Annotated in this window: 191 protein-coding genes, 1 pseudogene and 1 riboswitch (1 of these 193 cut by a window edge); of the genes and pseudogenes, 50 read left to right on the forward strand and 142 right to left on the reverse strand. The window is 60.6% G+C overall.

Annotated features, from left to right (window positions below):
- The 12 genes from MKZ87_RS04540 to cobO form a co-directional block, all read right to left on the reverse strand.
- Positions 1–753: the 5' portion of an MFS transporter gene (locus MKZ87_RS04540; RefSeq protein WP_085703381.1), read on the reverse strand. The gene continues 456 nt to the left of window position 1, outside the view; only the first 753 of its 1,209 coding nucleotides appear in the window; it begins with the start codon at positions 751–753; its stop codon lies beyond the left edge, outside the window.
- 54 nt (positions 754–807) lie between these two features.
- Positions 808–1,212, reverse strand: a complete 405-nt coding sequence (locus MKZ87_RS04545) for a MarR family winged helix-turn-helix transcriptional regulator (protein WP_007950413.1) — start codon at positions 1,210–1,212, stop codon at positions 808–810.
- 43 nt (positions 1,213–1,255) lie between these two features.
- Positions 1,256–1,987 (reverse strand): adenosylcobinamide-GDP ribazoletransferase, encoded by a 732-nt coding sequence (locus MKZ87_RS04550; protein WP_266200347.1) that lies wholly within the window; start codon positions 1,985–1,987, stop codon positions 1,256–1,258.
- A 1-nt stretch (position 1,988) separates the two neighbouring features.
- Entirely contained in the window at positions 1,989–2,564 is a 576-nt protein-coding gene (gene cobC, locus MKZ87_RS04555) for an alpha-ribazole phosphatase family protein (protein WP_085703379.1), read from the reverse strand.
- Complete coding sequence (gene cobT, locus MKZ87_RS04560; protein ID WP_085703378.1) at positions 2,561–3,616, reverse strand: nicotinate-nucleotide--dimethylbenzimidazole phosphoribosyltransferase; 1,056 nt, start codon at positions 3,614–3,616, stop codon at positions 2,561–2,563. The genes cobC and cobT overlap by 4 nt, the downstream gene beginning before the upstream one ends.
- Positions 3,613–4,134, reverse strand: a complete 522-nt coding sequence (gene cobU, locus MKZ87_RS04565) for a bifunctional adenosylcobinamide kinase/adenosylcobinamide-phosphate guanylyltransferase (protein ID WP_085699320.1) — start codon at positions 4,132–4,134, stop codon at positions 3,613–3,615. Before cobU ends, cobT begins: the two co-directional genes overlap by 4 nt.
- Before the next feature lie 120 nt (positions 4,135–4,254).
- Positions 4,255–5,706, reverse strand: coding sequence for a cobyric acid synthase (locus MKZ87_RS04570; protein ID WP_085703377.1), 1,452 nt, complete (start codon positions 5,704–5,706; stop codon positions 4,255–4,257).
- The gene (cobD, locus tag MKZ87_RS04575; RefSeq protein WP_085699324.1) at positions 5,703–6,710 is read right to left on the reverse strand and encodes a threonine-phosphate decarboxylase CobD; all 1,008 of its coding nucleotides are present in this window, start codon (positions 6,708–6,710) and stop codon (positions 5,703–5,705) included. Before cobD ends, MKZ87_RS04570 begins: the two co-directional genes overlap by 4 nt.
- Positions 6,703–7,611, reverse strand: coding sequence for an adenosylcobinamide-phosphate synthase CbiB (gene cbiB / locus MKZ87_RS04580; RefSeq protein ID WP_085703376.1), 909 nt, complete (start codon positions 7,609–7,611; stop codon positions 6,703–6,705). Before cbiB ends, cobD begins: the two co-directional genes overlap by 8 nt.
- A complete protein-coding gene (gene bluB / locus MKZ87_RS04585) occupies positions 7,608–8,258 on the reverse strand; it encodes a 5,6-dimethylbenzimidazole synthase (protein ID WP_085699328.1) in 651 nt (216 codons plus the stop codon). The genes cbiB and bluB overlap by 4 nt, the downstream gene beginning before the upstream one ends.
- A complete protein-coding gene (locus tag MKZ87_RS04590) occupies positions 8,255–9,655 on the reverse strand; it encodes a cobyrinate a,c-diamide synthase (protein ID WP_085699330.1) in 1,401 nt (466 codons plus the stop codon). The genes bluB and MKZ87_RS04590 overlap by 4 nt, the downstream gene beginning before the upstream one ends.
- Complete coding sequence (gene cobO / locus MKZ87_RS04595; protein ID WP_085699332.1) at positions 9,652–10,263, reverse strand: cob(I)yrinic acid a,c-diamide adenosyltransferase; 612 nt, start codon at positions 10,261–10,263, stop codon at positions 9,652–9,654. Before cobO ends, MKZ87_RS04590 begins: the two co-directional genes overlap by 4 nt.
- Positions 10,264–10,343: 80 nt before the next feature.
- A riboswitch (cobalamin riboswitch) is annotated at positions 10,344–10,570 on the reverse strand.
- 166 nt (positions 10,571–10,736) lie between these two features.
- On the opposite strand from cobO, the gene MKZ87_RS04600 reads away from it, so the two are divergent.
- Positions 10,737–11,321, forward strand: a complete 585-nt coding sequence (locus tag MKZ87_RS04600; protein ID WP_085703375.1) for a hypothetical protein — start codon at positions 10,737–10,739, stop codon at positions 11,319–11,321.
- 65 nt (positions 11,322–11,386) lie between these two features.
- Entirely contained in the window at positions 11,387–12,700 is a 1,314-nt protein-coding gene (locus tag MKZ87_RS04605; protein ID WP_085699336.1) for a PQQ-dependent sugar dehydrogenase, read from the forward strand.
- 65 nt (positions 12,701–12,765) lie between these two features.
- On the opposite strand, the gene MKZ87_RS04610 is transcribed toward MKZ87_RS04605, so the two are convergent.
- The 5 genes from MKZ87_RS04610 to MKZ87_RS04630 all read right to left on the reverse strand — a co-directional run bounded on the left by MKZ87_RS04610 (position 12,766) and on the right by MKZ87_RS04630 (position 17,438).
- Positions 12,766–13,302, reverse strand: coding sequence for a C40 family peptidase (locus MKZ87_RS04610; RefSeq protein WP_011333136.1), 537 nt, complete (start codon positions 13,300–13,302; stop codon positions 12,766–12,768).
- Positions 13,303–13,521: 219 nt separating this feature from the next.
- Positions 13,522–14,142: a C40 family peptidase gene (locus MKZ87_RS04615; protein ID WP_007950397.1), complete on the reverse strand. Its 621-nt coding sequence runs from the start codon at positions 14,140–14,142 to the stop codon at positions 13,522–13,524.
- Between the two features lie 214 nt (positions 14,143–14,356).
- Positions 14,357–15,061 carry a DnaA regulatory inactivator Hda gene (hda, locus tag MKZ87_RS04620; RefSeq protein WP_007950396.1) on the reverse strand — a complete coding sequence of 235 codons (705 nt, stop codon included), beginning with the start codon at positions 15,059–15,061 and terminating at the stop codon, positions 14,357–14,359.
- Between the two features lie 210 nt (positions 15,062–15,271).
- Entirely contained in the window at positions 15,272–16,345 is a 1,074-nt protein-coding gene (locus MKZ87_RS04625) for an AI-2E family transporter (RefSeq protein WP_085699340.1), read from the reverse strand.
- A 34-nt stretch (positions 16,346–16,379) separates the two neighbouring features.
- On the reverse strand, positions 16,380–17,438 hold the full coding sequence (locus MKZ87_RS04630; RefSeq protein ID WP_085699342.1) for a DUF2066 domain-containing protein: 1,059 nt from the start codon (positions 17,436–17,438) through the stop codon (positions 16,380–16,382).
- A 374-nt stretch (positions 17,439–17,812) separates the two neighbouring features.
- On the opposite strand from MKZ87_RS04630, the gene purM reads away from it, so the two are divergent.
- The 3 genes from purM to MKZ87_RS04645 are packed head-to-tail and all read left to right on the forward strand — an operon-like array spanning position 17,813 to position 20,243.
- On the forward strand, positions 17,813–18,871 hold the full coding sequence (purM, locus tag MKZ87_RS04635; protein WP_085703374.1) for a phosphoribosylformylglycinamidine cyclo-ligase: 1,059 nt from the start codon (positions 17,813–17,815) through the stop codon (positions 18,869–18,871).
- The gene (gene purN / locus MKZ87_RS04640) at positions 18,871–19,521 is read left to right on the forward strand and encodes a phosphoribosylglycinamide formyltransferase (protein ID WP_085703373.1); all 651 of its coding nucleotides are present in this window, start codon (positions 18,871–18,873) and stop codon (positions 19,519–19,521) included. Before purM ends, purN begins: the two co-directional genes overlap by 1 nt.
- Before the next feature lie 8 nt (positions 19,522–19,529).
- Positions 19,530–20,243 carry a DUF3108 domain-containing protein gene (locus MKZ87_RS04645; RefSeq protein WP_085699349.1) on the forward strand — a complete coding sequence of 238 codons (714 nt, stop codon included), beginning with the start codon at positions 19,530–19,532 and terminating at the stop codon, positions 20,241–20,243.
- A gap of 61 nt (positions 20,244–20,304) precedes the next feature.
- Here MKZ87_RS04645 and MKZ87_RS04650 read toward each other — a convergent pair whose 3' ends face one another.
- Entirely contained in the window at positions 20,305–21,930 is a 1,626-nt protein-coding gene (locus tag MKZ87_RS04650; RefSeq protein WP_085699351.1) for a methyl-accepting chemotaxis protein, read from the reverse strand.
- A 130-nt stretch (positions 21,931–22,060) separates the two neighbouring features.
- On the reverse strand, positions 22,061–23,098 hold the full coding sequence (locus tag MKZ87_RS04655) for an amidohydrolase family protein (protein WP_371918975.1): 1,038 nt from the start codon (positions 23,096–23,098) through the stop codon (positions 22,061–22,063).
- A 148-nt stretch (positions 23,099–23,246) separates the two neighbouring features.
- Here MKZ87_RS04655 and MKZ87_RS04660 point away from each other — a divergent pair, with 148 nt between their 5' ends.
- Positions 23,247–23,663: an OsmC family protein gene (locus MKZ87_RS04660; protein WP_085703371.1), complete on the forward strand. Its 417-nt coding sequence runs from the start codon at positions 23,247–23,249 to the stop codon at positions 23,661–23,663.
- 60 nt (positions 23,664–23,723) lie between these two features.
- Positions 23,724–24,614 (forward strand): pirin family protein, encoded by an 891-nt coding sequence (locus tag MKZ87_RS04665; RefSeq protein WP_085703370.1) that lies wholly within the window; start codon positions 23,724–23,726, stop codon positions 24,612–24,614.
- Positions 24,615–24,656: 42 nt separating this feature from the next.
- Here the strand turns inward: MKZ87_RS04665 and MKZ87_RS04670 are convergent, their stop codons facing one another.
- The 4 genes from MKZ87_RS04670 to MKZ87_RS04685 form a co-directional block, all read right to left on the reverse strand.
- Complete coding sequence (locus tag MKZ87_RS04670; RefSeq protein ID WP_085703369.1) at positions 24,657–25,385, reverse strand: dienelactone hydrolase family protein; 729 nt, start codon at positions 25,383–25,385, stop codon at positions 24,657–24,659.
- Positions 25,386–25,453: 68 nt separating this feature from the next.
- Positions 25,454–27,358 (reverse strand): molecular chaperone HtpG, encoded by a 1,905-nt coding sequence (gene htpG, locus MKZ87_RS04675; protein ID WP_085703395.1) that lies wholly within the window; start codon positions 27,356–27,358, stop codon positions 25,454–25,456.
- Between the two features lie 81 nt (positions 27,359–27,439).
- Positions 27,440–27,892, reverse strand: a complete 453-nt coding sequence (locus tag MKZ87_RS04680) for a PaaI family thioesterase (protein ID WP_007959014.1) — start codon at positions 27,890–27,892, stop codon at positions 27,440–27,442.
- Positions 27,889–28,365 carry a PaaI family thioesterase gene (locus MKZ87_RS04685; protein ID WP_085703368.1) on the reverse strand — a complete coding sequence of 159 codons (477 nt, stop codon included), beginning with the start codon at positions 28,363–28,365 and terminating at the stop codon, positions 27,889–27,891. The genes MKZ87_RS04680 and MKZ87_RS04685 overlap by 4 nt, the downstream gene beginning before the upstream one ends.
- Before the next feature lie 158 nt (positions 28,366–28,523).
- Between MKZ87_RS04685 and MKZ87_RS04690 the strand changes: the two genes are divergently transcribed.
- Positions 28,524–28,760: a hypothetical protein gene (locus MKZ87_RS04690; protein WP_011333123.1), complete on the forward strand. Its 237-nt coding sequence runs from the start codon at positions 28,524–28,526 to the stop codon at positions 28,758–28,760.
- 77 nt (positions 28,761–28,837) lie between these two features.
- Here the strand turns inward: MKZ87_RS04690 and MKZ87_RS04695 are convergent, their stop codons facing one another.
- From MKZ87_RS04695 to sdhC, 12 genes are all read right to left on the reverse strand, one after another.
- The gene (locus MKZ87_RS04695) at positions 28,838–29,239 is read right to left on the reverse strand and encodes an MAPEG family protein (protein ID WP_085699366.1); all 402 of its coding nucleotides are present in this window, start codon (positions 29,237–29,239) and stop codon (positions 28,838–28,840) included.
- A complete protein-coding gene (locus MKZ87_RS04700) occupies positions 29,239–29,976 on the reverse strand; it encodes a DUF599 domain-containing protein (RefSeq protein WP_085699368.1) in 738 nt (245 codons plus the stop codon). Before MKZ87_RS04700 ends, MKZ87_RS04695 begins: the two co-directional genes overlap by 1 nt.
- A gap of 151 nt (positions 29,977–30,127) precedes the next feature.
- Positions 30,128–31,441 (reverse strand): branched-chain amino acid transport system II carrier protein, encoded by a 1,314-nt coding sequence (brnQ, locus tag MKZ87_RS04705; protein WP_227234881.1) that lies wholly within the window; start codon positions 31,439–31,441, stop codon positions 30,128–30,130.
- A gap of 329 nt (positions 31,442–31,770) precedes the next feature.
- On the reverse strand, positions 31,771–32,655 hold the full coding sequence (gene sucD, locus MKZ87_RS04710; RefSeq protein WP_011333119.1) for a succinate--CoA ligase subunit alpha: 885 nt from the start codon (positions 32,653–32,655) through the stop codon (positions 31,771–31,773).
- A complete protein-coding gene (sucC, locus tag MKZ87_RS04715) occupies positions 32,655–33,821 on the reverse strand; it encodes an ADP-forming succinate--CoA ligase subunit beta (protein ID WP_007959029.1) in 1,167 nt (388 codons plus the stop codon). Before sucC ends, sucD begins: the two co-directional genes overlap by 1 nt.
- A gap of 201 nt (positions 33,822–34,022) precedes the next feature.
- Positions 34,023–35,459 carry a dihydrolipoyl dehydrogenase gene (lpdA, locus tag MKZ87_RS04720; protein ID WP_085682946.1) on the reverse strand — a complete coding sequence of 479 codons (1,437 nt, stop codon included), beginning with the start codon at positions 35,457–35,459 and terminating at the stop codon, positions 34,023–34,025.
- Positions 35,460–35,556: 97 nt separating this feature from the next.
- Positions 35,557–36,783, reverse strand: coding sequence for a 2-oxoglutarate dehydrogenase complex dihydrolipoyllysine-residue succinyltransferase (gene odhB / locus MKZ87_RS04725; RefSeq protein ID WP_085699372.1), 1,227 nt, complete (start codon positions 36,781–36,783; stop codon positions 35,557–35,559).
- 42 nt (positions 36,784–36,825) lie between these two features.
- On the reverse strand, positions 36,826–39,657 hold the full coding sequence (locus MKZ87_RS04730) for a 2-oxoglutarate dehydrogenase E1 component (RefSeq protein WP_085699374.1): 2,832 nt from the start codon (positions 39,655–39,657) through the stop codon (positions 36,826–36,828).
- Positions 39,658–39,910: 253 nt separating this feature from the next.
- On the reverse strand, positions 39,911–40,615 hold the full coding sequence (locus tag MKZ87_RS04735; protein WP_065260469.1) for a succinate dehydrogenase iron-sulfur subunit: 705 nt from the start codon (positions 40,613–40,615) through the stop codon (positions 39,911–39,913).
- Between the two features lie 11 nt (positions 40,616–40,626).
- Positions 40,627–42,399 (reverse strand): succinate dehydrogenase flavoprotein subunit, encoded by a 1,773-nt coding sequence (gene sdhA / locus MKZ87_RS04740; protein ID WP_085682949.1) that lies wholly within the window; start codon positions 42,397–42,399, stop codon positions 40,627–40,629.
- Positions 42,400–42,402: 3 nt separating this feature from the next.
- Complete coding sequence (sdhD, locus tag MKZ87_RS04745) at positions 42,403–42,771, reverse strand: succinate dehydrogenase, hydrophobic membrane anchor protein (protein WP_007977503.1); 369 nt, start codon at positions 42,769–42,771, stop codon at positions 42,403–42,405.
- Complete coding sequence (gene sdhC / locus MKZ87_RS04750) at positions 42,765–43,139, reverse strand: succinate dehydrogenase, cytochrome b556 subunit (protein WP_011333113.1); 375 nt, start codon at positions 43,137–43,139, stop codon at positions 42,765–42,767. The genes sdhD and sdhC overlap by 7 nt, the downstream gene beginning before the upstream one ends.
- Positions 43,140–43,503: 364 nt before the next feature.
- Here sdhC and gltA point away from each other — a divergent pair, with 364 nt between their 5' ends.
- Positions 43,504–44,793, forward strand: a complete 1,290-nt coding sequence (gene gltA, locus MKZ87_RS04755) for a citrate synthase (protein ID WP_007959044.1) — start codon at positions 43,504–43,506, stop codon at positions 44,791–44,793.
- Between the two features lie 271 nt (positions 44,794–45,064).
- Here gltA and MKZ87_RS04760 read toward each other — a convergent pair whose 3' ends face one another.
- The 4 genes from MKZ87_RS04760 to MKZ87_RS04775 form a co-directional block, all read right to left on the reverse strand.
- A complete protein-coding gene (locus MKZ87_RS04760; RefSeq protein ID WP_085699376.1) occupies positions 45,065–46,723 on the reverse strand; it encodes a cation acetate symporter in 1,659 nt (552 codons plus the stop codon).
- Positions 46,720–47,031 (reverse strand): DUF485 domain-containing protein, encoded by a 312-nt coding sequence (locus tag MKZ87_RS04765; RefSeq protein WP_085682951.1) that lies wholly within the window; start codon positions 47,029–47,031, stop codon positions 46,720–46,722. The genes MKZ87_RS04760 and MKZ87_RS04765 overlap by 4 nt, the downstream gene beginning before the upstream one ends.
- Positions 47,032–47,261: 230 nt before the next feature.
- Positions 47,262–48,113: a glycine betaine ABC transporter substrate-binding protein gene (locus tag MKZ87_RS04770; protein WP_234204724.1), complete on the reverse strand. Its 852-nt coding sequence runs from the start codon at positions 48,111–48,113 to the stop codon at positions 47,262–47,264.
- A 97-nt stretch (positions 48,114–48,210) separates the two neighbouring features.
- Positions 48,211–48,444 (reverse strand): hypothetical protein, encoded by a 234-nt coding sequence (locus tag MKZ87_RS04775; RefSeq protein WP_085699591.1) that lies wholly within the window; start codon positions 48,442–48,444, stop codon positions 48,211–48,213.
- On the opposite strand from MKZ87_RS04775, the gene MKZ87_RS04780 reads away from it, so the two are divergent.
- On the forward strand, positions 48,401–49,996 hold the full coding sequence (locus MKZ87_RS04780) for a beta (1-6) glucans synthase (RefSeq protein WP_085703365.1): 1,596 nt from the start codon (positions 48,401–48,403) through the stop codon (positions 49,994–49,996). The two genes, MKZ87_RS04775 and MKZ87_RS04780, sit on opposite strands and share 44 nt — an antisense overlap.
- 100 nt (positions 49,997–50,096) lie before the next feature.
- Here MKZ87_RS04780 and MKZ87_RS04785 read toward each other — a convergent pair whose 3' ends face one another.
- Entirely contained in the window at positions 50,097–52,808 is a 2,712-nt protein-coding gene (locus MKZ87_RS04785; protein WP_266200348.1) for an RHS repeat-associated core domain-containing protein, read from the reverse strand.
- A gap of 101 nt (positions 52,809–52,909) precedes the next feature.
- Positions 52,910–53,278 carry a hypothetical protein gene (locus MKZ87_RS04790; protein WP_227234875.1) on the reverse strand — a complete coding sequence of 123 codons (369 nt, stop codon included), beginning with the start codon at positions 53,276–53,278 and terminating at the stop codon, positions 52,910–52,912.
- Between the two features lie 223 nt (positions 53,279–53,501).
- Between MKZ87_RS04790 and MKZ87_RS04795 the strand changes: the two genes are divergently transcribed.
- Positions 53,502–54,800, forward strand: a complete 1,299-nt coding sequence (locus tag MKZ87_RS04795) for a serine protein kinase PrkA (RefSeq protein WP_007959293.1) — start codon at positions 53,502–53,504, stop codon at positions 54,798–54,800.
- On the forward strand, positions 54,793–55,581 hold the full coding sequence (locus MKZ87_RS04800; protein WP_085699386.1) for a VacJ family lipoprotein: 789 nt from the start codon (positions 54,793–54,795) through the stop codon (positions 55,579–55,581). The genes MKZ87_RS04795 and MKZ87_RS04800 overlap by 8 nt, the downstream gene beginning before the upstream one ends.
- A gap of 65 nt (positions 55,582–55,646) precedes the next feature.
- Here the strand turns inward: MKZ87_RS04800 and MKZ87_RS04805 are convergent, their stop codons facing one another.
- Positions 55,647–56,561, reverse strand: coding sequence for a DUF808 domain-containing protein (locus MKZ87_RS04805; RefSeq protein ID WP_085699388.1), 915 nt, complete (start codon positions 56,559–56,561; stop codon positions 55,647–55,649).
- 134 nt (positions 56,562–56,695) lie between these two features.
- Here MKZ87_RS04805 and MKZ87_RS04810 point away from each other — a divergent pair, with 134 nt between their 5' ends.
- The gene (locus MKZ87_RS04810; RefSeq protein ID WP_085699390.1) at positions 56,696–57,301 is read left to right on the forward strand and encodes a TetR/AcrR family transcriptional regulator; all 606 of its coding nucleotides are present in this window, start codon (positions 56,696–56,698) and stop codon (positions 57,299–57,301) included.
- Between the two features lie 107 nt (positions 57,302–57,408).
- Here the strand turns inward: MKZ87_RS04810 and MKZ87_RS04815 are convergent, their stop codons facing one another.
- Both MKZ87_RS04815 and MKZ87_RS04820 read right to left on the reverse strand, forming a co-directional pair.
- Positions 57,409–57,873: an REP-associated tyrosine transposase gene (locus MKZ87_RS04815; protein WP_266200349.1), complete on the reverse strand. Its 465-nt coding sequence runs from the start codon at positions 57,871–57,873 to the stop codon at positions 57,409–57,411.
- A gap of 210 nt (positions 57,874–58,083) precedes the next feature.
- Positions 58,084–58,524 carry a GlcG/HbpS family heme-binding protein gene (locus tag MKZ87_RS04820; RefSeq protein ID WP_266200350.1) on the reverse strand — a complete coding sequence of 147 codons (441 nt, stop codon included), beginning with the start codon at positions 58,522–58,524 and terminating at the stop codon, positions 58,084–58,086.
- Positions 58,525–58,805: 281 nt separating this feature from the next.
- Here MKZ87_RS04820 and gcl point away from each other — a divergent pair, with 281 nt between their 5' ends.
- The 8 genes from gcl to MKZ87_RS04860 all read left to right on the forward strand — a co-directional run bounded on the left by gcl (position 58,806) and on the right by MKZ87_RS04860 (position 68,304).
- Positions 58,806–60,581 carry a glyoxylate carboligase gene (gene gcl / locus MKZ87_RS04825; RefSeq protein WP_266200351.1) on the forward strand — a complete coding sequence of 592 codons (1,776 nt, stop codon included), beginning with the start codon at positions 58,806–58,808 and terminating at the stop codon, positions 60,579–60,581.
- Between the two features lie 138 nt (positions 60,582–60,719).
- A complete protein-coding gene (gene hyi / locus MKZ87_RS04830) occupies positions 60,720–61,502 on the forward strand; it encodes a hydroxypyruvate isomerase (protein WP_266200352.1) in 783 nt (260 codons plus the stop codon).
- Positions 61,503–61,545: 43 nt separating this feature from the next.
- Positions 61,546–62,439, forward strand: coding sequence for a 2-hydroxy-3-oxopropionate reductase (locus MKZ87_RS04835; protein ID WP_234204718.1), 894 nt, complete (start codon positions 61,546–61,548; stop codon positions 62,437–62,439).
- Positions 62,440–62,600: 161 nt separating this feature from the next.
- The gene (locus tag MKZ87_RS04840) at positions 62,601–63,875 is read left to right on the forward strand and encodes a glycerate kinase type-2 family protein (RefSeq protein ID WP_085699400.1); all 1,275 of its coding nucleotides are present in this window, start codon (positions 62,601–62,603) and stop codon (positions 63,873–63,875) included.
- The gene (gene pyk / locus MKZ87_RS04845) at positions 63,872–65,287 is read left to right on the forward strand and encodes a pyruvate kinase (RefSeq protein ID WP_085703356.1); all 1,416 of its coding nucleotides are present in this window, start codon (positions 63,872–63,874) and stop codon (positions 65,285–65,287) included. Before MKZ87_RS04840 ends, pyk begins: the two co-directional genes overlap by 4 nt.
- Positions 65,288–65,438: 151 nt before the next feature.
- The gene (locus MKZ87_RS04850; RefSeq protein WP_266200353.1) at positions 65,439–66,353 is read left to right on the forward strand and encodes an urea transporter; all 915 of its coding nucleotides are present in this window, start codon (positions 65,439–65,441) and stop codon (positions 66,351–66,353) included.
- A 21-nt stretch (positions 66,354–66,374) separates the two neighbouring features.
- Entirely contained in the window at positions 66,375–67,199 is an 825-nt protein-coding gene (locus MKZ87_RS04855; RefSeq protein WP_064378643.1) for an ion transporter, read from the forward strand.
- A gap of 106 nt (positions 67,200–67,305) precedes the next feature.
- Positions 67,306–68,304: a sulfate ABC transporter substrate-binding protein gene (locus tag MKZ87_RS04860; protein WP_085699406.1), complete on the forward strand. Its 999-nt coding sequence runs from the start codon at positions 67,306–67,308 to the stop codon at positions 68,302–68,304.
- 55 nt (positions 68,305–68,359) lie between these two features.
- Here the strand turns inward: MKZ87_RS04860 and MKZ87_RS04865 are convergent, their stop codons facing one another.
- Entirely contained in the window at positions 68,360–68,980 is a 621-nt protein-coding gene (locus MKZ87_RS04865; RefSeq protein ID WP_085699408.1) for a DUF5666 domain-containing protein, read from the reverse strand.
- Positions 68,981–69,220: 240 nt separating this feature from the next.
- Here MKZ87_RS04865 and MKZ87_RS04870 point away from each other — a divergent pair, with 240 nt between their 5' ends.
- Complete coding sequence (locus tag MKZ87_RS04870) at positions 69,221–70,408, forward strand: MFS transporter (protein WP_085703353.1); 1,188 nt, start codon at positions 69,221–69,223, stop codon at positions 70,406–70,408.
- A gap of 46 nt (positions 70,409–70,454) precedes the next feature.
- Here MKZ87_RS04870 and MKZ87_RS04875 read toward each other — a convergent pair whose 3' ends face one another.
- The 13 genes and pseudogenes from MKZ87_RS04875 to ccmA form a co-directional block, all read right to left on the reverse strand.
- Positions 70,455–70,859, reverse strand: a complete 405-nt coding sequence (locus MKZ87_RS04875; protein WP_085703352.1) for a type II toxin-antitoxin system HicB family antitoxin — start codon at positions 70,857–70,859, stop codon at positions 70,455–70,457.
- 5 nt (positions 70,860–70,864) lie between these two features.
- A pseudogene (locus MKZ87_RS04880) lies at positions 70,865–71,070 on the reverse strand (type II toxin-antitoxin system HicA family toxin); the annotation flags it as partial.
- Positions 71,071–71,136: 66 nt separating this feature from the next.
- Complete coding sequence (locus MKZ87_RS04885; RefSeq protein ID WP_170929746.1) at positions 71,137–71,307, reverse strand: hypothetical protein; 171 nt, start codon at positions 71,305–71,307, stop codon at positions 71,137–71,139.
- Complete coding sequence (locus MKZ87_RS04890; RefSeq protein ID WP_085682968.1) at positions 71,307–71,714, reverse strand: hypothetical protein; 408 nt, start codon at positions 71,712–71,714, stop codon at positions 71,307–71,309. Before MKZ87_RS04890 ends, MKZ87_RS04885 begins: the two co-directional genes overlap by 1 nt.
- A gap of 25 nt (positions 71,715–71,739) precedes the next feature.
- Positions 71,740–72,942 carry a c-type cytochrome biogenesis protein CcmI gene (ccmI, locus tag MKZ87_RS04895; protein ID WP_085699414.1) on the reverse strand — a complete coding sequence of 401 codons (1,203 nt, stop codon included), beginning with the start codon at positions 72,940–72,942 and terminating at the stop codon, positions 71,740–71,742.
- Positions 72,939–73,409 (reverse strand): cytochrome c-type biogenesis protein, encoded by a 471-nt coding sequence (locus MKZ87_RS04900; RefSeq protein WP_011333089.1) that lies wholly within the window; start codon positions 73,407–73,409, stop codon positions 72,939–72,941. Before MKZ87_RS04900 ends, ccmI begins: the two co-directional genes overlap by 4 nt.
- Positions 73,406–73,942: a DsbE family thiol:disulfide interchange protein gene (locus tag MKZ87_RS04905; protein ID WP_011333088.1), complete on the reverse strand. Its 537-nt coding sequence runs from the start codon at positions 73,940–73,942 to the stop codon at positions 73,406–73,408. Before MKZ87_RS04905 ends, MKZ87_RS04900 begins: the two co-directional genes overlap by 4 nt.
- On the reverse strand, positions 73,939–75,927 hold the full coding sequence (locus tag MKZ87_RS04910; RefSeq protein WP_085699416.1) for a heme lyase CcmF/NrfE family subunit: 1,989 nt from the start codon (positions 75,925–75,927) through the stop codon (positions 73,939–73,941). The genes MKZ87_RS04905 and MKZ87_RS04910 overlap by 4 nt, the downstream gene beginning before the upstream one ends.
- A 3-nt stretch (positions 75,928–75,930) precedes the next feature.
- A complete protein-coding gene (ccmE, locus tag MKZ87_RS04915; protein ID WP_227234859.1) occupies positions 75,931–76,386 on the reverse strand; it encodes a cytochrome c maturation protein CcmE in 456 nt (151 codons plus the stop codon).
- The gene (gene ccmD, locus MKZ87_RS04920) at positions 76,383–76,559 is read right to left on the reverse strand and encodes a heme exporter protein CcmD (RefSeq protein WP_011333085.1); all 177 of its coding nucleotides are present in this window, start codon (positions 76,557–76,559) and stop codon (positions 76,383–76,385) included. Before ccmD ends, ccmE begins: the two co-directional genes overlap by 4 nt.
- Positions 76,556–77,311: a heme ABC transporter permease gene (locus MKZ87_RS04925; protein WP_085699421.1), complete on the reverse strand. Its 756-nt coding sequence runs from the start codon at positions 77,309–77,311 to the stop codon at positions 76,556–76,558. Before MKZ87_RS04925 ends, ccmD begins: the two co-directional genes overlap by 4 nt.
- A 78-nt stretch (positions 77,312–77,389) precedes the next feature.
- Entirely contained in the window at positions 77,390–78,058 is a 669-nt protein-coding gene (gene ccmB, locus MKZ87_RS04930; protein WP_007959235.1) for a heme exporter protein CcmB, read from the reverse strand.
- On the reverse strand, positions 78,055–78,690 hold the full coding sequence (ccmA, locus tag MKZ87_RS04935) for a cytochrome c biogenesis heme-transporting ATPase CcmA (RefSeq protein WP_007959232.1): 636 nt from the start codon (positions 78,688–78,690) through the stop codon (positions 78,055–78,057). Before ccmA ends, ccmB begins: the two co-directional genes overlap by 4 nt.
- A 197-nt stretch (positions 78,691–78,887) precedes the next feature.
- On the opposite strand from ccmA, the gene MKZ87_RS04940 reads away from it, so the two are divergent.
- Positions 78,888–80,462 (forward strand): flagellar hook-length control protein FliK, encoded by a 1,575-nt coding sequence (locus MKZ87_RS04940; protein WP_266200354.1) that lies wholly within the window; start codon positions 78,888–78,890, stop codon positions 80,460–80,462.
- Complete coding sequence (locus tag MKZ87_RS04945; protein ID WP_007959228.1) at positions 80,459–80,788, forward strand: EscU/YscU/HrcU family type III secretion system export apparatus switch protein; 330 nt, start codon at positions 80,459–80,461, stop codon at positions 80,786–80,788. Before MKZ87_RS04940 ends, MKZ87_RS04945 begins: the two co-directional genes overlap by 4 nt.
- 112 nt (positions 80,789–80,900) lie before the next feature.
- Here the strand turns inward: MKZ87_RS04945 and MKZ87_RS04950 are convergent, their stop codons facing one another.
- The 15 genes from MKZ87_RS04950 to MKZ87_RS05020 form a co-directional block, all read right to left on the reverse strand.
- Positions 80,901–81,293 (reverse strand): DUF2802 domain-containing protein, encoded by a 393-nt coding sequence (locus tag MKZ87_RS04950; protein ID WP_085699425.1) that lies wholly within the window; start codon positions 81,291–81,293, stop codon positions 80,901–80,903.
- Positions 81,294–81,779 carry a chemotaxis protein CheW gene (locus MKZ87_RS04955; protein ID WP_065260749.1) on the reverse strand — a complete coding sequence of 162 codons (486 nt, stop codon included), beginning with the start codon at positions 81,777–81,779 and terminating at the stop codon, positions 81,294–81,296.
- Between the two features lie 73 nt (positions 81,780–81,852).
- Positions 81,853–82,806 (reverse strand): CheW domain-containing protein, encoded by a 954-nt coding sequence (locus MKZ87_RS04960; RefSeq protein ID WP_227234850.1) that lies wholly within the window; start codon positions 82,804–82,806, stop codon positions 81,853–81,855.
- Positions 82,807–82,808: 2 nt separating this feature from the next.
- Positions 82,809–83,597: a ParA family protein gene (locus MKZ87_RS04965; protein ID WP_011333076.1), complete on the reverse strand. Its 789-nt coding sequence runs from the start codon at positions 83,595–83,597 to the stop codon at positions 82,809–82,811.
- A gap of 43 nt (positions 83,598–83,640) precedes the next feature.
- Positions 83,641–84,531 (reverse strand): flagellar motor protein MotD, encoded by an 891-nt coding sequence (motD, locus tag MKZ87_RS04970; protein WP_085699430.1) that lies wholly within the window; start codon positions 84,529–84,531, stop codon positions 83,641–83,643.
- A gap of 12 nt (positions 84,532–84,543) precedes the next feature.
- Positions 84,544–85,284, reverse strand: a complete 741-nt coding sequence (locus tag MKZ87_RS04975; protein ID WP_064384022.1) for a flagellar motor protein — start codon at positions 85,282–85,284, stop codon at positions 84,544–84,546.
- Positions 85,284–86,432 carry a protein-glutamate methylesterase/protein-glutamine glutaminase gene (locus MKZ87_RS04980; protein WP_266200355.1) on the reverse strand — a complete coding sequence of 383 codons (1,149 nt, stop codon included), beginning with the start codon at positions 86,430–86,432 and terminating at the stop codon, positions 85,284–85,286. The genes MKZ87_RS04975 and MKZ87_RS04980 overlap by 1 nt, the downstream gene beginning before the upstream one ends.
- Positions 86,433–86,481: 49 nt before the next feature.
- The gene (locus tag MKZ87_RS04985) at positions 86,482–88,761 is read right to left on the reverse strand and encodes a chemotaxis protein CheA (RefSeq protein WP_266200356.1); all 2,280 of its coding nucleotides are present in this window, start codon (positions 88,759–88,761) and stop codon (positions 86,482–86,484) included.
- Positions 88,762–88,800: 39 nt separating this feature from the next.
- On the reverse strand, positions 88,801–89,589 hold the full coding sequence (locus MKZ87_RS04990) for a protein phosphatase CheZ (RefSeq protein WP_007951961.1): 789 nt from the start codon (positions 89,587–89,589) through the stop codon (positions 88,801–88,803).
- Between the two features lie 18 nt (positions 89,590–89,607).
- Positions 89,608–89,979, reverse strand: a complete 372-nt coding sequence (locus MKZ87_RS04995) for a chemotaxis response regulator CheY (RefSeq protein ID WP_003183998.1) — start codon at positions 89,977–89,979, stop codon at positions 89,608–89,610.
- A 167-nt stretch (positions 89,980–90,146) separates the two neighbouring features.
- Positions 90,147–90,887: an RNA polymerase sigma factor FliA gene (gene fliA / locus MKZ87_RS05000; protein WP_085682981.1), complete on the reverse strand. Its 741-nt coding sequence runs from the start codon at positions 90,885–90,887 to the stop codon at positions 90,147–90,149.
- Complete coding sequence (gene fleN, locus MKZ87_RS05005) at positions 90,884–91,714, reverse strand: flagellar synthesis regulator FleN (protein ID WP_003222917.1); 831 nt, start codon at positions 91,712–91,714, stop codon at positions 90,884–90,886. The genes fliA and fleN overlap by 4 nt, the downstream gene beginning before the upstream one ends.
- A gap of 113 nt (positions 91,715–91,827) precedes the next feature.
- Positions 91,828–93,168, reverse strand: coding sequence for a flagellar biosynthesis protein FlhF (flhF, locus tag MKZ87_RS05010; RefSeq protein ID WP_234204713.1), 1,341 nt, complete (start codon positions 93,166–93,168; stop codon positions 91,828–91,830).
- Between the two features lie 11 nt (positions 93,169–93,179).
- A complete protein-coding gene (gene flhA / locus MKZ87_RS05015; RefSeq protein WP_085699437.1) occupies positions 93,180–95,309 on the reverse strand; it encodes a flagellar biosynthesis protein FlhA in 2,130 nt (709 codons plus the stop codon).
- Between the two features lie 197 nt (positions 95,310–95,506).
- Positions 95,507–96,238 carry a hypothetical protein gene (locus MKZ87_RS05020; protein WP_227234845.1) on the reverse strand — a complete coding sequence of 244 codons (732 nt, stop codon included), beginning with the start codon at positions 96,236–96,238 and terminating at the stop codon, positions 95,507–95,509.
- Between the two features lie 553 nt (positions 96,239–96,791).
- Between MKZ87_RS05020 and MKZ87_RS05025 the strand changes: the two genes are divergently transcribed.
- On the forward strand, positions 96,792–97,166 hold the full coding sequence (locus MKZ87_RS05025) for a DUF6124 family protein (RefSeq protein ID WP_266200357.1): 375 nt from the start codon (positions 96,792–96,794) through the stop codon (positions 97,164–97,166).
- A 362-nt stretch (positions 97,167–97,528) separates the two neighbouring features.
- Here the strand turns inward: MKZ87_RS05025 and MKZ87_RS05030 are convergent, their stop codons facing one another.
- A complete protein-coding gene (locus tag MKZ87_RS05030) occupies positions 97,529–97,888 on the reverse strand; it encodes a hypothetical protein (RefSeq protein ID WP_266200358.1) in 360 nt (119 codons plus the stop codon).
- Positions 97,889–98,426: 538 nt separating this feature from the next.
- Here MKZ87_RS05030 and MKZ87_RS05035 point away from each other — a divergent pair.
- Positions 98,427–98,801, forward strand: a complete 375-nt coding sequence (locus MKZ87_RS05035; protein WP_266200357.1) for a DUF6124 family protein — start codon at positions 98,427–98,429, stop codon at positions 98,799–98,801.
- A gap of 224 nt (positions 98,802–99,025) precedes the next feature.
- Here MKZ87_RS05035 and flhB read toward each other — a convergent pair whose 3' ends face one another.
- The 53 genes from flhB to MKZ87_RS05300 all read right to left on the reverse strand — a co-directional run bounded on the left by flhB (position 99,026) and on the right by MKZ87_RS05300 (position 157,170).
- The gene (flhB, locus tag MKZ87_RS05040) at positions 99,026–100,165 is read right to left on the reverse strand and encodes a flagellar biosynthesis protein FlhB (protein ID WP_085699441.1); all 1,140 of its coding nucleotides are present in this window, start codon (positions 100,163–100,165) and stop codon (positions 99,026–99,028) included.
- 3 nt (positions 100,166–100,168) lie between these two features.
- Positions 100,169–100,954, reverse strand: a complete 786-nt coding sequence (fliR, locus tag MKZ87_RS05045; RefSeq protein ID WP_085699443.1) for a flagellar biosynthetic protein FliR — start codon at positions 100,952–100,954, stop codon at positions 100,169–100,171.
- A 3-nt stretch (positions 100,955–100,957) separates the two neighbouring features.
- On the reverse strand, positions 100,958–101,227 hold the full coding sequence (gene fliQ, locus MKZ87_RS05050; protein WP_007951951.1) for a flagellar biosynthesis protein FliQ: 270 nt from the start codon (positions 101,225–101,227) through the stop codon (positions 100,958–100,960).
- On the reverse strand, positions 101,224–101,982 hold the full coding sequence (gene fliP / locus MKZ87_RS05055; RefSeq protein WP_265811940.1) for a flagellar type III secretion system pore protein FliP: 759 nt from the start codon (positions 101,980–101,982) through the stop codon (positions 101,224–101,226). The genes fliQ and fliP overlap by 4 nt, the downstream gene beginning before the upstream one ends.
- Positions 101,982–102,440: a flagellar biosynthetic protein FliO gene (gene fliO, locus MKZ87_RS05060; protein WP_266200359.1), complete on the reverse strand. Its 459-nt coding sequence runs from the start codon at positions 102,438–102,440 to the stop codon at positions 101,982–101,984. The genes fliP and fliO overlap by 1 nt, the downstream gene beginning before the upstream one ends.
- Positions 102,441–102,899 carry a flagellar motor switch protein FliN gene (gene fliN, locus MKZ87_RS05065; RefSeq protein WP_085699447.1) on the reverse strand — a complete coding sequence of 153 codons (459 nt, stop codon included), beginning with the start codon at positions 102,897–102,899 and terminating at the stop codon, positions 102,441–102,443.
- A 57-nt stretch (positions 102,900–102,956) separates the two neighbouring features.
- A complete protein-coding gene (gene fliM / locus MKZ87_RS05070; RefSeq protein ID WP_003222890.1) occupies positions 102,957–103,925 on the reverse strand; it encodes a flagellar motor switch protein FliM in 969 nt (322 codons plus the stop codon).
- Positions 103,926–103,934: 9 nt separating this feature from the next.
- The gene (gene fliL / locus MKZ87_RS05075; RefSeq protein ID WP_266200360.1) at positions 103,935–104,438 is read right to left on the reverse strand and encodes a flagellar basal body-associated protein FliL; all 504 of its coding nucleotides are present in this window, start codon (positions 104,436–104,438) and stop codon (positions 103,935–103,937) included.
- Between the two features lie 212 nt (positions 104,439–104,650).
- Entirely contained in the window at positions 104,651–106,012 is a 1,362-nt protein-coding gene (locus tag MKZ87_RS05080; RefSeq protein WP_266200361.1) for a flagellar hook-length control protein FliK, read from the reverse strand.
- Between the two features lie 105 nt (positions 106,013–106,117).
- A complete protein-coding gene (locus MKZ87_RS05085) occupies positions 106,118–106,465 on the reverse strand; it encodes an Hpt domain-containing protein (RefSeq protein ID WP_085699453.1) in 348 nt (115 codons plus the stop codon).
- 30 nt (positions 106,466–106,495) lie between these two features.
- A complete protein-coding gene (locus tag MKZ87_RS05090; RefSeq protein ID WP_085699455.1) occupies positions 106,496–108,199 on the reverse strand; it encodes an ATP-binding SpoIIE family protein phosphatase in 1,704 nt (567 codons plus the stop codon).
- A 5-nt stretch (positions 108,200–108,204) separates the two neighbouring features.
- Positions 108,205–108,504, reverse strand: a complete 300-nt coding sequence (locus tag MKZ87_RS05095) for an STAS domain-containing protein (RefSeq protein WP_011333053.1) — start codon at positions 108,502–108,504, stop codon at positions 108,205–108,207.
- Positions 108,505–108,605: 101 nt separating this feature from the next.
- Positions 108,606–109,055 (reverse strand): flagellar export protein FliJ, encoded by a 450-nt coding sequence (fliJ, locus tag MKZ87_RS05100; RefSeq protein ID WP_085699457.1) that lies wholly within the window; start codon positions 109,053–109,055, stop codon positions 108,606–108,608.
- 6 nt (positions 109,056–109,061) lie between these two features.
- Complete coding sequence (fliI, locus tag MKZ87_RS05105) at positions 109,062–110,420, reverse strand: flagellar protein export ATPase FliI (protein ID WP_085699459.1); 1,359 nt, start codon at positions 110,418–110,420, stop codon at positions 109,062–109,064.
- Positions 110,410–111,216, reverse strand: a complete 807-nt coding sequence (gene fliH / locus MKZ87_RS05110) for a flagellar assembly protein FliH (protein ID WP_266200362.1) — start codon at positions 111,214–111,216, stop codon at positions 110,410–110,412. The genes fliI and fliH overlap by 11 nt, the downstream gene beginning before the upstream one ends.
- Before the next feature lie 4 nt (positions 111,217–111,220).
- Positions 111,221–112,240: a flagellar motor switch protein FliG gene (fliG, locus tag MKZ87_RS05115; RefSeq protein WP_007958288.1), complete on the reverse strand. Its 1,020-nt coding sequence runs from the start codon at positions 112,238–112,240 to the stop codon at positions 111,221–111,223.
- Positions 112,233–114,020 carry a flagellar basal-body MS-ring/collar protein FliF gene (gene fliF, locus MKZ87_RS05120; RefSeq protein ID WP_085699463.1) on the reverse strand — a complete coding sequence of 596 codons (1,788 nt, stop codon included), beginning with the start codon at positions 114,018–114,020 and terminating at the stop codon, positions 112,233–112,235. The genes fliG and fliF overlap by 8 nt, the downstream gene beginning before the upstream one ends.
- Before the next feature lie 15 nt (positions 114,021–114,035).
- Positions 114,036–114,365 (reverse strand): flagellar hook-basal body complex protein FliE, encoded by a 330-nt coding sequence (gene fliE, locus MKZ87_RS05125; RefSeq protein ID WP_011333048.1) that lies wholly within the window; start codon positions 114,363–114,365, stop codon positions 114,036–114,038.
- 128 nt (positions 114,366–114,493) lie between these two features.
- Positions 114,494–115,894 carry a sigma-54-dependent transcriptional regulator gene (locus MKZ87_RS05130; protein ID WP_266200363.1) on the reverse strand — a complete coding sequence of 467 codons (1,401 nt, stop codon included), beginning with the start codon at positions 115,892–115,894 and terminating at the stop codon, positions 114,494–114,496.
- Positions 115,895–115,899: 5 nt separating this feature from the next.
- Complete coding sequence (locus MKZ87_RS05135) at positions 115,900–117,111, reverse strand: sensor histidine kinase (RefSeq protein WP_416383544.1); 1,212 nt, start codon at positions 117,109–117,111, stop codon at positions 115,900–115,902.
- 110 nt (positions 117,112–117,221) lie between these two features.
- Positions 117,222–118,697 carry a sigma-54 dependent transcriptional regulator gene (locus MKZ87_RS05140; RefSeq protein ID WP_003222863.1) on the reverse strand — a complete coding sequence of 492 codons (1,476 nt, stop codon included), beginning with the start codon at positions 118,695–118,697 and terminating at the stop codon, positions 117,222–117,224.
- 172 nt (positions 118,698–118,869) lie between these two features.
- Positions 118,870–119,166: a flagellar protein FliT gene (locus MKZ87_RS05145; RefSeq protein ID WP_085683003.1), complete on the reverse strand. Its 297-nt coding sequence runs from the start codon at positions 119,164–119,166 to the stop codon at positions 118,870–118,872.
- Positions 119,167–119,176: 10 nt separating this feature from the next.
- Entirely contained in the window at positions 119,177–119,575 is a 399-nt protein-coding gene (gene fliS / locus MKZ87_RS05150; protein WP_085699470.1) for a flagellar export chaperone FliS, read from the reverse strand.
- A 129-nt stretch (positions 119,576–119,704) separates the two neighbouring features.
- The gene (fliD, locus tag MKZ87_RS05155; protein ID WP_085699472.1) at positions 119,705–121,168 is read right to left on the reverse strand and encodes a flagellar filament capping protein FliD; all 1,464 of its coding nucleotides are present in this window, start codon (positions 121,166–121,168) and stop codon (positions 119,705–119,707) included.
- An 81-nt stretch (positions 121,169–121,249) separates the two neighbouring features.
- The gene (locus MKZ87_RS05160) at positions 121,250–121,606 is read right to left on the reverse strand and encodes a flagellar protein FlaG (RefSeq protein WP_085683005.1); all 357 of its coding nucleotides are present in this window, start codon (positions 121,604–121,606) and stop codon (positions 121,250–121,252) included.
- 71 nt (positions 121,607–121,677) lie between these two features.
- Positions 121,678–122,538: a flagellin domain-containing protein gene (locus tag MKZ87_RS05165; RefSeq protein ID WP_085699475.1), complete on the reverse strand. Its 861-nt coding sequence runs from the start codon at positions 122,536–122,538 to the stop codon at positions 121,678–121,680.
- Positions 122,539–122,781: 243 nt separating this feature from the next.
- Entirely contained in the window at positions 122,782–123,048 is a 267-nt protein-coding gene (locus tag MKZ87_RS05170; RefSeq protein ID WP_085699477.1) for a hypothetical protein, read from the reverse strand.
- Entirely contained in the window at positions 123,045–124,337 is a 1,293-nt protein-coding gene (locus tag MKZ87_RS05175) for a motility associated factor glycosyltransferase family protein (RefSeq protein WP_085699479.1), read from the reverse strand. The genes MKZ87_RS05170 and MKZ87_RS05175 overlap by 4 nt, the downstream gene beginning before the upstream one ends.
- Positions 124,338–124,423: 86 nt before the next feature.
- A complete protein-coding gene (locus MKZ87_RS05180; RefSeq protein ID WP_227234836.1) occupies positions 124,424–125,350 on the reverse strand; it encodes a ketoacyl-ACP synthase III in 927 nt (308 codons plus the stop codon).
- Between the two features lie 226 nt (positions 125,351–125,576).
- Entirely contained in the window at positions 125,577–126,629 is a 1,053-nt protein-coding gene (pseI, locus tag MKZ87_RS05185; protein ID WP_266200364.1) for a pseudaminic acid synthase, read from the reverse strand.
- Complete coding sequence (gene pseG, locus MKZ87_RS05190) at positions 126,626–128,128, reverse strand: UDP-2,4-diacetamido-2,4,6-trideoxy-beta-L-altropyranose hydrolase (protein WP_266200365.1); 1,503 nt, start codon at positions 128,126–128,128, stop codon at positions 126,626–126,628. The genes pseI and pseG overlap by 4 nt, the downstream gene beginning before the upstream one ends.
- The gene (pseF, locus tag MKZ87_RS05195) at positions 128,125–128,820 is read right to left on the reverse strand and encodes a pseudaminic acid cytidylyltransferase (protein ID WP_266200366.1); all 696 of its coding nucleotides are present in this window, start codon (positions 128,818–128,820) and stop codon (positions 128,125–128,127) included. Before pseF ends, pseG begins: the two co-directional genes overlap by 4 nt.
- Positions 128,817–129,437 carry a pseudaminic acid biosynthesis-associated methylase gene (locus tag MKZ87_RS05200; RefSeq protein ID WP_085699487.1) on the reverse strand — a complete coding sequence of 207 codons (621 nt, stop codon included), beginning with the start codon at positions 129,435–129,437 and terminating at the stop codon, positions 128,817–128,819. The genes pseF and MKZ87_RS05200 overlap by 4 nt, the downstream gene beginning before the upstream one ends.
- A 31-nt stretch (positions 129,438–129,468) precedes the next feature.
- Positions 129,469–130,626, reverse strand: coding sequence for a UDP-4-amino-4,6-dideoxy-N-acetyl-beta-L-altrosamine transaminase (gene pseC, locus MKZ87_RS05205; protein WP_266200367.1), 1,158 nt, complete (start codon positions 130,624–130,626; stop codon positions 129,469–129,471).
- A complete protein-coding gene (gene pseB, locus MKZ87_RS05210) occupies positions 130,623–131,624 on the reverse strand; it encodes a UDP-N-acetylglucosamine 4,6-dehydratase (inverting) (protein ID WP_266200368.1) in 1,002 nt (333 codons plus the stop codon). The genes pseC and pseB overlap by 4 nt, the downstream gene beginning before the upstream one ends.
- A 25-nt stretch (positions 131,625–131,649) precedes the next feature.
- The gene (locus tag MKZ87_RS05215; RefSeq protein ID WP_266200369.1) at positions 131,650–134,565 is read right to left on the reverse strand and encodes a glycosyltransferase family 2 protein; all 2,916 of its coding nucleotides are present in this window, start codon (positions 134,563–134,565) and stop codon (positions 131,650–131,652) included.
- Between the two features lie 55 nt (positions 134,566–134,620).
- On the reverse strand, positions 134,621–135,358 hold the full coding sequence (locus MKZ87_RS05220; RefSeq protein ID WP_007958324.1) for a cephalosporin hydroxylase family protein: 738 nt from the start codon (positions 135,356–135,358) through the stop codon (positions 134,621–134,623).
- Positions 135,359–135,375: 17 nt separating this feature from the next.
- The gene (locus tag MKZ87_RS05225; protein WP_085699495.1) at positions 135,376–136,449 is read right to left on the reverse strand and encodes a class I SAM-dependent methyltransferase; all 1,074 of its coding nucleotides are present in this window, start codon (positions 136,447–136,449) and stop codon (positions 135,376–135,378) included.
- A complete protein-coding gene (locus tag MKZ87_RS05230; protein ID WP_266200370.1) occupies positions 136,446–137,297 on the reverse strand; it encodes an NAD-dependent epimerase/dehydratase family protein in 852 nt (283 codons plus the stop codon). Before MKZ87_RS05230 ends, MKZ87_RS05225 begins: the two co-directional genes overlap by 4 nt.
- Positions 137,294–138,520, reverse strand: coding sequence for a methyltransferase domain-containing protein (locus tag MKZ87_RS05235; protein WP_266200371.1), 1,227 nt, complete (start codon positions 138,518–138,520; stop codon positions 137,294–137,296). Before MKZ87_RS05235 ends, MKZ87_RS05230 begins: the two co-directional genes overlap by 4 nt.
- Positions 138,517–139,077, reverse strand: a complete 561-nt coding sequence (rfbC, locus tag MKZ87_RS05240; protein WP_266200372.1) for a dTDP-4-dehydrorhamnose 3,5-epimerase — start codon at positions 139,075–139,077, stop codon at positions 138,517–138,519. The genes MKZ87_RS05235 and rfbC overlap by 4 nt, the downstream gene beginning before the upstream one ends.
- Positions 139,074–140,156 carry a CDP-glucose 4,6-dehydratase gene (rfbG, locus tag MKZ87_RS05245; RefSeq protein ID WP_085703333.1) on the reverse strand — a complete coding sequence of 361 codons (1,083 nt, stop codon included), beginning with the start codon at positions 140,154–140,156 and terminating at the stop codon, positions 139,074–139,076. The genes rfbC and rfbG overlap by 4 nt, the downstream gene beginning before the upstream one ends.
- Complete coding sequence (gene rfbF / locus MKZ87_RS05250) at positions 140,138–140,911, reverse strand: glucose-1-phosphate cytidylyltransferase (RefSeq protein WP_085699505.1); 774 nt, start codon at positions 140,909–140,911, stop codon at positions 140,138–140,140. Before rfbF ends, rfbG begins: the two co-directional genes overlap by 19 nt.
- Before the next feature lie 244 nt (positions 140,912–141,155).
- The gene (locus tag MKZ87_RS05255) at positions 141,156–142,967 is read right to left on the reverse strand and encodes a calcium-binding protein (protein WP_266200373.1); all 1,812 of its coding nucleotides are present in this window, start codon (positions 142,965–142,967) and stop codon (positions 141,156–141,158) included.
- 220 nt (positions 142,968–143,187) lie between these two features.
- Complete coding sequence (locus tag MKZ87_RS05260; protein ID WP_266200374.1) at positions 143,188–146,781, reverse strand: glycosyltransferase; 3,594 nt, start codon at positions 146,779–146,781, stop codon at positions 143,188–143,190.
- Positions 146,782–146,898: 117 nt separating this feature from the next.
- Positions 146,899–148,470 (reverse strand): flagellar hook-associated protein 3, encoded by a 1,572-nt coding sequence (locus MKZ87_RS05265; RefSeq protein ID WP_266200375.1) that lies wholly within the window; start codon positions 148,468–148,470, stop codon positions 146,899–146,901.
- A 13-nt stretch (positions 148,471–148,483) separates the two neighbouring features.
- Positions 148,484–150,529 (reverse strand): flagellar hook-associated protein FlgK, encoded by a 2,046-nt coding sequence (gene flgK / locus MKZ87_RS05270; RefSeq protein WP_085699512.1) that lies wholly within the window; start codon positions 150,527–150,529, stop codon positions 148,484–148,486.
- A 21-nt stretch (positions 150,530–150,550) separates the two neighbouring features.
- Positions 150,551–151,843: a flagellar assembly peptidoglycan hydrolase FlgJ gene (gene flgJ / locus MKZ87_RS05275; protein WP_266200376.1), complete on the reverse strand. Its 1,293-nt coding sequence runs from the start codon at positions 151,841–151,843 to the stop codon at positions 150,551–150,553.
- An 11-nt stretch (positions 151,844–151,854) separates the two neighbouring features.
- Positions 151,855–152,943: a flagellar basal body P-ring protein FlgI gene (locus tag MKZ87_RS05280; protein WP_011333019.1), complete on the reverse strand. Its 1,089-nt coding sequence runs from the start codon at positions 152,941–152,943 to the stop codon at positions 151,855–151,857.
- A 27-nt stretch (positions 152,944–152,970) separates the two neighbouring features.
- Complete coding sequence (gene flgH, locus MKZ87_RS05285; RefSeq protein ID WP_085699519.1) at positions 152,971–153,666, reverse strand: flagellar basal body L-ring protein FlgH; 696 nt, start codon at positions 153,664–153,666, stop codon at positions 152,971–152,973.
- A gap of 53 nt (positions 153,667–153,719) precedes the next feature.
- Entirely contained in the window at positions 153,720–154,505 is a 786-nt protein-coding gene (gene flgG, locus MKZ87_RS05290; RefSeq protein WP_007958342.1) for a flagellar basal-body rod protein FlgG, read from the reverse strand.
- 45 nt (positions 154,506–154,550) lie between these two features.
- Positions 154,551–155,291 (reverse strand): flagellar basal body rod protein FlgF, encoded by a 741-nt coding sequence (locus MKZ87_RS05295; RefSeq protein ID WP_007958343.1) that lies wholly within the window; start codon positions 155,289–155,291, stop codon positions 154,551–154,553.
- Between the two features lie 319 nt (positions 155,292–155,610).
- Positions 155,611–157,170, reverse strand: coding sequence for a sigma-54-dependent transcriptional regulator (locus tag MKZ87_RS05300; protein WP_085699521.1), 1,560 nt, complete (start codon positions 157,168–157,170; stop codon positions 155,611–155,613).
- Positions 157,171–157,495: 325 nt separating this feature from the next.
- Here MKZ87_RS05300 and phhA point away from each other — a divergent pair, with 325 nt between their 5' ends.
- From phhA to MKZ87_RS05330, 6 genes are all read left to right on the forward strand, one after another.
- Entirely contained in the window at positions 157,496–158,287 is a 792-nt protein-coding gene (gene phhA / locus MKZ87_RS05305) for a phenylalanine 4-monooxygenase (protein WP_039765515.1), read from the forward strand.
- Positions 158,288–158,397: 110 nt separating this feature from the next.
- Positions 158,398–158,754, forward strand: coding sequence for a 4a-hydroxytetrahydrobiopterin dehydratase (locus tag MKZ87_RS05310; protein ID WP_003222798.1), 357 nt, complete (start codon positions 158,398–158,400; stop codon positions 158,752–158,754).
- Complete coding sequence (locus MKZ87_RS05315) at positions 158,754–159,947, forward strand: amino acid aminotransferase (protein ID WP_234204695.1); 1,194 nt, start codon at positions 158,754–158,756, stop codon at positions 159,945–159,947. The genes MKZ87_RS05310 and MKZ87_RS05315 overlap by 1 nt, the downstream gene beginning before the upstream one ends.
- Positions 159,948–160,282: 335 nt before the next feature.
- Positions 160,283–160,414 carry a hypothetical protein gene (locus MKZ87_RS05320; RefSeq protein ID WP_256574703.1) on the forward strand — a complete coding sequence of 44 codons (132 nt, stop codon included), beginning with the start codon at positions 160,283–160,285 and terminating at the stop codon, positions 160,412–160,414.
- A 74-nt stretch (positions 160,415–160,488) separates the two neighbouring features.
- On the forward strand, positions 160,489–160,671 hold the full coding sequence (locus MKZ87_RS05325; RefSeq protein WP_085699525.1) for a hypothetical protein: 183 nt from the start codon (positions 160,489–160,491) through the stop codon (positions 160,669–160,671).
- A 95-nt stretch (positions 160,672–160,766) separates the two neighbouring features.
- Positions 160,767–161,954 carry an MFS transporter gene (locus tag MKZ87_RS05330; protein WP_176247745.1) on the forward strand — a complete coding sequence of 396 codons (1,188 nt, stop codon included), beginning with the start codon at positions 160,767–160,769 and terminating at the stop codon, positions 161,952–161,954.
- Here the strand turns inward: MKZ87_RS05330 and arfB are convergent.
- From arfB to MKZ87_RS05370, 8 genes are all read right to left on the reverse strand, one after another.
- The gene (gene arfB / locus MKZ87_RS05335) at positions 161,951–162,364 is read right to left on the reverse strand and encodes an alternative ribosome rescue aminoacyl-tRNA hydrolase ArfB (protein ID WP_266200377.1); all 414 of its coding nucleotides are present in this window, start codon (positions 162,362–162,364) and stop codon (positions 161,951–161,953) included. The two genes, MKZ87_RS05330 and arfB, sit on opposite strands and share 4 nt — an antisense overlap.
- A 90-nt stretch (positions 162,365–162,454) precedes the next feature.
- Positions 162,455–163,873 carry an amino acid permease gene (locus MKZ87_RS05340; protein WP_085699531.1) on the reverse strand — a complete coding sequence of 473 codons (1,419 nt, stop codon included), beginning with the start codon at positions 163,871–163,873 and terminating at the stop codon, positions 162,455–162,457.
- An 849-nt stretch (positions 163,874–164,722) separates the two neighbouring features.
- Complete coding sequence (gene rluB / locus MKZ87_RS05345; protein WP_085699533.1) at positions 164,723–165,940, reverse strand: 23S rRNA pseudouridine(2605) synthase RluB; 1,218 nt, start codon at positions 165,938–165,940, stop codon at positions 164,723–164,725.
- A gap of 156 nt (positions 165,941–166,096) precedes the next feature.
- Complete coding sequence (locus MKZ87_RS05350) at positions 166,097–166,288, reverse strand: DUF1289 domain-containing protein (protein ID WP_085699535.1); 192 nt, start codon at positions 166,286–166,288, stop codon at positions 166,097–166,099.
- Positions 166,289–166,290: 2 nt separating this feature from the next.
- A complete protein-coding gene (scpB, locus tag MKZ87_RS05355; RefSeq protein ID WP_266200378.1) occupies positions 166,291–167,334 on the reverse strand; it encodes an SMC-Scp complex subunit ScpB in 1,044 nt (347 codons plus the stop codon).
- Positions 167,335–167,345: 11 nt separating this feature from the next.
- Positions 167,346–168,044: a segregation and condensation protein A gene (locus MKZ87_RS05360; RefSeq protein WP_170929752.1), complete on the reverse strand. Its 699-nt coding sequence runs from the start codon at positions 168,042–168,044 to the stop codon at positions 167,346–167,348.
- A 120-nt stretch (positions 168,045–168,164) separates the two neighbouring features.
- Positions 168,165–168,794, reverse strand: coding sequence for an L-threonylcarbamoyladenylate synthase (locus MKZ87_RS05365; protein ID WP_139832613.1), 630 nt, complete (start codon positions 168,792–168,794; stop codon positions 168,165–168,167).
- 13 nt (positions 168,795–168,807) lie between these two features.
- Positions 168,808–169,671 carry a PHP domain-containing protein gene (locus tag MKZ87_RS05370; RefSeq protein WP_227234807.1) on the reverse strand — a complete coding sequence of 288 codons (864 nt, stop codon included), beginning with the start codon at positions 169,669–169,671 and terminating at the stop codon, positions 168,808–168,810.
- A gap of 87 nt (positions 169,672–169,758) precedes the next feature.
- Here MKZ87_RS05370 and MKZ87_RS05375 point away from each other — a divergent pair, with 87 nt between their 5' ends.
- The 6 genes from MKZ87_RS05375 (at position 169,759) to MKZ87_RS05400 (ending at position 173,967) form a co-directional block, all read left to right on the forward strand.
- The gene (locus tag MKZ87_RS05375; protein ID WP_085699543.1) at positions 169,759–170,355 is read left to right on the forward strand and encodes a septation protein A; all 597 of its coding nucleotides are present in this window, start codon (positions 169,759–169,761) and stop codon (positions 170,353–170,355) included.
- Position 170,356: 1 nt separating this feature from the next.
- A complete protein-coding gene (locus tag MKZ87_RS05380) occupies positions 170,357–170,656 on the forward strand; it encodes a YciI family protein (protein WP_085699545.1) in 300 nt (99 codons plus the stop codon).
- A gap of 120 nt (positions 170,657–170,776) precedes the next feature.
- Positions 170,777–171,187, forward strand: a complete 411-nt coding sequence (locus tag MKZ87_RS05385; RefSeq protein ID WP_227234805.1) for a translation initiation factor 2 — start codon at positions 170,777–170,779, stop codon at positions 171,185–171,187.
- Positions 171,188–171,194: 7 nt separating this feature from the next.
- Positions 171,195–171,872 carry a response regulator transcription factor gene (locus MKZ87_RS05390; protein ID WP_007958370.1) on the forward strand — a complete coding sequence of 226 codons (678 nt, stop codon included), beginning with the start codon at positions 171,195–171,197 and terminating at the stop codon, positions 171,870–171,872.
- Between the two features lie 136 nt (positions 171,873–172,008).
- On the forward strand, positions 172,009–172,458 hold the full coding sequence (locus tag MKZ87_RS05395; protein ID WP_085699549.1) for a Spy/CpxP family protein refolding chaperone: 450 nt from the start codon (positions 172,009–172,011) through the stop codon (positions 172,456–172,458).
- Between the two features lie 168 nt (positions 172,459–172,626).
- Entirely contained in the window at positions 172,627–173,967 is a 1,341-nt protein-coding gene (locus MKZ87_RS05400) for a sensor histidine kinase (protein WP_085699551.1), read from the forward strand.
- A 5-nt stretch (positions 173,968–173,972) separates the two neighbouring features.
- Here the strand turns inward: MKZ87_RS05400 and MKZ87_RS05405 are convergent, their stop codons facing one another.
- Entirely contained in the window at positions 173,973–174,539 is a 567-nt protein-coding gene (locus MKZ87_RS05405) for a nitroreductase family protein (protein ID WP_085699553.1), read from the reverse strand.
- A gap of 121 nt (positions 174,540–174,660) precedes the next feature.
- On the opposite strand from MKZ87_RS05405, the gene MKZ87_RS05410 reads away from it, so the two are divergent.
- Positions 174,661–176,115: a TrkH family potassium uptake protein gene (locus MKZ87_RS05410; protein ID WP_085699555.1), complete on the forward strand. Its 1,455-nt coding sequence runs from the start codon at positions 174,661–174,663 to the stop codon at positions 176,113–176,115.
- Here MKZ87_RS05410 and MKZ87_RS05415 read toward each other — a convergent pair.
- Entirely contained in the window at positions 176,072–177,133 is a 1,062-nt protein-coding gene (locus tag MKZ87_RS05415; protein WP_266200379.1) for an AraC family transcriptional regulator, read from the reverse strand. The two genes, MKZ87_RS05410 and MKZ87_RS05415, sit on opposite strands and share 44 nt — an antisense overlap.
- Before the next feature lie 167 nt (positions 177,134–177,300).
- Here MKZ87_RS05415 and MKZ87_RS05420 point away from each other — a divergent pair, with 167 nt between their 5' ends.
- Together MKZ87_RS05420 and MKZ87_RS05425 are read left to right on the forward strand one after the other, a co-directional pair.
- Complete coding sequence (locus MKZ87_RS05420) at positions 177,301–177,612, forward strand: DUF962 domain-containing protein (protein ID WP_266200380.1); 312 nt, start codon at positions 177,301–177,303, stop codon at positions 177,610–177,612.
- A 24-nt stretch (positions 177,613–177,636) separates the two neighbouring features.
- Entirely contained in the window at positions 177,637–178,227 is a 591-nt protein-coding gene (locus tag MKZ87_RS05425; RefSeq protein WP_085699561.1) for an HD domain-containing protein, read from the forward strand.
- Positions 178,228–178,344: 117 nt separating this feature from the next.
- Here MKZ87_RS05425 and MKZ87_RS05430 read toward each other — a convergent pair whose 3' ends face one another.
- Positions 178,345–179,160, reverse strand: a complete 816-nt coding sequence (locus tag MKZ87_RS05430; RefSeq protein WP_007958385.1) for a UDP-2,3-diacylglucosamine diphosphatase — start codon at positions 179,158–179,160, stop codon at positions 178,345–178,347.
- Between the two features lie 132 nt (positions 179,161–179,292).
- Here MKZ87_RS05430 and MKZ87_RS05435 point away from each other — a divergent pair, with 132 nt between their 5' ends.
- Both MKZ87_RS05435 and MKZ87_RS05440 read left to right on the forward strand, forming a co-directional pair.
- Positions 179,293–180,057 (forward strand): helix-turn-helix transcriptional regulator, encoded by a 765-nt coding sequence (locus tag MKZ87_RS05435; protein WP_085699563.1) that lies wholly within the window; start codon positions 179,293–179,295, stop codon positions 180,055–180,057.
- A gap of 71 nt (positions 180,058–180,128) precedes the next feature.
- The gene (locus MKZ87_RS05440; RefSeq protein WP_266200381.1) at positions 180,129–181,022 is read left to right on the forward strand and encodes a DMT family transporter; all 894 of its coding nucleotides are present in this window, start codon (positions 180,129–180,131) and stop codon (positions 181,020–181,022) included.
- Here the strand turns inward: MKZ87_RS05440 and MKZ87_RS05445 are convergent.
- Positions 181,016–181,303: a SelT/SelW/SelH family protein gene (locus MKZ87_RS05445; protein ID WP_085699568.1), complete on the reverse strand. Its 288-nt coding sequence runs from the start codon at positions 181,301–181,303 to the stop codon at positions 181,016–181,018. The genes MKZ87_RS05440 and MKZ87_RS05445 overlap by 7 nt on opposite strands.
- A 70-nt stretch (positions 181,304–181,373) precedes the next feature.
- Here MKZ87_RS05445 and MKZ87_RS05450 point away from each other — a divergent pair, with 70 nt between their 5' ends.
- Complete coding sequence (locus tag MKZ87_RS05450; protein ID WP_085703316.1) at positions 181,374–183,563, forward strand: patatin-like phospholipase family protein; 2,190 nt, start codon at positions 181,374–181,376, stop codon at positions 183,561–183,563.
- Positions 183,564–183,569: 6 nt separating this feature from the next.
- Here MKZ87_RS05450 and MKZ87_RS05455 read toward each other — a convergent pair whose 3' ends face one another.
- From MKZ87_RS05455 to recQ, 3 genes are all read right to left on the reverse strand, one after another.
- A complete protein-coding gene (locus MKZ87_RS05455; RefSeq protein WP_266200382.1) occupies positions 183,570–185,351 on the reverse strand; it encodes a FimV family protein in 1,782 nt (593 codons plus the stop codon).
- 127 nt (positions 185,352–185,478) lie between these two features.
- Positions 185,479–185,913 (reverse strand): MarR family transcriptional regulator, encoded by a 435-nt coding sequence (locus tag MKZ87_RS05460; RefSeq protein ID WP_085683049.1) that lies wholly within the window; start codon positions 185,911–185,913, stop codon positions 185,479–185,481.
- Positions 185,914–186,047: 134 nt separating this feature from the next.
- Positions 186,048–188,177 (reverse strand): DNA helicase RecQ, encoded by a 2,130-nt coding sequence (gene recQ, locus MKZ87_RS05465; RefSeq protein WP_085703315.1) that lies wholly within the window; start codon positions 188,175–188,177, stop codon positions 186,048–186,050.
- Between the two features lie 276 nt (positions 188,178–188,453).
- Here recQ and MKZ87_RS05470 point away from each other — a divergent pair, with 276 nt between their 5' ends.
- The 6 genes from MKZ87_RS05470 to MKZ87_RS05495 form a co-directional block, all read left to right on the forward strand.
- On the forward strand, positions 188,454–189,041 hold the full coding sequence (locus MKZ87_RS05470) for a YecA family protein (protein ID WP_007958400.1): 588 nt from the start codon (positions 188,454–188,456) through the stop codon (positions 189,039–189,041).
- A gap of 10 nt (positions 189,042–189,051) precedes the next feature.
- Positions 189,052–189,447 carry a YbaN family protein gene (locus tag MKZ87_RS05475; RefSeq protein WP_227234804.1) on the forward strand — a complete coding sequence of 132 codons (396 nt, stop codon included), beginning with the start codon at positions 189,052–189,054 and terminating at the stop codon, positions 189,445–189,447.
- A 118-nt stretch (positions 189,448–189,565) separates the two neighbouring features.
- Positions 189,566–193,579, forward strand: coding sequence for an RCC1 domain-containing protein (locus tag MKZ87_RS05480; RefSeq protein ID WP_266200383.1), 4,014 nt, complete (start codon positions 189,566–189,568; stop codon positions 193,577–193,579).
- A gap of 70 nt (positions 193,580–193,649) precedes the next feature.
- Positions 193,650–194,558, forward strand: a complete 909-nt coding sequence (locus MKZ87_RS05485) for a hypothetical protein (protein ID WP_085699581.1) — start codon at positions 193,650–193,652, stop codon at positions 194,556–194,558.
- Between the two features lie 31 nt (positions 194,559–194,589).
- Entirely contained in the window at positions 194,590–196,185 is a 1,596-nt protein-coding gene (locus MKZ87_RS05490) for a hypothetical protein (protein WP_266200384.1), read from the forward strand.
- Between the two features lie 124 nt (positions 196,186–196,309).
- The coding region (locus tag MKZ87_RS05495) for an Ig-like domain repeat protein (RefSeq protein ID WP_266200385.1) at positions 196,310–199,640 on the forward strand (3,331 nt) is incomplete at its 3' end.

Raw genomic sequence — 199,640 nt, forward strand, 5'->3', positions numbered from 1 at the left:
CACCGTGGTGCCGACACTTGCAGGCAGATGCTGATCGACCAGATACGCCGGCAGGTGGACGCCGATGAACACCACCTGAAACCCGCAGACGAAAAAGCCGAACGCCAGCAGCCAGAAACCGGAATGCGAGCAAGCCTCACGCAGGGCTTCGGACAGGGTTTGTTCATGGCCCAGCACCGGCAGCGGTTTGTCCTTGAGCATGCTCACCAGCGGCACGATCAGCGCCACCAGCAGGCCCAGCACCAGCAATGCCGCCGACCAGCCGAGCCAGCCGATCAGCCCGAGGGTGCCGGGCAGCATGGCGAACTGGCCGAAAGAACCGGCAGCACTGGCGATGCCCATGCCCATGCTGCGTTTTTCCGGCGGCACAGCACGGCCGACCACGCCGAGGATCACCGAGAACGAGGTGCCGGAGAGCCCGATGCCGATCAGCAGACCGGCACTCAGAGACAGGCCCAGCGCGGTTTCCGACAGGCCCATGAACACCAGGCCCAAGGCGTACAGCACACCACCGATCAATACCACTTTTGCCGCGCCGAAGCGGTCGGCCAGTGCGCCGGTAAACGGCTGCGCCAGACCCCAGATCAGGTTCTGCAAGGCGATGGCGAACGCGAACACTTCACGGCCCCAGCCGAACTGCGCGCTCATCGGCGACAGAAACAGCCCGAAACCGTGCCGCACGCCCAATGACAACGCCAGAATCATCGCACTCCCCAGCAACACCCAACCGCACGTACGCCACATCGAACTCATTGTTATTCTCCAGTCGCGGGTATATACCCGCTTAGATTCGGAAAAAACCGGCCCTCAGGCCAGTTCATCCAACAGCCGCAGCAAGGTTTCACGCTTCTCGGCACCCAGTCGGTCGATCAACCGCTGCTGCGCCGCTTCCCAGGCCGGCAAAGCCGCTGCCAGTCGTTGCGCACCGGTTTCGGTGAGCCGGACGATGCGGTTGCGCATGTCTTCGCCCTCGGCCAGCGCCACCAGCCCTTCGCCTTCCAGCACCCGCAGATTGCGCCCGAGGGTGCTGCGATCCAGCCCCATCGCTTCGGCCAGTTCGGAAATACTCGGTTGATCCAGGCGCTGCAGATTGCACAGCAAAGAATACTGGGCAACGTTGATCCCGAAGCCGTCGAGAGCGCCGTCGTAATGCCTGCTGACGCCACGGGCGGCGCGTCGCAGGTTGGTGCACAAACACTGAGAAGGAAGCATGATGCGTGTATATACCCGCAAGTCTGTTAAATCAAGTTACAGATCAAAACAAAGCCAGCCCGACCAGCACCGACATCTCCAATAATTCCAGCAACGCACCCGCCGTATCGCCCGTGGTTCCGCCCAGTCGCCGCACCATCAGATGCCTTAGCCAGATGAACACGACGACCGCCAGCAACAACGCCACGACCGCGTTAAGCCCGGCGATCACCACACATGCCGCTGCACTCAGCGCCAGCACCTGCCAACCCGTCTTGCGCGGCAGATGATCGGCCAGCGCCTGCCCCAATCCACCGGCCCGCACATAGGCAGTGGTGAGGAACAGCCCGAGCAGCACCGCACGCCCGATCAGCGGGACGAAGATCAACGTCATACCCTGCTTCTGCTCGATCAAGGCCAGCAACGCGGCGAACTTGAGCAGCAACACCAGCACCAGCGTCACTACGGCGATCGGCCCGCTGCGCGGATCCTTCATGATCGTCAGCGTGCGCTCGCGATCACCGAAACCACCGAGCCACGCATCGGCGCTGTCCGCCAGGCCATCAAGGTGCAACGCGCCGCTGAGCAGCACCCACACCGTCAGCAACAGCGCCGCGTGCAGCAGCAACGGCGCGCCCGCCAGCGCAAGGTTGAGCGCCCAGAGAATCACACCGAACAACAACCCCACCAGCGGATAAAACAGTAGCGAGCGGCCGAGCTGTTCAGGGGTCGGCATGCCCGGCAGACGAATCGGCAGGCTGCTGAGAAATTGCAGGGCGATCCACAGAGGCAGCATGTCAGCACACCTCCTTGAGCGAACCATCAGCCGAGACGATCAGCGAAAACAGTGCGCCATGAGCGACTTCGACATTGAGCAGTTGTTCACGGGGCAAACCACGGGCCCGCGCCAGCAGCAGACGGATGACGCCGCCATGACTGACCAGCAACACCCGCTCGCCGGCGTGTGCCGCGTGCAGTCGCATCACCGCCGCCAGCACCCGCGCAGAGAAATCGCTGACCGGCTCACCCTGCGGCGGGGTAAACCCGTAGGGATCCGCCCAGAACAGACCCAGCGCCTCGGCATCGGTTTCCATCAACGCCGCCGCACTCTGCCCTTCCCAGGCACCGAAATGCAGCTCCTGCAGATTTTTGTCCAGAGATACCGGCAGATCCCGCTGCGCGCTCAATTCCTCAGCGAATCGCGCGCAACGCTGCAACGGCGAGCTGACCAGCCGATCCCACGGCCCTTTTCCGATCACCGCTTCGCGCATTTGCGCCCAGCCTTTTTCGGTCAGCGCATCGTCAAGACTGCCGCGCAGGCCGCCGCCGAGCTCGGTTTCACCGTGGCGCAGGAGGTCCAGACGCAAAGTCATGCCGGGCGATCCGCCACCGCCGCTTCGGCGAAGGTCGCCATCTGGCCGTGCAGGTCGCAGGCCAGGCGCAACAACGGCACCGCCAGCGCCGCACCACTGCCCTCCCCCAGACGCAGAGCCAGTTCGAGCAGCGGTTCAGCGCCAAGGGTTTCCAGCACATGGCGATGGCCCGGCTCCGCACCACGATGACCGAACAGCAACCATTCACGGCAGGCCGGATTCAGGCGTACCGCCACCAACGCGGCGACCGTGCAGATGAAACCGTCCACCAGCACCGCCACACCTTCCTGAGCACACGCCAGATACGCGCCAACCAACGCTGCAATCTCGAAGCCGCCGAGATTGAACAGGGTCTGCAACGCATCACCGCGCCGTGCCGCATGCAGCGCCAGCGCCCGCTCGATCACCTGCGCCTTATGGCTGACGCCTTCGGCATTCAGCCCGGTGCCGGGGCCGGTCAGGTGCGCCACCGGGCAATCCAGCAAAGCACAAGCCAGCGCACTGGCGGCGGTAGTGTTGCCAATGCCCATTTCACCGCCGATGAACAATTGCGCGCCCGCCGCCTTCGCGCGCAGCACGCTGTCGCGGCCGCCCTGCAAGGCGAGTTCGCCCTGGGCCCGAGTCATCGCTGCGCCCTTGGCGAAATTCGCCGTGCCCGGACCGATGTTCAGGTGACGCACACCTGGCAGGTTCAACGACGGGGTCACGGTGCCCAGATCCACCACTTCCAGCTGCGCGCCGAGTTGCCGCGCCAGCACGCTGATCGCCGCGCCGCCGCTGACGAAGTTCAGCAGCATCTGCCCGGTGACTTCCTGCGGAAACGCAGAAACGCCTTCGGCGACAACGCCGTGGTCGCCGGCAAAAATCGTGATCCAGACCTGATCGAGGTTCGGCTTGATCCGGCCCTGCAATCCGGCCAGTTGCACCGCCACCGATTCGAGCTGCCCGAGGGAACCGGCGGGTTTGGTCAATTGCTGCTGACGCGCCGCCGCGCTTTCAACGGCTTGCACATCCACCGGTTTGCACGGATTCAGCCACCAGGCTTGGGTCATAACGCAGGTCCTTTCAAAGTCAGGGGCAGGCCGGCGACCGTCAGGACGACTCGCTGACAACGCTCGGCCAGAGCTTGATGCAGCCAACCGGCTTCATCGACGTAGCGGCGAGTCAATTCGCCCAGCGGCACGACACCCATTCCGGTCTCGTTGCTGACAAAAATGATTTCACCCGGCAGCGACGCCAGGCATTCAAGCAGCGCTTCGCGTTCGGCGGCGAGGCGTTCGACGTCTTCGAGCATCAGCAGATTGGTCAGCCACAGGGTCAGGCAATCCACCAGCAGGCAACGGTCGGGGCTGGCGGTTTCGCGCAGCACCCGAGCCAGCTCCAGCGGTTCTTCGATCAACGCCCACTCGGCTGGACGCCGCGCGCGATGATGGGCGACGCGTTCATTCATCTCGCCATCCAGCGGCTGGCTGGTGGCGATGTAAGTGACGGCCAGCGCGCTCTCAGTGGCGAGTTTTTCGGCCAGGCGACTTTTGCCGGAGCGGGCGCCGCCGAGGATCAGTTGGAGCATGGATAAATCCTATAAATATCAGTGCTACAGCTACCGTCTTCGCGAGCAAGCTCGCTCCCACAATGGAACGCATTTCAATGTGGGAGCGAGCTCGCTCGCGAAGGGGCCGGCATGGGCAAATCACATTCCACAGAGTTGACGCAACAAATCAGTGTCCAGATGTTTTTCCACCAGATCCGCCAGCCGCTCGATATCGCGTTCGCGCAGGCCGTGATAATCCACCTCCTGCACATCGTTCAGTCCGGCCCAGCGCAACAGGGCCGCACTGGCCGCCGGCGATTCGAACAGGCCGTGCAGGTAAGTGCCGAAAATCTGCCCGTCGAGACTTTGCGCGCCGTCGCAGCGACCGTCGTCCAGACGCACAGACGCATTTTCCAGCGCCGCTCCCGTCGTCACGCCCGCATGAATTTCATAGCCACTGACCTCGGCATCTTCCAGCGCCAGACGCCCGCGCACATTGCGCAACTGTTTTTCGGCTTCGAGCTGCGTTTCAAACGCCAGCAACCCCAGACCGGCGCTGGAACCCGGCGCGCCTTCCAGGCCCAACGGATCGTGCACCTGCTCGCCGAGCATTTGCAGACCGCCGCAAATCCCCAGCAACTTGCCGCCATAGCGCAGATGCCGGCTGATGGCGGTCTCCCAGCCATTGGCGCGCAGATAGGCCAAATCGCTGCGTACGCTTTTCGAGCCCGGCAGAATGATCAGGTCGGCCGGCGGAATCGCCTGCCCCGGGCCGATGAATTGCAGATCCACCTGAGGATGCAGACGCAGCGGATCGAAATCGGTGTGGTTGCTGATGCGCGGCAGCACCGGCACCACCACTTTCAGGACTTGCTCGACCTTGTCAGTCTGACGCTGATCAATGCCGTCCTCGGCCTCCAGATGCAGATCCATCACATACGGCAGTACGCCCACCACCGGTTTTCCGGTGCGCTGCTCCAGCCAGTCGAGGCCCGGTTGCAGCAAGGCGATGTCGCCGCGAAAACGGTTGATGATGAAGCCCTTGACTCGCGCCTGCTCGCTCGGCGACAGCAGTTCCAGCGTGCCCACCAGATGGGCAAACACGCCGCCACGATTAATGTCGGCGATCAACAGCACCGGGCAGTCCACCGCTTCGGCGAAGCCCATGTTGGCGATGTCGCCGGCGCGCAGATTGATCTCTGCCGGCGAGCCTGCGCCTTCGACCATCACCAGCGGATACGCGGTGCTCAAGCGCTCATGGGAAGCGAGCACGGCCTGCATGGCGATGGCTTTGTAGTCGTGATAGGCGACGGCGTTCATGCTGGTGACCGCACGGCCGTGGATGATGACCTGGGCACCAGTGTCGCTGTTGGGCTTGAGCAGCACCGGGTTCATGTCGGTGTGCGGTTCGAGAAACGCCGCCTGGGCCTGCACCGCTTGCGCGCGGCCGATCTCGCCGCCGTCGGCAGTCACCGCGCTGTTGAGCGCCATGTTCTGCGGTTTGAACGGCACCACGGCAACGCCCTGACGGGTCGCCCAGCGGCACAGTGCCGTCACCAGCGTGCTTTTGCCGGCATCGGAGGTGGTGCCCTGCACCATCAATGTGGTCATGCGGTTTTTTCCTTGGAACAATGCTTGGCGAATGCTTGCAGGGCTTGCTCAAGGCGCGCCTCGTCCGCGGCATCGGCGGGCAACCCGAATCGCAGGCTGCTGTTGTGCGCGAACAGGCGCAGAAGAATGCCGCGTCGAGCCATGAATTCATGCAGCGCGGCGGCCTGTTCGGTGATCAACCACTGAAACAGCGCGCAGCCGCCTTGCGGTTTGAAGCCATAACGTTCGAGCAGCGCAGCCAGCCGCTCGCTGGCCTCGTCGCTGCGAATCCGCTGACGCGTGTGGCCTTCGGTGTCGCGCAGACAGGCCTGCCCCAGCACACGAGTCGGCCCGCTGACTGCCCAGGGCCCGACCTGTTCGGCCAGCAACCGGAGCAACTTGCGCTCGGCCAGCACGAACCCCAGCCGCACACCGGCCAGACCAAAAAACTTGCCGAACGAGCGCAGCACGATCAACCCCACTTGATGCGCATGGGGGGCGAGACTCAGCTGCGGTGTGTTGTCCATGAACGCTTCGTCGACCACCAGCCAGCCACCGCGCTGGGCCAGCCGCGCATGCCAGTCGAGCAAACGCGCCGGGGTCAGATTCAGGCCTGTCGGATTGTTCGGATTGACGACTACCAGGACGTCGAGACTGTCGAGAAAGAAATCGACTTCCTGCTCCAGCACTTCACGCACGATGTAACCACTGCGCCGCCAGGCTTCGGCATGCTCGGCGTAACATGGCGACAGCACGCCGACCTTGCCGGCCCGGCGCAATCGCGGCAACAACTGAATGGCCATCTGTGAACCGGCCACCGGTAGCAAACTGTTGGCCCCATAGTAATCGCAGGCAGCCTGCTCCAGACCGTCATCGTTCTCCGGCAAACGTGCCCAGGCTCGCAGCGGAATCTCCGGGACCGGAAACGGCCACGGCGCCAGGCCTGTGGACAGGTCGAGCCAGTCTTCTTCCGCGATACCGTATTCGAGCGCCGCCCTGCGCAACCGGCCACCGTGCTCAAGCATAGAATTCAGCCCCCACGCAGAGAATCAGCAGCCATAACCATACCCCGCGCCGGACCAATTGCCAGCCGCGATCAATGGAATCGGCATCCGCCGGCGCGCCCTCGCCCAGTTGCGGACGCTCGTGCAGCTCGCCGTGGTAGATCGCCGGGCCACCCAGCTCGACGCCCAAGGCACCTGCGCCGGCAGCCATCACCGGGCCGGCGTTCGGGCTGTCCCATTTCGGCGCCTGAGTGCGCCAGCATTTCAACGCGAGTCGGGTATTGCCCAGCAGCGCGTAGGTCAACGCCACCAGCCGCGCAGGAATGTAGTTGAGGATGTCGTCGATTTTTGCCGCCGCCCAGCCGAATCGCTCGAAGCGCTCGTTGCGATAGCCCCACATCGCATCAAGCGTATTGCTCAGACGATAAAGCACCACGCCCGGCGCACCGGCCACGACAAACCAGAACAGCGCGGCGAACACCGCATCGCTACCATTTTCCAATACCGATTCGGTGGCGGCTCGGGCGACGGCGGTGCTGTCCAGCTCATCGGTCTGTCGACTGACCAGATAACCCACACGCTTGCGCGCCTCCTCCAGATCATCGCTGCGCAGGGCCTTGGCGACCGGCTCGACGTGCTCACCCAGGCTGCGCATGCCGAGGGCACAATACAGCGCAAGAATCTCGACGATCCAGCCCACATATGGCGCCCAGGACAACGCGGTGGCCAGCAGGGTCAGCGGCAACACCGCGATCACCCACGCGGTGACGCCATGGCTGCGCCAACCACGACCGGCGCTGTTGAAACGTTGCTCGATGCGCCCGGCGAAATTGCCGAACGCCACCAGCGGATGCCAGCGCTTCGGCTCACCCAGCAGCGCATCCAGCGCAACTGCGGCGACACTCAACAACGCCACACTCATTGACTCACTCCCCAGAAATTTTCATACAGCAACTCATTGAGCGGACGCTCCTGCGCCCAACCTTCGAGTACCAGCATCGGCGCCGGATAGAATTCCTTGACCGGCCCCAGGCAAAGCACCGCCAGCGGCTTGGCCCCGGCCGGCAGTTTCAGCAGATCGGCCAGTGCCTGCGGCTCGAACAGCGACACCCAGCCCATGCCCAGGCCTTCGGCACGTGCGGCCAGCCACAGGTTCTGGATCGCGCAGGACAGCGACGCCATGTCCATTTCCGGCAGCGTACGGCGGCCAAAAATGTGTCGTTCGCGATCGTCCATCAACGCAGCCACCAGCACTTCGGCGCAGTCGCTGATGCCTTCGACCTTGAGCTTCATGAACTCGTCGCTGCGCTCGCCGAGGGCTTCGGCGGTGCGCACGCGTTCTTCTTCAACAAGGTTCTGGATCTGGCCACGCAAGGCGCGGTCGCTGATGCGGATGAAGCGCCACGGCTGCATCAGGCCGACGCTCGGTGCCTGATGTGCCGCCTCAAGCAATCGGCGCAACAGTTCCGGCTCGACCGTGCCACCGCTGAAGTGGCGCATGTCGCGGCGTTCGGCGATGGCGCGGTAGACCGCTTGGCGCTCGGCGTCAGTGAAGGCGTTGTCGGTCATGGCCCCATCGCTGGCAAGCCAGCTCCCACAACGGATTGCGTTTCTTCAGACATCACACCGCCCACTGTGGGAGCTGGCTTGCCAGCGATGGGAGCCTTATGGTCCGGCGCAAATAATATTGCGATAGCTGCAGGATTGGACGGGAAATAGAAATGCACGTACGAGGCGGTCATCCGCCCTTGCCTGTACACCGCTTCGGCGCCGCGCCCGCCATTGGGGCTGTGGCCACGGGCGATTGGCGTCAGTTCGGTGGTGGTCAGGGAATGGTGATAGGTGTGGCCGCGCAACTGGCCTTCCGGCAAGTCGACTTCTTGCAGCGCCAGCGCGGCGAGGCGCTTTTGCATCACGGCGTCGCCACTCAACAGGCCGACCAGATCAGCGCGGGTGCCTTCGACATCAGTCAGCGAGTCGAGCAGGTACAGCATGCCGCCACATTCGGCGAGCAGCGGTTTGCCGGCCGCATGGTGCGCGCGGATCGCTTTGAGCATGTCGGCGTTCTGCGACAAGGCAACGTGGTGCAATTCCGGATAGCCGCCGGGCAGGTACAAGCTGTCGGCGTCGGGTAATTGCCTGTCGCGGATCGGCGAGAAGAAACTCAATTCGGCGCCCATCGCCCGAAGCAAGTCGAGACTGGCGCCGTAGGTAAAGGCGAAAGCTTCGTCGCGGGCGACAGCGATTCGCACGCCTTCGAGCAGCCTTTCAGTCTTGCCGATTTCAGGCGCGGCGAATTCCACGGCCGGTGGCAGCGCTACCTCGCAAGTGCCGGCCAGCGCTTCGGCGGCAGCGTCGAGGCGCACGTCCAGGTCATTGAGTTCGCTGGCCTGCACCAGACCGAGATGGCGGCTCGGCAGTTCGATCCCGGTTTCCCGGGACAACGCGCCGTACCAGCGCAGGCCTTCGGTGAGGCTGCCTTCGAGCAACTGCGCATGACGCACGGTGCCGACACGGTTGGCCAGCACGCCGGCGAACGGCAAGTCCGGCTGATAGCGCGCCAGCCCCAGGGCCAATGCGCCGAAGGTCTGGGCCATCGCGGTGCCGTCGATCACGCCGAGTACCGGCACGCCGAAATGCCGGGCCAGATCGGCGCTCGACGGCGTGCCGTCGAACAAGCCCATCACGCCCTCAATCAGAATCAGATCGGCTTCGGCGGCGGCTTCCCACAACAGGCGTCGACTTTCCTGCTCGCCGACCATCCACATGTCCAGTTGATAGACCGGCGCACCGCTGGCGCGCTCGAGGATCATCGGGTCGAGAAAGTCCGGGCCGCATTTGAACACGCGAACCTTGCGCCCCTGATTGCGATGCAAACGGGCCAGCGCGGCGGTGACGGTGGTCTTGCCCTGACCGGAAGCCGGCGCGGCGATCAGGACCGCCGGGCAGTGACGTGGTTGATTCAAAGTTCGACGCCTTTCTGCGCTTTGATGCCGGCCTGGAAGGCGTGCTTGATCATGCCCATTTCGGTGACAGTGTCGCCCATCTCGAGCATTTCCGGTTTGGCGGCGCGACCGGTGACGATCACATGCTGCATCGGCGGACGGGCCTGCAGATCGCTGAGCACCTGATCCAGATCGAGGTAACCGTGCTTGAGGGCGATGTTCAGTTCATCGAGCACCACCAGACCGATCGACGGATCACGCAGCAGCTCGCGGGAGACTGCCCAGGCCGCTTCGGCGGCGGCGATGTCACGCTGACGGTCCTGGGTTTCCCAGGTGAAGCCCTCGCCCATTACATGGAAGCGCACTTGCTCGGGGAAACGACGAAAGAAAAGCTCTTCGCCAGTACTGTTGCGGCCCTTGATGAACTGCACCACACCACACTGCATGCCGTGGCCCATGGCGCGGGCGAGCATGCCGAACGCCGAGCTGCTTTTGCCTTTGCCATTGCCGGTCAGCACCAGCACCAGGCCGCATTCGTCCGGCGAATTGGCGATGCGCTCGTCGATCACGGCTTTTTTGCGCTGCATGCGCGCCAGGTGGCGCTCGTCGCGTTCGGGGGAATCAGTCATGGGGGAGCTCTCCGTTGAGGCTGGATAACGGCGGGCAGGCACAAGAATAGACGGCAACAAGCCTGGCATCGCCCACCGTGATGCCGCTGGATGGATCAGGCCGGTCTCCGGGCTCATGAGCGGCTTGCGCCTGGCTGCGCGCCTTCCCGCTTTTACGCAGTGGCATCAGACGCAGCTTTTACTCATTTACCGTTGCGGGGGCAGCGCCGGGATCGTGAGGGTTCATCACTTGGAGACCCGCCTCACCGGCTTCCCTGTTTCACTCTGTCGACATGCGCCACAGAGCACCTGAAACAAGCCGCGAAGGTTAGAGGGTTGGGGGTGGAGCGTCAATTGAAGAGGGTCTCGTGCGGCGAATAACTGCCGCTGATCAATTAACTGACGCCAATCTTGTGCCACACTGTCAGCAGTGATATCAAAGAGCCATGCTTTTTGACTGCAGAGAGCACATCACAATAACAAGGGAGAGCACCATGCAAGGCATGATCATCAGCAATCCGCGGCTGGAATTCCTGCGCCCGGTGCTGGAACGCTGGTTTGACTGTATCGACCGCTACAACGCCGTGCGCGGCGACAATGACACTCCTTATTGGCACGACGAAAAAGCCAACCTCGGCCTGCTGTCCGCCGCTGCCTGGATGGCCGAATTGGTGACCTTGAGCGACACCGCCACCCGCAAACAAAACGAAGAAGGCGAGCGCAATGCCCGCGCCGACCTGTTCATTGCTGGCGCCGAAGATCGCGCCTTCATCCAGGCCACCCAACGCTGGCCGCGCGTCACCAACCTGAATCTGACGCAGGCTTTGGTGGATATCACCAGCGACGCCAGGTGCATCAGCTACGCCAGCGACCTGAAACTCGGCTGCCTGTTCGTCGCCCCGCAAAAAGCCCAGCACAGCGCCAGCCCGGAAGAGTTGCAGGACATGGTCGACGACCTGCAAAAGGAACACACCTGCGCCGTCGCCTGGTACTTTCCCTACGCCTACCGCAAATTGCGCAGCGAAGCCGGCAACTATCACCCCGGCATTGCCGTGCTTTTCAAGGAAGCCCGCGGCTAAGGGTTGAACCATCGGGCTTGTGCGCTTCTCTATGACTAAGAATGCATTCATAGGGAAGATCAGCAATGCGCAAGCCCCAGCTCGTTTTCGTCATCGTGCTCGCCGGAGGGCTCGCCGCCTGTGGTGAATCCTCCAGCCTGCAAGTCTCCGACGGCACTGGCCCGTCACCGAAACTGCCCGAACCGAACAAGACCCTGATTCCGACGGTGAACATCGCCCCGGCCATCGGCTGGCCGGCCGGCGCGAAACCGACGGCAGCGGCAGGTACTCAGGTGGCAGCCTTCGCCGAAAATCTCGATCATCCGCGTTGGCTGTATGTACTGCCCAATGGCGATGTGCTGGTGGCGGAAACCAACGCTCCGCCGAAACCGGACGACAGCAAGGGCATTCGCGGCTGGGTGATGAAAAAAGTCATGGGCCGCGCGGGTGCCGGCGTCCCCAGCCCGAACCGCATCACCCTGCTGCGCGATGCCGATCATGATGGCGTGGCCGAGACCCGCACGGTGTTCCTGCAGAACCTCAACTCGCCGTTCGGCATGACTCTGGTCGGCAACGATCTGTACGTGGCCGACACCGATCGCCTGTTGCGCTTCAACTACGAGCCCGGCGCGACCGAAATCAAGAGCCAGCCGATCAAGGTCGTGGACTTGCCGGGCGGCACACTCAACCACCACTGGACCAAGAACGTCATCGCCAGCAAGGATGGCAGCAAGCTGTACGTCACCGTCGGCTCGAACAGCAACGTCGGTGAAAACGGCCTCGATCAGGAAGAAGGTCGTGCGGCGATCTGGGAAGTGGACCGCGCCACTGGCAATCACCGGATCTTTGCCTCGGGCATCCGTAATCCCAACGGCCTGGCCTGGGAGCCACAAACCGGCGCGCTGTGGACAGCCGTCAACGAGCGCGACGAAATCGGCAGCGATCTGGTGCCGGACTACATCACTTCGGTCAAGGACGGTGGTTTCTATGGGTGGCCGTTCAGCTACTACGGCCAGCACATCGACGTGCGCGTGGAACCACAGCGGCCGGACATGGTGGCCAAGGCCATCGCCCCCGACTACGCCGTCGGCCCGCACACCGCGTCACTGGGCCTGACCTTCGCCGAAGGCAATCGCCTGCCGGCGCAGTTCAAGGAAGGCGCATTCATCGGCCAGCACGGCTCGTGGAACCGCAAACCGCACAGTGGCTACAAGGTGATCTTCGTACCGTTCGCCGCTGGCAAGCCGAGCGGCACGCCAGTGGATGTGCTGACCGGTTTCCTGGACAAGGACGAGAACGCTTTGGGTCGCCCGGTCGGCGTGGTGATCGACCAGCAAGGTGGATTGCTGGTCGCCGATGACGTGGGGAACAAGGTGTGGCGGGTGTCAGCGACCCGCTAACGTATTGCAGGCATTAAAAAACCCGTGGGAGTCGTTCGACTCCCACGGGTTTTTATGTATCTGGGCTACGGGTTATGTGCCAGGTGCTCCGGCTGCAGAACGCGCTTGGCGCTCAGATAGGCTTTCTGCCAATACGCTTTCGACAGGCTGTCCAGCTTCACCGTACCGCCGGTGGCCGGGGCATGCACGAAGCGCCCTTCCCCGACGTAGATCCCCGCATGACTGACCTGAGAGCCACCATTGGTGGCGAAGAAGATCAGGTCGCCGGTTTGCAGCCCTTCCTTGCCGACATTCGGCGCCTGCATGACGATCATCTCGCGGGTCGAACGCGGCAGGCTGATGCCGGCGGCATCACGGTAGACGAAACCGATCAGACCGCTGCAATCGAAGCCCGAATCCGGCGTGTTGCCACCCCAGCGATAAGGCGTGCCCACCAGCCCGAGCGCGCGAAACAGCACGTCTTCGGCAGCGGGCGAAAAGGCCTGGGAGGATCCGAACACGATCGGAGCGCGAACCACCGGTGCAGGCGGCGGAGTGCGGCTGGCGCAGGCGCTGAGCAGCGCAGCGAAGAACATCAAGGCAAAGCGGGCCGACATCGTCATATGCAGAACATCCTGATCTGGCTGAGGCTTTGACTGCCGATTCGACAGAAAACAAAACCGCCTGCGGTGGAACGCAGGCGGTTTGCCATCAATATAGATCAGGATTCTAGCGGCTACGCGGTAAACTTCAAGTAAGACTTTAACTTCACCTTGTAAAGTTTAGGTCTATTGCCTCTGAAAGGCCTTTTTGTCGCCACGAGCGTGGCGACAAATGCGTGGTTACTTGCGAGCGGTAACCACGGTTGGAGCGTTCGCCAAAGCGCGCTTGGCTTCGATGAAGGTCTTGCTCCAGTAGCTGTCGCCCAGGCTGTCGATGCGAACACCGCCGCTGCGACGAGAGCTGGAGTGGATGAACTGGTTGTCGCCCAGGTAGATCCCGGCGTGGCTTACACGACCGCGACGACCATTGGTGGCGAAGAACAGCAGGTCGCCCGGCTCGAGGTTGCTGCGCGAAACCAGTGGCGCATCAACGTTGATCATTTCGCGGGTGGAGCGCGGCAGGTTCATGCCGGCTTCTTCGCGGAACAGGTAGCCGATGAAACCGCTGCAATCAAAACCGGCTTCAGAGGTACCGCCGAAACGGTAACGGGTACCGATCAGGGACATGCCGCGTTCGAGGATGCTGTCGGCCAGAACCGGAAGCTGGTAAGGCTTCTTGCCGTTGAAGTCGGCGAGTTCTTTTTCGGTGTCCAGCTCTTCCTGGTAAATAACGGAAGACTGGGCGGTGGCGGAATTTTTAGCCTGTTGTTGCTGCTCTTGATTAACAGGTGAATGAGCAGCGCAACCGAACAACAGGGTGACGAGTGCGAGAGGCACGAGGGGTGCGAAGCGCTTTAGCATGGGCACGACCGTGGCTGATAGTTGTAAAGAAGCCGAGACTATGCCCGCTATCAGCCTCATTTGCAAATTCAATCGATCTTTTTGTGACTTCCCGGTTTCTCGTTAACATCTAAGCGCTTAAGCCTATTTGAATCGAGACGCAGCCTGCGCAACGCACTGGAAAGCGGGTTTTCTGGCGCCTGAAATATGCCGAAACCGGCTGAAAGCCCCGGTTTTACCAGCCCAGGGTTTCTTTCAGGAAGGGAATGGTCAGCTTGCGCTGAGCCTGCAAAGAGGCCTGATCGAGCTGTTCCAGCAGATCGAAAAGCGCGCTCATGCTGCGGGTACCGCGAGTCAGAATAAAATGCCCGACCTCGTCGGTCAGGTGCAGACCACGACGGGATGCGCGCAATTGCAGGGCACGCAATTTGTCTTCATCGGAGAGAGGACGCATCTGGAAAATCAGCGCCAGGGTCAGGCGCGATTTCAGGTCGGCAAGCTTGATCGGCAGTTCACGCGGCGAGGTCGAGGCGGCGATCAGCAAGCGGCGACCGCTGTCACGCAGACGGTTGAACAGATGAAACATCGCCTCTTCCCAGTCCGCCTTGCCGGCAATCACCTGCAAGTCGTCCAGGCAGACCAGTTCGTACTGTTCGAGGTTGTCGAGAATTTCGATGCCGCGATCCATCAACTCGGCCAGCGGCAGGTACACCGCCGGCTCGCCCATCTGTTCGAAGCGCAGGCACGCGGCCTGCAACAGATGCGTACGCCCCACCCCGTGCTTGCCCCACAGATAGATCAGGCTTTCGGTCCAGCCGGCGTCGGCTTCGCATAGACGCTCGACATAGCCGAGTGCAGCGGCATTGGCGCCTGGGTAGTAGTTGATGAAGGTGGCGTCGTCACGCAGACGCACACCTAGGGGCAGCTGAATCGGTTTCATGCTGACTGAACAGTTCCCAAGGAACCGTTAGTGGCCTCTGTGTAAAGTGAGCGAAGTTTATACCCGTGAAGCGGAGCGCACAATGCGACAGACCCCAAGCAAAATCAAAGGTTTGCGTTAACGTGCTGGTTTTATGACAGTTTCTTTGGCGCCATGGCCTGCATGAGACGGGCCAACCCGGTAATCCACCGGGCGGCCCGCACGTCACGATTACAACTCCGGCTCATCCGCCCCGCTATAGATGTCCGAATCCTTGTACAGATCGTGGACATGCCGCACCAGCACCATGATCACCGCCGCCACCGGCAATGCCAGCAGCACACCAGTGAAGCCGAACAGCTCGCCACCGGCCAGAATCGCAAAGATCACCGCAACCGGGTGCAGGCCGATCCGGTCCCCCACCAGCAAGGGCGTCAGCACCATGCCTTCCAGGGCCTGACCGACCATGAACACCGCCACGATGCCGATCATTGGATACAGATCGCCACCGAACTGGAACAACCCGGCAATCAACGCCGCACCGATACCGATCACGAACCCCATGTACGGCACAATCGCCGCCAGCCCCGCGATCAGACCGATCAACAGACCCAGCTCCAGCCCGACAATCATCAAGCCCGCCGCATAAATCACGCCCAGCGCCAGCATCACCAGCAACTGCCCGCGCACGAACGCGCCCAGCACTTCATGGCACTCACCCGCCAGCGCCACCACACGCTCTTCGCGATCACGGGGCAGCAGACCACGGATCTTGGCCATCATCACGTCCCAGTCACGCAGCAGGTAAAAGCTCACCACCGGGATCAGCACCAGATTTGCCAGCCAGCCGATCAGCGCCAGACTCGACGCCGTCGCCTGACTCAGCACCACACCGACGATGTCGGTGGTCTGACCCATGTGTTCGCTGATCGCGGCCTTGACCTTGTCGAACTTCCAGAAGCCGTCCGACAACCCCAGTTTCGATTGCGCCCATGGCACAGCAGTGTGCTGCAACCAGTCGAGCATTTGTGGCGCCAGTTCGTACAGCCGCAGCAATTGCCTGGCGAGCATCGGCACCAGCACCAGCAACAACGCGGTGACGATCAGGGTGAACAGGGCGAACACCGCAATCACACCCCAGGTTCGCGACAGCCCCAGACGCTCCAGACGATCAACGAGCGGATCGAACAGATAGGCAAGCAACAGCGCCACCAGGAACGGCGTGAGAATCGGATGCAGCAACCAGACAAACGCGCAAAGCAGGAGCACCCCACCGAGCCAGAACCAACGCCGCGTATCGGCCATGTAACACTCCATTGCTTATATATAAGAAAGAAACCTACCAGCGGAACCGCAACGACGGCGCCGCCGGTGTCGGCGTCGGCGCAACGACTGGCGGCGTCCCGGCGACCGCAGGTTGCGGCGCAGCCACCGGAGCGGGCGCCTCGGCCGGCAGTTCCTGCAACTTCGCCAGCGACAACTGCGCTCGCAACTGATCGGCGCTGCCATTGACCCGATACAGAATGCGATCGGCATCGACACTCTGCAGACGCACGCCAAACGGTTCGAGTAACCGCAGCAGCGCCGCGTAGTGCTCCAGATTCATGCCCTGCACTTCCAGGGTCTGCTGGCCGGACGCACCCGGCTTGGCTACAAAGCGTGGCGCCAAGCGTTCAGTCACCGCCAGCATCACTGCATCGGCCACGGCGGCCTGATCCGCGCCCTGCACATTGCCCGCCTCTTTTTTGTCGCCGAGCCACAACTGCCATTTGGCTTGCCATTGCCCGCCTTCTTCGCGGGCATGCACGGCGAGCAAAGCGTCTGCGTTGTAGCGTTCGGAAGCGTTGCGCAATGGCGCCGGGTCAGCCCCCTCAAGCGCGGGTGCCGTGGCAACCAATTGCTCGCTCAAGTCCGCCAGCGGCAGGCGCAACGGCAACCCACGGTGCTGAGCGGCGCGACGCAAAGGCGCGGCACTGGCCTGACCGTCGCCGACCAGGCTCGAGCCCTCGGTCGAATCATTCAGCCACCAGCTCAGGATCGAGGGCCGGTTGGCACCCCACAGCGCCAGTCCGGCACGGCGCAACGCCTGCTCGGTGGTTCCCGGATCGAAATCGACTTTCAGCACTTCCGGCGGCCCGGCATCGAAACCGAACTGGCTCATGATCTGCTGTGGATCCTTGCGAACCGGCGCCAGCCCCGGGTTCTGCGGGGCCTTCGGGTCGCCGGTCAGGCGCAGCACCAGCGTATCCAGCGCGGCCTGGGTGGCACGATCACGTTCCTCTGGCGACTGGCCAGTGACCGGTTCGCGCACCTGATAAAGACTTTTGAGATTTTCGGCCTGACTCGCCAGGCTGATCAGAGACAAGCCACCCACTAACAGCAATTTACAAAAACGCATGGAGAATTCCCGTCGACAAGAGCGGCTGGAACAGGCCGCGTGAACCGTTCTGCAAGCCTGTGACCACAGGCCGTCGCAAAACATTCACAAGCGGTCGGTAAGTTTTCGCACAGTCCTAACGATAGACGGTTCCTTATACAGGCACCCGTGATGTCACCCACAGTGTCAATTGCAAAATTTTTCCACCGATATGCCCCTGCCCGTCGGCGTGAGGATGGCCGCTGCCCCTCAAGCCTGATAAAATCGCGCGCCTTCGCAGACCGGCAACAGCCGGGCACCCCGAACTTCGCGTGAGGCAATCGCCCCTGTCGGATTCGGCGTTCCCGCTGAACTCGGTCGTTACCCCTGAATCCCCTCCCCTAAAGGCCTGGATCATGAGCAAGCAACCCTCCCTGAGCTACAAGGACGCCGGTGTAGACATCGACGCCGGTGAAGCATTGGTCGAACGCATCAAGAGCGTCGCCAAGCGCACTGCGCGCCCGGAAGTCATGGGCGGCCTGGGCGGTTTCGGCGCCCTCTGCGAGATCCCGGCCGGTTACAAACAACCGGTGCTGGTTTCCGGTACTGACGGCGTCGGCACCAAGCTGCGCCTGGCGCTGAACCTGAACAAGCACGACAGCATCGGCCAGGATCTGGTCGCCATGTGCGTCAACGATCTGGTGGTGTGCGGCGCCGAGCCGCTGTTCTTCCTCGACTACTACGCCACCGGCAAGCTGAACGTCGACGTGGCCGCCACCGTGGTTACCGGTATCGGTGCAGGCTGCGAACTGGCTGGCTGCTCGCTGGTTGGCGGCGAAACCGCTGAAATGCCTGGCATGTACGAAGGCGAAGACTACGATCTGGCCGGCTTCTGCGTCGGCGTCGTGGAAAAAGCCGAAATCATCGACGGCTCGAAAGTCGCCACCGGTGATGCCCTGATCGCCCTGCCATCGTCCGGCCCGCACTCCAACGGCTACTCGCTGATCCGCAAGATCATCGAAGTGTCCGGTGCCGACATCGAAAGCGTTCAGCTCGACGGCAAGCCGCTCACCGAACTGCTGATGGCCCCGACCCGCATCTACGTGAAGCCGCTGCTCAAGCTGATCAAGGAAACCGGCGCGGTCAAAGCCATGGCCCACATCACCGGTGGCGGTCTGCTCGACAACATCCCGCGCGTCCTGCCAAAAGGCGCTCAGGCCGTGGTTGACGTGGCCAGCTGGAACCGCCCGGCTGTCTTCGACTGGCTGCAAGAGAAAGGCAACGTCGACGAAACCGAAATGCACCGCGTGCTGAACTGCGGCGTGGGCATGGTGATCTGCGTGGCTCAAGAACACGTTGAAGTTGCCCTGAACACCCTGCGTGACGCCGGCGAGCAGCCTTGGGTCATCGGTCAGATCGCCGACGCTGCCGAAGGCGCGGCTCAGGTCGAACTGAAGAACCTCAAGGCTCACTGATGCCAAACACCTGTGATGTCGTGGTGCTGTTGTCCGGCACCGGCAGTAACTTGCAGGCCCTGATCGACAGCACGCGGACCGGCGACAGCCCGGTCCGCATCGCTGCGGTGATTTCCAACCGCGCCGACGCCTACGGCCTGCAACGCGCCAGTGACGCGGGTATCGCCACCCGCTCGCTGGATCACAAGGGATTCGAGGGCCGCGAGGCCTTCGATACCGCTCTGATCGAACTGATCGACGAATTCAACCCCAAACTCGTGGTACTGGCCGGCTTCATGCGCATTCTCAGCGCTGACTTCGTCCGTCACTACCAGGGTCGCCTGCTCAACATCCACCCGTCGCTGCTCCCCAAATACAAAGGGTTACACACGCATCAGCGCGCGCTGGAGGCCGGCGATGCCGAACACGGCTGCTCCGTGCACTTCGTCACCGAGGAACTCGATGGCGGACCACTGGTCGTACAGGCAGTAATACCGGTAGAGTTGCACGATTCGCCGCAAAGTCTGGCGCAACGGGTTCACATTCAGGAACACCTGATCTACCCGATGGCCGTACGCTGGTTCGCCGAAGGACGGCTGAGCCTCGGCGAGCAAGGTGCTTTACTGGATGGCCAGTTACTCGGGGCCAGCGGTCACTTGATTCGAAACTAGGAGATTTTATGCGTCGCGCCCTGCTCTTCGCTTGCGCTCTGCTCGCCCTGCCTTTCGCCCAGGCGGCAGACCTTCAACCGTTCTCCGCCAGCTACACCGCCGACTGGAAGCAACTGCCCATGAGCGGCACCGCTTCACGCAGCCTGACCAAGGAAGCCAACGGCGTCTGGAAGCTCAGCTTCAAGGCGTCGATGATGATTGCCAGCCTGTCCGAGGAAAGCACGCTGACCCTGGACAAGGACACTCTGCTGCCACAGTCCTACCACTTCGAACGCGGTGGCCTGGGCAAAGCGAAAAAAGCTGACCTGGACTTCGACTGGGCCAACAAGCTGGTGACCGGCACCGACCGCGGCGATGCGGTGAAAATCCCGCTCAACCGCGGCATGGTCGACAAATCCACCTATCAGCTGGCGCTGCAGCATGATGTGGCTGCCGGCAAGAAAAGCATGAGCTATCAGGTCGTCGATGATGGCGAAGTCGATACCTACGACTTCCGCGTGCTGGGCTCGGAAAAAGTCGAAACCAAGGCCGGCCAGATCGATGCGATCAAGGTCGAACGCGTCCGCGATCCGACACAAAGCAAGCGCATCACTGTCCTGTGGTTCGCCAAGGACTGGGATTACCTGCTGGTTCGCCTGCAACAGGTCGAAACCGACGGCAAGGAGTACAACATCATGCTCCTCGACGGCACGGTCAACGGCAAGACGGTCAAAGGCAGTTGATCCGACGCAACATCAAAAAGCCCCGCAAACGCGGGGCTTTTTTTCGCCTGTCGAACGGTGATCAGACCGAGAACCTGGCGACCATGCTGTTCAGGTCCACCGCCAGCCGCGACAGCTCCTGACTCGCGGCACTGGTCTGATTGGCCCCCGCAGACGTCTGCATCGCCAGATCACGAATATTCATCAGGTTGCGATCGACCTCCCGCGCCACGGCAGCCTGCTCCTCCGACGCACTGGCGATCACCAGATTGCGCTCGTTGATCAAGGTGAATGCCGAAGCGATTTCCTCCAGCGCCACGCCAGCAGCCTTTGCCAGCTCCAGGGTCGAGCGCGCCCGGACGTTGCTCTGCTGCATCGAGCTGACCGCCGAATCGGTGCCCTGCTGGATGCCGCCAATCATCTGCTCGATCTCCTGCGTCGATTGCTGAGTGCGATGGGCCAGCGCCCGCACTTCGTCCGCCACCACCGCAAAACCCCGTCCGGCATCCCCCGCCCGCGCGGCTTCGATTGCCGCGTTCAGGGCCAACAGATTGGTTTGCTCGGCAATCGAGCGGATCACATCCAGCACCTTGCTGATGCTGTAGACCTTCTGCGCCAGATCTTCCACCTGCGCGGCATTGGCAGTGACATCGTCCGCCAGCAGCTCGATGGACGACACTGTCTGCTGCACCTGCTCGCGGCCATGCTGGGCTATGCGATCAGACTCACGGGAAGCCTCTGAAGTGGCGACGGCATTGCTCGCCACCTCTTCCACGGCGGCGGTCATCTGATTGACTGCCGTGGCGGCTTGTTCAATTTCCAGACTCTGCTGGTGCAGTCCTCGCGTCGCGTCCTCGGTGACGCAACTCAACTCTTCCGAGGCCGAAGCCAGTTGACTGGAGGACTCCGAGATGCGGCGGATGGTGTCGCGCAGGTTGTGCTGCATGCTCTTGAGCGCGTGGAGCAGCCGCGCCGGTTCGTCCTTGCCGCAAATGCTGATATCGCCAGTCAGATCGCCACTGGCCACCACTTGCGCGACGTCGAGCGATTGCGACAGCGGCAGCACGATGCTGCGGGTCAGCAACAACGCCAGCGCGATGGTAATCAGCGCGGTGATGCCGATCATCACCCCAACCCACACCCGCGAGTTGGTGAACACCAGCCGTGCGGCCTCAGTGGCGAGATTGGCGTTGTGTTTATTCAGCTCCACCAGCTCCCGCAGGGTCACTGCAATATCATCCGCCAGCGGGCTCATCTGCCCGTTGAGAATGGCGGCCGCCTCCTCCACTCGTCCCTGAGCGGATAACGTCATCACCTGCGCCTGAAGCTCCAGGTATTTGTGTTCGGCGACCTTGAAGCGCTCGAACAGCTCGCGCTCTTTGGGCAGCACGATCAGGATGTCGTAACGCTGCTGGGCTTCGCTCAGCACACCGCGCAAATCGTTGAGCTTGGCCACATTCTGATCCAGCGCCTGCGGATCGCGATTGAGCAACAGGCGCATGGTCAGCGCGCGCAGGCGCAGCATGTCCTGGCTCATCTCGCCCACCGCCATCACGCTGGGCAACCAGTTATTGTCGACCTCGTCGGATTGCGCGCGCATGTTCGACATCTGCAGCAGGGCGAACGCGCCAAGGGCAAACACCATCAGCGCCAGCACCCCAAAACCCAGGCCGGCCCGGGGCGCAATATTGAGACTACGGATACTCATTGCTCTGGTTCCTTCCAAAAGCGCTGCATCAACCCTGCAGCTGGTTGCTCTAGAAGGTATCGGCCCTTTGAAAAAAAGCGTAAGACCAAAACGTGATATCAAATAGCCTTGATACTCCGAACCATCGGCATTAACGATTCAGCGCGGATTTGCCGGACTTGAGCGCTGTTCGCGGCAAGATCGCCAGGAAGTTGTCTCGCGCGACTTTTTTTGCCACCGCCTCCGGCAAGGCGTCGAGAAACGGCTTGAAGCCGTGGATTTCCTTGCCGAGTTTGTTGAATCGCCCGACCACGTCCGAACCGATCATGAAGCGATCCGGATAACGCTCCACCAGTTGCACCCATTCCGCTCGCGGCTGACCCTTTTCGTCCAGCAGATAAGGCGTCAGCAGGCTCCACGACAAATCGATGAACAGGTTCGGGTACGCCTCCAGCATTCGCGCAAGGGTCGGCAGCAAAAAATCCAGCTGCGTCTGATGACGATGGATTTCGGCACTGGTACCGGCATGCGCCCAGATGAACCGGGTGTGCGGATGATTGCGTAGCGGCTCTTCGATTTCCTTCAGGTACAGCGGATTTTTCTCACGCTTGGAGGTGATGTTGGAATGCAGCATCACCGGCAGATCGTTTTCGGCGGCCAGGTGATAGACGCGGGTCATGGCTTCGTTGTTGGCACGTGGCGTGTCGCCGGAGGTCAGCGCCGTAAGGTCGTCGTGACGGGTGAAGACTTCGCCGATGCCCTGCCACAAGCCGGGATACAGATCGAGCATGCGCTGGATGTGCGCGGCGGAGTTCTTGTCGTTGGGGTTGAAGCCTGAAAGAAACGGGTGAAAGTACTGGCGCTGCTCCGGCGTGAGCTTCTGCACGGCGTCGGCGACGATCACGTCAGTCGCGCTGTACCAATAGGCATCGGCGTCATCGCCTGCGTAATAACGCGGGCGTTTCGGCTCGTCTTCGTGCCATTTCTTCGCCACGGGAATGCCGGAAATCATCACGTGCTCGATGGAGTTTTCCTTCATGGCGGTCAGCAATTTCGGCATGCCGGCGGTTTCCTGGAAAAAATCCACGTAATGCAGGTGCGCATCACTGTAGGTGTAATCCCGGGCACTGGCGGCGCCGGTGAAAACTATCAGGCAGGCAAGGCTCAAACGAAACACGGACACAAGCATTCTCCGGCAGACAGGCATAGCCTAGACCCTTGTCGGGCGACGAGGGTTCACCCGGCAAGAAAGTGGAACGCGCCTGTGTGGGAATGCTCTATACCTGCAAAGGTCTTTTTTGATCGAATCCCTTTTTCCTACCGCATGCGAGGTTCACATGACCGTTACCGTCAATACCGTGTCCGCCGATGGTTTTCGCCACACCGTACAGATCGATGAGCATGAGCTGTTTGCCGATGTCCCGACGACCGCCGGCGGCGAAGGCTCGGCTCCGGAGCCGCACGATTACTTCGACGCCGCCCTCGGCGCCTGCAAGGCCCTGACCTTGAAGCTGTACGCGAAGAAAAAGGACATCCCGCTGACCGGCGTCGGCGTTGAGGTCAAACGCGACAACAGCCAGGAACAGAAAGGCAAATACGCCCTGCACGTAACCCTCACCCTGAAGGGCGTGCTCACCGATGCCCAGCGCGAAGAACTGCTGCGCGTGGCCGATCGCTGCCCGATCCACAAGCTGATGACCACCAGCGAAGTCACTATCGAGACTCACGCACCCGTCGGCTTCGACAGCCAGTAATCACCCGACGACACCGGCGGGTTATGCTCCACGCATCACCCGCTCAGCCTGGAATGGACCATGGACACCCAACCCCTGATCATCCGCCCGCGCGCCGAAGACGTCGAAGGCCAGCCGATTCTGCGCCCGCTGCCGTCAGCCAAATGCCGCAGCGTCGGGCCTTTCGTGTTTTTCGACCACATGCTCGAAACGGTTTATCCGGCGGGCAAAGGCATGAATATCCGACAGCACCCGCACATCGGTCTCTCGACCCTCACGTACCTGTTCGAAGGACAGATTCAGCACAAGGACAGCCTGGGTTCGGATCAGGTGGTCAGCGCCGGCGATGTCAGCTGGATGACGGCCGGCACGGCGATCGCTCACGTCGAGCGCACGCCCGAACCGCTATGGGATCAGAGCTTCAAGATGCACGGCCTGCAAATCTGGCTCGCCTCACCCAAAGATCACGAACAAGGCCCGGGACATTACAGCCATCACCCGGCCTCGACATTGCCGGTCAGCGATAACCTTGGCGTGCAGATCCGCATGATTGCCGGGTCAGGCTTTTGCCTGGAATCGCCGGTGCCGGTGCTTTCTCCTACGCTCTATGCCGAACTGAAGATGCAGACCGCAACCACGCTGCTGATTCCGACTGAGCATGAGGAACGGGCTTTGTATGTGTTGAGTGGTGATGTGCAGTTGAACGGCGAAGCGGTCGAACCCCACGCGCTTGTGGTATTGCCTACCGGGGAAGAAATGAGTCTGTTCGCCGAGAGCGACAGCCACGCGGTGCTGTTCGGCGGCGCACCACTGGATGGGCCACGGCGGATCAACTGGAACTTTGTTGCGAGCGATCCGGCGGCAATCGATGAGGCGCGGCGCAAGTGGGCGGCCGGTGACTGGCCGACAGTGCCGGGAGAAGTCGAGCGGATAGAGCTGCCGAAATCACGCAGCGAGCCGACACCGCTTTAAACCAGCACTCCCACGCCAGGCGTGGGAGTGTTTTCAACCGAATCAGCCTTTGAACACTTCATCCAGCAAGTCATGCATCGACTTGAACGCCCGCGCTGCGGTCTTCGCGTCGTACATCATCTTGCCCGGCACGTTGGCGTGCGGATCGGTGAACGAGTGCACCGCGCCGCCGTAGCTCAGCAGCTGCCAGTCGACACCGGCGGCGTTCATCTCGTCTTCGAATGCCGGCAACTGCTCTTTCGGCACCAGCGGGTCCGAAGCACCGTGCAGCACCAGCACCGAGCCCTTGATGTTCTTCGCGTCCGCAGGGTTCGGCGAATCCAGCGTGCCGTGGAACGACACCGCCGCTTTCACTGCCGCACCGGTGCGCGCCAGATCCAGCGCACAGCAGCCGCCGAAGCAGAAACCGAACACAGCCAGTTTCGAGGTATCAACCGCCGCCTCGCCCTGTTTCTGCAATTGTTCGAACGCGGCCTGCATACGCTTGCGCAACTGCGCACGGTCATTCTTCAGCGGCATCATTGCCGCACCGGCCTGATCGGCATTCTGCGGACGCACGGCCTGGCCGTAAACGTCAGCGATCAGTACCACATAACCCTTGGCCGCCACCGATTTGGCGATCTCTTCAGCGCCAGCGCTGACACCCATCCAGTTCGGCGCCATCAACAGGCCCGGGCGTGCGCCTGTGTGCTCGGCGTCGAACGCCAGACGACCTTCATATGGCTGGCCGTCAATCTGATAGACCACGGAACGTACAGTGACTTGGCTCATTTCTGACTCCAGAGTGGTTGAACACCAGAATGAAAAAACCCGCCGAAGCGGGTTTTTCTAAAGCTTGATCAAGCAGACAGTTCGACCAGCAGCTTGTTCAGGCGGCTCACGTAAGCGGCCGGGTCTTTCAAGCTGTCGCCAGCCGCCAGGGCGGCCTGGTCGAAGAGGATGTGCGACAAGTCGCTGAAGCGATCGTCGCTGGCCTCGTTGTCGAGCTTCTCGATCAGCGGGTGGCTCGGGTTGAATTCGAAGATCGGCTTCGAATCCGGCACCTTCTGCCCGCTGGCCTCGAGGATCTGACGCATTTGCAGACCCAGGTCCTGCTCACCGATGGCCAGAATGGCCGGCGAGTCGGTCAGGCGATGGGAAACCCGGACTTCGGCAACGGAGTCGCCCAGTGCGGTTTTCAGACGCTCGACCAGACCTTCTTTCGACTTGGCGACTTCTTCTGCGGCCTTCTTGTCCTCTTCCGAGTCCAGGTTGCCCAGGTCCAGGTCACCGCGCGCGACGTCGACAAAGTTCTTGCCGTCGAACTCGCTGAGGTAGCTCATCAGCCACTCGTCGATGCGGTCGGTCAACAGCAGCACTTCGATGCCTTTCTTGCGGAAGACTTCCAGGTGCGGGCTGTTCTTGACCTGCGCGTAGGTTTCGCCGGTGAGGTAGTAGATCTTGTCCTGACCTTCCTTGGCACGCGCCAGGTACTCGGCCAGACCGACGATCTGCTCGCCATCGGTGCCATTGGTCGATGCGAAACGCAGCAGACCGGCAATTTTTTCCTTGTTGGCGAAATCTTCTGCCGGGCCTTCTTTCATGACCTGACCGAAGTTTTTCCAGAAGCCCTTGTATTGCTCAGGCTCGTTCTTCGCCAGTTTTTCCAGCATGTCCAGCACGCGCTTGGTCAGCGCCGACTTCATCGAGTCGATGATCGGGTCTTTCTGCAGGATTTCCCGCGACACGTTCAGCGACAGGTCGTTAGAGTCGACCACACCCTTGATGAAGCGCAGGTACAGCGGCAGGAACGACTCGGCCTGATCCATCACGAACACGCGCTGTACGTACAGCTTCAGGCCTTTCGGCGCTTCACGCTGGTACAGATCGAACGGTGCGCGGGCCGGCACGTACAGCAGCGAGCTGTATTCGAGCTTGCCTTCGACCTTGTTGTGGCTCCACGACAGCGGATTTTCGAAGTCGTGGGCGATGTGTTTGTAGAACTCCTGGTATTCCTCATCCTTCACTTCAGTGCGAGGACGGGTCCACAGGGCGCTGGCGCGGTTGACGGTTTCCCATTCGGCTTCAGGCTTTTCTTCGCCTTCGGCAGCGGCCACTTCTTTCGGCAGCTCGATCGGCAGCGCGATGTGGTCGGAGTATTTCTTGATGATGTTGCGCAGACGCCAGCCATCGGCGAATTCGTCTTCACCTTTTTTCAGATGCAGGACGATGCGGGTGCCGCGTTCTGGCTTGTCGATGGTGGCGACTTCGAATTCGCCCTCACCTTTCGACGACCAGTGCACGCCTTCGCTGGCGGCGGTGCCGGCGCGACGGCTGTACACGTCAACTTTGTCAGCGACGATGAAGGCCGAGTAGAAGCCCACACCGAACTGACCGATCAGGTGCGAATCCTTCTTCTGATCGCCGGACAGGTTTTTCATGAAATCGGCGGTGCCGGATTTGGCGATGGTACCCAGGTGGGTGATCACATCGTCGCGGTTCATGCCGATGCCGTTGTCTTCGAGGGTGACGGTCTTGGCGTCCTTGTCGAAGCTCACACGGATTTTCAGTTCAGCGCCATCTTCGAGCAACTCTGGCTTGGCCAGGGCTTCGAAGCGCAATTTGTCGACGGCGTCAGAGGCGTTCGAGATCAATTCGCGAAGGAAGATTTCCTTGTTGGAATACAGCGAATGGATCATGAGGTGCAGCAGCTGCTTCACCTCGGTCTGGAAGCCCAGGGTTTCCTTTTGAGTTTCCACACTCATGGTCATCAAACTCCAATCAGATGGCATTGGCCGCGACCTTGCTGGTCGGCGGCGGGTTGATCTGTGAATTGGGGGCGTGCTTCAGGATTTCAAGGGCTCATCGATTTTGAAGTGCGCGCGGGCAGTGGCAATCGGTTCGCTTTCAGTGCTTTGCCAGGCCGTGACCGCGACGTTGGCCACCCGCCGGCCCTGACGGCAGACCTGACACCGGGCCCAGGTATCGCGAAACTGCCCGGCTCGCAGGTAATCAAGGGAGAAATCGATAATCTTCGGCACACCGGGCGCACCGGTGAAAATCAACAGATGCAGGGCCGCAGACAGCTCCATGAACCCGGCGATCACCCCGCCGTGAATCGCCGGCAATAAAGGGTTACCAATGTTGTCCTTGTTTGCCGGCAGCTTGAACAGCAAGTCGTCACCGACCCGCGAACACTCGACGCCGATGAGTCCGGCGTAGGGGATCAGTTTCAGCAGCGGCGCGTAGTCCCCCTTCTCGTGGGCCTCTTGCAGTTGCTGCTTGAAATCATCGCTCATGGGTTTTCTCCCTTGATCGCGCCACCAAAGCCTTTGGTGCCTTTAAGCCCCTTGCCCATGCGCATGAAGGTGCCGACAACGTGGGCAATCGGTTGCTCGGGATCGTCCTGATAAGCGAAGCCGCGGGCGAAGATCACATCGGTGGTGACTCGATAACATTGGGCGAAGCCATACACGTCTTTATTCGGCTCGGCGGCGTGCATGTAGTCGATGCGCAGATCGAGGGTCGGGCAGACTTCGAATTCCGGCAGGACGCACAGGGTCGACATGCCGCACGCCGTGTCCATCAGCGACGTGATCGCCCCGCCATGGACTACGCCGGTCAGCGGATTGCCGACGATTTGTGCACTGTACGGCAGCACCACCGTCAGGCCTTCGCGACTTGCGCTATGCACCTTCAATCCCAGCACCTGACAGTGGCGCAAGGCCGAGAGAAACCGTGTCGCACGCTCAAAAACGGGGCTTTCGGCCATTTGATAATTACTCTTGTTAATCACTGTTCGCCGTAGTGGAAAGAACAGCAAAAGTTCCATTGCAAAACAAACTTATATATCTGAAAGAAATGAGGAACTTAACCCAAGGGCCTGAGCTCTTAAGGCCAGTAGTTATTTTCCATAAGGAGAAACACCCCATGCGTAAGACTTTAGCTATTGCCTTGATGTTGACCGCTTCCCTCGGTCTCGCTGCCTGCGATAAAAAATCCGAGGACAAAGCTCAAGATGCCAACCAACATGCTGAACAAGCTCAGCAAAAAATGAACGAAGCTCAGGATAAAGTGAACGACGCGGCGAAAGAAAACGCCGAAGCCGCCAAAGATCAGGCCGAATCGAACGCTGCAGCGCAAGAAGAAGCTGCCAAGAAGCAATAAGCTGCTTCTCGATAGCAAAAAAGAAAACCCGTCAAGTGCGGGTTTTCTTTTGCCTGTGATTTTTTGCCAATGCCGTCTTAGAGCAAGACGGTTCTAAAAGTCGGACTAATCATCAGCAACAATGAACACACTAAGCCGACCAGCCAGACCAGACTGCGCAGCGTAGGAATATCCGCCAGGTAGAACCACAGATAGAGAATTCGCGAGATCACGAAGATGATCGCCAATGCATCGATCAGCCATCCCGCCGTCTGCGTGGTATGCGCCATCAGCACGCCAACGGCAAACAGGATGAACGCTTCGATGCTGTTCTGATGTGCCGCCAGCGCACGGGCCCCGTAACCGGTGAGTTGCGCCTGTTGCTGACGTGGCAGGTGGTTGTTGTAACCGCCCTGTTCTTTCATGGCCTTGCCGACCGGCATACGCGCCACGTAGATCAACAAAGCACTGATAAACACACACCAGAACGGAATACTCATCAAGCAGCCTCTTTGTTCGCTTCGGGCAATGGCGCCTCTGTAGGGGTATAGACCATTACATCGAGTACGTCGGAATGAAACTCGCGGCGATACAACACCAGCACCACGCCTGCACTCATCAACATGAACAGCCACGGGCTGACGAACCACGCCAGCATGCTCATTCCGAAGTAGTAGGAACGCAGACCAAAGTTGAACTGGTTGGCCGCCATCGAGATCACCCGCGCCGCCCGCGAGGCGAATGCCTTGCGCTCCTGCTCCGACACTTGCCGCTCACCGATCATCGGGGCCGAGCCGACCAGAATGGCGGCGAAGTTGTACTGACGCATGCACCAGCTGAAGGTGAAGAAGGCATAGACGAACACCAGCGCCAGGCACAGCAATTTGATCTCCGACATGCCCTGCGAGGCCTGTTGCACCATCGGAATATCCGCCAGCAGCGACACCGCGCGCTCGGAAGCGCCGAGCACGGTCAGAATGCCCGCCAGGATAATCAGCGTACTGGAGGCGAAGAACGAGGCGTTGCGTTCCAGGTTACCGATCACACTGGCGTCGGCGATACGGTTGTCACGCAGCAGCATGCGGCGCATCCAGTCTTCGCGGTACAGGTGCAGCACGCTGGCCAGGCACGCGGTATCACGACCTTTCCAGGTGGCATAACGGGTGTAGCCGGCCCAGCAGATGACAAACCAGAGCGCGGCCAGCAGGTGGATCAGGTTGGCTTGGATGAACGACATGCAATTCCCTGTGATGAAGATTTCGGCTCCCCTTCGACGTTAGTCGAGGGAAAAAGACACTGCCTGAAGCCCATAAAAAATGCCCCGTATCGATTGATACGGGGCATTTCTGTTTAATCGCTCGGCGACCGCTTGTGGCGGCCCGGCAATCTTAGGCGAGTGCTTCGGCGCGCTTGCCCAGCAGGCGGTCGCACACCACGGCAACCGCCAGGGTCATCACGCACGGCACCAGCCACGCCAGACCTTGCTCGCTCAGCGGCAGGTGGGCCAGTTGCGATGGCATCCAGTCCGCCAGACCGGCGCCTTTCAACGCATCGATGGTGCCGAACACGAACGACACCAGCATCACCGGGCCCATGATGCGGCTCTGCTCATGCCAGAACGCAGCGCAGAAACTCAGGGCCACCAGCACGATGCACGGCGGGTAGATCGCGGTCAGTACCGGGATCGAGAACGCGATCAGCTTGGTCAGACCCAGGTTGGACACCAGCAGCGAGAACGCCGCGAGGATGATTACCAGGGTCTTGTACGACAGCGGCAGTACGCGGCTGAAGTATTCGGCACAGGCGCAGGTCAGGCCAACCGCGGTCACCAGGCACGCCAGGGAAATCAGCACGGCAAGGAAGCCACTGCCCAGCGAACCGAAGGTGTGTTGCACATACGCATGCAGCACCGCGGCGCCGTTGGTCGCGCCCGCCGCCACTTCATGGCTGCCGGAACCAAGACGAAACAGGCTGACATACACCAGCGCCAGACCGACACCGGCAATCAGCCCGGCAATGATCGCGTAACGGGTGATCAGCGCCGGCGATTCGACGCCACGGGAGCGGATCGCGTTGACGATGACGATGCCGAACACCAGCGCGCCGAGGGTATCCATGGTCAGGTAACCATTGATGAACCCTTGGGAGAAAGGTGCCGCAACGTATTCCGGAGTCGCCACGCCGATGTCACCGGCAGGCAGTGCGAACGCAGCGATGCCGAGGACGGCCAGGGCGATGATCTTCAGCGGCGCGAGGAAGCGACCGACGGTATCCAGCAGACGTCCAGGGTAGAGCGAAATGAAGAACACCAGCAGGAAGTACACCGAACTGTAGAGGAACAGCGCCAGTGGGCTCTCTCCGGTCAGCGGCGCCAGGCCTACTTCAAAGGAAACGGTCGCGGTACGCGGGGTGGCGAACAACGGGCCGACCGCCAGATAGCAAGCGGCTGCCAGTACGCCGCCGGCGATCTTGCCGATCGGGCTGCTCAGAGCGTCCATTGCTCCACCGACCTTGGCCAGTGCGACCACGGTGACCACGGGCAAACCGACCGCCGTGATCAGGAAGCCCAGCGCCGCTATCCAGACGTTGGGCCCGGACTGCAAACCGACGATAGGCGGGAAAATGATGTTGCCGGCCCCGACGAACAGGGCGAATGTCATAAAGCCAAGTGCCAGGATGTCCTGACCTTTCAAAACTTTCATTAAGGAAATACCACACTACTGAATCGGAATTTAGAGGGGGATTTCCCTGTGGGGTTAGGGAAATGCTGTCAATCCGTATAAGACTGACCCGTTTAGCGCGTTGCATGCCTTGTGGGCGGCAGACGCAAAAATGGCTGCTAGCCTAACGAATTTGCCTGACAAACGCACTGTTAGAGGGCGAACTATCCGATACGCGACGTTTCCGTGTCGCGTTTTTGCATGTTATTGGGTGAGTGCTTATAAATTGCCATCGCCTACCCGAACGCCAGAAACGACAAAGGCCACCCGAGGGTGGCCTTTGTTGCTGGAGCAGAGGAGTCAGCCGAAGCTTACTTCTTCACTTCCCAGCCAGTCAGCTCGGCCAGGGCCTTGCCGATGTCTGCCAGCGAACGCACGGTTTTCACGCCAGCGTCTTGCAGAGCAGCGAATTTCTCGTCTGCAGTGCCTTTGCCGCCGGAGATGATTGCGCCAGCATGGCCCATGCGCTTGCCCGGAGGAGCAGTCACACCAGCGATGTAGGAAACAACCGGCTTGGTCACGTTGGCCTTGATGTAGGCAGCCGCTTCTTCTTCAGCCGAACCGCCGATCTCGCCGATCATTACGATCGCTTCGGTCTTCGGGTCTTCCTGGAACAGCTTCAGGATGTCGATGAAGTTCGAACCCGGAATCGGGTCACCACCGATGCCGACGCAAGTCGACTGACCGAAACCGGCGTCAGTAGTCTGCTTGACAGCTTCGTAGGTCAGGGTGCCGGAACGGGAAACGATACCGACCTTGCCTGGCAAGTGAATGTGACCTGGCATGATGCCGATCTTGCATTCGCCAGGAGTGATCACGCCTGGGCAGTTAGGGCCGATCAGGGTAACACCCAGCTCGTCGCACTTAACTTTGGCGTCCAGCATGTCCAGGGTAGGAATGCCTTCGGTGATGCAGACGATCAGCTTGATGCCGCCGAACGCCGCTTCCAGGATCGAGTCCTTGCAGAAAGGAGCCGGAACGTAGATCACGCTGGCGGTGGCGCCAGTGGCTTCTACAGCTTCTTTCACGGTGTTGAACACAGGCAGGTTCAGGTGAGTGGTGCCACCTTTGCCTGGCGTCACGCCGCCAACCATTTTAGTGCCGTAGGCAATGGCTTGTTCGGAGTGGAAAGTACCCTGCGCACCGGTGAAGCCCTGGCAGATTACTTTGGTGTCTTTATTGATCAGGACGCTCATTACTTGCCCTCCGCAGCTTTAACGACTTGTTGAGCAGCGTCGGTCAGGCTGGTAGCAGCGATGATGTTCAAACCGCTTTCTGCCAGTACTTTAGCGCCCAGTTCAGCGTTGTTGCCTTCAAGACGAACAACAACCGGGATTTTCACGCCGACTTCTTTCACTGCACCGATGATGCCTTCGGCAATCATGTCGCAACGAACGATGCCGCCGAAGATGTTAACCAGTACTGCAGCGACATTGCTGTCGGACAGAATGATTTTGAAAGCTTCGGTTACGCGTTCTTTGGTAGCACCACCACCTACGTCGAGGAAGTTGGCTGGCTTGCCGCCGTGCAGGTTGACGATGTCCATGGTACCCATGGCCAGGCCGGCACCGTTCACCATGCAGCCGATGTTGCCTTCCAGCGCTACATAGTTCAGTTCGAACTTGGCAGCGTGCGCTTCGCGCGGATCGTCCTGCGACGGATCGTGGAAAGTCTTCAGCTTAGGCTGACGGTACATTGCGTTGGCGTCGATGTTGATCTTGGCGTCCAGGCAGTGCAGATCGCCGTCAGCCTTGATCACCAGCGGGTTCACTTCCAGCAGAGCCAGGTCGTGATCCTTGAACAGCTTGGCCAGACCTACGAAGATCTTGGCGAACTGAGCAACCTGCTTGCCTTCCAGACCCAGCTGGAATGCCAGCTCGCGACCCTGGAATGGCTGAGCGCCAACCAGTGGATCGATAGTGGCTTTCAGAATTTTTTCTGGAGTGTCGTGAGCGATTTTCTCGATGTCCACGCCACCTTCGGTGGAAGCCATGAACACGATGCGACGGCTCGAACGGTCAACGACAGCGCCCAGGTACAGCTCTTTAGCGATATCAGTGCACGATTCAACCAGGATCTTGGTGACTGGCTGGCCGTTGGCGTCAGTCTGGTAAGTCACCAGACGCTTGCCCAGCCACTGCTGTGCGAAGGCTTTGGCGTCTTCTTTGCTGCGAACCAGCTTGACGCCGCCCGCTTTACCGCGACCACCGGCGTGAACCTGGGCTTTGACAACCCACTCGTTGCCGCCGATTTTGTCGCAAGCTTCTGCTGCTGCTTCCGGGGTGTCTACTGCGAAACCAGTGGAAACTGGCAGGCCGTATTCAGCGAACAGCTGCTTACCCTGATACTCGTGAAGATTCATGCTTTTTACCGTCTTCGTTAGGTACTGCGCATTCGGCGCTGCGCTCTTTATGAGTGCCGCGCCACCTGTGACTGCTGCTTGCGTAGCGTTTCCGGATACCCGGTGCAGCTACGCAAGGCTGCGTCCAGCGGACATTCCGCGGTGAGTCTTGCACGCAAGGCTCACGACGGGCCGTACCGCCGTGGTTTCTTATTGTGTGTCTTAACGCTTCTTGCGGTTGGCAATGTGGATGGCGCCGCCATTCACTGCCAAAGCTGCTTCGTGCAAGGCTTCAGACAGGGTCGGATGGGAGAAAACCATCATGCCCAGGTCTTCAGCGCTGGTGCCGAATTCCATACCGATCGCGCCCTGCTGAACCAGTTCTGCAGCGCTCGGGCCAATCACGTGCACGCCCAATACGCGGTCAGTCTTGGCATCGGCGATGACCTTGACGAAACCACCGGTATCGTTGGCGGCCATGGCACGGCCGGATGCTGCGAACGGGAAGGTGCCGACGTTAACTTCAACGCCTTCAGCTTTCAAGGCCTGCTCGGTTTTACCGACCCATGCGATTTCCGGGTGAGTATAAATAACCGAAGGGATCAGGTCATAGTTCATCTGGGCCTTGTGGCCCTTGATGCGCTCGACAACCATGATGCCCTCTTCCGAGGCCTTGTGCGCCAGCATCATGCCGCGAACCACGTCACCGATCGCGTAAACGCCCGGTACGGTGGTAGCGCAGTGATCGTCAACATGCACGAAACCGCGCTCGTCCAGGGTCACACCGCTGTCGGCAGCCAGCAGATCAGTGGTCACCGGACGACGACCGACGGCTACGATCAGCTTGTCGAAAGTGATGGTCTGTTCGCCGTTGGCATCGGTGTAGTTCACAACGACTTCGTCGCCGTTCACTTTGGAACCGGTCACGCGAGCGCCCAGCTTGATGTCCAGACCCTGTTTGGTCAGGGTTTTCAGCGCTTCCTTGGAAACAGCGGTGTCCGCTGCCATCAGGAAGGTGTCCAGCGCTTCCAGGACAGTCACTTCTGCACCCAGACGCGACCAGACCGAACCCAGTTCCAGACCGATCACGCCAGCGCCGATTACGCCCAGACGCTTCGGTACGGTTTGGAATTCCAGAGCGCCAGTCGAATCAACGATGACTTTCTGATCGACCGGAGCCGGTGGAATGTCGATCGGACGCGAACCTGGAGCCAGGATGACGTTTTCGGCTTCAATGACTTCAACCGAGCCGTCCGGCTTGGTGACTTCGACTTTCTTGCCAGCCAGCAGCTTGCCGTGGCCCTGGATCGAAGTAACGCCGTTGGCCTTGAACAGGGTGGCAACGCCGCCGGTCAGGTTCTTGACGATGCCGGCCTTGCGGCCAACCATCGCAGCGACGTCCATTTTGACTTCGCCGGTCGAGATACCGTGGACGTTGAAGCTTTCTTTCGCTTCCTTGTATTTCCAGGAGCTGTCCAGCAGCGCCTTGGAAGGAATGCAGCCTACGTTCAGGCAGGTGCCGCCCAGGGCTTGCTTGCCTTCAGCATCGGTGTACTTCTCGATGCAGGCAGTGCTCAGGCCGAGTTGCGCGGCCTTGATAGCTGCCACGTAGCCGCCAGGGCCAGCACCGATCACTACTACGTCAAATTTCTGCGACATTCAAAAAATCCTCTTTAGCGAAAAGCTTCAAGCCGCGCGCTGCAAGCCAGGCTGCGTTATCCCGCAGCTTGAAGCTTGCAGCGCGCGACTGCTTCTATCAGATATCCAGCAACAGACGAGCCGGATCTTCCAGCAGGTTCTTGATGGTCACCAGGAAGGTTACAGCTTCTTTGCCATCGATCAGACGGTGATCGTAGGACAGTGCCAGGTACATCATCGGACGGATCACGACCTGACCGTTGATGGCCATCGGACGCTGGATGATGTTGTGCATGCCCAGAATCGCTGCCTGCGGCGGGTTGACGATCGGGGTCGACATCATCGAACCGAAGGTACCACCGTTGGTGATGGTGAAAGTACCGCCGGTCATTTCGTCCATCGACAGTTTGCCGTCACGGGCTTTCTTGCCGAAAGTGGCGATGCCGCCTTCGATTTCAGCCAGGCTCATGTGTTCGGCGTTACGCAGAACCGGAACCACCAGGCCACGGTCGCTGGAAACAGCAACGCCGATGTCGGCATAACCGTGGTAAACGATGTCGTTGCCATCGATCGAGGCGTTGACCGCCGGGAAGCGCTTCAGCGCTTCGGTGGCAGCCTTCACGAAGAACGACATGAAGCCCAGGCGTACGCCGTTGTGGGACTTCTCGAACAGGTCCTTGTACTTCGAACGCAGGGCCATGACTTCGGTCATGTCGACTTCGTTGAAAGTGGTCAGCATCGCCATGTTCGATTGAGCTTCAACCAGACGCTTGGCAACGGTGGCACGCACGCGGGTCATCGGAACGCGCTTCTCGATGCGGTCGCCAGCGGCGAACACAGGAGCGGCGGCGGCCGGAGCAGCAGCCTTGGCAGGCGCGGCAGCCGGAGCGGCTTTCTTGGCAGCAACGGCTGCAACCACGTCTTCCTTGGTCACGCGACCGCCCTTGCCGGTGCCGGCAACGGAAGCGATGTTGATGCCGTTCTCTTCAGCCAGCTTGCGTGCGGCAGGAGCAGCGATCGGGTCGTCTTCGCCATCGGCGGCCGGAGCAGCGGTAGCGGCAGCAGCGGCCGGAGCAGCAGCGGCAGCCGGAGCGGCGGCAGCAGCGCCGCCTTCAACGATGGAGCCCAGGACTTCGTCGGACAGGACGGTTTCGCCCTCGCCCTTGACGATTGCGCCCAGCACGCCGTCGGCGGTAGCCAGCACTTCCAGTACGACTTTGTCGGTTTCGATGTCGACGATCAGTTCGTCACGCTTGACGGCGTCGCCCGGTTGTTTGTGCCAGGTGGCAACGGTGCCATCGGCAACCGATTCCGGGAAAGTGGGGGCTTTGATCTCGATAGCCATTATCTGTGGTTCCTTAAATTCGGTTTCAGGTGCGCGAAGGCGTTAAACGGTAAACGCGTCTTGCAGCAGTTGTTCCTGCTGCTCGGCGTGCATCGATGCGTAACCACATGCTGGTGCAGCAGAAGCCTCACGGCCCGCGTACTCGAGTACGAGAGATTTGTTGAGGTTGCTGATGCTGCGACGCAGGTGGTGCTGACTGCAGTACCAGGCGCCCTGGTTCATCGGCTCTTCCTGACACCACACGGCCGCTTTGGCATTGGTGTAAGGAGCCAGGACTTCTTTCAAGTCGTCCTCAGGGAACGGATACAGCTGCTCGATACGCACGATGGCGATATCTTCGCGGCCTTCGGCACGACGTTTTTCCAGCAGGTCGTAGTAGACCTTGCCGCTGCACAGAACAACGCGCTCGACCTTTTTCGGGTCCAGGGCATCGATTTCCGGGATAACGGTCTGGAACGAACCTTCGGCCAGATCTTCCAGGGTCGAGATGGCCAGTTTGTGGCGCAGCAGCGACTTTGGAGTCAGAACGACCAATGGCTTGCGCAGCGGGCGAATCACCTGACGACGCAGCAAGTGGTAGATCTGGGCCGGGGTGGTCGGCATGCACACCTGAATGTTGTGCTCGGCGCACAACTGCAGGTAACGCTCAAGACGCGCCGAGCTGTGCTCAGGGCCCTGACCTTCATAACCGTGTGGCAGCAACATGGTCAGACCGCAGAGACGGCCCCACTTGTGTTCACCGCTGGTGATGAACTGGTCGATCACGACCTGCGCACCGTTGGCGAAGTCGCCGAACTGGGCTTCCCAGATCACCAGCGCGTTCGGCGTGGTGGTCGAGTAACCGTATTCGAACGCCAGTACGGCTTCTTCCGACAGGAACGAGTCGTACAGTTCGAAACGCGGCTGACCTTCGAACAGATGCTTCAACGGCACGTAGGTACCGGCATCTTTCTGGTTGTGCAGCACAGCGTGACGGTGCGAGAACGTACCGCGGCCGATGTCCTGACCGGTCATGCGGATCGGGTGCCCTTCGAACGCCAGGGTCGCGTACGCCATGGTTTCGGCATAACCCCAGTTGATCGGCAGGCCGCCGGCTTGCATCTTCTGACGGTCTTCGTAGATCTTCGCGACCTGACGCTGAACCACGAAGCCTTCCGGAATTTCCAGCAGCTTGGCAGACAGTTCCTGCAGGGTCTTCAGATCGAAGCGTGTGTCGTGACGCGCAGTCCAGGTGTGGCCCAGATACGGACGCCAGTCCACGAACAGCTCTTTGTTCGGCTCCTTGACCAGCGACTTCACCACGTGCAGACCGTTGTCCAGCGCGTTGCGGTATTCGTCGACTTTCGCCTGAACACGCTCTGCATCCAATACACCGGCCTGGGTCAGACGATCAGCGTACAGCTCACGGGTGGTGCGCTGCTTGGTGATCTGCTGATACATCAGAGGCTGGGTGCCGCTTGGCTCGTCGGCCTCGTTGTGGCCGCGACGACGGTAGCAGACCAGGTCGATCACCACGTCACGCTTGAACTGCATGCGGTAGTCGATGGCCAGCTGGGTCACGAACAATACGGCTTCCGGATCATCACCATTCACATGGAGGATCGGCGCCTGGATCATTTTCGCAACGTCGGTCGCGTACTCGGTGGAGCGCGAGTCCAGCGGGTTGCTGATGGTGAAACCAACCTGGTTGTTGATCACGATGTGCACGGTACCGCCGGTCTTGAAACCGCGGGTCTGCGACATCTGGAAGGTTTCCATCACCACGCCCTGACCGGCGAATGCCGCGTCACCGTGGATGGAGATCGGCAGAACCTTCTCACCGGTAGGGTCGTTGCGACGATCCTGACGGGCGCGAACCGAACCCTCGACCACCGGGGAAACGATTTCCAGGTGGGACGGGTTGAACGCCATGGCCAGGTGAACTTCACCGCCGGTGGTCATTACGTTGGACGAGAAGCCCTGGTGGTATTTAACGTCACCGGAACCCAGCTCGACCTTCTTCTTGCCTTCGAACTCATCGAACAGCTCGCGCGGGTTCTTGCCGAAGGTGTTGACCAGTACGTTCAGACGGCCACGGTGGGCCATGCCGATGACGACTTCCTTGGTGCCGTAGGAACCGGAACGCTGGATCAGTTCGTCGAGCATCGGAATCAGGCTTTCGCCGCCTTCCAGACCGAAACGCTTGGTGCCCGGGTATTTGGTACCCAGGTATTTTTCCAGACCTTCACCGGCCGTCACACGCTCGAGCAGGTGGCTCTTGATGTCGGCGGAGTATTCCGGACGGCCGCGTACGCTTTCCAGACGCTGCTGGAACCACTGGCGCTGCTCGGAATCGGTGATGTGCGTAAATTCAGCGCCGATGGTGCGGCAATATGTCTGCTGCAACGCTTCGTGAATTTCGCGTAGGCTCGCTTCCTCTTTGCCGATGAACAGGTCGCCGGCACGGAAGGTCGTATCAAGATCGGCATTGGTCAAGCCGTAGTGATTGATCGACAGGTCTGCAGGTGCAGGACGCTGCCACAGTCCCAGCGGGTCAAGCTGGGCTGCCTGGTGGCCACGCATACGGTAGGCCTGGATCAATCGCAGCACTTCAACTTGCTTCTTCTCGTGCTCAGTGCTCACGCTACCGGCGGAAACCGGCTGGGCGCGGCGCTGGTTCTTTGCCAGCAGCACGAAATGATCGCGAATCGTGGAGTGCGAAACATCGGTGGAGGAGTTGCCGTCGGCAGGCAACTTCTGGAAGTAGTTGCGCCACTCTTCTGGCACAGCGTTAGGGTCGTGCAGGTAGAGCTCATAAAGCTCTTCCACATAGGCAGCGTTACCTCCGGAAAGGTAGGCGCTGTTCCACATGCGCTGCATCACGCTTTCTTGCATGCTTGGTCACCCTCGGTTAGGGGAACACCACCGGTGTCGACACCGAGCAAGCTTGCAGAAGTCCGAATGCAGCGACCAAAACAAGCCACTTAGGATCACACTGATAGTCCGGGTACCAGCCCGGATGCCCCTGCTTGTCTCATTTCTTCAAAATAAGAGCCGCAGCTTATGGCTGCTGCTCTGGTTATAGCCATGGCGCGGGTTGAAGCCCGCGCCTAAGCCTTCTTCGGGTACAGCGGTTACAGCAGCTGAATCACACGCCGCTCGAAAGCAACATGTTACGGATGTGACCGATGGCCTTAGTCGGGTTCAGGCCTTTCGGACATACGTTGACGCAGTTCATGATGCCCCGGCAGCGGAAGACGCTGAACGGGTCATCGAGGGACGCCAGACGCTCGGACGTCTTGGTGTCACGGCTGTCTGCCAGGAAGCGGTACGCTTGCAGCAGGGCAGCCGGACCCAGGAACTTGTCCGGGTTCCACCAGAAGGACGGGCAAGAGGTCGAGCAGCAAGCGCACAGGATGCACTCGTACAGACCGTCGAGCTTTTCACGCTCTTCAGGGGACTGCAGACGCTCGATGGCCGGAGCCGGCGTGTCGTTCTGCAGGAATGGCTTAACCTTCTCGTATTGCTTGTAGAAGATGCTCATATCGACAACCAGGTCACGGATAACCGGCAAACCTGGCAGCGGACGAATGACCAGCTTGTTACCTTTCACGACAGCGGACAGCGGCGTGATGCACGCCAGGCCGTTCTTGCCGTTGATGTTCATGCCGTCGGAGCCGCAGACGCCTTCACGGCAGGAGCGACGATAGGAGAAACCTTCGTCCTGTTCCTTGATGAGGGCCAGCACGTCCAGCACCATCAGGTCTTTACCACCGGTATCGACCTGGAATTCCTGCATGAACGGCGCAGCGTCCTGATCAGGGTTGTAACGATAAACACTGACTTTCAACATGGCGGTCACCCTTAATAAGTCCGGACTTTAGGTTCGAAAGTCGGAACAGTCTTCGGCGAGAAGTTCACGGCACGCTTGGCGACACGTTTCTCACCCGGGAAGTACAGGGTGTGGCACAGCCAGTTTTCGTCGTCACGGTCTTCGAAGTCTTCACGGGCGTGAGCACCACGGGACTCTTTACGTACTTCGGCAGCGATGGCGGTAGCTTCAGCCACTTCCAGCAGGTTTTGCAGTTCCAGCGCTTCGATACGTGCAGTGTTGAACGCCTGCGACTTATCGTTGATCTTCACGTTGGCAATGCGCTTGCGCAGATCTGCCAGCTGGGCAATACCCTTCTGCATGTATTCGCCGGTACGGAATACACCGAAGTAGTTCTGCATGCAGCTTTGCAGCTCGCGACGCAGGGTAGCGACGTCTTCGCCGTCGGTACGGTTGTTCAGGGCGTTCAGACGCGCCAGGGCAGCTTCGATGTCGGCTTCGGTAGCGTCGTCATATTCGATGCCGTCGGTCAGCGCCTTCTCCAGGTGCAGGCCGGCAGCGCGGCCGAATACCACCAGGTCGAGCAGCGAGTTGCCGCCCAGACGGTTGGCACCGTGAACCGATACGCAAGCCACTTCACCGACTGCGAACAGACCAGGAATGATCTGATCCACGCCTTCGGCGTCCTGAGTGATCGCCTGGCCGTGAATGTTGGTGGCAACGCCGCCCATCATGTAGTGGCAAGTCGGAACAACCGGAACCGGAGCAACCACCGGATCAACGTGTGCGAAAGTCTTCGACAGTTCGCAGATGCCTGGCAGACGGCTGTGCAGCACTTCCTCGCCCAGGTGGTCGAGTTTGAGCATTACGTGGTCGCCATTCGGACCGCAACCATTGCCGGCGATGATTTCTTTAACCATCGAACGCGCAACCACGTCACGACCGGCAAGGTCTTTGGCGTTCGGAGCATAACGCTCCATGAAACGCTCGCCGTGCTTGTTGATCAGGTAACCACCTTCACCACGGCAACCTTCGGTAACCAGTACACCGGCGCCGGCGATGCCGGTCGGGTGGAACTGCCACATTTCGATGTCTTGTACCGGCACGCCGGCACGCAGAGCCATGCCGACGCCGTCACCGGTGTTGATCAGGGCGTTGGTGGTGGAGGCATAGATACGACCTGCACCGCCGGTAGCCAGTACGGTGGCTTTGGCGCGGATGTAGGTGGTTTCGCCGGTTTCGATGCAGATTGCGATCACACCGACGAATTCGCCTTCCTGGTTTTTCACCAGGTCGACTGCGTAGTACTCGTTCAGGAACGTGGTACCGGCTTTCAGGTTGCCCTGATAAAGAGTGTGCAGCAGCGCGTGACCGGTACGGTCGGAAGCGGCGCAGGTACGGGCAGCCTGCCCGCCTTTGCCGTAATCCTTCGACTGACCGCCGAATGGACGCTGGTAGATACGGCCGGTTTCGGTACGCGAGAACGGCAGACCCATGTGGTCCAGCTCGAAAACGGCAGCCGGGCCTTCCTGACACATGTATTCGATAGCGTCCTGGTCACCGATGTAGTCGGAACCCTTGACGGTATCGTACATGTGCCAGCGCCAGTCATCGTTCGGGTCGGCCGATGCGATGGCGCAGGTGATGCCGCCCTGTGCGGACACAGTGTGCGAGCGGGTCGGGAAAACCTTGGTGATCACGGCAGTCTTGTGACCACCCTGTGCCAGTTGCAGCGCAGCGCGCATGCCGGCACCGCCGCCACCAATAATGATGGCGTCGAAAGAAATCGTTGGAATGTTAGCCATGAATCAGATACCCCAGAGAATCTGCACACCCCAGACGAAGTAAGCGAACATCGCGACGCCGCATACTGCCTGGAAAAGGAAACGTACTGCAGTCGCGGACTTGCCCAGCGCCATTGGCGTCAGGTAGTCGGTCGCGATGGTCCACATGCCGACCCAGGCGTGAGCGCCCAGGGCAACCAGTGCCAGCAGACTGAAGATACGCATTCCGTTGTGGGCGAACAGGCCGTGCCATTGGTCGTAGCCAATGCCCGGGTTCGCGGCGAGGTAGCCGATCAGGAAAATGAAATAAGCCGCGAGAACGACCGCAGACACACGTTGTGCCATCCAGTCATAGAGGCCCGAACGCGAAAGGTTTGTAACGCTGGTTACCATATCCAAACTCCTGCCAGAACGATCAGCACCACGGAAACGGCGATGATCAGTTTCGAGCCCAGGCGGCCGCCTTCCAGCGTCTCACCGATGCCCATGTCCATGATCAAGTGGCGCACACCGGCAACCAGGTGATACAGAAGAGCGGACAGGAGGCCCCATGCTACGAACTTGGCCAGCGGGCTGGTCAAGCATGCCTTCACCTCGACATAACCTTCCTCGGAACCCAGGGATTTGCCCAATGCATAAAGCATGATGCCGAGGCCCAGGAAGAGGATGATGCCGGAAACACGGTGAAGAAACGACGTAACGCCGGTGATGGGGAGTTTGATGGTCCTTAGGTCTAGGTTTACAGGTCGTTGGCTTTTCACGGCTTTTTTTTCACACTGAAGAGCCCCTAACAATCAGGGCAAAGTTGTTGGGGAGTGCACTGGTCAGGTAACCACCACCCAGGGATGCGACCCCCAATGAAAGCGAGCCCAAAAGCCCTTGGCGGTCGGTCGCCGAGTATAGACAGTTAGGCTACTAATGACAACGCAATCGCCTACCCCCAATAGCGGATTGCACAAGTCGTATAAAAGGCGTAAATGGCAGGCAATTTCGAGGAAAAAGTACGGTTAAAGCCTTCTGGAGCAAGACTTTAGGCAAATTGACATTCGAATTTATCTCACTATAGTGGTGCGGGCCCTGCGTGGGGGGTCTGTCTGATGATTTCAAGCATAAATAGGAGGCCACATGGCTGACAAAAAAGCGCAGTTGATCATCGAGGGCGCAGCCCCCGTCGAGCTGCCCATTTTAACCGGCACCGTTGGTCCCGATGTTATCGATGTTCGGGGCCTGACGGCCACGGGCCGCTTCACTTTCGACCCCGGTTTCATGTCGACCGCTTCCTGCGAATCGAAGATTACCTATATCGACGGCGACAACGGCATCCTGCTGCACCGCGGCTACCCGATCGAACAGCTGGCTGAAAAGTCGGACTACCTGGAAACCTGCTACCTGCTGCTGAACGGCGAACTGCCAACTGCAGAGCAAAAGGCCCAGTTCGTCGGCACCGTAAAGAACCACACCATGGTTCACGAGCAGCTGAAAACCTTCTTCAACGGCTTCCGCCGTGACGCCCACCCGATGGCCGTCATGTGTGGTGTAGTCGGCGCCCTCTCGGCCTTTTACCACGACTCCCTCGACATCAATAACCCGCAGCATCGCGAAATCTCCGCGATCCGCCTGGTTGCCAAGATGCCGACCCTGGCCGCGATGGTTTACAAGTACTCCATGGGTCAACCCATGATGTACCCGCGCAACGACCTGTCGTACGCGGAAAACTTCCTGCACATGATGTTCAACACCCCGTGCGAGATCAAACCGATCAGCCCGGTACTCGCCAAGGCCATGGACCGGATCTTCATCCTCCACGCCGACCACGAGCAGAACGCATCGACCTCCACCGTGCGTCTGGCGGGCTCCTCGGGTGCCAACCCGTTCGCCTGTATTGCCGCCGGTATCGCCGCACTGTGGGGCCCTGCCCACGGCGGTGCGAACGAAGCCGTGCTGACCATGCTCGATGAAATCGGCGATGTTTCGAACATCGACAAGTTCATCGCCAAGGCCAAGGACAAGAACGATCCGTTCAAGCTGATGGGCTTCGGTCACCGCGTCTACAAGAACCGCGACCCTCGCGCGACTGTAATGAAGCAGACCTGCGACGAAGTGCTGAAGGAACTGGGCATCCAGAACGATCCGCAACTCGAACTGGCCATGCGCCTGGAAGAGATCGCGCTGACCGACCCGTACTTCATCGAGCGCTCGCTGTATCCGAACGTCGACTTCTACTCGGGGATCATCCTCAAGGCGATCGGCATTCCGACCAGCATGTTCACCGTGATTTTCGCCCTGGCACGTACTGTCGGCTGGATCTCGCACTGGAAGGAAATGCTCTCCAGCCCGTACAAGATTGGCCGTCCGCGCCAGCTTTACACTGGCTACGAGTCGCGGGACATCACCAAGCTGGAAGACCGCAAATAAGAGCTGTCTAGCGATAGCGTCTTAGCGCTGTACCGGGAACGGCCTCCATCAGAATGGGGGCCGTTTTTTTGTTTGGGGCATTTCAGTGGCCTTTGGGCCGACTGGTTTATTGTTGATTGGGTACATAACCTTTTCTTCGGGTGCCACCGCTGGTGCCCATTACCGCAGCAACGGATATCCCACCCCAAAGAAAGTCCGATAACCGCCCACAAAAAAATGCCCCAATCTCTCGACCAGGGCATTTTCATTCAACTCAACCTACACAAGATCCTCAGTGCGATACCGCCCCACTCGCCCCCAACCCGGTCTGCGAACGCACAAACTGCGGGAAGAACAGCGCCCGCTCGTTCTCGGCCTCAGCCGACTTGTCGGTGATCGAGAAGAACCAGATCCCGATGAACGCAATGATCATCGAAAACAGCGCCGGATACTCGTAAGGGAAAATCGCCTTCTCGTGATGCAGGATCTGCACCCAGATGGTCGGGCCAAGAATCATCAGCCCCACCGCGCTCACCAGCCCCAGCCAGCCACCAATCATGGCGCCACGAGTGGTCAGCTTCTTCCAGTACATCGAAAGCAGCAGCACCGGGAAGTTGCAGCTTGCCGCGATGGAGAACGCCAGACCGACCATGAACGCGATGTTCTGGCTTTCGAACAGGATGCCCAGGCCGATGGCCAGAACGCCCAGCGCGATGGTGGTGATCTTCGAAACGCGAATCTCATCCTTCTCGTTGGCCTTGCCCTTCTTGATCACGCTGGCGTACAGGTCGTGAGACACCGCCGAAGCACCGGCCAAAGTCAGGCCGGCCACCACCGCCAGGATGGTCGCGAACGCCACCGCCGAGATGAAGCCGAGGAACACGCTGCCGCCCACGGCGTTCGCCAGGTGCACTGCCGCCATGTTGTTGCCGCCGAGCAGAGCGCCCGCCGCATCTTTAAAGGCCGGGTTGGTGCTGACCAGAAGGATCGCGCCGAAGCCAATGATGAAGGTCAGGATGTAGAAGTAGCCAATGAAACCGGTCGCGTACAGCACGCTTTTACGAGCTTCTTTCGCGTCGCTTACGGTGAAGAAGCGCATCAGGATGTGCGGCAGGCCGGCGGTACCGAACATCAGTGCCAGACCCAGGGAGAATGCCGAGATCGGGTCTTTTACCAGACCGCCCGGGCTCATGATCGCTTCGCCCTTGGCGTGAACCTTGATGGCTTCGGAGAACAGCGTGTTGAAATCGAAGTTGACATGCTTCATCACCATCAGCGCCATGAACGAGGCACCGGACAGCAACAGCACAGCCTTGATGATCTGCACCCAGGTGGTTGCCAGCATGCCGCCGAACAGCACGTACAGGCACATCAGGATACCGACCAGAATCACCGCAACGTGGTAGTCGAGACCGAACAGCAGCTGGATCAGCTTGCCGGCACCGACCATTTGCGCGATCAGGTAGAACGCCACCACCACCAGCGAACCGCAGGCAGACAGGGTGCGGATCTGGGTCTGCCCGAGGCGGTAGGACGCCACGTCGGCAAAGGTGTATTTACCCAGGTTGCGCAGACGCTCGGCGATCAGGAACAGAATGATCGGCCAGCCCACGAGGAAGCCGATCGAGTAGATCAGGCCGTCGTAGCCGGAGGTGAACACCAGCGCGGAAATACCCAGGAAGGACGCCGCCGACATGTAGTCACCGGCAATTGCCAGACCGTTCTGGAAACCGGTGATCTTGCCGCCCGCCGCATAGTAGTCGGCTGCCGAGTTGTTGCGTTTGGACGCCCAGTAAGTGATGCACAGGGTCGCACCAACGAACGCCACGAACATGACGATCGCGGAAACGTTGAGCGGTTGCTTGTGGACTTCGCCGGTCAGGGCGTCAGCGGCCCAGACGGCCGGAGCGAACGCTGCGATGCTCAAAAGAGCCAGTAGACGCCGGATCATTGCTGAGCCTCCTTGAGAATCGCGTTGTTCAGGTCGTCGAACTCGCCATTGGCGCGGCGCACGTAAATGCCGGTCAGGATGAAGGCCGAGACAATCAGTCCGACACCGATCGGGATGCCCCAGGTGATGGATGATTCGGCACTGATTTTCGTGCCGAGCACTTGCGGCCCGTACGCGATCAGAAGGATGAAGCCGGAGTAGAGCCCGAGCATGATCGCCGAGAGTATCCAGGCGAACCTTTCTCTTTTCTTGACCAGCTCCTTGAAGCGCGGGCTGTTCTGAATCGAGAGGTAAATGCTGTCGTTCATTGTTTTTATCCTCGCAGCACAGATTTTTATTTTTGGAACATATCCACTGTATGCGGCTGCGAGCCGGGTTCCAGACGACCTTAGTAGTAGAGCGCCATGACGTTTTTGCCAATTTCCAGACCAGCCGAAAACGGCCAACGCTGCCTATTAATAGAGGACCAACAAAAAAGGCCGCCCGACTGATATGTCGGACGGCCCTGGGAAGCGCAGATTAGACGCTTCGGCTTAAATCACTTGGTCCAGTCGGCAACACGCTCAGGGTGCTTGGCCACCCAGTCCTTGGCCGCTACGTCAGGTTTTGCACCGTCCTGAATCGCCAGCATGACTTCGCCGATTTCGTCTTTCGAAGCCCATTGGAAGTTTTTCAGGAACTTGGCCACTTCCGGCGCCTTGGTCGCCAGCTCCTTGCTGCCGATGCTGTTCACGGTTTCAGCCGCGCCATACACACCTTTCGGGTCGTCGAGGAAGCGCAGTTTCCACTTGGCGAACATCCAGTGCGGCACCCAGCCGGTGACGGCGATGGATTCGTTTTTCTTCTCGGCGCGGGTCAGCTCGGCAATCATGCCGGCGCCGGAACTGGCCTTGAGTTGATAGCCGGTCAGGTCGTAATCCTTGATCGCCTGATCAGTCTTGAGCATCACGCCTGAACCGGCGTCGATGCCGACGATGCGTTTCTTGAAGGAATCGTCGGTTTTCAGATCTTCGATGGTCTTGGCCTTGACGTACTCCGGCACGATCAGACCGATTTTCGCATCCTTGAAGTTCGGGCCGTAATCGACGACCTGATCCTTGTTCTTGGTCCAGTATTCGCCGTGGGTCACTGGCAGCCAGGCCGAGAGCATGGCGTCGAGTTTGCCGGTGGCGACACCCTGCCACATGATGCCGGTGGCGACGGCTTGCAGTTTCACGTCGTAGCCGAGCTTCTGCTTGATTACTTCGGCCGCCACGTGGGTGGTCGCGACGCTGTCGGACCAACCGTCAACGTAACCGATGTTCAGGGTCTGTTTTTCAGCGCTGGCGAAAGTGGAGCCCATCGCAAGCACCAGAGCGGCACCTGCGCCTAAAAGTCGTCGCATCTTCATCGTTACTTCCCCGAAATGCTGCGCCCGACGGATGCCGGGCATCGTCAACGTATTGTTATGGTGCACAGCGCCCCCATCACGCCCGACCGCAAACTCGTTAGAACATCAGCGGAGTACTGATGGCTCCGATCATCAACCCGACGCCCGATAAGACCTGCTCTGTCAGCGACCTCAAGGCAACGAGAAACGACATCAGAAAGCCATTAACTGCATTCGGATATTTGGCGCCAGACAATCCGCCCGAACTTTGCATGTCAAAATCGTGCGGGCCACCAACCTGCTCATAAATGCAGGTAACATGCGTCGCTTTGCAGCCACTCGGCCTGACCATGTCCGCGACCTCCCGCTTCCCCTTTCTTCCTTATCTGCTCGCCTGCCTGCTCGGGCTGTTTGCCCTGTGCGGCTTCTGGTACGGACTCGGCAAACCGGTGATCCTGCCGGACGTCACCACCCCGACCCACAAGCTGCAATGCGCCTCCTACACCCCGTTCGACAAGGACCAGTCGCCGTTCGACGTCCCGTTCAAACTGCGCCCGGAGCGCATGGACGCCGACCTCGCCCTGCTCGCCACCCGCTTCGAATGCATTCGCACCTACTCGATGACCGGCCTCGAAGCGCTGCCGGATCTGGCGCGCAAGCATGGCCTGAAGTTGATGATCGGCGCGTGGGTCAACAGCAACCCGGTGGACACCGAGAAGGAAGTCGACCTACTGATTGCCTCGGCCAATGCCAACCCGGACGTGGTCAGCGCCGTGATCGTCGGCAACGAAGCCCTGCTGCGCAAGGAAGTGACCGGCGCGCAACTGGCGAAGCTGATCAACAAGGTCAAGAGCCGCATCAAGCAACCAGTCACCTACGCGGATGTCTGGGAGTTCTGGCTCAAACACCCGGAAGTCGCGCCGGCGGTGGATTTTCTGACCATTCACTTGCTGCCGTACTGGGAAGACGATCCGTCGAACATTGACGTCGCGCTGCATCATGTAGCGCAAGTGCGTCAGGTATTCGGCAACAAGTTCGCACCCAAGGACGTGATGATCGGCGAAACCGGCTGGCCGAGTGAAGGCCGCCAGCGTGAGACCGCACTGCCGAGCCGGGTCAACGAAGCCAGGTTCATACGTGGTTTTGTCACCCTCGCCGAACAGGAAGGCTGGCGGTACAACCTGATAGAAGCGTTCGACCAGCCGTGGAAGCGCGGCAGCGAGGGTGCGGTCGGCGGTTATTGGGGACTGTTCGATGCTGATCGCCAGGACAAAGGCGTGCTGGCCGGGCCGGTGTCGAACGTGCCGTACTGGTCGCAGTGGCTGGCGGTCGGCGGGCTGATTTTCCTCGGAACATTGCTGCTGGGTGGCCGGGTTCGCACGACGCGCTCGGCGCTGATCCTGCCGTTGCTCGGCGCCCTCGCCGCCTGTTCGATTGGCGCCTGGGGTGATCTGGCGCGAGTGACCACGCGGTTTGCCAGCGAATGGCTGTGGGTCGGGTTACTGACGGCTCTGAATCTGTTGGTGCTGGCCCATGCCGCGCTGACCTTGAGCGCCCGCAGCGGCTGGCGTGAGCGGGCGTTCAACGCTTTTGAGCGACGGGCCGGCTGGCTGGTCGCAGCGGCCGGATTCGCCGCTGCGGTGATGATGCTGGAGCTGGTGTTCGATCCGCGCTACCGAAGCTTTCCGAGTGTGGCATTCATCCTGCCGACGCTGGTTTACCTGTGCCGCCCGGTAAATGTGGCCCGTCGGGAGATCGCCCTGCTGACCTTCATCATCGGCGCCGGCATTGCGCCGCAACTGTTCCGCGAAGGTTTGCAGAATCAGCAGGCGTGGGGCTGGGCGCTGGTCAGCGTGTTGATGGTGGCTGCGCTTTGGCGCTGCTTGCGGGTTCGCAAGAACTGATATTCAGGACTGCACGCAAATCCTGTCTCCAGCCTGGAGAACAGGATTTGCGCTCCCCCCCTCATGCACCAACTTATCCCGCTAACCTGAAAGCCCGCGACTAATGCATGTTTTGCGCTGCTCGACGCGGTACAGCAACGCTTTTGAACGTTTTCTTGGGTTGATAATTCTTCCAGGCCGGCAATGCAAAGAACTCTGCCTGCGGCACTTCTCTGTCAGCCACAAAAAATTTCACATTGTTTTTGACTTCAGGCGTGTCTTTTCGCCGATACACATATCTTATTTCAGAGGCCGTCACACTGGTTCCTGCTCCTGCCGTTTTTGCAACAATGTCATCCAGCGTCTCCATCAAGTTATCGATCGCAAAGAGGACTTTTTTATTTCGCCCGAAAATCTGGTACTCCAAACCTGCTTTACTTGAGCGACGCCACATCGGAACGTTTATTTCAAAGAAGTTGCCGGTGCCTTTTTCATCCTTTTGAAAATACCGATTGGTCATTGCAAACTCTTTGTAACCAATACCACGATCCACATCGACCAGCTCTGACTTGATCTGCTCGTTCGTTCTGTAAATACCCGCCGTAACCGTCGGGCCAAACGCAGCATCGGTCAGGTCATTCTGCTTCAGGACATTGCGTTTTTTCTCCCAAAGCACCCTCGTTAACCCGCCTCTCCACAAAGGCACTCTTGAAAATTCCTTGAACCCGACCTTTTCCAGGGCTTTCAGCGCAGCATCACGAGGTTCTCGCAGCCCGAACAGAATATCGCCCGCTGAAAAGCTGGCAACCAGACTCTCATAATTGCCCTGGCTACTTACATTGATATCAGTACCGGCAAACCCTGCGTCATCAAAAAAAGTAACCGGGTTATTACCAACCATACGGTACAAATTCAAACCATCCACCACACCGCCAGGATCCGGGCTGAGCCATTGGTGCCACCAAGGCACGTAATATCTCACTCCGTAGTAATACAGTCCTGTCAAGTCCCGTTCCTTGCCCGAAAAACGCCGGGTCTTGTCACTGGCTTTAATCTGGTCGCTGCCCGCCCACCAGACTGTGCGGCCAAAGGCAGAAAAAACTTCTTCACTGATAAGCGCGCCGGTCTCATCAAGTTCCAGGCAGCAAGAGCCAATCTGATCAGTCACTGCAAACCGGATAGTGACAGTGGCTTTACCTGACCGCGGATCTTTTCGGTTGAGCACACGGACATCGCACAGTTCTGCCTGCACGTTGATGACTTGCAGCAGGCTTGAACTGCTGGTTCGCACTTCCAGCGCTCCCAGATAACGAACCTCCTGGGGAATTGCCAAACGACCGCGCAGAGTCGTGCGAATTTTCCGCAGTCTCTGCCCGCCATGATCGTAAACGTATGCCTCATCATCGTTTGGCAAATCAGGGCGCACTACCGTCCCTACTCTGCACAATCGATTGCGCTCATCCCATTCCAGTTGCTGCCCCGGTAGCAGAATAAGCTTGTTGCCAGCCAAATCGTGCCCCTGTGCAATTTCAGCTTCCGTTGGTAAATCTCCATTTTCTTTTTGCACCAGTGCACGATTACTGTACTTCGAGACAACCATCTGCTGAGTGCGACTTCCAATCGCTGCGCTGATAACTTGCTTGATCAGATTTCCGCTGCAATCGTAATCAAACGACTCGGTGTAGTTTTCCAACTGCCCCGGATCCGCCGGGGACTGAAACGCAGGCAGGCTCGGGCCTGCACTCCCTCCAATCACCTGCCATCCAGTAGCACCGATGAGTTGGTAATTTGTGTCGTAACGGAACGTCCTGACAGGATCAATCTTCTGATTACCGAAGTAGCGAACGCGCAACGCGCGGTTTTCGATAGCGACCACGTTACCCACCGGGTCGTATCGGTAAACAAGGTGCTGCAGAGGCGAATGGCCCGGGATCCGTGATCTCAGCTCATACAGTCTTCCATCGACCGGAGAATAAGAGGCAGAACAGACCAGCCCATTGGCCAGAGTTTGCTGCTCGACTTTATTGAAAGCGTTGTACCGAATCTCGGTGACCACATCAGTTGACGTCCCGTCCTTTCCTACTTTCACTTTTATTCCGAGAGCCTGCCCATCCACTTGATAATTGAAGATGCGGGCATTGCTCTTGGCATCGATTTCGCTAAGCAGTTGAGACGTCGCGCTGTAACAAGAGCGGGTCGTTGCACCAGTGCCTGACTCATGGAGTAGATCGCGATCAATCTCTGAAGAAGGCCAATCCGGTGGTGCCACGATCTCTAGAAAGTGTTGAGTACTTTCGAGTAACTCGCCTTTGAGTGAATACGAGCGATGAAATTTTGTTCCGGCATTATCATCTTGCCGAATGAGTTGCCCGCATTGATTGCGCTCGGCAAACGACATTCCGCTGCCACCATACGAAAAATACGTACAGGTCCGTTCAGCCTGGCCGGGCACACGCACGGTTTCCTTTACAGGACGAATAAGCTCATCGTAAACCGTATGAAAATGCGTTGACCTGCTGTCCCAGCTATCGACGTTCTGGCCAGCAGGCCCTGACAATTGCACGCGACAGCCGATGTCGACGTTATCGGTCAGCAGTTCTTCCCCCGCGAGGTTGAATACCGTTCGCAGGCTTGCGGGGATATCGGGCTCCATATCGAGAAGCAGGAACAGACGAGGGTCATAGCGCTTGGTTGCACGCCTGGAAGCATCGTAGGCCTGATGGGTGACCCGTCGTTCAATGAGGTTCCCGACAGCAGCCCTGTAATAGGCGACATCACGCACCACCAAACCTCGTGGATCCGTCACGGTCATCACAGGCGTATGTGAATGCATCGCGGAATCTCCCGACAGGATCAACCCTCTACGACGGCTTGAATATGTTCGGTGCCGCAGACATCGTCAACTGTCAGAAATAACAGGTCATGCAAACCTGCTTAGCGCATCATCGACTTTCTTACCAACCGCAACCCGGCAATCACCACCGCAAACACCGCCAGCGTCGTGTTGTACAGCGCCAGCGCCGGCAACCCGAACATCAGCGCCAGCACCGCCAGCCACCGCCCTGCCCGTCCCGGCACGACAAAACCGATCACCGCGGCCGTGACCGCCGCCCAGCCCAGCATCTGGAAATGAATGATCAGGCCCAGGTTCGAGCGCACCGAGCATTCCCAACGGCTCGCCTCATCCACGCAGATGCCCACCCACTGCGCGTCCTCCATGAAGCCATAACGCGCGCCATAACTGGCGGCCAGCCACAACGGCAACAGAACGAGCAGCAGAATCACAGGCAAGCGGCGGGACATGGAACACTCCAATCGATGAAATCGGCGGCCAGCTTAATCCGCCGCCGCGCATACGCAAGGACTAACAACTCTTAACTGGTCATTCATTCCTTGCAAAGTGTATCGTCCGGCTACTATTACTCCGAATTCCGTCAGATAGATGCCGTGGCATGGCACTTTGGCGCAAACCCGGTGGTCATAGCCTGCGAACTTCATTCGGCACCTTCCTCTAAGGGATCCAGTCATGCTCCGTTCCTTGCGCTTCGCCGCCCTGTTTGGCGGCCTTATTCTGAGTGCGTCCGCGCTGGCGGTGGATATCGACGCCGCCAGCTATGGCTATCCCCTGACCAATCCGTTCGAGGCGACCATCGCCACCACGCCGCCGGACTTGCGCCCTGAACTGCCACTGGACGACGACATCGATCAGACCGATCGCAGCGTCACCCTGCGCCCCGAGCGCGAATTCATCCTGCCGGACAATTTCTGGCCGGTGAAAAAACTGACTTACCGCATCGCCACCCAGGACAAGGCCGCGCCGCTGATCTTTCTGATCGCCGGCACTGGCGCGCGCTACGACAGCACGCTCAACGAATACCTGAAGAAGCTTTATTACAAGGCCGGCTACCACGTCGTGCAGCTGTCGTCGCCGACCAGCTTCGACTTCATGAGCGCCGCCTCGCGTTTCGCCACCCCCGGCGTGACCAAGGAAGACGCCGAAGACATGTATCGGGTGATGCAGGCCGTGCGGGCGCAGAACCCGAAACTGCCGGTCACCGACTATTACCTCAGCGGCTACAGCCTCGGCGCACTGGACGCAGCGTTCGTTGCCCATCTGGATGAAACCCGTCGCAGCTTCAACTTCAAGAAAGTCCTGCTGCTCAATCCACCGGTCAACCTCTATACCTCGATCACCAACCTCGACAAGCTGGTGCAGACCGAGGTCAAGGGCATCAATAACAGCACCACCTTCTATGAACTGGTGCTGAGCAAACTGACCCGCTACTTCCAGCAAAAAGGCTACATCGACCTCAACGATGCGTTGCTCTACGACTTCCAGCAGTCCAAGCAGCATCTGAGCAACGAGCAGATGGCGATGCTGATCGGCACCTCGTTCCGCTTCTCGGCGGCGGACATCGCGTTCACTTCGGACCTGATCAACCGCCGTGGCCTGATCACCCCGCCGAAATTCCCGATCACCGAAGGCACCAGCCTCACGCCGTTCCTCAAGCGTGCGCTGCAATGTGACTTCGACTGCTACCTCACCGAACAGGTGATCCCGATGTGGCGCGCCCGCACCGACGGCGGCAGCCTGCTGCAACTGATCGATCAGGTGAGCCTGTACGCATTGAAGGATTACCTGCACGACAGCCCGAAAATCGCCGTCATGCACAACGCCGACGACGTGATCCTCGGCCCGGGCGATCTCGGTTTCCTGCGTCGGACCTTCGGTGATCGCCTGACCGTTTACCCACTGGGCGGCCATTGCGGCAACCTTAACTATCGCGTCAACAGCGACGCCATGCTGGAGTTCTTCCGTGGCTAAATATCTCCTGCTGATTGCAGCGCTCCTCAGTGCAGGTATGGCCCAGGCCGACAACAGCAAAGCCAATGCACCGGTGGTCATCGACAGCGACGGTTTCAAGGAGCCGCTGTCCAAACTCAAGTTCAACCCGGGGCTGGATCAGCGCGAGTTCGAGCGCTCGACACTCAGCGCGCTGAACGTCTACGACCCGCTGGAAGAGTGGAACCGGCGCGTCTACCACTTCAACTACCGCTTCGACCAATGGGTGTTCCTGCCGGTGGTCGATGGTTATCGCTACATCACCCCGAGCTTCGTGCGCACCGGCGTGAGCAACTTCTTCAACAACCTTGGCGACGTGCCGAATCTGGTCAACAGCCTGTTGCAGTTCAAGGGCAAACGCTCGATGGAAACCACCGCGCGCCTGCTGCTCAACACCACCATCGGCATCGCCGGGCTCTGGGACCCGGCCACCGCCATGGGCCTGCCGCGCCAGAACGAAGACTTCGGTCAGACCCTGGGCTTCTACGGCGTACCGGGCGGCGCCTATTTCGTGCTGCCGATTCTCGGCCCGTCGAACCTGCGCGATACCGCCGGCCTTGCGGTGGATTTCTCAGCCGAGTCCGCGATCAACTTTCTCAATGTTTCGGAAGTCAGCTCCAACCATCCGGAAGTCTGGGCATTGCGCGCGGTCGACAAGCGTTACCAGACCAGCTTCCGCTACGGTCAGCTGAACTCACCGTTCGAGTACGAGAAGGTGCGCTACGTCTATACCGAGTCGCGCAAGTTGCAGATCGCCGAGTAAAAACGCCAGCTACAAAAAAAGGCCATTCGATGCGAGTCGAATGGCCTTTTTGTTTGCCTCGGGATTCAACCCTTCAGGGCTTTCCAGACTTTGCCGATCACGGACACGCCCGCCAGCACCACCGCACCCGCGATGATCCCCGCCACGCCGTTCAACAGCATCGGCACCACAAACCCGGCGCCACCGGCCGCTGCGCCGACGCTTTCGATCCAGTGATGCACCACCGGTACGCCGTGGGTCAGGATGCCGCCACCGACCAGGAACATCGCTGCGGTGCCGATCACCGACAGGCCTTTCATCATGTAAGGCGCGGCACGCAGGATAGCGTTACCGATACGCTTCGCCGCAGCGCCGGGCTTCTGCGTCAGCCACAGGCCGAGGTCATCGAGCTTGACGATACCGGCCACCAGACCGTAAACACCCACGGTCATGACGATGGCGATGCCCGACATCACGATCACTTGCTGGGTCAGCGAAGCATCGGCCACGGTACCGAGGGTGATGGCGATGATTTCCGCCGAGAGGATGAAGTCGGTGCGGATCGCGCCCTTGATCTTGTCTTTCTCGTAGGCCACCAGATCGGTTGCCGGATCAGCCACGGCTTCAACCAACTGGGCGTGCTCGGCCTCGTCTTCAGCCTTGCTGTGCAGAAACGTGTGCGCGAGTTTTTCGAAACCTTCGAAACACAGGTAGGCGCCACCGACCATCAACAGCGGCGTCACCAGCCACGGCACGAACGCGCTGATCGCCAGCGCCGACGGCACCAGGATCAGCTTGTTGACGAATGAGCCCTTGGCCACCGCCCAGACCACCGGGATTTCCCGCTCCGCGCGTACGCCGGAGACCTGCTGGGCGTTGAGCGCCAAGTCGTCGCCGAGCACGCCGGCGGTTTTCTTGGCAGCCATTTTGGTCATCAACGCAACGTCGTCCAGAACGGTGGCGATGTCGTCGATCAGCACCAGCAAACTGCTTCCTGCCATGAATCTTGTTTCCTTATGTGAATAATGCCGCGCAGCATACCGCGACTGCAGGCCACACGGGGCATTGTTGAGCGCCGCGCGAGGCCGGTGCTACCATGCGCAACCGCCAGAACAGGCAAGGAACCACCGGGTTTATGAGCACAATCCGCGAGCGCAACAAAGAACTGATCCTGCGTGCAGCCAGTGAAGAGTTTGCCGACAAGGGCTTCGCTGCGACCAAAACCAGCGACATCGCCGCCAAGGCAGGACTGCCCAAGCCCAACGTCTATTACTACTTCAAGTCCAAGGAAAACCTCTACCGCGAGGTACTGGAAAGTATCATCGTGCCGATCCTGCAGGCCTCGACCCCGTTCAACCCGGACGGTGTACCGAGCGAAGTACTGAGCGGCTACATCCGCTCGAAGATCCGCATCTCCCGCGACCTGCCCTTCGCCTCCAAGGTGTTCGCCAGCGAAATCATGCACGGCGCCCCGCACCTGAGCGCCGACCTGGTCGAGCAGCTCAACGGCCAGGCCAAGCACAACATCGACTGCATCCAGACCTGGATCGAGCGCGGCCAGATCGCCCCGATCGACCCCAACCACCTGATGTTCAGCATCTGGGCCGCGACCCAGACCTACGCCGACTTCGACTGGCAGATCTCCGCCGTGACCGGCAAGGAAAAGCTGGATGAAGCGGACTATGAGGCCGCGGCGCAAACCATCATCCGGTTGGTGCTCAAAGGCTGCGAGCCGGACTGAAAGACTGCGGTGCCCCCTTCGCGAGCAAGCTCGCTCCCACACTGGATCTGTGGCGTTCACAAATCTTCTGTGGGAGCGAGCTTGCTCGCGAACGGGGCGACTCAGTCTTACCGACAGGCCCAGACCGCATCCCACAACGGGTACTGAGCCAGCTTTTTCACCAAACCGGCCCGCAATGGGTTGGCCACCACATACCGGGCCATTTTCACCAAGTCCTCGTCCCGACGCAGCGCATGATCATGAAACCCCGGCTGCCAAATACTTCCGCTTCTCCCGGCGCTTAGATTCACAGCCCGCGCACTCAAGGATTTGGTTTTCTGCATCAGCTCACGGAGCGATCCCTGCTTCAGATTGATCAACCAGTGCAAGTGATCAGGCATGTCCACCCAGGCCAATGAATCAACCAAGCCTTGCTCCTGAGCACTTTGAAACTGATCTGCGACCAATCTACCCAACATGTAGTCCCTGAAAAAAGGAGCACGTCTCAACGTATTGGCAGTCAGCAGATAAATGCGATTGGGTTCGTCATAACGCCCCAAGCGCAGTCGATGTGAGGCTGATGATTTCGGCATTCCGTTGCCCTTTCAATAGAAGATTTGAAAGGTTAGATCCGCGAACAGAATTAGACTGCGGATGACTTTGGCAGGATGTGTCTGTTGAATCGCCTTCGCGAGCAAGCTCGCTCCCACAGTGGGCTCGCAGTGTTAGACATTTTGTGTCCGACACTTCGAATCAATGGGGAGCGAGCCAGTCAGCGATGGCGTCAGTTCAAACGCCGCAAATCACGCAGCCACCCCCGCATCCGCCCGCAGCTCCAGGGCCTCTACGGCCTTGATCGCGACCTGCTCATCGATGTCCGACAGATCGCCGCTGATGCCGATCGCACCCAGCACGTTCCCCGCCTGATCCCGAATCAGCACACCGCCCGGTGCCGGCACGACACTGCCCTGCCCCATGCTGTTGAGCGCGGCGATGAACGCCGGGCGTTGTTGCGCGTCCAGCGCCAGCAGGCGTGAGCCCTTGCCCAGGGCGATGGCGCCCCAGGCTTTGCCGATGGCGATGTTCGGGCGCAGCAGGCTGGCGCCGTCTTCGCGTTGCAGGGTGACCAGATGGCCGCCGGTATCCAGTACCGCGATGGTCAGCGGTGCAGCGCAAATGGCCCGCCCTGCACTGATGGCTTCGTTGACCAGCTTGACTGCGACTTTCAAGGTTAAAGCGCTCATGGTGCCGTCCTCATTTTGTTATTGGGAAAGTCGTTGGGCTGCGTGTTTGTGCTGCGCGTTTGTGCCGCAGCCCGATGCAACAAATAGAACACAATGAATTATTTTTTTGTATACAATAATCGCCGAAAAGCGCCTCATGCGACGAAAAGCCACAGCAGAATCGGCTTCCGACGAATGAAACAGGTGCTTGAGAAAATGGATTGACCTGCGCCGTCCGCCGTGAATACACTCTGCGCAAAGCCACTTGTATACAATTACAAAACGTAAAGAGGCACAAAACCATGAGCAAAATGAGAGCAATCGAAGCCGCCGTTCTGGTGATGCGCCGTGAAGGGGTCGATACCGCTTTTGGCATTCCGGGTGCTGCGATCAACCCGCTGTATTCCGCCCTGAAGAAAGTCGGTGGCATCGATCACGTCCTCGCTCGCCACGTTGAAGGCGCCTCGCACATGGCCGAGGGCTACACCCGCACCAAGGCCGGCAACATCGGCGTGTGCATCGGCACTTCCGGCCCGGCCGGTACCGACATGGTCACCGGTCTGTACAGCGCCTCCGCAGACTCGATCCCGATCCTCTGCATTACCGGCCAGGCACCCCGCGCCCGTATGCACAAGGAAGACTTCCAGGCCGTCGACATCACCAGCATCGTCAAGCCGGTGACCAAGTGGGCGACCACTGTTCTGGAGCCGGGCCAAGTGCCTTACGCCTTCCAGAAAGCCTTCTATGAAATGCGTTCCGGCCGTCCGGGCCCGGTGCTGATTGACCTGCCGTTCGACGTGCAGATGGCTGAAATCGAATTCGACATCGACGCCTACCAGCCACTGCCGCTGGCCAAGCCGAGCGCGACCCGCGTGCAAGTCGAAAAAGCTCTGGCGATGCTGGATCAGGCCGAACGTCCGTTGCTGGTCGCCGGTGGCGGCATCATCAACGCTGACGCCAGTGAGCTGCTGGTCGAGTTCGCCGAGCTGACAGGTATTCCAGTCATCCCGACCCTGATGGGCTGGGGCACCATCCCGGACGATCACCCGCTGATGGTCGGCATGGTGGGTCTGCAGACTTCGCACCGCTACGGCAACGCCACCCTGCTCAAATCCGATTTGGTACTGGGCGTCGGCAACCGCTGGGCCAACCGTCACACCGGTTCGGTCGACGTTTACACCGAAGGCCGCAAGTTCATTCACGTCGACATCGAACCGACCCAGATCGGCCGCGTGTTCACCCCGGACCTGGGCATCGTGTCCGACGCCGCTGCCGCGCTGACCGTGTTCATCGAAGTCGCCCGTGAATGGCAAGCCGCCGGCAAGTTGAAAAACCGCAGCGCATGGCTGCAGGACTGCCAGCAGCGCAAGTCCAGCCTGCAACGCAAGACCCACTTCGACAACGTGCCGGTCAAACCGCAGCGCGTTTACGAAGAAATGAACCAGGTGTTCGGCAAAGACACCTGCTACGTCAGCACCATCGGTCTGTCGCAGATTGCCGGCGCGCAGTTCCTGCACGTCTACAAGCCGCGTCACTGGATCAACTGCGGCCAGGCCGGCCCGTTGGGCTGGACCATTCCGGCAGCGCTGGGTGTGGTGAAGGCCGATCCGAACCGGAAAGTCGTGGCCCTGTCGGGGGACTATGACTTCCAGTTCATGATCGAAGAACTGGCGGTCGGCGCTCAGTTCAATCTGCCGTACATCCACGTCGTGGTGAACAACTCGTACCTGGGGCTGATCCGTCAGGCCCAGCGCGGGTTCGAAATGGACTACTGCGTGCAGCTGTCCTTCGATAACCTGAACGCGCCGGAACTCAACGGTTACGGTGTCGACCACGTCGCAGTCGCCGAAGGTCTGGGCTGCAAGGCACTGCGTGTGTTCGAACCGGCTGACATCGCCCCTGCCCTGCGCAAGGCCGAAGAGCTGATCGAAGAGTTCAAGGTGCCGGTGATCGTCGAGATCATTCTGGAGCGTGTGACCAACATCTCCATGGGGACCGAGATCAACGCCGTCAACGAATTCGAAGACCTGGCGCTGGTCGGCAACGATGCGCCTACCGCGATTTCGCTGCTCGATTGATTGCTTTTGCTTGATCGTTCCCACGCTTTGCGTGGGAATGCAGCCAGGGACGCTCCGCGTCCCAAAGCGGACGCAGAGCGTCCATAGAGGCATTCCCACGCAGAGCGTGGGAACGAGAATCTAGAACGGGAGACCACCATGCCGCGTTTCGCAGCCAACCTGTCCATGCTGTTCACCGAACAGGATTTCCTTGCCCGTTTCGACGCCGCCGCCAAGGCTGGCTTCAGCGGTGTCGAGTACCTGTTCCCGTACGATTTCAGCTCTGCCGAAATCAAGGCCAAACTCGACGCCAACGGTCTGACCCAAGTGCTGTTCAACCTGCCGGCGGGTGACTGGGCCAAGGGCGAGCGCGGTATCGCGTGCCTGCCGGACCGGGTCGAAGAGTTCCGTGCCGGTGTCGATCTGGCCATCGCTTACGCACAGGTCCTGGGCAATACCCAGGTCAACTGCCTGGCAGGTATCCGTCCGCAGGGCGTGGACGATGCCACCGTTGAAAAGACCTTCGTCGCCAACCTCAAGTACGCCGCCGAAAAGCTGCAAGCCGTCGGCATCAAACTGGTGATGGAAGCGATCAACACCCGCGACATCCCGGGTTTCTACCTGAACAACACGGCGCAGGCCCTGTCGATTCGCGAGCAGGTCGGCAGCGCCGATCTGTTCCTGCAATACGACATCTATCACATGCAAATCATGGAAGGCGATCTGGCCCGCACCCTGCAATCGCACCTGGGCGAGATCAACCATGTGCAGTTGGCCGACAACCCGGGCCGCAACGAGCCGGGCACTGGCGAGATCAACTACCGCTTCCTGTTCGAACACCTCGATCGCATCGGTTATCAGGGCTGGGTCGGCTGCGAGTACAAACCGCTGACCACCACTGAAGCAGGCCTCGGCTGGCTGAAGACCCACAACGCGATCTGACCCCCTATTTGCTTGAGCAAGACAAAAACAAGAGGATTTTCTCATGGCTAAAATCGGATTCATCGGCACCGGCATCATGGGCCACCCAATGGCGGCGAACCTGCAGAAAGCCGGTCACAGCCTGTTCCTGTCGGCGCACCACGACGCGGCCCCTGACGACCTGGTCGCCGCTGGCGCGGTCGCTCTGGCCAACCCGAAAGAAGTGGCCCAGGAAGCCGAATTCATCATCGTCATGGTGCCGGATACCCCGCAGGTCGAAGACGTGCTGTTCCGCGCCGACGGCGTAGCGGCCGGCATCGGCAAAGGCAAGGTCGTGATCGACATGAGCTCGATCTCGCCGACCGCCACCAAGGCTTTCGCCGCGAAGATCAACGAGAAAGGCGCGCAATACCTCGACGCCCCGGTGTCCGGTGGTGAAGTCGGCGCCAAGGCTGCGACCCTGAGCATCATGGTCGGTGGCGACGCCGATGCCTTCGAACGCGCACTGCCGCTGTTCCAGGCCATGGGCAAGAACATCACCCTGGTCGGTGGCAATGGCGACGGTCAGACCGCGAAAGTGGCGAACCAGATCATCGTTGCGTTGAACATTCAGGCCGTCGCAGAAGCCCTGCTGTTCGCTTCGAAAAACGGTGCCGATCCGGCCAAGGTGCGTGAAGCGCTGATGGGCGGTTTCGCTTCTTCGAAGATCCTCGAAGTGCACGGCGAGCGCATGATCAAGGGCACCTTCGATCCGGGCTTCCGCATCAGCCTGCACCAGAAGGACCTGAACCTGGCCCTGCAAGGCGCCAAGGAGCTGAGCATCAATCTGCCAAACACCGCCAACGCCCAGCAAGTGTTCAGCACCTGCGCGGCCATCGGTGGCAGCAACTGGGACCACTCGGCGCTGATCAAGGGCCTGGAACACATGGCCAACTTCTCGATTCGCGACAAGAAGTAAGTCTCTGCTGCAACGTTTGAAACCTGTGGGAGCGAGCTTGCTCGCGAATAGGGTCTGTCAGTCGACATGGATATTGACTGATCCACCGCCTTCGCGAGCAAGCTCGCTCCCGCAGATCCTGTAGCGCTCTATCCCAATAACAAGAATTCCGGGAGCCCGCCATGTCGGTCGATCCGCAACACCTGCTGCGCGAGCTGTTTGCCACAGCCATCGACGCGGCCCATCCGAACCAGGTCCTCGAAGCTCATCTGCCGGCCGATCGCACAGGTCGCGTGATTGTCATCGGCGCCGGCAAGGCTGCCGCTGCCATGGCGCAAGTGGTCGAGCGCTGCTGGGAAGGTGAAGTCTCGGGCCTTGTGGTGACCCGTTATGGTCACGGCGCCCCGTGCGAAAAAATCGAAGTGGTCGAAGCCGCGCATCCGGTGCCGGACGCTGCCGGTCTGGCCGTGGCTAAACGGGTGCTGGAACTGGTCAGCAACCTGACCGAAGACGACCGCGTGATCTTCCTGTTGTCCGGCGGTGGCTCTGCCCTGCTGGCGCTGCCGGCCGAAGGCATCACCCTGGCCGACAAGCAGTCGATCAACAAAGCCCTGCTCAAATCCGGCGCGACCATCGGCGAGATGAACTGCGTGCGCAAGCACCTCTCGGCGATCAAGGGCGGACGGCTGGGCAAAGCCTGCTGGCCGGCGACTGTTTATACCTACGCGATTTCCGATGTACCGGGCGACCTCGCCACGGTCATCGCCTCCGGCCCGACCGTGGCCGACCCGAGCACCAGCGCCGAAGCGCTGGCGATCATCAAGCGCTACGGCATCGAGATTCCGGCCTCCGTGCGCACCTGGCTGCAAAGCCCGGAATCGGAAACCGTCAAACCCGGCGATCCGAGCCTGGCCCGCAGTCACTTCCAGCTGATCGCCCGCCCTCAGCAATCGCTCGATGCGGCGGCGGTGAAATGCCGTCAGGCCGGTTTCAGCACGCTGATCCTTGGCGACCTGGAAGGCGAATCCCGCGAAGTGGCGAAAGTCCATGCCGGCATCGCACGCCAGATCATTCATCACGGCCAGCCATTGGCAGCGCCGTGCGTGATCCTGTCCGGCGGCGAAACCACCGTGACCGTGCGCGGCAATGGCCGTGGCGGACGCAACGCCGAATTCCTCCTCAGCCTCACCGACAGCCTCAAGGGCCAGCCCGGCGTCTATGCGCTGGCCGGTGACACCGACGGCATCGATGGCTCGGAAGACAACGCCGGCGCGATCATGACCCCGGACAGCTACGCCCGCGCCGCCGCCCTGGGTCTGAGCGCCAGCGACGAGCTGGATAACAACAACGGTTACGGTTACTTCGCGGCGCTCGATGCGCTGATCGTCACCGAGCCGACCCGCACCAATGTCAACGACTTCCGCGCCATTCTGATCCTCGAGAGTTCCAAATCATGACGCCTGACAAAAAGGTCAAAATCCTCGCCACCCTCGGGCCTGCCGTCGACGGCATCGAAGACATCCGCGAGCTGGTCGAGGCCGGGGTCAACATCTTCCGCCTCAACTTCAGCCACGGCGATCACGCCGACCACGCCAAGCGCTATCAGTGGATCCGCGAAGTCGAGCGCCAGCTCAACTATCCGCTCGGCATCCTGATGGATCTGCAAGGGCCGAAACTGCGGGTCGGCAAGTTCGCTGACGGCAAGGTTCAGTTGCATCGCGGTCAGGCCTTCCGCCTCGATCTGGACGCGACACCGGGCGACGAACGCCGGGTGAATCTGCCGCATCCGGAGATCATCGCGGCACTGGAAGCCGGGATGGACCTGCTGCTCGATGACGGCAAACTGCGTCTGCGGGTCGTCACCAAATACAGCGATGCGATCGACACCACCGTGCTCAACGGCGGCGAGCTGTCGGACCGCAAAGGCGTGAACGTGCCGCAAGCGGTGCTCGACCTGAGCCCGCTGACCACCAAGGATCGTCGCGACCTGAGCTTTGGTCTGGAGCTGGGTGTGGACTGGGTCGCGCTGTCGTTCGTGCAACGTCCTGAAGACATCCGCGAAGCCCGCGCCCTGATCGGCGACAAGGCGTTCCTGATGGCAAAAATCGAGAAGCCGTCGGCCGTCGAGCAACTGCGCGAGATCGCCGAACTGAGCGACGCGATCATGGTGGCTCGCGGTGACCTGGGCGTGGAGGTGCCGGCCGAGAGCGTGCCGCAGATCCAGAAAAACATCATCACCACCTGCCGTCAGCTCGGCAAACCGGTGGTGGTGGCGACGCAGATGCTTGAGTCGATGCGCTTCTCCCCGGCCCCGACCCGCGCCGAAGTCACCGACGTGGCCAACGCCGTGGCCGAAGGCGCCGATGCGGTGATGCTGTCGGCAGAAACGGCGTCCGGCGAGTACCCGCTGGAAGCCGTGCAGATGATGAGCAAGATCATCCGCCAGGTCGAGAACGGTCCGGATTACCAGACCCAACTCGACGTCAGCCGGCCGAAAGCCGAAGCGACTGTTTCCGATGCGATCAGTTGCGCGATCCGCCGCATCAGCAACGTGCTGCCGGTGGCGGTACTGGTCAACTACAGCGAGTCCGGCGCATCCAGTCTGCGGGCGGCGCGGGAACGGCCGAAAGCGCCGATCCTCAACCTGACGCCGAACCTGCAGACCGCTCGCCGCTTGAGCGTGGCGTGGGGCATTCACTCGGTGGTCAATGATCGCCTGCGTCAGGTGGATGAGGTGTGCTCGACCGCGCTGGAAATCGCTCAGGCTCAAGGAATGGCCGAGCGTGGCGATACGTTGCTGATCACCGCGGGTGTGCCGTTCGGGCAGCCGGGGTCGACTAATTCGCTGCGGATCGAAACGTTGATTTAACCACTGACCAAGATCGTTCCCACGCTCCGCGTGGGAATGCGGCCCGGGACGCTCTGCGTCCCAAGAGCAGACGCAGAGCGTCCTTTGAGGCATTCCCACGCAGACGGTTCGACGCCTCGACGTGGGAACGATCAGTACCGAATGACCTGCCATGCCTGCCAATCATTTCAACACCCACTGCCCTGACTGGGCCGAGGCTTTGCTCAACGGTTTCAGTCAGATCTTCCTCCAGCGTCATCCGCTGTGTGGCCTGCTGTGCCTTTTGGCCATTCTATTCACCGCGCCGGTGCTGTTTGCCGGCGCGCTGCTCGGCGCGGTCGCCGGGTTGCTCACCGCGCAACGGCGCAACTACGCCAAGGCTGATCGTCAGGCCGGACTGTTCAGCTACAACGGCGTACTGGTCGGTTTGCTGCTGAGCCTGTATTTCCCCTGGTCGCCGATGCTGCCACCGCTGATTCTGGCGGCCGGTGGCCTGAGCGCGATGATCACGCAGCAGTGGCTCAAGCGCGCACGCCTCACCGAGTACCTGCCCGCCTACACTGCGCCGTTCGTATTGTTGAGCTGGGTGTTCCTGTGTTTCGCCGGGCCTTCGACGCCAGCTCCGGCGCTTGAAATGAATACCGCGAACCTGCTCGGCGCCGCGCTGAAAAGCTTCGGTCAGGTGATGTTCCTCGACCATCCGTTGGCCGGTGGATTGATCGCCGCCGGTTTGCTGATCGCCGATCGCCGGGCCTTTGCCTGGGCGTTGCTGGCGTCGGCGATCGGCCTGGGTTCCAGCCTGTTGCACCACGACAGCCAGGTCGCGCTGTTGGGCCTGGGGGGGTACAACGCTGTGCTCGCCGCCCTCGCCTTCAGCGCCCAGCGCCAGCAACCCTGGCTGCCGCTGTTGGGCATTGGTCTGGCGCTGCTGCTGACGCCGCTGTTCAGTGCCCTGGGTCTGGCGACTCTCACGGCACCGTTCATTCTCGCCTGCTGGTTGCTGCGCACCGGCATTCGCCTGATGCACCAACCGCAGATCAACGTCGCGCCTTGCGCTGACGGGGAGAATCAACCTAGGCTGCGCTGATCTTTGATTCAGGCGTTATCCATGGACAGTAACAAGCACTGGCGTGAACAGCTTTACGTCATGATTTTCCAGAGCGACACCCCCGCCGGGCGACGTTTTGACGGCATCCTGCTGCTGATCATTCTTGCCAGCCTGGTGATCGTGATGCTCGACAGCATCGACAGCGTTCACCGCAATTACGCCGACGTGCTGGCATATATCGAGTGGGGGTTCACCATCATCTTTGCCGGCGAGTACATTCTGCGTCTGTACTGCTCGCCCAAACCTCTGCGCTATGCATTCAGTTTTTATGGACTGGTGGACCTGCTGGCGATCGTGCCGGGCATCCTCGCGCTCTACTACAGCGATGCGCAGTACCTGCTGATTATCCGGATCATCCGGATGCTGCGAATTTTCCGAGTCCTCAAACTCAGTCCCTACCTCAAACAAGCCAACTACCTGATGTCGGCGCTGCGCGGCAGCAAGCAGAAGATTGTGGTGTTTCTGGTGAGCGTCTGCACACTCGTAACGGTCTTCGGCACCTTGATGTACGTGATCGAAGGCCCGGAGCACGGTTTCACCAGCATCCCCAAGGGTATCTATTGGGCTATCGTGACCCTGACCACCGTCGGTTTCGGTGACATCGTGCCGAAGACGCCATTGGGGCAGGTGATTTCATCGCTGGTGATGATCACCGGTTACTCGATCATCGCTGTGCCCACCGGAATCTTCACCGCTGAACTGGCCAATGCGATGCGTGGTGAACAGTTGCAACACGACTGCCCGGTTTGCCAGAAAAAGAGCCATGAAAGCAGCGCCGCATTCTGTTCGCGGTGCGGTAATCCGTTATTCAAAAAAATGGAATAAGCAAAGTTCTTTTTAATCTTTAAACGACTATGCGTGCCCCGCTATAGTCGCTGGCAAATGGCCTCATCTTTGTAAAAAACACCCCCTACAGAACAAGGAATGCGCAGTGAAAAAACTCTTTGGCGCCTCACTTCTCGCCGCTGGTCTCGCCTTCGGCAGCGTGGCTCAGGCCGCACCGACTCTGCTTAACGTTTCCTACGACGTGATGCGCGATTTCTACAAGGACTACAACACTGCGTTCCAGAAACACTGGCAAGCCGAGCACAAAGAGAACATCACCGTGCAGATGTCTTTTGGCGGTTCGAGCAAACAAGCCCGTTCGGTGATCGACGGCCTGCCGGCTGACGTCATCACCATGAACATGGCCACCGACATCAACGCCCTGGCCGACAACGGTCAACTGGTGCCGAAGGACTGGGTCACCCGCCTGCCGAACAACAGCGCACCGTTCACCTCGGCCACCGTGTTCATCGTCCGCAAGGGCAACCCGAAAGCCCTGAAAGACTGGCCGGACCTGCTCAAGGACGGCGTGCAAGTGATCGTGCCGAACCCGAAAACCTCGGGCAACGGCCGCTACACCTACCTGTCGGCCTGGGGCTACGTGCTGAAGAACGGCGGTGACGAGAACAAGGCCAAAGACTTCGTCGGCAAGCTGTTCAAGCAAGCGCCGGTACTGGACACCGGTGGCCGCGCCGCGACCACCACGTTCATGACCAACCAGATCGGCGACGTACTGGTGACCTTCGAAAACGAAGCGGAAATGATCGCCCGCGAATTCGGCCGCGACCAGTTCGAAGTCATCTACCCGAGCGTCTCCGCCGAAGCCGAGCCGCCGGTGTCGGTAGTCGACAAAGTCGTCGAGAAGAAAGGCTCGCGCGCCGCGGCAGAGGAATACCTGAAGTTCCTGTGGTCGCCGGAAGGCCAGGAAATCGCCGCCGCCAACTACCTGCGTCCACGTGACCCGGCGGTACTGGCCAAGTACACCGACCGTTTCCCGAAAGTCGACTTTCTGTCGGTCGAGAAGACCTTCGGCGACTGGCGCACCGTGCAGAAGACCCACTTCAACGACGGCGGGATCTTCGACCAGATCTACAACGGCCAGTAAGGCGTGAGCTGACATGAAAAAGGCGACCTGAAGAGGTCGCCTTTTTTGTCTGCGGCTACATAGGCGGCTTGACGCCATCCTTGCCCGCCGAGATCGATTGCGCAGTCAACGTGCCGTCCGCGCTCTGGGTCACGAAGGTGACAATCTTCACCCCGACCTTGAGCAGGCTGCGATCGCCCGGCGTCAGGTTGACGATCGGCACATCCTCCGGCACCAGGATCTTCTGCTGGCCGCCCTTGTAATTGACGGTCAGCACCCGGCCGTTGCTGACCACCAGATCGCCGACGCTGCCGTTGGTCATGCTGCTGCCCTTGGCGAGATCGAACGGCCGATGGCCATCGCCGCTGCCGGCCAGCTCCGGTGGGAAGACGTGAACCTCGAGCGCCTTGAGCGTGCCATCCTCCTGGGGAATGGCGGCCGAACCGATATAGCTGCCGGGCCTGATGTCTTCGATATTGGCCAGAGTGACCGCGCGGACCTTGGTGTCCGGGGTCAACCGGACCACCACGTTTTCACCGCTGGTGACGTGAACCTTGAGCGAGTCGGGGCTGACCCCGGTGATCTCGCCGCGCACGCCCATGCGCATCCCCGGCGCTTCGGCGGCCTGTGCGGCAGTGACGCCGAGCAGAGTGATCAGGGCAATGGTTTTGGTGTGGCGAAGCAACTGACGAAACATCGCAATCCTCCGTTGATGAACGTTGAAACCCGGTCACAACATAAGCACGCTATCGAACAAGATGTAAGTGAATGTATCATCGCCACTCAACGGTCGGACGCAAGGTTCGCCGATGAACATTGGATTGCTCGGCGCCACCTGTTCCGCAACGGAATAACTGATATCGATCAGAAGCCTCTACTGCCGGCTCGGCCCGTCCCTTAGCCTCACCGCATTCCTTTTCGCTGGATCGAGAACCCTATGACCGCCACAACTCACGCAATGACCCGAGGCATGGTGCTGCTGTTCGCTTTCTGCTGCGGCGCCATCGTTGCCAACATCTACTACGCCCAGCCGATCATCGGCCTGATCGCGCCGGACATCGGCCTGACCGACACCATGGCCAGTTTCATCGTGTCGCTGACCCAGATCGGCTATGCGCTGGGTCTGTTCTTCCTGGTGCCGCTGGCCGACCTGTTGGAAAACCGCCGTCTGATGATCATCACCACCGTGGTGGCGATTGCCAGCCTGCTGGGTGCGGCGTTTACCGATCAACCGAATGTGTTCCTGCTGATTTCGTTGCTGGTGGGTTTCAGCTCGGTGTCGGTGCAGGTGCTGATTCCACTGGCAGCGCATCTGGCGCCGGAGGAATCCCGTGGCCGGGTGGTCGGCGGGATCATGGGCGGTCTGTTGCTGGGGATTCTGCTGGCACGTCCGGTGTCGAGCGTGGTCGCCGACCATCTCGGCTGGCGGGCGATGTTCATGATTGCAGCAGCCTTGATGGCGGCGATCAGCGTGGTGCTGGTGTTGACCGTGCCCAAGCGCCAGCCGGATCACAGTGCTTCTTATGGTCAGTTGCTCGGATCGCTGTGGACGCTGCTGCGCAAGCAACCGGTGCTGCGTCAGCGGGCGTTTTACCAGGCCTGCATGTTCGCCACCTTCAGCCTGTTCTGGACCGCCGTGCCGCTGGAACTGGCACGCAACCATGGTCTGTCCCAGAGTGAAATCGCGATCTTCGCCCTGGTCGGCGCCATTGGTGCCATCGCAGCGCCGATCAGCGGACGCCTGGCCGATGCCGGCCACACACGCATCGCCTCGCTGCTGGCCATGCTGTTCGCCAGCCTGAGCTTCCTGCCCGCCTTCATCCATCCGGCCTACAGCGTGATCGGCCTGGCCGTGACCGGCGTGGTGCTCGACTTCTGCGTACAGATGAACATGGTGCTCGGCCAGCGCGCGGTCTACTCCCTCGACGCCAAAAGCCGCGGCCGCCTCAATGCGCTGTACATGACCAGCATCTTCGTCGGCGGCGCCTTCGGCTCCTCGGTGGCGAGTGCGGTGTACGAGCATGGCGGCTGGTTGTGGATCGTGATTGTTGGCAGTGCGTTTCCGCTGCTGGCGCTGGTGCGGTTTTTGAGTGCTTCGCAAAAGCCTGTTCTGGCAACTGCCTAGAAGCTGAAAAGCACTGCCGGATCGCTGATCCGACAGTGCTCGAGGCTCAATGCCGGACCAGTTTTTCCATGGCGGCATCTGCCAAAAAAGAGGAACGGCTTTTGACGTTGTGTTCACGCACGTAGCGGTCAATGCGCTGGATGACATAGCCGGGCAACGTCACATTGACCTTTTCGGTCTTGCCCATGTACGGCGAAATATCCAGCTCCAGCATGCCCCAACCCATGTCGGCAAAATCCGGATTGTTGCGATGGGCGGCCGCCGAAGTCGGCATCGGGATCGAGTCGCCATCAGTCGCGATCTCCTGCAGCATGATATGGGCAATCTCGACGGCCGCGTTGTAGGCATCCTCAAACGTATCCCCGGCGGTTACCGCGCCGGGAATGTCAGGGATCTGAATCCCGATGGCGGTGTTCTCGTCACCCCACTCGATGCAGATTGGGTATTGCATTGTGAATCTCCTGTGTCACTGGCTGGCGGGTTGTACAACCCGGCACGCCTTCTGATGCTCTTGACCGTCCCGACCGGCAAATCCTTTTCGGATGAGGGACGGGAATCGTGTATGGGTTGTAACGGTGCGTGAAGATGTGGTGACTGCCGGTTATCCGGTCCAGCGTCCAGCCTGCCTCCTCCAGCTCCTTGATCAATAGCCTGCTCTGCACCAACCGCCTCCTTGCTTCGGCTTAACAAAAGTAACCCTAGAGTTATCTTTACTCAAGCACAGAAATTCACAGCACGACGTTCGGTTGTTTTGCAGCATGTGATTGATGCAGTGGCCCGGCGAGCAGGCGATGGCGCTTCTCGCAAAGAAAGCTCAGGCGGTAAGGACTGGATACGAGTGAGGCATTGTTCATCACCCCAGACAGCAAAACGGCGATCCAAAGATCGCCGTTTTTCATTACTCCCCGAACTGTTTGCCCAGTCCCGCCGGTACGCCGTGGATGTTGGTTTCTTCCCACGGGCCGTTGGGGCTGATCGAGCGGCTCCAGCCGTTGTTCCAGCGATAGTAGGTGCGCTGGCGGTAGAAGGTGTTGGTCTGGTCGTCGAGCACATACACGCCCAGCTTCTGGTCCCAGTGGCTGTTGCCGCCCGGTGGCGGTGCGAAGCTGGCGGAGGTGCGCGGGACGGGTTTGGCGGGCTTGGCCGGAATCCCCGGTTTGCTCGGCGTCGGGCTGGTCGACGGGGTCGGGCTGGGTTGTGACGGCGGGATCGGCGGCAGCCTGGTGCTCGGCTCCGGTCGTTGCACCGCACATGCGCTCAAGCCCAGGGCCAGTGTGAGGACTGTGATTCGGGCGATGGCGTTCATGGCGGTGCGTTCCTGTTGGTTCCGGCTATTTGTCCGGGCTGTCGATGGTCAGTGTCTGTGGCGCGGTGGTGCTGCTGGCTAGAGGCCCGCTGCGACCGACCCACTCACCGGCGGTCGGCTGACCGGCACGGGAGATGCGCGCAACCAGTTGGACTTCGGGGAAGTTCGACAGTTTCAATTGCGGCATCATCGCGTCGGCATCGCCCAGTTCGACGGTCACCGGCAGATCGGCGACGGTCAGGCGCTTGGCCGCCAGCGGCGCCGGCGGGCCCGAGGTGGCGCGGGCAAAAATGAACACGCTGTCGCCCGGTTGCACCTTGCCTTTCAACTCGCTGGCCAGATCCACCCGCACTTTCAACAGCGCCGCCGCTTTCGCCGCCGGCGCCTGGGCAACCTTGCCGCCGCTGGCCTGCAGTTTTTCAGTGGCGCGGGCGATGCCGCCCTGCAGGGCCTCGCGGGATTTGTCCTGCGGCGGCAGTTGCGCCAGCAGACGGTTCCAGTAGTCGATCGCTTCCTGATAGCGCTCGCCTTCGAACGCGGCGATGCCCAGCAGGCCGAGGCTGGTGACTTCCTTCGGATCGGCTTTCAGCGCTTCATCGGTCAGCGCCTGCACCTTGTCCGACCATTTTTTGTTGTCGGCAAAGTACTGGGCCTGCGCCCACTGCCCCAGCAGCTCCGGCTGACGACCGGCGAGATTGACGGCGCGCTCGAACATCTTCGCCGCGTCCGCCGGACGATCCTGGGCCATGTAGGTGCGACCGAGGAAATACACGCCTTCAGCGGAATCCGGTTGCGCGGCGACTGCGCGCTCCAGACGCTGAGTCATCTCTTCCATCGACTGTGGCGCCTGGGCGAATTCCCGGGTCAGCTCGACCTTGTCGCTCGCGCCAAAGTGCAGGTACAGACCGAGGCCCAACACCGGCACCAGCACGGCCGCCAGCAAAGGCAGCGGCTTACCCAGACGCGACACCCGCGCCGGCGCCACACCTTCGGTATCGGCCAACAATTCACGGGCCGCTTCGGCACGGCCGCTGTCCATTTGCGCGGCATCGAGAACGCCTTCGGCCTGCTGCGATTGCAGTTCGGCGACGCGTTCCTGATACAGGGCGACGTTGAGAGCGGTTCGATCCTCTTCACGCTGGGCGCGACGTTCGCGTAGAACGGGGATCAGCAGAAAACTCAGGGCGACCAGAAGCAACAGCCCTGCGGCAAGCCAGAAATCAATCATTCTTGGTTTTTATCCAACAGTTGGTCGAGGCGCTGACGCTCTTCAGGGGACAGCGATTGCGGCGTCTCGGCGCGTTGCCCGCGACGGCGGCGGACGATCACGGCAATCACCACGAACCCGCCCAGCAACAAACCGGCCGGGCCGAACCAGAGCAACGCGGTCTTGGCATTGAGCGCCGGCTTGTAGCGGACGAAATCACCGTAGCGGTCGACCATGAAGTCGATGATCTGCTGATTGTCCTTGCCCTCGCCGAGCATGCGGAAAATCTCTTTGCGCAGGTCGGCGGCAATCGGCGCATTGGAATCGGCGATGTCCTGGTTCTGGCACTTGGGGCAGCGCAGCTCCTTGGTCAGTTCGCGAAAACGCTCGCGATCGCCTTCTTTGGCAAACTCGTAGGTGTCGATAGCGGCGTGGGCCACACCGGCCAGGCTCAAGCCCAGCACCATGGCAGCTAAAAAGCGCTTCATGGCTTGGCCTCATCGACCAGCGCCTGATATTTGGCCGCCAGCTTTTCCCGCCAGACCTGCTCGTCGATCACGCCGACGTACTTGTCGCGGATGATGCCCTTGGCGTCGATGAAGAAGGTTTCCGGCGCGCCGTAGACACCGAGGTTCAGGCCCAGGGAGCCTTCGTCATCGCGGATGTCGAGTTGATACGGATTGTGGAACTCGGCCAGCCACTTCAGCGCATCGGCGTTGGTGTCCTTGTAGTTGATGCCGTAGATCACCACGCCGCGCTCGGCGAGTTTGTTCAGCACCGGGTGCTCGACCCGGCAGGAAATGCACCAGGTGCCCCAGACGTTGACCAGCGCCGGTTTGCCGAGGATGTCAGCCTTGGTCAGGGTCTTGTCGCCCTGCACCGCCGGCAGGGAAAACTCCGGGAACGGTTTGCCGATCATCGCCGACGGCAGCTCCGCCGGATCCAGGTACAGACCGCGATAAAGAAATACCGCCACCAGCAAGAAAATCGCCAGTGGCACCAGCATCAACCAACGTCTCATGCAGCGGCTCCTTCCATGCCCAGCGCTTCACGCACTTTGGCTTTGACCTTGACTCGGTAACGCCGGTCCAGCGCCGCCAGCAGCCCGCCCAGGCCGGTCAGCAGACCGCCGAACCAGATCCAGCGTACGAACGGCTTCACATGCACCCGCACCGCCCAGGCGCCGTCGCCCAGTGGTTCACCCAGCGCGACATAGAGGTCGCGGGTGAAGCCGGCGTCGATCCCGGCTTCGGTCATCATCGAACTCTGCACGGTGTACAGGCGTTTTTCCGGGTGCAGCACGCTGACTTCACGGCCATCGCGGATCACCCGGATGGTGCCCTTGTCGGAGGTGAAATTCGGGCCTTCGAAATGTTTGGCGCCTTCGAACACGAACTGATAACCGGCCAGATCCATCGACTCGCCCGGTGCCAGACGCAGGTCACGTTCGGCACTGTTCTGGCTCGACAACACCACGCCCAGCGCGCAGACGGCGATACCGAGGTGGGCGAGTTGCATGCCCCAGTAACTGCGGGTCAGGGTCGGCAGGCCTTTGATCAGGCCTTTGTGGCGCGTCTTGTCGAAGATGTCGCGCACGCCAGCCAGCAACACCCAGGCCGCCAGCAGGAAGGTTGCGATCACCGCCCAGTTGAAATCGCCATAGGCAATACCGGCAACGACCGCCAGAGCGACGCTGCCCAACAGCACCGGGGTCAACATGTTGGCCAGCCATTTCACCGGGGTGTCTTTCCAGCGCACGATCACGCCGACCGCCATCACCACCATCAGTAACGCCATCAACGGTATGAACAGTGCATTGAAGTACGGTGGGCCGACCGACAGCTTGGCGCCGCTGATGGCATCGAGGATCAGCGGATACAACGTGCCGAGCAGGATCATCGAGGCAGCCACCACCAGCACCAGGTTGTTGCCCAGCAGCAGGGTTTCCCGCGACCACAGATTGAAGCCGACCTGGCTCTTGACCACCGGAGCGCGCAAGGCAAAGAGGGTCAGCGAACCACCGACCACGAACAGCAGGAAAATCAGGATGAACACGCCGCGCGCGGGATCGGAGGCAAACGCATGCACCGACGTCAGTACCCCGGAACGCACAAGGAAGGTGCCGAGCAGGCTCAGGGAAAACGCGGCAATCGCCAGCAACACCGTCCAGCTCTTGAACACACCACGTTTCTCGGTGACCGCCAACGAGTGAATCAGCGCAGTGCCCACCAGCCATGGCATGAAGGAGGCGTTTTCCACCGGGTCCCAGAACCACCAGCCCCCCCAACCGAGTTCGTAGTAAGCCCACCACGAACCCAGGGTGATGCCGATACCCAGGAAGGCCCAGGCAACGATGGTCCACGGACGCGACCAGCGTGCCCACGCCGCATCGAGGCGACCGCCCAGCAGTGCGGCGATGGCGAAGGCGAAGGCCACCGAGAACCCGACATAACCCATGTACAGCATCGGCGGATGCACGATCAGGCCGATGTCCTGCAGCAACGGATTGAGGTCACGACCGTCGGCCGGAATCTGCGGCAGGATCCGCGAGAACGGGTTCGACGTGAGGATCAGGAACAACAGGAAACCGGTGCTGATCATGCCCATCACCGCCAGCACGCGAGCAAGCATGACTTGCGGCAACTGTCGGGAGAACACCGACACGGCGAAGGTCCAGCCGCCGAGGATCAACGCCCACAGCAGCAACGAACCTTCGTGGGCACCCCACACCGCGCTGAACTTGTAGTACCACGGCAGCGCGCTGTTGGAATTCATCGCGACATAAGCCACGGAGAAATCGTCGGTCATGAACGCGTAGGTCAGGACGCCGAAGGCGAACAGCAAAAATGCGAATTGGCCCCACGCTGCCGGTTGAGCGAGGCCCATCCACAGACGATCACCGCGCCAGGCACCGAGCAACGGCACCACGGCCTGCACCAGCGCAAAACACAGCGCGAGAATCATGGCCAGATGGCCAAGCTCGGGAATGAAAATGGTGGATGTCATCGATCAACCCTCCTTCGCAGGGGTTGGCGCGGATTGACCGCTGTCCTTCAGGGCTTTGGTCACTTCCGGCGGCATGTATTTCTCGTCGTGCTTGGCCAGTACTTCATCGGCAACCACCACGCCATCGGCGTTGAGCTTGCCGAGCGCCACAATGCCCTGCCCTTCGCGGAACAGGTCCGGGAGGATCCCGCGATAAGTAATGGTCACGGACTTGTTGAAGTCGGTGACCACGAATTTGACGTCCAGCGAATCAGGGGAACGTTGCAGCGAACCTTTCTCGACCATGCCGCCGGCGCGGATGCGGGTGCCCTGCGGCGCTTCGCCGTTGGCGATCTGGGTCGGGGTGTAAAACAGGTTGATGTTCTGCTGCAGGGCGCTCAGGGCCAGGCCGACGGCAGCGCCGACCCCGACCAGAATTGCCAGGATGATGATCAAGCGTTTTTTGCGCAGCGGATTCACTTGCCGTTCTCCCGGCGCAGACGACGCGCCTCTTGTTGCAGATAACGCTTGCGGGCCGCGATCGGCGCCGCCACGTTGAGGATCAGTACCGCCAGACAGATGCCGTAGGCCGACCAGACATACAGGCCGTGATGGCCCATGGCGAGGAAGTCGCCGAATGACGCGAAACTCATCGAGCGGCCTCCAGGCTGTTCTGCACTTCTTCTTTCACCCAACTGGCGCGGGCTTCGCGCTTGAGCACTTCAAGGCGCATGCGCAGCAACAGCACGGCGCCAAAGAAGCAATAGAAACCCAGCACCGTCAGCAGCAGTGGCAGCCACATCTCGACGGGCATGGCCGGTTTTTCGGTGAGGGTGAACGTCGCGCCCTGGTGCAGGGTGTTCCACCACTCCACCGAGTATTTGATGATCGGAATGTTGATCACACCGACGATGGCCAGCACCGCGCAGGCCTTGGCGGCGCTGTCGCGATTGCTGATGGCGTTGCCCAGCGCGATCACGCCGAAATACAGAAACAGCAGAATCAGCATCGAGGTCAGCCGCGCGTCCCAGACCCACCACGAACCCCAGGTCGGCTTGCCCCAGATCGCCCCGGTGACCAGCGCCACGGCGGTCATCCACGCGCCGATCGGCGCGGCGCATTGCAGGGCGACGTCGGCCAGTTTCATCTTCCACACCAGCCCGACCACACCGCACACCGCCAGCATCACGTAGATCGACTGAGCGAGCATCGCTGCGGGTACGTGGATATAGATGATGCGAAAGCTGTTGCCTTGCTGATAGTCCGGCGGCGCGAAGGCCAGGCCCCAGACGACGCCGACAGCGATCAGCAGCAACGCTGCAATGCTCAGCCACGGCAGGAACTTGCTGCTGATGCCGTAGAACCACTTGGGCGAGCCGAGCTTGTGAAACCAGGTCCAGTTCATACTGTTTCCATCACGGGTGCCGCTCATCGGTGTGAGCAGTCTCAGGGTCTTTGCTGGTTAAATTTTAACCAGACCTCATTATTCGCCGACGCTGATCTTCAGGCCAGCAGCTATTGCAAAGGGTGTCAGGGTTATCGCCAGGGCGGTCAGGCTACCAAGCCACAACAGATAACCAATCGCCGGCATCCCCTGCAACGCCGCCTGCAAGGCGCCACTGCCCAGGATCAACACCGGGATGTACAACGGCAGAATCAGCAGCGCCAGCAACAGGCCGCCGCGCTTCAGACCGACCGTCAGCGCCGCGCCCACCGCGCCGAGCAAACTCAGCACCGGAGTACCCAGCAGCAACGAAAGCAACAATACCGGCAGACACGCAGCCGGCAACCCGAGCATCAACGCCAGTAACGGCGAGAGCAAAACCAGTGCCAGCCCGGAAAAAAGCCAGTGTGCCAGCACCTTGGCCAATACCAGAAGTGGCAGGGGGTGCGGCGAAAGGACCCACTGTTCGAGGGATCCGTCTTCGAAATCACTGCGGAAAAGCCCGTCCAGCGAGAGCAGGACCGACAAAAGTGCCGCCACCCAGACTAACCCCGGGGACAAGTTTTGCAATACTTGAGTTTCCGGTCCGACGGCCAGCGGGAACAGCGCGATGACGATGGCGAAGAAAATCAGCGGATTGGCCAGCTCCGCCGGGCGGCGGAACAGCAGTCGGGATTCACGGGCAACCAGCAGGCCGAACACACTCATACCGCCCAATTCCCCAGATCGATGTCGCGATAACCGGCCGGCATCCGGCTCAAGGTGTGGTGCGTGGTGAGCACCACCAGCCCTCCCCGTTCGCAGTGCCCGGCCAGGTGTTCTTCAAGCTGTGCCACGCCCTGCTTGTCGAGGGCGGTGAAGGGTTCGTCGAGAATCCACAACGGCGGGCTGTCCAGATACAACCGCGCCAGCGCCACGCGGCGCTGCTGGCCGGCAGACAGACTATGGCAGGGAACATCCTCGAAACCACGCAATCCAACCGCCGCCAGGGCCTGCCAGATGGCGTCGCGTTCGGCGGGTTGATGCAGGGCGCAGAGCCAGGCGAGGTTTTCTTCCGGCGTCAGCAAGTCCTTGATCCCGGCGGCGTGACCGATCCACAACAGGTTGCGTGCCAGTTCGCTGCGTTGCTCGCCCAGCGGCTTGCCGTTGAGCAGCACCTGACCGTCGGTCGGCTGCATCAGGCCGGCCAGCAAGCGCAACAAGCTGGTCTTGCCGCTGCCGTTGGGACCGCTGATCTGCACCATATCGCCACTGGCCAGTCTCAATTCGAGATTGTCGAAGAGCAGTCTGAGATCACGTTCACACGCGAGGGCAACGGTTTGCAGGACAGGACTGGTCAAGGGATCACGGGCCTTATACGGTTCAAGTCGGCTCTGGCGCGGCCGTTAAAGAGTTGCAGCATAAATGCAATGACGGCTCAATCCAGAGAGCTGCGTCAAACAATTGCTATGTTTTTTGAACGAATGGAAGGACGGGCGGCATTATACATGGCGTCCCCCGCTCTCCCGAGCGCATTTTCCTCAGGTTGTGTCCGCGTATGACAGGCGAAATGAACATCCTCCCGCTCCCGCCCGCCACCCCGGCGACCGCTCGCCCGCAGGTGGGTGAGCTGTTGAAGTTACTGACGCCGGTCGACGGGCTGATTGCCGCCGGCCAGAGCGCCAAGGCCGAGGTGTTGTCGCTCAAGCAGGCGGATCAGACCTTTCAATTGCTGCTCAAGGTGACACTGGACAGCGGCCGTCAGACCACCGTGCAAGCCACCAGCAATCTGCCGCTGCCTCAGGGCACCAGCCTGGCGATCACCCAGCCGTCGGCGGGCAATCTGGCGATCACCGTGCAACAGGCCATCGCCAGCAGCGTCGCCACCCTCACCCGCATCGATACCGCGCAATTGCCGGTCGGCACGCTGCTGCAAGGCAAGGTGCTGACGACTCAGGCCCTGCCACAGGTGCCGGGGCAACCGGCGGTGTTCCGCTCGATGGTCAGCCTGCTCAACACCGCGCTCAGCGGCAGCACCCTGAGCATCGACAGCCCGCAACCGTTGCGCATCGGCACCCTGCTGTCGGCGCTGGTGCAAGACTCGCAGACCCTGAAGTTCCTGCCGCTGAGCAATCGCCAGGAACAACTGGCGGTCAGCCAGCAACTGGTCAGTCAGCAAAGCCGTCAGGGTTCGCTCGACGGCTTGCTGAAAATGCTCCAGAGCCTGCCGCCCGCCACTGATCAGACGTCCCGGGATTTGCGCGCCGCCGTGGACAGGCTGCTCGCCAACCTGCCGGACGTGCAGCAACTGAGCACCCCAAAAAGTCTGGCCCAGGCGCTGGCCAACAGCGGTGTGTTCCTGGAGACCAAACTGCTGACCGGACAGAACCCGACGCTGGTTCCGGACATGAAAGCTGATCTGCTCAAGCTGATCGCCCAGCTCACCCCCGGCCTGCCGGGCAACACCAACCTGAACGCGATCATCGCTGCCAACACCCTGGCCCAGGCGCTACCGAGTTTCGTGCGCAACGCCCTCGGCATGCTCGGTCAGGTCAGCGCGAAACCGGTGCCAAGCAGTTTCCCGCTGCCCGACCGGTTGCTGCAAAGTCTGGAAGGCGAAGGCGATCTGGAGCATCTGCTGCGCCTCGCCGCAGCCGCCGTGTCACGCCTGCAGAGTCATCAGCTGTCGAGCCTGGAGCAGACCGGCGTCACCGACGACGGCCGCCTGCTCAGCACCTGGCAACTGGAAATCCCGATGCGCAACCTGCAGGACATCGTGCCGCTGCAGGTCAAGTTCCAGCGCGAAGAAGCGCCGCAGAAACAGGAATCGAACGAGCAGCGCCGCGATGAACGGGAACCGAAACAACAACTGTGGCGCGTCGATCTGGCGTTCGACATGGAACCGCTGGGGCCGATGCAGATTCAGGCACAGTTGATCAGCGGCAGCCTGTCCAGCCAGTTGTGGGCCGAGCGGCCGTACACCGCGAGCCTGATCGAAAGCAATCTGACCGCACTGCGCCAGCGTCTGCTGGATTCCGGGCTGAATGTCGGCGACCTCGACTGCCACCTCGGCACCCCGCCGCAAGGCATCCAAACCCGCCTCGAACACCGCTGGGTCGACGAAACCGCATGAATGACACCACCGCTCCACGCCAGGCCATCGCCCTCAAATACGACGGCAGCCACGCCCCGACCCTCACCGCCAAGGGCGACGAAGAACTGGCCGAAGAAATCCTGCGGATCGCCCGCGACTGTGAAGTACCGATCTACGAGAACGCCGAACTGGTGAAGTTGCTGGCGCGCATGGAACTGGGCGACAGCATTCCTGAAGAGCTGTACCGCACGATCGCCGAAATCATCGCGTTTGCCTGGAACCTCAAGGGCAAGTTCCCGGCGGGACACAATCCGGATGCGCCGATGGTCGAGAAGGACGTCACCGAACGCGGCGACGATTATTGAGACTTCAAAGACGCCTTCGCGAGCAAGCTCGCTCCCACATTGGTTCGGCGTACACCGATCGAATGTGGGAGCGAGCTTGCTCGCGAATAGGCCATCAGCTTGAGCGCAAAAATCAGTTCTTGTGCAGCTTGCGCATCAACTCCGCCTCAGCCTGGGTCAACCCGCAGGACTGGGTCAGCTCATCAACACTCGCGCCCATCCCCACCAGCTTCGCCGCCTGGGCGAATGACAGGCTGGAAGGATCGCGCTGTTCGAGCTGGGAGATTTTGTCCGGGATCGGACCGACGACCGAGCGCAGCTCGTGCAGGGCTTCGCCCATGCGCACGTTGCCGTTCTGGTAATCGTCGACACGCTTGGCCAGGTCCTTGATGCGCTGATCACGCAGCGCATCGCCCTGGGCCTGTTGCGCAGCGATCACGCGCTGCGCCTTGATGTACGCCAGAAACATCGCCAGCGTGCCTGCCCAGAACAGGAACAGGACAATGACCGCTACCTCCAGAATCAATCAGATGTTCTCCAGTTCCGACCATTCTTCTTCAGTCATCATCTTGTCCAGCTCGACCAGGATCAGCAACTCGTTGTTCTTGTTGCATACGCCCTGGATGAACTTGGCCGACTCTTCGTTACCGACGTTCGGTGCGGTCTCGATTTCCGACTGACGCAGGTAAACCACTTCAGCCACGCTGTCGACCATGATGCCGACCACTTGCTTGTCGGCTTCGATGATGACGATACGGGTGTTGTCGCTGATCTCGCCGCTCATCAGGCCGAAGCGCTGACGGGTATCGATCACGGTCACCACGTTGCCGCGCAGGTTGATGATGCCCAGCACGTAGCTTGGCGCACCCGGAACCGGAGCGATCTCGGTGTAGCGCAGGACTTCCTGAACGCGCATCACGTTGATGCCGTAGGTTTCGTTGTCCAGCTTGAAGGTCACCCATTGCAGGATCGGATCTTCGGAACCCTTTGCCGCCGTAGCCTTGTCGTTCATACCCTAGCCCCTCGAAAAACCGCGCCTGGCGGTGTGTGTTTCGTTCGCCGGCATTTGAATGCCGGTACTGTCTTTATGTCGGTTTGTGGTTCGGCTTACTGCCGGACATGTGCTTTGCCCCACCGCTGGCAATCAACTCGGCCAGAGCGGAGACATCGAGCAAGGCGCACATGTGTTCAATCACCGTGCCGGCGAGCCATGGCCGCTGACCCCGCTGACTTCTCCATTTGATTTCATTCGGATCCAGACGCAGCGAGCGACTGACCTGATGCACCGCCAGGCCCCACTCGTAACCCTGCACCGAAATCACGTATTGCAGGCCTTGACGGAAGTCATCGCGATAGCGATCCGGCATGACCCAGCGCGCGGTGTCCAGCACCTTCAGGTTGCCGGCCTGGCTCGGCAGGATGCCGAGGAACCACTCCGGCTGACCGAACAGTGGCGTCAGTTCGTGGCCGGCCAGCGAATAGATCGAGCCCAGGCACACCAGCGGCACCGCCAGCGTCAGCCCGGCCACGTCGAACAGCAGGCACTCGAACGCTTCCGACGCCCAGGCCGGACGGCCATCGGTTTCCACCGGTGGCGGCGTATTGCTGGGTGGCAGATGCACTTCGACCAGCGGCGCCACCAGGGTCGGCTCGACCGGGGCTGGCGCAGGCGCTTCAGGCGCGGGCTCTGGCACCGCCGGAGCCGGAGGGCTTTGCAGAAGCTGGGATTGCAGCAGCGGTGCCAGGGTCGAAACCACGCGCACCGGTTCAGGCTCTTTGATCAACGTCGCAGGTGCCTTCGCCACCACAGCGGCAGGCGCTACGACCGGGGCGACCGGCCGGGCGGCTTTTTGCGCATCCCGGGCCTGCTCTTCAAGCACGGCAGCCTGGAATTCATCGAGTGCCGCAGCAGTTTCGACCTCCTTGGCCGGCGCTGCGATTTCCTGCTCGACCTCGTCTGTCACTTCCTGCAGCAAGCTGTCCAGATAGGACTGCACAGCCAGTTGCGGACGCGAAGTCAGTTTGATCGGCCGATTCATGCTCAAGCCACCTGCGGAACGAGTTGCTGCGCCAGCAGATGCTTGAGCAGTGCGCGGTAAGCCAGCACGCCACGACTTTTGCCGTCGAACTGCGAAGGGGTGACACCGGCACGACTGGCGTCGCGCAGTCGGGTATCGACCGGGATGTAACCCTGCCAGATCTCGTCGGGGAATTTGTCGCGCAGCACGCGCAAGGTGCCCATCGACGCCTGGGTACGGCGGTCGAACAGGGTCGGCACGATGCTGAACGGCAGCGCCTGTTTGCGCGAGCGGTTGATCATCGCCAGGGTATTGACCATCCGCTCCAGGCCTTTGACGGCCAGGTGCTCGGTCTGCACCGGGATCACCAGTTGCTGACTGGCGGCCAAGGCGTTGACCATCAGCACGCCGAGCAATGGCGGGCTGTCGATGATCGCGTAATCGAAGTCCTGCCACAGCTGCGCCAGACTCTTGGCGATCACCAGGCCCAGACCGCTCTGCCCCGGCGACTGGCGCTCAAGGGTGGCCAGCGCGGTGCTCGACGGCAACAGGGAAATGCGTTCATCGCTGGTGGACAGCAGCAACTGGCCCGGCAGGCCTTGCGGCACGCCGCCCTTGTGCAGAAACAGGTCGTAGTTGCTGTGTTCCAGGCTGTCGGGGTCGTAACCGAAATAGCTGGTCATCGAGCCGTGCGGGTCGAGATCGACCACGACCACGCGCTTGCCCGCCTCTGCCAGCAAACCGGCTAAAGCGATGGAAGAAGTGGTTTTACCAACACCACCCTTTTGATTGGCGACTGCCCAGACTCTCATTCAGATCGTTCCTCCCGGCCGGGATACTCGGCCGAGACATGGTTCAGCGTATTAATGCGGGCGACGGAGAATTGACGGCACTCTCGCGTCCCGGCGTCTTGACCGGGGTCGGTGCAGTTTGTGTGCCAGCACGCTTCAACGCGGCGTCCGGTGTTGCATTGGCGGTTCCGGTGCCGGTCAGGCTGCGGCGCACGTCGAGATTGCGCGACACCACCAGCACCACGCGACGGTTCTTCGCCCGGCCTTCGGCCGTGGCGTTGTTGGCAACCGGCTGAAATTCGCCGTAGCCCACCGAGGCCAGACGCCCAGGGTTCACGCCCTGCATCGCCAGCATGCGCACGATGCTCGCCGAACGCGCCGAGGACAATTCCCAGTTGGTCGGGTACTGCGCGGTGCGGATCGGTTGATCGTCGGTGAAGCCTTCGACGTGGATCGGGTTATCGAACGGTTTGAGGATCGCCGCGACCTTGTCGATGATGTTGAACGCGATGTCGCTCGGCATCGCATCACCGCTGCCGAACAACAGGCTGGAGTTGAGTTCGATCTCGACCCACAGCTCGTTGCCGCGCACGGTCATCTGGTTGCTTGCGATCAGGTCGCCGAATGCGGCGCTGATGTCATCGGCGATGCTTTTGAGCGGATCGCTGGCCCCGGCGATGCCGGCGTCGACCTGTTCGGCGTCCTTGACCAGCGGCTTGGCCGGGGTCACGGTCTTCGGTCGTTCTTCACCGATCGGAATCGGCTTGAGCGCGCGGTCGGAGTCGGTGAAGACCCCGATCAGCGCTTCGGAGATGATCTTGTACTTGCCTTCGTTGATCGACGAGATGGAGTACATCACCACGAAAAAGGCAAAGAGCAAGGTGATGAAGTCGGCGTAGGAAACCAGCCAACGTTCATGGTTTACGTGCTCTTCATGCTGGCGACGACGTGCCATGAGGTTAGTCCCTTAATCCATGAAGCCCTGAAGCTTCAACTCGATGGAGCGTGGGTTTTCACCTTCAGCGATCGACAGGATCCCTTCCAACAACATTTCGCGATAACGCGACTGTCGCAACGCGATTGACTTGAGCTTGGCGGCAACCGGCAGCAATACCAGGTTGGCACTGGCCACACCGTAGATGGTAGCGACGAACGCGACCGCAATCCCGTTGCCCAGTTGCGACGGATCGGCCAGGTTGCCCATCACGTGGATCAGGCCCATCACCGCACCGATGATGCCGATGGTCGGCGCGTAGCCACCCATGCTTTCAAACACTTTGGCCGCTTCGACGTCGCGGGCTTCCTGAGTGTAGAAATCCACTTCGAGGATGCTGCGGATCGCTTCCGGCTCGGCGCCGTCAACCAGCAGTTGCAGACCTTTGCGCGAGTAAGCGTCGGGCTCGGCATCCGCCACGCCTTCCAGGCCCAGCAGACCTTCCTTGCGGGCGGTGAGGCTCCAGTTGACGACGCGGTCGATGCCGCCCGCCAGATCCACACGCGGCGGGAAAAAGATCCAGGCCAGAATCTGCATGGCGCGCTTGAACGCGCTCATCGGCGATTGCAGCAGCGCGGCACCGATGGTGCCACCGAGCACGATCAGCGCCGCCGGGCCGTTGGCCAGCGCGCCGAGGTGACCACCTTCAAGGTAGTTGCCGCCGATGATGGCGACGAACGCCATGATGATCCCGATAAGGCTTAGAACATCCATCAGACGCATGCCTCGACCAGGTGCTTGCCGATATCGTCCAGGCTGTACACCGCGTCGGCGAGGTCAGCTTTGACGATGGCCATCGGCATGCCGTAGATCACGCAACTGGCTTCGTCCTGCGCCCAGATCGTGCTGCCGCCCTGCTTGAGCAGGCGTGCACCTTCACGACCATCGGCGCCCATGCCGGTCAGTACGACCGCCAGAACTTTGTCGCTGTAGGATTTGGCCGCAGAGCCGAAGGTGATGTCCACGCACGGCTTGTAGTTCAGACGCTCATCGCCCGGCAGGATTTTCACCGCGCCACGGCCGTCGATCATCATCTGCTTGCCACCCGGTGCCAGCAGCGCCAGGCCCGGACGCAGGATGTCGCCATCCTCGGCTTCCTTGACGCTGATGCGGCACAGCTTGTCCAGACGTTCAGCGAAAGCCTTGGTGAAGGCTGCCGGCATATGCTGGATCAGCACGATCGGTGCCGGGAAACTGGCCGGCAACTGGGTCAGAACCCGTTGCAGCGCTACCGGGCCGCCAGTCGATGTACCAATGGCGACGAGCTTGTAGTTTTTGCGTTTCGGGGCTGGCGACGAAGCGCTGGCCGCTGGCGCGCGAGTCGGTGCAGGCGCAGGTGCCGGACGGGCCGGAGCACTGTGGCTGCCAAAGCTCGAAGTCGCCGGCGCAGGAGTCGGCGTAGGTGCAGGTGCAGCGGCAGGCGCCGGCGCCGGCGCCGGCGCACTGTAGGCACTGAAACGACGGTTGCTGCGCGAGATGCTGTGTACCTTCTCGCACAGCAGTTGCTTGACCTTCTCCGGATTGCGGGAGATGTCTTCGAAATTCTTCGGCAGGAAATCCACCGCGCCGGCATCCAGCGCATCCAGGGTGACCCGGGCGCCTTCGTGGGTCAGCGACGAGAACATCAACACCGGCGTCGGGCAGCGCTGCATGATGTGCCGCACGGCCGTGATGCCATCCATCATCGGCATCTCGTAGTCCATGGTGATCACATCCGGCTTGAGGGCCTGGGCCTGATCGATCGCCTCTTTACCGTTGGTTGCCGTGCCGACAACCTGGATGCTCGGATCCGCTGAAAGAATTTCCGAGACGCGGCGGCGGAAAAAACCCGAATCGTCCACCACCAGGACTTTGACTGCCATAAACACTCCATTAGGTGCGGCGGGACGTTGTCGCCCCGCCGCCCCGGATTCAAATACGCCGTGCGGCGTAACGCTTGAGCATGCTCGGAACATCGAGAATCAGTGCAATGCGGCCGTCACCGGTGATGGTGGCGCCGGACATGCCCGGGGTTCCCTGCAGCATCTTGCCCAATGGCTTGATGACCACTTCTTCCTGGCCGACCAGTTGATCGACGACGAAGCCGATCCGCTGGGTGCCCACCGAAAGGATCACCACATGGCCTTCGCGCTGCTCTTCGTGAGCGGCGGAGCTGACCAGCCAGCGCTTGAGGTAGAACAACGGCAGCGCCTTGTCCCGCACGATCACCACTTCCTGGCCGTCCACCACGTTGGTGGTCGACAGGTCGAGGTGGAAGATTTCGTTGACGTTCACCAGCGGGAACGCGAACGCCTGGTTGCCGAGCATCACCATCAGGGTCGGCATGATCGCCAGCGTCAGCGGTACCTTGATGACGATCTTCGAGCCCTGGCCCTTGGTCGAGTAGATGTTGATCGAGCCGTTGAGCTGGGAAATCTTGGTCTTCACCACGTCCATGCCGACACCACGGCCGGACACGTCGGAGATCTCGGTCTTGGTTGAGAAACCCGGGGCGAAAATCAGGTTGTAGCACTCGGTGTCGCTCAGGCGATCGGCGGCATCCTTGTCCATCACACCGCGTTTCACGGCGATGGCACGCAGGACGTTCGGGTCCATGCCTTTGCCGTCGTCGGAGATCGACAGCAGGATGTGGTCGCCTTCCTGCTCGGCAGCCAGGATCACCTTGCCGCCACGGGCCTTGCCCGAGGCTTCGCGTTCTTCCGGCGACTCGATGCCGTGGTCGACCGCGTTGCGCACCAAGTGGACCAGCGGGTCGGCCAGCGCCTCGACAAGGTTCTTGTCGAGGTCGGTCTCTTCGCCCACCAGTTCCAGGTTGATCTCTTTCTTGAGCTGACGCGCCAGGTCGCGAACCAGACGCGGGAAGCGGCCGAAGACTTTCTTGATCGGCTGCATCCGGGTCTTCATGACGGCGGTCTGCAAGTCGGCGGTGACTACGTCGAGGTTCGACACGGCCTTCTGCATCGACTCGTCGCCGCTGTTCAGGCCCAGACGTACCAGACGGTTACGCACCAGCACCAGCTCACCGACCATGTTCATGATTTCGTCGAGACGCGCGGTGTCAACGCGAACGGTGGTCTCGGCTTCGCTCGCCGGTTTTTCCGGTGGCGGAGTCGCCGGTGCACGGGCCGGAGCCGGTGCCGCAGCGGCAGCCGGTTTCGCCGGTTCGGCTTTCGGCTCAGGCGCTTTCGCGGCGGGTTTTGCCGCAGCGGCCGGGGCCTTGGCAGCAGGCGCTGCAACAGCTGCAGCATTGCCGGCGGTCACGACGGCGCCGGTGGCGACATCAGTGAACTTGCCTTTGCCATGCAGATCGTCGAGCAGCGCTTCGAACTCGTGGTCGGTGATCAGATCGTTACCGGCCGCAGCCGCTGCCGGAGCAGTCGTCGCAGGAACCGAAGCAATCGCCGACTCCAGCGCATCGACGGCAAAGTTGCCCTTGCCGTGCAACTGATCGAGCAAGGCTTCGAATTCGTCGTCGGTGATGTCCGAGCTGTCGCCCGCCGCCGGAGCCGCCGGGGCAGCGGCCGCCGGGGCCACGGCGTCGGCCGCGAACTGGCCCTTGCCATGCAACTGGTCGAGCAGCGACTCGAACTCGGCGTCGGTGATTTCATCGCTGGCCGCCTCGTCGGAAGCAGGCGCGGCGGCAGCCGCCGGGGCCTCGGCTTCAGCCTTGACGGCGCTCAGCGAGTCCAGCAACTGTTCAAATTCGTTATCGGTGATGTCGCCGGAGTCGCCGGTTTCGTTTTCAACGACCAGCTCTTCGATCATCTCGGCAACGGGCGAAGCCGGGGCTTCATCCGCCGATTGCGGCTCGGCCAGGCGCGCCAGAGCGGCCAGCAGTTCCGGGGTGGCGGCGGTGATCGGGCTGCGATCACGGACTTCGCCGAACATGCTGTTCACCGCGTCCAGCGCTTCGAGCACCACGTCCATCAGTTCTGCATCGACGCGTCGCTCACCCTTGCGCAGGATGTCGAACACGTTTTCGGCGATGTGACAGCACTCCACCAGCTCGTTGAGCTGAAGGAAGCCGGCGCCCCCTTTTACAGTGTGGAAACCGCGAAAAATTGCGTTGAGCAGATCTGCGTCATCCGGGCGGCTTTCCAGCTCGACCAGTTGTTCGGACAGTTGCTCAAGAATCTCGCCGGCCTCAACCAGGAAATCCTGAAGGATCTCTTCATCGGCGCCGAAGCTCATTAATGGGGTGCTCCTACAGGTCTAAAAACCCAAAAAAACTCAAAATCCAAGGCTGGATAACAAATCGTCCACATCGTCCTGACCGGACACAACGTCTTCTCGTTTATCGGCATGAATCTGCGGACCTTCACCCTGCGAGAGATGTTTTTGTGGATCTTTTTCAGCAAGCATCGCCGCACGGTCATGTTCGATGCCCGCAAAGCGGTCCACCTGGCTGGCCATGAGCACGAGCTTGAGCAGGTTGCTTTCGACTTCGGTGACCAATTGGGTCACGCGCTTGATCACTTGACCGGTGAGGTCCTGGTAATCCTGGGCGAGCAGAATGTCGTTCAGATTGCTCGACACCGCGCGGTTGTCCGCGCTGCTGCGTGCCAGAAAACCGTCGACCCGGCGCGCCAGTTCACGGAACTCTTCAGCCCCGACCTCACGGCGCATGAAGCGGCCCCAGTCGGCGCTCAAGGCCTGGGCTTCGTCAGCCAGGCCATTGACCACAGGGGTCGCGCTCTCCACCAGATCCATGGTGCGGTTGGCGGCAGCTTCGGTCAGTTTGACCACGTAGCCCAGGCGCTCGGTAGCGTCGGTGATTTGCGACACTTCCTCAGCCTGCGGCATGTGCGGATCGATCTGGAAATTGACGATCGCACTGTGCAGTTCACGCGTGAGCTTGCCCACTTCCTGGTACAGGCCACGGTCACGGGTCTGATTGAGCTCATGGATCAGTTGCACCGCGTCGCCGAACCTGCCCTTTTCAAGGCTTTCGACCAGTTCGACCGCGTGTTTTTTCAGGGTCGACTCGAAGTCGCCCTGTGAAGATTCTTTATGCTCCATAGCTCCCCCGCGCGTTCATCAGCCGATGCGTTCGAAAATCTTCTCGATTTTTTCTTTCAACGCCTGGGCCGTGAAAGGTTTGACCACATAGCCGTTCACGCCGGCCTGGGCCGCTTCGATGATCTGCTCGCGCTTGGCTTCAGCGGTCACCATCAGCACCGGCAGGTGCTTGAGTTTTTCATCGGCGCGCACGTGGCGCAGCAGGTCGATACCGGTCATGCCGGGCATGTTCCAGTCGGTCACCAGAAAGTCGATGCTGCCGCTGTTGAGCACCGGAATGGCGGTGGTGCCATCGTCGGCTTCAACGGTGTTGGTGAACCCCAGATCACGCAACAGGTTCTTGATGATCCGCCGCATCGTTGAGAAGTCATCAACGATGAGGATTTTCATGTCTTTGTTCAATTCGACCTCCAAGCAGTCTTAAACGCGCCCAGCACCTGGACGCGCCATTTCAATCAATCCGGCAAAACACTCGATGACTGTCTGGAGCACAACAGATCGAGACCGGTGCCGTTCACCACCGCACCAGCCTCGTTCGCAGTGTCCCCACACTGCCTTCAGCGCGCTCGCCACTCCCCCAAACGCCCCCGCAAGCGGGCCGCGCACTGGCTGTGTAACTGGCTGACCCGCGATTCACTGACGCCAAGGACTTCACCGATCTCCTTGAGGTTCAGCTCTTCGTCGTAGTACAGCGCCAACACCAGTCGCTCACGCTCCGGCAAATTGGCAATCGCGTCCGCCAGCGCGGCCTGGAAACGTTCGTCCTCCAGATCGCGCGACGGCTCCAGATGAGCACTGGCGCCATCCTCGTGCAGCCCTTCGTGTTCGCCGTCCTGCAACAGGTCGTCGAAACTGAACAGCCGGCTGCCCAGGGTGTCGTTCAAAATCCCGTAGTAATCGTCGAGACTCAATTGGAGTTCGGCCGCAACTTCGTGATCTTTAGCGTCACGGCCGGTTTTAGCTTCAATTGCTCGAATCGCGTCGCTGACCATGCGCGTATTGCGGTGAACCGAGCGCGGTGCCCAGTCCCCCTTACGGACTTCATCGAGCATCGCACCGCGGATCCGGATGCCCGCGTACGTTTCAAAACTGGCGCCTTTGCTCGCGTCGTATTTGGTCGAGACTTCAAGCAGGCCGATCATCCCGGCCTGGATCAGGTCTTCGACCTGCACACTGGCCGGCAATCGCGCCAGCAAGTGGTAGGCGATGCGCTTGACCAGCGGCGCGTAACGCTCGATCAGCTCGTACTGCGCATCACGCGCCGACTTTTTGTAAAGGTTCATACCGCTGGCGGTCATAGCACAGGTCCTGCCGTTTGCTGCACGAGGCGCTCGACGAAAAATTCGAGGTGGCCGCGCGGATTGGCGGGCAGCGGCCAGGTGTCGACCTTCTGTGCGATCGCCTTGAACGCCAGTGCGCACTTGGAACGCGGGAAGGCTTCATAGACCGCACGCTGCTTCTGCACCGCTTTGCGCACGCTTTCGTCGTAGGGCACCGCGCCGACGTATTGTAGGGCGACGTCGAGGAAGCGATCCGTGACCTTGGTCAACTTGGCGAACAGATTGCGACCTTCCTGCGGGCTCTGGGCCATGTTGGCCAGGACGCGGAAGCGGTTCATGCCGTAATCGCGGTTCAGCAGCTTGATCAGCGCGTAGGCGTCGGTGATCGAGGTCGGCTCGTCGCAGACCACCAGCAACACTTCTTGCGCAGCGCGAACGAAACTGACTACCGAGTCACCAATACCTGCAGCGGTGTCGATCACCAGCACGTCGAGGTTGTCGCCGATGTCGCTGAAGGCCTGGATCAGGCCGGCATGCTGGGCCGGGCTCAAGTGAACCATGCTCTGGGTGCCGGAAGCGGCCGGCACGATGCGGATCCCGCCGGGGCCCTGCAACAGCACGTCGCGCAGCTCGCAGCGGCCTTCGATCACATCGGCCAGGGTACGTTTGGGGGTGAGGCCCAGCAGAACGTCGACGTTCGCCAGCCCCAGGTCGGCGTCCAGCAGCATGACCCGACGGCCAAGCTCTGCCAGCGCCAGGGACAAGTTCACTGACACATTAGTCTTGCCGACGCCACCTTTGCCGCCGGTCACCGCGATCACCTGTACGGGATGCATGCTGCCCATGTTATTTCTTTACCTTGTCTTGCATAGACGGAGGCCACATTACTGGCTGCGCGTTCACAACCGGAACAATGCATGGCAGACCATCGATGTAGGTACAAAAACGGTTCATTACCTCAGCCAACCTGCTTGGTCGGGCTGTGGTAGATATCAGCGAACATGTCAGCCATGGCTTCTTCGCTGGGTTCTTCCTGCATTTGCACACTGACGGCGCGGCTGACCAGTTGATGACGGCGCGGCAGATGCAGATCATCCGGAATACGCGGCCCATCGGTCAGGTAGGCAACCGGCAGTTCGTGACTGATCGCCAGGCTCAACACTTCGCCAAGGCTTGCCGTCTCATCCAGTTTAGTCAGGATGCACCCGGCCAGCCCGCAACGCTTGTAACTGTGATAAGCGGCGGTTAGAACCTGTTTCTGGCTGGTGGTTGCCAGCACCAGATAATTTTTTGACCGAATACCACGACCGGCCAGACTTTCCAGCTGCATGCGCAGGGCCGGATCGCTGGCCTGCAGGCCGGCGGTGTCGATCAGCACCACGCGCTTGCGCAGCAGAGGATCCAGCGCCTGCACCAGGGACTGGCCCGGATCGACGTGGGTCACCGACACATTGAGGATTCGGCCCAGCGTCTTGAGCTGCTCCTGCGCGCCGATGCGGAAACTGTCCATGCTCACCAGCGCGATGTTCTGCGCGCCGTACTTGAGCACGTAGCGGGCGGCCAGTTTGGCCAGGGTGGTGGTCTTGCCCATGCCGGCAGGACCGACCATGGCAATGACCCCGCCCTCTTCCAGCGGCTCGACATCCGGCACGGCAATCATTCGTGCCAGGTGCGCCAGCAGCATGCGCCAGGCCTGACGAGGCTCGTCGATCTCGGTGATCATCGACAGCAGATCGCGGGACAGCGGGCCGGACAAACCGATGCGTTGCAGACGACGGTACAGATTGGCCTGGGCCGGACGACTGCCTTGCAGCTGGTTCCAGGCCAGGGTGCCGAGTTGCACTTCCATCAGTTCGCGCAGGCTGTTGAGTTCAAAACGCATCGAGTCCAGCGCACGCGGGTCAACGCCAGCGGAAACCGGTGCAGGCGCCGGTGCCGGACGGGCCGGAGCCTCGTAGGTCGGTTCGGTCAGCGGTTCGGCAGCGGTCAGCGGCAGGCCGGCCGTCAACGGTAACCCGGCGAACAGCTGGCGATTGGTGTTGCCGTCGGCTTCGCCACGCAGGCTCAGCTCGGCCTGGGCGGTGACGATGCGCGACTGAGTCTTGCGCAGCTCATCCTCGAGTTCCATGTTCGGAACACGCGGGGCCAGCGCCGACAGTTTGTAATCGAGCGCCGCCGTCAGCTCGACGCCGCCGGCGATGCGGCGGTTGCCAATAATGGCGGCATCAGCGCCCAGCTCATCACGAACCAGCTTCATGGCCTGACGCATATCGGCGGCGAAAAAACGCTTAACTTGCATAAACCACTACCTCAGCCGTTGGGCCCTACTGTCGCAACGATGGTCACTTGCTTGTTGTCCGGAATTTCCTGGTAGGCCAGCACATGCAGTCCGGGAACTGCCAGGCGACCAAAGCGCGAGAGCATCGCGCGAACCGGGCCTGCTACCAACAGGATCACCGGCTGACCTTGCATTTCCTGGCGCTGCGCCGCTTCAATCAGCGAACGCTGCAGCTTCTCGGCCATGCTCGGCTCCAGCAGAACGCCCTCTTCCGAGCCTTGTCCTGCCTTCTGCAGACTATTGAGCAATATTTGTTCCAACCTTGGCTCCAGCGTGATAACTGGCAGCTCCGACTCAGTCCCTACAATGCTTTGGACGATGGCACGGGAAACGCCGACCCGCACAGCGGCCACCAAAGCGGCGGTATCTTGACTCTTGGCGGCATTGTTGGCGATGGCTTCGGCAATGCTGCGGATATCGCGCACCGGCACGTGTTCGGCCAGCAACGCCTGCAATACTTTGAGCAGCTGCGACAGCGTGACCACGCCCGGCACCAGCTCTTCGGCCAGCTTCGGCGAGCTCTTGGCCAGCAATTGCATCAGTTGCTGTACTTCTTCGTGGCCGATCAGCTCGCTGGAGTGCTTGTACAGAATCTGGTTCAAGTGGGTCGCAACCACGGTGCTGGCATCGACCACGGTGTAACCGAGCGATTGCGCCTGCGCGCGCTGGCTGACCTCGATCCACACCGCCTCCAGGCCGAAAGCCGGATCTTTGGCGGTAATCCCGTTGAGCGTGCCGTAGACCTGCCCCGGGTTGATCGCCAGTTCGCGATCCGGGTAGATCTCGGCCTCGGCCAGGATCACGCCCATCAGCGTCAGGCGATAGGCGCTCGGCGCCAGGTCGAGGTTGTCGCGGATGTGCACGGTCGGCATCAGGAAGCCCAGATCCTGCGAAAGCTTCTTGCGCACGCCCTTGATCCGCGCCAGCAACTGGCCACCCTGGTTGCGATCCACCAGCGGAATCAAGCGGTAGCCGACTTCCAGGCCGATCATGTCGATCGGGGTCACGTCGTCCCAGCCCAACTCCTTGGTTTCCATGGCGCGGGCCGGCGACGGCAGCAGTTCCTGCTGGCGCTTGACCTCTTCCAGCGCGACGACCCTGGCCACGTTCTGCTTCTTCCAGAACAGGTAAGCGCCACCGGCAGCCAGAGCAGCCATGCTCAGGAACGAGAAGTGCGGCATGCCCGGCACCAGGCCCATGACCGCCATCAGACCGGCAGCCACCGCCAGCGCTTTGGGCGAGGCGAACATCTGGCGGTTGATCTGCTTGCCCATGTCTTCCGAGCCGGAAGCACGGGTCACCATGATCGCGGCTGCTGTAGATAACAACAGTGATGGCAATTGCGCCACTAAACCGTCACCGATAGTCAGCAAGGCGTAAACCTTGCCCGCATCGGCGAAGCTCATGTTGTGCTGGAAGATACCGACGGCCATGCCGCCGATCAGGTTGATGAACAGAATCAGCAAGCCAGCGATGGCATCACCACGCACGAATTTGCTGGCACCGTCCATCGAACCGTAGAACTCTGCCTCCTGAGCCACTTCCTGACGACGGGCCTTGGCCTGGGCCTGATCGATCAGACCGGCGTTAAGGTCGGCGTCGATCGCCATTTGTTTGCCGGGCATCGCATCGAGGGTGAAACGCGCGCTCACCTCGGAAATCCGTCCGGCACCCTTGGTCACCACGACGAAGTTGATGATCATCAAGATCGCGAAAACCACGATACCGACCACGTAGTTACCGCCGATCACCACCTCACCGAAGGCCTGGATCACCTTACCGGCAGCGGCGTGGCCGTCCTGACCGTGGAGCATCACCACACGGGTCGAGGCCACGTTCAGCGCCAGCCGCAACAGCGTCGCCACCAGCAGGATCGTCGGGAACACCGCGAAATCCAGCGGCCGCAAGGCGTACACGCAGACCAGCAGCACGACGATGGACAGGGCAATGTTGAAGGTGAAGAACACGTCGAGCAGGAACGGCGGCACCGGCAACATCATCATCGCCAGCATGACCAGCAGCAACAGCGGCACACCCAGATTGCCCCGGCTGAGGTCGGCAATGTTCGAGCGAGCACTGTTGATTAACTGAGAGCGATCCACCGGTTTTCCCCGTTCCTTTAAAGCAAACTTTTGACGCCCGAAGCAGGCGCACGGCGGCTACTGCAAGAAGCCTTCCAACTTTTGCGGGGGATTGAAATAGAGGGGCGACGGACCTGAATGAGAGGGGGCAAGTGCACCGAGTCCGGCGCAAGCCTGCCCCAGCGACAGAGCAATGCGAAGATTTGAAATCTCGCCGGTCAACCGGCAACCAAAACATGGGCTTTCGTAATAGGACCGAAAGACAGCGCTGCGCTATCGAGGTAGTGCGTTCCCTTGAACACACTTTCCCCGCCGACATCAACAACCTCCTCGTCAGCCTGCATAAGCACCACTCTGGTTTCAGGTGCGGCGCCAGAGAACAGATCATCACTCTCCATCAGATTCAGGGCCCATTCGAAGAATATGCGCGGCAGGTCGCTGATCTCGATCAGTGGATAGCCCGCACTCAGGCGAAAGTACTGCCTGGCTGTCACACGAAGCCAATTGTTGACGACAACGAACGAGGGTTTTTCATACCGACGCTCCAGCGGTTCACCCCCACTCGACCATTGATCCATGTAAAAGCTGGAGTGGGTAAACAGGGCAAACAACGCTTGGTTATCGCGGATATTACCTGCCGCATCGAAGAAGTAATTGTAGGCATAGTGATAGGCGAACCCACCCATTTCAGGCCGGATCGCATTGATCGGCCAATCAAGATAATTCGGGATGTACTGATTGGCCATGACCATGAAATTGAGAAAGTCCAGCTTCAGGTCGAACGTCACCTCATAGAAGATGGCCCGCTCTCCTGCGTCCCTTTCCAGCCTCCCTGAAACAAACTCCAGCTCCATGCCCGACAGTTTTCGGTAAACGCGCGTCGCCATGATGAATCCCCGACTTCCAAAGAAAGAATCGTCAGCCATCACACTCACGGTGCGCGAGCTCATGATGGCAAGAGTGCCGGGTTTATGGGGCGCCAAAGAGTAATGGTTGTCTACTGTCAGATCTGACAGGTGTTGAACTATTTCAGATAAAAGGCACAGCTCGCTTGGGTAGGGAAAAGGAGGTTTTGAGCGTGATTTTCTGCTGACCGCAATGCCGCACGCTCGCGAAGGGGCCCGAGAAAGCAGCACAGAGTGTCTTTTAAATTCCGATGTTTAAAAGACACCTTCAGACACGCCTTGGAGGCTACGAATTCTTGCGCCATTGCCTACAGCTACGCCAGAATCCGCCGGCTTGTGCGCCTTGGGGTCGGGTTCTATTGTGGATCGGTCGCTGACGAATCAGCGATCGGGTTTAGCGACTCGGTTCGAATTAAAGGTGCATCAGCGTTCCAGACTTGGTTGTGGATCTGTATGTCTGCAATTTCGTTATGGTGGCTGTATGCGGGAGACCTTGCGGTCTGCCGGGTGCCTTTGACCGGTTCGCTAACCTGCGTACAGCCGCCACCTTCCTGTTTAGCGACTGGATCTGGCGGCTCCACCCCAAAGGAGCTTCACCATGATCAAACCAACACCCAACCCACCCGAAACCGATCCTGCTTCGCCCTACGAATCCCTCGATTCCAGAAAGCTTCACGAAGCCGCCGACCGCGCCCTCGATCACTATCTCTGCCCGCCCGGCACCACACCACCACCGCGCAAAAACCGCAGAATGTACGCCGTCACCGCCGACTTCAAAAACGAAGAGCTGCTGGTCGATGCCTGCGAAACCCTGGCTTCCGCCAGAACCATCGTCAATGACTTCACCCATCTCATGCCCGCCTCGCAGCGCAGGACGCTGGTGGGGGTTGCGCAACTGATCATGCTCGGGGAGCTGGCAGTGAATCGGGTGCTGGACAATCTGGAACTACCGACGTCGCCGAATCCTGTGTAACGGTTGAGTGATGTGCCGTGGTTGCTGACGCCTTCGCGGGCAAGTCGAATCGTCGTAACGCCGCTCCCACAGGTTTTTCGTTGATGCCGTCGACTGTGCACGCGCCACCGATCCCTGTGGGAGCGGCGGTGCGACGATTCGACTTGCCCGCGAAGGCAGCCGTTGTCATGGGACAGGTCCAGTATTTATTTACCCCAACTCTGGCTCAGGTGGGAAATAGAGGTTTTCACAAGAAAAAAAGAACGCCCCCACCCTGCGGGGGCTGCGTTCTTTTCTGGGGTGAATTTCAGAAGGTACGAACCATTCGCCTGATCTGGCGCTCCGAGGTTCATCACCTCAATCAGATCGGCTTCCAATGACTATTAGCGCAGGTTTGTCGCTTCATGCGGGTTCGTCGGCGACACATCAAACTCGACAGGCATCCCTGGTGAAATATTGACCACTTTTGCAAAAGCAAGCGGGACAGTGAAGTGGAACTGACGCGATACATCGGATGAGCCCCAATCGATCGCCTTTGACGATACCAGATCCTGCACCCTCGTAAACGAATCCAACTCGTTCGTCCCAGCACCAATATCCTTATAACTATCATCTGTATCATCTGTATCATCTGTATCATCTGTATAACGTATATAATCTATATAACGTATATCATGTATATCATATATATCAATTGTGCCCTTGCCGGTCACAGGGTCATAGCTGCTATACGTGCCTTTCATTGTCTTTCTCCGTATCGATTCAAGGTGCATGCACAACGCACAACACCTTTCACAATCGAACTCCAAAGCCCAAAAAAGCACACCTGTCAGAGTTGACAGGTAACACAGGCTTTCAGACAAACGGCTAATGGGGAGCGAGCCCGCTCGCGAAGGGGCTCGAAAAGTCAGTACAACGCGCCTTCCAAACTCAGTTGTTTAAAAGACACCTTCAGACACGCCTTGGAGGCTACGAATTCTTGCGCCATTGCCTACAGCTACGCCAGAATCCGCCGGCTTGTGCGCCTTGGGGTCGGGTTCTATTGTGGATCGGTCGCTGACGAATCAGCGATCGGGTTTAGCGACTCGGTTCGAATTAAAGGTGCATCAGCGTTCCAGACTTGGTTGTGGATCTGTATGTCTGCAATTTCGTTATGGTGGCTGTATGCGGGAGACCTTGCGGTCTGCCGGGTGCCTTTGACCGGTTCGCTAACCTGCGTACAGCCGCCACCTTCCTGTTTAGCGACTGGATCTGGCGGCTCCACCCCAAAGGAGCTTCACCATGATCAAACCAACACCCAACCCACCCGAAACCGATCCTGCTTCGCCCTACGAATCCCTCGATTCCAGAAAGCTTCACGAAGCCGCCGACCGCGCCCTCGATCACTATCTCTGCCCGCCCGGCACCACACCACCACCGCGCAAAAACCGCAGAATGTACGCCGTCACCGCCGACTTCAAAAACGAAGAGCTGCTGGTCGATGCCTGCGAAACCCTGGCTTCCGCCAGAACCATCGTCAATGACTTCACCCATCTCATGCCCGCCTCGCAGCGCAGGACGCTGGTGGGGGTTGCGCAACTGATCATGCTCGGGGAGCTGGCAGTGAATCGGGTGCTGGACAATCTGGAACTACCGACGTCGCCGAATCCTGTGTAAAGGCTTGAGTGATGTGTCGTGGCTGCTGACGTCATCGCGAGCAAGCTCGCTCCCACAGTGATTTGTGGTGTGCTCATATTTTCAGAGCGACGCTAAACCTGTGGGAGCGGCGGTGCGACGATTCGACTTGCTCGCGAAAGCGACCTCACAGGCAACACAGGTCATCGGGCATGAAAAAACCGCCACCGGATTCAACCGGATGGCGGTTTTTTACTTCATCAGCATCAGGAATCGCGCCGCAAATCCGGCGGAATCGGCAGGTCGTCCTTGAGCGGTTCCGGGCGCTTGCCCTTGCCGGCCTGATGCTGGCGGATCTGGTAGACGTAGGCCAGTACCTGGGCGACTGCCAGATACAGGCCACTGGGAATTTCTTCTTCCAGTTCCGTGGAGTAATAGATCGAACGCGCCAACGCCGGCGACTCGAGAAGCATGACGTTGTTGGCCACGGCGATTTCGCGGATCTTCAGCGCCAGGAAGTCGCTGCCCTTGGCCAGCAGCATTGGCGCCCCACCCTTCTCGGCGTCGTACTTGAGCGCCACGGCGTAGTGGGTCGGGTTGGTGATGACCACGTCGGCATCCGGTATCGCGGCCATCATCCGCCGTTGCGACATCTCGCGCTGGACCTGGCGAATCCGCTGTTTGACCTCCGGCCGACCTTCCTGGTCCTTGTGCTCGTCGCGCACTTCCTGCTTGGTCATCTTGAGCTTTTTGATGCTCTCCCAGATCTGCACGGGCACATCGACAGCCGCGATGATGATCAACCCGCACGCCAGCCACAGCGAGCTCCAGCCCACCAGTTGCAGGCTGTGGATGATCGCCCGGTCCAGCGGCTCATGGGCGATGCGCAACAGATCGTCGATGTCCGAGTTGAGCACCACCAGCGCCACACCCAACGTGATGAGAAACTTGGCCAGCGCCTTGAGCAGCTCGATCACGGCCTTCATCGAGAACATCCGCTTGAGGCCCGCCGCCGGGTTCATCCGACTGAACTTGGGTGCCAGCGAACCGGCGGCGAACAACCAGCCACCCAACGCGATCGGCCCGAGGAAAGCGGCCAGCAACAGGGTAATCATGATCGGCTGGATGGCCAGCAATGCCTGTAACCCGGAGTTCATCAGGAAGGTCGCCATGGAACGCTCATCCATGATCACTTCCCGCGACAGCGTGAAGTTCTGGCGCATCAGATCCATCAACTCCTGCGCCAGCATTCCGCCAAAAACCAGCAGCGCACCCGCACCGGCCAGCATGACCGCCAGGGTGTTGAGTTCCTTGGAACGCGCAATCTCACCCTTTTCCCGGGAGTCCTTTTTGCGCTTCTCGGTGGGGTCTTCTGTTTTGTCCTGACCGCTTTCGCTCTCAGCCATGACTCAGCGCGCCTTTGCCAGTTCGCGTAAAAACTGCAAGGCCTCGGTGGCCAGCGGTTGATACTGATTGAGAATGTCCGCCAGCCCGACCCAGACAATGAACAGGCCGAGCACCAGGGTCAGCGGAAAGCCGATGGAGAAAATGTTCAGCTGGGGTGCAGCGCGGGTCATCACGCCAAAAGCGATGTTGACCACCAGCAGCGCAGTGACCGCCGGCAGCACCAGCAATAACGCGGCGCCCAGCACCCAACCGAGTTTGCCGGCCAGCTCCCAGTAATGCGTGGTCATCAGCCCGCCGCCGACCGGCAGCGTGGTGAAGCTTTCGGTGAGCACTTCGAAGACCACCAGATGCCCGTTCATCGACAGGAACAGCAGGGTCACCAGCATCGTGAAGAACTGCCCGATCACCGCCACCGACACGCCGTTGGTTGGGTCGATCATCGACGCGAAGCCCATGCCCATCTGGATCGCGACGATCTGCCCCGCCACCACGAAGGCCTGAAAGAACAATTGCAAGGAGAAGCCCAGCACCGCACCCACGAGGATCTGCTCGGCAATCATCAGCAGACCGCTGAGATCCAGCGGGCTGACCGCCGGCATCGGCGGCAGGTTGGGCGTGATCACCACGGTGATCGCGAAAGCAAAGTACAGACGGATACGCCGGGGCACCAGCGTGGTTCCGAAGACCGGCATCACCATCAACATCGAGGCGACGCGAAACAGCGGCAGCATGAACGTCGCCACCCAGGTACTGATCTGGGTGTCGGTCAGCTGAAGCAGCGATTGCATGGCTTAGCCGATGACCATCGGAATGTTTTTGTACAACTGCGTGATGTATTCCATGAACGTCTGCACCAGCCACGGGCCGGCGACGATCAGCGTTACCAGCATCACCAGCAGACGCGGCAGGAAGCTCAGGGTCTGTTCGTTGATCTGGGTGGCGGCCTGGAACATCGACACCAGCAGGCCCACCAGCAGACTCGGGACCACCAGGATCGCCACCATCATGGTGGTCAGCCACAGGGCTTCGCGAAAGATGTCGACCGCTACTTCCGGCGTCATGGCGATACACCTCCGAAACTGCTGGCCAGGGTGCCGATGATCAGCGCCCAGCCATCCACCAGCACGAACAGCATGATTTTGAACGGCAGGGAAATGATCAGCGGCGAGAGCATCATCATACCCATCGCCATCAGCACGCTCGCGACCACCAGGTCGATGATCAGGAACGGGATGAAGATCATGAAGCCGATCTGGAACGCGGTTTTCAGCTCAGACGTCACGAACGCCGGCACCAGAATCGTCAGCGGCGCAGCATCCGGAGTGGCGATGTCGGTACGTTTGGACAGGCGCATGAACAGCTCCAGATCGCTGGAGCGGGTCTGGGCGAGCATGAAGTCCTTGATCGGCACCTGGGCCTTTTCCACTGCCTGCTGGGCAGTCAGCTTTTCCGCGAGGTACGGCTGCAAGGCATCGTTGTTCACCCGGTCGAACACCGGCGCCATGATGAACAGCGTCAGAAACAGGGCCATGCCGGTGAGGATCTGGTTCGACGGCGTCTGCTGCAAACCCAGGGCCTGACGCAGGATCGAGAAGACGATGATGATCCGGGTGAAGCTGGTCATCAGGATGACGGCGGCCGGGATGAAGCTCAGCGCCGTCATGATCAGCAGGATCTGCAGGCTGACCGAATACTCCTGGGCCCCGTTGGCGTTGGTGCCCAGGGTAACCGCCGGGATCGACAACGGATCGGCGGCGAACGCCAGTGGCGCGGCCAACATCAGGGCCAGGGTCAAGACGATGCGCAACGCACCCATTACTTCTTATCCTTCTGATCCTTGCCGAGGATCTTCAACAGATGCTGGGCAAATTCCGGAGTCGCTTTTTCGGAGGTGGCCGGGACGTCCACCGGCTCCTTGAGTACGTGCAGCGCGGTGATAGTGCCGGGGCTGAGACCCAGCAGGATCTGTTCGTTGCCGACCTGAACCAGCATCAAGCGGTCACGCGGACCGAGCGCCCGGGAACCGATCAGTTCGATCACCTGCCCCTTGCCCGCCGGCCCTGCGTTCTGCACCCGGCGCAGCAGCCAGGCGAGGAAGAAGATCAACCCCAGCACCAGCAACAGCCCCAGCACCAGTTGCGTCAGTTGACCCGCCACGCCGCTGTTGACGGCCGGGGCAGCCGCCGCTGCGGTGGTCGCCACCGGCTCGGCCGCCAGCACGCTGAACGGCAACGCCAGCGCCAGACCGAACAAAGCCCCCAGAACCTTTTTCACTCAGCGCAGCTTCTTGATGCGTTCGCTCGGGCTGATCACGTCAGTCAGACGGATGCCGAACTTTTCGTTGACCACCACCACTTCGCCGTGGGCGATCAGGGTGCCGTTGACCAGCACGTCCAGCGGCTCACCGGCCAGACGATCAAGCTCGATCACCGAACCCTGGTTGAGTTGCAGCAGGTTGCGGATGTTGATGTCGGTGCTGCCCACTTCCATCGAGATCGACACCGGGATGTCGAGAATCACATCCAGATTCGGGCCGTCCAGCGACACCGGTTCGTTGCTTTTCGGCACGCTGCCGAACTCTTCCATCGGCAGACGGTTGGAGCCCGAAGCGCTGGCGTCGGCGGCCAGCAGCGCGTCGATGTCGGCCTGTCCGGCTTCACCGGTTTCTTCCAGGGCGGCAGCCCATTCATCGGCCAGTGCCTGATCGTCCTGGGTGTTCATATCGTCGTTCATCATTTGTCCTCGGCGGGCAAAAAACCGGTAAAAGAATCAGGGAATGAGGGCGCCGCTTCAGCGGCGCTCGATCGGCTCGATCACTTGCAACGCGAGGTTGCCTTTGTGCGAGCCCATCTTGACCTTGAAGGCCGGCACGCCGTTGGCGCGCATGATCATGTCTTCCGGCATTTCGACCGGAATCACGTCACCCGGCTGCATGTGCAGGATGTCGCGCAGTTTCAACTGGCGGCGAGCCACGGTGGCACCGATCGGCACGTCGACGTCGAGCACGTCCTGGCGCAGGGCGTTGACCCAGCGTTCGTCCTGGTCGTCGAGGTCCGACTGGAAACCGGCGTCGAGCATTTCACGCACCGGCTCGATCATCGAGTACGGCATGGTCACGTGCAGGTCGCCGCCACCGCCGTCGAGTTCGATGTGGAACGTGGAAACCACGATCGCTTCGCTCGGGCCGACGATGTTGGCCATGGCCGGGTTCACTTCCGAGTTGATGTACTCGAAGTTGACTTCCATGATCGCCTGCCAGGCTTCTTTCAAATCGACGAACGCCTGCTCCAGCACCATGCGCACCACGCGCAGTTCGGTCGGGGTGAATTCACGCCCTTCGATCTTGGCGTGACGGCCGTCGCCGCCGAAGAAGTTGTCCACCAGCTTGAACACCAGTTTGGCGTCGAGGATGAACAGCGCGGTGCCGCGCAGGGGTTTGATCTTGACCAGATTGAGGCTGGTCGGCACGTACAGCGAGTGCACGTATTCGCCGAACTTCATCACCTGTACGCCACCGACGGCAACGTCCGCCGAGCGGCGCAGCATGTTGAACATGCTGATACGGGTGTAGCGGGCAAAACGCTCGTTGATCATTTCCAGGGTCGGCATGCGTCCACGGACGATGCGATCCTGGCTGGTCAGGTCGTAGCTTTTGACACTGCCGGGTTCGGCAGCGTTATCGGTCTGTACCAGACCATCGTCGACGCCATGCAACAGCGCGTCGATTTCATCCTGGGACAGCAGATCCTGCACGGCCATGTCGTGTTCCTACTGCAGTACGAAATTAGTGAAAAGCAACTGTTCGATCACCACTTTGCCCAGCTCTTTCTGCGCCACTTCCTGGACGCTGGCTGTAGCCTTCTGGCGCAGCATCTCTTGACCGACCGGGGTCGCCAGCGTGGCGAAATCCTGACCGGAGAAGAGCATCACCAGGTTGTTGCGGATTACCGGCATGTGCACTTTGAGCGCTTCCAGATCCGCCTGATTGCGCGCCAGCATGGTGATGCTCACCTGCATGTAGCGCTGACGGCCGTTCTGGTTGTAGTTGGCCACGAAGGCCGGCGCCATCGGCTCGAAAATCGCCGGTTGCTTGCCGACCGGGGCCGCTTCGGCGGTCGCCGCAGGCTTGCTCTGGGCACTGTGCATGAAAAACCAGGTCGCCCCCACGGACGTACCGATCGCCAGCAACAGACCCAGCACGATCATGATGATCAGCTTGAGTTTGCCTTTGGTTGCGGGGTCTTTTACTGCTGCAGCTTCGCTCTTCGCCATGCCAATAATCCGTCACTAATCGGGTTTTCACAGTCGCACGGCAAGGCAAGAGCAAGTGTTATGCCAGAAGTGTTGGAGGGGTAGACAGGGGCAGCGCAAACAACTGTGGGAGCGAGCTTGCTCGCGAAAGCGGTTTAACATTCAACACAGGTGTTGTTCGTCAAAAAGCCTTCGCGAGCAAGCTCGCTCCCACAGTTAATTTGCCTTGAATATCAGGCGTAGTAGTCGACAGCGCTGGAGCCGATCACGTGTGTGGCCGTAGCGGTCGCTTCAGCCACGGTGGCAGACGTCAACTCTTCTTCCGAAGAGTCCAGGCGACCACCAGCAGCACGGGTGCGCCCCGTCTGGCCTTGTTGCGCCTGCTCCTGGCCCTGACCCTGCCAGCCACGGTTCTGGTCGGAAACGTTGACGTCGACCTGCCCCATGCCTTGCTGGGTGAACATCTCGCGCAGGCGGTGCATCTGACCGTCGAGGGCTTCACGCACGCTCGGATGCGCACTCATGAAGGTCACCTGGGTCTGCTGGTCCGGCACCATGTTCACCCGAATATCCAGCCGTCCCAGCTCGGCCGGCTGCAACTGGATGTCAGCCGCCTTCAGGTTGTTGCTCGACAGGTACATGACGCGGTTGACCACTTCTTCGGTCCAGCCGTTCTGGTGCATGGCAATCGGCTGGTTCACCGGCACCGCGTTGGCGGTTTTCGGCGTGGCAGCCTGAGTCAGCGCCGCCAGACGGTTGGCGAAATCATCCACGCGGGTATCGCTGGTGGCAGTCTTCAGGTCTTTCAGGCCGTCATCGATCAGACCGCTGAATGCCTTTTCGCCGCCCTGGCTGGTGCTGTCCTTGTCTGCCTGCACATCAAGCATGCTGGCCATGCCGGCAGCGAAGTTCTGCGCCGAGGTCAATTCACCGTCAGCCTGAGCCTGGGCCGGGGTGGCCTTGGGTTGAGACTGACTGGACGCGGAAATGTGCCCACTTTGCTCCATGGCCATGCGCACGGCAGGCAGTGAATCCAGCGGATCCGCCTCGGGGTCGAAAGCCGGGTCAGTGGCCGGTGCCGGATCCTTGACCATACCCGGCAATGCCGCCACGGCTGATTTGTCGGTTTCCGGTTTTGCGGCGGTATCGACGACAGGGGTGGCGGCTACCGGTGCGGTAACGACGGGCTCTACCGCTGCCACCAGTGCCGGATCCACCGGTGCTGTGTCGACAACAGGAGTCGTTGCGGTATCGGCAGTCTCATCATCAGCAGCAGTCTTGTCGTCCGTTGCCGCCGTCGCCGGTTTGTCGGCGGGCAAGGCTTTGCCGCTATCGGCAACCGCCGGCGCCGGGGCGGCAGACTGATCCTTGCCCAGGTCTTTCTTGCCGCTGTTGTCAGCAACCTTGTCACGGGCAGGTTTTGCCGGATTGTCGATGCTCACCGAGGGTTTGTTCGGGCCTTGATCGGCGAACACCTGAGCGAAGCTGGAGGCCTTGTCCCCGGGCTCTGCGGCCACTGCCGATGATTTGGCCGAGGCAGCCTGCGCCTTGGCCTGGGCGGCGGTCTGAAGAAGAATGTTGGGGCTTGCAGGCATGGCACGGTCTCCGCTGCACTGGGATCGTAGGTACAGTTGGGATAGATGACTGCAAGTGCCGGGCCAGTTTCGTCAGAATTGCGACAAAACCGCCCGACGGCAGGTTCAGTGGGTCAGCGAGCGCTGCCGCTCGGCGACATAAACGGGCCGCACATCGGCGAATTCGCTATGGATATCGGCGACCAGCTTGATGATTTCAGAAGGGCTTTTGTCTTTGGCATGCTGTTCCAGCTCCTGGCACAACACCGCAAGACGAATCGCGCCCATGTTGCTGCTGCTGCCCTTGAAGCTGTGCGCAACGGATGACAATGCATCGGCATCGGCAGTCTGCTGCAACTCCCGCAAGCGATTTTCGGAATCGGCAAGAAAGGTATCCAGCAGTTCCGGATAGCTGTCTTCCATCACTTCCCGCAGCGCGCTTAGCGCCTCGTGGTCCACATGTGTATCAGCCACTTGTTCACTCCTTGATCAAGAATGCGCGGATTATGCCAGAGCCTCCCAGAAAAACTCCACGCGAGCACTGCGACCATCGTCCGACCAGCTCGGGTTTTTGCTCAACTGCCGGATCAGACTGACACCGCGTCCCGACAGACGGACATCGTCGAGCGGCTGTTCCATCACGCGCGAGACATCGAATCCCTGGCCGCTGTCCTCGACCCGCACCACCAGACAACCGCCCTCGCCTTCCGGCCGCACCTGCAAATGCACGCGCACGTAACCGTCCTGCAAGGCCTCGAGGCGCGCATTGCGCTGCTCGTAATAACGGGCGAAACCTGAGGCATCGCGCTTGAGGCTCGAATCCAGACCCAGCACGCCATGTTCCAGCGCATTGGAATAAAGCTCGGCCAGCACGCTGTACAGTGCGCCACTCTGCGCCCGCAAGCCATGCACCTCAAGCAGCAACTGCAACAGGTAAGGCAGCGGATTGAAGCGTTTGAGCGTGGCACCGCGAAATTCGAAGCTCACCGACCAGTCCAGCGGACAGGACTGGCCACTGTCGGAATACACCGGCGCCGTTGGATTGACCTGCGCCATTTCCAGCAGGCTGACCTCGACCATGCTCACATCGTCCCGGGCCTGGCCGCGAAAGTCCTGCAACGCCTGCTCGATTTCCTCGAACAGCCGATCCGGCTGGCGATTGGCGGCGAACACCTTGTGCAAGCGCTCGACACCGAACAACTGATCGTTGGCATCGCAGGTGTCGATGACCCCGTCCGAGAGCAGGAATACCCGATCGCCCACCGCCATCGGGTGAACCTCGGTGCGGTCATCGAAGGTCTGCGGGCTGAGCACCCCCAACGGCAAGTGGCGTGCCGCCAGCGGCGTACGCTCCCCGGTGGCGAGGCAATGCAGATAACCGTCAGGCATGCCGCCGTTCCAGACCTCCACCGAACGTCGCTGAAAACTCAGGCACAACAGCGTGGCGCAACAGAACATGTCCACCGGCAGGATGCGCTTGAGCTTGGCGTTCATTTCCCGCAGGGTCTCGGCCAGACCGTAACCTTTGGCGGTCATGCCATAGAACACTTCGGCCAGCGGCATCGCGCCGACGGCCGCGGGCAATCCATGACCGGTGAAGTCACCGAGCAACACATGCATGTCGCCGGACGGGGTGTACGCGGCCAACAACAGATCGCCGTTGAACAGCGCATAGGGCGATTGCAGGTAACGGATGTTCGGTGCGCTCAGGCAACCGGAATGCGCGACCTTGTCGAATACGGCCTTGGCGACCCGTTGCTCGTTGAGCAGATAGTCGTGATGCCTGGCGATCAGGTCGCGTTGCTGAAGAACCGTGGCCTGCAAACGCCGCAAGCGATCCATCGCCTTGATTTTGGCGGCGAGGATCACCTGGTTGTAAGGCTTCGCCAGAAAGTCGTCACCGCCGGCCTCAAGGCAACGGGCCAAGGCTTCACTCTCGGTCAGCGAGGTGAGGAAGATGATCGGCACCAGGCTCTCACCCGCCAGCTTCTTGATCTGCCGCGCGGCTTCGAACCCGTCCATCACCGGCATCATGGCGTCCATCAGCACCAGATGCGGCTTTTGCCGGATAAACGCCTCGACCGCCTCCGCACCGTGGGTGGCCGTCAGCACTTCATGCCCCTGACGACGGACGATGGTCGACAACAGCAGCCGGTCGGCGGCACTGTCTTCGGCGATCAGGATTGTCAGCGGCTCTTGCGGCTGCATGGCCGTCAACTGATGTCGAACAGTTTGTCGAAGTTGGAGATGGCGAGGATTTTCTTCACGTCGGAACTGCTGTTGACCACGCGAATTTCCGAGTCGTCGCCACCGACGTGATCACGCAACAGAAGCAGCATGCCGAGTGCCGAACTGTCGAGATAAGTCGCCTCCTTGAGGTCGACAATCACCGACTCGGGCTGCTCTTTTTCGTAGGATTGGCGAAATTCCTGATGTTTGGCGAAATCGAATCGCCCCTTGACCGAAATCGTCAATTTTTTCTTGTCCGCAGAGACTTCTGTAACGACTGACATGTACTGGCTTCCTTGTCATTGACGAACGTGTACAAGGTTTAGCACTTGGAGGGGCCATGGGCAAGGCGCGATGGCGTCGGGATTTGTGCGAGATCTGCCCGTCAAAACGCCTCGTGGCGCGGCAAACGCTGGGACAATTCGTCCAGCAGCTTCTGTTCGCGCTTGTCTTCGGCGCGCTGCGCTTCTTCCATATAGCGTTGTACAAGCTTGCGCAGACCTTCCACCCGGGCGAATGCCTGCTGCCAGGCATCACGAGCCTTGTCCAGGTTGTTCTGGTGCCATTGCAGGCTCTGGCGCTGCTGATCGACAGCGGTGTCGAGTTGCGCGAGAAAGCCCTGAAAACCGAGCAGCCATTGCCCGGACACGCCGGTGCTGCCACGCACGATCCATTGTTCGGAGTAATCCAGACGGAAGGCATGCAAGTCGGCGAGTTTGCTCTCGGCCACTTTCACCTGCCCCTGAAAATAACCCAGGCGCTGCACGGCGGTTTTCTCGGCCTTCTCGGCCATGTCCACCACCGGCGCCAGGCGCGCGGCTCGACTCAGGGCCATGACGGATTACCCGCCGGCCGCCGGGGCGAAAATCGTGCTGAGGTACGCCTCGCTTTCACCCAGACTGATGTTGTCGTTGAGACCCTGACGCAGATACCTGACCAGCTGCGGTTGAAGGGAAATGGCCGTGTCGGTTTCGCGGTCGCCGCCCGCGACATAGGCGCCGACGCTGATCAGGTCGCGACTCTGTTGATAGCGCGACCACAGCTGCTTGAAGTATTGCGCGCGCGTCATGTGTTCCGGCGACACCACCGCCGGCATCACCCGACTGATCGAGGCTTCGATATCGATGGCCGGGTAATGACCTTCCTCGGCCAGCCGCCGCGACAGCACGATGTGCCCGTCGAGTACACCCCGCGCGGAGTCGGCGATCGGGTCCTGCTGGTCATCGCCTTCGGACAATACGGTGTAGAACGCGGTGATCGACCCACCGCCCTTCTCCGCGTTACCGGCGCGCTCCACCAGTTTCGGCAGTTTGGCGAATACCGACGGCGGATAACCCTTGGTCGCCGGCGGCTCGCCGATGGCCAGGGCGATTTCCCGCTGGGCCTGGGCGAAACGGGTCAGGGAATCCATCAGCAACAGGACGTTCTTGCCCTTGTCACGGAAATACTCGGCGATCCGCGTGCAATACATCGCCGCGCGCAGACGCATCAGTGGCGCATCGTCCGCGGGCGACGCCACCACCACGGAACGCTTGAGGCCTTCTTCACCGAGGATGTGCTCGATGAATTCCTTAACCTCACGACCCCGCTCACCGATCAAGCCGACGACGATGATGTCGGCTTCGGTGAAGCGGGTCATCATGCCCAGCAGCACCGATTTACCGACACCGGTACCGGCGAACAGGCCCAGACGCTGACCACGACCGACCGTCAACAAACCGTTGATGCAACGGATGCCGACATCCAGCGGCACGCTGATCGGGTCACGGTTGAGCGGGTTGATGGTCGGGCCGTCCATCGGCACCCAGTCTTCGGCCTTCATGCCGCCCTTGCCGTCCAGCGCACGTCCGGCGCCGTCCAGCACGCGACCGAGCATGCTCATGCCCATCGGCAGGCGACCGGTGTCAGCCAGCGGCACCACACGGGCGCCCGGCGCAATGCCGGCCACGCTGCCGACCGGCATCAGGAACACCTTGCTGCCGGAAAAGCCCATGACTTCGGCTTCAACCTGGGACGGGTGATAGGTGTCGTCGTTGATCACCATGCAGCGGGTGCCCATGGCGGCGCGCAGGCCTTCGGCTTCGAGCGTCAGGCCGACCATGCGCAGCAGGCGCCCTTCGAGGATCGGCGCCCCGGCGATTTCGGTGGCCTCGGCGTAAGTGCTCAGGCGCTTGGCGAAACTGGTGCGTTCAAGGCGCATCGGGGGCGTCCGCGAGCGGCTCTTCTGCGATCGGTGCCGGTTTTGGCGACTCCGGCAGGTCCAGGCTCAGGTCCGGCGCAGCCGGGTGCAGGGCCTGTTCGTGCAACTGGTCGAACAGCTTGGCCATGACCTGGCTGACGCGGGTTTCGATGCTGGCGTCGATCCGGCTGTGATCGGTCTCGACCCGGCAACCGCCCGGCAGCAGCGATTCATCCTCAACGATGCGCCAGGTTTCCTCATGACGTTCGCGCAAGGCTTTGACCTGTTCGAAATCCTGCGGATTGACGTACAGCCGCACATTGCCCACGCCCAGCGGCAACAGCTTGAGGGCGTCGCGCATGACGTGTTCGATCTGCGTCGAGTCGATGGCCAGTTCGCGCTGGATCACCTGACGGGCGATGTGCTGCACGAGGTCGACCAGCGACTTTTCAATCTGGGTGTCTTGCTCGGCGATGGGTTCGAAGAGGTGGCCCATCAGTTGCTCAAGGCTGTTGACCTTGGCCGTCAGGACCACTTCGGCTTCCTGGCGCACCTTGAGGGTGGCGCTGTGAAAGCCTTCCTTTTCGCCGATGGCGAAGCCCTCGTTGTAGGCTTCCTGACGGATGCTTTCGAGTTCTTCCAGAGTCAGTGGCTGGACCTCTTCCAGCGGCACTTCTTCCATTTCCGGCGGTTCAGGCTCCGGTTCCGGCTCGGGCTCCGGTTTCGGCGGGTCGAAGCTGGGCAAGGCCCAGGTATCGAAGCCGCGGACGTCCCGGGCACGGATCAGGTCCGTCACATCGTCGTCATGCTTGTCCATGGGCTTAGATCATTTCCTCGCCGCCCTTGCCACCGAGCACGATTTCTCCGGCTTCGGCCATACGGCGGGCGATGGTGAGGATTTCCTTCTGCGCGGTCTCCACGTCGCTGACGCGCACCGGGCCCTTGGCCTCGAGGTCGTCGCGCAGCAGTTCGGCGGCACGCTTGGACATGTTCTTGAAGATTTTCTCCTTGACGCCTTCGTCCGAACCCTTGAGGGCCAGCACCAGCACATCGGAAGACACTTCGCGCAACAGCGCCTGGATTCCGCGGTCGTCGACATCGGCCAGGTTGTTGAACACGAACATGAGGTCTTCGATCTGACCGGACAGGTCTTCGTCGACTTCGCGGATCGAGTCCATGAGCTGACCTTCGATCGAGCTGTCGAGGAAGTTCATGATGTCCGCCGCCCGCTTGATGCCACCCAGGGTGGTGCGCGAGGCGTTCGAGTTGCCGGAGAACTGCTTCTCGAGGATCTGGTTCAATTCTTTCAGCGCGGCCGGCTGTACGGTGTTCAACGACGAGACGCGCAGGATGATGTCCAGACGCACCTTGTGGTCGAAGTTGCCCAGCACTTCACCGGCCTGATCCGGATCGAGGTACGCGACCACGATCGCCTGGATCTGCGGGTGCTCGTAACGGATCACGTCGGCAACGGCGCGCGGCTCCATCCATTTCAGGCTGTCGAGGCCACTGGTGTTGCCGCCCAGCAGAATACGGTCGATCAGGCCGTTGGCCTTGTCTTCACCCAGGGCCTGGGTGAGCATTTTGCGCACGTAGTCGTCGGAGCCGACGCCCAGGCTGGTCTGGTCGCCGACGATGTCGACGAACTCGCTCATGACCTGCTCGACCTGCTCACGGTGGACGTTGCCCATCTGGGCCATGGCCACACCCACGCGCTGGACCTCTTTGGGGCCCATGTGGCGCAGCACTTGTGCGGCATCGGTCGAACCCAGGGACAGCAGCAGGATCGCGGCTTTATCGACCCGGGACAGTTTGGCGACGGCGGCTCGGTTATCACTCATCTGCGTTAATCCACTCTTTCACGACCTGGGCCACACGACCCGGATCTTCTGCCACCAGACTCTTGATTGCGTTCAACTGAGCGTCATAACCCTCGCTCGGGCTCGGCAGCAGGATGCTGGTCGGGCCGCCGAGGCTGACGCGATCGTTGGACAGTTCACCATCCAGACCGCCCATGCCACCGAGTTCCATGTCGCCGCCCAGACCGGCCAGCTCCTTGCTTTTGCCGCCACCGGTGATGTTGTTGAGCACCGGACGCAGCACGCCGAACACCAGCACCAAGATGAACAACACGCCCAGCACTTGTTTGACGATGTCCCAGAACCATGGCTGGGAGTAGAACGGAATGTCGGCGATCACTTCGCCGCGCTCGGCGGAGAACGGCATGTTGATCACGCTGACGCTGTCGCCACGGCTGGCATCGAAGCCGACGGCGTCCTGCACCAGACGGGTGAAGCGCGCCAATTCGTCGGCGCTCCACGGCGCACGGGTGGTTTCGCCGTTGGCCGGGTTGATCTTGACCTGATCGTCCACCACGACCGACACCGACAGGCGATTCAGGCGACCCTGCTGTTGTTTGGTGTGGCTGATGGAACGGTCGAGCTCGAAGTTCTTGGTGGATTGTTGACGCTTGTCCGCCGGGTACGGCGCGAGCATTGGCTGGCCGGTGGCCGGGTCCATGATCTGCTGACCGTTGGCATCAACCAGTGGCTGGCCAGGTTGCACCATGCTCGCCGGGGCCGCTGCGCCACCGGTGGTTTGCGGTGCCGAAGCCGGCGACGGCGGCTGGTTGCTCAGGGCACCCGGCACACCTTGCGGGCCATTGCTGGCGGTGCGTTGTTCGTTGACCGACTGCTCGCTGCGCAGGGCCGGTTGATCCGGGTTGAACTGCTCGGCGGTCGATTCGACGGCACTGAAATCAATGTCGGCCGAGACTTCAGCCTTGTAGCGATCGTTGCCCAGTACCGGTTGCAGAATGTTGTGCACACGCTGGGTCAGCATGCTTTCCATGCGGCGGCTGTAATCGAACTGCTTGCCGGCCATGGTCATTTCGGCGTTTTCCGCCTGATCCGACAGCAGGTTGCCCTTCTGGTCGACGACGGTGATCTGCGATTTGCTCAGCTCGGGAACGGAGGTCGCCACGAGGTTGATGATGGCAACCACCTGGCCAGGCTCCAGCGAACGACCGGAGTACAACTCGACCAGTACCGAAGCGCTTGGCTTGCGTTCGTCACGCACGAACACCGAACTTTTCGGGATCGCCAGGTGAACGCGCGCGCCCTTGACGTTGTTCAGGCTGGAAATGGTGCGGGCCAGCTCACCTTCGAGGCCGCGACGGTAACGGGTCGCTTCCATGAACTGGCTGGTGCCAAGACCCTGTTCCTTGTCGAGAATTTCAAAACCGATGTTGCCGTCGCTGGGAGTGACACCAGCGGCCGCAAGTTTCAGTCGCGCACGGGACAGGTCATCGGCCTTGACCAGCAAGGCGCCGGAGTTCGGTTCGACGGTGTAGGGAATGTCGGCGGAGGCCAGAGTGTCCATGACCTGCTTGGCGTCCATGCCGGCAAGGCTGCCGTACAGAGGCCGGTAGTCCGGTTGCTGCGACCACAGCACCACGGCAAAGCCAATCGCCACGCTCGCGGCCAGGCCGACCAACAGGCCCACCTGACGCAGCACGGTCATCTCGGAGAGGTTTTCCAGGAAGGACAGGCCGAACAGCGGCGGTTTGCCGTCTATCGGGGTGGCCTTGGCCGGAACGTTATCGGCGACTGCTTCTGCCATGACTCAATCTCGTCCTTAAACCGGCATCTGCATGATGTCTTGATAAGCCTGAACCAGCTTGTTGCGCACCTGGGTCAGGGCCTGGAACGACACGCTGGCTTTTTGCGAGGCAATCATCACGTCCGTCAGATCGACGCCGCTCTTGCCGATTTCGAACGCGTTGGCCAATTGACTCGAAGCCTGTTGGGTATCGTTCACTTTGTTGATGGCCTGACCGAGCATGTCGGAAAAGTTGCTGCCTGCCACTTCCGGGACAGCGGAAGTCGATTTCGGCTTCGACATGGCGTCCATTTGCATGGCCTTCATGTCCATCATCAACCGATTAAATTCAATACCTTGGCTCATGGTCTACTCTCTTGGGCGGCCCGCAATTTTTTGACACTCACTCGGCGGGTACTCAGGTGTTAGCAACAACGGTGCCAGCTCATGGGCACCGCTTTCAGAAAAGCCGTTTCAAACGTTTGCGCCACTGGTCAGGTCGCGAACAGGTAGCCTTCGACATCCATGCCCGCATCGCGCATTTGCGCCAGTTTGTAACGCAGGGTGCGCGGGCTGATGCCGAGTTTTTCCGCCGCTTCCTTGCGCCGGCCGCGCTCGGTGCGCAGGGTGTCGATGATCATCTGGAACTCGCGGCGACGCAGGTCATCGCCCAGCGCACCGGCCGAGTCCGCCTCGATCTCGACTTCGCGAATGACCGGTACAACCGGCGCAACCGGCGCAACCGCCGGCAATGGAGCGAACAGCGCAGGCCCGGAGAGACAGAAATCCTGCGGCTGGATCAACCCGCCCTGCTGGAGAATCAAGGCCCGCTGGACCGCGTTATCCAGCTCGCGCACGTTGCCCGGCCACGGATAACCGATCAGGCACGCTTGCGCCTCGGGCGAAAACTTCGCCATCGCATGCTTCATTTTATTGACGTGTTTGGCCAACAGACGCTCGGCCAGCGGCAGGATATCGGCGGTGCGCTCGCGCAACGGACGCCAGGCCAGGGGAAATACCGACAGACGATAGTAAAGGTCTTCACGAAACCGCCCCGCCGCGACTTCGCCGGCCAGATCCCGGTTGGTGGTCGCCACCACGCGAATATCGAGGGTGATCGGCTTGCGCGCACCGACCCGCTCCACTTCCCGCTCCTGCAACACCCGCAGCAACTTGGCTTGCAAGCCCAGGGGCATTTCGGAAATTTCATCGAGCAGAATGGTGCCGCCGTCCGCCTGTTCGAACTTGCCGGCCTGGGCTGCGATGGCGCCGGTGAACGAGCCTTTTTCGTGACCGAACAGGGTCGCTTCGAGCATGTTGTCCGGGATCGCCGCACAGTTGATCGCAATGAACGGCTGACTGGCGCGATGAGACTGCTGGTGAATGTAGCGCGCCAGCACTTCCTTGCCGGTACCGGACTCGCCGGAGATCAGCACGGTGGAATCGCTGCGTGCGACCCGCGCCGCCAGATCCAGCAATTGAGCACTGGCGGGCTCGACCGCGATCGGCCCTTCAGCGTCGCTGATACCGAGACTGCCCAGGGCGTGACGCGCTACCAGATCCAGCAGGGCCTTGGGCTCGAACGGTTTGACCAGATAATCCGCCGCCCCCTGGCGCATCGCATCGACCGCGCGCTCGACCGCGCCATGGGCGGTCATCAGCAGCACCGGCAATTGCGGCTGCCGCGCGCGCAGCAAGCCGAGCAATTGATGGCCGTCCATGCCCGGCATGTTGACGTCGCTGACCACCAGACTGAACGCTTCGCGCTCGACGGCCTTCAGCGCCTCTTCGGCCGAACCCACTGCGTGGTAGTCGTGGCCGGCCAGCAACAGCGTATCGGCCAGCGCCTCGCGCAACGAGCGGTCATCCTCGACCAGCAGAACCTTGATGCCCATGACCTTCACTCAGCTCCCTGTACAGCAGAAAACAACGGCAGGATGACCTGCGCGCACGTACCGCGCCCGACCCGCGAACGCAGCTGCAATTCTCCCTGATGCGCACGCGCCACGGCCTTGACCACGGTCAGGCCCAGGCCGGTGCCGGTGACTTTGGTGGTGAAAAAGGGCTCGCCCAACCGCGCCAGCACTGCCGCATCGATACCGCTGCCGCTGTCACTCACACACAGGCGCAAGGTGTTGTCGCGGGTATAACAATGCACCTTCAGACGCACCTCGCCGGCACTCGCCTGAATCGCGTTTTCAATCAGATTGAGTAACGCCCCGACCAGCGTGTCGCGGTTGCACAGCAACTCGCCGGCGTGGCTGTCGCACTGCCAGCGAATCGGCAGATCCTGCACATGGGGCAGCGCCGCAGCCTGTAACGACTGCATCAAGGCGCCTGGCGTGACGCGGTCGGTCAGCGGCAGCTCACCGCGAGCGAACACCAACATGTCGCGCACCTGATGCTCCAGCTCGTGCAGGCGCTCCTTGAGGCGCCCGGCAAAACGCTGCTGGGTGGCGACCGGCAATTGCTGCTCGGTCAAATGACTGGCGTATAACAATGCGGCGGACAACGGCGTGCGAATCTGATGAGCCAGCGACGCGACCATCCGCCCCAGGGACGACAGTCGCTCGTGGCGGGCCAACTGATCCTGCAAGTGACGGGTTTCAGTCAGGTCGTTGAGCAGCACCAACTGCCCCGGCTCGGCATCCAGCGAGCGGGTGGCAATCGACAGGCGTCGACCGTTTTTCAAGGAAATTTCGTGGCCGTCATCTTCACGGGGCGCGAAGCAACGGGCGATGACATGGCGCCACAACTCACCTTCCAGCGGCAGGCCAAGCAATTCGATGGCGGCGGGATTGGCCTCGCACACGATGCCGTGACCGTCGATGACGATGACGCCACCGGGCAACAGATCGAGAAGGTTTTGCAGACGGTTGGCCAGCCGTTCTTTTTCCGCCAGTTCCTGCATGCGCTGGGCGCTGACTACGGCCAGCTCGCCCTTGAGCTCGGTAACCCGGGCTTCGAGCATGCTGTAGGAGTCGGTCAGCTGGCTGGACATCTGATTGAACAGGGCGAATGCCTGCTCAAGCCCTTGGCGGCTCGCCTGCTCTACGGACGGCAGTTGCCCCGAGGACTCGGGGACAGAAGACATCTGGGAGGCTTGGGGCATTGTGCTCTCTCGCTTGGCTGACCGTCAGTTAAACGGAACGTTGCGAGGGATGTAGCAATACCCGTGCCTAAAAAAAACCGCTTATAAATGAAGCAGTTGAAAAACAGGCGTCAATCATCCGCCTGTTCATCTCCTTCACGACGGCTCATGCCGTACTTGCGCATCTTCTCCACCAGCGTGGTGCGGCGAATGCGCAGGCGTTCGGCGGCGCGGGCCACGATGCCGTTGGCGTCGTCCAGCGCCTGCTGGATCAAGCCCTGCTCCAGACCACCGAGGTAGTCCTTCAGGTCAAGACCTTCCGGCGGCAGCATGGCATTGGCGGTGAAGTCCGGCGTATGGCCGTTGATCGCCACACGCTCTTCCAGATCGCTGCGCAGGCTGTCGACCATTTGCTCGTCTTCGTCGTCGACGTAGCGGAATTTCTTCGGCAGCTCGACCACGCCGATCACCCCGTACGGATGCATGATCGCCATGCGCTCCACCAGGTTGGCCAGCTCGCGGACGTTGCCCGGCCAGCCGTGGCGGCACAGAGACATGATCGCAGCAGAGTTGAAGCGGATCGAACCGCGCTTCTCGTGCTCCATGCGCGAGATCAGCTCGTTCATCAGCAACGGAATGTCTTCGACGCGCTCACGCAGCGGCGCCATCTCGATCGGGAACACGTTCAGGCGATAGTAGAGGTCTTCGCGGAAGGTGCCGATCTCGATCATGCTTTCGAGATTCTTGTGGGTCGCCGCGATGATGCGCACGTCGACGCTCTGGGTCTTGTTGCTGCCCACGCGCTCGAAGGTGCGCTCCTGCAGCACACGCAATAGCTTGACCTGCATCGGCAGCGGCATGTCGCCGATTTCATCGAGGAACAGCGTACCGCCGTTGGCCAGCTCGAAACGACCGGCACGGCTGGTGATCGCGCCGGTGAAGGCACCCTTCTCGTGACCGAACAGCTCGCTTTCCAGCAACTCGGCCGGGATTGCGCCACAGTTGACCGGCACGAACGGCGCGTCGCGGCGCTTGGAATGGTAATGCAGGTTGCGCGCAACCACTTCCTTGCCGGTGCCGGACTCGCCGAGGATCAGTACGCTGGCGTCGGTGTCGGCCACTTGCTGCATCATCTGACGCACATGCTGGATCGCGCGGCTGGTGCCGACGAGACTACGAAACAGGTTGGGCTCACGATGACGGCCGCGCTCGCGGGCCTGGTCGTACATCTCGCGATAGACCTGGGCGCGGTGCAGGGAGTCCAGCAGTTTGCTGTAGCTCGGCGGCATTTCGAGGGTCGAAAGTACCCGGCGGCGCTGGTCTTCGGGCAAGTCAACCGAAGAATTATCGCCCATCAGCAAAACCGGAAGGAACTCATCCCAGGTTGAGAGTGTCTTTAACAGGCCCAAAAGCGCACCAGGAGCATTGACCGTCCCGATCAGTACGCAAATGACCTCACGACTAGACGACAAAGAGCCGACTGCCTGCTGCCAGTCATGGCTTCCGCAGGGTAAATTTTCTTCGCCAAGAAAATTCAAGATCACCGCCAGGTCGCGGCGGCGGACGCTATCGTCATCGATCAGCAGAATTTTGGTTTCACGCCACATGCAATAGCAACTTCCCTAGTCAACTCAATGCCCAAAATGAGGGGCAAGCGAGACGCTTGCAGGACACCTTGTGCCTGTAGACGCCTGAAATCTGAAAACAGCCACTAGTTAAGTCAAAAAACCGTGCACAGTCAAATTTATGGCGCACATGTCTGGATTAACTGAGGGTTAATTAACCAAACAGATGGTAAACCTTTGCCGCATTCTGCGCTTGGGTGATCTGCGACATCTCGTCGACTATCGCCTGACGCTCACCCATGGCGACTTCAAGCAGCTGCTTGTACACGTGCAGCAACTCCTCAAGATTGTCCCGCAGCGCTACCTCATCAAGAGACGCCTCACTCATGACATCTTCCATGCAGGAACGGCAATCGAGATCCAGTTGACCGATCGCCTCCCAGTTGCGCTCGGCCAGGGCACCGACCAACGCCACTCGGGTTTCTTCGATTCGCTGCAATACAAGACTCATGATGATCTCCTTAAAACTGAGGAGCAGGCGTAGGAGCAATGGCATCCCAGCCTTCTTTTACCGTGCTCAACAAGCCGGCAACCTCGTCCAGAATACGCGGGTCGCTGCTGATGTTCGCCTCGGCGAGACGCTTCATCATGTAGATGTACAGACCATCCAGATCTGCCAGCGTATCCGCGCAATTTTCCAGATCCAGGCCTTCACGCAGGCCGCTGACGATGCCAATGGCCTTGCTGATCGACGTGCACTTGGCAGGAATATCCTTGCGCTCGATCGCACCCTTGGCCTGGGCGATACGGTCCAGGCCGCCTTCCATCAGCATTTGCACCAGGCGATGAGGGCTGGCTTCGGACGTCTGAGCCTGCGCACCTACTTTCTGGTATTGCCGAAGGGCTAACATCGGATTCATGTTCTACCTCATTTGCCACAATGACTCGTATGAACAGTGTATCGCCAGCGAGTCGAAAAACTTTAGACCATAAGACAAAAACCCGGCGCACGCTCGAAAGCGTAGCCGGGTTTTTGTCGCTCTTGCATATTACTTCGCGGATTGCTGAGCATTCAGCGAGCTGAAGAACGACGTGATGTTGCTCGCCGTAGCCTTCATTTGCCCTACCAGCAAGTCCATGGCGTTGTACTTGGCAGTCAACGTCTTGGTCAGGTTGGCCACACGCAGATCCAGCGCCAGTTGCTGGGAAGTGAGGTTACGTGTGTTGTTGTTCAGGATAGTCAGGCGCTGATCCAGCAGGCCGGTGGTGGTCTTGCCATCGGCCGAAGCCTTGAGGTAAGGATCCACGGCCTTGCTCATGCGCGCCAACAGACCATTGGTGTCGTTGGTGCCAGTGAACATCTCCTGGACCTTGCCGCTCATGCCCGGAGTAGCCATGGCCTTGTTGAATGCAGTCGTGTCGAACGTCAGGTTACCGGTATTGCGGTCGGTCATGACCCCCAACTGCGACAGATAGGCTATCGGGCTGCCAGCGGTTGCACTCGGGGCGGTAATTTGCCCACGGATATCGGCAACCAGCGAGCGCGCCAGGGAGTCACCGGTGAACGCCGCCTGAACGGTCAGCTTGCCATCTTCGTCCGGGGTCGCCTTGGACAAGGTGTCGATGGTGTTTTTCAAGGTGTTGTAGGCATCGACGAACGCCTGAACCGACGTCTGCAAACCTTTGGTATTACCGTCGACAGTCACCGTGACAGGTGTCGGTGGCGTACCCGGGCTGGCCGTTACCAGGTTCATCGTCAGACCGCTGATAGCACCGGTAACCGTGTTGCTCTTGCTGGTCACCGCCAGACCATCAATGGTCAGCGACGCATCCTTGGCGAGGCCATTGACCGCGCCGGAGTCACCGGCGGCCGGGTTGGAGCCCATCGACTGGGTACCGTCGATTTCCAGGCCGGCAATGCCGCTGACTTTCATGTCGGAGCCGGCGCCAGTCTTGCTCGAACTGATCACCAGGCGCGAAGCACCCGAGCTGTCGGTCACAATGTTGGCGGAAATACCGTTGACGGCCTGAGCCGAGTTAATCGCATCCCGGGTACTCTGCAAGGTGGCATTGGCCGGGATCGTGACATTGTAATCAGTGCCATTCTGAGTGATTTTCAGGGTACCACTCGGAATGGCACTGGCAGCACCGCCGGCAAAGGATGCACTGGCTATTTTCGAGCCGGTAGCCAGATTATTCACAACAACACTGTAAGTACCCGAGACGGCGGTGTTATCCGCAGAAACCCCCAGAACGGCCGGAGTGCCCGAAGTTGCCGTGTAACCGGCAAACGCTGGATTGGTCTTGCTGCCCAGATTGGTCATCGCGGTCTGGAATGCGGTCAGCGCACTCTTCAACGTACCGATACCGGAAATCTTCAGCGTGTTGGTTTTAGTCGCATTATCGATCTGCGTCTGCTTCGGCGACTTGTCGGCATTGACCAGCGCAGTAACGATTGCACCGATGTCCAGGCCGGAGCCCAGGCCCGAACCCGGTAAAATTGGACTTGCCATGTGCATCTCCCTTGGGGTTGTTGCCAGTCTTTTGACCCTTGCCGGCGCCTAAAGAACTTCAAACACTATTCATGCCAGTTATCAGACTTTGGCGTCGAACAACACGTGACTTGCGTTGGCGAGGCTGTCTGCCAGCTTCAGGGCTTCTGCGGAAGGGATCTGTCGTACGACCTCGCCCGTCTCGCTTGCGATCACCTTGACGATGACCTTCCCGGAATGCTCATCGATCGAGAACTCCAGATTGCGCTTGATCGACTGAACGAACTTCTCGATCTCCTGCACCGCCAGCTTCAGCTTGTTTTCATCGGCTTCCTGGCTCTTTTTCGAGGCAGGAACCGCTTCAACGGTCTGAGGCTTCGTTTCCACCGGCTTGTCAGCAACGGTATTGGCTGGCTTGGGAGCCGGATAAGACACGTTAAGCTTGACGCTCATGTCCATGCTCATCACCTCATAACGTAAAAAGCGAGAGAGCACGCAAGCGCACTCCCCCGCTAAAACTCATTCCGAAATTACTGAAGCAGCTTCAGTACAGCGGAAGGCAGTTGGTTGGCTTGGGCCAGAACAGAGGTCGAAGCCTGTTGCAGGGTTTGCTGCTTGGTCAGGTTAGCAGTCTCTGCGGCGAAGTCGGTATCTTGTACGCGACCTTGTGCAGCAGTGGTGTTCTCGGTGATGTTCTGCAAGTTCTGGATGGTGCTGGTCAGACGGTTTTGCGAAGCACCCAGGCTGGCACGAGTTGCACCGATTGCAGCGATAGCGGCGTCGATTGCAGTGATCGCGTTGTCGATGTTCTGCGCAGCAGAACCAGCACCAGTACCCGAAGTACCGGTCAGAACTACAGTACCGCTACCTACGGACAGGCTGACGGCGTCGAACTTGGAGCTCAGTACCAGATCGATGTGGTTAGCCGAACCGGTGTTTGCACCCACTTGCAGAGTCACAGTACCAGCCGAACCGTCCAGCAGGTTTTTGCCGTTCAGGTTGGTAGCGGCCGAGATACGGGTGATTTCGTCAGACATCTGAGCGAATTCAGCGTTGGTAGCGGTCTGGTCAGCAGTACCGTTGGTACCGTTACGTGCTTTAACAGCCAGTTCACGCATACGCTGCAGAATGTCGGTCGAAGCTTGCAGAGCGCCTTCAGCGGTCTGGGCAACGGAGATACCGTCGTTGGCGTTCTGGATTGCCTGGGTGTTACCGCGGATCTGGGAAGACATACGGTTGGAGATCTGCAGGCCAGCGGCGTCGTCTTTAGCGCTGTTGATTTTCAGGCCGGAAGACAGGCGCTGCATCGAAGTCGACAGAGCGTCGGAAGCGCGGTTCAGGTTTTTCTGAACGTTCAACGACGTGGTGTTGGTGTTTACTGTTAAAGCCATGACGAATTCCTCGTTGGTTGGGTACTGCGGCTTCCGGCCCTGGCAACCGCCGGGTATGGCCTAGAGAACCTTCGTAATAGTTATCGTCGGGTTTGCAGGTTGCTTGAGGGCTTTTTTGAAAAAATTTGCCATCAACCTGCCACCCCCAAGAAAACAAAGACTTAGCAGCACTTTACCTTCGAAAAAATGACGTCATAAAACCGTCCGTGGCGCAAACCTGCGGGCCAGTGCTGTCGGCTTTTCTCAAGCCGCAGAATTTTCCAGCAACCCGATCAATTCGTACTCCATGAAATCGGCGAGCCCGAGCCAGTCCTGGCACTCCTGACATTCGAGCATTCGCGTGAGCACTTGCGCCCACGACTGCTGGATATCCGGCGAAGCGGACACCAGCAATTGCTGTGCACCTTCGAATACATCCACCATCTCCAGCGCCGCTTCGACATCGCGCCCCAGGCGAAACAGGCCGGCGCACCGCCGGCATTCGTCGATACAGCCTTGCAGCGCACTCATTGCACGAACTCCTGATTGAAACGCGTCCCGGCAATCAACGCACCTGCGCGGCTACTGTTGAAAAACTCGACGTGCGGCTGACTGGCGATGTATCGCTCCAGCACACACAGATAACCGCGAAAATTGAGCTGCGTACTGACACGCTCGCCGAAGCCGTCACGCACCCAGTGTCGCGCCTGATTCACCGAGGGGCCCAGGTCACCGTCACTCCAGCCGGCGTGGGTCTTGTTCATCGGGAAGGCAAAATCGGCGCCGAACAGCGTGATCCGCGCCGCGCCCATCTTCACCGCCAGATCCACCGCCGGATGAATCACACTGCCGCCCACATGCAGCAGCGCTCTTGGGTGCTGCTCACGCAACGCCGCATAGACCGGACTCAGCGAATAACCGCCGTAGCGCTTGCCCTTCCATGCCCTCAACACCTCAGGGTCGCTCATCGGCAAATACACCAGCGGGATGCCGTCGGACTCTTCAAAGGGCAAATGCCGGAAGCTGATGCGCTGGTCGATGCTCACCACGTAGTCGGGCACGATCCCGTGCTCACGCAGCGGGCGGTAAGCGGTATCGACACAGATGAACAATGGACGCCCGGCCCGCTCGCGAATCGCGGCCAGTCGCTCGAAATGCTGCTCAAGGGTCGGTCCGGTGCCGATCACATAAATCTCCCGACCGGCACAGGTACCGAACAACGTCGCCACATCATCGTCAGCGAGCAATACCGGCAAGCAATCCTGCAGACGCTGTTGAATGAACGGTGACTGCGGATCGAATTCACGGTTGTTGAAGCTCAGGTGCACTTCGCTGACCAGTCGATCACGAATCTTCGCGTTGAAGTCATCGGCCAGCAGCATTTCGGCAGGCAATGCGAAGAACGGCGTGCAGATGTCGGGCAGGTCGCCGGCGAAGAGCAATTCAACCCGCGAATCCTGCAGCCACTCACGCTGATCGAGCAGTTGCAGCACCAGAGCAAACAGCGCGCCATTGAGGATGTGTACGTAAAGTCGCTCAAGCCCGGCGCGCTCCAGCAGCACCGTGGGCAGATCACCCAGGCCGGTGCCGTAGACGTGCAGCTGCGGCTTGTCCGTCGGCAGGCTGGCGGCCTGAATCTGCGCCTCCCGGACACGATCATGACGACTGGTGAGCTGAATGCCGCCGATGCTCAGCGTCGAGCCCAGCCCTTGCGTCAGTTCGGCCTCGATCGCCGAACTGTCTTCGTTCAGCAATCGTGCGAACAGCGCCGGCCAGCGTCGTTCGATGACTTCAGCGTTGGCCTGGAAAAACTCGCTCATGGCGCCTCGGGCTCCCTTCAGGCAAAAAAATAGCGTTCAAGGTTACCCCTTGAACGCTCTTTTTGTATCCGTCGTTTTTGGTGGATTCAAGGACGATAGATAATCGCCGAACCCCACGACAGTCCGACACCGAAACCACTGATCGCGATGCGATTCCAGTCGGAATCAAGCACGTGCTTTTCCAGCAGCAACGGCACGCTGGACGACACGGTGTTACCGGTCTCGACCATGTCCTTGATGAACTTCTCCGGCTCGCCTTCGAAGCGCCGCGCCACGGCGTCGACAATCGCCGCACTGCCCTGGTGGATGCAGAAGGCATCGATGTCATCGGCCTTGAGACCGGAATCGTCGAGCAGTTCGTGAAGATGCGCCGGCACTTTGAGCAGCGCGAAGTTGAACACCTGACGCCCGTTCATGAAGAACACGCCATCGGTGACTTTCAGGTGCGGTGCGCCGGAACCGTCGGTGCCGAACTTGGCCTTGCCCAGCGCCCAGACCGGATCTTCGCCCATCCAGGTGGCGGTGGCGGCGTCGCCGAACAGCATGGTGGTGTTGCGGTCTTCCGGATCGACGATCTTGGAATACGGGTCAGCGGTGATCAGCAGGCCGTTCTTCAGGCCGGCGGCTTCCATGAAGCCCTTGATCGCGTAGATGCCGTAGACGTAACCGGAGCAGCCCAGGGAAATATCGAACGCCGCGACATGGGTCGGCAGGCCAAGCTTGTCCTGCACGATTGCAGCAGTATGCGGCAAGCCTTCTTCGTCACCGTTCTGGGTCACGACGATCAGCGCATCGATGGATTCACGTTTCAGCTCAGGGTTGTTGGCAAACAGCGCATTGGCCGCTTCAACGCACAGATCGGACGTTTCCTGTTCTGCGTCTTTACGTGGCAGGAAGGCCGAACCGATCTTGCCGAGGATGAATTCTTCATCCTTCTCGAATTTTGCACCTTGTGCGTAATTGTCCACGCCGGCTACAGGAACGTAGCTCGCAATGCTTTTTATGCCAATCATTACGGCTTCCCAATAATAAACAGCCCAATACCACCGCTCGCAAGGATTCGAGGGGCGCCGACAAACAGAAAAACGGCCGCCACAAAGGGCAGCCACGGGGAGCGCAAAGGGCTATCACTGGAACCGATAACGGGCCAGGCGCCATCTCCCCGGTCAATACAATACAGTGAAGATGCGCGTTATGACTCGCAGGTCACGCTATTTTGCCGAATCGGTGCAGATCGGGTTATTCGACCAGCGACCAGTCCAGTGGCGTGCCGCGTTTGATCGGCGCGCGCGCGCGGCGGCCGAGGACGGCATCGGTGTGCCTGGGCGGCAGACCGAGACCGGGACGAATGGCGCGCAGGTTGGCCGCCGTAAAGGGTTCACCGGCCGCCATATCGGCCGTGACGTACAGCGACCGACGGTAAACCAGCGACTTCTGCTCAGCCTCGGTGACGCCGTAATGCACCTGGCCCATGGCCTGCCAGGCGCGTTCGGTCTCGACCACCAGGCTGGCCAGTTCCGCCGGTTCCAGTGAGAAACTGGCGTCCACGCCACCGGCTGAACGGTCGAGGGTAAAGTGTTTTTCCACCACCGTGGCGCCGAGGGCCACCGCCGCCACCGATACGCCGACACCCATCGAATGATCGGACAGCCCGACCTCACAGCCAAACAGCTCACGCAAATGCGGGATCGTGCGCACGTTGCTGTTGATCGGCGTCGCCGGGTAAGTGCTGGTGCATTTGAGCAGTACCAGATCCTTGCACCCGGCCTCGCGGGCAGCGCGTACGGTTTCGTCGAGCTCGGCGATGCTGGCCATGCCGGTGGAAATGATCAGCGGTTTGCCGGTCGCTGCGACACGGCGAATCAACGGCAGATCGGTATTCTCGAAACTGGCGATCTTGTAAGCCGGCACATCGAGGCTTTCGAGGAAGTCCACGGCGCTGTCGTCGAACGGCGTCGAAAACGCGAGCATGCCCAGTTCCCTGGCCCGGGCGAAGATCGGCGCATGCCATTCCCAGGGGGTGTGAGCCTTTTCATACAGATCGTAGAGCGAGGTACCGGCCCACAGACTGTTCGGATCCTTGATGAAGAATTCGCCTTCAGCCAGATCCAGGGTCATGGTTTCGGCGGTGTAGGTTTGCAGCTTCAAGGCATGGGCACCGGCCTTTGCCGCCGCCTCGACAATCTGCAAGGCGACGTCCAGCGACTGGTTATGGTTGCCGCTCATTTCGGCGATGATGAACGGCGGCGCATCGGCACCGATCCGGCGGTTGCCGATCTTGAAACTGCTCATTGACGGGATTCCTTCAAAACCTTGGTGAACGCACAGGCACTCTGAGTGAACCCGGCGTCACGAAAAACATTCATCGAGGGCCGATTGGCCGGCAGCACCTGGGCGGTGATGGCGGTCATCTGCGGCCAATGCGCAGACACAAAAGCCTCACCCTGCGCCAGCAACGCCCTGCCCCAACCCAGACCGAAACGCCCCTCGAGCAGATACAGCGAAACCTCTGCCTCCAGGCCGCGCAAATCGTAGCGCAGGACGCCGACCGGGCCGTCATCTGCTTCGGCCACCAGCAACAACCGCTGAGGATTGCGCAGGCTCGCACCCAGCCAGTTCAGATGTTGCGACCAATCGATCACGCCGCTGTCCAGTGACCAGCGGCGCACTGCTTCGGCATTGCGCCCGTCGAACAACAATTGCGCGTCATCCGGCGTCGCCAGGCGCAACTTGAGCACCGCACCGACCAGTGCCGCCGCTACCCGCAACGCACCGCGCCCGTCGACCAGTTGTCGTGAACGCTCGGCCAGGCTCTGACGCAGATAAAAATTGTCGACGACAAAACCGATGGCATCACGCAGTTGCTCGACACTCACCTGCTCTCGCGCGCCCATAAACACATGCGCTCCGGCCGCCGCCATCACCTCGCCGTTGGCCTGCTGGTTGTTCGATACCGCAATGCAGATCGTCGGCAGGCCCAGAGCTGCACGCTCCCAACTGGTGCCGCCGCCGGCACCGATGAACAGGTCGGCCTCGGTCATTCGCCGATGAAAATCGCTGACGAAGCTGTGCAGACGCCAGTGCGGCCGCGATTCGGCCAGCGCCTGCATCTCTGCCCAGGCCGGGTTGTCGGCGCCGGCGACGAAATCCACTTCAAGCGCCGAAAAATCCGCCAGCGCCAGCATTGCGTGATGGGTCTGACGAGCCGCATCGAAACCGCCGAAATTCACCAGCACCCGGCGCGCCACCGGTTTGATCTCGATGGTCGGACCGCTGAATTCTTCACGCAGCATGGCAAAGCGCGGGCCGAGCAGCGTCCGGCACCCGGCGGGCAGCAGCGGCTGATAGTTTTCGCTGAGCCCCGACAGATTCTGATTGAGCAGCAGATCCACGCTGTAGCGACGGGTCGCCAGATCGTCGACGGCGGCGATCCTTGGGGCAAAACGACGGGCAGCGGTCTGCCAGTGATGATCGAGGCCGTAATGGTCGGCGATCACCCAGTCAAACTCAGGCTGCCCTTCCAGTTGCATTGCCAGCGCATCGATATCCGCCTGCCACGGCAGCATCGATTCGATGGCCTGCTCCGGGTCTTCACCGGCATAGCGATCCGGCAACGCGAAGGTCTCGAAGCCTTCGCTCTGCAACGCATCGAGCCGATGGCCGGGCAACCGACGGCAGGCGAACGCGACATGGCTGCCTTGCGTGCGCAGTACTCGCGCCAGCGTCAGGCACCGGGCGATATGGCCGCTGCCGATGGTCGGCGAGGCGTCAGCGCGGATCAGTACTCTCATTGCAGCTCTCCGCCAGCCTTGAGGGCGGCGTAAAGGTATTCAGCGCGTTTCCAGTCCTCGGCCGTATCGATGTCCTGCACCAGATACCGGGGCAGGATCACCGGCAGGCTGGCCGACGAATACAGCACCTCGCCCCCCAGCCACGCTTCGCTGCGCCCCCAATAGAACTGGCCGGCATCCTGAAAGGCAGCCGGCAGATCCTGTGAACGGGTATTGCGAAATTCGGGGTACAACGCCGTCAACGCACCCTGTCCGTCGAGGGTCAAGGCGCGCTGCACCGGAAAGCCGAAATCGGTGACTGAAAAAGCAAAGGACTTGTCCGGATGCTGCGCCAGCAATTCAAAGCCCTGACGCAGAAACCGCGCCTGCAACAACGGCGCGGTGGCGTACACACAGCAGGCGTAATCGAAGGCCGGCAGTTGCTGCAAGGCATGCACGATCACCGCTGCGGTGCCGGTGAAATCATCGGCCAACTGCGCCGGACGCATGAACGGCACGTCAGCACCGTTGGCCCGCGCCACGTCGGCGATCTCTGCATCGTCGGTGCTGACCACCACCTGCTCGAACAACCCTGAATCAAGGGCGATGCGTATCGAGCGGACAATCATCGGCACACCGTCGAACGGTTTGAGATTCTTGCGCGGGATGCGTTTACTGCCCCCGCGGGCCGGGATGATTGCGACGTTGTTCAAGGACGTTTTTCCAGCAGGAACCAAGTGATGTCGTCCACCGGAAATTGCGGATCGCGGTGATAACCGAAGCCGTAATCCAGCAGTTGCAGATCAGGATAGCGATCGAGCATTTCCCCGGCGAAGTCGCGCTTGAACAGCTTGCCGCTGTTGCCGCGATAGGACACCTCCACCGGCGACGGATTGTAGTACTCGGCGATCAGGATGTAGCGCGAACTCAACTCATACAGTTGCGCATAGGCCGTCGCCAACAGCTCCGGCGCCAGATGGATCAGCACGCCTTTGCTCAGGGTCAGATCGTATTGGCGCTCACGGGGAAAGTCGAACAGCGAGCCGTGCCAGATGTTCGCAATCTCCAGCGCCCGGGCCTGGGCACAGGCGCTGGCGTTGATTTCGACTCCGAACAGTTCGCAGCGCGGCAACAGCTGACGCAATGCCTGCAAGTTGTTGCCGGCATTGGTGCCCAGTTCCAGCAGGCTGTCGATCCGCCCGGCCCGGGTCAGCGCCTTGGCGAACAACGCCAGATTGGCCGCCACCAGTGGCTGGCCGACGTTGCGGTCAACGTACTGGTTGCCGAACTCGCCCTGCCAGAATTGTTCCTGCTCGCTCAGATCACGCATTACCGTTTTCCATCCACCGCCGCGGCGGCAATCATTCAGTCAACCGACGCAATTGCTCGACCACGTAGTCCTGCTGCTGATCGCTCAGCAACGGAAACAGCGGCAGACTGATCGCTTCGGCGTAATAACGCTCGGCTTCGGGAAAGTCGCCCTCGGCAAAACCCAGGTCACGATAGTACGGCTGCAAATGCAGCGGAATGTAGTGCAGGTTCACGCCGATACCGGCGGCGCGCAAGCCTTCGAATACCTGACGGTGACTGAGGCTGATGCGCTCGGTCTGCAAACGCACCACATAAAGATGCCAGGCCGATTCGGCGTCCGGCTGGATGCTCGGCACGGTGACCGGCAGGTACGCCAGCAGACGGTCGTAACGCGCGGCCAGTTCCCGACGGCGTGCAATGAACTCATCCAGTTTTCTCAGCTGCGACAGGCCCAGCGCGGCTTGCAGATCGGTGATCCGGTAATTGAAGCCCAGCTCGACCTGCTGGTAGTACCAAGGGCCGTGGCTGGGCTCGGTCATCTGCTGCGGATCGCGGGTCATGCCGTGGCTGCGCAGGCGTTGCAGGCGCTCGGCCAGTTCCGGGCGATTGGTCAGCACCATGCCGCCCTCGCCGCTGGTGATGATCTTCACCGGGTGGAAACTGAACACGGTCATCGCGGCAAATTCACCGCAACCCACCGGGCGTCCGGCATAGTTTGCGCCGACCGCGTGGGACGCATCTTCGATCACGGTAAAGTTGTAGCGCTCGGCCAGTTCGGCAATCCGTCGCATGTCGCAGCTCTGCCCGGAGAACGCCACCGCCACCAGCACTTTGGGCAGCGTACCGTCGCGTTCGGCAGCATCGAGTTTGTTCGCCAGAACTTCGGCATCGAGGTTCCAGGTCAGCGGATCGATGTCCACGAAATCCACGTCGGCACCGCAATAACGGCCGCAGTTGGCCGACGCGAGAAAGGTGTTCGGCGTGGTCCACAAACGATCACCCGGGCCCAGCCCCGCCGCCACGCAGGCAATGTGCAACGCCGCGGTGGCATTGCACACCGCCACGGCGAAATCGGCCTGACAACGCTCGGCCATCGCCTGCTCGAAGCGTTCGATGGTCGGGCCTTGAGTGAGCCAGTCGGACTGCAACACCTCGACAACCGCGTCGATATCCGTCTGATCGAGACTTTGCCGACCGTAGGGAATCATACCGACAGCTTCGCGTGCAGGTCGGCGATCTGCCCCACCGAGAGGAAGTGCGGGTTGGTGTCGGAGCGGTACTCGAAATCTTCGCCGACCGGCACGCCACGTTCACCGAGTTTGTCCTCGGCAAAATCCACGTTGACGCTGGTAAAACGAATCGACGGCTGGATCGTGTAGTGATCGGCAAATTCCAGGGTCATCCGCGCATCGTCCAGCGGCACCATCAGCTCGTGCAGTTTCTCGCCCGGACGGATGCCGACGTTCTTGTGCGGCAGGTGCTCGGCCATTCCCCGCGCGAGATCGACCACGCGGATCGACGGGATCTTCGGCACGAACACTTCACCGCCGTGCATGCGCGCAAAGCTGTCGAGCACGAATTGCACGCCGTGATCGAGGGTGATCCAGAAGCGGGTCATGCGCTCGTCAGTGATCGGCAGTTCTTTTGCGCCGTCGGCGATCAGCTTGCTGAAGAACGGCACCACCGAGCCGCGCGAACCGGCGACGTTGCCGTAGCGCACCACGGCGAAACGCGTCTGCTGTTCGCCGGCGATGTTGTTGGCGGCAACGAACAACTTGTCCGACAGCAACTTGGTGGCGCCGTACAGGTTGATCGGGCTCGCGGCCTTGTCGGTGGACAGTGCGACGACTTTCTTCACGCCGTTGTCGATGGCGGCAGCGATGATGTTTTCCGCGCCGTTGACGTTGGTGCGGATGCATTCGGTCGGGTTGTACTCCGCCGCCGGCACCTGCTTCAACGCCGCAGCATGCACCACGTAATCGATGCCGCGCATGGCCTGACGCAGACGATCGGCGTCGCGCACGTCACCGAGGAAGTAACGCATGCACGGCGCATTGAACGTCTGCTGCATTTCGTATTGCTTGAGTTCATCCCGGGAGAACACCACCACGCGCTTGGGCTGGTATTGCTCGAGCAGGCGCGCAATGAACTTGCGCCCGAACGAGCCGGTGCCGCCGGAGATGAAAATCGATTTTCCGTTGAACATGTCTTGAGTCTCGTTCCCTGTCGACCTAGGCGATCAACTGTGCCCAGTTCAGCGAAGCACTGTCGTTCAAAACAAAGCCTTTGCCGATCAGGCTCAGGTTGGCGTTGTAGGCTTGATCCCCGGCGAAAGTCGCCGCCCATTTTTCCTGCAATGCAGCCAGTGCCTGGCTTGCCTGATCGATCTCGCCCTGATGGATGACTTGGACCGATGGCGTCCAGACGGTCAGGTAACCGGCCTGGCCGGCCTTCAGGCACAGGTCGACATCGCTGAAGCCGGCAGCGAACGTGCTGTCGTCCAGACCGCCCAGAGCCTCGAACAATTCTTTGCGCACCATCAGGCATACGCTCGAAACCGCCGAGTAGTTCTGATCCACGGACAACCGGTACAGATAGCCTTCGGCATCGTGTTTCTCGCCGACGAATGCCGAACCGACGCCACCGTTCATGCCCAGGATCAGGCCGGCCTGGCTGACCTTGCCGTCGCGGTCGACCAGTTTCGGGCCAACTACGCCGACTTCCGGACGCAGAGCATGGTTGAGCAGCGAGTCGAGCCAGTTCGGGTTGACCACTTCGGCGTCCGCCGCCAACAGCACCAGGAACTCGCCCTGAGCTTGCTGGCTGGCCGCGTTGCACAGTGCGGGCGTGCTGAGCGATTGATCGGCACGCAGCACACTGACTTTCGGATGCTGATAAGTCCCGAGCCAGTCATTGACCTCGGCCGATTGAGAAGCCTTGGTTGCAATCAGGATTTCGTACTTGTGATAACGGGTGCGCAACAGCACACCTTCCAGGCAACGTTGCAGAGCAGGCAGATCGTCCCCGGCCGCTATAACGATCGACACCAGAGGACGATCGCTGTGGTGATAATCGATCTGGTAAACACCCGGCAGCGCCGACGTGACCTTGGCTTTGTAACCGCGGTTGCCTAGATGACGCAGCAATGCCAGACGCTCATGGGCGTTCTCTTCCAGCTGCGGTGCCTGAGTGATAAGCAGCGGTTCATCGAGGTGCGCCAGGCAGTTCAGGCCACCTTGCTCAATGATGCGCAGTAGCAGGTCGAACTCCAGCGCCTTGCTGAAATCGGCGCGGTAGCCGTCGACTTCCAGCAGCACTTCACGCCGGACCAGCCAGTGCCGCGCCATCAGGCCCGGCAGGCTCAGCAACAGGTCGAGATTGAAGCCCGGACGGAACACGTCCATCAGCGCACCGTTTTCCCGTCGCTGGATCTCGTCCGTGGAAACCGCATTGATGCCGTCGGCATTCATCAACTCCAGGCTGGCGCGCAAGAGGCCGCCGGCGGTGAACTCATCCCCCGCTTCGGCCAGAAGCAACCAGTCGCAAGGCGACTGACGAGCGCTCTGGTTAAGCTTGTCGACAAGATTGTCCGGCGTAACACGGACAAAGTGCAGGGTGTTCTGCGCAGTGGTCGCTGCCGGGGCGTCACCAGTGGTGAACACGACAATGCGGAACGCCTTGGATTGACCTTCGAGCAGGCTGTCGAGGCTGACCTGCAACTTGTCGATATCGTTATCCATGTCCACCAGGAAGATGCCGAACTGCGGGCCACCACCGTTGGCGGCCAGGTGTTCGGTAATCGACGCGATCTGCCCGGCATCCGCCTGACGCGACGCCAGCCACTTGAGCAGACGCCCGGACTGCATCTTGTCGAACACCTGATGATGGTCGGCGACGGTCAACGCTTCCATGCGGGCGATCCAGTCACGCATCGTCTGCGCTTCGTCATCCTCGCCAGACAGTTCCAGTTGCACCGCCAGGCGTTTGGCGACGGTGCGGTTGAACGCGTTGAGGTCGTGGGCCTGCCACAGACGGTCGAGCACACTTTCAGGGGTATCGTTGTTGCGCGCCTCGATCAGATGCGCCTGACGGGTCCACACCCCTTCAAGACCTTCCAGTTGAATGCGGCCGGCCGGCATCGCGTGCAGCATGAATTCAAACTGCGCGAGGCGATCAAAGAACGCCTGGTTGTAGAACGGCATTTCGACGTACTGCAGAGGTCCGAAACGGCGATCCGGACGCTTGAGTTCCTGGTTCCAGGTGGACTGGATAATCAGCTCTGCCGTCAGGGCCCGATTGGTTTGAAGGCTGTCGACCATCGCCTCGAAACTTTTAAGGGCAAAGGCCTTGCCCTGCTCTGCATTCAGATCCTTGATACCAGTCGGCAATCGCGCCAGAAACTCGGCGAAGGCTTCGCGCTCGGCCACCGATTTAGGATCGATGTAAGTCAGCGAGTGGTACACCTCGGTGCTGTGCTCGGAGTTGCCATAGTTGATCTCCCGCACCACATACGGTATCGGCAGGATCCGTGCCTTGGCACTGGCCAGCAGGAAGTAAACATGGCCGATTTCCTGCCACTGGAAACTGGTGCCCGGCGGCAATGCCGAATGCCAGGTTTTCATCAGGTCGGTACGGGTCACCGCATAGAACGGCGGGATGTACTGACTCATGTAGTCCAGGACCCGATCCTGCGCCCGCTCGGAGGCATAGTCCTCCTGCACTTTCTTGTCGCGACGGTAGTAGCTCACGCCACCGGCCAGTGTCAGGTACATCAGGCAGTAACCGTGGCACATGCCGTAGTCGCGATTCGCCTCCAGGAAGCCCACCGACTCGGCGAGCGAATCGTGCAGGATGAAGTCGTCATCGGCTGCCAGCACCATGTATGGCGTGGTCAGTTGCTCCACGCCATAGGCCAGTTTGGCCTGCATGCCCCAATAGGCGAATTGCGGCACGTGGTGGTAATCGACCGAAGAAAAGTCGCCTTCAGGCCGCTCGGCGGTGGAGTCCAGCACCATGATTCTGCAGGGCAGGCTGCTGTAGTACTTGACCGCCCGACGCAGGAACGCCGGACGATTGTGCGTAATCAGCACCACGGTCAACAGCTCGTTGAGCGGTAGCGTCAATTCAGAACCGAACTTGCCTTGCATAACTTCTCTCCACAACCGGCGACTCGCCGAGACAACGCTTTTGTGATGTTGCGAATTAACGAACGCGACGCAGATAGCCGTCCGGCGCCACGGTGATCAGCAGCTTGTTCTGCAACTGAACATCGATCTCGAAATCCTTGTTTTCTTCCAGGTATTTCCACACGGCGGTCTTCGGGTTGTCGCCCGGGCCCCATGGACGATCCGGGAAGAAGTCGGCCGGCATGTCTTCAACCACGGTGTCCATCACCACGCAGTAGCTGTCGACCGAAACCAGTGGCGCGTAGAGGCGCAGCTCTTCGAGCACGTGGTCGTGGGTGTGGTTGGAATCGAGTACCAGAATGACTTTCTTGCCTTCGGCTGCCGCGCGTACCTGGGCAGCGATGGCCGGGTCGATGCTCGAACCTTCGATCATCTTGATGCGCTTGCTCATCGGATGGCTCTCAATGGCTTCGCGGTTGTGCGGGCGGATGTCCAGGTCAATGCCCAGCACTTCGCCGTGACCCTGCAGCTCCAGCAACGAGGCGTAGTAGATGATCGAACCGCCGTGGGCGATGCCGCACTCGATAACCAGATCCGGCTTCACCTGCCAGATGATTTCCTGCATGGCCATCATGTCTTGTGGCAGCTGGATGATCGGACGGCCCATCCACGAGAAGTGGTAGCTGTACTTGTGCTTGGCCGATTCGTTGAAGAAATCCCGGGCCAGGCCGGTGAGTTTCTGGTCGTCACCCTGTTGGGCGATCTGCTCGCGGCATTCGGCTTCGAAAGCTTTGTTGATGCTGTTGTCGGTCATTTTCATAATCTCAAGGGTCACTGGAACGAAGCGCTGTCGACGGCGTGATAGACGTAACGTCCACCGGTCATCCGCTTGATCTCTTCGAGGTAATTGGAATTCATCACAAACAGGTTGGCGCCCTCGGGCAAGGCATCCATCGCCTCTTGCGGCGAGGACACCCGGGCGCCGCTCAGGGGCAGGTAACGCCCCTGCTTGGCCGGGTTGATGTCGACCACCCGGTCCACCGCCACGCCGGCGCGTTGCAGGAACAGCGAATAGATCACGCCCTTGGACGAGGCGCCCCAGATCGCCGAACCCTGCTCGGGCGCGCCCTGGATGATCTGCACCGCGCGCTCGAGGCTGGCAGTGAAATCGTCCGGCAATGCCAGGCGCGGCACCGGTTGTTCGGGGGTCAGGCGCAGCGTGGCAAGGTCAGCGACGATGTACAGGTATTGGCCACCGAACAGGTGACCGGCCTCGTGCACGGTGCCGAACATCCGGCGCAGGTCGTCGAGGCGGAAGTAATTGACGTGCTCGTAGAACAGGTCGAACCAGGCGCGGTGTTCGAGGATCCAGTCGAAGCACGGCACTTCGATGTAGATCTGCCCACCGCCCTGATTGGCTTCGGCGATCACCGCCAGAAAGCTCAGCGGATCCTGGATGTGTTCCAGCACGTGACGCAGCACGATGGCGTCCGCTTCCAGGCCCAGACCACGGGTGAACGGGGCCTTGATCACGTCGGCGTTCTCGCCTTCGTAGGCCGGGTCGATGCCGGTGATGCGGTAGCCCAGGCCTTTGAGCAGCTCGAGGAAATAACCTTTGCCGCAGCCGACTTCGATCAGCTCCTGACCCTTGAAGTGCCGGGCGATGATGCCTTCGACATCGCTCAGGTGTTTCTGGAACTGGCCGGAATGGGCCTGCTCGTTCTGGTAGTCGGCGTCGTAGCTGAGTTTGTCGGCATCGAACGCTGCATTGAAGATCAGCCCGCTGCGTTCATCCTGCACCAGCAGCATGTCGGCGCTGGCCGATGCCTTCGCCGACTCGGGATCGGCAAAGGTGCGGTTCTGCAACACCGGCAGGTCGGTAACCCGATACAACTCGTGCCTCATTGCGGCTCTCCCAATAACTGTTGCAAGCGCTCGGTCACCGCCCAGAACGCCAGCGGTTCGTGGGTGGGATACGGGTAGTGGCCGAGGTTCAGGGCGATGGTCGCGCCGCGCTCACGCACGCGCTGTTCGACCAGCGCCCGCACCGAAACCGGCTGGCCGCTGGCGCAGTTGAGCGTGCCGTCGAAATCGCGTTTGTGCAGGATCGCGGCGAGGTACGCGGTGGCCGTTTCAATTGCCAGGAAGTCCCGCAGCTGTTCACCGGCCGACATGTTGAACGTCGCATCGCCGGCATCGATTGCCCGGTCCAGAGCCGCCAACAGACTGTTGGGGTTCTGCCCGGCGCCGTGCAGATAGAACAGCCGTGCCCATTGCAGGGTGAACGGATGCTCCTGCTGCAAATTTTTAAGAAACAGGTGCAGCGTGTGCTTGGCCAGCCCGTACGGATTGGCCGGCTGTGCGTCGTTCTGCTCGCTCAGCGGGCCGCTCTGCATGCCGTACTCGAAACAGGTGCCGGTCACCAGAACCTGCTTTACCCCCGCCTCTACCGCGCCTTTGATGAAGCGATAGTCGGCCATCAGGTTGTGCTCGAAATGGAACAGCGCCCGGTAGTTCGGCAACCCCGGCCAGGCCAGGTGCGCGAGTGCATCGACGCCCTCGGTCAGCGCGCTGGCATCCAGATCCGCCGCGTGAATATCCGCGCTCACGAACTCGACGTCATTGATCCATGGCATGTCCGCGGCTTTTTGTGCATCACGCGCAACCGCCCGCACCGTGCACCCACGGGCCAGCAATGCCGCGACCAGGTGACGACCGACGAAGCCCGTGGCTCCGGTGACCAGGACTTTCACAGCACGCTCAACTCAGGCACGGCGATCACGAAGCGACCGTCCCATTGGCGCACTTGAGCCAACTGCTGGCTGACTTCGTGCAGCAGGTTCCAGGGCAGCACCAGCACGTAATCCGGTTTTTCGATATCGATCTGCGCCGGCGCCACGATCGGAATGCGGCTGCCCGGCAAAAACTTGCCCTGTTTGTGCGGATTGGCGTCGGCGACCCAGGCCAGCAGATCCGGCTTGACCCCGGCGTAGTTGAGCAAGGTGTTGCCCTTGGCCGCAGCGCCGTAGCCGACCACACGCTTGCCATCGGCCTTGGCCTGCAACAGGAAGCGCAGCAGGTCATGCTTGATGCGTTCGGCAGCCGGCGCCAGCGTCGCGTAGTACTCGGCGGTTTTCACCCCGGCGTCGAGCTCGGCCTGCAACTGCTGTTGCACGGCCGGCTGCACGGCGCGGCGTTGGCCGTCCTTGCGCTGGACGAACACCCGCAACGAGCCGCCGTGGGTGGTCAACTGACTGACGTCGAACACTTCCAGGCCATTGCGCTCGCACAACGTCTGCACAGCAGTCAGGGACAGGTAGGAATAGTGTTCGTGATACAGCGTGTCGAACTGCGCGCCGGCCATCAGCGTCAGCAGTTGCGGGAATTCGAAGGTGGCGACGCCGGTCGGCTTGAGCAGCGTGGCGAAACCGCCGAGGAAATCGTTGATGTCCGGCACGTGAGCGAGCACGTTGTTGGCGGCCATCAGGTCGGCGGCCCAGCCTTCGCTTTTCAGCTGTGCGGCGGTGTCGCGACCGAAGAACAGTTCACGAATCTCCAGGCCTTTTTCCCGTGCCGCCTTCGCGGTGCTGTGGGTCGGCTCGACGCCCAGGCACTGAATGCCGCGACCGGCCACGTATTGCAGCAGGTAGCCGTCGTTGGCCGCGACTTCCACCACGCGGCTGTCGGCGGTCAGGCCAAAGCGCTCGACCATCTCGGCCACATAACGCTCGGCGTGAGCCAGCCAGGTGCTGGAGAACGAACTGAAGTAGGCGTACTCGGCGTCGAACAGGCTGTCGGCGCTGGTGTAATCCTCGGTCTGGACCAGCCAGCATTGCTGGCAAACGGCAACCTTCAGCGGCACCCATTGTTCGGCCTGCTCCAGCCGATCGGCATGCACGTAGGCGTTGGACGGTGGCGAGGTGCCGAGGTCGATCAGCGGCAGGCTCAGCGGTGCGGCGCACCCACGGCAATTCATAGACGCACTCCAGCAAAGTGTTGATCGAGCGCGGGATGGCTGGAATCCCGCGCCGACAAATTATTGACAGGCAACGGCCAGGCGATCGCCAGCCGTGGATCATTCACCGACAGACCGCCCTCGTGCTCCGGTGCGTAATCGGCGCTGTGCAGGTAAAGCAGTTCGGCATCGTCGGTGAGGGTCTGGAAACCGTGGGCGAAACCGGCGGGGATCAACAGGCTGCGACCATCGCCGGCCTTCAGGTGCTCGGCGTGCCAGTGCAGGAAGGTCTCGGAATCCGGGCGCAGGTCCACCGCCACATCCCACACTTCGCCGCGCAGGCAGGTGATCAGTTTGGCTTCCGGCGCGTTGGCGTTCTGGTAATGCAGACCGCGCACGCTGCCCTTCTCGCGGGTGCAGGAATGGTTGATCTGGCGGATGTGAAATTCACTGCCGAACGCCTTCAGGCTGCCCTCGCAGAACAGCCGGGCGAAGTGCCCGCGCTGGTCTTCGAAGCGTTTGTGCTGGACGCTGAACAACCCGGCCAGCGGCAACGATTTCAAGGAAAATTCGCTCACAGCGCGCCCCGGTACAGGTTCAATTGGCCGAGGGTCACGGTGCGCATGTCGTCGCCGTTCTGCCACGCCAGATGCCAGTCGAGGGTCTGGGTCAGGCATTGCTGCAACGACCAGCGCGGTTGCCAGCCCAGCACCTGACGCGCGCGACTGCTGTCCAGACGCAGCAGGCCGGCTTCGTGCAAGTCACTCTTTTCGATACGCAGGCCACGGGCCTGAGGCCAGCGGTGGGCGAGCAGTTCGACCACTTCGCCGACGCTGCACATGTCCGCTTCCCCCGGACCGAAGTTCCACGCCCCGGCGTATTCCGGGCCTTGTTCGTAGAGCCCGGCGGCCAGTTGCAGGTAGCCGGCCAGCGGCTCCAGCGCGTGTTGCCAGGGACGTACGGCTTGCGGGTAGCGCAGGGTCACCGGCTCGTCTGCGGACCAGGCTTTCAGTACATCGGGAATCAGACGCTCCGGCGCGAAATCACCGCCGCCCAGCACGTTGCCGGCGCGGGCGGTGGCCAGCGCCAGGCCGTGTTCGGCGTACTTGTCCGCCGGAAAAAAGGATGCCGCATAAGACTGCGCCAGCAACTCGCAGCAGGCCTTGCTGCTGCTGTAAGGGTCGTGGCCACCGAGGGCTTCGTCTTCGCGATACGGCCACAGCCATTCCTTGTTGGCGTAGACCTTGTCGGTGGTCACCAGCACACAGGCCCGCACGCAACCGACCTGACGAATCGCTTCGAGCAGGTTGAGGGTGCCCATGACGTTGCTCGAATAAGTGCCGAGCGGATCGCGATAGCCTTCGCGCACCAGCGGCTGGGCCGCCAGGTGCAGAACGATCTCCGGCTCGGTGTCAGCGATGATCTCGAGCAAGGCACCGAGGTCACGCAGATCGCCGCGCTGATCGTTGATGCCTTCGCTCACGCGCGCCAGTTCGAACAGGCTCGGTTCGGTCGAAGGATCCAGGGAAAAACCGCTGACTTGCGCGCCGAGGCTTTGCAGCCACAGGGTCAGCCAGCTGCCCTTGAAACCGGTGTGACCGGTGACCAGAACCCGCTTGCCGCGCCAGAACTCCGGACTCAGACCCATTGCTTCCATGGGGCCTCCCCGCTCTGCCACAGCGCTTCGAGATGGTTCTTGTCGCGCAGGGTGTCCATCGGATGCCAGAAACCTTCGTGCTCGAAGGCTTTCAGTTGTTCGTCCTGGGCCAGTTGCGCCAGCGGTTCGGCTTCCCAGGTGGTTTCATCGCCGGCGATGTACGACAGCACTTTCGGCGACAGCACGAAGAAGCCGCCATTGATCCAGCCACCGTCGCCCCGTGGTTTTTCGGTGAAGCCGAGTACCTGATCGCCCTGCCTCTCAAGGGCGCCGTAGCGGCCCGGTGGCTGCACGGCGGTGACGGTCGCCAGACGGCCGTGGTTCTTGTGATAGTCGACCAGTTGAGCAATGTTGATGTCGGAGACGCCGTCGCCATAGGTGAAGCAGAACGCTTCTTCGTCCTTGAGGTAACGGCCGGCACGCAGCAGACGGCCACCGGTCATGGTTTCCTCGCCGGTGTCGATCAGGGTGACGCTCCACGGCTCGCTGTAGTTCTGGTGAACGTCCATGCGGTTGTTGCGCATGTCGAACGTGACGTCAGAGGTGTGCAGGAAGTAATTGGCGAAGAAGTCCTTGATCGCGTAGCCCTTGTAGCCGAGGCAGATCACGAAGTCGTGGATTCCGTGGGCGGAATACTGCTTCATGATGTGCCAGAGAATTGGCTTGCCGCCGATCTCGATCATTGGCTTGGGCTTGAGGTGCGACTCTTCACTGATGCGCGTGCCGAGGCCACCCGCCAAAATAACTGCCTTCATCGTCTCCCCTCTTCTACGTCACAGGGCTCGGCCTCGCTGTTGCAGGCCTTTGCGGCTGAACCTTGCCAGTCCGGGCGCAGGTCAATGACCGCGAGCGCTCGTTTTATGGCGATTTGAGGGGGACTTGCAGGAAACGCGCCAGCTCCGCCAGCCCTGCGTCGGCGGGACATCCGGGCATGAAAAAGGGATGAGTCCGTTGCCGGAATCATCCCTCTCATCAAGCTACTTCACTGCATCGAACGGATCAGACAAACATCGCGAATCCATCGATCGTGGCCGGCAGGTCGTAAACCTGGCCGTCAGCGGTCTGCAGATGCTCGATGTTGTTGTACCCGGCGTACCAGCCCTGCAGCTTCACGCCGCTGTCGGGAACGCCGGTGCCGCCGTCGTTGGCGCCGTACAGATAGGCGTCATCACCGATGCGAGTGACGTTCAACTGGTCGAGATTGGCGACGGTGTTCAGGATCAGCGTGTCATTGAGGTCCCAGCCTTCGTCCTGGATCGTCACCAGCCCGGTGGTGTTCACGATATAGGTGTCATCCCCCATACCACCGAGCGCGACGCCGCCAGTACCGGACTGACCCGCCAGGTTGAGAACCAGCACGTCATTACCGCTGCCACCGGACAACAGATAATTGCTGCCTGTGCCGGTCAGCACGTCATTGCCGTCATCACCGAAGGCACTGCCGCTGTTGACCGTGACGGTGTCATCGCCCTGGTCTCCATGGGCCACTGTACCCAGGTCATTCACGGCACTGACGATGACGTCATCACCCGAACCGCCAGACAGCGTGTCGGCTTGCGCAACATCGCCGTCGAGACCGGACTTCAGTCCGCCATAAAGGTGATCGTTGCCTTCGCCACCGGTAAGCTGGTCATCGCCGGTGCCGCCTTCAAGGATGTTGTCGTCCGAATTGCCTTGCAGCGAATCGTTGTACTTGCTGCCGCGCAGGCCTTCGATATCAATGTAGGTGTCGTAAAGCGCGATGCCGCTTTGCGGCCCCCAGTCAAGAGAAGCACTCAACCCTTCGCTGCTGTCGTCATAGCTGACGATGTCGATACCGGCCCCGCCTTCAAAGCGATCACCGCCCGCGCCACCCAGAAGGACGTCATTGCCGGCGCCCGAAACGATGACGTTGTCCCCGTCATTGCCGTAGCCAGTGAAGTTTGCCGTGCCGGTGTAGGTCATGTTTTCAATGAACGGATCCATGTGCATCGACGACAGGCTGGTGTACACGTGGTCGGTACCACCGAAGAGGTCCGTCTCGACAATACTCACACCGGCGCTGTTGATGATGTACACATCGTCGCCCCTTCCACCTTCCAGCGTCACGCCCGCGACGTTGGCGGTGAATCGGTCAGTGAACGACGTCCCGATGACTTTCTCGACGTTCAGCAACGTGACATCCGGACCCGCTTGCTGACCAATGCCGATACTGACGCCATCAAAGGAGTGGCGGTAGCTCACGGTGTCGTAGCCATCGGCGCCATCCACGATCATCGCGTTATCGAGCAGATACACCATGTCATCGAAATTCGATCCCTGAATCGCCTCGATGCCAGTGAAGGTGTCGCCAGCAGCGATGGTCAATGCGTCGTAGTTCTCGAAGTCCTGGACTCTCACACCTTCAAGGCTGTCGGAATAGCTGACAGTATCGAAGCCTTCGCCACCCACGAAGTGATCCGCGCCGGCGCCACCCCAGAACCAGTCGTTGCCGGCACCGCCGATGATCTCGTTGTCACCGGCATTGCCGTAACCCTTGAAATCGCCGGTACCGGTGAAGGTAAGTTTCTCGATGAACGGGTCCATCTTCATGGTGTTGAGGTGAGTGCGCAGCTCACCCGCAGCGACTGTCGTCGAAGCATCGTTGAACTCGACGCTCACCCCCGAGGACAAGGCGTAATAGCTCGCCGTATCAAATCCATCCCCGCCATCCAGCAGATCATTACCGGCACTTGCCAGCAACACATCATCCGACTCCAGTCCATTAAATTGGTCATCACCGTCGGTGCCCAACAGGACATCGGCATCACTCGTTCCATTCACTACTGACATTTGCGTCTTCCTTGCGTTGTTGTTGAACCGGAACCTGCCTCGCGGGCACAAGCCGATCACGCCAGCAGCCACCGTCCGAGGTCAGCGAATAGAGAAGTATCGACAGGGAAATCCCAGTGCTTGAGGCTCTGCGGTGAAAAAGTATCGATACCGATACAAATGGAATGCTGAAGACGCAAAAAAGGCGACTCGATAGTCGCCTCTTTTCCAGCAGTGCCGGTCAGTCCGCCAGCCAGCCGTTTTCCCAATACCGCAGGTTGTCGCCGCGCAGCACGTAGTCGCGCAGTACGACTTCACGTAGTTGATCCCCCATGCGGTAACTGGCATCCGGATCGGCCAGGTGCATACGGATCGCTTGCAGCCACTCCTCAGTGGAATTGGTCTTGACCCGGGTGCACGGCAGGTAACCCTGATAGGCCTCGGTATCGGTGCAGACCACCGGGTAGCCGCATGCGCCGTACTCCAGCAGACGCAGGTTGCTCTTGCAGTCGTTGAAGATGTGGAACTCCAGCGGTGCCAGGGCCAGGTCAAGGTTGAGGCTGGCCAGTTTCGCCGGATACACATCCAGCGGGATCACGCCGTGGAACTCGTGCATGTACGGACGCAAGTCGTCCGGACACATGCCGAAAAACACCCAGTCGACCTCGTTCGCCAGTTCGCGAACCACATCGGCAATGACCGCCAGATCACCGTGGTGACTGGTGCCGCCACCCCAGCCAACGCGCGGCTTTTTCGAGGTGCGACGCTGGCTGCGCAGGTCGGTCCACAAATGCTGCGACAACATGTTCGGTACGACCCGGATGTCGTGGTGCATGTTCGACAGGACATTGGCCAGCGGCTGGGTAGACACCACCACACGATCGCAAAGACCGATTGCCCGCCGCACCAACCGCTCCATTTCGTGCTTGTTCGGCATGTTGCGGATATGCGCATTGCGATGAGGGACATCGATGACATAGTCATCGAGCTCGTAGATCCGCCGGGCGTTGAAAAAGTTTTTCAACGGTGGAATTTCCTCGATGGCACCTTCCGAGTAGCGCCCTTGCAATACGATCACGTCGGGCGACTGGCGCTCGATATCGATGATCGAAGGCAAGCCGTAGCAGATCCGTCCTTCGGCACGATTGGCCGCCTCAAGCTCGATCATCGGCTGACTGATGCGGTAGTGACCGATGGCGGAAGCGTTGATCGGTACCGCCAGTACGTTTGGCAACTGCGTGCGCAAAAACGGGCTCCAACCGGTACGCAGGCCCGGCTCCAGACTGAAGCTGGAAGCGCCAACACCTTGCACCGCCAGATTGACGTTGAACGCAGGGTCGCGCGCGATGAGGGGCAACCAGCGCTTGTAGAACGTCTCGTGCTCCTGAAACTGCTGTTGCTGCTCTTCTGCCGTAGCCTCGATCGTTGGCCGCGCACCCAGCGCCAGCTTGGCGTAAGGCGTCCAGACCACCAGATAACCTTCCCGCCCCACACGCAGACAAAGATCCGCCACATTGAGGGCCTGCGCCAGGTCCTGCTCGTCGAGCCCGTCGGCAGCCTCGAAAACGGCCTTGCGAATCATCAGGCAATCACCGCCGACAGCACTCAGGTCATGCACCGCCTGCAAGCGGAACATGTACCCGTCTGCCTGCAACGCTTGACCATAAAAGGGCAATCCCACGGCACCCTGCATGCCCAGAATCAGGCCGGCATGCAGCACGCAACCGTCCGGATTGTAGATCTTGGCGCCGACCACTCCGACTTCCGGGCGCTGCGCATGATTGAGCAGTTCGTCCAGCCAGTCGGACTGGGTGATGACTGCAAAGGAATTGAGCATCAGCACGTACTCACCGCGTGCCTGACCTACCGCAAAGTTGAGCGTGGCGGCTGCGTTGCCCTGCTGCGCAAAATTCAGCACGCGAACCCGATCGCTGCCCAACTGCGCCATGCCGTCCAGCCAGGCCAGCGCTTCGGCACTGGTGCTGCCGTTATCGACCAGCAACAGCTCGTATTCGGTGTAGGCGGTTTTTTCCAGCAGCGTCTCGACGCAGCGCTGCAAGGCGGCAGTCTGATCCTTGGTCACGATAATGACCGAGACCAGCGGACGCCGTGCGTGATGATAGTCGACGCGATTGAGCAGCTCGGAGCTGCCACTGCGAATGTCATGGGCCAGCCCGAGCCGTTGCAGATGCGCTTCGAGCACGCGCGGATTCTGTTCGATGACGCCTGGGTCCATGAGCCATTTGGACAGGTCGAAAGGCGACTCCAGCATGACCTCGGCGATGTGGCCGATAACCTGGGTGCCTTCTTTCTCGACCAGTCGCCACAGCACATCGTGCGGCGCCAGCTGAGCGAATTCAGGAGCAAAACCACCGAGTGCCAGAAAACGCTCGCGCTCGAATGCCAGTGCCCGCCCGACATAGGGGTAGCTGCGCATCAGGTCGAGGTTGAAATCCGGCTTGAACGCAGGCTCTGCCGACTCCCCGTTACGCAAACTGCCCTCGTCGCTGTACAGGCACTTGAGCGACGGGAAGTGTACGATGCGCTCGGCCATGATCAGCAACGCCGGGGCCACCGGACGATCGCCGGCCTGCAGCAGGTAGAACCAGTCGGCTCCCTCCAGTTGCGGCAGCAGCGTATTGATCTGCTCCATGCCGTCGTCTTGCAGGGGCATGCGAAACACTCGCCCGTCGAGTTCGGTATCGGTACACGAGGCAGACAGGACCAGAATCAGCTCTGGTGGATAATCCTGAGCGGCAAGCGACGCCAGCGTGCGTTCGACACCGTCACGGCTGCCCTGCCGGTCGATGACGATCGGCACGATCCGTGGCTGATGCGACCAGCCGGCGAGGGTTTCCGGCAGCAATGTGCGCTGACCTTCGGTCAGCACCCGGCAGCCGAGCCACTGCGCATAGAGCTCGGCAAAACTCCAGCTGTCGATGCCGACGCTCCACTCCTGACGGCTCTGCTTGGTGCCAAGGGTGCGACTCAGCGGCAACTCTTCCCAGACCCGAGGCTGTTCGTCGGCCTTGGCCAGTGGAATGTAACGAACCCAGCCCGGTGCAGGTGCCGACTCACCGCTGCGGGCCTTGAGCATCTGCGTCATCCACTCACGCTCGACTTCGAGGGCATCCTTCATCGGCTGTTGCGCACTCAGGCGCTCCGGGTATAACCGCTCGGCGCTGAGTACGTTGTTGGACACGGCAAGGTTGCCGCGCCGCAGCAGGCAGACATACAGGGCAAAATCCAGCGACGCGACAAAGCAGTGCCCGTCCTGAGTCAGGGCCGGCAACAGCTCTTCAACGTCGGAACGCCGGAACAACGCGTTGGTGAAGCCACCGAGGACGTTGACCGGGAACTTCTCGAAGATGCCCAGCAGATCGTCGCCCTTGAACAGCCCGCTATGTGGCGACAACGAGGTGTTTTCCAGGCGCGCGGGCAGGATGATGTCCTGCGCATCCCAGAACAGTCTCTGGGCCAGCACCAGGCTCACCTCCTCACGCATCATCTCCTGGGCCTGCTGCCGGATGCAGTCGGCATACAAGTGATCATCGTCGCACAGGAACTTGATGAACTCGCCCCGCGCCTGACTCAGGCATGCCTTGAGGTTGCCGATCATTCCCAGGGTGCGCGGATTGCGCACGTAGCGCACCTCGACGCCGGACTCCTTGATGACCGACGCAACGATACGTTCGATCTCGGACCCCCGGCTGTCATCGCAGACGATGATCTCCAGAGGGCTGTAAGTCTGGCTGACGGCACTGTTCAATGTCCGCTCGAAAAAGCGCGGGTTGAAGGAAGGAATGACCAGACTGACAAGGGGGAGTGAATTCACGGCGGACTCGCAAGCGGCGGGAACCCGCCCGGAACAGCGAGCCCTTTGAAACCGCAAAAAAAGACGATTGATACAGAGCGATCAGAGCAAGCGGGCGCTTGCGCGCCCGCTCAGGCTTCAGATCTTGTTGAACAGGCCCAACTGAGAGATTTTGCTGAACGCCAGTTGCGAGGCCTGCAGCATGGTCTGCTGCAAGGTCAGGCGGGTCATCACTTCGGCCGGATCCGAATCACGGATCGTGCCCTGAGTGGTGGAGTTTGCCAGCTGCAGGCTCTGGTTGGTGGTGCTCTGGTCATCCAGCGACTGCCCGCGGGCACCGATGGAGGTTACCGCGCTGCCGATCTGGTTGGCGGCGCTGTCGATGTTGCCGAGGCCGGCTTCCATGGCACCCTGGAATTTCTGCTTGGCCACCGGATCACCGTCGATCGGGGTGTTCAGTGCCGTGACCATCTGGCCCAAGGTGTCGAGCACGTTCTGGGTCTGGTGGTTGTTGGACTGGATCGAGAACTGGTCACCGGCCGCCGGCGTGCCACCGAGGGCGAAGGTCACACCCGCTGCCGTGGCGTTGCCGCCCGCTACGGTACCCGACGAAATCGGCTTGCTGTCGGCAGTGACAGGCGCTGCGTACAGGTCGAACGCGGTGGCGCTGGTGAACTTCAGGACTGCGCCGCCGCCCGACGGGAAGGCGGCGTCGTAGGCTGCCTGGCTGGTGACGCTGGAACCGGTGATGACCGCGGTCGACGGGTTGCCCGGGCTGCGCGAAGCGGTGAACGAGTCCGGCGAAGCCGACAGCTGGAAGCTGTGACCGGCAATGACCGCGTCCGGGTTGGTATCGCCGGCCTTGAGGTTGATGTTCAGCTTCATGTCGACGCCACGGAAGCTGACCGTCTGGTTGGCGCCGTTGCTGTTGCTGATCAGACCGTTCTGACTGGCCTCGGAAGTCACGTCATTGCCCAGGGCATCGGTGATCTTGATTTGAGTGCTGCTGATGAAATCCACGGTGTACGGCTGGCCGGCGGTGAATTTCGCGTTGTAAGTCGCAGCGGTGCCGACGATCCCGTTGGTCAGCACCACACGACCGTCATCGACCGCCGGAGCCGTCATGGTGGTCTGGGTCCGGGCGGTATTGATCGTCTGCTGGAAAGCATCCCAACCGGTGGTGTTGGTGGCCACCGACAGGCCGTCGCCAATGCCCAGGTTGATCTGGGTCTGGTCACCGTTGTAGGTGTAGGTGCCGTCGGCGTTCTGCGAGTACGGCGCGGTATCGGTCTTCGAACCGGAGAACAGGTAATTGCCGTTGGCATCCTTGGAGTTCATCAGGCCCAGCACTTGTTGCTGGATCTGGCTCAGTTCGGCGGCGTAAGCCTGGCGGTCCTTGTCGGTGGCAATGCCGTTGTTGGCTGCCAGTCCGATTTCCTTGGCGCGCTGCAAGGCATCGGTGATAGCCGTCAGCGTGGATTCCTGAACGGTCAGCGCGCTCTTGGTGGTATCGATGTTGCCTTTGTACTGATCGAGCATCGCGGCCTGCTGGCCGAGCTTCAGCAAGCGACCGGCACCGATCGGGTCGTCGGCGGCGGTGTTGATGCGCTGCAGGCTGCTGGCTTCGTTCGCGGTCGCGACAGCCTTGCTGTAGTTGCGCTGATATTGAGCAGCTTGCGTCGCGTAATACTGAGCGGTGGAAATGCGCATGAATTACGACTCCTTAAAGACTGTTGATCAGCGTGGCGAAGGTTTCCTGCGCAGCCTTGATGATCTGCGAAGACGCTGTGTAGTACTGCTGATACTTGACCAGGTTGCCGGTCTCTTCGTCCAGGTTGACCTGAGACAGCGAATCACGCGCGCCCTGCGCCTGATCCAGAATGGCTGTGGTGGCTTCGATGTCGGACTTGCTTTGCGCGGCCTTGGTACCGACGTTGGTCACCAGTTTGTTGTAGGCGTCGGTCAGGCTGATGCCCTTGCTGCCCGAACCGGTGTCCACGGTCTGCTTGGTCTGCAGGCCGACCAGCGCCTGGGCGTTGCGGTTGTCCGAAGACGCCGCGCCGGTCAGGCTCATGGTGAAGGTTTCGCCGGCCTTCGGGGTTGCGCCCACGGTGGTCTGCACGGTGAAGGTTTTCTGCACGTTCGGCGTGACGCTGGTGTCCATCACCGGCGCGCCGGTGGAGTCGACCATGCCGATCTTCAGGTTCAGGGTGTTGGCCTGCCCCGGCACGATGGTCCCGGTGCCGATGGTGTTGCCCTTGGCGTCGACCATGTTGTACGACTGGCTGCCGCTGGCGACCGCGCCGAACACCAGCTTGACCGGGGTCGAATATTTGAGTGCGTTCTGCAACTCGGCCTGCGAGGTCGGGTTGTAGATGTCGATGGTGTCAGTGAGCGTCGGCTGGGTGTAGGTGCCGGAGTTATTGGCACTGGCCACGCCGGTCAACGGTGCCGCCGCCGCGATTTTTTTCGGGTCGGTGAGCACGGTCTGGATGCTCGAGGCCGCGCCACGGGTCGGGGTCACCTTGAAGGTGTCGCCGGCGCTCAGGGCACCGCCATTGAGGGCCAGGGTAAAGCCGTCAATAACCGGAGGCGGCGTGGTCGTGGTGCTGAACGAACCCATGTCGGTACCGTCCGAGCGCTTGACCGTGTAGTTGGTCGCGCTGGTGAAAGTGACCTGGTAATCGTTGGTGGTCAGCTTGCCGGTGTCGCTGATGGTGACGTCAAGGTTGCCCGAACCTGCGCTGTTGCTCGCCTGGGCAATGCTGCGCTGACTGATCAGCGCGGCACTGTTGATGTTGTTGAAAATCGCTGCGCCGAAATCACCGTTCTTGTCGATGCCCTGGGCTTGCTGACGGTTGACCTGATCGGCGATCACCAGCGCCACGCGGCCCAGCTCGTTGAGCGACGGGTCGAGCACTTCCTTGCGATAGCTCAGCAGACCGCCGATTTCGCCACCGCTGATCACCGAAGTGATGTCGATGGTGCTCGAACCGCGGTCCATCTGGATGCCCATGCGCGACGGGTCATCCTTGCTCGGCACGGTGCTCAGGGTGTTGGTGGTGTTACCGACAACCAGCGGCTGACCGCTGCCGACGTAAACGTCGAAGCTGGTGCCGCGCTCGACGACCTGCGCGCCGACCAACTGGGAGAGCTGACGCACGGCTTCGTTGCGGGTGTCGAGCAGATCGTTCGGCTGGCCGCCGCTGGTGGAAATCTCGCCGATCTTCTGGTTGAGATTGGCAATCGAGGTGGCCAGTTTGTTGACCTGGGCCGCCATGTCGCCAAGGTTGCCGTTGATCGTGGTGTTCTGGTCGTTGAGCTGCTTGGCCAGTGCGTTGAAGCGGCTGGTCAGGGCTTGCGCGCCGGTCAGCACCGATTGACGCGAAGTGTCGTCGGTGGCCGAGGTCGATACGCCCTGCATCGAGGTAAAGAACTTCTGCAGCACGCCGGTCAGGCCGGTGTTGGTGTCGGACAGCGAGCCGTCCAGTGCTGTCGCCTGCGCGCCATAGGCGTCGGCTTCGCTGCTCAGCGAGGTGGCGGTGTGCAGCTGCGATTCGAGGTAGGAGTTATACACCCGGCGCACGTCGGCGAGGGTCGTACCGGTACCGATGAACACGTTGCCGTACTGAATCGAGGACTTGGTGCCCTGCACGGTTTGCTGACGCGAATAACCGGCGGTGTCGACGTTGGCAATGTTGTTACCTGTCACAGCCAGAGAGGACGAACTCGCGGCCAGCCCCGACATCCCGATATTGAGCAAACTCATGATTCAAACCTTACCTTGTGTTTATAAGGGCGTTGTTGAAACGCCGGCCGCAGCGTAGTTCTGATTGACCGTCATCTGCCTGGCAATCTGCGAAATCTTCGTCGCGTAGTTCGGGTCGGTCGCATAACCGGCCTTCTGCAATTCGCGTACAAACTGTTCTGGGTTATCGGCCGCCTTGAGCACATCTTGATAGCGATTATTGCTCTGCAGCAAAGTCACCAGATCGTGGAAGCTGTCCTTGTACGAGGCGTAGGAACGGAACTCGGCCGTCTCCTTGACCATCTGCCCATTGCGGAATTCGCTGGTGATCGCCCGGGCCGAATCGCCCTTCCAGTTGCCGCTGGCCTTGATGCCGAACAGGTTGTGACTGCTGCTGCCGTCCTGGGCGCGCATGACCGACTTGCCCCAACCGGTTTCCAGCGCGGCCTGAGCCACCAGATAACGCGGATCGACACCAATGCGTGCGGCGGCTTCCTGCGCCATCGGCAGCATGGTGTTGACGAATTGGTCAGCGTTGCTGAACGCGCGTTTGGCCGGCGCCAGCGGAATCTGCGCCATGGCGCGACCGTAAATCTGCATCTGTCCGCCGGAGGCCTTGTCCGCCTCGGCGCGGTCCAGCCAGTCGCCGTTGTACAGCGGGCCGGAACCGGTGACAGCGGCAGTCGTGGCGCGTTGCGGCAATTGAGTGGCCGCTGCCGGCGTGGCCGACGGCACCAGGCCTGCGAGCAAGCGATCCGCCAGTTTCGGCGGCAACGCCAGACGACGCTGGTTGATCATTTCCATGTCGTTGCGATGGGTCAGTTCGGTGTTCGGCGCATGCACCGAACGCGACGCCCACAACGGACGCTCGCCATTGAGTCGCGACAACGGGCCATGGGTGGCCACGGTGCCAGCGGCAATCGGCGTTTCCACCGCAGCGGCCCTGGCCAGCGCTTCCTGCTGCTTGGCAGCGGACGCGGCCGCAGCCTCGCCCGGCACCATCGGTTTGTTCTTCGACATCTGCTTTATCAGCACGTCGGCCAGGCCAATGCCACCACCCTCGCGGGACATGGAGACCGCCAGTTGCTGGTCATACATTTCCTGGTATTGCTTGGCGGCCGGCGTGTTGAGCGGGTTGTCCTGGCCCAGCGCCTCGGTGGCCGAACGCATCGACTTGAGCATTTCACCGAGGAACAGCGATTCGAATTCCTGCGCGACCTTGCGCATGTTCGCATCGCTGTTCTTGTCGCCGACCTTCAGTTGGTTCAAGCGATTGAGGTCGGAGTACGAGCCCGAATCGCTGCTGCTGACCAGACCGCTTTTGCGCATATCCATGGTCGCGGTCCTCAGATCACGATCAGGTCGGCTTGCAACGCGCCGGCCTGCTTCAGTGCTTCGAGGATCGCCATCAGGTCACCCGGCGCGGCGCCGACCTGGTTCACCGCCCGCACGATCTCGTCGAGGGTGGTGCCCGGGCCGAACTTGAACATCGGCTTGGCTTCCTGTTCGGCATTCACCCGCGAGCGCGGCACCACGGCGGTCTGGCCGTTGGACAGCGGACCCGGCTGGCTGACGATCGGGTCTTCGGTGATGGTCACGGTCAGGCTGCCGTGGGTCACGGCGGCTGGCGATACCTTCACGTTCTGGCCGATGACGATGGTGCCGGTACGCGAGTTGATGATGACTTTCGCCACCGCCTGACCCGGATCGACTTCGAGGTTTTCCAGGATCGACAGGTAGTCGACACGCTGGCTCGGATCGAGCGGCGCGGTCACACGAATGGAACCACCGTCGATGGCCTGGGCGACACCAGGGCCGAGCATGTCGTTGATCTTGTCGACGATGCGCTTGGCGGTGGTGAAGTCGGAACGGTTGAGGTTCAGCGTCAGGCTGTTGCCCTGGTTGAACCCGCTCGGCACCGAACGCTCGACCGACGCACCGCCAGGGATGCGACCGGCCGACGGAACGTTGACGGTGATCTTCGAACCGTCACGACCTTCGGCATCGAAACCGCCGACCACCAGGTTGCCCTGGGCGATGGCGTAGACGTTGCCGTCGATACCCTTGAGCGGAGTCAGCAACAGAGTGCCGCCGCGCAGGCTCTTGGAGTTACCGATAGACGACACGGTGATGTCGACCTGTTGACCCGGTTTGGCGAACGCCGGCAGATCGGCACTGACCGACACCGCCGCGACGTTTTTCAGCTGCACGTTGCCCGATCCCGGCGGCACTTTGATACCGAACTGCGAGAGCATGTTGTTGAAGGTCTGCAGGGTGAACGGGGTCTGCGTGGTCTGGTCGCCGGTGCCGTTGAGGCCGACCACCAGGCCATAGCCGATCAACTGGTTGGAACGCACGCCGGAGATGCTGGCGATATCTTTCAGCCGCTCGGCGTGGGCACCAAAGGCTGCGGACATCAACGCCGCAGCGAGCATGAGGCTCTTGAAATTCAACGTAGCCACCTAGAAAGGGAACAGCGGGCTGAGGAAGAAACGGTCGAACCAGCCTGGCTGACTCGCATCGGCGAACGAACCGGTGCCCGAGTAGGTGATGCGCGCATCGGCAACCCGGGTCGACGACACGGTGTTGTCAGTGGCGATGTCATCGGCGCGCACGAGGCCGGCGATCCGCACCAGCTCGTCGCCGGTGTTGAGGGTCATCCACTTCTCGCCACGCACGGCGATGATGCCGTTGGGCAAGACATCGGCGACGGTCACGGTGATCGAGCCGGTCAGGGTGTTGCCCTGTGCGGCCTTGCTGTCGCCCTTGGTTGCGCGGTCGCCGCTGTAGCCGACGTCCAGGCTCAGATCGTTACCGCCCAACGGGTTGTTGGTGGTGCCACTGCCGCCGAACAGCGACGTCAGGCCGATGCCGGTCTTGCTGTTCTTGGCCACCTGCGAGTTGGCGTTCTTGCTGGCCTGGGTCTTCTCGTTCAGGGTGATGGTGATGATGTCACCGACCCGGAACGCCTTGCGGTCGCTGTACAGGTTCTGCTCGAAACCGGCCTGATAGATCGAGCCGTTGTTGGCGGCCGACGGCAACGGTGTGCGCGGCAACACCGGGGCGTAGTAAGGATCATTGGGCTTGGGCGTCGGGGCGACGCAGCCCGCGAGCGAGACGACCCCACTCAATGCCACAACAGATACAAAGCGCTTCATGACCCTTACCTCACGGTGTTGCAGGCGACCTCATGGCCGCCTCATAGACTTGATTACAGATTCTGCGTTACGAACGAGAGCATCTGGTCGGCGGTGGAGATCACCTTGGAGTTCATCTCGTACGCACGCTGAGTGGTGATCATGTTGACCATCTCTTCCACAGTGCTGACGTTGGAGGTTTCCAGGGTGTTCTGCAGGGTGGTACCGAAACCGTTCAGGCCCGGAGTACCGACTTGCGGTGCACCGGAAGCGGCGGTTTCCAGGAACAGGTTGTTGCCCACCGCTTGCAGACCGGCCGGGTTGATGAAGTCGGCGGTTTGCAGGTTGCCGATCACTTGCGAAGCGGCGTTGCCGGCAACGGTGATCGACACAGTGCCGTCACGGCCCACAGTGAAGGTCTGGGCGTTGTTCGGGATGACAATCGCCGGCTCCAGGGCGAAACCACTGGCGTTGACGATCTGACCATTGGAGTCGAGGTGGAAAGTACCGTCACGAGTGTAGGACGTGGTGCCGTCCGGCTGCAGGATCTGGAAGAAACCGCGACCGTCGATGGCCATGTCCAGCGGCTGCTCGGTGGTCTGCAGGCTACCGGCGGTGAAGTTTTTCTGGGTGCCGACGATGCGCACACCGGTACCCACCTGCAGACCCGACGGCAGTTCGCTGTCCTGGGTCGACTGGGCGCCTGGCTGACGCTTGATCTGGTACAGCAGGTCCTGGAATTCGGCGCGGTCACGTTTGAAACCCGTGGTCGACACGTTGGCCAGGTTGTTGGAAATGGTGGTCAGGTTGGTGTCCTGGGCGGACAGACCGGTTTTGGCAACCCATAGAGCCGGAAGCATTCGATTCTCCTCGTGCGCCTGTTTTACGGCGCGACGTTCTGATAATTAGCTGATCTGCAAGACCCGAGCCATGGCCTGGTCATCGTCTTTGGCGGTGTTCATCATCTTGACGTGCAATTCGAACTGCTTGGCCAGGGCCAGCACCGACGTCATTTCTTCCACGGCATTGACGTTGCTCGACTCCAGGAAACCCGACACCAGTTTGACGTTGGCATCGGCCGGCGCAGGCTGGCCGTCCTTGGTGTAAATCGAACCGTCCAGGCCCTTGTTCATGTTCTTGATGTCCGGGTTGACCAGCTTGATCCGGTCGACTTCGGCCATGACGCGCGGACCTTCGCCCATCGCACGGATACTGATGGTGCCGTCTTCACCGACTTCCACCTGCTGTTCCGGCGGCACGGCGATCGGCCCGCCATTGCCCATGACCGGCATGCCGTTGCCGGCACGCAACACGCCGAGGGCATCGATATTGAGGCTGCCGGTGCGCACGTAGCTTTCCCCGCCATTAGGGTTCTGCACGGCGATCCAGCCGTTGCCCGACACGGCGACGTCGAGGTCGCGTCCGGTCTGCACCAGCGAGCCCGGCGTGAAGTCGGTGGCGGGCCGTTCGCTCATGGCAAACGCACGCGCCGGAAAGCTGTCACCAAACACCGGCATCGAACGCGCCTGCTCCAGGTCGCGCTGAAAACCATTGGTGGAGATGTTCGCCAGGTTGTTGGCATGAGCCTTTTGCGCCAGTGCGTTCTGGCTGGCGCCGGTCATTGCCACATAAAGGTACTTGTCCACACTCTTTCCTCTGCATGCCGGACGTTTGCCGCCCACCGCTGTACTGCTGAGCCATAAGCAATTTGCAGACCAACTTTTTTCTGGCGGCCAAGGGCCCGGTAAACAAAGGACTTGAGGGATTTTGCGGGAAGGAGGGAAATGTATCGAAGACGAAAAACCGGCGGTGTCATGCCGCCATGTGGCAAGGCATTACCTTTTCACTGCCTGTAGCGCCGCCTTCGCGAGCAAGCTCGCTCCCACAAGGTCTGCCGCCAAATGAAGCTTTACTGTGGGAGCGAGCTTGCTCGCGAAGAGGCCATAACAGACATACATCTGCAGGCTATGACTCCGCCTTGCCGACTTCGTATTCACGCAGCTTGTTGGCAATCGTGGTGTGCGAAACCCCGAGCCGCTTACCCAGCTGCCGGCTGCTCGGATGCTCGGAATACAGTCGCTCCAGCACCGCTTTCTCGAAGCGCCCGACAATTTCGTCCAGCCCGCCTTCGAGGGAGAAATCGCCAAGCGGCTGACGCACACCATAATCCGGCAGGCGAATATGCTCAGCCTTGACCGTGCCGCCGTCGCACAGCGAAACCGCCTGGAACAGCACGTTCTCCAGTTGCCGCACGTTGCCCGGCCAATGGTAGTGACTGAGCCGGTCCATCGCCGCCGGCGCCAGTTTCGGCAGCGGGCAACCGATCTGCCGGCTGGCCTGATCGAGAAAGTGCTCCACCAGCGGCGTCAAACCGTCGAGACATTCGCGCAGTGGCGGAATGTGCAGCGACAGCACGTTCAAGCGGTGATACAGATCCTGGCGAAACTCGCCCCGCGCGCACAGCTCCGACAAGTCGACCTGGGTTGCACAGATCACCCGCACATCCAGGTAAACCTCTTCATCACTTCCCACGCGACGGAAGCAGCCGTCCTGCAGGAAGCGCAGCAATTTCACCTGCAAGCGCGGGCTCATTTCGCCAACGCCATCGAGGAACAGCGTGCCGCCCGCCGTCAGTTCCAGCAGCCCGAGCTTGCCTTCGGCCCGCGCCCCTTCAAAGGCACCGGGGCCGTAGCCGAACAGCTCGGTCTCGGCCATCGACTCCGGCAGGCCCGCGCAGTTGAGCGCCATCAACGGCGACTGACCACGCGGACTCGCCAGGTGACAGGCCCGCGCCAGCAATTCCTTGCCGGTGCCGGTTTCACCTTCAATCAGCAGTGGCGCATCCAGCGGCGCCATGCGTCGTGCTTCGCGCACCACCGCCGCCATCACTTTCGAGCTCTGGAAGATGCTGTCGAAGCCACGCAATTCCTGCTTGCGCACGTTGTAGATGCGCTCGCCGACACGATCCGCCCGGTGCAAGGTCAGCACGGCACCGGCCATGGCCTCGCTGTCGTCGTGCTCCGACTGCAGCGGCGCAATGTCGGCCAGAAAGATGTCGCCCTTGACCTTGACCCGCATGCCATTGATTCGCGATTTATTGGCGCGCACCAGCTCCGGCAGGTCGAAATCTTCGGCGTAACGCGACAGTGCAATTCCCGGCACCTCGTCCACTCGCACCCCGAGCAACTGCGCCGCCGCCCGGTTGGCCGCGACGATGGAACCGCCCATGTCGATCGACAGCACCGGAAACTCGAGCGCGCCGAGCAGCGCATTCAACTCCATATGCCGCCGTTCGCTGGGCATCAGCCCTACCCGCTTGACGCCGAACACACCGGCGATGGCCTCGAACTTGGGTCGTAGCGCCTGGAACTGAATGTTGATCAGGTTCGGGCAATGCAGATAGATCGCGTTGCCGTGCTCACCGCCGACCTCGCCCCGGGCGACGTTGATCCCGTACTCCACCAGCAAGTTGAGGATGTCGCGCAGGATGCCGATGCGGTTCTGGCAGTGGACTTTGATACGCATATAAAGGCCCGACAAAGAAAGGATTGAACACAATCCCTGCGAGAGCGAGCTTGCTCCAACAGGTTTTTGCCGCGCACCTTGGTCTCTTTTTCTGCCCGGGCGCGCAAATAGTCGTCAAGATTATGTGACAGCCATCGACCTTTTCAAACCCGGCAGTCGGCACAAACACGATGCATCGCCCGAAGCGTAACGAAAATTTTACGAATTATAGAGACTTTTCCTACTCGCCCGATCTTCAACCTGCTGCAACAACGAACGTTCCGGGGTATTTCTCAGTCCATCGCAGGACATAACAAGAACGAAATTCCCCTCGCAGGAGAGCAGTATGAAGCAGACGCAATACGTGGCCCGCGAGCCCGATGCGCAAGGTTTTATCGACTACCCCGCCGAAGAACACGCGGTGTGGAACACGCTGATCACCCGCCAGATGAAAGTGATCGAGGGGCGTGCGTGCCAGGAATACCTGGACGGTATCGAAAAACTCGGTCTGCCCCACGACCGCATTCCGCAACTGGGCGAGATCAACAAGGTGCTCGGCGAGACCACCGGTTGGCAGGTCGCCCGCGTCCCGGCGCTGATCCCCTTTCAGACCTTCTTCGAATTGCTCGCCAGCAAGCAGTTTCCGGTGGCCACGTTCATTCGCACCCGCGAAGAACTGGACTACCTGCAAGAGCCGGACATTTTCCACGAGATCTTTGGCCACTGCCCGTTGCTGACCAACCCGTGGTTCGCCGAATTCACCCACACCTACGGCAAACTCGGCCTGCAGGCGACCAAGGAAGAACGCGTTTATCTGGCGCGCCTGTACTGGATGACCATCGAGTTCGGCCTTGTGGACACCCCGCAAGGCAAACGCATCTACGGCGGCGGAATCCTGTCCTCGCCAAAAGAAACTGTTTATTCGCTGTCGGACGAGCCCGAGCATCAGGCTTTCGATCCGCTGGAAGCCATGCGCACCCCATACCGCATCGACATCCTGCAGCCGCTGTATTTTGTCCTGCCGAACCTCAAGCGCCTGTTCGACCTGGCCCACGAAGACATCATGGCCATGGTCAAGCAAGGCATGCAGCTGGGTCTGCACGCACCTAAGTTTCCGCCAAAACCAAAAGCCGCGTGACCCGCGACTTTTGCTTACAAGTGAGTCTGTCAGTCGTCGCCACTTTGGTTTAGCGTGGCGACATTGACCGCCAATATAAAAAAACACCTTCAGATTTCAGGAAGTCCACCATGTCCACTTTGAACCAAGCCCACTGCGAAGCCTGCCGTGCCGATGCCCCACAAGTCAGCGATGAAGAATTGCCGATCCTGATCAAGCAGATCCCTGACTGGAACATCGAAGTACGCGACAGCATCATGCAGCTGGAAAAAGTCTTCCTGTTCAAGAACTTCAAGCACGCCCTGGCGTTCACCAACGCCGTCGGCGAGATCTCCGAGGCCGAAGGTCATCACCCGGGCCTGCTGACCGAGTGGGGCAAAGTCACCGTGACCTGGTGGAGCCACTCGATCAAGGGCCTGCACCGCAACGACTTCATCATGGCCGCACGCACTGACGAAGTGGCCAAGACCGCAGAAGGACGCAAGTAATGCACTTCGACGCCATCGGCCGGGTGCCCGGCGACCCGATCCTCGGTCTGATGGAGGCCTACGCGCAGGACTCCAACCCGCGCAAGTTCGACCTCGGCGTGGGCGTCTACAAGGATGCCCAGGGCCTGACGCCGATCCCCGAGGCGGTGAAAATCGCCGAAGCGCGGCTGGTCGAAAGCCAGGACACCAAGACCTACATCGGTGGCCACGGCAATCCACTGTTCGGCAAGGTCATCAACGAGCTGGTGCTCGGTGCCGATTCGGCACTGATCGCCGAGCAACGTGCCGGCGCCACCCAGACCCCGGGCGGCACGGGCGCCCTGCGTCTGGCAGCGGACTTCATCGCGCAATGCCTGCCGGGCAAGGGCGTATGGCTGAGTAACCCGACCTGGCCGATACACGAAACGATTTTCGCGGCCGCCGGCGTCAAGATCAGCCATTACCCGTACGTCGGCAGCGACAACCGCCTCGACGTCGAGGCAATGCTCGCCGTGCTCAACGAAGTGCCGAAGGGCGATGTGGTGCTGCTGCACGCGTGCTGTCACAACCCGACCGGCTTCGATCTGAATCACGACGACTGGCAGCGGGTGCTGGAGGTGGTGCGTCGCCGCGATTTGCTGCCGCTGATCGACTTTGCCTACCAGGGCTTTGGCGACGGTCTGGAGCAGGATGCGTGGTCGACCCGACTGTTTGCGGCCGAGCTGCCCGAGCTGCTGATCACCAGTTCCTGCTCGAAGAACTTTGGCCTGTACCGCGACCGCACCGGTGCGTTGATCGTCAGTGCGAAAACCGCTGACAAGCTGATCGACATCCGCAGCCAGCTGGCGCACATTGCCCGCAACCTGTGGTCGACGCCACCGGATCACGGCGCAGCTGTCGTCGCCACGATCCTCGCCGACCCGGAGCTGAAACGCCGCTGGGCCGACGAAGTGGAAGCCATGCGCTTGCGCATCGCCCAGTTGCGCAGCGGCCTGGTGGAAGCGCTCGAGCCGCACGGTCTGCGCGAGCGCTTTGCGCACATTGGCGTGCAGCGCGGGATGTTCTCCTACACCGGCCTGTCGCCGGAACAGGTGAAAAACCTGCGCGAGCATCACAGCGTGTACATGGTCAGCTCGGGCCGGGCCAACGTCGCCGGGATTGATGCAACGCGTCTTGACCTGCTGGCCGAAGCGATCGCCAACGTCTGCAAATAACCCGCCCGCTGATCCTGCTCACTCCCACGTTGATCGTTCCCACGCTCAGCGTGGGAATGCCTCAATGGACGCTCCGCGTCCGCTTCGGCAGGGACGCGGAGTGTCCCGGCTGCATTCCCACGCGGAGCGTGGGAACGATCTGGCGCACTCATCGCGAGCAGGTTCGCCCCCACACTTGCCCTGCGTCACCCTGTCGCACTTGTCTAGACAATCCCGCCCGTCGAAACAGATGGATTTAAAAATCTGTTTGTCACTTTTCCTGCTGTATCCTGCGCAGGCTTTCTGAAAGCGCGGATCTACCAGATCTATCAACAGACTTAGCGAGGAGCGCAACCATGCACGAGATTCCGAATCTCCCCTTCCCAAGCCTGCACGTACCTGAGCAGACGACCACGCAACAAGCCGGTGCCCAACAGCCCGAGCCGAAAGAAGCCGCCGAAAGCCGTCCGGCCGACAGCGAAGAGTAAGCAACACCCGCCGTACAGACCGTGTGGAAAGCGCTAACATGCGCTTTCCACACTGCCTGAAACCTGAGCCTGCCATGACCGACGAAACCTTTAACGAACAACAGGCTGAAATCCTTATCGGCGCCACCGAGAAGATGATCGAGATCTGGAGCCGTCTCTCGCCCGAGAAACAGGCCGCGCTGCTCGCTCGTTTCGGCAGCGAAGAAAACGCACTGGCCGCACTGGTCACCACGCAATTGGTCGCCCCGGCCAAATAGTTTTACTTTTCCCCGCCCCAGACGCGTCCGCATCGGTATCATGAGCAGCCTATCTATTCTGCTCTTCCCGTGGATCGTAATTCATGTCGTCCTCTATGCCAGAACCCCAGCGCCCGCTGGCAGTCACGTTGCAAGTCGTTTCCATCGTCCTGTTCACCTTCATCGGCTACCTGAACATCGGCATTCCGCTGGCGGTGCTGCCAGGTTATGTCCACAGTGACTTGGGCTTCGGCGCGGTCATCGCCGGGCTGGTGATCAGCGTGCAATACCTCGCCACCCTGCTCAGCCGTCCGTATGCCGGCAAGATCATCGACAACCAGGGCAGCAAACGGGCGGTGATGATTGGTCTGGCCGGTTGTGGCTTGAGCGGTGTGTTCATGCTGATTTCGGCATGGACGCCCAACCTGCCGTTGCTGAGCCTGATCAGCCTGTTTGCCGGCCGTCTGGTGCTGGGCAGTGCGGAAAGTCTTGTTGGCTCAGGCTCGATCGGTTGGGGCATCGGCCGCGTTGGTGCCGCCAACACCGCCAAGGTCATCTCGTGGAACGGCATTGCCAGTTACGGCGCACTGGCGGTCGGTGCGCCGCTGGGGGTATGGCTGGTCAGCCGTTTTGGTCTGTGGAGCATGGGCGTGAGCATTCTGCTGCTGGCCACGCTGGGGCTGTTGCTGGCCTGGCCGAAAACCGCCGCGCCGATCGTGGCCGGCGAGCGCCTGCCATTCATGCATGTGCTTGGGCGGGTATTCCCCCACGGCTGCGGACTGGCGCTGGGCTCGATCGGCTTCGGCACCATTGCCACCTTCATCACCCTGTATTACGCCACGCAGCACTGGGACAACGCTGTGCTGTGCCTGAGCCTGTTCGGCGCCAGCTTCATCGGTGCGCGACTGCTGTTCGGCAACCTGATCAACCGCCTCGGCGGCTTTCGCGTGGCGATTGCCTGCCTGTCGGTGGAAACCCTGGGCCTGTTGTTGCTGTGGCTGGCGCCGGACGCGCACTGGGCATTGGCCGGTGCGGCATTGAGCGGTTTCGGTTTCTCACTGGTGTTCCCGGCGCTGGGCGTGGAAGCGGTGAACCTGGTGCCGGCCTCCAGCCGAGGAGCAGCGGTCGGGGCCTATTCGTTGTTCATCGACTTGTCGCTGGGCATCACCGGACCACTGGCGGGAGCGATTGCGGCGGGCTTCGGTTTTGCCTCGATCTTCCTGTTCGCCGCCCTCGCAGCGCTGAGCGGTCTGGCGCTGAGCGTCTATCTCTACCGCCACACGGCGAAATACCGCGAAGACTAGAAATCCACCTTGCCGCGCCCGGCCTTGATACTGCCGCGCTTAGTCTTTGACTCCAGCCGACGTTTCTTTGAGCCCAGCGTCGGCTTGGTCGGCCGGCGCTTCTTCTCGACCTTGGTGGCGCTGAGAATCAGCTCGGTCAGACGCTCCAGCGCATCGGCGCGATTCTGTTCCTGCGTGCGGTACTGCTGGGCCTTGATGATCAGCACCCCGTCACTGGTAATGCGACTGTCGCGCAGCGCCAGCAGCCGTTCCTTGTAGAACTCGGGCAAGGACGAGGCGCGAATGTCGAAGCGCAGATGCACGGCGCTGGAGACCTTGTTGACGTTCTGCCCACCCGCCCCTTGGGCACGGATGTACGTCAGTTCGATCTCGGCATCCGGCAGATGCACGTTGTTGGAAATCACCAGCATGGAAAAGCGTCCGTATTCAGAACCCGCAGGATACCGCGAAAGCACAAAAAACCCGGCACTTGGCCGGGTCTGTTGTTTTTGCAACGACGCTTACTTGGCAGCGTTCGCGGCGTGCAGCACCTGTTGTGCACCGCGCTTGTTCTTGATCACGTAGCAGACCCACATGAACACCACCCACACCGGAATCGCGTACACCGAGACCTGAATGCCCGGGATCAGCAGCATCACGCCGAGGATGAACAGAACGAACGCCAGGCAGATGTAGTTGCCGTACGGGTACCACAGCGCCTTGAACAGCGGCTTCTGGTTGGTCTTGTTCATGTGCTGGCGGAACTTGAAGTGCGAGAAACTGATCATCGCCCAGTTGATCACCAGCGTCGCAACCACCAGCGACATCAGCAGTTCCAGCGCGTGCTGCGGGATCAGGTAGTTGAGCAGCACGGCCACCAGGGTCACGGCTGCCGACGCCAGGATCGAACGCACCGGCACGCCGCGCTTGTCGATCTTCGCCAGCGCTTTCGGCGCATCACCCTGCTCGGCCATGCCCAGCAGCATGCGGCTGTTGCAGTAGGTGCCGCTGTTGTACACCGACAATGCGGCGGTCAGCACCACGAAGTTGAGGATGTGCGCGGCCGTGTTGCTGCCGAGCATCGAAAACACCTGCACGAACGGGCTGCCGCTGTAGGAATCGCCCGAAGCGTTGAGGGTTTCCAGCAGGCTGTCCCATGGGGTCAACGACAGCAGGATCACCAGTGCGCCGATGTAGAAAATCAGGATCCGGTAGATCACCTGGTTGATCGCTTTCGGGATCACGGTTTTCGGTTTGTCGGCTTCGGCTGCGGTGAAACCGAGCATTTCCAGGCCGCCGAAGGAGAACATGATGATCGCCATGGCCATCACCAGACCGCTGACGCCGTTCGGGAAGAAGCCGCCGTGGGACCACAGGTTGCTCACCGCCGCCTGCTCGCCGCCATGGCCGCTGACCAGCAGGTAGCTGCCCAGGGCGATCATGCCGACGATCGCCACGACCTTGATGATCGCGAACCAGAATTCGGCTTCACCGAAGACTTTGACGTTGGCCAGGTTGATCGCGTTGATCAGCAGGAAGAATGCGGCAGCGGTGACCCAACTCGGGATCTCCGGCGCCCAGTAGTGGATGTATTTGCCGACCGCAGTCAGCTCCGACATGCCGACCAGGATGTACAGGATCCAGCAGTTCCAGCCCGACAGGAAGCCGGCGAAACCGCCCCAGTATTTGTGCGCAAAGTGGCTGAAGGAACCGGCCACCGGCTCTTCGACGATCATTTCACCGAGCTGGCGCATGATCATGAAGGCGATGAAGCCGCAGATGGCATAGCCGAGGATCATCGACGGGCCGGCGGATTTCAGCACCCCGGCCGAGCCGAGGAACAATCCGGTACCGATCGCGCCACCGAGGGCGATCAGTTGAATATGGCGATTTTTCAGGCCGCGTTTCAGCTCGCCTGATTGCGAGTTTTGTCCACTCATGAAAAAGGTCTCACGCAAGGTTTGATGATGTTCAGTAGACGTTGCTGCAAGGTGGCGATTTCAGCCAACCTTGATCAAACCCCAGCGCAGGCACCAGGAATTCAGCTTTTTTACAACGGTCATGCGTCACCTGTTTGTTTTTATCTGTGACGAAATCGAACCCGACACGCTTGTGACGCGGCGGAGTGAACAAGGCGGATAAACCTTGAGGTTTGCGCGATTACGCAGAGGGTCACAGTTAAAACGCGGCGCATTGTACACCGCTAACCCCCTGCTGCCAGACCTCGCCGGATCAGCGTGTCGGTTGCCGGGATTGCATGTGTCCACCCCGGGAAGCCCGGGCGGCTGCAAAAATTGAGTCAGGCCTTTGCAGGCCATCGGCGTGGACGATGGAAAATCCGCCCCACGTGGAGAAGTGAAAATGGATAACGGCGTTCATTGCGCCTCCTTCTTGTTATGCACCTGCACGACAGGCATGCAGCGCATCTCACCCTCCAAACGACACTGAAACAAGCGCGCAAGAGCGCTGCGCAACACCCGGCGGGGCTGGTTCCGGCAGATTTTCCTTACAGCTCGACACAAGATCCCGAGTCACGGGGCGGCGACGGCTTTTTCGTAAATATTCACTGACAGCGCGTAACGTAAAGTTTCCAATCCAGACCCATCCAAGCCGTGCCCGGCGACTGACGTTAGCTGGCTAACTATTTGAAAGGCGTCAGGTTTTTTTGTTTTAAAACAAGAAAAAACACCTCAAAAAAAGAAATAAAAAAATCAAAAAAAAACGCCAACTCCAAGAGTTGGCGTTTTCTGTTTCAGCTTGAAGCTTGCCGCTCGAAACTTGCAGCTGCCTTATTCCGGCTTCTTGCGACCGAAACCCGGACGCTGGCCGGAACCGGCCGGTGCACCACGGCGCTTGCCCGATGGCTTGTCATCGTCTGCCAGCTTGATGCCTGGACGCTTCGGCGCCGGCTTGGCCGGGCGCTTGGTGTCGGCTGGACGATCCGCCACCGGTGTACCGCGACCTTCGCCGCGCTCGGTACGGCCATTGGCCGGACGCGGAGTACGTGGACCACGCTCGCCATCCGGACGTGCTGCCGGTTTGCGACCTGGACGCTCGCCTTCGATCTGCGGCTCCCGGGCCGGACGCGGACCGGCGCCAACCGGCGCACCGTTGGCCGGACGCAGCGTGCGTACGCGCTCGGTACGGGCCATCGGACGCGACGACTTGCGCTGCATGCGGTCGAGCTTGTCTTTGCTCTTGGCGTTCAGTTGCGGCATGGCCACCGGGGTCAGGCCGACTTCAGCGCTCAGCACGTCGACTTCGTACTGGCTCATTTCGCGCCAACGGCCCATCGGCAGGTCGGAGTTGAGGAACACCGGGCCGAAACGCACACGCTTCAGGCGGCTGACCACCAGGCCCTGGGATTCCCACAGGCGACGTACTTCACGGTTACGACCTTCCATCACCACGCAGTGATACCAGTGGTTGAAGCCTTCGCCGCCCGGCGCCTGTTGAATGTCGGTGAAACGCGCCGGGCCGTCTTCCAGTACCACGCCGGCCTTCAGGCGCTCGATCATCTCGTCGTCGACTTCGCCTCGTACACGTACCGCGTACTCACGATCCATCTCGTAGGACGGGTGCATCAGGCGGTTGGCCAATTCACCATCGGTGGTGAACATCAGCAGACCGGTGGTGTTGATGTCGAGACGACCGATGTTGATCCAGCGGCCTTCTTTCGGACGCGGCAGCTTGTCAAACACGGTCGGACGGCCTTCCGGGTCGTCACGGGTGCAGATCTCGCCATCGGGTTTGTTGTACATGATCACGCGGCGAACCGACTCGGCGGCTTCTTCGCGCTTGATGACCTTGCCATCGATGGTGATGGCGTCGTGCATGTCGACACGCAGGCCCAGGGTGGCGTCTTTGCCATTGACCTTGATCCGGCCCTGGCTGATCCAGGATTCAACATCGCGGCGCGAGCCAACGCCGATACGGGCGAGGACTTTCTGCAGCTTTTCGCCTGCTGGGCCGATTTCCTGGTCGTCTTTCTGCTTGATGTCACTCATCTGGGCACCTCCCGGTGTGGTCTGTTCAGCGGCGCTGAGAATTGAGCCGCTAAAGCGTTGAAATCTGGGTTTTCGGGCGAAGGGATCGCCGAAGGGTCGCGAATCATACGCGGATGTGGCCGCGCGCGCATCAGAGACTAGTCGATCAGGGCAAGGTTATTTCTTTTTCCGCCGACCGGTGGCCCCGAGCTTGATCAGACGCAGCGCGGCTTCGGCCAGTACGGTGCGCTTGTCGTCCTTGTCGAGTTTCTTCCAGGCCCGGATCTCGCGCTTGCTGCGGCCGCAACCGACGCAGATGTCGTCGCTGAACTTGCAGACGTTGATGCACGGGTCTTTGGTCGAGCTCATGCTCAATCCTCGAACTCGCGACGTTCGGCTTCGATGGCTTCGGCCAGGGCGCGGGCTTCGGCTTCCTCTTCGCTCAGTTCTGCCTCGGCGGCAGGTTCTGGTGCTGGCTGTTCCAGACGGGCGACGGCAGCCAGCAGTTTTTCCCGGGCTTCGGCCACGCCGAGCACATCGTCTTGCTGCTCAGGCTCGGGCTCGGATTCGGATTCGGATTCGGGCTCATGCGCAAATTCAGGCTCAAATTCAGGCTCAAATTCAGATTCAGGCTCACCCTCGTCCGGCGGCTCGACCGGATCGGATTCAAACCCCGTCGGCATGGATTCGGCGCCCGCGCCGTCACGCAGCAAGTCGTCGAAGTCGGTCTTGATCCCCTCCTCCATGCTGTCCAGCTCCAGCAGCAGGGTGTGGAAACTGGTTTCTTCCTTCGGTTCTTCCGGCTCGGCGCTGGCGTCGGCCAGTTCCTGCAAGCCCGGCGGCACCGGGGCGTCGTCGAAGTCGAGTACCGGATCGGCCTCCATTTCGCGCAGCTCGGCCAGTGGCGGCAGTTCGTCGAGGCTTTTCAGATTGAAGTGATCAAGAAACAGCTTGGTGGTGGCAAACATCGCCGGTTTGCCAGGCACGTCGCGGTAACCAACGATGCGGATCCACTCACGCTCCATCAGCGTCTTGACGATGTTGGTGTTGACCGCCACGCCCCGCACGTCCTCGATTTCGCCCCGGGTGATCGGCTGGCGATAGGCGATCAGCGCCATGGTTTCCAGTAGTGCCCGGGAATAGCGCTGCGGACGCTCCTCCCACAAGCGACCAACCCACGGCGCGAACTTCTCGCGGATTTGCAGGCGATAGCCGGAGGCGACTTCCTTGAGCTCGAACGCCCGGCCCTCGCAGGAATTGCCGAGCAGGGTCAGGGCTTTCTTGAAAACCGGCGGTTCCGGGCGTTCACCTTCTTCGAACAGTTCATACAGGCGCTCAAGGGATTGCGGCTTTCCCGAGGCCAACAGAAAGGCTTCAAGCAGGGACGCCAGCTCGCGGGGTTCAGTCAGATTCATATCGGGACTCGTTATTCGGCTCGGGCTCGCACGTGGATCGCGGCGAACGGCTCATTCTGCACCAGCTCGATCAGGGATTCCTTGACCAGCTCAAGGATCGCCATAAAGGTCACCACCACGCCGAGCTTGCCCTCCTCGGCGGTGAACAGCTCGACGAACGGCACAAATCCGCCGCCCTTGAGCCGCTCCAGCACGTCGCTCATGCGCTCGCGGGTGGACAGTGCCTCGCGGCTGACCTGATGGCTTTCGAACATGTCGCCACGGCGCAGCACCTCGGCCATGGACATCAGGATTTCTGCCAGTGCCACGTCCGGCAGCAGCTTGCGCGCGCGGGCTTCCGGAGCGTCGAGCTTGGGCACGATCACGTCGCGACCGACCCGGCTCAGGCCATCAATGCCTTCGGCAGCAGCCTTGAACCGCTCGTACTCCTGCAGGCGGCGGATCAGTTCGGCGCGCGGGTCTTCTTCTTCGTCTTCGACGGTTTCGGCCCGGGGCAGCAGCATCCGGGACTTGATCTCGGCCAGCATCGCGGCCATCACCAGATATTCGGCGGCCAGTTCCAGACGCACCGACTGCATCAGCTCGACATAACCCATGTATTGGCGGGTGATTTCCGCCACCGGGATGTCGAGGATGTTGATGTTCTGCTTGCGGATCAGGTACAGCAACAAGTCGAGCGGGCCTTCGAAGGCTTCGAGGAAGACTTCCAGGGCGTCCGGCGGGATGTACAGGTCCAGCGGCATTTCCGTGACCGCCTGGCCATAGACCATGGCAAACGGCAGTTCCTGCTGGGCACCGGCCTGGGGATCAACGGTTTCCACTGCGGACATTCAGGCCTCGACCATGAATGGCGCCGGATCGCCGCAACCGACGCGGATCACTTCCGGATCATCGCCCGTGAGGTCGATCACGGTGGAGGCCTTGATGCCGCCGGAACCGCCATCGATGATCAGGTCCACCTGATGCTCGAGCAACTGGCGCATTTCGTACGGATCGCTCAGCGGGTCTTCTTCGCCCGGCATGATCAGGGTCACGCTCATCAGCGGCTCGCCCAGTTCGGCCAGCAAAGCCAACGCGATGGGATGGCTCGGCACCCGCAGACCGATGGTCCGCTTCTTGGGATGCAGCAACAGACGCGGCACTTCGCGAGTGGCGTTGAGAATGAAGGTGTACGGTCCCGGCAGGTGGGCTTTGAGGATTCGAAAGGTCCCGGTGTCGATCTTGGCGTAATTGCCCAGTTGCGACAGGTCGCTGCAGATCAGCGCGAAGTTGTGCTTTTCGTCGAGCTGACGCAGGCGTCGAACGCGCTCGATGGCGTTCTTGTCGCCGATCTGGCAACCGATTGCGTAGGAAGAGTCCGTTGGATAGACCACCACCCCGCTTTTGCGGATGATTTCGACCGCCTGTTTGATCAGGCGCGCTTGCGGGTTTTCCGGATGAATCTGGAAAAATTGACTCACATTCTCTACCTGTTCAGACGGCGGCAATAACTGTGTCATGTTTGAACCGACACCACAGGGGTGGAAGGTCCTCCGGCACCGGCCGGTACTGGCCGATCTCCGACCAGCCACCAGGGCCATGGAAATCACTGCCGGCAGTGACCAGCAGACCGAACTCACGGGCAAGGATTGCAAGACTGCCCACCTGTTCCGCAGGCTGGTGACCGTTGACCACTTCGATCGCATGCCCGCCCGCTTGAATATAGTCGGCAATCAGCTTTCGGCGCTTGCTGCGGGTGAAATCGTAGTGCCACGGATGCGCCAGGCTGACCCAGGCGCCGGCGGCGCGCAGCGTGCCGACAGTGTCTTCGAGGGTCGGCCAGTGCTGTTTGACGTCCCCCAGCTTGCCGGCGCCGAGCCATTTGCGAAACGCCTCGGCGCGATCCTTTACAAAACCTTCACGCACCATCCAGTCGGCGAAATGCGGACGGGCCGGCGCATTGCCGCTATCGCCCAGTTCCTGCTGGATCTGCCGCGCGCCATCGAGCGCATTCGGCATGCCCTTGAGGGCGAGCTTGCGGCTTATTTCCTCAGACCGCAGCCAGCGGCCGTCGTGCAATTGCGCAATCGCCTCGACCAACGGTGCGGCGTTGACGTCGAAACCGTAGCCGAGCACGTGAATGGTCGCCCCGCCCCAGGTGCAGGACAACTCGACGCCATTGACCAGTTGCATGCCCAGTTCTTCGGCCGCGATACGTGCTTCGGCGAGACCTTCGAGGGTGTCGTGATCGGTCAGGGCCAGGACTCGCACGCCGTTCTCGAACGCACGCGCAACCAGTGCCGCAGGCGCCAGGGCGCCATCGGAGGCCGTGCTGTGGCAGTGCAAATCAACATTCACGGGGATGAGTAACCTCAAATCAGCTGGCGCTATCGCGCGCCCATATGTTTGTTATTATGCCGCCACATCCAGCTTCTGGCTCTCACTGTGAAACAATTCATCGATTTCATCCCGCTTCTGCTGTTCTTCATCGTCTACAAACTCGATCCACGCACCGTCGACGTTGCCGGCCATGAACTGACGGTAGGCGGCATTTACAGTGCCACCGCCATGCTGATCATCAGCTCCCTGGTGGTGTACGGCGCGCTCTTCATCAAGCAGCGCAAGCTGGAGAAGAGCCAGTGGCTGACGTTGGTCGCCTGCCTTGTGTTCGGCAGCCTGACTCTGGCCTTTCACAGCGAAACCTTCCTGAAATGGAAAGCCCCGGTGGTCAACTGGCTGTTTGCCCTGGCCTTCATCGGCAGCCATTTCATCGGTGACCGCCTGCTGATCAAGCGCATCATGGGCCACGCGCTGACCCTGCCGGATCCGGTCTGGACCCGGCTGAACATCGCCTGGATCGCCTTTTTCCTGTTCTGCGGGGCCGCCAACCTGTTCGTCGCCTTCACCTTCCAGAGCATCTGGGTGGACTTCAAGGTGTTCGGCAGCCTGGGCATGACCGTGCTGTTCCTGGTCGGTCAGGGCATTTACCTGTCCCGTCACCTGCACGACGCCGATACCACAACGCCAAAAACCGAGGACTGACATGCTCTACGCCATCATTGCCACCGACGTCGCCAATTCCCTGGACGCTCGCCTCGCTGCGCGCCCGGCGCACCTTGAACGCCTGCAAGTGCTCAAGGGCGAAGGCCGCATTGTGCTGGCCGGCCCGCACCCGGCGATCGACAGCAATGATCCGGGCGCAGCAGGTTTCAGCGGCAGCCTGATCGTTGCCGAATTCGACTCCCTGAGCGCGGCGCAAGCCTGGGCCGATGCCGACCCGTACATCGCCGCTGGCGTCTACGCCAACGTGATCGTCAAGCCGTTCAAGCAAGTCCTGCCGTAACCTCCCCCGCCAATACCGCAACGCGATGAACCTTGTCGGCTCATCGCGTTCTCAATCGCTCATTATTCTCGTTTGCCGGCCGACAACCTGCCCAATATCCATTTGGAAACAGGAGTCGCGATGCGCAAGGGTCCGTTGTGTCTGATGTTGGTCACGTTGTCGATCGTGGCGCCCGCTCATGGTGAAGAAAGCACCGAAGACGGCAATTCCACGCCGCTTTCATTGAGCGCCGGCAGTCAGATCACTGAGTTGCAGCAGCGCCTGAAGGTCAGCGAGCAGCAACGGGAAGAACTGAGCAGACAACTGCAAAATGCCGACAACACCCGCGAAAGCGCCCAGCTTGCCCGGCTGCGCCAGGAGAACCAGCGTCTGAAGCTGCAACTCAAGGAAGCCCAGGCCAGCCCGCTGCCGCGCCTGCTGACCGAACAGCAGCAATGGTTCGTCACCGGGGCCGGGGTAGCGCTATTGGCGCTGCTCTGCGGTATCTTTGCCAGTGGAGCAAGCCGAAAACGTCGGCAATGGCTAAATTGAGTGAGTCATGAGCGAGCTGTTACTGATTGATGATGACCAGGAGTTGTGTGAACTCCTGAGTAGCTGGCTGAGCCAGGAAGGCTTTCAGGTCCGGGCCTGCCACGATGGTCAGAGCGCCCGCAAGGCGCTGGCCGAGACCGCGCCGGCGGCCGTGGTGCTGGACGTGATGCTGCCCGATGGCAGCGGCCTGGAACTGCTCAAGCAACTGCGCAGCGATCACGCCGACCTGCCGGTGTTGATGCTCTCGGCGCGGGGCGAACCGCTGGACCGGATCCTCGGCCTGGAACTGGGCGCCGACGATTACCTGGCCAAACCCTGCGATCCGCGCGAACTGACCGCCCGCCTGCGTGCCGTGCTGCGCCGCAGCCACCCGGCTGCCGTGTCGACCCAGCTCGAACTGGGCGACCTGAGCTTCAGCCCGGTGCGCGGCGTGGTCAGCATCGACGAAAAGGAATTCACCCTCACTGTCTCCGAAAGCCGCCTGCTCGAAGCCCTGCTCAAGCAACCGGGCGAGCCGCTGGACAAACAGGAACTGGCGCAGATCGCCCTCGGCCGCAAGCTGACCCTGTACGACCGCAGCCTCGACATGCACGTCAGCAACCTGCGCAAAAAGATCGGCCCGCACCCCGACGGCCGCCCACGCATCGTTGCCCTGCGCAGCCGTGGCTACTACTACAGCCTCTGATTGTCTGTAAGTTTTGTCAGGTCGGCGCGAAAACGTGTTTACCCAAGCTTTACACAGCGCTGACCGCCGCTGACCTTGATCTCCGTAATCTGTATTCATCCGGAACGTACCGGGAACGAGACAAAGGAGATTCACCATGCGCAAGACACTTATCGCTCTGATGTTTGCCGCTGCCCTGCCGACCGTCGCCATGGCCATGCCACAAGATGGCGGCCCGATGGGTGGCCCGCTGGACGGCCCGCGCCATGGCGGTCAGATGCACGGCATGCACGGCAAAGGCCCGTACAGCGAGCTGGACCTGTCCCGCGAACAGCGCGAGCAGATCCGCAAGATCATGGGCGAGCAGATGCACGAACGTAAGCAGACGGTCGAAAAATACCTGGAGAAACTCTCGCCAGCCGACCAGAAAGCCATGAAGGACGAGATGGCGGCCAACCACAAGAAAGCCGAGTCCGATGTCCGCGCCGTGTTGAAACCGGATCAACAGAAGAAATTCGACGAGATCCAGAAGAAACAGGCCGAGCGTCGCGCCGAATGGGCCGAGTTCAAAGCCTGGAAAGCGCAACAGCCGCAAAAAGCGCAATAATGTTCTGACCCGACGGTTCACGCCGTCGGGTCCTTGTTTATCCAGCCCGATGTGGGAGCGAGCTTGCTCGCGAATGCGAAGTGTCAGTCAGCATGTTCTTGTCTGATCCACCGCATTCGCGAGCAAGCTCGCTCCCGCAGGGTTTTGCGTGTGTTCTGAGGAATAATTGTGCGTTCATTGTTCTGGCGTATTCTCGCCAGCTTCTGGCTGGCCATCGCTCTCGTTGCAGGGCTTTCCATTCTGCTGGGGCACATGCTCAACCAGGACGCATGGATCCTCAGCCGCCATCCGGGCCTCAACACCCTGGCCGCCGATTGGACGCAGACTTACGAAGCCCAGGGCGAAGACGCCGCACAGGACATCCTCGAACAGCGCAAACGCCAGTACCACATCGACGTTCAAGTGCTGAACGAAAGCGGCGACCCGCTGGTGCGCGGCACCTTCCCCCGGCGTGCGGCCGCCTTCGAGGCGCGGCAGCACAACGATGACCGACGCCTGCCATGGAGGCGTCTGACCGACGAATTCACCAGCGACAAAAGCGGCGACACCTACCTCTTCATCTACCGCATCCCGCACCCGGAACTCGACGCCTGGCACCGCGAAAGCCTGCTCTGGCCGTTGAGTGCGCTGGGCATTGCGTTGGTGGTGCTGACCCTCTTCAGCCTTCTGGTGACGTTTTCCATCACCCGCCCGCTCAGTCGCTTGCGCGGCGCAGTGCACGACCTCGGCCAGACCACTTATCAGCAGAACAGCCTGGCGCAACTGGCCAACCGCCGCGATGAATTCGGCGTGCTGGCCAACGACTTCAACCGCATGGGCGCCCGCCTGCAAAGCCTGATTGGCAGTCAGCGCCAGTTGCTGCGCGACGTATCCCACGAATTGCGCTCACCGCTGGCACGGCTGCGCATCGCCCTGGCACTGGCTGAACGGGCGAGCCCCGAAGAACGGGAAAAACTCTGGCCGCGACTGACCCGCGAATGCGACCGGCTGGAAGCGCTGATCAGTGAAATTCTGGTGCTGGCGCGGGTCGATGCCGACAACGCCAGCGCCGAGGACGTGGATCTGAATGCCTTGCTCGCCACCGTGCAAAAGGACGCGCAACTCGGCTCGCCGGAGCAGACGGTGCGGCTGGAGGCCGAGCCGGCGCTCAATCTGACAGGCTGGCCGACCATGATCGAACGCGCCGTGGACAACCTGCTGCGCAATGCCCAGCGCTTCAACCCGGTCGGGCAGGCAATTGAAATGCAGGCGTCACGTCAGGGCGAGCGGATCGTGGTCAGCGTGCGTGATCATGGGCCGGGGGTGCAGGCAGAGCATCTGAGCCAGTTGGGCGAACCGTTTTATCGGGCGCCGGGGCAGACCGCTGCCGGGCATGGCCTGGGACTGGCGATTGCCCGACGGGCGGCGGAGCGGCATGGCGGGACGCTGGTGCTGGCCAATCATCCGCAGGGCGGTTTTGTGGCCAGTCTTGAGTTACCACTGGAGCCGGGAGCTGTTGTACAGCCCTGATGGAGTCAAGCCTTTGCCGGCCAGGCGCTGACAAACTCCGCCAGATCAACCTTCTCGGCCACCCGCGGTTCTTTCTGCGGCGTGCCGAGGTACAGGAAGGCAATCACCTCTTCGTCATCCGTCAGGCCCAGGCCCTTGGCGACATGTTTCGAGTACGCCAGATCACCGGTACGCCACACCGCGCCAATCCCCTGCGCGTAAGCCGCCAACAAAATTCCGTGCGCTGCACAGCCCGCCGCCAGCCGTTGCTCGGCCTTCGGGTATTTGACGTGATCCTGCAACCTGGCGATGACCACGACCACCAGCGGCGCGCGCAGCGGACCGTTGCGCGCCTTGTCGATCATCGCTTCAGTGACTTCGCCTTCCTGCATTTTTGCAGCTTCGGCCAGCAACTCGCCCATCTGCTCACGCGCCGCACCTTCGACGGTCAGGAAGCGATACGGCTGCAAATGGCCGTGATCCGGTGCGCGGGTCGCGGCGGCAAACAGCACTTCGCGCTGTTCGGCGGTAGGGGCCGGATCGATCAGTCGTGGAACGGAAACACGGTTGAGCAAAGCGTCGAGAGCCTGCATCGGCCACCTCCTGAAAAAAATGTCCGGCTATTCTAGCTGCAAGTGATCCAGACGCGTCGGTTTACATGCCTTGCACCGCAGGTAGAATGGCGCCCTTCCCACATCAGCCCGAGCGGACTTCATGGCGTTGCCGACCTTACGGATCATTGGTTTCATCATCGGCATCTTCCTGATCACCCTGGCCATCGCCATGGTCGTGCCGATGGCCACCCTGGTGATTTTCGAGCGCACCGGCGATCTGCCGTCGTTCCTCTGGGCGAGCATGATCACCTTCGTCGCCGGCCTCGCGCTGGTGATTCCGGGGCGTCCGGAACACATCCACCTGCGCCCCCGGGACATGTACCTGCTGACCGTCAGCAGCTGGCTGGTGGTGTGCATTTTCGCCGCACTGCCGTTTTTGCTGACCCAACACATCAGCTACACCGACTCGTTCTTCGAAAGCATGTCCGGCATCACGGCCACCGGGTCGACCGTGCTCAATCATCTGGACGACATGTCCCCCGGCATCCTGATGTGGCGCTCGCTGCTGCACTGGATCGGCGGCATCGGCTTCATCGGCATGGCGGTGGCGATCCTGCCGCTGCTGCGTATCGGTGGCATGCGCCTGTTCCAGACCGAATCCTCGGACCGCTCGGAAAAGGTCATGCCCCGCTCGCATATGGTGGCGCGGCTAATCGTGGCGGCCTACGTCGGCATCACGATTCTCGGCAGCCTGGCGTTCTGGTGGGCCGGGATGAGCCCGTTCGATGCGATCAACCACGCGATGTCGGCAATTTCCACCGGCGGGTTCTCGACTTCCGACCAGTCCCTGGCCAAGTGGACGCAACCGGCGGTGCACTGGGTGGCGGTGGTGGTGATGATCCTCGGCAGCCTGCCGTTCACCCTGTACGTGGCAACGCTGCGCGGCAACCGTCGGGCGCTGATCAAGGATCAACAGGTGCAGGGTTTGCTCGGCATGTTGCTGGTGACCTGGCTGGTACTCGGCACCTGGTACTGGTGGACCACCAACCTGCATTGGCTGGACGCGCTGCGCCATGTGGCGCTGAACGTGACGTCGGTAGTCACTACCACGGGATTTGCATTGGGGGACTACAGCCTGTGGGGCAATTTCTCGCTGATGCTGTTCTTCTATCTGGGTTTCGTCGGTGGCTGTTCCGGATCGACGGCGGGTGGGATCAAGATCTTCCGCTTTCAGGTCGCCTACATCCTGCTCAAGGCCAACCTTAACCAGCTGATTCACCCACGGGCGGTGATCAAGCAGAAGTACAACGGTCACCGCCTCGACGAAGAAATCGTCCGTTCGATTCTGACCTTTTCGTTCTTCTTCGCCATCACTATCTGCGTGATCGCCCTGCTGCTGTCGCTATTGGGCGTGGACTGGATGACTGCGTTGACCGGCGCCGCCAGCACCGTGTCCGGCGTCGGTCCCGGCCTGGGCGAGACCATTGGCCCGGCCGGCAACTTCGCCAGTCTGCCGGATGCGGCCAAATGGATTCTGTCGTTCGGCATGCTGCTCGGCCGATTGGAGATCATTACGGTGTTTGTACTGTGTATTCCGGCGTTCTGGCGTCACTGATCGCGTTCGGCGCTCCCAGCAACCGCGCCCGGTAATCGCCGGGCGTGGTGTCGAACCAGCGACGGAAGGCGCGGAAGAAATTGCTCGGATCGGCAAACCCCAGCAGATAGGCAATCTCCAGCAAGGTCATGCTCGGCTGCGCCAGGTATTGCTCGGCGAGTTCGCGGCGGGTGTCGTCGAGCAACTGCTGAAAACTGGTGCCCTCCTCCTGCAAGCGCCGTTGCAAGGTTCGCTGCGACAGATGCAGGGTCTGCGCTACCGTATCGCGCTTGGGCTCGCCCTGGGGCAGCAAACGACACAGGACCTGGCGTGCTTTGTGAGTCACGCGACTTTCCGAAAACCGCGCCAGATATTCCCCGGCAAACCGGTCGTGCAACAGCGCCATCGCTTCGTTGGCGGTGGGCAGTGGCGCTTCCATGTCGGCCCGTTCGAAGATCAGCGCGTCGTACGGCGCGTTGAACACCAGCGGTGCATGAAAGGCTTGTTTGTAGGGTTCAAGATCATCCGGCTCGTCGCCCTGCACCAGCACTTTGCGCGGGTGCAGCATGCGCCCGGTCAGCCAGCCGCACAGCGCCAGCGCGCAGGCCAGCGAGGCTTCGGCACTTTGCCGGGTCGGCGGCAGGTGATCGCCATGCACCGTCAGAATCAGCGCATAACCTTCGTCGAGCAGGCGAAAACTCAGGTCGGCACTTTCGGCAATGATTCGCTGATAACGCACCAGTCGCTGAAAACCTTCGGCCAGCGTATTACTGGACATCAGCGCATAACCCGCGACATGGAACGAAGCCGGCCGCACCACTTTGCCCATGTTCAGGCCGATGGCCGGATTGCCGGACAGCTCGACCGCCCGTTGCCAGAGTCGGGTCATGGAATCCTGTGGGAAGCGTGCATCCGGATCATCCAGCGCCGCGTAATCGAGCCCTAGCTGTTTGAACAGAACCCGGCAATCCAGGCCGTCCATTTCCAGTGCTTTGACAATCCCCATTGCCCAGCTTGCAGAAGTCGTTCGTTCGCTCATGGCGTTTTTTCTTGGATGACATGATGAGCCGCATTCTACGGCGGATTTTCCAAGGATAGTAAAGTGGCGCCGATTGTCACTGGCCGACGCCATTGATCACTCTAGACTCAAATAAGCTACCCGCCGAACAACTTGCAATCAGAACAACAACCACAGAGATCGCAGTCGTGGAAACCATCAGGCATTTCAACAGCTTCGCCGAGTTCTATCCGTATTACCTCAGCGAGCACAACAACAGCACCTGCCGTCGCCTGCATTTCATCGGTACGACGCTGGTGATCTTCATTCTTGCCCTGACCATTGCCAAGGGCGCCTGGCTGCTGTTGCTTACGTTACCGCTGGCGGGCTACAGCTTTGCCTGGGTCGGCCATTTCTTTTTCGAGAAAAACCGCCCGGCCACCTTCCAGCACCCGTTCTACAGCCTGCTCGGCGACTTCGTCATGTACCGCGACATGATCCTGGGCCGCGTGCCGTTCTAGAAATTCCGACCAAGAGGATTGCCGATGAATGCCACTGCCCGTTTCACCCACATGAAGGACGGTACACAGGACGACTGGGCGATCATTGCGGCGGACTTCAGCGCCTACGCCCGCCAATTACCGGGCCGGATCATGGCCCACCTGAAACTGCTGGAAGGCGATTTCGGCGGTTTTCCGGTGGATCGCCTGACCCACTCGCTGCAAACCGCAACCCGCGCCTTTCGCGACGGGCGCGACGAGGAATACGTGGTCTGCGCCCTGCTCCACGACATCGGCGACACCCTCGGCTCCTACAATCACCCGGACATCGCCGCCGCCATCCTCAAGCCGTTCGTCAGCGCCGAAAACCTGTGGATGGTGGAAAAGCACGGAATCTTCCAGGGCTACTACTTTTTCCATCACCTTGGCATGGATCGGCACCTGCGCGAGCAATTCAGCGACCATCCGCAGTTTCTGGCAACCGCAGAGTTCTGCGCCAAATACGACGCGGCGGCGTTCGACCCCGAGTACGACACCTTGCCGTTGAGCTTCTTCGAACCGATGGTGGAAAGACTGTTCGCCCAGCCGAAAAACTCGATCTATAAAGCGGCGATGGAAGAGCACACCCCCGCATAAAGACAATCCCGATCCATTGTGGGAGCGAGCTTGCTCGCGAATGCGGAGTGTCAGTCAATACTGCTTTGTCTGATGTACTGCATTCGCGAGCAAGCTCGCTCCCACAGGGGCCGTCGCTCAGGCCAGCTCGGCAACCTTCGCGGCTTTCAATTCGGCTTCCCGCGCCTGTGCATCAGCCAGGCGATACAGTTCGATCGTGCCGTCCCAGTGCTCGATCAGCGCCGTGCAGGACTCCACCCAATCGCCACAGTTGAGGTAATCCACCTCGCCGACCTTGCGGATCTCGGCGTGGTGAATGTGCCCGCAGACCACGCCGTGCAATTCGCGCTTCACGCATTCGTGGGCGATGGCTTCTTCGAAGTCGCTGATGAAGCTCACCGCCGTCTTCACCTTGTGCTTGAGATAGGCTGACAGCGACCAGTAGCCGTAACCGTATTTCGCCCGCCAATGATTGAGCCAGCGGTTGAGGGTCAGGGTGAATTCGTAGGCCGAATCGCCGAGAAACGCGAGCCAGCGGTGATAGCGGGTGATCACGTCGAACTGGTCGCCGTGAATCACCAGCAGATGCCGGCCATCAGCCGTGACGTGCACCGCCTCGTCGACCAACTGGATATTGCCCAGAATCAGTTTTGAATAGCGGCGCAGGAATTCGTCGTGGTTACCGGTGACGTAAATCACCTCGGTGCCGCGTTTGCTCATGGTCAGCAAACGGCGGATCACATTGGTGTGCGCCTGCGGCCAGTACATGCCACCGCGCAGCTTCCAGCCGTCGATGATGTCACCCACCAGGTAGATCTTGTCGGCGTGATAGCCCTTGAGAAATTGCGACAGATGCTCGGCCTGGCAATCCCGCGTGCCCAGGTGCACGTCAGAGATCCACAGGGTGCGAACCCGTTGTTTACGGCTGGGTCTGGCGAGCTCGGCGCTGGTCATGGGCAACCCTCTGCGATGTTTTCGCCACTGTGCGCGCGCCCGGTTAATCGACCATGACAAGCATGCGTCAGTCGTGTGACAAACGCGCCGCCCCTGTGCCGGTGTAGACTGGCGGCTCGCCCGGAGACCACCATGCAACCGATCCTGACCCTGCGCCATTACAGCCACGACCTGATCGCCCACAGCCACAACCACGCGCAACTGGTGTTCGGCCTGTCCGGCGCGCTGGATTTCGAAGTCGCAGGGCGTGGCAGTCAGGTAATGCAGCAGAGCTTCGTGGTGATCCCCGCCGGTGCGCATCACGCGTGCGGCAGCCCCAAGGGCAGCCGCTGTCTGGTACTGGATGTGCCCGACGAACAATGGCTGACACGCTCACTGGGCGATCACGCCGATGCCAGCCGCCGACTGCTGGACAACGCCGCCCGTTTGTCGCTGGACGCGGGGCAAGGTCAATTGGTCAACTGGCTGGCGAACAGCCCGGTGGACGATCCGTTGATTGCGCAACAGGGCGCGGTGTTGCTGCTGGCAAGCCTGAACCACGTGCCACCCACCGAGATCACCGCGCGCCGCCTGCCCTTTGCGGCACTCGATGCGCACATCGAGCAGTACGCGGCTTATCCGCTGCAAGTCGCGGATCTGGCGCGCGTCGCCGGGTTATCCAGCGCCCGGCTGCATGCGCGGTTCGTCGCCGAATGCGGGCAAACACCGATGGACTACATTCGCAGCCGACGCCTGCACAAAGCCGTCGCGCTGTTGCGCAACACCACGCTGCCCGTCGGTGAAGTGGCCTGCCGAGTCGGCTACAACTCGCAAAGTGCGTTTTCGGCCGCCGTCCTGCGTGAATTTGGTATCTCTCCTACACAATTGCGGCGCGAGGCTGACGACAAAAGTCGATAGCCTGCCGACAGACTTTCCCGTCGGGACACGCTTCAATGTGTGCCTGTAATGGTGTTTGAAAAAGGACTGCAATGACTCCCCGTACCGCCCTGGGCGCCCTGCATATCGGCGCACTGATGTTCGGCCTGACCGGCGTCTTCGGCAAACTCGCAGCCGCAACGCCCGCGGTCATCGTGTTCGGACGCGCCGCGTTCGCCGTGCTGGCCCTGGCCTTTTTCGCCCGTTTCGCCCAACAGGGCGGCTGGCAGAAATTGCAGGCCGTCGACTGGCGACGACTGGCCCTGAGCGGCGTGCTGCTGGCCGGCCATTGGGTAAGTTTCTTCATTGCGGTCAAGGTCGCGGGCGTCGCCATCGCGACCCTGGGTTTCGCCAGTTTCCCGGCCTTCACGGTGATCCTCGAAGGGCTGATCTTCCGCGAGCGCATCCGCGCCAATGAAATCATTCTGGTGGCGCTGGTCAGTGTCGGGCTGGTGCTGGTGACGCCGGCATTCGATCTGGCCAGCGGCGCGACTACCGGCCTGCTCTGGGCAATCCTGTCCGGCCTGCTGTTTTCCCTGCTGTCCCTGACCAACCGCGCCAGCTCCGGACGTATCCCGGCGGTGCAGGCGGCGTTGTGTCAGAACGTGGTGGTGGCGCTGTGTCTGCTGCCGGTCGCGGCGCCGCAACTGAGCCAAGTGCGCGCCATCGACTGGGTGTGGATCGGTCTGCTCGGGGTGTTCTGCACCGGCGTTGCCCACAGCCTGTTTGTCGCCAGCCTCGCGGTAATCAAGGCCCGCACGGCCGCGGTGGTGTTCGCCATGGAGCCGGTGTACGGAATTACCGTGGCCTGGCTGCTGTTCGATGAAAATCCGACCCTGCGCATGTTGATCGGCGGCGCGTTGATCATCGTTGCCATCGTGGTGTCGAGCCGGATGTCAGGCAGCAACGACAAGAAAACCGTCGAGGCCGAGGCGACCTCTCACTGAGTACGATCGTTGTGGCCCAAGTCGCGATCAGGGTCGATCTGGTCGCGCACCCGCTGCTTGAGCACCTTGGCCTCCGGGAAACCGCCGTCGGCCTTGCGTTCCCAGATCTGCACGTCGTTGCAGGTAATGTGGAATATCCCGCCGGTGCCCGGCACCAGCGACACTTTGCCGAGATCATCGCCAAAGGTGCTGAGCAGTTCTTGCGCCAGCCACGCGGCGCGCAACAGCCACTGGCATTGAGTGCAATAGGTAATGACGATTTCCGGTTTTGTGTCGGTCATGCGCTGAAACTCCTGAGCCAGAGGGGCGCCGCTATAATAGCCGGCTTTATCGCTCGCCCCGAGACTCACGATGCGTCGTCTTCTGATCTGCCTGCTGCTTGGTTTCCTTCCCCTGTTCGTTCATGCCAGTGAGGCAACACGCCCGAAAGTCGGCCTGGTGCTGTCCGGCGGCGCGGCCCGTGGCCTGGCGCACATCGGTGTGCTCAAGGCCCTGGAAGAACAAGGCATCAAGATCGATGCGATTGCCGGCACCAGCATGGGCGCGGTGGTCGGCGGCCTGTACGCCTCGGGCTACAAGATCGACGAACTGGAAAAACTCGCCCTGACCATCGACTGGCAGCAGGCACTGTCCGACGCCCCGCCCCGGGAAGACGTACCGTTCCGGCGCAAGCAGGATGACCGCGACTTTCTGGTGAAACAGAAACTGAGCTTTCGCGACGACGGCAGCCTCGGCCTGCCATTGGGCGTGATTCAGGGCCAGAACCTTGCGCTACTGCTGGAAAGCCTCTTGGCCCACACCAGCGACACCCGGGATTTCGACAAGCTGCCGATCCCGTTCCGCGCCGTGACCACCGACATCGCCAACGGCGAAAAAGTGGTGTTCCGCAAAGGTCACCTGCCCCAGGTGATCCGCGCCAGCATGTCGATCCCGGCGGTGTTCGCCCCGGTCGAACTCGACGGCCGCCTGCTGGTGGATGGCGGCATGACCGACAACATCCCCCTCGACGTGGCCCGGGAAATGGGCGTCGACGTGGCTATCGTGGTCGACATCGGTACCCCGCTGCGCAACCGCAAGCAACTGGTGACCGTGGTCGATGTGCTGAACCAGTCGATCACCCTGATGACCCGGCGCAACTCCGAAGAGCAACTGGCGACCCTGCATCCCGATGACGTGCTGATCCAGCCGCCGCTGGCCAGTTTCGGCGCCACCGACTTCGGTCGGGGCCAGGAGATGATCGACGCCGGCTACCGCGCGACCAAGGCTCTGGACGTACGCCTCGCCCGCCTCAAACCCGTGCAGTCGCAGGACGCCGAACTCAATGCCGCCCGCGCGCCGGGCCAGCGCACGCCGATCATTACCGCAATCAAGGTCGAGAACGACTCGAAAGTCGGCGACGACGTGATCCGCTACTACATCCGCCAGCACATCGGCGAGCCGCTGGACCTGGGGCGTCTGCAAACCGACATGGGCACGCTGTATGGCCTCGACTACTTCGAGCAGGTGCAATACCGCGTGGTCCACAAGGGCGCGGATCACACGCTGGTGATCAGCGCGCGGGGCAAACGTACCGGCACCGATTACCTGCGGGTCGGCCTCAATCTGTCGGATGACATGCGCGGCGACAGCGCCTTCAACCTCGGCGCCAGTTACCGAATGAACGGCATCAACCGCCTCGGCGCGGAATGGCTGACTCGAGCACAAATCGGCGATAAACAAGAGTTGTACAGCGAGTTCTATCAGCCGCTGGATGTGGGCTCTCGCTATTTCGTGGCGCCTTATGCGTCGTTCGCCGCGCAAAACGTCGACTCGGTTCTGGACAACGATCCGATCGCCCAGTATCGCGTCGAGCGCTACGGCTTCGGCCTCAACGTTGGCCGGCAGATCGGCAACAGCGGCGAAGTGCGCTTCGGCGTCGGCGAGGCCTGGGGCAAGGCGGATGTGCGGATCGGCGATCAGGATCTGCCGAGCGAAAACTTCAACGAAGGGTTCTATGCGCTGAAGTACTCGTTCGACTCGCTGGACAACGTCTACTACCCCCACGAAGGCGAAGACATCGGCCTGACGCTGGTGCAGTTCGAACCGAGCCTGGGTTCCGACACACGCTACCGGCAGTGGGAGTTCAAACTGGACAAGGCCATGAGCAGCGGCCCGGACACGCTGATCCTGGGCGGTCGTTACGGTCGCACGCTGGACGATGCCAACGTGGTGACCTCCAGTTTCCTGCTCGGCGGCGCCCGGCAATTGTCGGGTTTCCGCGAGGATGCGATCTCCGGGCAAAACGTTAGTCTGATGCGCGCGGTGTACTACCGCCGCCTCACCCCACGCTCGTACCTGCCGCTGGACTTCCCGTTGTACGCCGGTGCGTCACTGGAACGCGGCCGGGCGTGGAACAACGACAATGAGTTCGACAGCGGCTACATCAACGCCGCCAGCGTGTTCATCGGTTTCGATACGCCGCTGGGGCCGCTGAATTTCAGCTATGGCCTGAACGATGCGGATGAGCAGGCGGTGTACCTGAACCTCGGGCAGACGTTCTGACCGTCGTCAGCGAATCCCGGCCAACAGCGTGCGCGCCGTTTGCTTGAGAGGTTCGTCAGCCTCTTTGAGCAGTTCATTGAGCAAGGCAATGGCGCTATCGATATCGCCGTCATCGATGCAGGTCTGGGCCTGTTCGAGTTTGCCGGCGTTCTCGGCGTCCGAGGGTTCGGGTTCCGGGGCTTGCAGTTCCAGTGGCTCCAGTGAGAGCGCTGGGCCGGGATCGCCAAACTCGTTAAGAAAGTCCTCGTCCAGCGGCTGCGTTTCTGGTTCGACGATCCATTCCAGTTCAGCGGTTTCGGCATCGTCGGCCAGGGTTTCCGGCAGCTCGAAATCCTGTGGCAATACCTGCAGATCGGAGCCCAGCGTCGATGGAGCCTGCTCAGGTTCGGCGCTGGCCGGGCGAGTTTCCTCAAGATCCCAACTGGAGGCCATCGAGAGCTGGTCCAGATTCAGTTCGAAATTGTCTTCGACTACCGGTTCGACAGGCCCGGAGGATTCGATCGGCAGCTCGGCAATCACCGGGGCCGCCGCCACCAAAGGTGCGGCGCTGACCAGTTTCGGGTAGCGGGCGCGAATCTCCTGCAAGCGCTGATCCTCGACCCCGAGCTGACGCAGACGGGCTTCCTGCTCGTCATAGGCCGGCGAGTCGCCTTGCCGCCCCAGCACTTCGAGCAACTGCACGCCGAGGTCAATGCGCTCCGGCTCCCGCTGCAATGCATCACGCAATAAACCGGCAGCCTCGCTCAAGCGACCGTAGGCCAGATAAATGCCGACCGCTTCCAGCACATCGCCGTTGGCGTGGTCTTCGCGATGTTCGACCGCACTGTGCACGGCACTCGGCTGCATCGCTTCGGTGTCGTCGACCGGGAGTTCGTTTCGTACCGGCAGGAACGGCAACGGCGCAGCAGTCCCTTGCGCCTGCTGGCGTTGCCGGCGCACGTACAGCCCTGCCACCGATAATCCCAGGACCAGCAACAATCCGCCGAGCAGCGGCCAGTTGAGTAAATCCTCCTGAGACTCGACCGGGGCAATGACCGGCGCCGGCACAGGCGCCACGGGTGTTGCGGGTGCCGGTGGTGCCTGTTGCACTTCAATCAGACGGGCCTGCAGCTCGCCGAGCTGTTTCTTGCCGTCAGCGATCAGCACTGCCTGGGCCTGAAGCTTCACGTTCAATTCATCGATGGTTTTTTGCAGTTGCTGGTTCTGCACAAGGCTCGCCGCCAATTGCTCGGCCTGCGCGTCAGCGACCGGGGCCGGTGGCTGCACGGGTGCAGCAGGTTTGGCCGGCGTCGTTGCGGAGGGAGCCTCGGGGGTCGGGAATTCCGACGATTGCGCACGCGCAGTCGGCTCGTCGGTGGCCGGGACTATTCCCGGTGAGCCCGGCGGGTCGATCAGCACGGTGTATTCGCGCAGCAGGTGCCCATTGGGCTGATCGAGTTGCACCAGGAAATTCAGAAAGGGTTCATTGACCGGTTTACTGGAGGTCACCCGGATCATGTTGCGATTGCCGCGCAGAATCGGGGTGAACTTGAGGTCATTGAGAAAGAACACGCGTTCGATACCGGCGCGGCCAAACTCGTCCGCCGAGGCCAGACGGATCGCCAGATCGCTTTCGCTGACGGCCCCGACATCCACCAGGGCGATGTCAGCCTTGAGTGGTTGATTGAGGGCCGAATGCACGGTGATGTCACCGAGCCCCAACGCCAATGATGCGGTGGACCAGGTGAGAACACCGGCCACCAACAGTGAGTTGGTGCAACGCAGTACCACGTGCCGACTTCCGAGCATGAGCATCCCTTAAATAAGCAAAACCGACTTCTATGCGTTCGCACATCCGGTACGAACACGATATTGCCCAGTAGTTCTTATAGTCCGCCCAGCGCGATCTCTCAAAAAAACGGCACGCGGTTATGCCTCAAGACTTTTCCAGGTTGGCCAGAATGTGCCCGTGAACCCGCATGCACACCTTCATGTCGGCCTCATCGATACCCTCGAACAATTCCTTGCGCAGTTGCGTGGCGATGGTTTCAATCTGTTCGATCAGCGGCAGGGCCGGTGAGCACAACACGATTTTCTTTGCCCGACGGTCTTCCATTACAGACTGGCGTTGCACCAGTCCCTGGCTTTCCAGGCTGTCGAGCAGACGGGCCAGGGTCGGCCCTTCGACGCCGACGCTTTGCGCCAGCTCACGTTGGGTCGGCGCCTCTTCGAAACGCGCCAGATGCAGCAGCACCAGCCAGCGCGCCTGGGACAAACCCAGGCCGGCCAGCCGGCGATCCAGTTCGGCACGCCAGCCTCGGGACATCTGGGCCAATTGCATGCCAAAACGGTGTTGATCGGTTAACGGCATAAAACACTCATGATTAGACTGAACAAATAGAGAAAAACTAATTATTAGTCAGCTAAGCATGACATTTGCCTATAGGCAAGAGGCGCCCCGTACTGAATCGTTACAACCGCATGAGGGTTGGCACAAACGCCCTCTTACATTTCAAACTCCGATTGCAGCGCAGCCCGCACGCAGTACAGCACGCCTTCCGGTACACGACCGGCAAACAGCTCGGCCACTTCGGCGACGGACGGCAGTTCGCCTTCGCCGTCCAGGAATGCGTCCTGGACTTCACCCATCAGGTCTTCCGGCAAATCCAGCGCCTGTTCCAGCGACAACTGCTGCTTGCCGATGGCTTCGGCGAGCATGGCGTAGACGTTTTTTTCCGAGCACTGCAACTGACCGGAAATCTGCAACGGTGTCATGCCGGCGCGGGCCAGAGTGATCAGTTCGTGGCGCACGTCGGCCACGACTTTCGGTGCCTCGGCCTCGCCGCCGAGCACTTCGAGGAAAGCTTCGCCGTAACGCTCCAGCTTGCGCGCACCGACGCCGCTGACCCGGGCCATGTCGGCCAGCGAGGTCGGCTGGCTGCGGAGCATTTCCAGCAGGGTCGAGTCGGGGAAGATGACGTACGGCGGCACGCCGTGTTCTTCCGCCAGTTTGCGCCGCAGGGCACGCAACGCTTCCCACTGTTCGCGCTCTTCGCCACGCACGAGCTGGCTGGCCTGGCTCTTGCTGCCGCTCTTGGCGGTGATTTGTGGCTTGAGGTCGCGGCGCAGCTCCAGGCTCACTTCGCCCTTGAGCAGCGGCCGGCAGGTGTCGCTCAAACGCAGCCCGCCGTAGCCTTCATGATCGACGTCCGCCAGGCCACGGGCGACCAATTGGCGGAACAGCGAACGCCATTCGCTCTCCCCCAGCGCCTTGCCCACGCCGAACACAGACAGGTGCTGATGGCCGAAGCTGCGAACCTTTTCGTTGTCTTTGCCCAGCAACACGTCCACCAGATGGCCGACGCCGTAACGCTGCCCGGTGCGGTAGATCGCCGACAGCGCCTGACGCGCAGGCTCGGTGGCGTCCCAGGTCTGCACGCCGTCGATGCAGTTGTCGCAGTGGCCACATGGCTCGGGCATGTCTTCGTCGAAATACGCCAGCAGTGCCTGACGGCGGCAGCGGGTTTCTTCGCAGAGCGAGAGCATGGCGTCGAGTTTGTGCTGCTCCAGACGCTTATGGCGTTCGTCGCCCTCGGAGTTCTGCAGCATCTGCTTGAGCATCACCACGTCTTGCAGACCGTAGGCCATCCACGCGTCCGCCGGCAGGCCGTCACGGCCTCCGCGCCCGGTTTCCTGGTAATAGGCTTCAAGGGATTTGGGCAGATCAAGGTGAGCGACGAAGCGCACGTTAGGCTTGTCGATACCCATGCCGAACGCCACGGTGGCGACCATGATCAAGCCTTCCTCGTTGAGGAAGCGCTTCTGGTGATAGGCGCGCAGATCGTTGGGCAGACCGGCGTGGTACGGCAGCGCCGGGAAGCCCTGCTCGGTGAGAAACGCGGCCACCTCTTCGACCTTCTTGCGCGACAGGCAGTAGACGATGCCGGCATCGCTGCGCCGCTCGGCGAGGAACGCCAGCAACTGCTTGCGCGGCTGCTCCTTGGGCACGATGCGGTAGAAGATGTTCGGCCGGTCGAAGCTCGACAGGAAACGCTCGGCGTTCTGCAAATGCAGCCGGGTGACGATTTCTTCCCGGGTACGCTTGTCGGCGGTGGCAGTCAGGGCGATGCGCGGCACGTCGGGGAACATTTCCGCCAGTTGCCCCAGTTGCAGGTATTCCGGGCGGAAGTCGTGGCCCCATTGCGACACGCAGTGCGCTTCGTCGATAGCGAACAGGGCGATGTTCAAGCCTTGCAGAAATGACAGCATCCGCGGCTGCACCAGACGCTCCGGCGCCAGATAGAGCATTTTCACTTCGCCACGCTTGATCCGGTTGGCGAGGTCGCGCTGTTGTTCAGCGCTTAATGTGGAGTTCAACGCGGCGGCGGCCACGCCCAGCTCTTCGAGGGTGGCGACCTGATCGTCCATCAGCGCGATCAGCGGCGACACCACCACCGCCAGGCCGTCGCGCAGCAGCGCCGGCACCTGGAAGCACAGCGACTTGCCGCCGCCGGTCGGCATCAGGACAAGGGCATCACCACCACTGGCCACGCGCTCAATGATTGCACCCTGACGGCCACGGAAACTGTCGTAGCCGAAGATGTCCTTGAGGACGCGTTGAGCCTGTTCGAGCATAAAAACTCCAAAAATCCACCGAAACATCCCTGCACAGGCTGGTTCAAGACAGCCGAGGCTGCTTTAAACAAAACGTAAGGGCGCATTGCATGACGCCGTACGGATTCAGCCGCGACACCGGCAGGGATCGCAAAGCGCGGCAGTATACCCGAGCCCTCCCCGGCAAAGGGCACCGCCGATAAGAAGCTTGTGCGGGCAAATCTGCCGTGCGGCTGGCTTGAGGGCTCAAGAAGGCCTAGAATTCCCGCATTGTTTATTCCCCAAGGTAGCCCTTTAATGTCCTTCGCCGAGCAACTAACCCGCCTGCAAGTCTTCCTCGACGCCGACGAGCTGCATGAAGAGGCGCTGGACTACGTGGCCGCTCACGGTTACCTGACTGCTTTGTCGATCTGCGCCGATGTGGTGCCGGATCGTGAGTGGATCGACGCCCTGTTCGCCGAAGAGCCGCATTACAGCAGCGAAGCCCAGCGTGAAGAGATCGAAGCCACGCTGATCGGCCTGAAAGCTCACATCGCCCGCCAACTGGCGTCGGATGAAGAATTCGAGCTGCCATGCGAACTGGACCTGGGCGACGACCCGGACGACTCAGAGCTGCGCGGCTGGTGCATCGGCTTCATGGAAGGCGTGTTCCTGCGCGAAGCGGCCTGGTTCGAAACCGCCGAGGAAGAAGTCAGCGAAATGCTCCTGCCGATCATGGTCGGTTCGGGCCTGTTCGACGAACAGCCTGAATTCGAAGACATCGCCAAAGACGCCAACCTGATGGACGACATGATCGTGCAGATTCCAGAAGCCCTGACCGCGCTGTACCTGCTGTGCCAGGCACCTGACGAAAAACCGGCGATCCTCAAGCCACGTCACCACTAAGATCCGGCCTATGGACAACCCCATAGGCAAGCGCCCCCTGATGTTGCGCTACATCCTGCTGGCCACCGGCTGGCTCAGCGTGGCATTGGGGGTGATCGGGATCTTCCTGCCTGTTCTCCCCACGACTCCCTTCCTGCTGCTGGCAGCTGCCTGCTTCGCCCGCAGCTCTCCGCGTTTCTATCAATGGCTGGTCGAGCATCCCCGGCTCGGGCCATGGATCCGCGACTACCTCAATGGCAACGGCATTCCGCTCAAGGGCAAGGTCTACGCGATCGGGCTGATGTGGGCGAGCATTCTGTTCTCATGCTACCTGGTGCCGCTGCCGTGGGCGCGCGGGTTCATGTTGACGAGTGCGGTGTTGGTGACGGTCTACATTCTGCGACAGAAAACCCTGCACAAACGCTGAGCGCTCACCAACCGTTCGTCGAAAAAACCTGCGCACCTGTCAGATCTGACAGTAGCCAGGCGATCGATTTCAATCCTTAAATCACTCCGTCGCCCATCCCTCGACAGGAGTGTCAGCCATGTTGAAAAAACCTGCGAAAAGAGTTGCCACCCTGGCTCTTGCCGAGCTGGAAATCCCCGACAAGCAACCAGAACCATTGCCTTCCGGTGAGTGGGGGATCAATCGGGCTGCGGCGATGGGGGTACACCCCGAACAAGGACTGCAGACTTACATCTCGCCATGGACCGAGATGGGCATCGGTGACGACGTCGAACTGTTGAAGGATGGCAATGTCGTTGCCCAGACCACCATCAGGGAAGCCGCCGAGGTGGGCCAGCGCGTAACGCTGTTCGTCGCCCCCCGGCACGCCCAGACCGGCTCGCATACCCTGAATTACCGAGTCAAACGACTCAATCAAGCGTGGGAAATCCAGACTCCTCCGACCAAAATATACGAAAAACTCGAGATTCCGGGGGGGCAAGATACGTTGCCAGGCCCTGGCCACTCTGAGTTGTATATGTATATCGATCCGGAAATCGTCAACGGTGTCGTAGATAAGGACATAGCAGAGGCGGGTGTGCCGATCATCATCCGTTCCGAGTCCGGCACCGCCCCGCCTTACCCCAATGCCGCCGTCGGCGATATTCCGGAGATTACCTGGGGCGGTTATCCCAAAAAATCCGCACCGCTGACCGCCGAGCAGATCAATGACCCCAACAACAACCCAATCGAAATCGTGGTGGATAAAGCACTCATCGAACTCGCCGGCGACAGCGATGAAAGGGGCCTTGGTGCGGCCTTCATTGTGAAGGACATAGTGAAAAACGTCGCAGACGACTGGTCTAAGGAAACCCGGATCGTAGTCTCGGTGGGCACAAATCTTCTGCTCGCCCCTATTGTCCAACAGGCCATCAACAACGTGCTTGATCTTGAGAAACTGGGTGACGACAAGGTCATCATTCAAGTGGTGGCCAGAGCCCCAGACTTCAAGCTAGGCGACAACATCGGACTGAAGATGCGCGGTACCACGGTAGAGGGCGATCCGATCGAAGCCGTGGCTCCCTTAGTGGAGATCGACAACTTGCCACACACCTACGAGTTGCTAATCGAGAACTCGGATGCGCGAAAGCTGGCAAAAACCCAAGCCACTTTCTCTTACCGCCTGGAACGCAATGGCAGCACCGATCCGCTTCAATCCAAAGGCCAGTTCGTGCAGATTGTGGGCGAAGCCGATCAACTGGCGGCCCCGATTCTCGACGACGCACAAAATGGTGCGATTCCCGACGACCTCCCGAGTACCACTTTGCGAATCCCGCACAATCCGGTCATTGAAGTCGGTATGGCAATCGAAATCAGATGGTTCGGCACGCGCCCCAATGGCACTACCTATGATCCCAGCTTCGAAGATGAATGGTATTTCCCGGACCAGTCCGAGGTAGACAACCCGAACGGTTTTGGCATCCCCATTGACGGCAAACACATTCACACCCTCAAAGGCGGAAAAGTCGTCGCGTCCTATACATTGCTGATGGACAAGGACGGCGAAATCATCAGGCGCCTTTCCCGACCTGCTACCTCCGTCAATGTCGGCGAACCGCAGTTTGAACTGGTCAAGCCCATCGTTCTGGGAGAAGTGAATGGTGGACTGGAACCCGGCGACTTGCCCGCAGGCGCCAGCAGACTGACCGCACCAAGACCCACAGGTACTCCAAGTAAAGCCAAGGACGAGGTGACGTACACCTGGGACGGTGAGGTCACCGGCAAGATCGAAGACACGATCACACTGAATGCACTCTCGGCCAACAAGGATGTTAATTTCACACTGAATGCCGCATTCGTAGCTGCGCATATTGAGCCCAACCGCGGAAAAAAAATTACTGCGTCCTACAGGATCTGGCGCTTCGAAACCGATACCACCAGCTACTCCAATCCGCTGACCTTTGTCGTAGGCCAGGCAGAGCAACCACTGCTGGATCCAGCGGAAGTGGTGCAAGCCCCCGATGGAATCCTCGACCCCGCCAATGCCCCGGACGGTGCAACCGTCAGAATTGCCGCAAACCGGCCAGAAAACGCTGGCGATCATTTCTACATGACGTGGGCCACCACGGACGGAGTGACGGTGCACACGGACGACAAATCCATCAGCGGAAACAACAAGGGCAAACCCGTCGAGTTCCCGGTTGACCGGGCCACCGTGCTGGCCTGCCTGAACAAGAATGTGGTGATCAGTTATTACGTGGAACTGTTCGAGGGTGGCCAGCGCCGCGGTGATGATTATCCGCTGAGAGTCGAGGCAACGGAGTCCAAACTGCCAGACGCCACGTTCAAGGAGGCAACCGGCCCTCAAAAAGATCAGTTGAATCCGGATGATGTTTATCCAAACGGCGCGACGGTGGTGATACCGGCAACCGCCCTTCTGAAGGCAGACGATAAAATCACGGTAAAGGTAGAGGGGAAAACCACTTCCACGTACCCGCATACCGTGACACCCGGGCAGGCCGACAAAGAGCTGGCCGTGATCAAGGTGCCGCATAGCGTGATCGACGCCAACGACGGGCTAAGCATCGCCTTGAGCTACGAAATCCAACGCAAGGCCGGCGGAACCGATGGTCCTTCCAACCCGACGGTCTACGATGTGCGCAAGGTGATCGGCAGCGGCAAGTTGCTGGTCATGGGAGCCCGCTACAACAAGGGGATTTATCGGGAGAGCAGTTCCAGCTGGCTCATATCCGCCTTCAATGCACAGACCCTGCAACGCGTGCAGGCCGAGTGGAAATACGCCGACGACAGCACCTGGACAAAAGCGGATACCTGGGTTGATAGCGATCCGTATGCCCCCTTGCAAGTTCGCACCAGCGACGACCAGGTCACCCTGAACAGAGTGAATGTATTTGGCACCGGTGGCCCGGGCACTCCCGCCGATGACGGGGCATTCGTGGCGTTGCGGGACAAAAACAATCTGGCAGCCTGGGGTAACCCGTTGAATGGCCAGAAAATCCCGCCAACCTTTCAGACGTTCACCGACATTGCCAAGGCTGCTTGTTCCGGCAGTTCTTATGCGGTGATTCGTACCAACAACTTCACTGTCGCCTGGCCCGGGTCTGCAGGTCAGGGTGGAGAAATGGGCTCGGTGGTTCCTACGGACTTCAAGCTGCTCGCCGGCAACAGCGTGGCTATTGCAGGCATCAAAACCAATGGAACAGTCCATGCCTGGGGCAATGTTGAGAGAGGCGGGACCCCGTCCGCCGAAATCCTGGCCTTGAGAGATGCAGTCGAACTGGCGCCAGCCGGATATGCTTTCGCCGTCCTCAGAGCAACCGGTCAAGTGATGGCCTGGGGACTTGGGGCGGGGTATGGCGGTGTTGTTCCTGCAGAGATCGCCAGCCTCACCGATATCAAACACGTGATTGGCAATGGCTTCGCTTTCGCTGCACTTCGGGAAAGCGGCAGTGTGGTCGCCTGGGGCGATACTGCGAAAGGCGGCACCGTATCCGACGATGTCGCCGGCCTGACCAACATCAAGGCGCTTGCCTGTGCAAATGCTCAAGCTTTCATCGTCATACTCATGAGCGGACAAATCGCGGGTTGGGGACCTGCCACCTATGGCGGGACAATACCTGCGGATATCCGCTCCTTGACGGATATCATCTCAGTCGTCGCCAGTTCGAATGCGTTTGCAGCGCTTCGGCACAGCGGTCACGTCGTCGGATGGCCCGAGGCTAATTCGGGTGGGCTGATACCTGACACGATCGCCGGCAGGGACGATCTTGTTCAACTGGCCGCCACCGCTGGAGCGTTCGCCGCCGTGTGCAAAGATGGAACCGTGGTGGCCTGGGGAGACCCATTGCTCGGAGGAGATACCACGCCCGTCGTCACCAAGTTGGTAAATGTCACTGCAATCTACGCCAACCGTCATGCCTTTACCGCACTCACTTCCGACGGCGAAGTCGTGACCTGGGGCAATGCTCTCGCCGGCGGCGACAGCAGCGCCGCTCAAGACCGGCTCAAAGGCCAGGTGTCGTACCACGCCAATGCGGCCACCCGCGGTCTGGCGCTCAAGGCCAGCCGATTGGCCAGGCTCAATACCCTCTGACCCCCTCGACGATGCCTTGCCGTGCGGCGCTCACCCGAGCGCCGCCTATCTGAATTAAGGAGAGGGTGACATGAGCCAGACCAACAACAATCTGCGGGAGCCAACTGTAGACGAAGCGCCCAACGGTATTCTGGATCCGCAAACGCTTCCTCCGAAGGGAGCGACCGTCAGGATAAAACCCTGGATACCCATGGTGTTCCGCGATCACGTTTACTTGTACGTCGGCGACACCTACACCGATGACCTGCCCATCAGCGCCAATGCCGTCGGCAAAGATGTCGAGTTCAATGTAGAAGCCCGGGAATTTGTTGCCGATGAGAATCACATCGTGCGGATTCGCTACGAAGTACAGCTGTACCAGAGCACTCGCGAACGTTCGAACATCCTGGATCTGAAATTGCAGACGGGTTTCGACGCCGCCGCCACACTGGATCTGAGCAATGACAACTACGTCGTCTCCGTCGACAAGCCACCGCTTGCCCCTCCCCCGGCGGCGCGCATGACCCGTGAAGCCACTTGGGGCCAGGCTCCCTACACCTGGGACAGCACCGATCCGCTGATTGCCAGTGCCGATGCACAATCGGGCGAGATCACCGCCCTGCGCAACGGCACCTGCAGGATCCGCGCGACCGACAGCCAGAGCCAGAGCAGAGAGTACCCACTGACCGTCAAGGGCATTCAGGAGGTGCACTTCCTAAGTGCCGGTGCGGATTGGGAGGGCATGACCAGAATCTGCACCGCTGCAAAGCTGCAACCGATCACCCTCGCCCAGACGAAACGGCTATGGACGCTTTACTTCCCCGACAGCGGACCCGTCGCGGATTTCCTTGAGTGGTTGAACTACCCGGTATGGACCGCCGACGTCTTGGGCGCCAACACCGCCTGGACGTACGACCTCAACGGCTCCTCGGTCAATGACAACGCCACCAGCCAGGACACCGCCTCGTTCTGGCAGGTTCTGGGTGTCTCCAGAGATTGAACGCGGTGACCGAAAGCTTGTGGAGCACACCATGCAAAAGACGTCTCGGATCAAGTTTCTGCTGCTCGCGTTGTTGCTGTTCAGTGGTGTCAACCACGCAGCAACCGGTCCAGAAACCGCACATCTGCTCAACCAGCGCTACCAGAACACCACAACCCAGTGTCCTGGCGACAACCCGGCGTATTTTTGCAGCGGCGTGTTGCTGCGCGGCAGTGAGGGCACGCAAGTATTCTGGAAACACTCGGCAAACGCCGTACAACTGGGCGCCGAGGGTTTCAATTACCTGCGCGCCGATCTTGATACTCGCTCGCTGTCGCAAGCATACGGTGCCGTGTTCAGCGATCAATTCACGGCCATCGGCCAGGACAAGGCACTGGATGTGCTGTGTGCCTACCCGTTCGAGTTTGCGGTTCAGGGCACGCGCCCCGATTTCGGTTGCGGGTGGACAGCGACGGTCAAAGCTCAGGATGCCAGCTCCTGCACGACTCAGGGTGCGACCGACGTCCAGAGCTGGCTTGCGCACTTTGCACAACAGGGCAATCAGCCTGCAAAGCAATGCTCGCTCAGCACTCAAGACCCTGCGCAGTTCAGCGCCAGCCTGGTCGCACACCAACGGATCGGCACCGAATGGTCCGTCCAACCTACGCTGCTGCAAATAAAGAACTGGGACGACCAGGCTCCGAAGCAACTGCCACTGCAAGGCCTGTTCTACGACGTGACGAAGAGTGGCTCATTGCTGGGCGCACAAAAGGATCAACGCGACTATTTCAACGCCACCGGCGACTGGCTGCCGATCCTGCGCATGGACCTGAGCCGGAAACCGGATGCGGTGTTCGGGTTCAATCAGCAGGATCAGTTGTACATCGGCTATCAGGTCGCGGCGAATCTGAATGCCCGCTACGCCAATACGACCATGACATGCCCAAACAACGAAGCCGCCTACAAATGCAGCGGAGTCTTGATACGCACGACCAGTGCAACACCCGAATACCATGCGTGGAATTCCAGTCCCGGGTCGGTGGAGCGCAACGGCGTTTCTTTTTCCTATTTGCGAGCCGACATTTACCTGCCCATTCTGGCCTGGTCAAAGCCGCAGGGTCTGATCCTCAAGGAGCTGTCTGCACCTGCGGCTTATCCTCTGACACTGCGCTGCGCATGGCCACATGACGCTGCTACGTTTTATCGAAGCGATAGCTGTAATGAATCATCACGAACCCCTTTACCCAGTCATCCATGCGATGAGCAAGGTATTACCACGGTTGAGGCATACCTCACTCATTTCAACGCACTGACCGATCGTTACGCCGGATGCAGCCTCAAAGGCGAGCAAGCGCCCTTCGCCGTAAGCATTCAAGTTCGTGCATTGTTTTCGGCGCAGGATCAACGGGTGCATAACGAATCCATCATCGCGGACTGGCCGCAAAACATTCCGGAAAAAATTCCGCTTCAGGCGTTTTTCTACACCAGTGTCTTGGGTAAGCCGAGCGCCCGTTACTTTCAGAAGGATTACTTCGAGCAAACCGCAGGTTACCTGCCGGTGGTGCAATTGACTTTCAACGCAGCAGATAACGCCTACAGGTTCGAATTCGATCCGCAAGACCAGCTTGTTGGCGGGGAAACACCGTGAGTCTGGACCATTGGTCGAAAACCTGCGCTCACCTGTCAGATCTGACAGTACCTCTCCCTCCTCCCCTCAGGTTCAATAAAAAACCGTCTGCGATCCCATTGCGTGCTCGTTCAGGAGTTTCGTCATGCCCACCAAAAGCCTGCTTCTGTTTCCCGATCTCAATCAGCCCGTTACAAGGGTGCTTCGGCCCATGCAGATCAGCGGCGCAGTCGCGCCAGTCGTGGATGCCGATGGCGGGATCAATATTGCAGTGGTCGAGGAAAGCGCCAACGGCGTGTTGTGCGTAATTGTGGCGTACCTCGACATGCTGGAAGGAGATAAAAATATTGTTTACTGGGACGATGTCCCGGTGTTCACCCGAATGGTTGAAGCGGGGGAAAAAGACAAGCACCTGTTCTTTTATCTGCCCAAAGCGCTGTTCTCTCCCGGTCTGCATGAATGCTTTTATGAGTTGACCCGGTTTGGCGAAACCGCGCCGGACGATCCCTCTGTGTTGTCACTGTTTCGGATCAAACTCACCAGCCCCGGTGGCCGAGACAGGGAACCCCATCTACCCGACGGGCACTCCGAACTGCACATCGCGCAACTGCCGCAGGAAATCATCGATCAGGGAGTGATCGACGCCGAGTGGGCGAAAAAAGGCGTTCCGCTGACTGTTCGTGCCTACCCGGAAATCACACTGCGAGACACGATTCTGATGCGCTGGGGCAGCCATACCCTGGCGCCGCACCTTGTTACACAAGCTCAGGCAGAGGGCAAGGACCCCATCGTGATCGTCGCCAAACAGGAAGACATTCTGGCCGGTGGCGACAGCCCGACGCTGGAAATCAAGTACGACCCTCACGATGAAGTATGGAACTGGTCTTCCCGACACTCCAAACGCACTCGGATTGCCGTCGACGCCGGCGCCTGGCGGCTGCAAGCCCCGATCATCAAGGAATCGGTTAATGGGATCATCACCATCATCAACTTGAATAAGGAGAACGTCACGGTCCAGGTCCCTATCGCGGGTTCAGATTTCGCGCTGAAAGATTCAATTGAAATGACCTGGATCGGCACCCCTTTTACTGGCAAGCCGTTGATTCACACCGAAACCAAACTGGTGGAAAGCATCCCGAGTGTCTTGCCATTCGAGGTGCCGTACGCGCAAGTCCGCGCCATCGCCATGGGCCGGGCTGATGCCTCCTACGTGCTGACGAAAGCGGACGGAAGTCCGCCGCTATCCTCCAAACGCGAATTTGCCGACGTGGTGGGTGACGTTTCAATGCCGGACGCACCGACGATTCTCGAGTTGCTGGGCGACATACTCGAGCCGCACAGGCCTTACGCCACGGTGCGAATCGGGTACGCAGCCATTGCCAATGGCGATCTGGTCGCCGGTCACTGGATAGGTGAAAAGTCCAACGGTCAGCCCTATGTCCATGAGTTCACTCATGCCGTCAGTGACAACGAGGCAAAAGAAAGCTTTTTCACTGTTGACGTCGGCGCAGAGCACATCAACGTGCTCGACAACGGCCGTCTCGATCTTTGGTATACCGTGTCCAATGACAAACCGGAGTTCTACGGCGTCAGTGATTCAGAGCATCTGTTGGTCAGGGTACAAGGCGTCATCGCGACACTGCGCAGGCCCGAGGTGGAGGAAGCCGGCAAAAATCCAGATGTGCTCGACCCATCCAAAGTCTTCGATGTCGTCCACATATTCATCGAAAATCCGCCGACGCAAAAAGACGACATCGTGACCTGGTATTGGCAAGCGACCCATCCGTTCGGCAGCATCAGCGACTGGGTGCCCATTACGGCGCTGAGCGCCGGTAACCCGCTGCGTTTTCGAGTGCCTGCAGAGTACGTCACGCGCAATATCGGGCAGTACGTCAAGGTGCGTTACTCGCTAAAGCACGCGACCACAGGTTTATACAGTCACTCCGCCGTACTCGACCTGCTGATCGGGTCGCTCGTAGGTGAATTGCCACCGCCACAAGTCAAACAGGCACCGAACGCCATACTAAAAGCAATGGATGGGCTGAATGGTGTTGATGTCAACGTCAGCTACGACACTATGGATCCGGCCCTCGATATCATTCCCCTACATTGGATCGGCACTCCAGGCGCTGGTACATCAACAGATCTTGAGCTGCCCGGGCACAGCAGTGGTAGCGTGAACTTTCACCTTCCCCTGACGATTATCGGTCCAAATATCAACAAAACTGTGGACGTGAAGTACTTCGTGCGCCGCTATGGCCACGAGACAGAATCAGAGTCGTTGGGCCTGAGAGTAACGGGATTCGACGACCCCGAGAACGATCTGCCTCGCCCACAAGTGCGTCAGTCAGCCAACCAGATTCTCGACCTGATGACGTTCAGTGGCGATGCCAACACGCTCGTATCCAAGTGGCATTACATCGCACTCAAGCAACGCATTTGGCTGAGGCTGGAAGGCAAGACAGCAGCGGGCAGCGACCACGTCATCCGGATGCTCGATGGCGTCGAGATCACGCCGGCGCAGGTCAGCAGCGGGCTGAATGAAGTGCTGCTCAGAAGCGAGTTGATGAAACTGGGGCATTCCACACCGGCAAACGTGATTTGCAAAGTCTCGTTTGATGGCACCAATCAGGAAGTCAATGCGATTGAGTTCCCGAAATTATCGCTGACGATCAGAACCCGGTACGACTGGCTGACGCCGAAGATCACCCATGTGACTGACGCCAATGGGGAGGTTACAGAGGGCGGCGAAACCTTCTTTGAGCAGGTCACCATCAAAGGCACCGCGACCCGGGATGAGAAGGTCGAGATTTTCGATGGCTCCACCTCGCACGGCAATGTTGACGTTGGGGTTGATGGCATCTGGAGCAAGACCCTGCTCAACCTCCAGATCAAGGATTATCACATTACAGCTCACGCTCTATATGCAGCGGACCCGGTTTCCAGCCTGATACGGGCCTTTACGGTGAAGGCGGCGGTGCCACCCACCATCACCAATGCCCAGGATTCCAAAGGCACCGTGATTCCAGATCGCGGCACCACCGTCGACACAACCGTGAAACTGACGGGCAGCGCCAGCAAGGGCGAGCAGGTGGAGATCTTCGACGGCGCCGCCAGCAAGGACAACGCCACAGCGGACCCATCGACCGGCATCTGGACCAAGGACCTTACGGGCCTGAGCGTGGCAGCGCACAGCTTCACCGCCAAAGCACTGTATGGCGCGGGTCAGACTTCGGGGGCACGGACACTGACCGTGACTGCGGTGGTGGCCCCCACCATCACCAATGCCCAGGATTCCAAAGGCACCGTGATTCCAGATCGCGGCACCACCGTCGACACAACCGTGAAACTGACGGGCAGCGCCAGCAAGGGCGAGCAGGTGGAGATCTTCGACGGCGCCGCCAGCAAGGGCAACGCCACAGCGGACCCATCGACCGGCATCTGGACCAAGGACCTTACGGGCCTGAGCGTGGCAG

It is taken from the genome of Pseudomonas sp. MCal1, assembly GCF_026341415.1.
In the GTDB taxonomy this organism is placed as follows: Bacteria; Pseudomonadota; Gammaproteobacteria; order Pseudomonadales; family Pseudomonadaceae; genus Aquipseudomonas.

Excerpts from the sequence above, each read along its gene's own strand:
- MKZ87_RS04545 (WP_007950413.1), bottom strand. The coding sequence starts at position 1,212 with ATGCTTCCTTCTCAGTGTTTGTGCACCAACCTGCGACGCGCCGCCCGT.
- MKZ87_RS04550 (WP_266200347.1), bottom strand. The coding sequence starts at position 1,987 with ATGCTGCCTCTGTGGATCGCCCTGCAATTTCTCAGCAGCCTGCCGATT.
- cobC (WP_085703379.1), bottom strand. The coding sequence starts at position 2,564 with ATGACTTTGCGTCTGGACCTCCTGCGCCACGGTGAAACCGAGCTCGGC.
- cobT (WP_085703378.1), bottom strand. The coding sequence starts at position 3,616 with ATGACCCAAGCCTGGTGGCTGAATCCGTGCAAACCGGTGGATGTGCAA.
- cobU (WP_085699320.1), bottom strand. The coding sequence starts at position 4,134 with ATGCTCCAACTGATCCTCGGCGGCGCCCGCTCCGGCAAAAGTCGCCTG.
- MKZ87_RS04570 (WP_085703377.1), bottom strand. The coding sequence starts at position 5,706 with ATGACCACATTGATGGTGCAGGGCACCACCTCCGATGCCGGCAAAAGC.
- cobD (WP_085699324.1), bottom strand. The coding sequence starts at position 6,710 with ATGCTTGAGCACGGTGGCCGGTTGCGCAGGGCGGCGCTCGAATACGGT.
- cbiB (WP_085703376.1), bottom strand. The coding sequence starts at position 7,611 with ATGAGTGTGGCGTTGTTGAGTGTCGCCGCAGTTGCGCTGGATGCGCTG.
- bluB (WP_085699328.1), bottom strand. The coding sequence starts at position 8,258 with ATGACCGACAACGCCTTCACTGACGCCGAGCGCCAAGCGGTCTACCGC.
- cobO (WP_085699332.1), bottom strand. The coding sequence starts at position 10,263 with ATGACTGATTCCCCCGAACGCGACGAGCGCCACCTGGCGCGCATGCAG.
- MKZ87_RS04600 (WP_085703375.1), top strand. The coding sequence starts at position 10,737 with ATGCAAGGCATGATCATCAGCAATCCGCGGCTGGAATTCCTGCGCCCG.
- MKZ87_RS04605 (WP_085699336.1), top strand. The coding sequence starts at position 11,387 with ATGCGCAAGCCCCAGCTCGTTTTCGTCATCGTGCTCGCCGGAGGGCTC.
- MKZ87_RS04610 (WP_011333136.1), bottom strand. The coding sequence starts at position 13,302 with ATGACGATGTCGGCCCGCTTTGCCTTGATGTTCTTCGCTGCGCTGCTC.
- MKZ87_RS04615 (WP_007950397.1), bottom strand. The coding sequence starts at position 14,142 with ATGCTAAAGCGCTTCGCACCCCTCGTGCCTCTCGCACTCGTCACCCTG.
- hda (WP_007950396.1), bottom strand. The coding sequence starts at position 15,061 with ATGAAACCGATTCAGCTGCCCCTAGGTGTGCGTCTGCGTGACGACGCC.
- MKZ87_RS04625 (WP_085699340.1), bottom strand. The coding sequence starts at position 16,345 with ATGGCCGATACGCGGCGTTGGTTCTGGCTCGGTGGGGTGCTCCTGCTT.
- MKZ87_RS04630 (WP_085699342.1), bottom strand. The coding sequence starts at position 17,438 with ATGCGTTTTTGTAAATTGCTGTTAGTGGGTGGCTTGTCTCTGATCAGC.
- purM (WP_085703374.1), top strand. The coding sequence starts at position 17,813 with ATGAGCAAGCAACCCTCCCTGAGCTACAAGGACGCCGGTGTAGACATC.
- purN (WP_085703373.1), top strand. The coding sequence starts at position 18,871 with ATGCCAAACACCTGTGATGTCGTGGTGCTGTTGTCCGGCACCGGCAGT.
- MKZ87_RS04645 (WP_085699349.1), top strand. The coding sequence starts at position 19,530 with ATGCGTCGCGCCCTGCTCTTCGCTTGCGCTCTGCTCGCCCTGCCTTTC.
- MKZ87_RS04650 (WP_085699351.1), bottom strand. The coding sequence starts at position 21,930 with ATGAGTATCCGTAGTCTCAATATTGCGCCCCGGGCCGGCCTGGGTTTT.
- MKZ87_RS04655 (WP_371918975.1), bottom strand. The coding sequence starts at position 23,098 with ATGCTTGTGTCCGTGTTTCGTTTGAGCCTTGCCTGCCTGATAGTTTTC.
- MKZ87_RS04660 (WP_085703371.1), top strand. The coding sequence starts at position 23,247 with ATGACCGTTACCGTCAATACCGTGTCCGCCGATGGTTTTCGCCACACC.
- MKZ87_RS04665 (WP_085703370.1), top strand. The coding sequence starts at position 23,724 with ATGGACACCCAACCCCTGATCATCCGCCCGCGCGCCGAAGACGTCGAA.
- MKZ87_RS04670 (WP_085703369.1), bottom strand. The coding sequence starts at position 25,385 with ATGAGCCAAGTCACTGTACGTTCCGTGGTCTATCAGATTGACGGCCAG.
- htpG (WP_085703395.1), bottom strand. The coding sequence starts at position 27,358 with ATGAGTGTGGAAACTCAAAAGGAAACCCTGGGCTTCCAGACCGAGGTG.
- MKZ87_RS04680 (WP_007959014.1), bottom strand. The coding sequence starts at position 27,892 with ATGAGCGATGATTTCAAGCAGCAACTGCAAGAGGCCCACGAGAAGGGG.
- MKZ87_RS04685 (WP_085703368.1), bottom strand. The coding sequence starts at position 28,365 with ATGGCCGAAAGCCCCGTTTTTGAGCGTGCGACACGGTTTCTCTCGGCC.
- MKZ87_RS04690 (WP_011333123.1), top strand. The coding sequence starts at position 28,524 with ATGCGTAAGACTTTAGCTATTGCCTTGATGTTGACCGCTTCCCTCGGT.
- MKZ87_RS04695 (WP_085699366.1), bottom strand. The coding sequence starts at position 29,239 with ATGAGTATTCCGTTCTGGTGTGTGTTTATCAGTGCTTTGTTGATCTAC.
- MKZ87_RS04700 (WP_085699368.1), bottom strand. The coding sequence starts at position 29,976 with ATGTCGTTCATCCAAGCCAACCTGATCCACCTGCTGGCCGCGCTCTGG.
- brnQ (WP_227234881.1), bottom strand. The coding sequence starts at position 31,441 with ATGAAAGTTTTGAAAGGTCAGGACATCCTGGCACTTGGCTTTATGACA.
- sucD (WP_011333119.1), bottom strand. The coding sequence starts at position 32,655 with ATGAGCGTCCTGATCAATAAAGACACCAAAGTAATCTGCCAGGGCTTC.
- sucC (WP_007959029.1), bottom strand. The coding sequence starts at position 33,821 with ATGAATCTTCACGAGTATCAGGGTAAGCAGCTGTTCGCTGAATACGGC.
- lpdA (WP_085682946.1), bottom strand. The coding sequence starts at position 35,459 with ATGTCGCAGAAATTTGACGTAGTAGTGATCGGTGCTGGCCCTGGCGGC.
- odhB (WP_085699372.1), bottom strand. The coding sequence starts at position 36,783 with ATGGCTATCGAGATCAAAGCCCCCACTTTCCCGGAATCGGTTGCCGAT.
- MKZ87_RS04730 (WP_085699374.1), bottom strand. The coding sequence starts at position 39,657 with ATGCAAGAAAGCGTGATGCAGCGCATGTGGAACAGCGCCTACCTTTCC.
- MKZ87_RS04735 (WP_065260469.1), bottom strand. The coding sequence starts at position 40,615 with ATGTTGAAAGTCAGTGTTTATCGTTACAACCCTGATCAGGACGCTGCG.
- sdhA (WP_085682949.1), bottom strand. The coding sequence starts at position 42,399 with ATGGCTAACATTCCAACGATTTCTTTCGACGCCATCATTATTGGTGGC.
- sdhD (WP_007977503.1), bottom strand. The coding sequence starts at position 42,771 with ATGGTAACCAGCGTTACAAACCTTTCGCGTTCGGGCCTCTATGACTGG.
- gltA (WP_007959044.1), top strand. The coding sequence starts at position 43,504 with ATGGCTGACAAAAAAGCGCAGTTGATCATCGAGGGCGCAGCCCCCGTC.
- MKZ87_RS04760 (WP_085699376.1), bottom strand. The coding sequence starts at position 46,723 with ATGATCCGGCGTCTACTGGCTCTTTTGAGCATCGCAGCGTTCGCTCCG.
- MKZ87_RS04765 (WP_085682951.1), bottom strand. The coding sequence starts at position 47,031 with ATGAACGACAGCATTTACCTCTCGATTCAGAACAGCCCGCGCTTCAAG.
- MKZ87_RS04770 (WP_234204724.1), bottom strand. The coding sequence starts at position 48,113 with ATGAAGATGCGACGACTTTTAGGCGCAGGTGCCGCTCTGGTGCTTGCG.
- MKZ87_RS04780 (WP_085703365.1), top strand. The coding sequence starts at position 48,401 with ATGCAGGTAACATGCGTCGCTTTGCAGCCACTCGGCCTGACCATGTCC.
- MKZ87_RS04775 (WP_085699591.1), bottom strand. The coding sequence starts at position 48,444 with ATGGTCAGGCCGAGTGGCTGCAAAGCGACGCATGTTACCTGCATTTAT.
- MKZ87_RS04785 (WP_266200348.1), bottom strand. The coding sequence starts at position 52,808 with ATGCATTCACATACGCCTGTGATGACCGTGACGGATCCACGAGGTTTG.
- MKZ87_RS04790 (WP_227234875.1), bottom strand. The coding sequence starts at position 53,278 with ATGTCCCGCCGCTTGCCTGTGATTCTGCTGCTCGTTCTGTTGCCGTTG.
- MKZ87_RS04795 (WP_007959293.1), top strand. The coding sequence starts at position 53,502 with ATGCTCCGTTCCTTGCGCTTCGCCGCCCTGTTTGGCGGCCTTATTCTG.
- MKZ87_RS04805 (WP_085699388.1), bottom strand. The coding sequence starts at position 56,561 with ATGGCAGGAAGCAGTTTGCTGGTGCTGATCGACGACATCGCCACCGTT.
- MKZ87_RS04810 (WP_085699390.1), top strand. The coding sequence starts at position 56,696 with ATGAGCACAATCCGCGAGCGCAACAAAGAACTGATCCTGCGTGCAGCC.
- MKZ87_RS04815 (WP_266200349.1), bottom strand. The coding sequence starts at position 57,873 with ATGCCGAAATCATCAGCCTCACATCGACTGCGCTTGGGGCGTTATGAC.
- MKZ87_RS04820 (WP_266200350.1), bottom strand. The coding sequence starts at position 58,524 with ATGAGCGCTTTAACCTTGAAAGTCGCAGTCAAGCTGGTCAACGAAGCC.
- gcl (WP_266200351.1), top strand. The coding sequence starts at position 58,806 with ATGAGCAAAATGAGAGCAATCGAAGCCGCCGTTCTGGTGATGCGCCGT.
- hyi (WP_266200352.1), top strand. The coding sequence starts at position 60,720 with ATGCCGCGTTTCGCAGCCAACCTGTCCATGCTGTTCACCGAACAGGAT.
- MKZ87_RS04835 (WP_234204718.1), top strand. The coding sequence starts at position 61,546 with ATGGCTAAAATCGGATTCATCGGCACCGGCATCATGGGCCACCCAATG.
- MKZ87_RS04840 (WP_085699400.1), top strand. The coding sequence starts at position 62,601 with ATGTCGGTCGATCCGCAACACCTGCTGCGCGAGCTGTTTGCCACAGCC.
- pyk (WP_085703356.1), top strand. The coding sequence starts at position 63,872 with ATGACGCCTGACAAAAAGGTCAAAATCCTCGCCACCCTCGGGCCTGCC.
- MKZ87_RS04850 (WP_266200353.1), top strand. The coding sequence starts at position 65,439 with ATGCCTGCCAATCATTTCAACACCCACTGCCCTGACTGGGCCGAGGCT.
- MKZ87_RS04855 (WP_064378643.1), top strand. The coding sequence starts at position 66,375 with ATGGACAGTAACAAGCACTGGCGTGAACAGCTTTACGTCATGATTTTC.
- MKZ87_RS04865 (WP_085699408.1), bottom strand. The coding sequence starts at position 68,980 with ATGTTTCGTCAGTTGCTTCGCCACACCAAAACCATTGCCCTGATCACT.
- MKZ87_RS04870 (WP_085703353.1), top strand. The coding sequence starts at position 69,221 with ATGACCGCCACAACTCACGCAATGACCCGAGGCATGGTGCTGCTGTTC.
- MKZ87_RS04875 (WP_085703352.1), bottom strand. The coding sequence starts at position 70,859 with ATGCAATACCCAATCTGCATCGAGTGGGGTGACGAGAACACCGCCATC.
- MKZ87_RS04885 (WP_170929746.1), bottom strand. The coding sequence starts at position 71,307 with ATGAAAAACGGCGATCTTTGGATCGCCGTTTTGCTGTCTGGGGTGATG.
- MKZ87_RS04890 (WP_085682968.1), bottom strand. The coding sequence starts at position 71,714 with ATGAACGCCATCGCCCGAATCACAGTCCTCACACTGGCCCTGGGCTTG.
- ccmI (WP_085699414.1), bottom strand. The coding sequence starts at position 72,942 with ATGATTGATTTCTGGCTTGCCGCAGGGCTGTTGCTTCTGGTCGCCCTG.
- MKZ87_RS04900 (WP_011333089.1), bottom strand. The coding sequence starts at position 73,409 with ATGAAGCGCTTTTTAGCTGCCATGGTGCTGGGCTTGAGCCTGGCCGGT.
- MKZ87_RS04905 (WP_011333088.1), bottom strand. The coding sequence starts at position 73,942 with ATGAGACGTTGGTTGATGCTGGTGCCACTGGCGATTTTCTTGCTGGTG.
- MKZ87_RS04910 (WP_085699416.1), bottom strand. The coding sequence starts at position 75,927 with ATGACATCCACCATTTTCATTCCCGAGCTTGGCCATCTGGCCATGATT.
- ccmD (WP_011333085.1), bottom strand. The coding sequence starts at position 76,559 with ATGAGTTTCGCGTCATTCGGCGACTTCCTCGCCATGGGCCATCACGGC.
- MKZ87_RS04925 (WP_085699421.1), bottom strand. The coding sequence starts at position 77,311 with ATGAACTGGACCTGGTTTCACAAGCTCGGCTCGCCCAAGTGGTTCTAC.
- ccmB (WP_007959235.1), bottom strand. The coding sequence starts at position 78,058 with ATGAGTGTGTTCGGCCTGCTGGTTGCCCGTGAATCCCGACTGCTGTTC.
- MKZ87_RS04940 (WP_266200354.1), top strand. The coding sequence starts at position 78,888 with ATGACAGGCGAAATGAACATCCTCCCGCTCCCGCCCGCCACCCCGGCG.
- MKZ87_RS04945 (WP_007959228.1), top strand. The coding sequence starts at position 80,459 with ATGAATGACACCACCGCTCCACGCCAGGCCATCGCCCTCAAATACGAC.
- MKZ87_RS04955 (WP_065260749.1), bottom strand. The coding sequence starts at position 81,779 with ATGAACGACAAGGCTACGGCGGCAAAGGGTTCCGAAGATCCGATCCTG.
- MKZ87_RS04960 (WP_227234850.1), bottom strand. The coding sequence starts at position 82,806 with ATGAATCGGCCGATCAAACTGACTTCGCGTCCGCAACTGGCTGTGCAG.
- MKZ87_RS04965 (WP_011333076.1), bottom strand. The coding sequence starts at position 83,597 with ATGAGAGTCTGGGCAGTCGCCAATCAAAAGGGTGGTGTTGGTAAAACC.
- motD (WP_085699430.1), bottom strand. The coding sequence starts at position 84,531 with ATGGCACGTCGTCGCCAGCATGAAGAGCACGTAAACCATGAACGTTGG.
- MKZ87_RS04975 (WP_064384022.1), bottom strand. The coding sequence starts at position 85,284 with ATGGATGTTCTAAGCCTTATCGGGATCATCATGGCGTTCGTCGCCATC.
- MKZ87_RS04980 (WP_266200355.1), bottom strand. The coding sequence starts at position 86,432 with ATGGCAGTCAAAGTCCTGGTGGTGGACGATTCGGGTTTTTTCCGCCGC.
- MKZ87_RS04985 (WP_266200356.1), bottom strand. The coding sequence starts at position 88,761 with ATGAGCTTCGGCGCCGATGAAGAGATCCTTCAGGATTTCCTGGTTGAG.
- MKZ87_RS04990 (WP_007951961.1), bottom strand. The coding sequence starts at position 89,589 with ATGGAGCATAAAGAATCTTCACAGGGCGACTTCGAGTCGACCCTGAAA.
- MKZ87_RS04995 (WP_003183998.1), bottom strand. The coding sequence starts at position 89,979 with ATGAAAATCCTCATCGTTGATGACTTCTCAACGATGCGGCGGATCATC.
- fliA (WP_085682981.1), bottom strand. The coding sequence starts at position 90,887 with ATGACCGCCAGCGGTATGAACCTTTACAAAAAGTCGGCGCGTGATGCG.
- fleN (WP_003222917.1), bottom strand. The coding sequence starts at position 91,714 with ATGGGCAGCATGCATCCCGTACAGGTGATCGCGGTGACCGGCGGCAAA.
- flhF (WP_234204713.1), bottom strand. The coding sequence starts at position 93,168 with ATGCAAGTTAAGCGTTTTTTCGCCGCCGATATGCGTCAGGCCATGAAG.
- MKZ87_RS05020 (WP_227234845.1), bottom strand. The coding sequence starts at position 96,238 with ATGAGCTCGCGCACCGTGAGTGTGATGGCTGACGATTCTTTCTTTGGA.
- MKZ87_RS05025 (WP_266200357.1), top strand. The coding sequence starts at position 96,792 with ATGATCAAACCAACACCCAACCCACCCGAAACCGATCCTGCTTCGCCC.
- MKZ87_RS05030 (WP_266200358.1), bottom strand. The coding sequence starts at position 97,888 with ATGAAAGGCACGTATAGCAGCTATGACCCTGTGACCGGCAAGGGCACA.
- MKZ87_RS05035 (WP_266200357.1), top strand. The coding sequence starts at position 98,427 with ATGATCAAACCAACACCCAACCCACCCGAAACCGATCCTGCTTCGCCC.
- flhB (WP_085699441.1), bottom strand. The coding sequence starts at position 100,165 with ATGGCTGAGAGCGAAAGCGGTCAGGACAAAACAGAAGACCCCACCGAG.
- fliR (WP_085699443.1), bottom strand. The coding sequence starts at position 100,954 with ATGCAATCGCTGCTTCAGCTGACCGACACCCAGATCAGTACCTGGGTG.
- fliQ (WP_007951951.1), bottom strand. The coding sequence starts at position 101,227 with ATGACGCCGGAAGTAGCGGTCGACATCTTTCGCGAAGCCCTGTGGCTG.
- fliP (WP_265811940.1), bottom strand. The coding sequence starts at position 101,982 with ATGGGTGCGTTGCGCATCGTCTTGACCCTGGCCCTGATGTTGGCCGCG.
- fliN (WP_085699447.1), bottom strand. The coding sequence starts at position 102,899 with ATGAACGACGATATGAACACCCAGGACGATCAGGCACTGGCCGATGAA.
- fliM (WP_003222890.1), bottom strand. The coding sequence starts at position 103,925 with ATGGCCGTGCAGGATCTGCTGTCCCAGGATGAAATCGACGCGCTGTTG.
- fliL (WP_266200360.1), bottom strand. The coding sequence starts at position 104,438 with ATGGCGAAGAGCGAAGCTGCAGCAGTAAAAGACCCCGCAACCAAAGGC.
- MKZ87_RS05080 (WP_266200361.1), bottom strand. The coding sequence starts at position 106,012 with ATGCCTGCAAGCCCCAACATTCTTCTTCAGACCGCCGCCCAGGCCAAG.
- MKZ87_RS05090 (WP_085699455.1), bottom strand. The coding sequence starts at position 108,199 with ATGCAGCCGCAAGAGCCGCTGACAATCCTGATCGCCGAAGACAGTGCC.
- MKZ87_RS05095 (WP_011333053.1), bottom strand. The coding sequence starts at position 108,504 with ATGTCAGTCGTTACAGAAGTCTCTGCGGACAAGAAAAAATTGACGATT.
- fliJ (WP_085699457.1), bottom strand. The coding sequence starts at position 109,055 with ATGGCCCTGAGTCGAGCCGCGCGCCTGGCGCCGGTGGTGGACATGGCC.
- fliI (WP_085699459.1), bottom strand. The coding sequence starts at position 110,420 with ATGCGCCTTGAACGCACCAGTTTCGCCAAGCGCCTGAGCACTTACGCC.
- fliH (WP_266200362.1), bottom strand. The coding sequence starts at position 111,216 with ATGGACAAGCATGACGACGATGTGACGGACCTGATCCGTGCCCGGGAC.
- fliG (WP_007958288.1), bottom strand. The coding sequence starts at position 112,240 with ATGAGTGATAACCGAGCCGCCGTCGCCAAACTGTCCCGGGTCGATAAA.
- fliF (WP_085699463.1), bottom strand. The coding sequence starts at position 114,020 with ATGGCAGAAGCAGTCGCCGATAACGTTCCGGCCAAGGCCACCCCGATA.
- fliE (WP_011333048.1), bottom strand. The coding sequence starts at position 114,365 with ATGAGCCAAGGTATTGAATTTAATCGGTTGATGATGGACATGAAGGCC.
- MKZ87_RS05130 (WP_266200363.1), bottom strand. The coding sequence starts at position 115,894 with ATGGGCATCAAGGTTCTGCTGGTCGAGGATGACCGCTCGTTGCGCGAG.
- MKZ87_RS05135 (WP_416383544.1), bottom strand. The coding sequence starts at position 117,111 with ATGCCCCAAGCCTCCCAGATGTCTTCTGTCCCCGAGTCCTCGGGGCAA.
- MKZ87_RS05140 (WP_003222863.1), bottom strand. The coding sequence starts at position 118,697 with ATGTGGCGTGAAACCAAAATTCTGCTGATCGATGACGATAGCGTCCGC.
- MKZ87_RS05145 (WP_085683003.1), bottom strand. The coding sequence starts at position 119,166 with ATGAGTCTTGTATTGCAGCGAATCGAAGAAACCCGAGTGGCGTTGGTC.
- fliS (WP_085699470.1), bottom strand. The coding sequence starts at position 119,575 with ATGAATCCGATGTTAGCCCTTCGGCAATACCAGAAAGTAGGTGCGCAG.
- fliD (WP_085699472.1), bottom strand. The coding sequence starts at position 121,168 with ATGGCAAGTCCAATTTTACCGGGTTCGGGCCTGGGCTCCGGCCTGGAC.
- MKZ87_RS05160 (WP_085683005.1), bottom strand. The coding sequence starts at position 121,606 with ATGGACATGAGCGTCAAGCTTAACGTGTCTTATCCGGCTCCCAAGCCA.
- MKZ87_RS05165 (WP_085699475.1), bottom strand. The coding sequence starts at position 122,538 with ATGGCTTTAACAGTAAACACCAACACCACGTCGTTGAACGTTCAGAAA.
- MKZ87_RS05170 (WP_085699477.1), bottom strand. The coding sequence starts at position 123,048 with ATGAGTGCGCTGCAAGGCTGTATCGACGAATGCCGGCGGTGCGCCGGC.
- MKZ87_RS05175 (WP_085699479.1), bottom strand. The coding sequence starts at position 124,337 with ATGAGCGAGTTTTTCCAGGCCAACGCTGAAGTCATCGAACGACGCTGG.
- MKZ87_RS05180 (WP_227234836.1), bottom strand. The coding sequence starts at position 125,350 with ATGATTGGCATAAAAAGCATTGCGAGCTACGTTCCTGTAGCCGGCGTG.
- pseI (WP_266200364.1), bottom strand. The coding sequence starts at position 126,629 with ATGAGCAGTTTCAAGATCGGCAACCGCCGGATCGGTGCCGATGCGCCG.
- pseG (WP_266200365.1), bottom strand. The coding sequence starts at position 128,128 with ATGAGAGTACTGATCCGCGCTGACGCCTCGCCGACCATCGGCAGCGGC.
- MKZ87_RS05200 (WP_085699487.1), bottom strand. The coding sequence starts at position 129,437 with ATGCGTGATCTGAGCGAGCAGGAACAATTCTGGCAGGGCGAGTTCGGC.
- pseC (WP_266200367.1), bottom strand. The coding sequence starts at position 130,626 with ATGATTCCCTACGGTCGGCAAAGTCTCGATCAGACGGATATCGACGCG.
- pseB (WP_266200368.1), bottom strand. The coding sequence starts at position 131,624 with ATGTTCAACGGAAAATCGATTTTCATCTCCGGCGGCACCGGCTCGTTC.
- MKZ87_RS05215 (WP_266200369.1), bottom strand. The coding sequence starts at position 134,565 with ATGCAAGGCAAGTTCGGTTCTGAATTGACGCTACCGCTCAACGAGCTG.
- MKZ87_RS05220 (WP_007958324.1), bottom strand. The coding sequence starts at position 135,358 with ATGACCGACAACAGCATCAACAAAGCTTTCGAAGCCGAATGCCGCGAG.
- MKZ87_RS05225 (WP_085699495.1), bottom strand. The coding sequence starts at position 136,449 with ATGAGGCACGAGTTGTATCGGGTTACCGACCTGCCGGTGTTGCAGAAC.
- MKZ87_RS05235 (WP_266200371.1), bottom strand. The coding sequence starts at position 138,520 with ATGAATTGCCGTGGGTGCGCCGCACCGCTGAGCCTGCCGCTGATCGAC.
- rfbG (WP_085703333.1), bottom strand. The coding sequence starts at position 140,156 with ATGGAAGCAATGGGTCTGAGTCCGGAGTTCTGGCGCGGCAAGCGGGTT.
- rfbF (WP_085699505.1), bottom strand. The coding sequence starts at position 140,911 with ATGAAGGCAGTTATTTTGGCGGGTGGCCTCGGCACGCGCATCAGTGAA.
- MKZ87_RS05255 (WP_266200373.1), bottom strand. The coding sequence starts at position 142,967 with ATGTCAGTAGTGAATGGAACGAGTGATGCCGATGTCCTGTTGGGCACC.
- MKZ87_RS05265 (WP_266200375.1), bottom strand. The coding sequence starts at position 148,470 with ATGCGCATTTCCACCGCTCAGTATTACGCGACGCAAGCTGCTCAATAT.
- flgK (WP_085699512.1), bottom strand. The coding sequence starts at position 150,529 with ATGAGTTTGCTCAATATCGGGATGTCGGGGCTGGCCGCGAGTTCGTCC.
- flgJ (WP_266200376.1), bottom strand. The coding sequence starts at position 151,843 with ATGGATATGCGCAAAAGCGGTCTGGTCAGCAGCAGCGATTCGGGCTCG.
- MKZ87_RS05280 (WP_011333019.1), bottom strand. The coding sequence starts at position 152,943 with ATGCTCGCTGCGGCGTTGATGTCCGCAGCCTTTGGTGCCCACGCCGAG.
- flgH (WP_085699519.1), bottom strand. The coding sequence starts at position 153,666 with ATGAAGCGCTTTGTATCTGTTGTGGCATTGAGTGGGGTCGTCTCGCTC.
- flgG (WP_007958342.1), bottom strand. The coding sequence starts at position 154,505 with ATGCTTCCGGCTCTATGGGTTGCCAAAACCGGTCTGTCCGCCCAGGAC.
- MKZ87_RS05300 (WP_085699521.1), bottom strand. The coding sequence starts at position 157,170 with ATGCGTATCAAAGTCCACTGCCAGAACCGCATCGGCATCCTGCGCGAC.
- phhA (WP_039765515.1), top strand. The coding sequence starts at position 157,496 with ATGAAGCAGACGCAATACGTGGCCCGCGAGCCCGATGCGCAAGGTTTT.
- MKZ87_RS05310 (WP_003222798.1), top strand. The coding sequence starts at position 158,398 with ATGTCCACTTTGAACCAAGCCCACTGCGAAGCCTGCCGTGCCGATGCC.
- MKZ87_RS05315 (WP_234204695.1), top strand. The coding sequence starts at position 158,754 with ATGCACTTCGACGCCATCGGCCGGGTGCCCGGCGACCCGATCCTCGGT.
- MKZ87_RS05320 (WP_256574703.1), top strand. The coding sequence starts at position 160,283 with ATGCACGAGATTCCGAATCTCCCCTTCCCAAGCCTGCACGTACCTGAG.
- MKZ87_RS05325 (WP_085699525.1), top strand. The coding sequence starts at position 160,489 with ATGACCGACGAAACCTTTAACGAACAACAGGCTGAAATCCTTATCGGC.
- MKZ87_RS05330 (WP_176247745.1), top strand. The coding sequence starts at position 160,767 with ATGCCAGAACCCCAGCGCCCGCTGGCAGTCACGTTGCAAGTCGTTTCC.
- arfB (WP_266200377.1), bottom strand. The coding sequence starts at position 162,364 with ATGCTGGTGATTTCCAACAACGTGCATCTGCCGGATGCCGAGATCGAA.
- MKZ87_RS05340 (WP_085699531.1), bottom strand. The coding sequence starts at position 163,873 with ATGAGTGGACAAAACTCGCAATCAGGCGAGCTGAAACGCGGCCTGAAA.
- rluB (WP_085699533.1), bottom strand. The coding sequence starts at position 165,940 with ATGAGTGACATCAAGCAGAAAGACGACCAGGAAATCGGCCCAGCAGGC.
- MKZ87_RS05350 (WP_085699535.1), bottom strand. The coding sequence starts at position 166,288 with ATGAGCTCGACCAAAGACCCGTGCATCAACGTCTGCAAGTTCAGCGAC.
- scpB (WP_266200378.1), bottom strand. The coding sequence starts at position 167,334 with ATGAATCTGACTGAACCCCGCGAGCTGGCGTCCCTGCTTGAAGCCTTT.
- MKZ87_RS05380 (WP_085699545.1), top strand. The coding sequence starts at position 170,357 with ATGCTCTACGCCATCATTGCCACCGACGTCGCCAATTCCCTGGACGCT.
- MKZ87_RS05385 (WP_227234805.1), top strand. The coding sequence starts at position 170,777 with ATGCGCAAGGGTCCGTTGTGTCTGATGTTGGTCACGTTGTCGATCGTG.
- MKZ87_RS05390 (WP_007958370.1), top strand. The coding sequence starts at position 171,195 with ATGAGCGAGCTGTTACTGATTGATGATGACCAGGAGTTGTGTGAACTC.
- MKZ87_RS05395 (WP_085699549.1), top strand. The coding sequence starts at position 172,009 with ATGCGCAAGACACTTATCGCTCTGATGTTTGCCGCTGCCCTGCCGACC.
- MKZ87_RS05405 (WP_085699553.1), bottom strand. The coding sequence starts at position 174,539 with ATGCAGGCTCTCGACGCTTTGCTCAACCGTGTTTCCGTTCCACGACTG.
- MKZ87_RS05410 (WP_085699555.1), top strand. The coding sequence starts at position 174,661 with ATGGCGTTGCCGACCTTACGGATCATTGGTTTCATCATCGGCATCTTC.
- MKZ87_RS05415 (WP_266200379.1), bottom strand. The coding sequence starts at position 177,133 with ATGAGCGAACGAACGACTTCTGCAAGCTGGGCAATGGGGATTGTCAAA.
- MKZ87_RS05425 (WP_085699561.1), top strand. The coding sequence starts at position 177,637 with ATGAATGCCACTGCCCGTTTCACCCACATGAAGGACGGTACACAGGAC.
- MKZ87_RS05430 (WP_007958385.1), bottom strand. The coding sequence starts at position 179,160 with ATGACCAGCGCCGAGCTCGCCAGACCCAGCCGTAAACAACGGGTTCGC.
- MKZ87_RS05435 (WP_085699563.1), top strand. The coding sequence starts at position 179,293 with ATGCAACCGATCCTGACCCTGCGCCATTACAGCCACGACCTGATCGCC.
- MKZ87_RS05440 (WP_266200381.1), top strand. The coding sequence starts at position 180,129 with ATGACTCCCCGTACCGCCCTGGGCGCCCTGCATATCGGCGCACTGATG.
- MKZ87_RS05445 (WP_085699568.1), bottom strand. The coding sequence starts at position 181,303 with ATGACCGACACAAAACCGGAAATCGTCATTACCTATTGCACTCAATGC.
- MKZ87_RS05450 (WP_085703316.1), top strand. The coding sequence starts at position 181,374 with ATGCGTCGTCTTCTGATCTGCCTGCTGCTTGGTTTCCTTCCCCTGTTC.
- MKZ87_RS05455 (WP_266200382.1), bottom strand. The coding sequence starts at position 185,351 with ATGCTCGGAAGTCGGCACGTGGTACTGCGTTGCACCAACTCACTGTTG.
- MKZ87_RS05460 (WP_085683049.1), bottom strand. The coding sequence starts at position 185,913 with ATGCCGTTAACCGATCAACACCGTTTTGGCATGCAATTGGCCCAGATG.
- recQ (WP_085703315.1), bottom strand. The coding sequence starts at position 188,177 with ATGCTCGAACAGGCTCAACGCGTCCTCAAGGACATCTTCGGCTACGAC.
- MKZ87_RS05470 (WP_007958400.1), top strand. The coding sequence starts at position 188,454 with ATGTCCTTCGCCGAGCAACTAACCCGCCTGCAAGTCTTCCTCGACGCC.
- MKZ87_RS05475 (WP_227234804.1), top strand. The coding sequence starts at position 189,052 with ATGGACAACCCCATAGGCAAGCGCCCCCTGATGTTGCGCTACATCCTG.
- MKZ87_RS05480 (WP_266200383.1), top strand. The coding sequence starts at position 189,566 with ATGTTGAAAAAACCTGCGAAAAGAGTTGCCACCCTGGCTCTTGCCGAG.
- MKZ87_RS05485 (WP_085699581.1), top strand. The coding sequence starts at position 193,650 with ATGAGCCAGACCAACAACAATCTGCGGGAGCCAACTGTAGACGAAGCG.
- MKZ87_RS05490 (WP_266200384.1), top strand. The coding sequence starts at position 194,590 with ATGCAAAAGACGTCTCGGATCAAGTTTCTGCTGCTCGCGTTGTTGCTG.